Annotated in this window: 194 protein-coding genes, 1 tRNA gene and 3 pseudogenes (1 of these 198 running past the window's edge); 91 read left to right on the top strand and 107 right to left on the bottom strand. The window is 38.4% G+C overall.

Translation table 11 applies throughout. The features are described 5' to 3' along the window. The 9 genes from gpmI to lepB all read left to right on the top strand — a co-directional run. Nucleotides 1-1399, top strand: partial view of a 2,3-bisphosphoglycerate-independent phosphoglycerate mutase gene (gene gpmI / locus AC012T_RS20255; protein WP_487060520.1) — the 3' portion only. It extends 200 nt beyond the left edge of the window; the window shows 1399 of its 1599 coding nt (coding positions 201-1599); its start codon lies off the left edge, out of view; its stop codon occupies nt 1397-1399. Between the two features lie 510 nt (nt 1400-1909). Then, nucleotides 1910-2143, top strand: coding sequence for a preprotein translocase subunit SecG (secG, locus tag AC012T_RS20250; RefSeq protein WP_015216141.1), 234 nt, complete (start codon nt 1910-1912; stop codon nt 2141-2143). Nucleotides 2144-2149: 6 nt separating this feature from the next. Next, nucleotides 2150-2962, top strand: a complete 813-nt coding sequence (locus AC012T_RS20245) for a peptidase (RefSeq protein ID WP_487060519.1) — start codon at nt 2150-2152, stop codon at nt 2960-2962. A gap of 140 nt (nt 2963-3102) precedes the next feature. After that, nucleotides 3103-5298 carry an Hsp70 family protein gene (locus tag AC012T_RS20240; protein ID WP_487060518.1) on the top strand — a complete coding sequence of 732 codons (2196 nt, stop codon included), beginning with the start codon at nt 3103-3105 and terminating at the stop codon, nt 5296-5298. Continuing rightward, nucleotides 5295-5792 (top strand): LysM peptidoglycan-binding domain-containing protein, encoded by a 498-nt coding sequence (locus tag AC012T_RS20235; protein WP_487060517.1) that lies wholly within the window; start codon nt 5295-5297, stop codon nt 5790-5792. The genes AC012T_RS20240 and AC012T_RS20235 overlap by 4 nt, the downstream gene beginning before the upstream one ends. Further along, on the top strand, nt 5789-8215 hold the full coding sequence (locus AC012T_RS20230; RefSeq protein ID WP_487060516.1) for a tetratricopeptide repeat protein: 2427 nt from the start codon (nt 5789-5791) through the stop codon (nt 8213-8215). The genes AC012T_RS20235 and AC012T_RS20230 overlap by 4 nt, the downstream gene beginning before the upstream one ends. A 420-nt stretch (nt 8216-8635) precedes the next feature. After that, nucleotides 8636-9250, top strand: coding sequence for a molecular chaperone DnaJ (locus AC012T_RS20225; RefSeq protein WP_487060515.1), 615 nt, complete (start codon nt 8636-8638; stop codon nt 9248-9250). Continuing rightward, nucleotides 9243-9761, top strand: coding sequence for a nucleotide exchange factor GrpE (locus AC012T_RS20220; protein WP_487060514.1), 519 nt, complete (start codon nt 9243-9245; stop codon nt 9759-9761). Before AC012T_RS20225 ends, AC012T_RS20220 begins: the two co-directional genes overlap by 8 nt. A 157-nt stretch (nt 9762-9918) precedes the next feature. Beyond that, entirely contained in the window at nt 9919-10491 is a 573-nt protein-coding gene (lepB, locus tag AC012T_RS20215; protein ID WP_487060513.1) for a signal peptidase I, read from the top strand. A gap of 128 nt (nt 10492-10619) precedes the next feature. Here the strand turns inward: lepB and tnpA are convergent, their stop codons facing one another. Next, nucleotides 10620-11030, bottom strand: a complete 411-nt coding sequence (tnpA, locus tag AC012T_RS20210) for an IS200/IS605 family transposase (RefSeq protein ID WP_487060512.1) — start codon at nt 11028-11030, stop codon at nt 10620-10622. Between the two features lie 75 nt (nt 11031-11105). On the opposite strand from tnpA, the gene AC012T_RS20205 reads away from it, so the two are divergent. Beyond that, nucleotides 11106-12290 carry an RNA-guided endonuclease InsQ/TnpB family protein gene (locus AC012T_RS20205; protein ID WP_487060511.1) on the top strand — a complete coding sequence of 395 codons (1185 nt, stop codon included), beginning with the start codon at nt 11106-11108 and terminating at the stop codon, nt 12288-12290. A gap of 11 nt (nt 12291-12301) precedes the next feature. Here the strand turns inward: AC012T_RS20205 and AC012T_RS20200 are convergent, their stop codons facing one another. The 3 genes from AC012T_RS20200 to AC012T_RS20190 are packed head-to-tail and all read right to left on the bottom strand — an operon-like array spanning nt 12302 to nt 13453. Beyond that, nucleotides 12302-12508, bottom strand: coding sequence for a hypothetical protein (locus tag AC012T_RS20200; RefSeq protein WP_487060510.1), 207 nt, complete (start codon nt 12506-12508; stop codon nt 12302-12304). A 22-nt stretch (nt 12509-12530) separates the two neighbouring features. Beyond that, the gene (locus AC012T_RS20195; RefSeq protein ID WP_487060509.1) at nt 12531-13064 is read right to left on the bottom strand and encodes a ComEA family DNA-binding protein; all 534 of its coding nucleotides are present in this window, start codon (nt 13062-13064) and stop codon (nt 12531-12533) included. A 14-nt stretch (nt 13065-13078) separates the two neighbouring features. Further along, nucleotides 13079-13453 (bottom strand): NINE protein, encoded by a 375-nt coding sequence (locus tag AC012T_RS20190; RefSeq protein ID WP_015216149.1) that lies wholly within the window; start codon nt 13451-13453, stop codon nt 13079-13081. A 456-nt stretch (nt 13454-13909) separates the two neighbouring features. Here AC012T_RS20190 and AC012T_RS20185 point away from each other — a divergent pair, with 456 nt between their 5' ends. The 3 genes from AC012T_RS20185 (at nt 13910) to AC012T_RS20175 (ending at nt 20979) form a co-directional block, all read left to right on the top strand. Further along, complete coding sequence (locus AC012T_RS20185; RefSeq protein ID WP_487066674.1) at nt 13910-14869, top strand: J domain-containing protein; 960 nt, start codon at nt 13910-13912, stop codon at nt 14867-14869. A gap of 124 nt (nt 14870-14993) precedes the next feature. Then, the gene (locus AC012T_RS20180) at nt 14994-17564 is read left to right on the top strand and encodes a CHAT domain-containing protein (RefSeq protein WP_487060508.1); all 2571 of its coding nucleotides are present in this window, start codon (nt 14994-14996) and stop codon (nt 17562-17564) included. Nucleotides 17565-17616: 52 nt separating this feature from the next. Beyond that, nucleotides 17617-20979, top strand: coding sequence for a two-partner secretion domain-containing protein (locus AC012T_RS20175; protein ID WP_487060507.1), 3363 nt, complete (start codon nt 17617-17619; stop codon nt 20977-20979). Nucleotides 20980-20983: 4 nt separating this feature from the next. Here AC012T_RS20175 and AC012T_RS20170 read toward each other — a convergent pair whose 3' ends face one another. Continuing rightward, the gene (locus AC012T_RS20170; protein ID WP_487060506.1) at nt 20984-22756 is read right to left on the bottom strand and encodes a ShlB/FhaC/HecB family hemolysin secretion/activation protein; all 1773 of its coding nucleotides are present in this window, start codon (nt 22754-22756) and stop codon (nt 20984-20986) included. 591 nt (nt 22757-23347) lie between these two features. Here AC012T_RS20170 and AC012T_RS20165 point away from each other — a divergent pair. From AC012T_RS20165 to AC012T_RS20155, 3 genes are all read left to right on the top strand, one after another. Further along, nucleotides 23348-24820 carry a TldD/PmbA family protein gene (locus AC012T_RS20165; protein ID WP_487060505.1) on the top strand — a complete coding sequence of 491 codons (1473 nt, stop codon included), beginning with the start codon at nt 23348-23350 and terminating at the stop codon, nt 24818-24820. A gap of 34 nt (nt 24821-24854) precedes the next feature. After that, a complete protein-coding gene (locus AC012T_RS20160; RefSeq protein ID WP_487060504.1) occupies nt 24855-25211 on the top strand; it encodes a four helix bundle protein in 357 nt (118 codons plus the stop codon). Between the two features lie 84 nt (nt 25212-25295). Beyond that, nucleotides 25296-26636, top strand: a complete 1341-nt coding sequence (locus tag AC012T_RS20155) for a TldD/PmbA family protein (protein WP_487060503.1) — start codon at nt 25296-25298, stop codon at nt 26634-26636. Nucleotides 26637-26973: 337 nt separating this feature from the next. On the opposite strand, the gene AC012T_RS20150 is transcribed toward AC012T_RS20155, so the two are convergent. Continuing rightward, complete coding sequence (locus tag AC012T_RS20150) at nt 26974-28278, bottom strand: O-antigen ligase domain-containing protein (RefSeq protein ID WP_487060502.1); 1305 nt, start codon at nt 28276-28278, stop codon at nt 26974-26976. 425 nt (nt 28279-28703) lie between these two features. Here AC012T_RS20150 and AC012T_RS20145 point away from each other — a divergent pair, with 425 nt between their 5' ends. Both AC012T_RS20145 and AC012T_RS20140 read left to right on the top strand, forming a co-directional pair. Further along, entirely contained in the window at nt 28704-29735 is a 1032-nt protein-coding gene (locus tag AC012T_RS20145; protein WP_487060501.1) for a ParA family protein, read from the top strand. Continuing rightward, on the top strand, nt 29728-30348 hold the full coding sequence (locus tag AC012T_RS20140) for a HEPN domain-containing protein (RefSeq protein WP_487060500.1): 621 nt from the start codon (nt 29728-29730) through the stop codon (nt 30346-30348). Before AC012T_RS20145 ends, AC012T_RS20140 begins: the two co-directional genes overlap by 8 nt. 76 nt (nt 30349-30424) lie before the next feature. Here AC012T_RS20140 and AC012T_RS20135 read toward each other — a convergent pair whose 3' ends face one another. The 5 genes from AC012T_RS20135 to AC012T_RS20115 all read right to left on the bottom strand — a co-directional run bounded on the left by AC012T_RS20135 (nt 30425) and on the right by AC012T_RS20115 (nt 35927). Continuing rightward, nucleotides 30425-31012, bottom strand: coding sequence for a Uma2 family endonuclease (locus AC012T_RS20135; RefSeq protein ID WP_487060499.1), 588 nt, complete (start codon nt 31010-31012; stop codon nt 30425-30427). 453 nt (nt 31013-31465) lie between these two features. After that, a complete protein-coding gene (locus AC012T_RS20130; RefSeq protein ID WP_487060498.1) occupies nt 31466-32494 on the bottom strand; it encodes a hypothetical protein in 1029 nt (342 codons plus the stop codon). Nucleotides 32495-33278: 784 nt separating this feature from the next. Beyond that, nucleotides 33279-33431 carry a hypothetical protein gene (locus AC012T_RS20125; RefSeq protein ID WP_487060497.1) on the bottom strand — a complete coding sequence of 51 codons (153 nt, stop codon included), beginning with the start codon at nt 33429-33431 and terminating at the stop codon, nt 33279-33281. Nucleotides 33432-33504: 73 nt separating this feature from the next. Then, nucleotides 33505-34902: a GumC family protein gene (locus AC012T_RS20120; protein ID WP_487060496.1), complete on the bottom strand. Its 1398-nt coding sequence runs from the start codon at nt 34900-34902 to the stop codon at nt 33505-33507. Next, the gene (locus tag AC012T_RS20115; RefSeq protein ID WP_487060495.1) at nt 34899-35927 is read right to left on the bottom strand and encodes a polysaccharide biosynthesis/export family protein; all 1029 of its coding nucleotides are present in this window, start codon (nt 35925-35927) and stop codon (nt 34899-34901) included. The genes AC012T_RS20120 and AC012T_RS20115 overlap by 4 nt, the downstream gene beginning before the upstream one ends. Nucleotides 35928-36681: 754 nt before the next feature. On the opposite strand from AC012T_RS20115, the gene AC012T_RS20110 reads away from it, so the two are divergent. The 10 genes from AC012T_RS20110 (at nt 36682) to AC012T_RS20065 (ending at nt 45294) form a co-directional block, all read left to right on the top strand. Then, a complete protein-coding gene (locus tag AC012T_RS20110) occupies nt 36682-37743 on the top strand; it encodes a polysaccharide pyruvyl transferase family protein (protein WP_487060494.1) in 1062 nt (353 codons plus the stop codon). Then, on the top strand, nt 37740-38738 hold the full coding sequence (locus AC012T_RS20105; protein ID WP_487060493.1) for a glycosyltransferase family 4 protein: 999 nt from the start codon (nt 37740-37742) through the stop codon (nt 38736-38738). Before AC012T_RS20110 ends, AC012T_RS20105 begins: the two co-directional genes overlap by 4 nt. Next, on the top strand, nt 38735-40012 hold the full coding sequence (locus AC012T_RS20100) for a lipopolysaccharide biosynthesis protein (RefSeq protein ID WP_487060492.1): 1278 nt from the start codon (nt 38735-38737) through the stop codon (nt 40010-40012). Before AC012T_RS20105 ends, AC012T_RS20100 begins: the two co-directional genes overlap by 4 nt. Further along, entirely contained in the window at nt 40009-40965 is a 957-nt protein-coding gene (locus AC012T_RS20095; RefSeq protein WP_487060491.1) for a glycosyltransferase family 2 protein, read from the top strand. The genes AC012T_RS20100 and AC012T_RS20095 overlap by 4 nt, the downstream gene beginning before the upstream one ends. Nucleotides 40966-41044: 79 nt before the next feature. Then, entirely contained in the window at nt 41045-42067 is a 1023-nt protein-coding gene (locus AC012T_RS20090; RefSeq protein ID WP_487060490.1) for a glycosyltransferase family 2 protein, read from the top strand. Nucleotides 42068-42134: 67 nt separating this feature from the next. Continuing rightward, on the top strand, nt 42135-42596 hold the full coding sequence (gene pssD / locus AC012T_RS20085; RefSeq protein WP_487060489.1) for a PssD/Cps14F family polysaccharide biosynthesis glycosyltransferase: 462 nt from the start codon (nt 42135-42137) through the stop codon (nt 42594-42596). 98 nt (nt 42597-42694) lie between these two features. Next, complete coding sequence (locus AC012T_RS20080) at nt 42695-43261, top strand: glycosyltransferase (RefSeq protein ID WP_487060488.1); 567 nt, start codon at nt 42695-42697, stop codon at nt 43259-43261. 85 nt (nt 43262-43346) lie between these two features. Next, nucleotides 43347-44345, top strand: coding sequence for a sugar transferase (locus AC012T_RS20075; protein ID WP_487060487.1), 999 nt, complete (start codon nt 43347-43349; stop codon nt 44343-44345). 45 nt (nt 44346-44390) lie between these two features. After that, nucleotides 44391-44858 carry an ATP-binding protein gene (locus tag AC012T_RS20070; protein ID WP_487060486.1) on the top strand — a complete coding sequence of 156 codons (468 nt, stop codon included), beginning with the start codon at nt 44391-44393 and terminating at the stop codon, nt 44856-44858. A 112-nt stretch (nt 44859-44970) separates the two neighbouring features. Beyond that, nucleotides 44971-45294, top strand: coding sequence for an STAS domain-containing protein (locus AC012T_RS20065; protein ID WP_487060485.1), 324 nt, complete (start codon nt 44971-44973; stop codon nt 45292-45294). 263 nt (nt 45295-45557) lie between these two features. Here the strand turns inward: AC012T_RS20065 and AC012T_RS20060 are convergent, their stop codons facing one another. The 7 genes from AC012T_RS20060 to AC012T_RS20030 form a co-directional block, all read right to left on the bottom strand. Next, nucleotides 45558-46751, bottom strand: a complete 1194-nt coding sequence (locus AC012T_RS20060; protein ID WP_487060484.1) for a PP2C family protein-serine/threonine phosphatase — start codon at nt 46749-46751, stop codon at nt 45558-45560. A gap of 382 nt (nt 46752-47133) precedes the next feature. Next, the gene (locus AC012T_RS20055; protein ID WP_487060483.1) at nt 47134-50997 is read right to left on the bottom strand and encodes a response regulator; all 3864 of its coding nucleotides are present in this window, start codon (nt 50995-50997) and stop codon (nt 47134-47136) included. Between the two features lie 453 nt (nt 50998-51450). Next, nucleotides 51451-52011 (bottom strand): heme NO-binding domain-containing protein, encoded by a 561-nt coding sequence (locus AC012T_RS20050; RefSeq protein WP_487060482.1) that lies wholly within the window; start codon nt 52009-52011, stop codon nt 51451-51453. Nucleotides 52012-52115: 104 nt separating this feature from the next. Then, nucleotides 52116-53249 (bottom strand): helix-turn-helix domain-containing protein, encoded by a 1134-nt coding sequence (locus AC012T_RS20045; RefSeq protein ID WP_487060481.1) that lies wholly within the window; start codon nt 53247-53249, stop codon nt 52116-52118. Continuing rightward, entirely contained in the window at nt 53242-53571 is a 330-nt protein-coding gene (locus AC012T_RS20040) for a type II toxin-antitoxin system RelE/ParE family toxin (protein WP_487060480.1), read from the bottom strand. The genes AC012T_RS20045 and AC012T_RS20040 overlap by 8 nt, the downstream gene beginning before the upstream one ends. 435 nt (nt 53572-54006) lie before the next feature. Beyond that, a tRNA-Cys gene (locus tag AC012T_RS20035) sits at nt 54007-54077 on the bottom strand. Nucleotides 54078-54174: 97 nt separating this feature from the next. Next, a complete protein-coding gene (locus AC012T_RS20030) occupies nt 54175-54777 on the bottom strand; it encodes a CpcT/CpeT family chromophore lyase (protein WP_487066672.1) in 603 nt (200 codons plus the stop codon). Nucleotides 54778-55265: 488 nt separating this feature from the next. Between AC012T_RS20030 and AC012T_RS20025 the strand changes: the two genes are divergently transcribed. The 8 genes from AC012T_RS20025 (at nt 55266) to AC012T_RS19990 (ending at nt 61989) form a co-directional block, all read left to right on the top strand. Then, nucleotides 55266-56279 (top strand): PstS family phosphate ABC transporter substrate-binding protein, encoded by a 1014-nt coding sequence (locus tag AC012T_RS20025; RefSeq protein ID WP_487060479.1) that lies wholly within the window; start codon nt 55266-55268, stop codon nt 56277-56279. A 99-nt stretch (nt 56280-56378) separates the two neighbouring features. Continuing rightward, nucleotides 56379-57293, top strand: a complete 915-nt coding sequence (gene pstC, locus AC012T_RS20020) for a phosphate ABC transporter permease subunit PstC (RefSeq protein WP_487060478.1) — start codon at nt 56379-56381, stop codon at nt 57291-57293. Nucleotides 57294-57295: 2 nt separating this feature from the next. After that, nucleotides 57296-57484, top strand: coding sequence for a hypothetical protein (locus AC012T_RS20015; RefSeq protein WP_487060477.1), 189 nt, complete (start codon nt 57296-57298; stop codon nt 57482-57484). Between the two features lie 3 nt (nt 57485-57487). Then, nucleotides 57488-58411 carry a phosphate ABC transporter permease PstA gene (gene pstA, locus AC012T_RS20010; RefSeq protein ID WP_487060476.1) on the top strand — a complete coding sequence of 308 codons (924 nt, stop codon included), beginning with the start codon at nt 57488-57490 and terminating at the stop codon, nt 58409-58411. Next, on the top strand, nt 58405-59199 hold the full coding sequence (gene pstB / locus AC012T_RS20005; RefSeq protein WP_487060475.1) for a phosphate ABC transporter ATP-binding protein PstB: 795 nt from the start codon (nt 58405-58407) through the stop codon (nt 59197-59199). The genes pstA and pstB overlap by 7 nt, the downstream gene beginning before the upstream one ends. Nucleotides 59200-59338: 139 nt before the next feature. Beyond that, a complete protein-coding gene (locus AC012T_RS20000) occupies nt 59339-61138 on the top strand; it encodes an aspartate kinase (protein ID WP_487060474.1) in 1800 nt (599 codons plus the stop codon). After that, complete coding sequence (locus AC012T_RS19995) at nt 61135-61464, top strand: YnfA family protein (protein WP_487060473.1); 330 nt, start codon at nt 61135-61137, stop codon at nt 61462-61464. Before AC012T_RS20000 ends, AC012T_RS19995 begins: the two co-directional genes overlap by 4 nt. 57 nt (nt 61465-61521) lie before the next feature. Next, nucleotides 61522-61989: a DUF29 domain-containing protein gene (locus tag AC012T_RS19990; protein WP_487060472.1), complete on the top strand. Its 468-nt coding sequence runs from the start codon at nt 61522-61524 to the stop codon at nt 61987-61989. A gap of 282 nt (nt 61990-62271) precedes the next feature. Here the strand turns inward: AC012T_RS19990 and AC012T_RS19985 are convergent, their stop codons facing one another. The 7 genes from AC012T_RS19985 to AC012T_RS19955 form a co-directional block, all read right to left on the bottom strand. Then, nucleotides 62272-63087 carry a superoxide dismutase gene (locus AC012T_RS19985; protein ID WP_487060471.1) on the bottom strand — a complete coding sequence of 272 codons (816 nt, stop codon included), beginning with the start codon at nt 63085-63087 and terminating at the stop codon, nt 62272-62274. 62 nt (nt 63088-63149) lie between these two features. Continuing rightward, nucleotides 63150-63503, bottom strand: a complete 354-nt coding sequence (locus AC012T_RS19980; RefSeq protein ID WP_015215173.1) for a phage holin family protein — start codon at nt 63501-63503, stop codon at nt 63150-63152. Nucleotides 63504-63622: 119 nt separating this feature from the next. Continuing rightward, nucleotides 63623-64867, bottom strand: coding sequence for a WD40 repeat domain-containing protein (locus AC012T_RS19975; RefSeq protein WP_487060470.1), 1245 nt, complete (start codon nt 64865-64867; stop codon nt 63623-63625). A 203-nt stretch (nt 64868-65070) separates the two neighbouring features. Then, nucleotides 65071-65670 carry a MiaE family protein gene (locus tag AC012T_RS19970; RefSeq protein ID WP_487060469.1) on the bottom strand — a complete coding sequence of 200 codons (600 nt, stop codon included), beginning with the start codon at nt 65668-65670 and terminating at the stop codon, nt 65071-65073. A 74-nt stretch (nt 65671-65744) separates the two neighbouring features. Continuing rightward, nucleotides 65745-66461, bottom strand: a complete 717-nt coding sequence (locus tag AC012T_RS19965) for an SDR family oxidoreductase (protein ID WP_487060468.1) — start codon at nt 66459-66461, stop codon at nt 65745-65747. A 165-nt stretch (nt 66462-66626) separates the two neighbouring features. Next, the gene (locus AC012T_RS19960; RefSeq protein WP_487060467.1) at nt 66627-67022 is read right to left on the bottom strand and encodes a VOC family protein; all 396 of its coding nucleotides are present in this window, start codon (nt 67020-67022) and stop codon (nt 66627-66629) included. Between the two features lie 606 nt (nt 67023-67628). Further along, on the bottom strand, nt 67629-68399 hold the full coding sequence (locus tag AC012T_RS19955) for an SDR family oxidoreductase (protein ID WP_487066670.1): 771 nt from the start codon (nt 68397-68399) through the stop codon (nt 67629-67631). A 158-nt stretch (nt 68400-68557) separates the two neighbouring features. Between AC012T_RS19955 and msrA the strand changes: the two genes are divergently transcribed. Further along, nucleotides 68558-69223: a peptide-methionine (S)-S-oxide reductase MsrA gene (msrA, locus tag AC012T_RS19950; RefSeq protein ID WP_487060466.1), complete on the top strand. Its 666-nt coding sequence runs from the start codon at nt 68558-68560 to the stop codon at nt 69221-69223. Between the two features lie 58 nt (nt 69224-69281). On the opposite strand, the gene AC012T_RS19945 is transcribed toward msrA, so the two are convergent. The 3 genes from AC012T_RS19945 to AC012T_RS19935 all read right to left on the bottom strand — a co-directional run bounded on the left by AC012T_RS19945 (nt 69282) and on the right by AC012T_RS19935 (nt 75452). After that, the gene (locus AC012T_RS19945; protein ID WP_487060465.1) at nt 69282-70484 is read right to left on the bottom strand and encodes a serine/threonine protein kinase; all 1203 of its coding nucleotides are present in this window, start codon (nt 70482-70484) and stop codon (nt 69282-69284) included. 152 nt (nt 70485-70636) lie between these two features. After that, nucleotides 70637-73318, bottom strand: coding sequence for a hybrid sensor histidine kinase/response regulator (locus AC012T_RS19940; protein WP_487060464.1), 2682 nt, complete (start codon nt 73316-73318; stop codon nt 70637-70639). An 826-nt stretch (nt 73319-74144) separates the two neighbouring features. Further along, on the bottom strand, nt 74145-75452 hold the full coding sequence (locus tag AC012T_RS19935; protein ID WP_487060463.1) for an adenylate/guanylate cyclase domain-containing protein: 1308 nt from the start codon (nt 75450-75452) through the stop codon (nt 74145-74147). 53 nt (nt 75453-75505) lie between these two features. Here AC012T_RS19935 and AC012T_RS19930 point away from each other — a divergent pair, with 53 nt between their 5' ends. Together AC012T_RS19930 and AC012T_RS19925 are read left to right on the top strand one after the other, a co-directional pair. Continuing rightward, complete coding sequence (locus AC012T_RS19930) at nt 75506-77086, top strand: DEAD/DEAH box helicase (protein WP_487060462.1); 1581 nt, start codon at nt 75506-75508, stop codon at nt 77084-77086. Beyond that, nucleotides 77016-78230 carry a DUF790 family protein gene (locus AC012T_RS19925; RefSeq protein ID WP_487060461.1) on the top strand — a complete coding sequence of 405 codons (1215 nt, stop codon included), beginning with the start codon at nt 77016-77018 and terminating at the stop codon, nt 78228-78230. Before AC012T_RS19930 ends, AC012T_RS19925 begins: the two co-directional genes overlap by 71 nt. Nucleotides 78231-78477: 247 nt before the next feature. Here the strand turns inward: AC012T_RS19925 and AC012T_RS19920 are convergent, their stop codons facing one another. Continuing rightward, nucleotides 78478-80430 (bottom strand): DUF3137 domain-containing protein, encoded by a 1953-nt coding sequence (locus AC012T_RS19920; protein ID WP_487060460.1) that lies wholly within the window; start codon nt 80428-80430, stop codon nt 78478-78480. An 18-nt stretch (nt 80431-80448) separates the two neighbouring features. After that, nucleotides 80449-80997 (bottom strand): LemA family protein, encoded by a 549-nt coding sequence (locus tag AC012T_RS19915; RefSeq protein WP_487060459.1) that lies wholly within the window; start codon nt 80995-80997, stop codon nt 80449-80451. Between the two features lie 728 nt (nt 80998-81725). Here AC012T_RS19915 and AC012T_RS19910 point away from each other — a divergent pair. Then, nucleotides 81726-82541, top strand: coding sequence for a hypothetical protein (locus tag AC012T_RS19910; protein WP_487060458.1), 816 nt, complete (start codon nt 81726-81728; stop codon nt 82539-82541). A gap of 271 nt (nt 82542-82812) precedes the next feature. Here AC012T_RS19910 and AC012T_RS19905 read toward each other — a convergent pair whose 3' ends face one another. After that, nucleotides 82813-83838, bottom strand: coding sequence for an IS630 family transposase (locus AC012T_RS19905; RefSeq protein WP_487059111.1), 1026 nt, complete (start codon nt 83836-83838; stop codon nt 82813-82815). A gap of 103 nt (nt 83839-83941) precedes the next feature. Between AC012T_RS19905 and AC012T_RS19900 the strand changes: the two genes are divergently transcribed. After that, complete coding sequence (locus AC012T_RS19900; RefSeq protein WP_487060457.1) at nt 83942-84289, top strand: hypothetical protein; 348 nt, start codon at nt 83942-83944, stop codon at nt 84287-84289. A gap of 219 nt (nt 84290-84508) precedes the next feature. Here the strand turns inward: AC012T_RS19900 and AC012T_RS19895 are convergent, their stop codons facing one another. Further along, nucleotides 84509-87538: a leucine-rich repeat domain-containing protein gene (locus AC012T_RS19895; protein ID WP_487060456.1), complete on the bottom strand. Its 3030-nt coding sequence runs from the start codon at nt 87536-87538 to the stop codon at nt 84509-84511. 95 nt (nt 87539-87633) lie between these two features. Here AC012T_RS19895 and AC012T_RS19890 point away from each other — a divergent pair, with 95 nt between their 5' ends. Both AC012T_RS19890 and AC012T_RS19885 read left to right on the top strand, forming a co-directional pair. Beyond that, a complete protein-coding gene (locus AC012T_RS19890; protein ID WP_487060455.1) occupies nt 87634-88977 on the top strand; it encodes a histidine phosphatase family protein in 1344 nt (447 codons plus the stop codon). Nucleotides 88978-89121: 144 nt separating this feature from the next. Beyond that, nucleotides 89122-90381 carry a dihydroorotase gene (locus AC012T_RS19885; protein ID WP_487060454.1) on the top strand — a complete coding sequence of 420 codons (1260 nt, stop codon included), beginning with the start codon at nt 89122-89124 and terminating at the stop codon, nt 90379-90381. A 102-nt stretch (nt 90382-90483) separates the two neighbouring features. Here AC012T_RS19885 and AC012T_RS19880 read toward each other — a convergent pair whose 3' ends face one another. From AC012T_RS19880 to AC012T_RS19860, 5 genes are all read right to left on the bottom strand, one after another. Further along, nucleotides 90484-90744: a Txe/YoeB family addiction module toxin gene (locus AC012T_RS19880; RefSeq protein WP_487060453.1), complete on the bottom strand. Its 261-nt coding sequence runs from the start codon at nt 90742-90744 to the stop codon at nt 90484-90486. Between the two features lie 54 nt (nt 90745-90798). Next, nucleotides 90799-91071, bottom strand: a complete 273-nt coding sequence (locus AC012T_RS19875; RefSeq protein ID WP_487060452.1) for a type II toxin-antitoxin system Phd/YefM family antitoxin — start codon at nt 91069-91071, stop codon at nt 90799-90801. A 414-nt stretch (nt 91072-91485) separates the two neighbouring features. After that, a complete protein-coding gene (locus tag AC012T_RS19870) occupies nt 91486-92109 on the bottom strand; it encodes a 4Fe-4S single cluster domain-containing protein (RefSeq protein WP_487060451.1) in 624 nt (207 codons plus the stop codon). A gap of 20 nt (nt 92110-92129) precedes the next feature. Further along, nucleotides 92130-92978: a radical SAM protein gene (locus tag AC012T_RS19865; RefSeq protein WP_487060450.1), complete on the bottom strand. Its 849-nt coding sequence runs from the start codon at nt 92976-92978 to the stop codon at nt 92130-92132. Between the two features lie 63 nt (nt 92979-93041). Then, entirely contained in the window at nt 93042-95309 is a 2268-nt protein-coding gene (locus AC012T_RS19860; RefSeq protein ID WP_487060449.1) for a PD-(D/E)XK nuclease family protein, read from the bottom strand. Between the two features lie 87 nt (nt 95310-95396). On the opposite strand from AC012T_RS19860, the gene AC012T_RS19855 reads away from it, so the two are divergent. The 3 genes from AC012T_RS19855 to AC012T_RS19845 all read left to right on the top strand — a co-directional run bounded on the left by AC012T_RS19855 (nt 95397) and on the right by AC012T_RS19845 (nt 98410). Next, the gene (locus tag AC012T_RS19855; RefSeq protein WP_487060448.1) at nt 95397-96710 is read left to right on the top strand and encodes a proton extrusion protein PcxA; all 1314 of its coding nucleotides are present in this window, start codon (nt 95397-95399) and stop codon (nt 96708-96710) included. 280 nt (nt 96711-96990) lie between these two features. Continuing rightward, the gene (gene mltA, locus AC012T_RS19850; protein WP_487060447.1) at nt 96991-98256 is read left to right on the top strand and encodes a murein transglycosylase A; all 1266 of its coding nucleotides are present in this window, start codon (nt 96991-96993) and stop codon (nt 98254-98256) included. After that, nucleotides 98216-98410 (top strand): hypothetical protein, encoded by a 195-nt coding sequence (locus AC012T_RS19845; RefSeq protein WP_487060446.1) that lies wholly within the window; start codon nt 98216-98218, stop codon nt 98408-98410. The genes mltA and AC012T_RS19845 overlap by 41 nt, the downstream gene beginning before the upstream one ends. 7 nt (nt 98411-98417) lie before the next feature. Here the strand turns inward: AC012T_RS19845 and modB are convergent, their stop codons facing one another. Next, nucleotides 98418-100211: a molybdate ABC transporter permease subunit gene (modB, locus tag AC012T_RS19840; protein WP_487060445.1), complete on the bottom strand. Its 1794-nt coding sequence runs from the start codon at nt 100209-100211 to the stop codon at nt 98418-98420. Between the two features lie 219 nt (nt 100212-100430). Further along, a complete protein-coding gene (locus AC012T_RS19835; protein WP_487060444.1) occupies nt 100431-101135 on the bottom strand; it encodes a glutathione S-transferase family protein in 705 nt (234 codons plus the stop codon). Nucleotides 101136-101353: 218 nt separating this feature from the next. Between AC012T_RS19835 and AC012T_RS19830 the strand changes: the two genes are divergently transcribed. The 4 genes from AC012T_RS19830 (at nt 101354) to ggt (ending at nt 107020) form a co-directional block, all read left to right on the top strand. Further along, nucleotides 101354-101548, top strand: coding sequence for a hypothetical protein (locus AC012T_RS19830; RefSeq protein WP_487060443.1), 195 nt, complete (start codon nt 101354-101356; stop codon nt 101546-101548). A 312-nt stretch (nt 101549-101860) separates the two neighbouring features. Then, complete coding sequence (locus AC012T_RS19825; RefSeq protein ID WP_487060442.1) at nt 101861-103639, top strand: sensor histidine kinase; 1779 nt, start codon at nt 101861-101863, stop codon at nt 103637-103639. 358 nt (nt 103640-103997) lie between these two features. Further along, nucleotides 103998-105218, top strand: a complete 1221-nt coding sequence (locus AC012T_RS19820; RefSeq protein WP_487060441.1) for a sensor histidine kinase — start codon at nt 103998-104000, stop codon at nt 105216-105218. A 74-nt stretch (nt 105219-105292) separates the two neighbouring features. Beyond that, nucleotides 105293-107020 (top strand): gamma-glutamyltransferase, encoded by a 1728-nt coding sequence (ggt, locus tag AC012T_RS19815; protein ID WP_487060440.1) that lies wholly within the window; start codon nt 105293-105295, stop codon nt 107018-107020. On the opposite strand, the gene AC012T_RS19810 is transcribed toward ggt, so the two are convergent. From AC012T_RS19810 to AC012T_RS19795, 4 genes are all read right to left on the bottom strand, one after another. Next, nucleotides 107017-107274 (bottom strand): hypothetical protein, encoded by a 258-nt coding sequence (locus tag AC012T_RS19810; protein ID WP_438892934.1) that lies wholly within the window; start codon nt 107272-107274, stop codon nt 107017-107019. The two genes, ggt and AC012T_RS19810, sit on opposite strands and share 4 nt — an antisense overlap. Nucleotides 107275-107779: 505 nt before the next feature. Further along, a complete protein-coding gene (locus AC012T_RS19805) occupies nt 107780-108805 on the bottom strand; it encodes a tRNA dihydrouridine synthase (protein WP_487060439.1) in 1026 nt (341 codons plus the stop codon). Nucleotides 108806-109037: 232 nt separating this feature from the next. Then, nucleotides 109038-109358: a Txe/YoeB family addiction module toxin gene (locus AC012T_RS19800; RefSeq protein WP_487060438.1), complete on the bottom strand. Its 321-nt coding sequence runs from the start codon at nt 109356-109358 to the stop codon at nt 109038-109040. After that, nucleotides 109351-109632, bottom strand: a complete 282-nt coding sequence (locus AC012T_RS19795; RefSeq protein WP_487060437.1) for a type II toxin-antitoxin system Phd/YefM family antitoxin — start codon at nt 109630-109632, stop codon at nt 109351-109353. Before AC012T_RS19795 ends, AC012T_RS19800 begins: the two co-directional genes overlap by 8 nt. A 174-nt stretch (nt 109633-109806) precedes the next feature. On the opposite strand from AC012T_RS19795, the gene AC012T_RS19790 reads away from it, so the two are divergent. Continuing rightward, nucleotides 109807-109929 (top strand): hypothetical protein, encoded by a 123-nt coding sequence (locus tag AC012T_RS19790; protein WP_487060436.1) that lies wholly within the window; start codon nt 109807-109809, stop codon nt 109927-109929. Between the two features lie 32 nt (nt 109930-109961). Beyond that, entirely contained in the window at nt 109962-110240 is a 279-nt protein-coding gene (locus AC012T_RS19785) for a hypothetical protein (protein ID WP_487060435.1), read from the top strand. A gap of 292 nt (nt 110241-110532) precedes the next feature. Here the strand turns inward: AC012T_RS19785 and AC012T_RS19780 are convergent, their stop codons facing one another. Continuing rightward, the gene (locus AC012T_RS19780; protein WP_487060434.1) at nt 110533-111426 is read right to left on the bottom strand and encodes a DUF1963 domain-containing protein; all 894 of its coding nucleotides are present in this window, start codon (nt 111424-111426) and stop codon (nt 110533-110535) included. A 181-nt stretch (nt 111427-111607) separates the two neighbouring features. Between AC012T_RS19780 and AC012T_RS19775 the strand changes: the two genes are divergently transcribed. From AC012T_RS19775 to AC012T_RS19760, 4 genes are all read left to right on the top strand, one after another. After that, entirely contained in the window at nt 111608-111733 is a 126-nt protein-coding gene (locus tag AC012T_RS19775; protein ID WP_487060433.1) for a hypothetical protein, read from the top strand. 21 nt (nt 111734-111754) lie between these two features. Beyond that, nucleotides 111755-111949, top strand: coding sequence for a heavy-metal-associated domain-containing protein (locus AC012T_RS19770; RefSeq protein WP_015215134.1), 195 nt, complete (start codon nt 111755-111757; stop codon nt 111947-111949). A 390-nt stretch (nt 111950-112339) separates the two neighbouring features. Then, on the top strand, nt 112340-114622 hold the full coding sequence (locus AC012T_RS19765; protein WP_487060432.1) for a heavy metal translocating P-type ATPase: 2283 nt from the start codon (nt 112340-112342) through the stop codon (nt 114620-114622). Continuing rightward, nucleotides 114623-114850, top strand: a complete 228-nt coding sequence (locus tag AC012T_RS19760) for a hypothetical protein (protein ID WP_487060431.1) — start codon at nt 114623-114625, stop codon at nt 114848-114850. A 305-nt stretch (nt 114851-115155) separates the two neighbouring features. Here AC012T_RS19760 and AC012T_RS19755 read toward each other — a convergent pair whose 3' ends face one another. The 3 genes from AC012T_RS19755 to AC012T_RS19745 all read right to left on the bottom strand — a co-directional run bounded on the left by AC012T_RS19755 (nt 115156) and on the right by AC012T_RS19745 (nt 116827). Beyond that, nucleotides 115156-116055 carry a phytanoyl-CoA dioxygenase family protein gene (locus tag AC012T_RS19755; RefSeq protein WP_487060430.1) on the bottom strand — a complete coding sequence of 300 codons (900 nt, stop codon included), beginning with the start codon at nt 116053-116055 and terminating at the stop codon, nt 115156-115158. A 27-nt stretch (nt 116056-116082) separates the two neighbouring features. Continuing rightward, nucleotides 116083-116217 (bottom strand): hypothetical protein, encoded by a 135-nt coding sequence (locus tag AC012T_RS19750; protein WP_487060429.1) that lies wholly within the window; start codon nt 116215-116217, stop codon nt 116083-116085. A gap of 178 nt (nt 116218-116395) precedes the next feature. Further along, a complete protein-coding gene (locus tag AC012T_RS19745; RefSeq protein ID WP_487060428.1) occupies nt 116396-116827 on the bottom strand; it encodes a heavy metal-responsive transcriptional regulator in 432 nt (143 codons plus the stop codon). A gap of 177 nt (nt 116828-117004) precedes the next feature. On the opposite strand from AC012T_RS19745, the gene AC012T_RS19740 reads away from it, so the two are divergent. After that, complete coding sequence (locus AC012T_RS19740) at nt 117005-118129, top strand: aromatic ring-hydroxylating dioxygenase subunit alpha (protein ID WP_487060427.1); 1125 nt, start codon at nt 117005-117007, stop codon at nt 118127-118129. 848 nt (nt 118130-118977) lie between these two features. After that, nucleotides 118978-119349, top strand: coding sequence for a hypothetical protein (locus AC012T_RS19735; protein WP_487060426.1), 372 nt, complete (start codon nt 118978-118980; stop codon nt 119347-119349). Nucleotides 119350-119594: 245 nt separating this feature from the next. Here the strand turns inward: AC012T_RS19735 and AC012T_RS19730 are convergent, their stop codons facing one another. Together AC012T_RS19730 and AC012T_RS19725 are read right to left on the bottom strand one after the other, a co-directional pair. After that, nucleotides 119595-122267, bottom strand: coding sequence for a DEAD/DEAH box helicase (locus tag AC012T_RS19730; protein ID WP_487060425.1), 2673 nt, complete (start codon nt 122265-122267; stop codon nt 119595-119597). A 106-nt stretch (nt 122268-122373) separates the two neighbouring features. Next, nucleotides 122374-122994 carry a type I restriction endonuclease subunit R gene (locus AC012T_RS19725; RefSeq protein ID WP_487060424.1) on the bottom strand — a complete coding sequence of 207 codons (621 nt, stop codon included), beginning with the start codon at nt 122992-122994 and terminating at the stop codon, nt 122374-122376. A gap of 74 nt (nt 122995-123068) precedes the next feature. Between AC012T_RS19725 and AC012T_RS19720 the strand changes: the two genes are divergently transcribed. From AC012T_RS19720 to AC012T_RS19700, 5 genes and pseudogenes are all read left to right on the top strand, one after another. Continuing rightward, the gene (locus AC012T_RS19720) at nt 123069-123317 is read left to right on the top strand and encodes a DUF2281 domain-containing protein (protein ID WP_487060423.1); all 249 of its coding nucleotides are present in this window, start codon (nt 123069-123071) and stop codon (nt 123315-123317) included. Further along, nucleotides 123318-123776 (top strand): annotated as a pseudogene (locus AC012T_RS19715) (PIN domain-containing protein). Between the two features lie 226 nt (nt 123777-124002). Continuing rightward, on the top strand, nt 124003-124998 hold the full coding sequence (locus tag AC012T_RS19710; RefSeq protein ID WP_487060422.1) for a DUF2806 domain-containing protein: 996 nt from the start codon (nt 124003-124005) through the stop codon (nt 124996-124998). Between the two features lie 67 nt (nt 124999-125065). After that, a complete protein-coding gene (locus AC012T_RS19705; protein WP_487060421.1) occupies nt 125066-125188 on the top strand; it encodes a hypothetical protein in 123 nt (40 codons plus the stop codon). Nucleotides 125189-125257: 69 nt separating this feature from the next. Beyond that, complete coding sequence (locus AC012T_RS19700; RefSeq protein WP_487060420.1) at nt 125258-125566, top strand: DUF2281 domain-containing protein; 309 nt, start codon at nt 125258-125260, stop codon at nt 125564-125566. Between the two features lie 15 nt (nt 125567-125581). Here the strand turns inward: AC012T_RS19700 and AC012T_RS19695 are convergent, their stop codons facing one another. The 26 genes and pseudogenes from AC012T_RS19695 to AC012T_RS19570 form a co-directional block, all read right to left on the bottom strand. Continuing rightward, on the bottom strand, nt 125582-125713 hold the full coding sequence (locus AC012T_RS19695) for a hypothetical protein (protein ID WP_487060419.1): 132 nt from the start codon (nt 125711-125713) through the stop codon (nt 125582-125584). A gap of 62 nt (nt 125714-125775) precedes the next feature. Further along, a complete protein-coding gene (gene proC / locus AC012T_RS19690) occupies nt 125776-126588 on the bottom strand; it encodes a pyrroline-5-carboxylate reductase (protein WP_487060418.1) in 813 nt (270 codons plus the stop codon). Nucleotides 126589-126720: 132 nt separating this feature from the next. After that, nucleotides 126721-127317 carry a cell division protein SepF gene (locus AC012T_RS19685; RefSeq protein ID WP_323312180.1) on the bottom strand — a complete coding sequence of 199 codons (597 nt, stop codon included), beginning with the start codon at nt 127315-127317 and terminating at the stop codon, nt 126721-126723. Between the two features lie 354 nt (nt 127318-127671). Beyond that, nucleotides 127672-128340, bottom strand: a complete 669-nt coding sequence (locus AC012T_RS19680) for a YggS family pyridoxal phosphate-dependent enzyme (protein WP_487060417.1) — start codon at nt 128338-128340, stop codon at nt 127672-127674. After that, entirely contained in the window at nt 128337-128615 is a 279-nt protein-coding gene (gene pipX, locus AC012T_RS19675) for a transcriptional coactivator PipX (protein WP_015215117.1), read from the bottom strand. Before pipX ends, AC012T_RS19680 begins: the two co-directional genes overlap by 4 nt. 537 nt (nt 128616-129152) lie before the next feature. Further along, nucleotides 129153-131918, bottom strand: coding sequence for an isopeptide-forming domain-containing fimbrial protein (locus AC012T_RS19670; protein ID WP_487060416.1), 2766 nt, complete (start codon nt 131916-131918; stop codon nt 129153-129155). 215 nt (nt 131919-132133) lie between these two features. Continuing rightward, nucleotides 132134-135949: a TonB-dependent receptor gene (locus tag AC012T_RS19665; protein WP_487060415.1), complete on the bottom strand. Its 3816-nt coding sequence runs from the start codon at nt 135947-135949 to the stop codon at nt 132134-132136. Continuing rightward, nucleotides 135946-137484 carry a DUF11 domain-containing protein gene (locus AC012T_RS19660; RefSeq protein ID WP_487060414.1) on the bottom strand — a complete coding sequence of 513 codons (1539 nt, stop codon included), beginning with the start codon at nt 137482-137484 and terminating at the stop codon, nt 135946-135948. The genes AC012T_RS19665 and AC012T_RS19660 overlap by 4 nt, the downstream gene beginning before the upstream one ends. Nucleotides 137485-137747: 263 nt before the next feature. Then, nucleotides 137748-138311: a hypothetical protein gene (locus AC012T_RS19655; RefSeq protein WP_487060413.1), complete on the bottom strand. Its 564-nt coding sequence runs from the start codon at nt 138309-138311 to the stop codon at nt 137748-137750. Between the two features lie 445 nt (nt 138312-138756). Beyond that, nucleotides 138757-141285: a beta strand repeat-containing protein gene (locus AC012T_RS19650; RefSeq protein ID WP_487060412.1), complete on the bottom strand. Its 2529-nt coding sequence runs from the start codon at nt 141283-141285 to the stop codon at nt 138757-138759. Between the two features lie 1002 nt (nt 141286-142287). Further along, the gene (locus AC012T_RS19645) at nt 142288-143085 is read right to left on the bottom strand and encodes a class I SAM-dependent methyltransferase (RefSeq protein ID WP_487060411.1); all 798 of its coding nucleotides are present in this window, start codon (nt 143083-143085) and stop codon (nt 142288-142290) included. Nucleotides 143086-143093: 8 nt separating this feature from the next. Continuing rightward, complete coding sequence (locus AC012T_RS19640) at nt 143094-144098, bottom strand: NAD-dependent epimerase/dehydratase family protein (RefSeq protein WP_487060410.1); 1005 nt, start codon at nt 144096-144098, stop codon at nt 143094-143096. 72 nt (nt 144099-144170) lie between these two features. Next, nucleotides 144171-145382, bottom strand: coding sequence for a hypothetical protein (locus AC012T_RS19635; protein ID WP_487060409.1), 1212 nt, complete (start codon nt 145380-145382; stop codon nt 144171-144173). A 111-nt stretch (nt 145383-145493) separates the two neighbouring features. Continuing rightward, nucleotides 145494-147917 carry an SBBP repeat-containing protein gene (locus AC012T_RS19630; RefSeq protein ID WP_487060408.1) on the bottom strand — a complete coding sequence of 808 codons (2424 nt, stop codon included), beginning with the start codon at nt 147915-147917 and terminating at the stop codon, nt 145494-145496. A gap of 87 nt (nt 147918-148004) precedes the next feature. Further along, nucleotides 148005-149153 (bottom strand): beta-ketoacyl-ACP synthase III, encoded by a 1149-nt coding sequence (locus tag AC012T_RS19625; protein ID WP_487060407.1) that lies wholly within the window; start codon nt 149151-149153, stop codon nt 148005-148007. 79 nt (nt 149154-149232) lie between these two features. Then, a complete protein-coding gene (locus AC012T_RS19620) occupies nt 149233-150174 on the bottom strand; it encodes a hypothetical protein (RefSeq protein ID WP_487060406.1) in 942 nt (313 codons plus the stop codon). Between the two features lie 72 nt (nt 150175-150246). After that, a complete protein-coding gene (locus AC012T_RS19615) occupies nt 150247-150453 on the bottom strand; it encodes a hypothetical protein (RefSeq protein WP_487060405.1) in 207 nt (68 codons plus the stop codon). A 59-nt stretch (nt 150454-150512) separates the two neighbouring features. Next, the gene (locus AC012T_RS19610) at nt 150513-151349 is read right to left on the bottom strand and encodes a class I SAM-dependent methyltransferase (RefSeq protein WP_487060404.1); all 837 of its coding nucleotides are present in this window, start codon (nt 151347-151349) and stop codon (nt 150513-150515) included. A 104-nt stretch (nt 151350-151453) separates the two neighbouring features. Then, nucleotides 151454-153321, bottom strand: a pseudogene (locus AC012T_RS19605) (TubC N-terminal docking domain-related protein). A 128-nt stretch (nt 153322-153449) separates the two neighbouring features. Next, nucleotides 153450-153755 (bottom strand): phosphopantetheine-binding protein, encoded by a 306-nt coding sequence (locus AC012T_RS19600; protein ID WP_487060403.1) that lies wholly within the window; start codon nt 153753-153755, stop codon nt 153450-153452. A 36-nt stretch (nt 153756-153791) separates the two neighbouring features. Next, nucleotides 153792-154079, bottom strand: coding sequence for a 2Fe-2S iron-sulfur cluster binding domain-containing protein (locus AC012T_RS19595; protein WP_487060402.1), 288 nt, complete (start codon nt 154077-154079; stop codon nt 153792-153794). Nucleotides 154080-154097: 18 nt separating this feature from the next. Beyond that, nucleotides 154098-155396: a hypothetical protein gene (locus AC012T_RS19590; RefSeq protein WP_487060401.1), complete on the bottom strand. Its 1299-nt coding sequence runs from the start codon at nt 155394-155396 to the stop codon at nt 154098-154100. 223 nt (nt 155397-155619) lie between these two features. Continuing rightward, the gene (locus tag AC012T_RS19585) at nt 155620-156966 is read right to left on the bottom strand and encodes a phthiocerol/phthiodiolone dimycocerosyl transferase family protein (protein ID WP_487060400.1); all 1347 of its coding nucleotides are present in this window, start codon (nt 156964-156966) and stop codon (nt 155620-155622) included. Nucleotides 156967-156968: 2 nt separating this feature from the next. Beyond that, nucleotides 156969-158603 carry a PfaD family polyunsaturated fatty acid/polyketide biosynthesis protein gene (locus tag AC012T_RS19580; protein WP_487066668.1) on the bottom strand — a complete coding sequence of 545 codons (1635 nt, stop codon included), beginning with the start codon at nt 158601-158603 and terminating at the stop codon, nt 156969-156971. Nucleotides 158604-158763: 160 nt separating this feature from the next. Beyond that, a complete protein-coding gene (locus AC012T_RS19575) occupies nt 158764-161508 on the bottom strand; it encodes a PfaB family protein (protein WP_487060399.1) in 2745 nt (914 codons plus the stop codon). A gap of 115 nt (nt 161509-161623) precedes the next feature. Continuing rightward, on the bottom strand, nt 161624-168574 hold the full coding sequence (locus AC012T_RS19570) for an SDR family NAD(P)-dependent oxidoreductase (RefSeq protein WP_487060398.1): 6951 nt from the start codon (nt 168572-168574) through the stop codon (nt 161624-161626). Between the two features lie 1329 nt (nt 168575-169903). Between AC012T_RS19570 and AC012T_RS19565 the strand changes: the two genes are divergently transcribed. The 4 genes from AC012T_RS19565 to AC012T_RS19550 all read left to right on the top strand — a co-directional run bounded on the left by AC012T_RS19565 (nt 169904) and on the right by AC012T_RS19550 (nt 173824). Continuing rightward, complete coding sequence (locus AC012T_RS19565; protein ID WP_013192762.1) at nt 169904-170227, top strand: hypothetical protein; 324 nt, start codon at nt 169904-169906, stop codon at nt 170225-170227. A 358-nt stretch (nt 170228-170585) separates the two neighbouring features. Then, on the top strand, nt 170586-171785 hold the full coding sequence (locus AC012T_RS19560; protein WP_487060397.1) for an ABC exporter membrane fusion protein: 1200 nt from the start codon (nt 170586-170588) through the stop codon (nt 171783-171785). 162 nt (nt 171786-171947) lie between these two features. After that, nucleotides 171948-173120: an ABC transporter permease DevC gene (devC, locus tag AC012T_RS19555; RefSeq protein ID WP_487060396.1), complete on the top strand. Its 1173-nt coding sequence runs from the start codon at nt 171948-171950 to the stop codon at nt 173118-173120. Between the two features lie 11 nt (nt 173121-173131). Then, on the top strand, nt 173132-173824 hold the full coding sequence (locus AC012T_RS19550; RefSeq protein WP_487060395.1) for a DevA family ABC transporter ATP-binding protein: 693 nt from the start codon (nt 173132-173134) through the stop codon (nt 173822-173824). A 498-nt stretch (nt 173825-174322) separates the two neighbouring features. Here AC012T_RS19550 and AC012T_RS19545 read toward each other — a convergent pair whose 3' ends face one another. The 9 genes from AC012T_RS19545 to AC012T_RS19505 form a co-directional block, all read right to left on the bottom strand. After that, nucleotides 174323-175096: a glucosamine-6-phosphate deaminase gene (locus AC012T_RS19545; protein ID WP_487060394.1), complete on the bottom strand. Its 774-nt coding sequence runs from the start codon at nt 175094-175096 to the stop codon at nt 174323-174325. A 59-nt stretch (nt 175097-175155) separates the two neighbouring features. Further along, nucleotides 175156-175458, bottom strand: a complete 303-nt coding sequence (locus tag AC012T_RS19540) for a hypothetical protein (RefSeq protein ID WP_487060393.1) — start codon at nt 175456-175458, stop codon at nt 175156-175158. Between the two features lie 157 nt (nt 175459-175615). Beyond that, nucleotides 175616-176053 (bottom strand): riboflavin biosynthesis intermediates N-glycosidase, encoded by a 438-nt coding sequence (ybiA, locus tag AC012T_RS19535; RefSeq protein WP_487060392.1) that lies wholly within the window; start codon nt 176051-176053, stop codon nt 175616-175618. Nucleotides 176054-176187: 134 nt separating this feature from the next. Further along, a complete protein-coding gene (locus AC012T_RS19530; RefSeq protein ID WP_487060391.1) occupies nt 176188-176514 on the bottom strand; it encodes a DUF6464 family protein in 327 nt (108 codons plus the stop codon). Between the two features lie 422 nt (nt 176515-176936). Next, the gene (locus AC012T_RS19525) at nt 176937-178295 is read right to left on the bottom strand and encodes a helix-hairpin-helix domain-containing protein (RefSeq protein WP_487060390.1); all 1359 of its coding nucleotides are present in this window, start codon (nt 178293-178295) and stop codon (nt 176937-176939) included. An 80-nt stretch (nt 178296-178375) separates the two neighbouring features. After that, the gene (locus AC012T_RS19520) at nt 178376-178702 is read right to left on the bottom strand and encodes a hypothetical protein (protein WP_487060389.1); all 327 of its coding nucleotides are present in this window, start codon (nt 178700-178702) and stop codon (nt 178376-178378) included. A gap of 54 nt (nt 178703-178756) precedes the next feature. Further along, a complete protein-coding gene (locus AC012T_RS19515) occupies nt 178757-180457 on the bottom strand; it encodes a WGR domain-containing protein (RefSeq protein ID WP_487060388.1) in 1701 nt (566 codons plus the stop codon). Nucleotides 180458-180569: 112 nt separating this feature from the next. Beyond that, nucleotides 180570-181022 (bottom strand): PIN domain-containing protein, encoded by a 453-nt coding sequence (locus AC012T_RS19510; RefSeq protein ID WP_487060387.1) that lies wholly within the window; start codon nt 181020-181022, stop codon nt 180570-180572. Further along, nucleotides 181019-181303: a hypothetical protein gene (locus tag AC012T_RS19505; protein WP_487060386.1), complete on the bottom strand. Its 285-nt coding sequence runs from the start codon at nt 181301-181303 to the stop codon at nt 181019-181021. The genes AC012T_RS19510 and AC012T_RS19505 overlap by 4 nt, the downstream gene beginning before the upstream one ends. A gap of 270 nt (nt 181304-181573) precedes the next feature. Here AC012T_RS19505 and AC012T_RS19500 point away from each other — a divergent pair, with 270 nt between their 5' ends. The 3 genes from AC012T_RS19500 (at nt 181574) to gatA (ending at nt 185253) form a co-directional block, all read left to right on the top strand. After that, a complete protein-coding gene (locus tag AC012T_RS19500) occupies nt 181574-182962 on the top strand; it encodes a hypothetical protein (RefSeq protein ID WP_487060385.1) in 1389 nt (462 codons plus the stop codon). Between the two features lie 43 nt (nt 182963-183005). After that, nucleotides 183006-183590: a hypothetical protein gene (locus tag AC012T_RS19495; protein ID WP_487060384.1), complete on the top strand. Its 585-nt coding sequence runs from the start codon at nt 183006-183008 to the stop codon at nt 183588-183590. A 205-nt stretch (nt 183591-183795) separates the two neighbouring features. Then, nucleotides 183796-185253 carry an Asp-tRNA(Asn)/Glu-tRNA(Gln) amidotransferase subunit GatA gene (gene gatA / locus AC012T_RS19490; protein WP_487060383.1) on the top strand — a complete coding sequence of 486 codons (1458 nt, stop codon included), beginning with the start codon at nt 183796-183798 and terminating at the stop codon, nt 185251-185253. Between the two features lie 344 nt (nt 185254-185597). On the opposite strand, the gene AC012T_RS19485 is transcribed toward gatA, so the two are convergent. Further along, nucleotides 185598-186383 carry a helix-turn-helix domain-containing protein gene (locus tag AC012T_RS19485; protein WP_487060382.1) on the bottom strand — a complete coding sequence of 262 codons (786 nt, stop codon included), beginning with the start codon at nt 186381-186383 and terminating at the stop codon, nt 185598-185600. Between the two features lie 541 nt (nt 186384-186924). Between AC012T_RS19485 and AC012T_RS19480 the strand changes: the two genes are divergently transcribed. The 3 genes from AC012T_RS19480 to AC012T_RS19470 all read left to right on the top strand — a co-directional run bounded on the left by AC012T_RS19480 (nt 186925) and on the right by AC012T_RS19470 (nt 189320). Continuing rightward, nucleotides 186925-188004 carry a helix-turn-helix domain-containing protein gene (locus AC012T_RS19480; protein ID WP_487060381.1) on the top strand — a complete coding sequence of 360 codons (1080 nt, stop codon included), beginning with the start codon at nt 186925-186927 and terminating at the stop codon, nt 188002-188004. A 311-nt stretch (nt 188005-188315) separates the two neighbouring features. Continuing rightward, nucleotides 188316-188996, top strand: coding sequence for a uracil-DNA glycosylase (locus AC012T_RS19475; protein WP_487060380.1), 681 nt, complete (start codon nt 188316-188318; stop codon nt 188994-188996). Between the two features lie 69 nt (nt 188997-189065). After that, complete coding sequence (locus AC012T_RS19470) at nt 189066-189320, top strand: hypothetical protein (protein WP_487060379.1); 255 nt, start codon at nt 189066-189068, stop codon at nt 189318-189320. Nucleotides 189321-189552: 232 nt separating this feature from the next. Here AC012T_RS19470 and AC012T_RS19465 read toward each other — a convergent pair whose 3' ends face one another. The 4 genes from AC012T_RS19465 to tyrS form a co-directional block, all read right to left on the bottom strand. Next, nucleotides 189553-190335, bottom strand: a complete 783-nt coding sequence (locus AC012T_RS19465; RefSeq protein ID WP_487060378.1) for an MOSC domain-containing protein — start codon at nt 190333-190335, stop codon at nt 189553-189555. 24 nt (nt 190336-190359) lie between these two features. Continuing rightward, nucleotides 190360-190998 carry a hypothetical protein gene (locus tag AC012T_RS19460; RefSeq protein ID WP_487060377.1) on the bottom strand — a complete coding sequence of 213 codons (639 nt, stop codon included), beginning with the start codon at nt 190996-190998 and terminating at the stop codon, nt 190360-190362. A 123-nt stretch (nt 190999-191121) separates the two neighbouring features. Then, entirely contained in the window at nt 191122-191829 is a 708-nt protein-coding gene (gene pyrF, locus AC012T_RS19455; protein WP_487060376.1) for an orotidine-5'-phosphate decarboxylase, read from the bottom strand. A gap of 29 nt (nt 191830-191858) precedes the next feature. Beyond that, nucleotides 191859-193052, bottom strand: coding sequence for a tyrosine--tRNA ligase (gene tyrS / locus AC012T_RS19450; protein WP_487066666.1), 1194 nt, complete (start codon nt 193050-193052; stop codon nt 191859-191861). Nucleotides 193053-193225: 173 nt separating this feature from the next. Here tyrS and AC012T_RS19445 point away from each other — a divergent pair, with 173 nt between their 5' ends. Beyond that, nucleotides 193226-195148: a transglycosylase domain-containing protein gene (locus AC012T_RS19445; protein WP_487060375.1), complete on the top strand. Its 1923-nt coding sequence runs from the start codon at nt 193226-193228 to the stop codon at nt 195146-195148. Nucleotides 195149-195202: 54 nt separating this feature from the next. On the opposite strand, the gene AC012T_RS19440 is transcribed toward AC012T_RS19445, so the two are convergent. Together AC012T_RS19440 and AC012T_RS19435 are read right to left on the bottom strand one after the other, a co-directional pair. Then, on the bottom strand, nt 195203-195526 hold the full coding sequence (locus AC012T_RS19440) for a DUF1825 family protein (protein ID WP_015215072.1): 324 nt from the start codon (nt 195524-195526) through the stop codon (nt 195203-195205). Nucleotides 195527-195656: 130 nt separating this feature from the next. Next, a complete protein-coding gene (locus AC012T_RS19435; RefSeq protein ID WP_487060374.1) occupies nt 195657-198437 on the bottom strand; it encodes a two-partner secretion domain-containing protein in 2781 nt (926 codons plus the stop codon). Between the two features lie 622 nt (nt 198438-199059). Between AC012T_RS19435 and AC012T_RS19430 the strand changes: the two genes are divergently transcribed. Continuing rightward, nucleotides 199060-201789 (top strand): non-ribosomal peptide synthetase family protein, encoded by a 2730-nt coding sequence (locus AC012T_RS19430; protein ID WP_487060373.1) that lies wholly within the window; start codon nt 199060-199062, stop codon nt 201787-201789. A gap of 49 nt (nt 201790-201838) precedes the next feature. Here AC012T_RS19430 and mutS read toward each other — a convergent pair whose 3' ends face one another. Beyond that, the gene (gene mutS / locus AC012T_RS19425; protein WP_487060372.1) at nt 201839-204409 is read right to left on the bottom strand and encodes a DNA mismatch repair protein MutS; all 2571 of its coding nucleotides are present in this window, start codon (nt 204407-204409) and stop codon (nt 201839-201841) included. Here mutS and AC012T_RS19420 point away from each other — a divergent pair. Then, nucleotides 204408-204593: a hypothetical protein gene (locus AC012T_RS19420; protein WP_487060371.1), complete on the top strand. Its 186-nt coding sequence runs from the start codon at nt 204408-204410 to the stop codon at nt 204591-204593. The two genes, mutS and AC012T_RS19420, sit on opposite strands and share 2 nt — an antisense overlap. Here the strand turns inward: AC012T_RS19420 and AC012T_RS19415 are convergent. From AC012T_RS19415 to AC012T_RS19385, 7 genes are all read right to left on the bottom strand, one after another. Next, nucleotides 204571-205200 (bottom strand): DUF4276 family protein, encoded by a 630-nt coding sequence (locus AC012T_RS19415; RefSeq protein ID WP_487060370.1) that lies wholly within the window; start codon nt 205198-205200, stop codon nt 204571-204573. The two genes, AC012T_RS19420 and AC012T_RS19415, sit on opposite strands and share 23 nt — an antisense overlap. Beyond that, complete coding sequence (locus tag AC012T_RS19410; protein ID WP_487060369.1) at nt 205194-206393, bottom strand: AAA family ATPase; 1200 nt, start codon at nt 206391-206393, stop codon at nt 205194-205196. The genes AC012T_RS19415 and AC012T_RS19410 overlap by 7 nt, the downstream gene beginning before the upstream one ends. 140 nt (nt 206394-206533) lie before the next feature. Continuing rightward, nucleotides 206534-207055, bottom strand: coding sequence for a hypothetical protein (locus tag AC012T_RS19405; protein WP_487060368.1), 522 nt, complete (start codon nt 207053-207055; stop codon nt 206534-206536). Between the two features lie 8 nt (nt 207056-207063). After that, nucleotides 207064-208320, bottom strand: coding sequence for an AAA family ATPase (locus AC012T_RS19400; protein WP_487060367.1), 1257 nt, complete (start codon nt 208318-208320; stop codon nt 207064-207066). A gap of 215 nt (nt 208321-208535) precedes the next feature. Continuing rightward, nucleotides 208536-209630 carry an AI-2E family transporter gene (locus AC012T_RS19395; RefSeq protein WP_487060366.1) on the bottom strand — a complete coding sequence of 365 codons (1095 nt, stop codon included), beginning with the start codon at nt 209628-209630 and terminating at the stop codon, nt 208536-208538. Between the two features lie 81 nt (nt 209631-209711). Then, complete coding sequence (locus tag AC012T_RS19390) at nt 209712-210161, bottom strand: NUDIX hydrolase (RefSeq protein WP_487060365.1); 450 nt, start codon at nt 210159-210161, stop codon at nt 209712-209714. A gap of 104 nt (nt 210162-210265) precedes the next feature. After that, nucleotides 210266-210691: a hypothetical protein gene (locus AC012T_RS19385; RefSeq protein ID WP_487060364.1), complete on the bottom strand. Its 426-nt coding sequence runs from the start codon at nt 210689-210691 to the stop codon at nt 210266-210268. A 340-nt stretch (nt 210692-211031) separates the two neighbouring features. Here AC012T_RS19385 and folD point away from each other — a divergent pair, with 340 nt between their 5' ends. The 3 genes from folD to AC012T_RS19370 all read left to right on the top strand — a co-directional run bounded on the left by folD (nt 211032) and on the right by AC012T_RS19370 (nt 213735). Further along, entirely contained in the window at nt 211032-211910 is an 879-nt protein-coding gene (gene folD / locus AC012T_RS19380; protein WP_487060363.1) for a bifunctional methylenetetrahydrofolate dehydrogenase/methenyltetrahydrofolate cyclohydrolase FolD, read from the top strand. Between the two features lie 285 nt (nt 211911-212195). Then, on the top strand, nt 212196-213125 hold the full coding sequence (gene crtE / locus AC012T_RS19375) for a geranylgeranyl diphosphate synthase CrtE (RefSeq protein WP_487060362.1): 930 nt from the start codon (nt 212196-212198) through the stop codon (nt 213123-213125). Nucleotides 213126-213279: 154 nt separating this feature from the next. Next, nucleotides 213280-213735, top strand: a complete 456-nt coding sequence (locus tag AC012T_RS19370) for a divergent PAP2 family protein (RefSeq protein WP_487060361.1) — start codon at nt 213280-213282, stop codon at nt 213733-213735. 111 nt (nt 213736-213846) lie between these two features. On the opposite strand, the gene AC012T_RS19365 is transcribed toward AC012T_RS19370, so the two are convergent. The 5 genes from AC012T_RS19365 to AC012T_RS19345 all read right to left on the bottom strand — a co-directional run bounded on the left by AC012T_RS19365 (nt 213847) and on the right by AC012T_RS19345 (nt 218040). Then, nucleotides 213847-214530 (bottom strand): hypothetical protein, encoded by a 684-nt coding sequence (locus AC012T_RS19365; RefSeq protein WP_487060360.1) that lies wholly within the window; start codon nt 214528-214530, stop codon nt 213847-213849. Between the two features lie 474 nt (nt 214531-215004). After that, nucleotides 215005-215334, bottom strand: a complete 330-nt coding sequence (locus tag AC012T_RS19360) for an MgPME-cyclase complex family protein (RefSeq protein ID WP_487060359.1) — start codon at nt 215332-215334, stop codon at nt 215005-215007. Between the two features lie 64 nt (nt 215335-215398). Further along, the gene (locus AC012T_RS19355; protein WP_487060358.1) at nt 215399-216118 is read right to left on the bottom strand and encodes a SnoaL-like polyketide cyclase; all 720 of its coding nucleotides are present in this window, start codon (nt 216116-216118) and stop codon (nt 215399-215401) included. Nucleotides 216119-216222: 104 nt separating this feature from the next. Further along, a complete protein-coding gene (locus tag AC012T_RS19350) occupies nt 216223-216945 on the bottom strand; it encodes a pyridoxine 5'-phosphate synthase (protein ID WP_487060357.1) in 723 nt (240 codons plus the stop codon). 312 nt (nt 216946-217257) lie between these two features. Next, nucleotides 217258-218040, bottom strand: coding sequence for an ABC transporter permease (locus tag AC012T_RS19345; RefSeq protein WP_487060356.1), 783 nt, complete (start codon nt 218038-218040; stop codon nt 217258-217260). A 128-nt stretch (nt 218041-218168) separates the two neighbouring features. On the opposite strand from AC012T_RS19345, the gene AC012T_RS19340 reads away from it, so the two are divergent. The 3 genes from AC012T_RS19340 (at nt 218169) to AC012T_RS19330 (ending at nt 220120) form a co-directional block, all read left to right on the top strand. After that, a complete protein-coding gene (locus tag AC012T_RS19340; protein WP_487060355.1) occupies nt 218169-218762 on the top strand; it encodes a DedA family protein in 594 nt (197 codons plus the stop codon). Nucleotides 218763-218871: 109 nt separating this feature from the next. Continuing rightward, entirely contained in the window at nt 218872-219495 is a 624-nt protein-coding gene (locus tag AC012T_RS19335; protein ID WP_487060354.1) for an exopolysaccharide biosynthesis protein, read from the top strand. A gap of 52 nt (nt 219496-219547) precedes the next feature. Beyond that, nucleotides 219548-220120, top strand: coding sequence for a hypothetical protein (locus AC012T_RS19330; protein WP_487060353.1), 573 nt, complete (start codon nt 219548-219550; stop codon nt 220118-220120). Here AC012T_RS19330 and AC012T_RS19325 read toward each other — a convergent pair. Next, complete coding sequence (locus tag AC012T_RS19325) at nt 220098-220316, bottom strand: hypothetical protein (RefSeq protein ID WP_487060352.1); 219 nt, start codon at nt 220314-220316, stop codon at nt 220098-220100. The genes AC012T_RS19330 and AC012T_RS19325 overlap by 23 nt on opposite strands. A 31-nt stretch (nt 220317-220347) precedes the next feature. Between AC012T_RS19325 and AC012T_RS19320 the strand changes: the two genes are divergently transcribed. The 4 genes and pseudogenes from AC012T_RS19320 to AC012T_RS19305 form a co-directional block, all read left to right on the top strand. After that, nucleotides 220348-222072 (top strand): ABC transporter ATP-binding protein, encoded by a 1725-nt coding sequence (locus AC012T_RS19320; protein ID WP_487060351.1) that lies wholly within the window; start codon nt 220348-220350, stop codon nt 222070-222072. A 61-nt stretch (nt 222073-222133) separates the two neighbouring features. After that, the gene (locus AC012T_RS19315) at nt 222134-224266 is read left to right on the top strand and encodes a DEAD/DEAH box helicase (RefSeq protein ID WP_487060350.1); all 2133 of its coding nucleotides are present in this window, start codon (nt 222134-222136) and stop codon (nt 224264-224266) included. A gap of 2 nt (nt 224267-224268) precedes the next feature. Beyond that, nucleotides 224269-224928 carry a DUF2290 domain-containing protein gene (locus tag AC012T_RS19310; protein WP_487060349.1) on the top strand — a complete coding sequence of 220 codons (660 nt, stop codon included), beginning with the start codon at nt 224269-224271 and terminating at the stop codon, nt 224926-224928. A gap of 13 nt (nt 224929-224941) precedes the next feature. Further along, nucleotides 224942-225178 (top strand): annotated as a pseudogene (locus AC012T_RS19305) (ABC transporter ATP-binding protein); the annotation flags it as partial. Nucleotides 225179-225193: 15 nt separating this feature from the next. On the opposite strand, the gene AC012T_RS19300 reads toward AC012T_RS19305, so the two are convergent. Then, nucleotides 225194-226141 carry a diguanylate cyclase gene (locus tag AC012T_RS19300; protein WP_487060348.1) on the bottom strand — a complete coding sequence of 316 codons (948 nt, stop codon included), beginning with the start codon at nt 226139-226141 and terminating at the stop codon, nt 225194-225196. Nucleotides 226142-226485: 344 nt separating this feature from the next. Here AC012T_RS19300 and AC012T_RS19295 point away from each other — a divergent pair, with 344 nt between their 5' ends. Then, nucleotides 226486-227409: an ABC transporter permease gene (locus AC012T_RS19295; protein ID WP_487060347.1), complete on the top strand. Its 924-nt coding sequence runs from the start codon at nt 226486-226488 to the stop codon at nt 227407-227409. Nucleotides 227410-227530: 121 nt separating this feature from the next. Here AC012T_RS19295 and trxA read toward each other — a convergent pair whose 3' ends face one another. Continuing rightward, on the bottom strand, nt 227531-227857 hold the full coding sequence (trxA, locus tag AC012T_RS19290) for a thioredoxin (RefSeq protein WP_487060346.1): 327 nt from the start codon (nt 227855-227857) through the stop codon (nt 227531-227533). Nucleotides 227858-228151: 294 nt separating this feature from the next. Here trxA and AC012T_RS19285 point away from each other — a divergent pair, with 294 nt between their 5' ends. The 4 genes from AC012T_RS19285 (at nt 228152) to AC012T_RS19270 (ending at nt 230646) form a co-directional block, all read left to right on the top strand. Next, on the top strand, nt 228152-228757 hold the full coding sequence (locus tag AC012T_RS19285; RefSeq protein ID WP_487060345.1) for a vWA domain-containing protein: 606 nt from the start codon (nt 228152-228154) through the stop codon (nt 228755-228757). A gap of 97 nt (nt 228758-228854) precedes the next feature. Then, nucleotides 228855-229460, top strand: a complete 606-nt coding sequence (locus tag AC012T_RS19280; RefSeq protein WP_487060344.1) for a vWA domain-containing protein — start codon at nt 228855-228857, stop codon at nt 229458-229460. 160 nt (nt 229461-229620) lie between these two features. Continuing rightward, a complete protein-coding gene (locus AC012T_RS19275; protein WP_487060343.1) occupies nt 229621-230226 on the top strand; it encodes a vWA domain-containing protein in 606 nt (201 codons plus the stop codon). A gap of 27 nt (nt 230227-230253) precedes the next feature. Beyond that, the gene (locus AC012T_RS19270; RefSeq protein ID WP_487060342.1) at nt 230254-230646 is read left to right on the top strand and encodes a salt stress protein, Slr1339 family; all 393 of its coding nucleotides are present in this window, start codon (nt 230254-230256) and stop codon (nt 230644-230646) included. Nucleotides 230647-230686 lie beyond the last annotated feature (40 nt).

Here is a 230686-nt window from a genome sequence, read left to right as displayed (position 1 = left end):
TGGTCATTTGAATATTGGCGCTGGACGAGTGGTTCCCCAAGAACTGGTACGCATTTCAGATGCTGTTGAAGACGGTTCTTTAGCCGCCAATCCAGCACTTGTCAAAATTTGCCAGGAAGTTCGCTCTCGCAATGGCAAGTTGCATCTCATCGGCCTTTGTTCTGAGGGAGGGGTACATTCGCATATTACCCATCTATTTGGACTACTTGACTTAGCCAAAAAAGAGCAACTTCCACAAGTTTGTATTCACGCCATCACTGACGGGCGTGACACTGCCCCATCTGAGGGTATTAAAGCAATCCAAAAACTGCAAGATTACATAGATAGCGTCGGCATCGGTCAGATAGCCACCATCAGCGGTCGTTATCATGCAATGGATCGCGATCATCGTTGGGATCGAATCCAACGCGCCTATGATGTCATGACACAAGATGGTGCGGGAAATGGACTCACGGCGGTAGAGGTCTTAAAAGAATCCTACGCCAAAGGTGTAACTGATGAGTTTGTTGAGCCAGTCCGCATTACGCCTGGTGCAGTAGAACCAGGTGATGGGGTCATATTTTTCAATTTCCGCCCCGATCGCTCTAGACAATTAACTCAAGCCTTTGTTAGTCCCAAATTTGCAGGTTTTGAAAGACAGCAAATTACACCGTTGTCCTTTGTGACTTTTACCCAGTATGATCCTGAATTACCAGTATCAGTGGCTTTCACACCACAGAATCTGAATAATATTTTAGGGGAAGTCATCGCCAATCATGGTTTAAAACAGTTTCGCACCGCCGAAACCGAAAAATATGCTCACGTCACCTATTTCTTTAATGGGGGACTTGAAGAACCTTGTGATGGTGAAGACCGGGAACTAGTCAGCAGTCCCATGGTGGCAACTTATGACACAGAACCAGCAATGTCAGCCCAAGCCGTGACAGAAGTTGCGATCGCAGCCATTAAAAAGGGCATCTACTCCCTAGTGGTTATGAATTATGCTAACCCAGACATGGTAGGGCATACAGGACAAATAGATGCTACAATTACAGCCATTCAAACTGTAGATCGCTGTTTAGGTCGTCTCCTCGATACTATCGGCAAAGTTGGCGGTACAGCAATTATTACTGCTGACCACGGCAACGCTGAATATATGCTAGATGAAGATGGTAATCCTTGGACAGCACACACTACTAACCCAGTTCCCTTAATCTTGGTAGAAGGCGAAAAAGTCAAAATACCAGGATATGGCACAAATGTGGAACTGCGAAATGATGGCAAGTTAGCCGATATTGCCCCGACTATTCTGGATATTTTACAGCTACCCCAGCCACCAGAAATGACAGGTATATCACTGCTAAAACCCGCAGAATATGACTTAAAACCTATTCGCACTCCTGCACAAATAGGTTTGTAAAATAGTGAAAGCTTAACAGTTAACGATGATCAAGTTAACTGTTAACTTTTCTGAATTTGCAGTTTTGAGCGATGCCTTTGGCCAGTCTACACTAAACACGGTTGGGAAATGGACTTTTGCAAGATCACGAAAAACTCAGATGTGTAGGGGTAAAGCGCATTGCTTAATGGTGTCAACTTAAGATCAAATTCTGATGATATCTCGTTCACAGTCTCCGACTGGGAATGCTATCATAGAGGCTCTGCCTCTGTTTTCATAGAAGGCAGAGTCTTCTAGAATTCATTCCCATACAGAGTATGGGAACGAGAAATTCATAAATCATTTAGGATTACTTTATAAAGAATACGGACTAAATGAACCGCGTTCGCGCAGCGTCTCCGACAGGAAAAGGAAAGGACGCGAAGTGAAGGAAGAAGAAGAAGATAAGAATATTTCACTAGGAAGGAGATAATAGTCCTTAGCCGTTATAATTTATATCTTGGTCTGATTATTTTTGTTTTTGAATGACTTATGACACTTACTAACATCGTGCAAGGTATTTGGGCTTTTTCTGCTTTAGGTCTAATCATTCTCGTTTTACTGCATAGTCCTAAAGGTGATGGTATTGGCGCAATTGGTGGACAAGCGCAATTGTTCAGCAGTACCAAGAGTGCAGAAAATACATTAAATCGAATTACTTGGGCGCTAGTAGTAATTTTTATGGGTTTAACAGTAGTTTTAAGTGCTAATTGGTTGCCTAAATAGGTAGAAATGGGCAAAATTACCCAAATATTGATATACAAAACCCGAAATAAAATATTTTGGCGGAAGTTATTAGCAGTCCTGACTTTAATAATAAGCACGGGGCTGTTAGTTGTTTTTACTAACTTCCTGTCCAACGCTGTCATGAATAAATCTGCCCAAAAACCTGAATTTAGTAGAGATTTTATTTGGAAAGTTTCCAAAAATGAGGTTTTAGGCGCAAAGGAAGAATTAATACAAAAACCCCATCCGTTACCCCTGACCCTCAAAAATTGGCAAGATAAAACTAGTAATAGTGATTATTTTGACCAAATTACACCCACGAAAGTTGGTTATTTAATTTGGTCACGTTTTCCTGTGCAAGTGAAGATAGACAAACCGACAGGAATTAGTGAAAAACAGGCGCAAATATGGGTTAATAGCGTTTTAGAGGCTGTACAAGAGTGGAGTATTTATTTACCTTTGCAGGTAGTAGAACAGCCAGAAGCTGATATTACAATTGTCAGAAAAGCCCCACCGCTTCAGTTGTCCCCCCAAAAAATTCCCCGTGCGCGTTCTGCTTTGACTACCTTTGAGTTATACACAACTAATAATGTGTTATCCCACCGCTTTAGGATCTTGCTAAGTCCTAGCCAAGCAGGGGAATATGTACAAGCATCCGCACGTCATGAACTTGGACACGCTTTGGGAATTTGGGGTCATAGTCCTCTGCAAACTGATGTGCTTTATTTTTCCCAAGTCCGCAACCCACCAACTATTTCTGCTAGAGATGTAAATACCTTAAAGCGTGTTTATGAACAGCCTACTAATTTAGGTTGGTAATGGGTAATTGGTCTAATTTCATCTTTTACTCAGTACTTGGTACTTGCTACTGAGTACTCAAGACTCAGCACTGTTTTAGTGATAAAGTGACAGTTTACCTAGAACATTAAAAACAATACATAGTAGGGTGAAGATTAGTAATGGGTAAGGCAATAGGAATTGATTTGGGGACGACTAACTCTGTCGCTGCTTTTAAGTTAGCAGAAGTGGAAGTAGTAACAGCAAACGATAACACGCCTCCAGACCGGAAACTCACTCGTTCTGTGGTTGCTTATGACCAAGGTAAATTTTTGGTAGGAGATCAAGCCTACAACCAGCTACGCCATGACCCAGAAAATGTAATTATTTCTATTAAGCGGTTAATGGGTAGGGGTTTTGGTGATTTAGCAGTTCAAAAACAAAAGTCGGAATTTGGTTACAAAATTGCCAAACCAAACCAGGGAACAGACAACAGTATTGCTGTGTGGTTAGGAAGTCAAGAATTGCAACCTGAGGATATTTCGGCAGAAATTCTCAAAAAATTGGTGCAAAATACCCAAGCTTATCGCCAAGGAATTGGCAAAACTGGGGAAATCATTGATCAAGCTGTGATTACTATTCCGGCTTATTTCAACGATAAACAACGCTATGCTACCCGCACCGCAGCCCTCAAAGCCGGACTTACGCCTTTGGAACTGCTACCAGAACCGACAGCAGCGGCGATATCCTATGGTTTTTCACCTAATAGCGATGATGTGAAGACGATTTTGGTTTATGACTTTGGCGGTGGGACGTTTGACGCTTCAGTAATTACCGCAGCGGGAACTTCATTTATTGAACAGGGTAAAGCGGGTGATTTGTGGTTGGGAGGAGATGACATTGATTCACGCTTGGTTAAGTTTGTGACTCAACAAGTTGCTCAACAAGAAAAAATTGGTGATATTGACGGCTTAATTGCTACAATGCCCTATTATCAACGGGTGCAATTTAAGGCTGATTTAAAGATAGCGGTAGAACGGGCAAAGGTGGAATTAAGTAATGCGAAATCTGCTCAAATTAACCCTTCTACTCAATTACTTGATGAGTTCGGAATTGCGATTCCGGTTGAGGTGGAAATTACTCGTGAACAATTTGAGGAAATGATTGGTGATTTGGTAGAAAAAACGCTGCAAATTTGCCGCCAAGCTTTGGAATATGCTGAATATCACCTAGAAATGGTGGATGTGGTGCTGTTGGTGGGTGGTTCTTCCCAAATCCCCTTGGTACAAAGGAAACTTAAAGAGGCTTTTGGTGCTAATAAAGTGGTTTTACATCCCCGTCCCATGTACGCAGTGGCTGAGGGTGCAGCGATTGTGGCGGCTGGACAAACAGATAAAGTGACAACGGTATCCCGCGATTATGCTATTAAGTTAGCTGACGGTAAGTATATAAAAGTGATTAATCGGGGTGATATTTTACCCGTGACCACATCCCACACTTTGAAGACTGTGGCTGAAGGACAACGGTTGATTCATTTTCAATTTTTTAGTCCTGATGAAGATAATAATTATGAAAGAATTGGGGAAATATGGTTAGGTTTAGATGAAAAACATCCAGCCGGGACAGAAATTACAGTGTATTTAGAGTTGGATGAAAAAAATAGTGATTTGCGAATGACAGCAACTTTAAAAAATGATCCGACCGTGAAAGTTAGTTGTATTTTTTCCCGTGGTCGTGCTGATGAGAAAATATATAAAGAATTAGAGGAAGCGATCGCACAACTGAATCATCAAAATCTGACTGTATTCGGTGTGGAAGAAGCTTTGAAGTTAGCAGTACCTGTTGTGCAGTCGGCTAATCAAATTATTAATCCCATTACGGGAGAAGAACGCAGCGATTTACGGGAACGTGCGGGGGAAAATCTACAAAAATTCCAGGTATCTATGTCTCCAACTCGTCTAGAAGCCGAGACTCAGATGAATGATTGCGATCGCATTATCAAATTTTGTGATTTTATGATTCCTGAACCACAGCAAGAACGACTACAAAGCTTAAATCAGGAATTAAAATCTGTGATTAACACCAATAATCTCTCGGCGATGGAATATTACAGTGAAGAAGTCAGACGTGAACTTAGCAACCTGCCAGAAGCAGTACAGGTGATTCAAGCTTGTATTCTCGCTATCCAACAAGCTAAACCCGTTGCCCCCACCCAAGCAAATGCTATGTCTGACAAACTCTCTCGGCTGTTAATGGCGATGGAAAATGGTGATAACAATGAAGCCGAACATTTGTTAATTGAACTGCAACCAGATGTACAGAATTGGCTTAATCAAGACTTACCCAATAACAGCATTGTCACAGGACTCACACGATGAATACTAAAATTAATTGTCCTGTTTGTGGATATCAAGATATTGAGAGCAATATTTGTCCTAACTGTGATACAGACCTTTCCTTAATTCGCACACTCCAAGAATTACCATCGGTAGAAAAAAAATCCCTCAAAAGAAAATTTAGCGGTTGGACATTAGCAGTAGCTTTGTTAATGTTAATTATAGGTATGGGTTTGGGCGTGGGAAGTAGTTTTATAATTGTGCAATCTGGTCTATATAATGCAACTATTTCTGACCTTAATCCAACGGTCGTTAGTAGTATTAAATCAACAGTAAATAAGCCTGTCACACCACCAAATATTTACACTGTTAAACCTGGAGATAACCTGAGTTTGATTGCCTTAAAATTATGTGGTCAAGGTGGTGCTTGGGAAATGATCGTTAAAGCTAATCCCCAACTAGAAAAACGGGAAAACTACTATATAGATCCGGGAGAGGAGTTGAAAATTCCTAACTGTCAGGAGACAACTGAATGAGTATCTTTGACACTATAAAGGATGCCTGTCAGCAAGCAGAACAATTCGCTCTCAACAAGCAACTGCGAGAAGCTGTAACTACTGCGGAAACAGCCCTGAATATGTGGGCAGAAGAACCAAGTTTTTGGGAAGTGTTACTTGGTAAAATATTAATTGGTAATCTTGTAGATAGGTTGCAAAAACAATTAGTAGAGTGGCAAAATCAAGTTACAGAGGCAGATAAATTGGCTGCTAGGGCTAATTTGATTTTGAGGAATGATAAAGGTGATCCTTTCGTCACTAAAGGCATATCTGATGCGATCGCACTTTATCGACTATATAGTATAATTATTGAAGATGAGCAAGTATTATACTCAATTCAGCAATGCCAACAGGAACTGCAAAAGCGCAAGCAGTTTCAGGAATTGGTAAAACAAGCACAGTCACAGGCAGAAAATCGCTTCTTTAAAAATGCGATTGCTATTTACCAAGAAGCTGAGAAATTATACATCACTGAGTCAATCAAACAAGCCTTTGCTGAAGCTTTAAGCCAAGTTTCCCAAGAAGAAAGTTATAATTCTATTTTTCGCAAGGCAAAGCAAGCAGAGTCTAAAGGCAAATTGCAGGAAGCGATCGTACTTTTAGATTCCGCTGTAACTAATTTCCCTCGTGCTGACGGAATTGCTTTAGTCCAAAAACTAAAATCTACAGTCAAAGGTAGAGAACTATTTCGGCAAGGTTTAGCAGCAGAAAAAGCAGGTTTTTTCCCAGCGGCTAAATCTCTATATGAAAATGCTCAATCACTTTTACCAAATCCTCAAGAGTCCCAAATTCGCTTAGGTATAGTGGCAATTAAAATGCAAGATTGGGCAACGGCCCTATCTTATTTACAAGATTTATCAGGACAACAAGCTGCTTATCTGCGTGGTTTTGCACTAGCTCAACAAGCAAATTTAAAGTTAGCTTATTGGGAATGGCAAAATGTATCTGCGGTATCAATAAATGAGCAAAAAACAATTATTCAGGACGTTTTTCAGTATCAATTTTCATTATCTTTAAATAATATTGAAGAGTTAACCAAATCTAAACAATGGGAAAAAGCGAAAACAGCAAGTAGGGAATTTATTAAAAAATTTGGTGCTAACGCTTTAGTTGAAACTAATCTGAAAGAACATATCCAGCCAAGTTTAGAAGCCGCAGTTTGGCAAGATTCAGATTGGCAAAATATTGCTCCTAAAATGGAAAATAACTGGATTGTTAATCCTAATATTACCACATTACACAACTGGACAGTAGCAACTTATTACCATGCTCAAAGCAATCCTGATAAACTGATTGATTTAATTATTGCTTTATCCACTGCCATAGCTAATTTAAGCTCTGATCCCAGTCTCCAAAATATTCCTTGGTTGGGAAATAAAGCTGTTGACTTTAATTTTATATCTTTAGAATTAAAACGCCGTTTAGAAGCAGCAATTGATAATATCAAAAATACCAATATTGAAAAATATTTAAATTTACGTGATTACTTACGTTGGCAAATAGTTGCTCTCAGATTTATGGGAGAACCTGCTAATTCAGGAATGCAAATTAATGATGTATTTATCACACCTGGCTGTTATCACAAATTTAGTTCTCAATGGCAGAGTACTATAGTATATAAAATACATTCTAGTCAAAAAATTCTCCATTCTCTTTATACTCATTGGGGATTATCTGTGGCTGCTTGTTTAGAAGGAGATAGGCAAAGAGCAATTCAACTTAAACCGACAAATAACCATACTATTGAAGTTGAACAATTTGCTGACAATTTTGTTGCCTATCATGAAGGTTGTTATCATCTACAACAACAAAAATGGCGAGAAGCAATTACTCCTTGGCAGCAAGCAAAAGCAGAAATTAAAAATAATCAAGATTGGCAACAAGAAATAGATAGATTATGTAATTTACAGCGTCAAGTTATATCAGAGTTCCAAGAACATTTAGAATTTTCTCAATTTTGGTATGATATTATTGATACTCAATCGGCTAGTAGTTATTTGGCTGAGTACCAAGCAGAAGAAGTCAGACAAAGGCTTATTAATAAAGAAATTTCTTCACAACAAGCTTTGAAAAAACTTCAAAAACTTAAACATATTGATAGTAATAATCCCGTTGTCAATGACATTATAGAAAATGTTGAATTTGATCAGGAAATAGAAGAAATTAACCGCTTATTTAAAACTCGGAAGCATGAAGAAATGGTTAAAAAAGCTAGAAATTCAAAACGTGATAGAGTTCGCTTTATTGTCGCTGAATTCTTTATAGACTTATTAATTAAAGGTGTGGAAGAAGGTAGTTTAAATGACCCAGAAGTAATGCTACAATTAGGGCGTTGGGCTTATGAAATCTGTCCAGATGAGCCTGCATTTCAAGAAGTTTATCGGGGACTGAAATTTTGTTAAGGATTTTGTAAAAATTCAGGAGTTAGGAGTCAGGAGTCAGGAGTCAGGAGTCAGGAGGAAGAATTAGAAGGAGATCAGAATATTCTCAAATCTGGGTAAATAAACGGTTTTTGATGATTTCATCGCTTATTTATTGCACCTTCTCCTACTTTTTTCAGCCTGAAACTGTTGATATATCTAGGTTTTTGGTTTATATGCCTAACGGCACGCTCTTCGCGTTCAGCAAGCCCTACTTATGAAATGAAGAATAGAGAGAAGTGAGATTTTATCAAAATCATCAAAGTTGACCAAAAAAGCTTTATTCTCCTGACTTTTGTATTCTCTATCCTGAATATTTACGAGATTTTTGAGAACAACTTAGAGGTCGTATTGCAATATGCCTCTACCATACAGCTTTATTTATACCCTTCTAATTAAATTATGGAAAATAACCCCTACGATATTTTAGGCGTATCTCAAGCCGCATCGAAAGCAGAAATTACTAAAGCTGTAGCGGTAGCTATGAAGCGCAAACAATATCCGGTAGATGTGATTGCTAAGGCACAAAAAAGCTTGATGAAATCAGAAGAAAGAATTATTGCTGACTATTTGCGTCCAATATTGCCGACTATTAAGCGATTTAAGTATACTGATTTGACAGTTTTGACTAAACCTGCGCCTACTTTAGCATTATTATCAGAATTTGACGGCTTAGATGATGCGATCTTACAAGCTACCCAACAAGAAAACCTAGAGAGAGAACCTTTACAGATTCCGTTATCACAACTCTTCACAGAAGGAGTGACAGCTTGCAAAGAAGGAAGTTACCCCAAAGCGATAAAATATTTAGAAGACTACTGCCAAGGTTGTAGAAACCGCAATAGCCAAAATTATCTACAAGGTATGATGTGGCTGATTAAAGCCTATCAGATGGATGGACAATTACAAAAAGCGATCGCTCTTTGTGAGTCGCTGAGTAATCATACTCACCCCCAAGTCAATACTTGGGCTAACAAAATCTTAGCAATATTATCCAAAGATATAACCCGTGTCTGACTTAAATCCCACCTATTTTATCAGCCAAGAATTCCGTGATTTACTCATGCACCAAATTGGTGAAATCAAAAAAGAAAATGTTACTTTACAGCAATCATTACGAGAACAACAAACTCAAACAGCATCCGAAACTGAAGATTTCTTTTTAGAACTTTTAGAAGTTGCTGATGCACTAGAAGCTTTATTAACTTATTTGGAAAATAATCCCAGTCCTAGTCCAGAATTCATAGAACGCTTACCCCGTTCTGTAGCCGCAGTGAATCGGAAATTTTTGAGTGTATTAGGAAAACGTCAACTTATACCTATAGAATTACAAGCAGGTATAGAACCAGATTTTAACTTATGTCGCGTCATTGATCGGGAAGAAAGAACTGATGTTCCAGACCAAACCATTACTAAAATAGTCCGTCGTGGTTTTCGGTGGGGTGAAAAAATTTTGCGTCCCACAGAAGTAATTACCGCTAAAGTAGAACCAAATTTAGAATCCAGTGTAGATGCTAATGTAATATAGATGAACCTATAAATTAATTCGTAATTTGTAATTATTTCCTCTTCCCTCTGCTCCCTGCCCCCTTCTTCTTTGTATGAGTTCGCACAGAAGTAAAATGACTAATAATTCTACCTTGAGAGTCACAGTAGTTCCAAATTTAAACTAGCTACAAAATTCTATGCATCCCCCTGAAAATAATATTAAAGAAACTTCCACATCTTCAAAAACATGGCGTGCTTGGCAGGAAAATCTCACTTTAGTAGCGATCGCACTCACCTTAGCACTTCTGATTAGGACATTTATCGCCGAACCCCGGTTAATCCCATCAGAATCAATGTACCCCACCTTACAAACAGGCGATCGCTTAGTAGTCGAAAAAGTATCCTATCGGTTTCATCCTCCCAAAACTGGTGATATCGTCGTTTTTAAATCACCTCCCGAACTGCAACGTCGGGGATATGAAGCAAACCAAGCCTTCATTAAACGTGTCATTGGGATGCCAGGAGAAGTGATTAGTGTAGCCAAGGGAAAAGTTTACCTCAACGGTCAACCCCTACAAGAAGAATACATCGCAGAACCGCCAAATCAGCCATTTCCAGCAGTAACAGTTCCAGAAAATGAATTTTTTGTCATGGGAGACAACCGAAACGATAGTAATGACTCTCGCTACTGGGGCTTTTTACCCCAAAAAAATCTCATCGGTCGTGCAACTTTTCGCTTCTGGCCTTTAGACCGCATTGGTTTAATTTAGCTTGAACAGCAAGAAGCCCCACGTCTCACTCTTAGGAGCGTGGGATGAATTGCGAGCAAGATGACGACAGTTCTCCGACCAATGCGACAGCGAGGAAGGAGAACATGGAGAAATCGAGCAATATATTATCATTCAGGATTTTGTTGATTTTCAATATACTTTCTCAACGTTGATACAGTTACACCACCACAACTTGCAATAAAATACGAACCGTTCCAAAAAACATCTTTGTTGTAGAAAGTCTCAAGATGTTCTGCAAATTCTTGGCGTAATTTCCGGGATGACACTGACTTTAAATTATTCACAAGTTTACTCAACTCTAAGTCAGGGTGATATTGAAAAAGTAGGTGTACATGGTGATCTTCACCGTTAAACTCAACTAACTTGCAATCCCACTTAATTAATAGCTCTTCAAAGATAATATGTAAGCGTTCCAGCATTGAGTTTGTGAACGCTTTTCTTCTGTATTTTGTGGTTAAAACAAGATGAACTTTTAAGTCACTGACAGACCTGCCCTTGGAAACAAAGTCATTTTTCATAAGACTTCTGGAATATTTTGCTAAATAGGTGTATATTACAATACTAACACTGATTTAAGCAGGGAGGTTAAATAAATGCGAATCTCGTACCAGTACAGAATTAAACCAACAAAAGAGCAATCTGAAAAAATAAACAAAACGCTTGAAATGTTGCGATGTCAATATAACTACTTGCTTGCTCAAAGGTTTGACTGGTACGAGAAAAACCTATGTCCTATAGATAGATGTCCTTTAATTTGTCATTTACCTGAACTTGCAGATAAACCCAACTATTACAGCCAAAAAGCATCATTGACTCAACTCAAAATAGATAGACCTTGGTATAAAGAGATTCACTCTCAATTATTACAAGAAGTCCCTAAAAAAGTTGAAATCACTTTTGATAGATGGTTAAAAGGTGATAGCAATGGGAAGAAGTCAGGTAGACCACGATTTAAAGGGATTGGTCAATACAAAACATTTACCTATCCTCAATTCAAGCGCCATCACTTCTCAGGTGATAAAATTACGCTTTCAAAGATTGGTGATGTAAAAGTAATTGTTCATCGTCAAATACCTGACGGGTTCGATATAAAAACTGTATCTGTGACTAAAAAATCAGATGGTTATTATGTCACATTAAGTCTCGATGATCAAACAGTTCCAACAGTTAAACCTGATTTTGACGTGGATAATATTGTTGGTATTGATGTCGGGCTGATTGATTTTTTTGTTACTTCTGATAACGAAAGAATTTCAGCACCAAAGTTTTTACGCAAAGCTGAACGTAGACTAAAATCAGCACAGCGTAAAGTATCTAGAAGAAAGAAAGGTTCTAATCGTCGTAAAAAAGCGATTAAAAAACTAGGCAAGCAACATAAAAAAGTTGCAGACACCAGAAAAGATTTTCACTTTAAAACAGCTAAATCACTTCTAGATAAATATGACGTGGTAGCTCTTGAAAAATTGAATATCAAAGGACTTGCTAAATCAAGACTGGCTAAAAGTGTAAATGATGCTGGATGGGGACAGTTTATAACCATACTTTCAAACAAAGCCGAAAATGCTGGCTTGAAAGTAATAGCTGTAAGTCCTAACGGTACTAGCCAAGAATGTTCTAGCTGTGGTCATAAAGTTAAAAAGCCACTATCTCAAAGGATGCATAACTGTCCTGTTTGCCATACAAGTATTTGCAGGGACTTAAATGCAGCCATAAACATAAAGAACCGTGGGGCACACGGTCTTAAAGCTCAGGTAATGTCCTCACAGAGGAGTCACTGAGAAGCCCACACTCACCTGAAAGGGAGTGTGTGGAGTATGTCACGTATTGGTAACTGAGGTGATGGAGAAATGAGGAAAAATCTATCTTTCTCCCTCCGAACTCCGAACTCCGAACTCCGAACTCCTGACTCCTGACTCCTGACTCCTGACTCCGAACTCCTGACTCCGAACTCCGAACTCCGAACTCCTGACTCCTGACTCCTGACTCCTGACTCCAAACTCCGAACTCCTAATCCCTGCCTAAAACCGCAGATAATACATTAATTGAGCGATCGCATCCCCAGATAATTCTAGTCGTTGCTGAAAATCAACCAGATTCCGGTAAGGCCCCCCAGCGAGGCGATTTTGTACCACCGCTTGGGCTAAAGATAAATTTATAAAAGGAATTTTTGCCAGACTTTCTGCCGTTGCTATATTTGGGTTAATTAAATAAGTTGGCTGATCTATAGATTCATCGTCATAATAACTAAAATTTAGCAGTGGTTTCAGTGGCTGCACACGCTGTACTGGCACACACAAAGCCGCTGCAATATCTTCAATGCAATAGAACCTCACACCAGAACGAGAAAGTTCGACAAGCGATCGCCCTTGATGAATAGACAACCCCGGTAAACGTAGCCAATCATCAACCGTTGCTTGATTAGCATCAATACGCATTCCCAACTGTGCAGCCATCTCAATTTCTTCCCCAGATTGTAAACGATAGTAGGGATCATTCAGCAGCTTAACGCGGAGTTTTTGCAATTTCAGATTGATAGGTAACCAGTTATTCATTATAATTGCTTGCGTCAAGAAATCTGGTCTAGCATCTGGCGACGTTTTTGCTCAAATTCATACTCAGAAATTAAACCATCTTGGCGGAGAGCATCTAACTCACGGAGAGCATTAGCTATTGATTCTACTTGATTACTAACCTGTTGTGAAGCTTTAGCTGTTGACTTACCGAAATTAAAATTCCGGTTAAAAGCTTCTTCATCTTGAGCTAAATACCAAACTCCCTCAATAGCACTAGCTACCTTAGGAATTGGTGTCCAAGACAACAAAACATACAGAATTCCCCAGAATGGTTGTCCCAGGTAGAATTTATGTAATCCTGAGATTGTAAGTGTACCAGAAAAGGCTAAGATAGCGGCAATACTTCGGTTTTTATGTTTAGTTAACATTATCGTTATCAATCTCCAAATCCTATAATTTCTAAGATAAGACAGCCATATTAGCAAACCTCATTAATAAATTCAGTTTGGTCTAGTTTAGATGCAAAATATATACAGCAGAATTCAGGAGTCAGGAGTCGGAAGAGTTGTGAGTACCAAGTACCGAGTACCGAGTGCTTGACTCTCCTTTTTACTCATTACTCGTTACTCATCGGTCTGTACTAGCTTGGTGTCTGGCTTTGAATTTAGATTCCATACCTCATTGATCTGCTATCCGCTATATCTAAATCTATTGTAGGCATTAATTGTGATCTCTATCAGCTATCCCTGACGTACTAGGCACATTAAAAATACCTAACTACAGATAGAATAATTAAACGCTTTGTAGTAATTCACCCGATTAACAAAAACTCTGCATTTAGCTTTGATAATACCTTAAAGCTCTTATTTGCAAATATTAAAATGATGTCACAGAACTCCCTGCCACCAGAAGTACTTGAATTACTGATTGACCCCTATGCTGTATTGGGAGTTTCTGTGAATGCTGATGAGCGGCAAATTCTTAAGCGCTATCATGCTTTGGCAAAACAGCTACATCCTGATAACTATATAAACAGGGATGACCCAGACCACGAATTAGCCACAATAGTATTTACGAGATTGATTAACCCAGCTTATCAGCAATTAAAACAGGTAAAAACAAGGTTCAAAATACTAGGAGAGTTGCGATTAAAAGCCGTATCCTTGGATCAAAAAACAATTTTAGAACTTCAATCTGCCATCAATTTGCAAATCATGCCACTGTCTCTACAAGAGACTAATGTTGTTTATGAACAAGCAATAGCTGCTTATGCAGACAAGCAATATCAATCGCTTCAAAAAGTACATCAAGTAACTCAATATCTCCTGAAACTGAATTTAGTTTACTTATCATTGCACAAAAAAAATAGCTTCCAAGCACCACCATTGCCAACAATATCAACATCCACCGCATCCGTCTCTATTGTCCCTCGACCAAGCATTCAAAAAGTCGAAATTAAATTACCTAAAAGTAAAGAAAAAGACTCTAAACCTGTTCCGATAAATTACGCGCAACGTCATTATGAACGAGCCGTTGAATATGGACAGCAGGCAAAATGGGCATTAGCTGTACAAGAACTGCGTGACGCTATTAAACTAGAGCCAAATAATAGTGATCATTATGCTTTATTAGGTGTAATACACTTCCAACAGAACTTCCCAGGAATGGCTAAAGTTTATATACGTCAATCCTTAAAACTCAACCCAAAGCAACCACTAGCTTTAAAATACGCTGGAATACTCAAAATTCAAAATTCTGAAGAAGAGACTAGTCCTAAATCAATTGGAAAAGCTTTGAGTCTAGCTGCTTTATTAAGTCGGTTTATATCTGGTGATCATTCATAATTAGAGGTACGAAAATCAAGGTAATTACAATATTTTATTCGAGATTTTATTCGATAGCGGGGAAACCCTACCCCTACAGGCTTGGCGATGAAAAACTGTATCTCATAACATCAGGAAGTGTTGTATGATTATTAATAAGGTAATATTTAAATATTTTTGTTTAGGAATATTAGTTACTTTGCTGACTATATTGCAAGTCAATCAAAGTGTTTCCTTCCAACTGCCTGTAGTGACAGCAGCGACTACAGAAATTACTTCCCCAACTTCATTAGTAGAAGCTGGAAAGCAAAGCTATCAATCGGAACAGTTTACAGAAGCGATCGCACTTTGGCAACAAGCCACAGAAATGTTTGCCAAAAAAGGTGATACCCTCAACCAAGCAATTGTACTCAGTAACTTAGCCTTGGCATACCAACAGTTAGGCAAGTTACAACCAGCAAACGAGGCTATATCTCAGAGTATCAATTTACTCAGTAGGAGTAAGGAAAACCCACCTTTCTCTCTCCTAGCACCAGCATTAAATATCCAAGGAAACCTGCAACTATCTCAAGGAGAAGCAGAAACGGCACTTACCACCTGGGAAAAAGCCGCTGATATGTATAAAAAAGCTGGAGATCAAACAGGAGTCAACCGCAGCTTACTGAATCAAACTCAAGCTTTGCGATCGCTGGGACTATACCCCCGTGCTAGGAAGACTTTAGAGCAAGTAACCCAAAACCTGCAAGCACAACCAGACAATATGTTAAAAGCATCTAGTTTGCTCAACTTGGGTGATACTCTGCGGGTGATGGGTGATTTAGAAAAATCCCATGAGATTTTACAACAAAGTTTAGCGATAGCTCAAAAATTAAATTCCCAACCGGAAATCGCTGTCACATTACTCAGTTTAGGCAACACTGCTTTTTCTCAACAACAAAGTGAAACCGCTTTCAATTATTATCAACAGGCAATATCTACATCCACTTCATCTATCATAAAACTCCAAGCTCAACTCAATCAATTACGTCTTTACATAAACACCAAAAAATTGGTAGCAGCTAAAGCTTTAATCCCCCAAATTCAGCCTCAAATAGAAAACTTAGTTCCCAGTCGCACCAGCGTATATACACAGGTAAATTTTGCCCAAAGTTTACAAAAAATTGCTCAAAACACTGCTCAAAAACAACTTGCTGCCAAAACTCTGGCCACAGCCGTCCAACAAGCTCAAAGTATCAGCGACACAAGGGCAGAATCTTACGCTTTAGGTTACTTGGGTGGAATGTATGAACAAAATCAACAATGGTCCGAAGCTCAAAAACTCACTGAACAAGCCTTAAATCTTTCCCAAACCAGTAATGCTGCCGAAATCAGCTATCTTTGGCAATGGCAACTAGGCAGAATTTTTCAAGCCATTGGCAACTCGGAAAAAGCTATTAGTGCATACGATACAGCAGTTAAAACCCTGGCTTATATTCGTAAAGATTTAGTTGCCGGTAATAGCAATCTTCAGTTTTCTTTTCAGGAGAGTATAGAACCTATTTATCGAGAGTTAGTTGGTTTATTACTGCAACCTACAAAAACAAAAAATACCAAAGATATTAGTCAATTGAATTTGACCAAAGCCCGTGATTTGATTGAATCTTTAAAAGTAGCAGAATTAGATAATTACTTTCGGGAAGATTGTCTCACAAGTCAGATTGCCAAAGTTGACCAAATAGATCCGCAAGCTGCAATTATATATCCGATTATTTTGAGCGATCGCTTAGAGATGATCATCTCCGTCACCAATCAACCTCTACGTCACTATACTACAACTATCCCCCAAGCCGAACTAGAGAAAATTTTACTAGAAATGCGATCGTCCCTGAGACCCAACTTAGGAAATAAACAACGTCTAGCGATCGCTCAAAAAGTATACAATTTGCTCATCCGCCCCACAGAAGCAGATTTAGCCACCAGTGACATCAAAACCCTAGTATTTGTCCTCGATGGCGTGATGAAAAACCTGCCAATGGCAGCACTTCACGACGGAAAGCAATATCTAGTAGAAAAATACAGCCTAGCTCAAACACCGGGTTTACAACTACTTTCTCCCCAACCCCTACAACAACAACCCCTCAAAATACTAGTTGGTGCTATCAGCGAAGCCAGACAAGGTTTTTCCTCATTACCTGGAGTAGGTGTAGAAATTAAAGGTATCACTTCAGAAATTCCCACTCAAGTCCTATTTAATCAAACATTCACCAGCACAGATATCCAAAATCTTATCCGTGCAACACCCTTCCCCATAGTTCATCTTGCTACCCACGGTCAATTTAGTTCCAATGCACAAGATACCTTTATTCTCACCTGGGATAATCGTCTTAACGTCAAAGATTTAGGCGAACTACTGCAAACAAGAGAACAAGATACCAATAATCCCATTGAATTATTAGTTCTTAGCGCCTGTCAAACCGCCCAAGGAGATAACCGCGCCCCACTAGGAATAGCAGGTGTAGCCGTTCGTTCAGGCGCACGTAGTACTCTAGCAACACTATGGTCTGTAGATGATAAATCTGCCGCTGAATTTATGGTGGAATTTTACCGCCAATTAGCCAAATCTAAAGTCACAAAAGCTGAAGCTATCCGTCTTGCTCAATTAAAACTACTCAACCAGCCAGAATACAGAAATCCCTTCTACTGGGCCCCATTTGTGCTGTTAGGAAATTGGCTTTGAAGAAGGCAGAGAAGAATAACTTTCTATCTATTTATTACCAACCCTAACAGATATGATAAGTGGTCAACCGGACATAATATTACGTTTGAGTTTTTACCTTTGGGCATTACTCATTTCTCCTTTGATTGCTAAAAATGCGATCGCCCAAATAATTCCTGACAATACCCTCCCAATTAACTCTCAGGTACAACCGGGATGTAAAATCTGTCAAATTAACGGTGGAACAGTCAGAGGTGTAAATCTATTTCACAGTTTCCAAGAATTTTCCGTACCTACAAACGGACAAGCCTTATTTAATCACAGCTTAGAAATTCAAAATATCCTTACACGAGTTACAGGTAACAGCATCTCTAATATTGATGGATTAATTCGCACAAATGGTAGTGCTAACCTGTTTTTAATCAACCCCAACGGCATTATTTTTGGTGCAAATGCTTCTTTAAAAATTGGTGGTTCATTCACAGCTACCACAGTTAACAGTTTAAAGTTCTTCGATGGTAGTGAATTTAGCGCTACCCATCCCCAAGCACCACCATTATTAACACTCAATATTAAGCCTGGTTTGCAATATGGTGAAAGTCCCACAGGTGCAAAAATTACAAATCTGGGCAATCTCTCAGTAGGGCGAGACTTTGACCTAGTAACAGATCAACTAGATCTACAAGGAGAATTGAACGCTGCAAATAACCTGACACTCCAGGCAACCGCAAACCTGCAAATGCACAATAGCATCATCACTGCCGCTGGTGGAAACCTAAATATTGATGCTGGAGAACTAAACCTCATCAATACAACCATCAACAGCAAGACTAGTAGCAGCGGTGGAGAAATGGCTATCCACATCAGAGACTCTGCCACCTTGATAAATTCCATTCTGCGGATGCAAAGTAAGATCGGTCAAACCCCTGGTAATATCAGCATAGAAGCTAATCAGGTGACAATTAAAGATCAGTCATTAATATCTGCTGATCAGCAAGGCAGTATTACCATCAGTGCTAATAGATTATCCCTTGACAACCAAGCTCAAATTACAGCAAATACAGTATCAGAAATTAGCGGCGATATTCAGCTACTAAACTTAAAATCTTTGCAGTTAACTAATAATAGCTCTATCTCATCTTTGACAATTAATGGCGAAGCTGGAGATCTAACTATTCATGCCAGTGATTTTATTCAGCTTGATAGTGGCAGCCTGCTGGCATCTGGAGCCGTTGGTGAAGGAAATGCTGGCAATATCAGTATTACCACCAGACAATTAACCATGAATAATGGAGCAAAGGTCAACGTCAGTAGTGTAAAAAATGCAGGTCAAGTATTCTTAATAGCCGATACCGTCACTCTCGATCATCAAGCCAGCATTGATGCTAATACATTCTCCGGCATTGGTGGAGAGATCACACTGCAAGATTTAAAATCCTTACAATTGAGTAATAACAGTGCCATATCTGCTTCCACAGTTAACGGCGAAGCTGGAGATCTAACTATTAATGCCAGTGATTTTATCAAGTTTGATAGTGGTAGCCGTCTGGTATCTGAAGCTGTTGGTGCAGGGAATGCTGGGTTTATAGATATTACTACCGGACAATTCACCATGAGCAATGGAGCGGATATAAACGTTAATAGTCAAGGTAATATTGCAGGCTATTTGCGTCTTTCTGCTGATACCGTCACTCTTGATGACGCGAGAATAGAAGCCAATACAGGATCTGGTATTGGTGGTGACATCCAATTAGTAGATTTAAAATCTTTGCAATTGAGTAATAACAGTTTTATTTCAGCTTCCACAGAGGATGGTGAAGCAGGAGATATTACCATTAATGCTAGTGATTTTATTAAGCTAAATAGTGGAAGTAGTTTGGCTTCTGGCAGTCCTGGTCAGGGTAATGCAGGCTTCATAGATATTACCACTGGACAATTCACCATGACAGATGGCGCACGAGTAACTGTTAGCAGTAAAGATAATACAGGTGGTTATTTACGTTTGACGGCGAATAGTGTAAATCTTGATAACCAATCCCAAATCACTGGGGAAACAGCATCTGGTATTGGTGGTGATATCGAATTACTGGACTTAAAATCTTTACAGTTAAGTAACAACAGTTATATCTCCGCTTCCACAATTGATGGTGAGGCAGGAGATGTAACTATTCAAGCTAGTGATTTGATCAAGCTCGATAGCGGTAGCCGTTTAGCATCTCAAGCAGCAGATCAGGGTAATGCAGGATTTGTAGATATCACCACTGGGCAACTTAGCATCAATAACGGAGCAAGAGTAACCGTTAGTAGTAAAAATGGTATAGGGGGGTACTTAGAAATCTTAGCTAATACTGTGACTCTTGATCACGAATCCCAAATCATTGGAGAAACAGCATCAGGTATTGGTGGTGATATTCGATTGCTAGACTTACAATCCTTACAGTTAAGTAACAACAGTTCTATTTCAGCTTCCACAGATAGTGGTGAAGCAGGAGATGTAACTATTAATGCTAATGATTTTATTAAGCTCGATAGTGATAGCCGCATAGCATCTGAAGTCACAGGTGAAGGTGATGCAGGATATGTAGATATCACAACTGGACAATTCACTATTATAAATAAATCAATTGTTACAGTTAGTAGCCCTTCAGGACTGGCTGGGTATCTCGCCATAACAGCAAATAATCTGTTTCTTAATCAAGGATTTTTAGCAGCAGAAACAGGAGTTGGAGAAGGTGGAGATAACGCTACTATTAATTTGTTTGTACAAGATTTATTGCTGATGAAGAACAATACCCAGATTTCAGCACAAGCTTTTGGTACTGCTCAAGGTGGTAACATTTTTATTAATGCTCAAAGTGGGTTTGTTGTAGCGTTGCCTTTTGAAAATAGTGATATTACTGCTAATGCTGATCAAGGTAACGGTGGAAATATCAACATCACTACACAAGGAATTTTCGGGACAGAGTATCGTTTACAAAGTACGCCAAAAAGTGATATCACTGCCAGTTCCCAGTTTGGTCTTAACGGTGATGTTAGCATCAATGTTTTGAGTATTGACCCCTCTCAGGGATTATTATCTTTACCTACGAGTCTTGTTGATGTCTCTAATCAGATTGCTCAAGGGTGTGCTGTGGGTAGCAAATTAGCCAGTAGTGAAAATAAATTTACTGTAGTTGGTAGAGGTGGTATCCCATCTAGTCCCAATGATTTATTGACAGGGACAACAGCTTTAGTTGAGTTGGTTGATTTAGTACCTAGTCAGAAAAATCAAGAACATCTTAAACCCATTGGTGTTGATAGTAGTTCAGCAACGGAGATGATGGAAGCACAAGGATGGGTTTTTGATCTCAATGGTCAAGTTCATTTGGTTGCTAAGTCAGAAAATACTCTCCCTCACAGTCCTGTTTTATCTCCCGCTTTTTGTTCTACACCTTAATAGTTCAAAAAGGATTATATCGTAAAGAAAAATACAAGCCATTTTCTTGCCATGTTCCTGGTTGTGTATCAACTGATATTAAAGGAATTCCCCAGTCCAGACGAGCGGTAAGATTGTTCTGTGTCCATTGCCAACCTATTCCTGCCGCAGCTAAGGTATTCGGTGTGGGATTGTCTGTACCTGAATTATTCCAGCCGACACCGAAATCAATAAAGGGGATGACCTGTAACATACCATTCATTTTGGGTAAGCGCAGAATGGGGATGAGAACTTCAGCAGAAACCAAAGTTCCGTTATCTGTGAGTAAATAATCTTGACGATAGCCACGCACACTCTCTTGACCACCCAAGCCAAATTGTTCTAAAGGCAGCAATGCTCTTGAGGCTAATTGTGTATTAGCACGGAATAAAATTAAGGTATCAGGAGCTAGAAGCCTTGCCCATTGAGCTTGCCCCTGCCAAGAAAAAAAGCGTCCATCAGGGGCAGATGTATTAATTGTAGGATTTAAGAAATCAATTCCTAGATTGAATTGCGATCGCACTGCAATTACTTGATAGCTGTTGCGAGTAGTCCATTCTTGAAAAAAGCGCAACGCAGATAACCTTGTGCGTCCTTCTTCATCTGCTCCCACCGAGGGGAAAGGAATCCGATCACCGGGGATATAAGAAGCTTCACTTTCCCGTCGAGAACCTGTCAAACCAAGAGTAAATTCCTGTGTGGGAGTTTGAATTATGGGTTGACGAAATGTGAGTTCATAGGAACGGGAAGAGGACTGAATATCCAGGACATTGAAAGGATGTTCAATCACATTGCTGGCTGTATTACTAAAGCTAAAAGCTATAGTTCCATTGCGAGAATTAACAGGTAATGTATAGGTGGCATCAAGAGAATTACTACCATCTGTATTGCTGTAAGTCAGGCTCAGAGAGTCTCCCCAGCCTAGTAAATTACCCTCAGAGACATTTAATCTGCGACGAAAACTACCCACACTAGGCGATCGCCCATTATCTAAGGTAATTTGGGAATGGAACGTTTTCGCCTCATTAATCTTCACTTGCAATATATTAGTACCAGTCCGAGAACCAGCAGACAGTTCCGCAGACAAGTTCTCAATCAAAGGATTAAGTTGCAACAATCGCAGCGCCTCCAGCAACCGCTCCCTATTTACAGGTGCTTTTGTAGCTATTGCTAAACGACTACGTATATAATTGGGATTCAGTCGCCCCGTACCAACTATTTCTATGTTTTCTAATTTCCCTTCAATTACCTGAATTTTAATCACACCAGATTGGATAGTTTGTGGTGGAATATACGCACCAGAAGTTATATAACCATTCTTAATATATAAATCAGTAATTTGAGAACGAGCTTGAAACACCTCAGCCAGCGAAATCGGTCGTTTAGTAAATTCGGCAGTAACTTGAGCTAACTCCTCGGCACTAAATACCGTACTACCAATCACTTCAAACCGTTCAACAACAATAGTTGCAGGCGAATTATTAGGAAATTGTTCTGGCTGTGGGGTAATTTGCTCAGTAGGTGGAAATAGTTCTGCTGGTGGGGGTAGTGGTTGTGGTATTTCCGGTGCTTGAAATGGGGAAGGTGAAGGTGGTTGTAAATCTTGAGGGAGTGGAATTTGTTGGGATAAGAAGGTATCACCCTTTGATGTTGGTTCAGTTTCTATAGTCTGCGCTTTCAGAGGTCGGGACATTACACTATCAAGCGATACAAGTATACTTAACAGCAAGTAATACAACGCAGTTCTTAAGTAGTACATATTATAATATTTTGCTCTCCATCAGATAAAATAATACTTCTCAGAAGGGTGATTTTAAAGATTACACTGATAAATTTATTACAAAGATTATTTCTATGATGAATAGTGAGAGGATATTTGCAAAGTCATGCTGTAGTTTACTTCCCGCAGGGTAAGTATTGCAGCCTAGAGAATAATCTCCGACTAATCACTCAAACCCTAGATTTTATAGCTTACGTATCCCGTAAGGGATACAGAATAACAAATTATACCTTTTCTAACTTTTCAGACATCCTCTTAGAGCGATCGCTTCTCTTTCGTTTTATGTTTAACCTGTTTAACCATTTATCATGCCTAAAAATTGATATTTTTTTCATTTTCAGGTTTGATATTGTTTGTGCTACCTCTTCCAGATATTCATTAAGATTCAAGCCATGAGCCTCTGCTATTTTTTTGAGTGTATCTACTTTAGGAATTTCTCCTTTCTGGTGTTGAAAGAAAAGATGTGAGGAAAACCCTACTGCCTAACTGCCAACAGCCGCTTGGATGGATTTGTTAGACTGATAACACACCAGGATTTTTCAGTCACAACGCCAGCAGACGAGGCAATTCATGCTTACAAATACCCTACTTCTCTCGAACCAACTCCCCTCCCTCCAGTATTCATCCACCTCAGAACGATTTGATGAAACCTGGGAAGCACCACTGGCAACCCTTTTAGGACTAGGACGCGCCGCTGGTGCAGATTTTATCGAATTCTATTTAGAACGTCGTAACTACATCAGTTGTCTAGCAGAAGACGACACCATCACCAGCATTTCACCCAGTTTAGCCACAGGTGCAGGAGTTAGAGTATTTCGTGGCAAAGCTGACTGCTACGTCAGCACCAATAACCTCACATTTTCCGGGTTAAAAGCAGCTTTAGAAAAAGGTCTTTCTATCTTAGGATTACAACTACCTACAGCTAATGCTTTCATACCCGAAATTAACCTCGAATTACTAAGAGACTACGCCACCAAACGCGGCAAAGATGGCTGGCTACCTCTATGTAGTTCCATCCGCGAAATGGGAGAAGTTCTCCTTGATGGTACTGCCCAACTCCACAAAAAAGCTACCCACGTCCAATCACGCCGTGCTTCCTATTTCCGTGACTGGCAAGAAGTCTTAGTTGCTGCCAGTGATGGTACATTTGCCCGTGATATTCGTCTCACTCAATCAGTAGGATTTAATCTTCTCTGTGCTGACGGTGCTAACCGTGCCTCCATTGCCGAACGTGCAGGTAACACCAGTGATGCTAACTTCCTGAGAACCTGGGATTATCAACAAGCATCTGAACAAATCGCCGAATCAGCCGGTAAAATGCTTTATGCAGATTACGTAGAATCAGGAACTTACCCCATCATCATGGCCAATCACTTTGGCGGCGTAATTTTCCATGAAGCTTGCGGACACCTGTTAGAAACTACCCAAATTGAACGCAACACCACACCCTTTGCTGATAAAAAAGGCGAAAAAATTGCCCATGAAAGTTTAACAGCTTGGGATGAAGGACGCGCTGATAATGCCTTCGGTACAATTGATATGGATGACGAAGGAATGCCAGCCCAAAGAACATTATTAATTGAAAAAGGTGTTCTCAAAAACTTCTTAGCTGACAGAACCGGTTCAGTTCGTACCGGACATCCGAGAACAGGCAGTGGCCGCCGTCAAAATTACACTTTTGCTGCCGCTAGTCGGATGCGAAATACTTATATTGATACAGGCGAATACACCAACGAAGATTTATTTGCCTCTGTAGATAAAGGTATTTACTGTAAAAAAATGGGTGGTGGTAGTGTTGGTGCTACAGGTCAATTTAACTTTAGTGTTGATGAAGCTTATTTAATAGAAAATGGCAAACTTACTAAACCGCTAAAAGGAGCTACCTTGATTGGTGAAGCTAAGGAAATTATGAATAAAATTTCTATGTGTTCCCAAGATTTAGAACTTGCACCTGGTTTTTGTGGTTCTGTTAGTGGCAGCATTTACACTACAGTTGGACAACCTCATATTAAGGTTGATTCTATTACTGTTGGTGGACGATAAAGAATTTTAGATTTTGGATTTTGGATTTTGGATTGTGAATGAGCAACAGTTTAAGACCAGAACCAAACAACTTGCATTAAGAGTTATTCGTCTAGTTGAATCATTACCAACAACTAAAACTGGTGATGTTATTGGTAAACAGTTGTTACGCTCTGCAACTTCTGTAGGTGCTAATTATAGATCAGCTTGTCGCGCTAAGTCTACGGCTGACTTGATTGCCAAACTTAGTATTGTAGAAGAAGAAGCTGATGAAACTCTTTACTGGTTAGAACTACTGATTGAATCAGAGTTAATAACAGTGGAGAAACTTAAAAATTTAATGCAAGAAACTAGTGAAATTCTAGCTATGACAGTTGCTTCAATAAAAACTCTGCGGCAAAAACCAAAATGATAACATCCAAATTCCAAAATCTAATTTCTAAAACAGTTTTTTCAAATCCAAAATCTAAAATCTAAAATCCAAAATTGAGTGACCATGACAAAAATACAAGAAATTGCAACTTACGCTCAAGAAAATGCCGCTAAACTGGGCATTAAAAAGTTTGATATTTACGGTTCAACTGTAGATGATACGAGCGTTCAAGTTGACCAAGGTGAACCGAAACAAGTTAAGGCTTCTAATCGTTCTGGTGTAATTGTTAGAGTCTGGAACGAAGAGAATACAATGGGTGTGACTAGCACCACGGATGTAGATCCTCTGGGATTAGAATTGGCTTTGAAAACAGCTTATGAAGCTAGTTTTTTTGGAGTGAAGGAAAACATCCCTGATTTTAGTCCAGAAGCAACTGTTCCTATTGCTAATCCACGTCACGAAAAAGCACCCCAAGCTCCAGTTTCTGAACTGATAGAGAAATTATTAGTAGCTGAGAAAGAACTTCTATCTACTCATCCTGCTATTACAAGTGTGCCTTATAATGGTTTGGCACAAAGGGATAGTGACAGGTTTTATGTTAATAGTGATGGTGCTGTGAGGACAGAATCTCATTCTTTAGCTACAGTTTATCTTTACACCAAAACTGAGGAAGAAAATAAGAAACCACGCAGTGCAGGTGCTTATCGAGTTAAGGAAAGTTTAGCTGAGTTAGATATTGCTGGTTGTATTAAGGAAACGGCTGAGAAAACTATCAGTCATTTGAATTATGAGAAAATCAAAACTGGTAAATATCGAGTTGTTTTCTCACCTGAAGCTTTCTTGAGTTTATTGGGTGCTTTTTCTAATTTATTCAACGCTCAAAGCATTCTGGACAATCAAAGTTTATCTAAAGCTGAAGATATAGGTAAACAACTAGCTTCACCTTTACTTTCAGTTTATGATGATGCTTTACATCCAGCAAATGTTGGTGCAGAAACTTTTGATGGTGAAGGTACTCCTACCCGTCAGGTAAAGTTGATAGAAAATGGTGTTTTAACCAGCTTTCTCCACAGTGCGGGAACTGCTAAAAGGTTCAATACTACACCTACAGGTAATGCTAGTATTGGTGCAAAAGTGAGTGTAAGTCCCAATTTTTATCACGTTTTTGCAGCCGGGACAACTGAGCAAGAATTGAGTTTAGAAACTGCGGAAAATGTAATTTTAATTGATGATTTACAAGCTCTCCATGCTGGTGTTAAATCCTTGCAAGGTTCGTTTTCTTTACCTTTTGATGGTTGGTTAATTAACAAAGGTGAAAAAACCAGCATTGAGTCGGCAACTGTTGCTGGCGATTTCTTGGAAGTCTTACAGTCAATTGTTTATGTAGAGAAAGAGGTGGAGTTAACGCCAGGGGGAGTTTGTCCCAGAGTTTGGGTGAGTGAACTTTCTATTACTGGTGAGTAAAATTGTAAGAATTCAGGAGTCAGAAGTCAGGAGTCAGGAGGAAGAAGAATATTTTTCTCTTCTGTTAAGAGTTTCCTGCTATATCAAATATTCTGTATCCTGAATCCTTACATAAAATTTATACCAATTCTCTGTGAGGTTGCGCCCAATAAATTTTGTAGAGACTAGGACTAGCCCTTTCAAGGTGACTAACGAATATACCTTGTTTCATTGATTCAATCTTGAATCTTCCTATCAGATTTTGGTTTTTCTAAAGGTTGCAACTACCAATCTTCGTTCTAAATTTCACCACATTGAAAGGGCTAGTCCTATTGAATATTTTGTATCTGGAAGTCCCTTAAACTGTTGCTGTAATGTCTGTAAGTTTTGGTTTTTCTTGACAACCAATACCCATAACCAATAATCCAGGCCAATATAAATAAACTAATATCTCTAAATTTTCACCAAATGTATAGAGAAAAAGAATCATCACAATACTCAAGCCAACTTTTGCAGTTTGTCGTCTACTGTCCATTGACTTAATTAACAAATCAACAAAACTGAAAGCTAATGGACCGGCTAAAGCCATAAAACCAATAATTCCCTTCACAAATAATAAACCTGCCCAGCTATGGTGTGAACCAATGGGCATATGCTCAACAATGTGAGGGCCTTCTTCAACAACACCATGTCCCCACATTGGAGCTTCAGTTTTCCAGCGATATATAGCAATATCTTTTAAAGCCATGCGTACTCTTGTAGATCCGGCTCTTGCGCCCTTGAAACCTTCCCAAAAATTATCAAGGGCCACAATGATTGATGGGGAGAAAATGCCACTCAGGTAACTAACAAAACCCAGTCCAATTAGCATTTTTGGCCGAGCTAAACCAGAGAAAACTTTTGTAAATAAGGGGATGAGAACGATGCAAACCTGAGCCATACGGGATTTACAAACAAAACACATGATTACTGATCCGGCTAGTCCTAACCTGCGCCATTTTTTATTTTTTTCTTGCAAGGCCAGCATAAAGTTAACATTGCCAACAAAACCTAATGCTGGGCCCCAAGGAGTAAATAGCCGCCAACGTAAATCGCCTGTGCTGCCATCAATTTCATAGAGAGGCACATCAAAGAATTCATTACCTGGTCCCCCTACGGCTTTGAGTGGTGAGACATAGAGAACTTGGGGTAGGTGCAAAGAGGGTGCTAACAGTAAAAAAGGGATAATCAACAGGGTATGAAAACCCACAATACACACGGCTCGATAAATTATCTGGGGGCGGATTTTTAAACATCCTGCTAAGGGATACAGAGCCAATGCAGCCCAACCTTTAGCCCAGCCAATGGAGGATTTAATGATTAAACCTGTTGGTAAGTTGTAGTCGAGATGTCCCGCTATCAATGCCACTTCCATCATCAGCATTCCTGCTATCCAAATCCACAAAGACCAGGGGATGACGATTTTTTCGTCGTCTGGGGTGTTTTCAGTTTGCGCTAGGACTTTAATTAGTAAAAATATTAGCAGTAGCCAACCCAGGAGAGCGCCGACAACATAAAGCCCGCCGAAAAGCCAGATAAAATAGGTGTTAGCGATCGCCCACCAGACAACTTTTTCTGGCACATTCTCTGGTTTAATATCATCTTTTTTGGTCTGTTTTAACATTAATTTCCTTTGAGGGGTCAGGAGTTAGGAGAACAGAAAGAAAGACCATAGGATTCCTAAGTAATAGTATCAATTGTATGACATATTTACGCAAGGATTGACAAAGGATAAAAAATATATCCATTTGCTATTGATGCGATCGCACTTTTATCATATAGTTTTTAGTTATAAACCCCTTCCAAGTTGAAATCCATAGTTTTTTCTATGGCGAAAACTCAATTTTTCAAGATGGATGAGGTTTATATTGACTGGACTCTTCCAAGGATACAGCCAAGACCTAATTTATCAAAGAAGTTAGATATCTGAGGCAGATACAGCTTAGTTATGAATAGGAAAGAATGGTAATAATAAGAAATATAGAATGTTAAAAACAAGCAATCACTAAGTTTCCGCATTTACTAGGAACGAATTTAAAGAGGAAATATATGAGTAAGCGCATAGTAATTTTTAATCATAAAGGTGGAGTGAGCAAAACCACTTCTATATACAATATTGGATGGATGCTATCAAAAAATAACAACGTTTTAGTTGTAGACGCTGATCCACAATGCAACTTATCAAGTTTAATTCTCGGTGATGATTTCGAGAAATATTATTTGGAAGATGCTACTAAAGAGCAAAATATTAAAGATGGAGTTCAGGTTGCTTTTAGTGGAAAACCATCTCCTATTCAAGCTGTGGATTGTTTTTCACCACCAAGAGCCTCATCCCTATATCTACTTGCAGGACACGCTAATCTGTCAGAATATGATGCTGCATTGACATTTGCCCAAACCTCAAATAATGCCATAACAACTTTGCAAAATTTACCTGGTGCATTTTCTGAATTAATGAAACTTACTGAAGAAAAATATTCTATTGACTATACATTAATAGATTTAAATCCAGGACTAAGTGCAATTAATCAAAACTTATTTTTATCATCTCATGCTTTTATAGTACCGACAAATCCAGATCCATTTTCAGTTATGGCCATCAATACTTTAACAAATATTTTACCAAAATGGGTTTCATGGAAAAAAAATGCTGTGCAATTATTTGCTGACTCTGCATACCCATTATCAGAAGGAGAACCTAAATTTATTGGAAGCTTAATTCAGCGATTTAATGTTCGTAAAGGACGGGCTGCGAAACCTTATAGAGATAATATTGATGAAATTAAAAAGCAAATAAAAGATAAATTTTTTCACGCTATTCTCAAGGTAGGAATGACACTGGATTCTAAAGAGTACGAACCTGAATTCATTAATAATAGTTATTGCCTTGCTGAGATCCCAGATTTTCAAGGTTTATTACCTAAGTCACTTCAAGCAGGTGTACCTGTTTTTGAGTTATCAGATGCGGAAATGCTTGAAACTGGTCCTATTTTAGATGGGATGATAACCAGAAGAGACGATTTTTACAAACAATTCCAATCTATCAATAATAAATTAATTGAATTATTAGGTTATGTATAGAGCCTTAACGCTTTTTAAAGCGAATATACCAGACGCTAAAAATCTAACTTCACTGTATGAATATTTAGAAAGCTCTATAAGATCACCATTCCCTTTTGATGATTTATTAAAAGCTCAAATAGTTTATTCTGTAAGTGCTTTTGATAAACTCATCCATGATGTTATTCGCATAGGGATGATGGAAATTTTTACAAATCAAAGGCCACCAACGCCAAAATATTTGGCAGAATCAATATCCATATATAATGAGTTAATTTCTGCAACAGTTCCTCCACAGGAATACATATTTGAACAAGCACTATTCAAAAAATTTAAAACTGTTTCCTTTCAAGAGCCTGAAAAAGTAGCTGAAGGGTTAAGCTACATTTGGGAAGAAAAACAAAAATGGCAAAAAATCGCTATAAAAATGGGTATGGATGATAGAACCGCTAAAACTACATTAAAATTAATAATAAATAGAAGAAACTCAATTGTTCATGAAGCTGATATTGATCCTTCAACTAATCAAAAATATTCAATCAGTAAAGATGAATGTCAGAGTATAACCGACTTTCTTAGTAAATGTGGAGAAGAAATAGTGGGTTTGGTTGCTATCTCTAATAGTCAACCATAGTCAGCATTCAGTTAGTTGTCAGTAGTAAGGGGAGAAATGCAATTTACAATTTTCATTTCCGATTGGGGAATGAGGTTTAGGATAATTGGTTTGATTCAGTCTCAGGTGTGAGATTGAGGTTGCGATAGATTTGCTCAATGGGAAAGCTTAAATTAATGCTTTTGAGTTCCACTGTGTCACCTGCTTGATAGTTAATAATTAACCAATCACCTGCTTCGTTTTTGTGATACAAATCCATTTCGATGCTGGTGGAACTCACTAATAAATAATCCTGTAAAACTGGATTTTTGCGGTACAGTCTAAATTTGCCACTGCGATCATAGGTTTCAGTGCTAGGTGAAAGAACTTCAACGATGAGGCAGGGATAGGTGAAATAATTTGGGGTGTTTTTGTCACGATCATCGCAGGTGACGCTGACATCTGGGTAGGTGTAGTTATTTGTGCTAACAATTTTAACTTTCAGGTCTGAGTTACCTGTTATGCAGTTACTAGCATCTAAATGGCTATCAACCATAGTCGCAAGTCGAATTGCAATGCGGCTATGATTAACGCTGCCGCCGCTCATCGCATAAACTTGACCGTTAATCAGTTCGTGTTTTTCTAGTTGCTTTTCTTCCCAAGCAAAGTATTCTTCTGGGGTAAAGTTTTCTTTAGCTGCGATCATGGGGAAATCACTCTTTAGTTAGTTTTGGTACTATTTAACGTCAGCGTAACGCACGAATTTTGAACATTAGACAAGGATTAGCAACACCGATAGAAGAATGTAATGGGGAATTAGACTGGTGAGAGGGAATTTAGTTTACACTTTTAAATTTTCCTTGATATAAAAATTCCTATTGATCATTTTCCAATAGATGAATAAAGGCTAATACTTGGTGTTGTTTCTCTGGTGACAATACCCGCACTTTTTCTACAATAGTGTTTTCAATAGTCATTTAATTCCCTTCCTTTTCTAAAAAGTTTTTCTTTAATTCTACAATAATCCAGTTTTATTTACTATCACATCCTGTACATCCTTAAATCCTGGATATCCTGATTCTGACAAACTACTTGACAAAATCAGGTGCGTTACATTTCATTAACGCACCCTACAAGATCGGCGATCGCACTGCATTTTTTATATTGTATCGACCGATATGCCAGCACGTTTGGCAGCCGCCAACGCTAAGTCAGCTTGAGAGGGTTCTAGTTCCTCAAAAACCATGATAGATTCAAAGTCCTTTCTTTTATAATCATATCTATTCGTTTTGATTACAATAGACCATTTATTGTTTATAAGAGAAATTACTTTTTCGGCTCCCTGCTTTGCTAAGTACTTTGACATCTCTATGCCAATAGCTATTCCGAGTTCAGACAGTTTTTTGCTATCCATATAAGGATTTGTCCCTATGGTCTTATCCATAAAGTCTTTATAAAAATGTCCAGGAATGGATACTCCTTTACGCACTTTTGTAACTCCAGTCACCTCACTTCTTAAAATAGTTTGCTGTTGTGAGGATATTCCTCCATATATTATTACTCTTTCGGAGGTAAATTTGACCTTTTGAGATCCAGTTGAAAAGCCACTTAAGTATTCTTCATTGGGTGTGATCGATTGGGCAAGCTTATAAAAGAACTCGTCACGCCTTCCCTCAAAAATTTGGCTTATTACCTTAGAGTATCTATCAGGCTTCCATATTTTTTCAACAGACTCCTTTTCTACTGACGATAAGCCAGAAGATAACCTATTAAAAAAGTCTCCTATCAATATTTTTTTCTCAGCATTATAGAGCAAGTCACAAGAATATTTTTTATGATTTATTAATAGACAATCATTCTCTACTGATATTTTCGAGATTCTATCCAAGGATATCTCAGCTAACGTATCCCTAAAACGCTCTTTTTCAGTAAGTTTGAAGTAAAGACATGCATCTGTTAATAAAATCCCTGACTTACCAGATCCCCAAAAGCTAGTGCTGATCAACAATAATGGAGTCTCTTCTCCAATATTAGCATATGTATTTTTTGCATTGATTAATGATTTTGATGGGATAGCATCCAGTAAATACATATCAGACAGTGGCCATCTCGAACTATTACTTTCACTATCACAGATAGCTTTATAGTAAGATATTACAAACGAAGTGACATTATTAGGACGAAGCATAATTCCCACCTCTTAATTTGAGAAGTATTTGCAATCATTTTAAGCTGCTTCAATGAAACTATATAAGTGGGCTTCTGAAATTGACTCCTCCATTCCTCTGTTTGGAAAAGGACTGGAAACCTAACTATTAGACGGAAATTTTCTGTCTAACACACCCAGATTTTACCCTGGTTATGTTGGTGTTAACTTAGATAATAAAATATTCATAACCAATTGTACCCTACCATAACGCCTAGGTAGGGCTTGCTGAAAAAGTCTTTCCGTTAGGGCTAGAAGTCAGGAGTCAGGAGTCAGGAGTCAGGAGGAAGAATTAGAAGGAGATCAGAATATTCTCAAATCTGGGTAAATGAACGGTTTTTGATGATTTCATCGCTTATTTCTTGCACCTTCTTCTACTTTTTTAGCCTGAAACTGTTGATATATATAGGTTTTTGGTTTATTCAGCAAGCCCTAGGTAATAGCAAGAGAAATTCTGGATATCGTCAATATCAGAGTATTATACGGAATCTTTCGGGCTATCCACCCAAATAAGGGGAATAGACGGAACTTTTCGGGCTATTCATCTGAGTTGTAGGCAACCGGAGTAGTTTGAGCTTATTTCTCGCTGATATCCAGAATACAAAAGTTGGGATATTTATTTTCTGGGTGCGGCAAAGGCCACGGAAGTTCTAAAAAACAACCAATCTCGTAAATGATGAATTTTTGCCATCCAATTTTTAATTAAGTTGAATTGTGGTTGTGTTTTTTGTACTGGTCTAGCCAAACGTAAAATTAATTCTAGTAATCAAGGCGCAACCCGTTGACACGATAGAGCTAAATAAGATTGCCAACCCACTAATATTTCTGCTTGATTCTTTTTTATCCCGCTAACGAGTGCTTGGGCTACTTGTTGAGGAGTCATGGGGAATACCCAACGAAATAATTTTAGATTCCGCACCAATTTATTGAACGCTCAAATAGTTTATTCCGTGAGTGGTTTTGATAAACTCATCCATTTACCAATTACCTATTCACGAAATCCATTTAGATAGTTTGTCTATCCAGGGTTTACGAATCCACATCAAACCAAGACCAAGGGTGGAAAAGACTGAACCGATCGCTGCTCCAGCGAGGATAAAGTTCTTCTTGGGAGCAGTAGGTTCATCGGGTAAACTAGGCTCCATCGCCATTTGAATTAAAGGATAGGTTGAAAACACGTCTCCTTGTCCTAAATCTAATTTGGTGAGGGTAGATGCAAATACTGCTTCAGCGATCTGTTGATCTCGCTTCAAGTTTTCTAAGATTGATTGCTTTTGGGAGAGATTATCCAGACGCTTTTCCAGTTGTGCGATCGCTGTGTCTAATCCTTGAACTTGGGCTTTGAGTCCCTTTTGATCTGATTGATAAGACACCAAACTCTGGAATAATGTATCTCGCCCAGATCCGTTCACAGCCAAAGCTAAACGATTGAGTGTCTCAGGAGTTAGAGGCTTTCCTGATAGGTATTCACCACGCTGGAGTAAGGCTACCCAAGCGGCATCTTGCCGTTTTGTTTCTTTAATTACCTGGGGATGATTGACTCCAAACTTAGTGATTAAAACTTCTAAGGTGGTTGCCGCTTCACTATAATCCTTGAGGTTTTGTTGAAAAATTTGGTCTGCGTGGAGAAGAAAAGCTGTTGCTGCTTCTGCGGAGGAAAGTCCCAAATCCTCGGACAACTGCTGCATTCGTTTGTTATTTAGCTGCTCTTGGGCATTAGTTTCTGCTCGCAACAGGCGCAGCTGTTCAATATTGGTAGATAAATTACCTACTTGATCAGGAAAACTCAAACCAGAACGTATTTTGTATTCCGATAGTCGTTTTTGCGCTTCCTCTAATTTTTGTTGGGCTGAAAGCAAAATTGCCTGGGAAGGTTTTCCTCGCTGACTAATTTCTCCAGTTCGTAAAACATTGACGTGGCTGACTATAGCTTGATAGAGAGCCAAGGATTTATCCCGTGCTTCTTCTGGACTTTTGCCAGTCACTTCAAACAGCATGATTGTTGTGTTGTTTAAGAGTTTGATGCGGGGCTTGGGGAATTTATCAGCTGGAATTTTAGCGATCGCAGCAGCTGCTTTTAAAACCCGATCGCTGGTAAAAATATACTCAAGATTTGCTCTTGGATCATAAGTCGAACTCCCTAAAGCTGAACCGCTAGAAGAAGACGCTTGACCAATCCCTGGCAAATTGACGCTTACTCCTAAACTACCACTGCTAAGAATTAAACCCCACTCACTGGTGTAGGTAGGTTTGGTAACTTTCAAATAATGCAGCGATGACCCCCAAATCAAAGTGTTACCTATTACACTGAGGATGAGATAACGCAGCCAACGGCCTTTGAGGAAACTCCCCAGATTTACCATTTTCAAAACTAACGGTTGCTGTGTCATTTGAGCAAATCTCGCAAAATGGGGATAGGGGATAAAATGGTTTGGATAATATCCCGAAATTGCACGACTTTTGAGTCATAGCAAGTAACAATATCATTAGCCTGGAGAAAAGGGTTATTGGCATCACTGGTGGAATTTGTCAGTAGATCGTTGATATGGCGTTGTAAATACGTAGTTTTTCCAGTCAACTGCTCAGTAGTTACCAGGATGGCTTTGCGTTCGGCATTAGTACCTCTTGTTCCCCCAGCACAGTTAGCCGCTGTGACTGCATGGGAAAAGCGAGAGCCATAAGGAAATGATGTGGCATCACGTCCAATCCCAGAAACAGCATTTCCTGTAGCTGGTACGGTGAGATTAGAAAGAAATACTTTCACTCCCGCCGGGGTAATTGGGGAAGGACGCACGAGTTCATTATGCATCTGTCCTGAATCGGGAACAATAATGCGATCGCCCGCAATCAATGGCAAATCGACAAAGGGTTCACCTGTAAATAGACCAGATAGGTCAATAATTCTGGTTTCTCTGCCACGAATCAATTGAATGTTTTTGATATCAGCGGTAGGTTTAACTCCACCTGCATCACGGATCGCCGCTGCCAAGTAACGGTTTGGGGGATATTGTCCGGCTACTGGCACAGGTGGCTGTGTTTTCTCCCCTGGGGAAGCTTCATTGATAAATACCCTTCCTGGTAAAAATGTTGCCCCACTCACAAACACCTCCACCGGGCCCCACTGCACCACTTTCAAACTCACCTGGAGAAAGGAGGGTTGGAAAAAAGCGCCATCAATCAAAACTGTCGTTAGATTTTCCTGCACTTGCTCTGGTTCTAAACCCACAACAGGCAACGGCGTGAGATAGGGAATCTCTAAATTGCCTTCTAAGTTAACTTCAAAAATTCCACTAAACTCTGCTCCCTCTGGAATAGTTACCTTGATGCGATCGCCTGGAGATAGGGGCAATGCCAAACTAGGTGTTGCTAAGGTTAGGGTTGCAACTATGGTATTAAAAATTAAACGCTTAAGCATTGTCAGAGAAAATACGTAAATAAGTGTCTCGGTAATTCGTGAGAGTAAAAAGACCAAACTTAGTAGTATTTATAACTAGAGAATCTAGTTTAAGTTTTCCCTAATAACTAATATTTATTTTACTGTATTAACTGAGATGCTCTTATCCAATTTTTACCAATTTATCTAGCTATTTAGCCAACTGTAAGGCGTAAGGTTACGTAATTCCCGATTTTAATTACTGATATCAATCAGGGAAATTAGTGAGATTCAATAGCTGAATCAGTTGGTAGTCAATCATCGAAAATTATACAAATTTTATTTGACATTGAGCCAAATTAAGTATATAAAAATAATACAGGTTTTTTAAAAGTATGCATTTTTCCTCAGTAACGCTGTTTGCCATTTCAGGAAGTGCTGAACATCTACTAAGAGTCAGCCACAAAATAAATGATCCTGTTTTGTCATGCTGAGTGTAGCAAAGCGAAACGAAGCATCTCGGAGGATTCTTCACTACACTTTGTTTCGTTCAGAATGACATCGGGCATTTCTTTTTGTGGAGTTCTCTAATCAAAAAGCAAACAGCAATCACAGCAACCCATTGGCCTTTCGGGGGGAAGGTCGTCTACATGGGTTTAAAATCCCTATAGATTTTAGGTTGGGTTGACATCAAGAAACCCAAATAATCAAAGCTTTTGTTGGGTGGCATAATTGCTTAACCCAACCTATTTTTTCCGGGCATCTACCAGTCAATTAATTATGAGAATCTCCATAAATGGGACTCACTGTTGGTCTGGTAAACACTTATTCAACGCTCAATATTGGTGATGCAGCCATTTATAGTGCCTTAACTGCTCTAGCATCTGAGGCTGAAGTTGTTGCTAAATTCCAAGATTCGGTACCGGATTACATTCCCGGTTTGCAAATTGTGCCGCAGATTAAGCATTGCGATGCTTATATTAGTGTCGGTGGCGATATTTTTAATAATGCCCGCGAAGGCTTGATTACCAAATCCTTCATTGGCAACTTGCTTCAGTTAAAGCGATCGCCCAAGCATACCTTTGTGTTTGGTCAATCTATTCCCCGATCATGTCACGGTTTGAGTTTTCGAGCCTTGACCTCATGTTTGCGTCGATTGGCAGCTGTTTGCGTGCGAGATGTCGAAAGCCATCAACGTTTAACCACAGCTGGTATCCCTGCAATTTTATCTTTTGATGCAGCATTTACGCTATCGGCGAGTGAGCAAGCCAAAGACCTAGCAGCACAGCTGTTAAAAACACTGGAAATTCGCCCAGAATCAGCAGCATTGATTTCTCTGCGTACCTTTGATTCCATGTATCGCCATGACAATCAGCAGTTTCAAAGGCAACTTGTATCCTTAAGTCGGAAATTCTGCCAACAGGGATATCAACCTGTATTGCTGATTCAGTCTCAAGCTTACGGCGCTGATAATGACTTGGCCATGGCTCAGGAAATTGTCCAACAAGTACCGAAGCTGAAAATTTTTAATCCCTTTGCCTTTACCCATCAACTACCTAACTGGGAATTGGTCATGGGTGCATTGGCTATTTGTCGTTTGATTGTGGCCATCAGATATCATACATCAGTTTTAGCCTTAGCTAGTGGACGAGTTCCCTTTAACTTGTACTACTCAAACAAGGGTAGAGATTTAACCAACCGCTTACAAATACCAGGTTGCAGCCTGGAAGAGTTTGACCCAGATATTCATTTGGATGCGATCGCTATTACTTGTGCTACTAAATTTGACCATGAAGCCATTCGTCAACAGGTCAAACAGGATTTTCAACACTGCTATAGCCGAATATTACCGCCATGAAACCAAAAGTTTGTCATTTTGTAGGTGGTCAAGGCATGGGTTGGACTGGTGGCATTAAAGCCACATTAAAAAGTTTAGAAATGTCCTGGCTGTCGGAAAAATTTGAGTTTATTACTGCACCTTTATCAGCAGCATCTTCTGTCATCTCAAAACAGCACCCAGACGTGATGATAGTTCATGCTGCCTCCTCCTGGCGGGGGTTACTGCCCCTCTGGAAACTACGGCGTTCAGGCAAGTTAATCATCAACGAACATCACTACAGTGCGGGTTTTGAAGCCTTTAATGTGCCATCACTGACCCGGTTTCATAGAATGTTAAAACTGGCTTATGGAATGTGCGATCGCTTAGTGACTGTTTCCCAAGGACAGCAGAATTGGATACTCAAAAACCAATTAGCACCAACTGAAAAAGTTACGGTCATTCCCTTCTCCCGGTTGATTTATCCCTTTTTCAATATTCCCCCCAAACCGAGACTGCCATCTCAACCATTTATATTAGGTGCTTACGGGCGATTTTCCTACCAAAAAGGCTTTGATATTCTGATTGATGCAGTCCAACAAATACCCGGTTCCAGAATTCAATTAAAAATTGGTGGAGGAGGACAAGACGAAGCCAAATTAAAACAACTTGCTGCTAACTGTCCCCAAATCGAATTTGTCGGACGCATTGATGATGTCCCTGCTTTTTTAAGTCAGTGCGATGCCGTGGTTATTCCCTCCCGTTGGGAACCTTGGGGTAATGTTTGTTTAGAAGCCAGGGCTGCTGGTAAACCAATTATTGCTTCAGCAGTGGATGGTTTGAGTGAGCAAATTCAGGACTTTGGTCTACTTATTCCCCCAGAAAATTCTGTAGCACTAGCTAAAGCAATTCAGAAATTTGTCAATTTACCTGCCCTGGAATTAGAACATCAGGGAAAACAAGGACAAGCTTCAGCAATCAATTCTTGGCAAACTTACCTATCTAACTGGGAAGTATTGCTGGAGGAATTGACATGAAAGCGATCGCTCAAACCTTATCTGCTTTCAAAAAAGACCGCTTTATCCGTAATATTGGCTGGATGGGAGCTTCTGAATTAGTAATTAGAGTCTTTCGTCTGATTACCACCGTCATTCTCGCTCGTTTTCTCAGTGCAGAAGATTATGGTTTAGCTGCCATAGTCTTGATGACTTTTGAATTTATTCGCGTCTTCACCCGCAACGGTATTGCCGACAAAATCGTGCAAGCAGAAGCCAGCGAAGTAGAAGAGTTATGCCGCACGGCTTATGGGTTGAACTGGTTAATAGCCTTAGTTTTATTTGTAGGTCAATGTTTAGCATCATTAGCGATCGCACAATTCTACAATAATTCCCAACTCATTGTTCCCATCTGTCTCATTGCCATCACTTACCTAATTTATCCTCTGGCAATGGTACAAACAGCCTTAATTAGAAGAGAAAACCGCTTAAATATTCTCGCCCTCATTAGTTCCGTCCAAGTCTCTACAGATAATGTACTAACCGCAATTTTTGCCCTTTCAGGCATGGGAATGTGGGCAATTGTACTACCAAAATTTTTAGTTGCCCCCATCTGGATTATCCTCACCTTTAAATATCATCCTTGGCGGATGACCAAATCTTTCACCTTTGATAAATGGCAACAAATTACATCCTTTGCTAGTCGTATTCTGGGCATAGAATTACTCACAATTTTTCGAGAAAACGTAGATTATCTTTTGATTGGTAGATTTGTGGGTGTGGAAGCTTTAGGAATTTATTATTTTGCTTTTAATGCCGGATTAGGAATTAGTTTAAGTGTAATAAATGCTATACGAGTCTCACTATTTTCTGACCTATGTGATCTCAAATCTCAGACAGAGTTATTTACCCAACGCTATACCCAAAGTCTACGCAAAATAGCTCTAATGATTGTACCTTTAGTAGTCTTACAATCCAGTTTAGCCCCCTTTTATGTCCCTCTCATATTTGGGCAGAAATGGGTAGAAAGAGGAGCCGTATCTATATTAATTTTGATTTGCTGTTCCGCTTTATCCCGTCCCTTTGCTGATGCAGCTTCCTTAATGTTTCGTGCCTTTGGTCAACCAGAAATTGAATTGCGTTGGAATCTCTTATTTACCGCTTGTTTAGCTACTGCCATTGTCATCGGTACAAACTGGGGAATTTTAGGAGCAGCAATGGCTGTAATGGCAACTCACCTAACTTTACAACCAATATATACCTTATGGGCAACTCAGCAAAAATTACCTAAATTCTTGCAAGAGGTGAACCCATGACAAATATTAACCCCACGGTGACGGCAATTATTCCCGTCTACAATGCTGCTCAGTTTTTACCAGCAACTATCACATCTGTTCAACAACAAACTTTCTCTAATTGGGAATTATTAATCATCAATGATGGTTCTACGGATGACACGGTTGAAGTTATCAAACAATATCAAGAAAAGGATCATCGTATTCATTTAATTGATCAACTAAATCAAGGAGTTTCTACCGCTCGTAATTTGGGAGTTGAAAAAAGCAAAGGTCAAATTATTGCTTTTCTTGATGCTGATGATCAATGGCTTCCCGATAAACTTCAACAACACCTGCAACATTTTCAATCTCATCCCCGTTTAGGAGTAAGCTTTTCACAAGTCGAAATCCTCACCCCAGCAGGTGAACCAACTGGACAAGTTTCTAGTTCCCGGTTAACTAATTTAAAACCAGAACATTTACTTTCAGAAAACCCCACTACTACTACTTCTAATTGGGTAGTTCGTAAAGAAGTATTTACTCAAGTAGGAGGCTTTTCTCCTGATATGAGTTATTCCGAAGATTTGGAATGGTTACTGCGGGTAATTTGCACTGGTGTTTGGGAAATTGCGGGGATAAACCAGGTTTTAACTCGCTATCGTACCAGTTCTGCTGGGCTGTCATCAAATTTGTATCGCATGGAAACGGGTTGGAATCAACTAGTGGAAAAGGCGAAAATCTATGCTCCACAATTGGTTGAAAATCATTTTGCTTTGGCTCAAGCTCTACATTTGCGTTATCTGGATCGACGGGCTTTTCGGTTAAAGTTGCCGGCTGCGGTGGGGGTGGATTTTATGAGTCGCGCTTTGGTTTCTGATTGGCGATTGTTGTTTCATCAGCCACGACGAAGTTTATTTACTTTGGTGGCTGTGTTTGGGGGGTTGGTGATGGAAAAGATTTTTCTCACGCAGAGACGTAAAGAAAGAAATTAATTAAAAACTAAAAAACTCCTGTCTCTTCTCTTTTTCCTACTGTCACCTGTCACCTGTTCCCTGTCACCTAATTAATATCATGCCTAAAATATCTGTAATTATTCCTGTTTATAATTCTGAGAAAACAGTTGCTGAAACGCTGGAGTCTGTTCTGGCACAAACCTATGGCAATTTAGAAATTATTATTGTTGATGATGGTGCAACTGATAAAAGTATTGAAATTTGTCGGCAGTTTAAGGATAAGCGCATTAAGATTATTCATCAACAAAATCGCGGTTTGGCTGGGGCCAGAAATACAGGTATTCGTCACGCGAAAGGGGAGTTTTTGGCTTTTGTTGATAGTGATGATTTATGGTTGCCAGAAAAGTTAGAAAAGCATCTTCAACATTTGCAGCGTTCGCCGCAAGTGGGGGTGAGTTTTTCTCGGTCTTTATTTATTGATGACCAAAGTAAACCTTTGGGTATTTATCAAATGCCTAAGTTAAAAAATATTACTCCAGAATATCTGTTCTGTCGTAATCCTATTAGTAATGGATCTTCGGTGGTCATCCGCAGGGATGTTTTGACGGCTATTAAGTTTGAAGCTAATCTTCATGGGGAGGTGGAAGATTTTTATTTTGATGATCGTTTTCGTCAATCTGAAGATATTGAATGTTGGTTACGTATTGCTCTCCAAACAACTTGGAAAATAGAAGGTATTCCTGAAGCACTTACTCTTTATCGTTTAAATAGCGGTGGTTTGTCGGCTAATCTTTTCAAACAATATGAATCTTGGGAACAAATTCTGATCAAAACTCAAGCTTATAATCCTGAGTTTATTGAGCAATGGGGTGATAAAGCTAGAGCCTATCAACTACGATATTTGGCACGACGAGCCACAAGACAAAGATCTTCACGCATGGCAGTTACTTTAATAAACCAAGCTTTGGGTACTTATTGGCAGATTCTTTTGGAAGAACCTCGACGCACTTTCATCTCTTTGATTGCTGCCTATTTATTATGGTTACTGCCAAAATCAATCTATCAGTGGTTAGAGAAATTAATCATGCAAATCACTGGAGCAAATCAGCAAAAACGTATTCAAAAAGAACAAATAAGTTAGTGAATAATCCCTTTTAATCCCAATCACTCATTACCAATTACCAATTACCAATTACCCATTACCAATTATGACAGTTTTATTAGTTTGTTCTTCCGGTGGACATTTTAAAGCTCTGCAACATTTACGTCCTTTTTGGGAAAATCAAGAGCGCGTTTGGGTGACTTTTCGCACTGCAACTACAGAAGCTGATTTAACTGAAGAAAAGGTTTATTGGGCTTATAGTCCTACTAATCGTAATCTTCCTAATTTTTTCAGGAATCTGTTTCTGGCTTGGCGGCTACTTAGACAAACTCGACCAGATGTAATTATTTCTACTGGTGCTGGTGTTGCTGTCCCTTTTCTAATTTTGGGCAAATTATTGGGTAGCAAAACGGTATTTATTGAATCGGTAACTCGGATTAATAATTTAAGTTTATCGGCTAAGTTAGTTTTACCTTTTCTCAGTGTTCTATATGTGCAGTGGCCGCAATTGCAAGTCCGTTATCCTCAAGCTGAACTTGTGATTTCTCAGGAGGTTTTAAGTTGTTAAAAAAACTTTAGTAGGGGTAATTCATGAATTACCCCTACGCAAGAATCAGGTTTTGATTTCAATCTTGCGTAAGTCCTACCATATTCCCTCTTTAACTTATGATTTTAGTCACAGTTGGCACAGAACAATATCCTTTTAATCGGCTGATGCAATGGATTGAGGTGTTGTTACAGTCAGAAATGATTCAAGAAGAAGTAGTTGTTCAATATGGAAAATCAACTATTTTACCGGCTGGTGCAAAGGTGTACCAATTCCTGAAAGAAGAGAAATTTCAAGATTTGATCAAACAAGCACGAATAGTGATTGCCCATTGTGGTGAAGGAACTTTACTGCTTTTAGATTCTTTGGATAAGCCTTATATTTTGGTTTCTCGCAGTCAAGAGTTTAAAGAACACGTTGATGATCATCAGGTTGAACTCGGTTTAGCACTATCACAAATTAATGTTCCTATTGCTTGGTGTCCCGGAGATTTGGTGCGGTTTATAGATGCCCCTAGAAGGGTTTCTGTTGCCGATGTTTCTCAAGCTAGTGCGATCGCTCTTTGTAAAAGTTTACAATCTCGCTTTGGTCAAAATCTCAACAGCAATTCCCAAGCTCATGAAATACACCCCACCCGCGCTGTCGCGCACCCTCCCCTTGGTAAGGGGAGGGTTGGGGAGGGGTAATTTTGTATCTAACTAGAGTGGGAAAGGCTATATTCCCTATTTTCTCTTCTCTATTTCTTAATTAACTCTCTTCTAGGTAAAGATTATGACTTTTCAAACTAAAGCAATTACACCCTTAGTTACTACTCGTTTTCATAATACTCTTTTAGTACAGTTACCATCCCGATTAACTGTGATAGAGGCTGTAAATTTCCGGGAGTCTTTTAAACAATGGGTAGAAGATGCTTGTATTACTAAAATCATTTTAGATTTTGGGCAAACGACAATTATTGATAGTAGTGGTATTGGTTCACTCATTACTAATATCAAATCGGCAAAGGCTAAAAACATTCAATTAACTGTTTGGAGTCCTAATCCTCAGGTGAAATTGGCTTTTTCTCTGGTAGGGTTAGATAAAATTTTGAGTATTGAGCCTAATACTGAGGCAATTATCCCTACTGTAAGCCGCAAATCTCAACAGCTTCAACCTTTAACCCATCCTTCGGTGCGATCGCCTACTAAACGGTCAATTGACATTGTAGGGGCTATTCTGGGCTTGGGTGTGACTGCTGTACTGTTTGTTCCTATTGCGATCGCTATCAAATTGGATAGTCCTGGGCCTATACTATTTAGTCAGACTCGTTGTGGTTGGATGGGAAAACGGTTTCGCATTTGGAAGTTTCGCTCAATGGTGACTAATGCTGAAGCTCTCAAATCTACCATTAATAATCAAGCTTCTGGTGCTTTTTTTAAAAATGATCATGACCCCCGCATCACCCGTGTTGGTCGCTTTCTTCGCAAAACTAGTTTAGATGAATTCCCTCAATTCTGGAATATCCTTAAAGGAGATATGAGTTTAATTGGTACTCGTCCACCCACCCAAGATGAGTTAGAACAATACGAAATTCTCAATTGGCAAAGATTGGATGTTAGACCAGGATTGAGTGGTGAATGGCAAGTGAATGGTCGCTCAAAAATTCGCAACTTTGAAGATGTGGTTAAACTCGATTTACGCTACCAAGAAAATTGGAGTCTTGGTTACGATTTCAAGTTAATCTTGAAAACATTTATTGTTGTTTTCAATAAAGATTCAGGGGCTGCATAACACATTTTTAGTATTTTCAAGCAGCTTACATTTTACTAAAATTTCATGGAAACAAATTTATTGCTCCATAATTACAATCTACAAGTTGTTAGCGATATTGACGCAATGGCAATAGTTGTAGAATGGTTTAATCAATTCAACAACAAACAGATATCTTATCAAACCTGGCTAGAAGGACAGACTGCTCTACTGGAAGGTTTTACAAATGTGGTACGTCATGCCCACAAAAACCTGAGTCCTGAAACTCTTGTTGATTTGGAAGTACAAATAGCTCCTGAATATTTCCAAATTTGTATTTGGGATCAAGGTGATTTTTTCGATTTAGAAGCAGCTATAGAAAGTTTCAGTCAAGAAACTAGCCAAAGCGAATTTAATCCTTTAGATCATGAATTTCAATGGGGGTGCATTTTTTTACTGAAGCTCAGAGAAGACTATGGTTGGACAATTAGTTACACGCGTGATTTAGAAGATAAGAACTGCTTACTACTGAAAAAGCAATTAGCTATTTTATGATGCTAAATTTATGACACAATTTTTTTAGCCTTCTTAACACTGATGGTTAATTTACTCATGTTGTGTGATGGTTGTTCCAGTTTGCTGTAAATTAATATAACCAAACTTCAAGATGTCTACTTCACATACATTTATGGATTCGCAAGTAACAGTGATTCAGCCTCAAGGCATTTTTAATAGTAAGAGTGGCCAACAACTTCTGCAAGAAGTTGAGCAACTAGCATCTGATATCAAAACTATTTTGATTGATTTTCAAGATGTTACATTTATGGATAGTTCTGGTTTTAGTGCCTTGCTGGTAACTCTAAAAACTGTTCGACAAAAAAATGTTAGATTGGTAATCTGTTCTATCAACGATCAAATAAAAATGATATTTGATATGACTAACACAAATCAAGTTTTTGAAGTTTTACCTGATCAAGCATCATTTATATAAGTAGGATTTGCTGACAGCGTGGCTTAAGCCATCAAAGTTTTTTGGTTAGGGCTAGGAGTCAGGAGTCAGGAGAAAGAAGGAAGAATATTTTCCTCTTCTGTTAAGAGTTCCCTGCTATATCAAACATTCTGTATCCTGAATCCTTACTTTTTAACCTTCAAACTTTTGATATATCTAAGTTTTAGATTTATATGCCTAACAGCAAGCCCTAGTAGATTACAGGTAAATGATGTATATCATAGCCCCTCTCCTTATTTACTTAATTATTCAAGTTCAATAGAGGTAAAATTTATTTCTAATAAAGAGCAATCATCTGTAAATAATTGATTGCCTGTTTCTGTTTTAATAGCTTCTAAAATATCATCTAAATTTATTTCATTTTTTTGATTATATCTGGTCAATAAATTAATAAAACCATTCAAATTCCAGAGACTACCATCAGGCTGCTCAACTTCATATACTCCATCGCTAAAAACATAAATTTTACTAGATGCTTGAATGTCACATACAGCATTTTGGTATTCTGATTCTGCAAATGCTCCAATTGGCATACTAGGAGTAATTAACTTTTTGATATCTATACTAGAGTCAGTTGATTGAGAAAGTAATAAAGCTGGTGGATGTCCAGCAGTAGAATAAGTTAATTGATAAGAAATACGGTTAAAAACTCCATACCAAATGGTAAAATAACGGGCGTTATGCTGTTCCATTTGAAAAACTTCGTTCAAGGCATTGAGAACTGTTGATGGTTGATAAAAATTGGCTTTGGAAAGAGTTTGCGAACGTAGTAAATTATGTACAAAAATTGAAGGAAAAGCCGCAGCTAATCCATGTCCAGAAACATCCAACAAATAAATAACTAAGTTATCTTCATCTAACCAATAGTAATCAAAGCAATCACCACCCAATTGACTGGAAGGTAAAAACCTAGAATTTATTGTTACTAATCCTGGCATTGGTTTAGGAAGAATAGATTTTACATACTCAGCTGCTTCATTCAATTCTGTTTCTAAAAGCTGTTTTTGGATTTGTAAATCTTGAGCTAATCTCTGAAGTTCTTGATTAGTTTGATAGAGTCTAAGTCCTGCTCGCACTCGTGCTTTTAGTTCACTGACATCAATGGGTTTGCTTAAGAAATCATCCGCGCCATTATCTAACCCTTCAACCCTATCTGCGACGGCTGTGCGAGCGGTAAGAAGAATAAAAAATGTTGTTGATAAAGATGGTTCAGATTTAATAATGCGGCATACCTCTAAGCCATCCATTTCATCCATTTGCCAATCACAAATAATCAAGGCGGGATGATGCTGGTAAGCTTGCTCTACACCTTGTGTACCGCTAGAAGCGAGAATAACTTCATATCCCTGTCCTTGTAGTGTTTGTTTAAGAACTATTTGGATAATTCGATCATCATCAATGACTAAAATTTTGATTTTATGATCAGATATTTCAAGCATAATTGGTAATTGCCTACTCTAACAGACATGATAGACATGATACAGAAAAATTCACTAATTAGGGTCAGGAATAACACTGGCTTGGTGTCTATCTTTAAATTTGTATTTTTTACCCTACGGTGTACACACAAGTCCTATTTAAGATTAAATCGGCGGTTAGAAACCGCAACTACACAGGCAAAACCCACCTCCGTGGGTTAAAAACCAGTATTGTTTCTTAGTCCACGCAGGTGGACTTTGTTTGTGTAGCCGTGATTTATAATCGCCAGGGCTTGTTTTGGGTAATCAGATCACTTGTGTGTACACCGTAGCCTTGGTAAGGGGAGGGTTGGGGAGGGGTAATTTTGTATCTAACTAGAGTGGGAAAGGCTATAATATTGTTCTAAAAACTTTTCAAGACCGAGATAACATTCTGATATTCGCTCTCTATGCGATTAACTAAATCAGTTATTTGTGCTGGTGATTGATGGTGTGCATTATCTTCTAAAGTTTCACAAATTTTACCCAAGTTGACTGCACCAATACTAACACTGGGCGATCGCAAGGCATGAGCCGCTTTTTTGAGATTGGTGATATTTTCAGAGGTCAGAGCATCTTGAATTGCCTGAATTCTGGCTGGGGTATCTTCTAGGTAAACTTGGATTAATTCTGCAATCAAGCGATCGCCCTCACTACCAGCCATATTCCGCAAGTCTTCCAGAATAGTGTAGTCAATTGTTTGCCCCTGAGAAGTCCCTAATACCTCATCTGTAACGGGTTCTGTGCCTTGATGCTGCTGAGTACCATACTGCTTGAGAACTGCTTCTAGACCTTCTAAACTAATGGGTTTACTAATATAATCATTCATCCCGATACTCAGGCATTCTTGGCGATCTTCTAGACGAGCATGGGCAGTCATCGCGATGATCCAAGGTTGGGCATCCTGGGAAAAGTCGCCACGAATACGCAGAGTTGTTTCCCAGCCATCCATTTCTGGCATCTGGATATCCATGAACACCACATCATAAAGTTGCCTTTGCAAGGCTGCTAAGGCTTCACGTCCATCATTAGCTACATCTGCCCGATAACCCAAGCGATGCAGCATCTGGAGGGCAATTTTTTGATTGACGAACACATCTTCAACCAGTAGAATTTTCAGGGGTAAGCTTTTGGATAATTTGGTATCAATGGCGGGGAGATCGGGTTTAGACAACCGAGAATAAGAGGGAATGATAGAGTCGGTAGAGTCTTTAATGACCTTAGTAAACCAGCTACCCTGAATAATGTGTAACAGCGTATGATATAGCTGGTATTGACGTACAGGTTTATATAAAAAGGCTGTAAACTCAGCCGATACCTGTTTGACTTCTAAGGTTTGCTTGCCCTTATAACTCAACATTACCAAGGGTAAATCCCGTTGTTTGGGGATGTCTCGAATTTTAGCCGGCAAGTTAAGAGCGTTCCAGTCTGGACTATCAATATCCAAAATAGCTAGAGCGAAGGGTTTTTCTTGCTCTAGATGTTGGAGTATTGCTGTATTAGATTCCACAACTTGGACTTCTAATCCTAAACTTTGAAGTTGCAAAGATAAGCATTGTCTTAAATTGATGTTATCGACTGCTAAGAGTAATCGCTGATTGAGCAGTTCAGGATCAGTACCGATGGAATTATTAATAGCCTCAGGATCAACTGTGAAAATAACTGTGAAATAGAAAGTAGAACCTTGTTCTGGTTGACTATCTACCCACATTTTACCCCCCATAATTTCGCATAACCGTTTGCTGATGACTAATCCTAAGCCTGTGCCACCATAGCGTCGAGTCATGGAAACATCAACTTGACTGAAGGGTTTAAAGAGTCGATGTAAGCGATCGCGCGGAATGCCAATACCTGTATCTCTGACTGCAAACTGCAACTCATAGCGTCCAGATGTTGCAACCATCTCCCTGGCTGTGATTGTCACCATTACTTCACCGACTTTGGTGAATTTAATGGCATTACTCATTAAATTCCAGAGAATTTGGCGCAGACGGGTAATATCACCAATAATAAATGTAGGTACATCTGTTGCGATTAGGTACATCAATTCAATGCCTTTGGAAGCCGCTTGGGGAGCCAGCAAATCTAGGGCTTCTTCCACACAAAGACGCAAATCAAAAGGCTGTGCTTCTAACTCTAATTTGCCAGATTCAATCTTAGAAAAATCAAGAATATCATTAATAATCGTCAGCAGTGCATTGCTACTATTACGAATGGTTTCCACACAGTCGAGTTGCTCAGAAGTCAAGCTAGTATCCAAAAGCATTCCACTCATGCCGATGATGGCATTCATAGGAGTACGAATTTCATGGCTCATGGTAGCCAGGAAATTACTTTTGGCCATGTTGGCAGTCTCTGCTGTTTGCTTGGCCAGGTTTAGTTCTTCATTTTGTAGTGCTAAGAGATCGGCTTGATGGGTTTCTTGAGTTAGTAAATGTGCTTGGGTGAGGGCAATACCCATTTGATCAGCCAAGTGTTTGAGGAGATCTAATTCTAGTTCTGTCCATTGTCTAGGGCGATCGCACTGATGAGCAATTAATAATCCCCATAAATCTTCCCGCACTAAAATCGGGACAACCAGATTGGCTTTCACCTGAAACTGCTGTAAAAATTCCACATGGCAAGGTTGAAATCCTGCTTTCTCTATATCGGAAATAACACTAATCCGTCCATGACGATAAAAGTCAAAGTATCCATCCTTCAGACAAGGATCATTGATATCTTGGTTGAGAATGACTGACCATCCTGGAACTACTGCTTCTTGGACAACTTTGCCATTACCATCAGGATTAACTTGAAAGATGACGACGCGATCGCACTGCAAAATCCGTTGCACTTCCGTCACTGTTGTCTGGAGAATTTTTTCCGCTTGTAAGGACTGACGAATTTCTTCAGTAATTTGCTTGAGCAGTAGCACCCGTTCATATTGTTGATGCAGTGCAGCTTCTGAGCGTTTGCGTTCGGTAATATCTAAATGGGTTCCCACCATTCTCATCGCTCTACCTTGGGAATCGCGGCTAACTAACTTACCCCGATCTAAAATCCACTTCCATTCTCCAGATTTGGTAACAAACCGTACTTCTGCCTCATAAAAAGGTGTCTCACCCTTGAGATGTGCGATCAGTCGCTTTTGCATAACGGACAGATCCTGTGGATGGATCAACCGAATTTTCAGCTTGATATCATTTTCTAGTTCTTCTGGCGCATAACCCAGCATTGTAAACCAACGTGGACTACGATAAACTTCCCCAGTCACCAAATTCCAGTCCCAGAGTCCTTCATCTACAGCCCCTAAAGCCAGCTTTAACCGTTCTTCACTTAATCGGAGTGCATTTTCGGCTTGTTTGCGTTGGGTAATATCGTGGTATTTCCACAGATGACCATAAAATTTTTGGTCAACCACAATAGGTATATAATCCTGTTCAAAAATTCGCCCATCTTGCAATTGCAATTCTTCATTGAGAACTATTTGATTTTGGCTAATAATCTCATCCACACGCTGGATAAACTGCTCTGGTTCAGCAAAGAGTAGTTTGCTCGTCTGTGCAGCTTGCTGACAATCCATGCCTTGTAAAGCTTCTGGAGCAACGGGAATGCCAAACTGATCACAAAATTCCTGATTTGATAGGATCACGTGTCGGGTTTCGTCTTCCAATAGCACACCAGCCTGTAAGCTTTCAATCACTGTTCTCAATCTTGACGCTGTTGCTCGTAATTTAGCCCGTTGAGATGTAAGTCTGGTAGTGAGTTTTTTGGCATCTGTCAGGGCTGCATTTTTAGCCTGTAAAAGAAACAAATAATCTGCAACCGAGTCGTAGAGAGGAAAATCATCCAACTTTAAGTCCAATTTTTTTAAATCGGCAATTTCAGTAATCCAGGGAGAACCAAGAAACAGCAGATGATCAGATGCCTCTAGATATACCATCTCTCCCTTTAGTTGCATTTCCTTGTGGTGAGATTGCAACAAAAACAGCGATGGAGAACCCTGCAACCGTGTATGTTTGCTAATGTCTGCAAAGCTGGCTGGACAGTTGGGGCGATTAATGCGGAAGTGTTCTTCTAGAGAACTACCAACAATTAAAATAGGTTCTAGAATACGCTGAAGCACCCCACCCGCTTGGACAATCTTCATGCCTCGATCTATAACCAAATGAAAAGGGAACAAAGCTGCAAATTGCTCAGGGTCAAGACTAAATTGTTTTGATTCGATATCCCGATCATTTGTCATAACTACGTACACCAGGAGACAGAAAAAGTTGCTCTAGTAAACCAAGGATACAAAATTTGAAAAGAAAATTGACAAACACAGCAGAATTCAGGAGTCGGAAGAGTTGTGAGTACCAAGTACCGAGTGATTGACTCTCCTTCTTACTCATTACTCGTTACTCGTTACTCATCGCTATGTACTGGCTTTGTGTATAGGTTTCAATTTAGATTTTGTACCTCCTAACTATGCAAACTGCTGTAAATAAAATATTTAATTAATTTTAAATTAATTTTTCCCAAGAATTTACTCAGATTTATCAATTTGGGAGTAGATGCAGTTTCCTAAAAACTAGCTGATTCGCCTCATTTTTACTCATTTTCTAGTTATTACGAATAATGAGTATTTTTTTCTTGCTTCTCGTGGTCTGAAAACAACGCAAATTCGTTGATTTATCCGCAAGTGACACAAGTAGATTTAGGAGAGAGAATCGTTATATTCAACAGAAAAAATATCATGAGGCGCACCTTGCTCACGAAAACTGGTTTGGGTAACATCTACCTTTGTATTAAAGCGTTTTCCCAATCCGTGGAGTAAACCAATCACCATTGGGGCTAAACCCTGTCGAGTAGACTGATAGTGCAAATCCATAGATTTTCCACTGGTGTGTTCACAATCAAAGGATGGAGGACGGAGTTGGGGAAAACTCAAGCCGACTCGTGCGTGCAGATTGTCAAGGTTCTCCATAAACTCCCCTAAAGAGTTGCCAGCACTATCTAAAAGTTCCCCATAACCTTCTTCTGCCGTGTATGTCACCCAGTATTCTCCAAAAGCTTTCAGTATTTCTTCTGCCTCCATGCCTAAAACCTCACAAGCTGCGGCAACCAAACGATAGGTAATATCATCAGAATAAGCATCCATGCCAATAAAAAAATCAATTTCTTCAAGTTCAGCTTTTTCTTTGATGCTTTCCCAGGTATCCTCACCGTGGTATTTGCAAATCATCTCTTCAATCGCTTTGTTAACTAGACCATACATTGATTTAAAGTCCTAAGTATAAAATACAACTATTAAGTTAGCATTTATTTTCGGTACTTGACGAGAAAATTAAAAAATAAATTCCCCAAAAATTGAAGGGTGGATTAGCGATCGCGTAACCCACCCTTATCCCTCTGGGGTCTGAAGAATTTAAAACTCTCTTTCAAATCATTCATCCAAGAGAGAGGAATCAAATTATCATGCTGAAGTCGTCCGACAACAATACCAGGATGAATACCAAGACGTTCTGCAAAATCAACAACATCAGCTTTAGATTTCAGTTGAGCTAATTCTCCTTCATACTCAGAAGGTATCAAAAATTCCCGTGATGATTGATCTGCTTCCCGTTCTTGTTCAGATTCCAAACTTTCCCCACTATCCCATTCATCAAGAAAAATATTTTCCTTGTTATGTAATAGGATATGTGCTGCTTCATGGAAGAAATTGAACCAAAACCGATCATTGGTTTTACCGTAAAGTGAAAGTTGAATTAGTGCTTTATGGGGATTTAACCACCGCGCTACACCACTAACGTGCGCTCCTTTAATTGATGGTACTAAAACCAACACAACCCCAGATTCTCGGCATAATTGTTGCATCCGTGGTTCAAATTCTTCTGGTGGCAACATCGTCAAAGTGCGAATTTCCCGCACCGCTTTTTCAAACTTTGATTTACTGTATTTAGGACAATCTAATTTTTCTGCTTCTATTTCACCCAATCGCAACCATGCAGAAATAGCACCAACATCACTTTGGTCTTCGCGGGTGCGACGAAAAGAAACTTCTAGACTTCCGTAACATTTCTGCCAATCTTCCGGTGAAGCAACACCAAAAAAATGCAACAACTTTTTTACTACTTCTGGTTTATTCTTGGCAATTAAATTGCACTTGGGAATTTTACCTTGGTTCATCAATTCTCTGACTGGTAACTGATCTAACCAAGATGTCCACCCCTGTAAGCGGCTTTCTTCTTCTTTTTTAGCTAAAGCAGCGCGATATTGAGCTTCACGTCTGAGCCAAAATGCGGCTGTACTTCCTAAAACTCGTTCTAGCTTTAGGGCTGTTTCTTCATTGATAGGTGCTTTACCGTTAATTAACTGGCTAATAAATTTTGTGCTATAACCTAAACGCTCTGCTAATTCTACTTGTGTCCAATCACGCTCTTCTAATACATCAGCGATGGTATCACCAGGGGGAGAAACCCAATCTGGAGTAAAGGGACGGGTTGTCTTAGTCATGGTAATCTCCAATGAAAACAATACAAACAGCAGTAACCTTCGACCAATCAATGCTTCCATCCTCATTCAAAGGGATGGGGTTGTTATCTGGTTTAAATACAAGTCGTTTACCACCTTCCAGGTCTACTGCAAACTCACCTGCCCGATCTCCTTTTAAGGGATGGGGACGACCTGCAAATAATTCTGCGACACAATTAAGAGCATCAAGGTCAGCCAATCGGGCTGCCAATTTCTTAGCACAGTTTGCACCTAATTTTCTTTGTGCTAGTTTTGGTTGCTCGCATAGGTTTTGCAGTTTGTCGTCAGCGAAAGAAATTTCCATGCGTTAGTGGACTAATACAAGTTTACCATTTTGGTAAAGAAATTTGTTATATTCCAGAGGAGATATCATATCAATTAATGTAATCATTTACCGTTTTGGTAAAGAAATTTGTTATATCCATAAAAAAGCTGATATCAAGGCATACTTTACCATATTGGTAAATAAATTAACGTGAGTTGGACGAAAATAATTTGACCCCTCTCCAAACCTCTCCCCGCAACGGAGAGAGGCTTAAAAACATAATTTTAAGCTGCTAATGAATTATTAAAATGCCCCTTTCTGCGTCGGAGAGGGGTTGGGGTGAGGTTCAATGACTCCTACGTCGTCACGCTGCGCTATCGAATTCACGTTAAAAAATTTGGGACGAGTATTAAACCCGTCCCTTTGTTTATAAATATGAGACTTGAATTGCCTGTTTTTAGGTTGTTTTTTCAAAGGCGACACCCGGATTTGAACCGGGGGTGAAGGTTTTGCAGACCCTTGCCTTACCACTTGGCTATGTCGCCGGACTCACAACTACTAATATTATCACTATTTGCGCTCAATTGCATTATCTGGCTGAAATTTTTTTTGGGACAGGCTTCTGGCCTGTCCTGCTTTGATTCAAGAATCAGAACTTATTTTGACTTCATCGGCAAAGTTGCCCCAGCGGACAAAGTAAAATGGCCCGGCAACAGAACCCCAAACGTGTTCGTCTGTTTCGGGATTGCGTCCCCTGTCGCGGCTGATGAATTTTTCACCGTCAATTTCAAAATCACTATCCAAATAGGTTGTTTGCCCGTTGCGGACGACCATGCAACCCTTTCCTGGCTCAACTATGCCTTTGAAGTGATTACCAGCCCACTCTACGATCATGTTACAACCAGAAAGTTTTTCCAAGCGATCGCTCGTTAAAGTCTGCAAACGTGCTAAATCACGGGATGCACCGAAAAAGTCTTTTTCGTCTTTGACAGTATAGTTTTCAATATGGATTTTATCTCCTGCTGTCATCAACTTCAATACCCGTAACCGATAAGGGTCATTGAGCATATAATCATAAGCTTGTTCTACAAACAAACTTACCCCTGATAGCAGTGAGTAAGGTAGGGGACGCATACATACACGAATATGGGCAAAAAAAGCCGGATTCTCAAAAACTTGGGCTTGATTACTAAAATCAGCAGCCATCCAACGGGCTAAGGTGGCAATATCTGTAGAATGAGTCATAGCAATTTTAAATTTTGGATTTTGGATTTCGGATACAGGTTCAGAACCGCCTGATTCGGATTTGCTCATTTTAAACCTTGGCGTGTCACTGGAACAATGCAGAGTTCTCCTTCTGCACCCCTCTTACCTGTCACCTATTCCCTAATAATCAGGACTTAAGCAAAACATCATGAAAGTAGGGGTAATTCATGAATTACCCCTAGGAAAGAATCAGGTTTTTGATTACTTCGTGCGTAAGTCCTAATCATGTAGAGATGTTCCATGAAACGTCTCTACAATCTTTTTCACTCCTATGTCTAATGGACTTTGCAGAATATTCATTAAAAATTAACCTCTGTCTAACCAAAAGTTAATTGCTAGATTACCTTATCGTGTGACTTTATACATTGTACGTATGAATTTTCACTGCTTTGTCACTAAATAGAACTGTTGTTCTTTTGGAGTGATTGAGCGGAAATATTAAGTCGGATAAATTTAGGAGTGTTCCTGTGAACAGAGTTAATCTTAAGCTTAACAGCTTGAAAGCATTAGGTGTAATTTCATTAATGACCGCCACCTTGGGTGTGTCAATGTCTGCGGTTCAGTCTCAAAGTGTTAGCACCATTAAGATTGATGGTTCCAGCACCGTTTTCCCCGTTACCGAAGCAGTAGCAGAAGAATTCCAAAAATCTCAAAGAGGTAAAATTAGAGTTACCGTTGGTGTCTCTGGTACTGGTGGTGGCTTTAAAAAATTCTGTCGTGGTGAAACAGATATCTCTAATGCTTCCCGTCCCATTCTCCAAAAAGAAATTGATGAATGTAAAAAAGCTGGTATTCGCTACATTGAAATACCAGTAGCTTATGATGCTTTAACAGTAGTGGTTAATCCAGGTAACACTTGGGCTAAAAACCTCACAGTTGCTGAACTCAAGAAAATTTGGGAACCAGGCGCACAGGGCAAAATTAATAACTGGAATCAAGTACGTGCTGGGTTTCCTAATGCACCTTTGAAGTTGTTTGGTGCTGGTACTAACTCTGGTACTTTTGACTATTTCACTGAAGCCATTGTTGGTAAATCTAAATCTAGCCGTGGTGATTTTACCGCTAGTGAAGACGACAACGTACTTGTACAAGGTGTTGCCCGCGATAAGAACGCTATGGGCTACTTTGGTTTTGCCTACTACTCAGAAAACAAGGATAAACTCAAGTCAGTCGCTGTTAATGGTGTAGCACCGTCGGAAACAACCGTAAAAAATGGTACTTATAACCCCTTGTCTCGCCCTATATTTATCTATGTGAGTAACAAAGCTGCTGATAAACCAGAAGTGAAGCAATTTGTACAATTTTACTTGCGGAATGCACCTAAGTTAGTGAAAGAAGTAAAATATGTAGCTTTGCCAGGTTCAGCTTACACCACTGCTCAAGGTCATTTCAATAAAAAGAGATTTGGTAGCATATTTGGTGGTAAAGAAGCAGTTGGACTGAAGATTGACGAATTAATACGTCGTGACGCTAAAGAATAAGCTTAGTTCGGAAATTTGAACTTCCTCACAATTTACTAAAGGGAGGTGTTATGCCTCTCTTTGTTCATTTAAAGTCATTATACAACCTGCATCTCTAGCATGAACAATGCCAAACAAAATCAGTTTTCGCCAAAGCTAACGCGAGATTTACGAGAACGGGCAATTGAGTCTATCTTGTTTTTAGCTGCACTTTCCTCAGTCGCAACTACAGTAGCAATTATCGGTATCTTACTTTACGAATCCATACTATTTTTCCAGAAAGTATCTTTATGGGAATTTTTGACAGATACCCAGTGGACACCATTATTTGATGACAAACATTATGGTATTTGGCCACTGGTTTCAGGAACTTTTGTCACTACAGTAGTAGCCTTATTCGTCGCTATACCACTAGGTACAATTATTGCTATTTATCTCAGCGAATTTGCTCCCCCCATAGTCAGAGAAATCGTGAAACCAGCTTTAGAACTACTAGCGGGGATTCCTACGGTAGTTTATGGTTATTTTGCATTGTTATTCGTCACACCTTTATTGCAAAAAATTCTGCCGACTTTGCCTGGTTTTAGTATGTTGAGTGCAGGTTTAGTCATAGGTGTGATGATCATTCCTTACGTTAGTTCCCTGAGTGAAGATGCCATGCGTGCGGTTCCCACTCATCTGCGTGAGGGTTCTTATGCCACCGGGGCTACCCGCTTACAGACAGCATTAAGAGTGGTGTTACCAGCAGCTATTTCTGGAATAATAGCAGCTTACATTTTGGGTATATCTCGTGCAGCTGGTGAGACAATGGTAGTTGCGATCGCAGCCGGTGGACAACCTAACCTCACCCTCAACCCATTAGAACCAGCCGCGACAATGACAGCCTATATTGTCTCCGTCAGTCTTGGTGACTTACCTCATGGCAGCCTAGAATACGAAACTATCTTTGCAGTCGGACTCACTCTAGTGCTGATGACTTTAGTTTTCAACATCATCGGTCATTTCCTCACCAAGCGTTATCGGGAAATTTATTAGGAGTGGAGGCAGGAGGCAGGAGTTCGGAGTTCGGAGTTCAGGAGGCAGGAGTCAGGAGTCAGGAGTCAGGAGGCAGGAGTTCAGGAGTCAGGAGTCAGGAGTCAGGAGTTAGGAGTTCAGGAGAAGAAAGAATTAATTACCAATCACCCATTACCCATTACCCATTACAACTAGAAGATTTAATTTATTAAAAGATGACAACTCTGAATATTCAACAAGTCCGCAAGACTATTGCCCGTAATAAGCGGTCAGAATATATTTTCAACATCATTGGCCTTTTGTCGATGCTGGTTGGTATTGCCACACTAGTGGCGTTGTTATTTGATTTGGCTAGTGATGGTTTACCGCGTCTTTCCTGGCAATTTTTGACTTCGTTTCCTAGTCGTAAGTCGGAAGAAGCGGGGATTCTTTCTGCTTGGGTGGGAACACTATTGGTAATGTCGGTAACTGCATTTGTAGCGATTCCCGTCGGTATAGCATCGGGGATTTACTTAGAAGAATACGCCCGAAAAAACTGGATTTCTGATTTAATTGAAATTAACGTCACCAACCTAGCCGGTGTTCCCTCAATTATTTACGGACTTCTGGCTTTGGGAGTGTTTGTCTACGGATTAAATCTTGGTCAAAGTGTTGTAACTGCTGGGTTAACCTTGGCATTATTAGTTTTACCCGTGGTGATTGTTTCCACCCGTGAGGCTTTGCGGGCTATCCCCAATAGTATCCGTGAAGCTGCCTATGCAGCAGGGGCTTCCAAGTGGCAAATGATTTGGGATCATGTTCTACCTTACTCAACAGGTACAATTATCACTGGGATTATTGTGGCTATGGCGCGGGCTATTGGGGAAACTGCACCTCTAATTACCATTGGGGCGCTGACATTCATTGCCTTTTTACCAGAACCGCCATTTACAGGGCAGTTTCCTTATATTTCTTTTTCTTGGTTACTGGCCCCATTCACAGTTATGCCCATACAGATGTTCGATTGGATATCTCGTCCCCAGGCTGACTTTCAAATAAATGCAGCTACCGCTGGTGTTGTCCTCATTGTCATTACTTTGGCTATGAACTCTGTAGCTATGTATATCCGCTATCGTTTACGCAAAACAATCAAATGGTAGAAACTAAATCTTCAACTCTCAAAAGACCAATCAAAGCTGCTGTTAATTACCTCAATTTCTACTATGGTGGCAATGTTCATGCTTTGAAAGACATTAATATGTCCGTAGGTGAAAAACAAGTCACAGCGATGATTGGCCCTTCTGGATGTGGCAAAACTACTTTGTTACGTTGTTTCAATCGAATGCACGATTTATATCCAGGAAATCGCTATCAAGGGGAAATTGCTTTAGAACCAGATGGGATTAATTTGCTTGGTAAGAAAATTGACCCGATTGAGGTACGGATGCGGATTAGTATGGTCTTTCAAAGACCTAATCCTTTTCCGAAGTCGATTTATGAAAATGTGGCTTATGGTTTGCGGGTAAGAGGTGAATCGAGACGTGCAGTTATTGATGAGAAGGTAGAGAAAGCTTTACGTAGTTCAGCTTTGTGGAATGAAGTCAAGGATAGATTACATGATTTAGCTTTTAATCTTTCTGGGGGTCAACAGCAGCGTTTATGTATTGCTCGTGCTTTGGCTACTGACCCTGAGATTATTCTATTTGATGAACCAACTTCTGCGCTAGACCCTATAGCTACTGCTAGTATTGAAGACCTAATTGCTGAACTTAAACAAACAGTGACAATTTTGATTGTTACTCACAATATGCAACAAGCTAGTCGTGTATCTGACTATACGGCATTTATGTATTTGGGCGAATTGGTGGAGTTTGGTAAAACTGAGGTCATTTTTAATCACCCAGTCCATGAAAAAACTGCTGACTATGTAAATGGTCGTTTTGGTTAAAAATTACTAACTCAAAATTATAAATCCTGGTTTGTGCGATCGCTGTTTCTGTTAATTTAATCTAAATGACTGATCAGGCCTCAAGGCTTCCCGGTGGAGGTGTTGGCCAAAGTAAGCATAATTGATTAAATGTAAAGTTATGGCGCTCATAGTTCAAAAATACGGTGGTTCATCTGTTGGTTCAGTCGAACGCATTCAAGCTGTTGCCCAGCGGGTTGATAAAACTGTCAAAGCTGGCAACTCTGTTGTTGTCGTGGTTTCCGCAATGGGGAAAACTACTGACGGACTGGTGAAATTAGCTAATGGTATTTCTAAAAGTCCTAACCGTCGGGAAATGGATATGCTGCTTTCTACCGGGGAGCAAGTTACTATTGCTTTACTGAGTATGGCATTGCAGGAAATCGGACAATCCGCAATTTCCATGACTGGCGCTCAAGTAGGAATTGTTACCGAAGCTGAACATACCCGCGCCCGGATTTTACATATTGAAACCGATCGCTTGCAAAGACAAATTAAAGCAGGTAAAGTGGTTGTTGTTGCCGGGTTTCAAGGCATATCTAACACCACAGAAATGGAAATTACTACTTTGGGGCGTGGTGGTTCTGATACTTCTGCGGTGGCTTTAGCAGCCGCATTGGGTGCAGATTTTTGTGAAATTTATACAGATGTGCCAGGGATATTAACTACAGATCCCCGGATTGTTCCCGAAGCCCAGTTGCTGACAGAAATCACCTGTGATGAAATGCTGGAATTGGCCAGTTTAGGGGCTAAGGTGTTGCATCCCCGTGCTGTGGAAATTGCCCGCAATTATGGTGTGCCGTTGGTGGTACGCTCAAGTTGGACTGAACAGCCGGGAACTTGGGTGACAAACCGGAGAACTCAAGAACGGGCGTTAGTTAATTTAGAATTAGCTCGTCCTGTAGATGCTGTAGAATTTGATAGTGATCAGGCTAAGGTATCTTTGTTGCGTGTCCCCGATAAACCAGGGGTAGCTGCCCGATTATTTGGGGAAATTTCCCGTCAAAATGTTGATGTCGATTTGATTATTCAGTCGATTCATGAAGGTAATACTAATGACATTGCCTTTACTGTAAATACACCAATATTAAAACGAGCCGAAGCAGTTGCAGCCGCTATTGCCCCAGCATTAAGAAATCAACCAAACTCAGACGAAGCAGAAGTAATTGTCGAAAAAGATACTGCAAAAGTCAGTATTGCCGGGGCAGGAATGATTGGCCGTCCCGGTGTGGCTGCGAAGATGTTCGCTACATTAGCCGCAGCAGGGGTAAATATTCAAATGATTTCTACCAGTGAAGTGAAGGTAAGTTGCTTGATAGATGCGGCAGATTGCGATCGCGCTATCATTGCCCTATGTAAAGCCTTTGAAATCACTGCTTCTCCTGCCAGTCCTACATCCCCAGCTACCCATGCTACTGCCGTTCGTGGTGTCGCTTTAGATATGAATCAGGCACGTTTGGCAATTCGTCAAGTTCCCAACAAACCAGGTATGGCAGCGAAATTGTTTGGACTATTGGCAGAACATAACATCAGCGTTGATATGATTATTCAATCACAACGCTGTCGTGTGGTTGATGGTGTCACCTGTCGGGATATTGCCTTTACCGTGGCGAGAATGGATGCCGAAAACGCCCAACAAAAATTAACCCAAGTGGCAGATGAGTTAGGATGGGGTGAGGTAGTCTTGGATAATGCGATCGCAAAGGTGAGTATAGTTGGTTCGGGAATGGTAGGACAACCAGGAATAGCCGCAAAAATGTTTACAGCTTTAGCTGAAAATAAAATTAACATCCAAATGATTGCGACTTCAGAAATTAAAATCAGTTGTGTTGTGGGACAAGATGAAGGTGTGAAAGCTTTGCAAGTTATTCATGCAGCCTTTGATTTAGCTGGTAGTGAAAAATTTGTAGTTCCAGCGTGAAAATACCAAACCTTGTCTTTCTCTTAATTGCCGCACTGGGAGAAATTTCAGGATGTTTCAGTTTTTGGGCATGGTTAAGATTAGGAAAAAGCATCTTTTGGATAATTCCCGGAATTTGCGCTTTAATTATCTTTGCCATTGCCCTAACTAAAGTAGATGCTGATCATGCCGGTAGAGTATATGCTGCTTATGGGGGAATTTATATACTTTTATCTTTCTTTTGGTTGTGGTTAGTTGAAGGTATAAAACCGGATAGATGGGATTTGTTAGGAGTGACAATTTCTCTCTTGGGAACGGTGGTAATTTTGTTTGGTTCACATCGGTAAAATTATCTAAAATGATATTATTTGTTTCAAAAATATCCATATATGGAGGCTAATTTTATGATAGAAACAAATCTATCTTCCCTCAATCAAACTTCTCAACCTCTTTACGATGTAGACTATCTAAAATGGATAGAAAATACTGTAGAAAAACTGCGAAATCAAAACTATTCTACTGTCGATTGGGGTAATTTAATTGAAGAAATTGAAGACATGGGTAGGAGTGAAAAAAGAAGTTTAGAAAGTAATTTAATTGTGATTTTATTGCATTTACTAAAATGGCAATTTCAATCAGAAAAAAGAAGTGGTAGCTGGGAAAGAAGTATTATTGAACATCGTCGTCGTGTTAATAAAGCCATCAAAGAATCTCCTAGTCTGCTGTCATACTTAGAAAGTATCTTTGCAGAATCTTATCCAGAAGCAGTTAAACAAGCAAAAGCTGAAACTTGCTTACCAAAAGAAATATTTCCTCCAGAATGTCCATATAGTTTAGCAAATATAATGGATGATGATTTTCTACCTGAGTAAGTTTCAAGTTCAAGTGATGATTTTATTGGGTTCACATCAGTAACTTAATCCATGCCATCTTTCAAAATAAATCAGAAGCAATTAAATTTCTGAAAATCTTTATAGTCAGGACTTACGCAAAACAGAACGGAAGTAGGGGTAATTCATGAATTACCCCTACGTAATAATAATGTTTTCAGCCACATCTTGCGTAAGTCCTAATAGTTTAAAAGCGTTAAAACCCACATTCCGCAGGTTATTTTAGCGTTGGGCTGACAGCAAACTTCTCATATTCCCCCTGTTCTAAGCTTGTTGGCGTGAAGCTTGGGCGCGTTTGTTAATCTCCGGCCAGTTGACTACATTCCACCAGTTATTTAAATAGTCAGCACGGCGATTTTGATATCTCAGGTAATAAGCGTGTTCCCAGACATCATTACCCATAATCGGGTACGATCCTTGCATGATAGGGCTATCTTGATTTGGTGTAGTGGTAATTTGTAATTGTCCTTGAGGGTTTCGTACTAACCACACCCAACCGCTACCAAAGCGATCGCTTCCCGCTTGATTAAACTGGTTTCTAAATTCCTCAAAACTACCAAAGGTTTGATTAATCTCTTGGGCAATTTCTCCTGTTGGCTGTCCACCACCTTGAGGACTCATAATTTGCCAAAAAATTGTATGGTTGAGATGACCACCCCCATTGTTACGTACCGTTTCCCGAATATTTTCAGGAACATTATTTAAATCATGCAGTAATGCTTCTACACTTTGATTTTGCAGATTCGGTTGAGTTTTTAAAGCATTATTGAGGTTATTTACATAAGCTGCATGATGTTTGTCATGGTGCAGTTTCATTGTTTCTGCATCAATGGCTTTTTCTAATGCGTTATCAGCATAAGGTAATGGTGGTAACTCGGCAGGATTTGCACTCAGTTGACGATCAAGATAACCTATGGGGCGTGCATCAGTTACTAGTGTTGTTGTTTGTATCGGTGCTGCCATAGGAGTTGCTAAGGATAAGGACTCTGCCACCTGTTGCGGTTGACAAGCAAATAGGGTAAATACTAGTAAAATTCCTGTACAAAATCCAATGACTCGTTGTAACAATAATATTTTCATGATGTATTTTTTTCCTACAGATAATTAACTAGAGTCAACTTACTAAAATTGCTATTTTTTATTCATGTAATTGATGCTACAAGTCTTAATAAAATTGAGTTGATAATTGAGAGAGTAATTGAACCTAGTAAAGCACTCCAGAAGCCATACCTTAAACTAAAACCTGGTACTATTGCAGCTGCCAAAGCAAATATAATGGCATTCAAAATAAAAAAGAATAAGCCAATGGTGAGAATAATTAATGGTAAGGTAAAGAAGGTAAGAATGGGCAACAAAATAGCATTTAAAATTCCAAAAACTATGGCAGAAATTGCCGCTTTACCAAAATTATCTATTTCAATACCCAAAAATGGCAATCTAGAAATAATCAAAAAACTCACAGCAGTAACTAGCCAGGTAAGAATAAGTCCTGTCATAAATAATCATTCCTCTGCTTTTTTCACTATGATTAGCTATCTAGTGAAAAATTACATCTATATTAAGTACAATATTGGCGCAGGGGAAGCTCTGGGAGAAGAGCTTTTCTCACATTTTGTTACTCTCCCACCAATCCCCAAATTTTAATTGATCTGTCAATACTGTAGCTGGTAATGAATTCATAATCATTGCTCATAGCAATATAACCAATGGGTGCGGTATGCCCCTGTAATGTACATAGTTGACTGTTTAAAGCTAAATCCCAAATGACTATTTCGTTATTATCTGTGCAGTAAATTAAAATTCGACCATTAAAACTCATGAGGCAGGGTGCGGTTCCTGAAAAAGTATAAATGATGCGATCGCTCAACAATTCCCAAACGCACACCCGATTTTCTCGTATCCCGCAAGCTAAGACTTGCCCATCAGAACCAATTGCAAGTGAATGCACTGTTAAAGCAGGAAGATTTTCTAACTGCTGAACAAGATTTCCTGTCTCAAGGTTCCAGATTTGTAACATACAGTATTTTTGCTGCTGGAAACGTGCGACTAGAAATTCACCATCTGGGGTAAATAAAAGCGGGGAAACAGAATTAAGTAAATTCTGAATTTCTGAGGTGTTCCATGATGGCCATTGAGTAATTAAAGCGAAATCTTGAAATTGATAATGAAAATGACGAGTGCGAGTTTCATAATTCCAAACTTCAACTTCTCCGTTTCTACCGACTGTAGAGCCAATTGCCAGGAAGGGATTTTGCGTTGGGCAAGCAGTGAAACAGTAGTGAGGATTAGGTATTATAGTACGAATAAAATAATCGGGACAATCATCATTAATTAACTTGTGTGTCTCTGTATCTAATACCCAAACTAAGTCTTGAAAACTGATGACTGATACCTTCCCATTTTGACCTAACCTAAATTCATGAGCAGTGCCTAACTCCAAATTTCTTCTTTGCTGCCCTGTTTTTAAATCCCATACATTAACAAAAGAATACTTATAATCTAAATCCCAATAGCAAATTAGAGTGTTGTTGTCATCTGCAATTGCCAAATAATCTGGATGACGTTGTTTTAAGTTAGAGTAATTTGAATTAAAATCAAAATTTGTTAATGTATGTAAGCATTGGATTTTTCTAAATGGGAGATAGTTCCATATACCTTGCCTAGCAATATCCTCATGGCAATCAGATAACAGCAAAAAAGCTGATTGCCGCACTTCTCTAGTGTGGTCATTTAATGCCTGAATTATTAACTCAATACCTGCCTTTCCATACTCAAAGGCATCTAAAAGAGCATCTACTTTTTCTTTTGTAGAATTGCTTTGTAATCGACAGCAAATTTTTTCTAATTCTCGCTGAGTCATATAGCCTTTCCCACTCTAGTTAGATACAAAATTACCCCTCCCCAACCCTCCCCTTGGTAAGCGGAGGGTGCGCGACAGCGCGGGTGGGGTGTATTTCATGAGCTTGGAAATTGCTATAATAGGAGAAGCAGACAAGCTCTGTCTTTCAAAATTCATTTTTAATCATAAAATGTCTATAGTGAATCCAGTATAATATAATGGATTTAACTATGAATTCTCGGTTCTGGGTGTAAAGTTGCTAATATTTCGCTTTCCGCAATTGCTAATTCATCCAGTCGTTGCATAACCTTTTCTCGGTCAAAATAAGTATCTGCTAAAACCCAATACGTCCCAAAATGTCGTGCTTCTGATGCCATTAACCCACGATAAAATTTAGCCAATTCTGGTTCTGGACAGTTTGCGGCTAAAAGTCCTAAACGTTCGTGACTACGTGCTTCAATTAAACCAGTGACTAATAAATTATCTAAAAACTGCTCTGGTTCTTTTTTTCTGACTTGTGCTTTTAAACTTGCACCGTAGGGAGGTGCTGATAGAGGTGCTAGAGGGATGTGGCGACGTTCTAACCATTGGTTAACTAGCTCAAAGTGTTCTAGCTCTTCTCGTGCGATCGCAGTTAGCTCCCTCACCATTTTAGTATTAGAGGGGTAACGAAACATAAAATTTAAGGCTACACCCGCTGCTTTGCGCTCACAGTGGGAGTGATCGAGTAAAATAATATCCAAATTAGCGATCGCTTGCTCTACCCAAGCATCACTGGTAGGTTGTTTGAGAGCATTGATAGTTGGTAACGGAGAACTAAGCACAGAACGAAAAACTCCATATTTAACACTTTCGCTGAGTATCCCAGCAAATTGATTTTAATCGTTCTGCTCCTCTCTTACCAATCAATTTGTTGACGATCTCGGAAAAATCCACCCGTAGCACTGCTATCTGGGAGAGTCGCTAACCAAACAATAGTATCAACTCCTTGTTCTAGGGTACGTGGTGCTTCTGAACCTCCCATATCTGTTTTTACCCAACCAGGACAAACGGAATTAATTAAAATATTTGTATTTGCCAATTCACTAGCAAAAATCCGTGTTACTGCATTTAAAGCAGTCTTAGAAATACGATATCCTGGAGAACCACCTCCCATATCAATTAATTGTCCCATTCCCGAAGAAACATTGACAATACGACCATAGTTCTGTTTTTTCATCAAGGGAATTAATGCTTGAGTTAATTTTAAAGCACCAAATAAATTTGTGTCTAATGTTTGCTGCAAAGTTTCTATTTTAACATTGACAATAGTATTCTCGTCACCTTTTCCATCAATATATATACCCGCATTATTGATTAAAATATCGACTTTGCCAAACTGCTGTTTGAGAAATTCAGCTAATTTATCAACACTTTCTCCACTAGTCACATCTAGAGAATGAAAGTTCACATTTAAGCCTTCATTTTGTAACTGAAGTGCTGCTTTTTCTCCTTTGATTGCATCTCGACTAGTGAGAATTACCTGATATCCTTGTTTTGCTAATTGTCGAGAAGCTTCAAATCCTAAACCACGGTTTCCACCTGTAACTACTGCAATTTTATTTCTGGTATTCATTTTATTTAATCCCGTTTTCAGTTATTACATTTTTATGACTTTTTTAAGTGCCACACTAAAAATCTATTGTAGGGTGCGTCAGATGTCAAAAATCTGTTTTTTTACTAGATTTATGCAGTCTGACGCACCTTATGAATGTGCCAGTTGAGTAAGTCCTGATTTTAATTATTTTAGTGTATAATCTGCTTGATATTCAACTAACTCAATTTCATTATCATCTGGGTCATTGACATATATTCTGTGTTTGGTTTCTGCGGCTGTCATTGTATAATATTCGATACCTTCTTTTTCTAGTAAGTTTTTCATTGCTTCACCATCTTTAATCACAAAACCAACGTGATTAATCCCAATATTTTCATATATTTGATGTACCCGCTTTTGGTCAGGAGTTTCATTCAGTGCTAGATAAAATTCATTGTTGCCTAAATGTAGCCAATGACGACCATCAAATACACCTTCAGCCCTAATATACCAATCAGGAAATAGAGTTTGGTAAAACTTGCTAGATACTTCGATATTTTGGCAAGAAATGTTGATATGTTCAAAGCGTATAAAATTCATATCAATGTACCTTTGTTAGTAAACAAATTTATCTATCTCAGAGATGAAATTTGCTCATAAGGGACTTCCAGAAAATAAATGATCTCATCTTGTGGGGTAGGCATACTTCAACAAGTTCAGTACAAGTCCTAACTGCCCTTGATAATTTGCGGGCAAGATGCCCGCACCACAAGAAATACTTAGGGCTTGCTGAATAAACCAAAAACCTAGATATATCAAGAGTTTGAAGGTTAAAAAAGTGAATCAGGTGCAAGGAATAAGCGTTGAAACTGTTCATTTACCTATCACTTGAGCAGATTCAAGACTATTCTTCTCTTCTTCTAATTCTTCCTCCTGACTCCTAGCCCATGACTTACGTCACGCTGCGCGAACACAGATAACTTTTTCAGCAAACCCTACTTATATATTTTTTTCTTTGGAAGTCCCTAAAACTATTTTTTGCTGCCTACCTGAATTAATCATACTCGAAATGACTACGAGTTGACTGGATTTTCCATAAAAAATCGCAGACTTTTAAACCTGCGAATGACAGTTATAAATATTACTTTTAGTCTACTTATGTCACCAATTATTCTAACTCCTGACTCCAGAAATCTTGCCTTTTGTTTAAGTGCGTCGATTTACTAGAGTTGCACTAGCTTGGTCAACTGGCATTAATATCACTTCGTTAATATTGACACGAGTAGGTCTAGTAGCACAGAAAAATATGACATCAGCTACATCATCAGGAGTCAGGGGAGTCAGACCTGCATAAACCTTTTTAGCCCGTTCTGTATCACCATGAAATCGGACTTGACTAAATTCTGTGTCTACCATGCCAGGGTCAACAGAAGTCACCCGCACTGGAGTTCCTAACAAGTCTTGTTTTAAACCTTCAGAAATGGCTTTAACAGCGGCTTTCGTAGCACAATAAACATTACCACCGGGGTAAGTTTGATGTCCTGCTATAGAACCTAAATTGATGACATGACCACGACCACGGGCAACCATTCCTGGTACAACAAAGCAGGTAAGATAAAGCAAACCCTTAATATTAGTATCAATCATTTCTTCCCAGTCTTGAACATCACCTTCATGCAGCTTATCTAAACCGCGACTTAAACCAGCATTGTTGATTAAGATGTCAATATTTGACCAATCTGGGGGTAAATTAGAGATAACTGACTCAACTGAAGAGCGATTGCACACATCAAGTTGCAATAAATGGATTTTGTCAGCAGCCAGATTTAAAGTCTGGGCTAACTCTTGCAACCGTTCCCATCGTCGCGCTGCTAAGATGAGTTTTGCACCTGTGGAAGCAAAAACTTGAGCGCAAGCTGCACCAATTCCGCTACTAGCACCTGTAATTAAGATAATTTGATTTGTGAGAGAAAGCATTTTTAGTGATGAATATTTGTAGAGGCGTGTTTTTGCACCCATTTGTTATTTTGACACCTTAACAGACATCTCCAAAAATTAAAAATGCATCGTGCCACCAGAGTATTTACAATAATTTACAATGAATGAGAAAGCTTAATTAACAGTCATCAAAATCAATGGGAATATTTGGATTTGGTAAAAAGTCAGGTATGCCTACACCTGAGCAAGCTTTGCCAGGAAGAACAGAAACTATGCCTGTACCCGCAAAGCACCACGTTAACAGTAATCCTCTCAAGCCTCCTTTTCCTGAAGGGTTAGAAACAGCAATGTTTGGTTTAGGCTGTTTTTGGGGTGCTGAAAGGAAGTTTTGGCAACTAGAAGGAGTTTACACCACTGCGGTAGGTTATGCGGCTGGTTACACACCCAATCCTACCTATCAAGAAGTGTGCAGCGGTATGACTGGTCATAATGAAGTTGTGTTGGTTGTTTTTGACCCTCAAGTGGTTAGTTATTCTCAACTGCTGAAGGTATTTTGGGAAAGCCATAACCCTACCCAAGGGATGCGTCAAGGTAATGATTCTGGCACTCAGTACCGTTCGGGAATTTATACATATTCTCAAGCTCAAAAACAACTAGCCGAAGCATCACGGCACGCTTATCAACTAGCATTAAATGGTGCAGGTTATGGGCAGATTACCACGGAAATTTTAAATGCACCTGAGTTTTATTATGCTGAAAACTATCATCAGCAATATTTAGCTAAAAACCCAGGTGGTTATTGTGGTTTAGGTGGTACTAATGTTGCTTGTCCTGTGGGTATTGCTGAAGCTCCAGTAAGCTAGATATAGCAACGGTTATGGGCTAGAAGGGGCGTATGGCCATACGCCCTGAAATTGGGAGTCACATCCCTAACATTGATTTGAGAAGTGCGATCGCACCACCCCAAAATAGAATACTCATAGGTACACCAATCATCATCCCAGCGATCGCCCAACCTCGTTGATGTTCTTTAAATTGTTTAATGCTACGCCAACGTCTACTCTTCCAAGCCCAAGCATTACCATTAGCTCCGAGTGCGATCGCCATTACCCACCCAAGGTAGGGTATAAAAGTAACTAATCCATACAACCAAACATAATTAGGCCAAATCCAAAACCAAGGCATCAGAAATGCGCCCCAATTCCAACCCAGAATTTCCTCTGGAACTGCCTCTGAGCTATTAAATACACCACATCCTGAATTATTGATAAATTCTTCTTTTTCTAAAACTTGATTGTTTTTTGCTACTTTAACAATTTGACCTGATTTGAGAGCATCCAGTGCTTGACGAGCGTCAGGAAAACGTTGTTCTGGTGATGGTTCTGTCAGCTTCTGTAACCAACTGGCAAAACTAGGACTAATATTAACTCGATCAGCAAATTGCAAACGTAAATCTTTTTGAGGTAAATCGGCGGGTGCAAGACCTGTTAACAAATGAATTAAAGTTGCTCCCAAAGCATACAAATCTGATGCAGGAATTGCTCGACCCCCGAATTGTTCTATAGGTGCATAACCATAAGTACCCACCACAGTAAAAGTTACACCTTCTTTCGCAGCTTTATCTTGAACTGCACCAAAATCAACTAAATAAATCTGATTATCTTCACCCCAAATTAAATTACTCGGTTTAATATCCCGATGTAAAACCCCTGGATTTAACTCATGTAAATAAATAAGAATTTTCAGAATTTGATTGGCAATTTTCAAGGTTTGTTTTTCACTAAACCTGTTACCATCTGCAAGTTTTTCTTTGAGTGATTTTCCAGGAATATATTCTTGGACTAAGCCAAACCAGAGATTGCGATCATCAATACAAAAATAATCAATATACTGAGGAATGCGGTCATGATTTAGCTGTTTGAGAATCTGTGCTTCCCGTTCAAATAATTTCAGGTCATCCCACTGAACACCACCGCCAAAAGCCAAGAGTTTGACTACCACTAACGAATCTTTTCCATCCGCAGCTTGTAAATCCTTAGCTAACCAAGTTTGACGAATTCCATTATTACCAAGTTGACGTTCAATTTGATAGCGGTCTTGTAGTATGTGGTCTACTTGCAGCATCTAGCACCTGCTGGCCATTTACATTCAGTTTATTTTCTTACTATTTCAGGATAATCAATTAAATCAGAAAATGGTAAAGGAAACCTGAGTTAGGAGTTAGGAGAAACTCCGAACTCCTGCCTCCTGCCTCCTGCCTCCGAACTCCTGAATTATCAAGTTCTCCCAGCCAAATTAGCAACTACAGCTGCTAACTCCGTAGGATTTACTGGTTTAGGAATATGTAACTGGAATCCAGCTAATAAAGCTTGAGTCCGGTCTTCTGCTCTAGCATAAGCTGTCAGCGCGACTGCGGGAATTTTTCCGCCTTCATCACTAGGAAGAGTTCTAATTTTACGAATTAGTGTATAGCCATCTTCATGGGGCATACCAATATCACTAACTAATATATCTGGGTGAAATTTTGGTAAGGCTGTGATTGCTTCAGGTGCAGAACTAACAGCCATGACTTGAGCGCCATATTGTCCTAAAATTGTGGTCAGCAAATGCCGAGCGTCTGCTTCATCATCAACAATCAGTACTCGCAAACCTTCCAGAATGGATAATTGGTGATTCACATAATTATTATTCTTTATCGGTGAAAACTGTTCTGGTGTATTGGATATGTCCACGGCTTTCATGGGTAGATTGACGATGAAAGCTGCCCCCTGTTCAATTCCTGGACTTGTTGCCGAAACTGTACCGCCGTGTAATTCTACCAAATGACGGACGATCGCTAATCCTAATCCTAAACCACCATGCGATCGCGTAGTTGAGCTATCAGCTTGGCAAAAACGCTCAAATACATGAGGCAAAAAGTCGGCAGAAATGCCACCACCAGTATCAGTAACTTGAATTTGCACACGGGAATTAATCCGCTCTATTTGTACCTTAACTCTCCCCCTATTGGGTGTGAACTTGACAGCATTGCAGAGCAAATTCCATACTATTTGTTGCAAGCGGTTGGCATCACCCATCACAACCCCCACTGCTGGATCAAATTCAGACTCAATCTCAATTTCTTTAGCATCTGCGGCCGGACGCACAGTATCAATAGCCGTTTCCACCACTGGGACAAGTTCCACCGGACGCAGGTTTAATTGTAGTTTGCCGCGAATAATTCTTGATACATCCAAAACATCTTCAATTAATTGTGCTAAAGCATGGCTATTGCGGTCAATTGTTTCCAATCCCCTCACAGTAGTGTTCTCATCAAACTTGCGGCTTCTGAGTAGCTGTATCCACCCCAAAATGGCATTGAGAGGAGTACGGAGTTCGTGGGAGAGTGTGGCTAAAAACTCATCTTTAATGCGGTTAGCGGTTTCAGCTTCAGCCCTAGCGGCTTTTTCTCGCTCTAGTAATTGTTCCCGTTCTTGTTCTGCTTGCTTGCGTTCGGTAATATCAATCATGAACCCATGCAATTGTTTTGGACTATCTTCACCCCGCACCACATTCACAATGTCATACAACCAGACAACTCTGCCATCTGCGGCTAACATTCTATATTCAAATTCATAATTGTCCAGTGATTGTGAGCATTGGTAGCAATAGTTAATTGCCCATTTTTGGTCTTCTCGGTGGATATGTTCTGCCCAAAAATTGTCGCTGTACCAATCATGCAAGGGATAACCAAGAATATCTTCAGTTTGTGGACCAACATAAGTAAAATTCCCCGTCGCAGCATCTGCTTCCCAAGGAATTATTCGGACTTTTTCTGTCAGTTTCCTAAATTTTTCTTCACTTTGTTTGAGGGCAGCTTGTGCTTGTTTTTGCTCTGTAATATCTCTAATTAGAGCCACAAATCCTTCAACTTTACCTTGCTGATTAAATTGAGGAATATAAGTAATACTGGCATCATGTTGTGTACGATCTTGATGAAATAGTTGGGTCTCATAACTTACTTTTTCTCCTGATAAAACTGTTTTTAAATAGGGATAAATTTCTTGATAAATTGATTCACCTAAAAATTCTCGCAGGTGCTGCCCATAAATTTCTGATGTGGGTACACCGAACCATTCTTCATATGCTTTATTATTAAAACGATAGCGCTGTTGAGCATCAACATAAGAAATATTCACTGGCAAAGTATTTGTAATCAAGCGTAATTCTTCTTCTTTTTGACGTAGGTTATCCTCAACCTGTTTGCGTTTACTTAAATCTACAACAAATCCAATTACTTGTTCTGAATTTTTTTCTAATAAAGCTAAACCCATGAGAATACTAATACGATTACCATCTTTACGGATATATTCTTTCTCAAAAGGCTGATAAAATCCTTTATTTTTTAGTTCTATTATTATATTTTTGCTTTGTTCTAGATATTCTGGAGGTGTTATTTCTCTCCAATTTATCTTTCCTGATAATAGATCTTCTTTGGTATAACCAATTATATTTAAAAAAGCATCATTTGCTTCCAAAATGCTGCCATTTATTTCAGATATAATCACCCCAATGATATTAGCATCTTTCAATCGGCTAAACTTTAATTCACTAGCTGCAAGTTGCTGAACACTCCTATTTAAATTCTGTTTAGCAGTACGTAATTCTGAATTTAACCAGCTAATAAATATTGTAGATACCAAAAATAAAACTAACTTAATAGCACTGTCTTGATTACCAACATAAAATGAAAATTTGGGATCTATAAAAAAGTAGGCGACAGCTATAATAGACAAAATAGTAGCTAATATACCTGGCTTGATACCACCATACCAAGTACTCATTGCTACGGCAACATAAAATAGCATAAAAATAGCAGATTGTAATACTGTATGTAACACTGCTGTTAGTAGCAAAGCAATACTAACAGATATAATAGCTACAATATACTCGAATATTAAAGAAACTCTTCCTTTCAATCTGGCATCTCCTTTGCGGTTAACGAGCTATTTGAAGTTATCCTTAAATCAGTTAAACACAAAGTTATAACTCCATACTTATTATGCAACAGAGGAATACACAGCGTACATTTGCTGGTTAGGAATCTATCTAAAGTAGTAAAATTAAATGCAAAAAACTTTACATAGTAATATAAGTTGCTGGTTGATAATATAGGAGTATAGCTGAAAACTTGTATGTAAAGTATCAAGTCGTATTCATACCTCCTTCCCTTGATAAATGGGAAAAATAAATCAAATTCATCCCTTTTAAGAGGATGTTTGAACAGTTATAAATCTCTATGTAAAAAAACCTACCCCCTACGGTGTACACACAAGTGATCTGATTACCCAAAACAAGTCCTGGCGATTATAAATCACGGCTACACAAACAAAGTCCACCTGCGTGGACTAAGAAACAATACTGGTTTTTAACCCACGGAGGTGGGTTTTGCCTGTGTAGTTGCGGTTTCTAACCGCCGATTTAATCTTAAATAGGACTTGTGTGTACACCGTAGCTTAGCAAGGGGAGGGTTAGGGTGGGGTAAAAAATATTTGATACATCAACCATAACTTTTCAAACACCCTCTAAAGGACAATTTAGGGGTATTTACAAATATTTGGGGATGCACACAAGAAAGATATCAGATATCCTGATAACACCATGCTAAGATTTCAGCAGAAAGGATGAATTTTTATCCTATCACCCTATTTATCCATTACGGTTATAACCACAAACTTAGGTTAGTTATAGGCATCATAATTTCAACTATAGTATTTCTTTATTGACTTGATAAGAAAAAGCTGATTAATTTTTAATTGTTTTTGTACCTAAGAGTAAATAAGTATTCATTTCCCCTTTACCTTTAACTTTAATTAAGCCACGTTTTTCCAGGTAATACTTTTCTTTTAACAAATCATAACTAGCTTCACAAACTTGGATACTACCTGCAATACCATGAGATTCCATTCTACTAGCAGTATTGACTGTATCTCCCCACAGGTCATAGGCAAATTTCTTTAACCCAATTACCCCTGCGACTACTGGGCCGGTACTAATACCAATGCGGATACGAAACGATTGGTTTTGTTCTTGGCTAAACTGAGCTAAAGCCAGTTGCATATCTAATGCCATATCAGCTATAGCTATGGCATGATCACTACGATGATTGGGTAAACCCGCAACAGCCATATAGGCATCACCAATGGTTTTGATTTTCTCTACTCCATGACGTTCTGCTAATTCGTCAAATATGCAGAATATTTCGTTTAAAAATTCGACTAGTTGGGGTGGTGAGGTCTGGCTAGAAAGTTCTGTAAATCCCACAATATCAGCGAATAAAACTGTAACTTCTAAAAAGCTATCAGCAATTGTAGTAGTATGTTCCTGTTTGAGTTGTTCAGCAATCACTGCTGGTAAAATATTTAAAATGAGTTTTTCTGATTTTTGCTGGGCTATTTCTAATTCTTGTCTAGCTCTAAACTCCTGTTTTTTTAATTTTTCATATAAATAAACAGAAAACACACAAATTATTCCTGTCCAAAATAAATAAATTCCATTTTCCACATAGAAATATAATGGGTTCCTAAATTGTGGACGATAGATCAGATATAATCCTAAATAAAAGACAATTGTACCGATTTGCGATATCAGATGACTTCGCCATAATACAGGAATAAGTGTTGCTTGAGTGATAAACATCAAACTCCAAATATTAGTAAAAGGCTCTACAAAATTAAAAAGAACTGCCGTATAAATTTGGACAACGCAAGTTACAGACCAAGATAGACTTAAAAAAAATATATGTGGGTAACGACGACCAAGAGGAGTTTTGCATAACAACCAACAAACTAAAATGAAAAATTCAATTAAGAAACCAATTTTAAAGGCGTAGATTTTTTCCTGTGGTTGCTGATTTACCCAAATAAAAAAAGCAGTCAGTGTTAACCCTGCAATCAGCATTATTTTAGTTTGCAGTTGTAGGCGTTTAAGCAGAAACTGCCGTCGCTGTTCTCTGTAGGATGTGACAAAGCTTTCATCTATCTGCCAGTCGGATATTTCTGGGGTAAATAACGCATCTATTTGAGTTATGCCAAAATCTCTTTTGGGAATCATGCACTTTTTAAGTTATTAGTAGTTAAATGTGAACAAGCTGGGAGAAAACCTAAATGGGTCGCAACCCCACCTTAACTTTTGATCGTGGCACGTTAATTTTACACCCTCCACCACGCAGCAAAGCTTGGATAGATTATGCGACATGGGATGATAGAATCGAAAAATTTCGGATTCCGGCAATTAGATATCGGTCTTTAGTTGAGGCAATGCAAGAGTCCGAGACGGACTTTATTGATGAGGCTAAGGGATTTTATCCTTTAGATTTGGTTGCCAGTTTAGAAATGACTCCCTATCCCCACCAAACTGAGGCTTTAGCAGCCTGGAAATTGGCAGGAAGGCAGGGGGTTGTGGTGCTACCCACGGCTGCGGGTAAGACTTATTTGGCACAAATGGCGATGCAAGCGACACCACGGACAACGTTGATTGTTGTCCCAACTTTGGATTTGATGCATCAATGGTATGCACACCTAACAGCGGCGTTTCCTGATGCGGAGTTGGGGTTGCTGGGTGGTGGTTCACGGGATAGGACACCGATTTTGGTGGCTACTTATGATAGTGCGGCTATTCATGCGGAAAGTTTGGGTAATAAATATGCTTTAATTATCTTTGATGAATGCCATCATTTACCGACAGATTTTAATCGGGTAATTGCTGAATATGCGATCGCACCTTATCGACTAGGATTATCTGCTACACCAGAACGCACAGATGGCAAACACGCTGATTTAAACATTCTCATTGGCAGAGAAGTTTATCGCAAACGGGCTGAAGACTTAGCAGGTAAGGCTTTAGCAGAACATCAAATTGTGCAAATTAAGGTGAAGTTATCTCAACTTGAGCGAGAAAGGTATAACAATTTAATTCAAACTCGCAATGATTTTTTGAAACAATCACGGATTTCTCTAGGCAGTCTGCAAGGTTGGCAGATGTTTGTGCAAATGAGTGCGCGATCGCAAATCGGACGCAGGGCAATGTTAGCACATCGGCAAGCAAAAGAAATCGCTCTGGGGACTGATGGTAAAATCAGAATCCTTGTAGATTTGTTAGCAGAACATTACCCAGCACGAATTTTGATTTTCACAGCCGATAATGCCACGGTTTACCGCATTTCTCAAGATTTGTTAATTCCAGCTATTACTCATCAAACTCCTGTAAAGGAAAGGCATCAAATTTTAACTAAGTTTAAGGAAGGTGAATATAATACTTTGGTCGCTTCTCATGTCTTAAATGAGGGGGTTGATGTTCCTGCGGCTTCCATAGCAATTATTTTGTCGGGTACTGGTTCAGCAAGGGAATATATTCAGCGTTTGGGGAGGGTTTTACGTAAGGGTAATATTGAAAATAAACAGGCGATTTTATATGAAGTCGTGGCTGAGGATACTAGTGAGGAAGGAACTTCGGCTAGAAGAAGAGGGGAGAATAAAAGCAGGGGAGCAGAGGAGCAGGGGAGCAGGGAAGAAAATCATCATCAAGGGAATTTAAAGGTTGTTTATGGGGGTGGGAAGGAAAGAGATTTGAAGGCTGCTGAACAGTTAGAAATTAATTATTCAACCCAGAAGAAAGATGTTACCAACGGAGTTACTGATTCATCGTCAAAACGGGGAGGAAATTATCCCGAAGAGACTGAAACTTGATGATAAACATTTGCAGTTAACTACTGATTTAATTAATTTTTTTCAGGAAGCTGTGGGGAAAACTCAAGGTGTTCTTGAAGGTCAATTATCAGATTTTGAAGGTGATACTACAGATTATAGAATGAAGCGGGGTTTGGCTTATATTCTCAAGAGTAGTTTTTGTACTTTTGAAGTTGTTAGTCCTCTAGAACCACCAATGTTAAGAGAACGGGTATTTGCTTTAGCTGCAAAATCTGTTCCTAGTCGGGAAGCAACAGAAGTAACCTTAACCCAGGTTGCTGATGAGTTAAGTCAGGAATTACAGCAGGAAGTTCTCCCAATTCAAGTCCGTCATGGACTGTATGCTGATTTATCTGAAAATAAAATTTTAACTGCTTTTGATGCCCCAAAACCAGAAAATGTATTACATAGATATAATTTGTCTCAAGTGCAAGGTGTCTTTTATAAAGCCAGTCAATTGATATTAAATGCTCACCGCAATGTTCCAGGAGAATATAAGCTGTTATTTCGTTATTTGAAGTTGTTTCAATTAATGGCTTATATTGAAGGTGATGCTGACCACGGTTTTACAATTAGCATTGATGGCCCGACCAGTTTATTTACTCCAAGTACTCGTTATGGTTTATCAATAGCCAAAATGATTCCCGCTTTACTTCATGTCACCAAATGGAGTTTAGCAGCAACTTTACAAACACGAGATTTTTATACAAATGAATGGAAAACAGGCAGATTTACCCTTAATTCAGAATGTGGTTTAGTCTCTCACTATCCACCAGGTAAACCTTATGATAGTATGTTAGAACAATCATTTGCTGATAAATGGAATGCCCTAAAAAGTGGCTGGGTACTAGAAAGAGAAGTTGATTTAATACCCATTCCTGGCAGTGTGATGATTCCCGATTTTCGCTTAGTACATCCTGATGGACGCAGTTTTTTATTAGAAATTGTTGGTTATTGGCGACCAGAATATTTACAAAAAAAGTTTTCTCAAGTCAGACGTGCAAATTGCGATAACTTAATTTTAGCAATTTCCGAAAGATTGAATTTAGAAAAAGCCGGTGTAAAATTAAATGATGTCCCTGCAAGAATAGTTTGGTTTAAAGAAAAGTTATTACCAAAAGCAGTTTTAGCTGTAATGGAATAATTTTGATAATTCTGGTAATTGCTATACTCAAAACGGCTAAAACCTGGACTTTTTGATAATACAAAGAACAGTTCAAAGCCTCTCCCCGTTGCGGGGAGAGGTTTGGAGAGGGGTTCCATATTTGGTTAAACTATTAGCTTGTTTAGAGCAGGGTATCCCCGACTGATAGCGCAGCGTTAGCGAGGAACGAGCGTCTTGATTCTGACTCCTGGCTACTGACTCCTGAATCCTTCTTCAATGGTTTTTATTAATTTTGCTGCCAGATGCGTCTATTGAGGTTTAAGTCTTCAACAATTCTCAACATTAATTGGATATTTTCAAAATATTCACGCATGGGTGCAAAGTTTAACATTGTTGTGAATAGCCGAGGCTCAAAGATATCTCCTGCATACTCGATGCCAATATATATCATGTTGTCTATAAAAGAAACATAAATATTTCTATGGGCTTTTTGTCGAAATTTAACTAACTTTTCCATTAAGGTGGTAGACAAGACGTATCTAGCTTCAACTTGGTCATTAGCATAGACAGTAAAATACTGATTAAAGTTAGGATCTTCTAGCTTCACTAATTGTCTAGTAGTTTTGGGTAAAGCGTTGATATTGATGTTGACAAGATTGGGTACAACTATTGTTTTAGATTTTAGAGTTTTAGGAAAATCAGCTTGAAAAAATAAACCTTTAAAAATTAATTTTCTAGTTACTTCGTTATTTAATACTTCTTCTTTAAAACTTTGATAATCTATTTTTTTTCCTCCGATCATTTTGCTGAATACATAAGGAGTGCCTTTCAAAGTTTGAAATATTAAAATAATTATATAGAAAGGCAACATAAGACCAAATATCATTCTCCTGATAAATTTAGGGATGTTAGATAATGCAAGTACTTTTATGTGATATGCAAAATCAAAATATCTTGCCCAAGTGTGTTGGATTTCAAATTGGGCAGAAATTTCCGAAAAATAAATTGGTATTTCTCCAACTTTCCCAAAAATACAATCATTTTGAGTAATTTTATTAGCTTTTAATAGAGTTTGAAACATTTGGCTATGGGCAAAACCAGACATTACATATCTATCATCCTCTGCTGAAGGTTGCTCATAATAACTAAGGGACTGATTATAATTAATAAAATCAAAAATCTTTTGAATAATCTTAGATTTAAAACCACTAGCATATGTTTCTGTGCATGATGTATAAAAGGCAATCCAACCCCATAAACATCCCAAAAATATGACAAGAAACAAAAATATTAATTCTAGAGGAATTATTTTATATATAATTATCAGTTGCATGATAATATCTAGCAGCAAAAACTTAATATCAGCCAAAAATATTACTGCTACAATGACACCAACAACCACTATAGATATTAATACTTGTTTTCTGACTGATTCTAAATCTTGTAAGTCGGTTAATAAGCTCTGTTGACAAAAACTTTTGAATTCTTCTAAGGTTTTCATTTTCATCTCAACAACAGACCCTTGGCTAGATGTTGAGCTAGGTTGAGATTGTACTGAGTTAGTTGCTTCTTGTGGTGTGGATGATTGAGGAATTTCGCTTTCTGATACTAAAGTAGTCAGAAATTTTGTTGCCCAAAGATTGGTTGATGCTTGCTGACTTGTGGTAAGCTGTTTGCACAGTGCGATCGCTTCCTCTAGTTGTTCATTCCCTTTGTAAGCTTTTACTAACCACATCTGTGCCTGATTATAGTATTTTACTTGATCATCAGCACATTGACAAAATTCTTCTAAAGCTTGAACTGCTTCAGCATAATGCTGAAATTTTAATGCTTTATTCCCATTGTTTAATAATTCCTCTGCTTTCTCTGGTGTTAAAGTTGGTTTTGCAGTTGTTGCTAAGGGTGTTGATTCAACAGTGAGAGAATTAGTTTCTGTTGAGGTTTTGCTAGAAGATTCAACAGGTAAAGATTCTAAAAACTTCTTTGCCCAAGCTATTATTTGGGGATTTTGAATTGTCAGGAGTCTTTGAGCTATAGTACGGGCTGCTTCTGAATTTTTTGTATGATGAAAAGCTTGGACTAAACCTACCTGTGCTTGTAGATATTCCTTAGCATTTGTCTTTCCATTGACTTCGTAGATTTGGCAGAAATGTTGTAGTGAATTTATTGCTTCTGGGTAAAGTCCTTGCTTTAAAGAATTTAAACCAGTTTGTAGGATTTCTAACTCATTCGTAGACATAGAATTTAGTGCAACAATCTATTGATTAAATAGGTTTCTAACATTTACATTTTGTCTTTCTTGGGATGTAGCCTGAAACTGCACTTTTGGCTGATAGTTCATTCCAGAAGCTAAAATGTTAGAAGGAAACATTTCCACTCCATTATTGTATTCTGTGACAGCCGAGTTATAAAAACGTCTAGCGGCAGAAATTTGTTCTTCGACCTCAGTGATTGAGTATTGGAGTTGAAGAAAATTCTCGTTACTTTTCAACTCTGGGTAAGCTTCTACAGTTACTAAAATGTTACCCAAAGCTTTAGAAATTTGGTCTTCTAATTGAATTCTAGTACTTTGATTAACTCGCTCAGAAATTACTTGATTTCTCAGTCTGGCAATCTCTGTTAATGTTGTCTGCTCAAATTCCTTATAATTTTGTGCTACTGCTACCAGGTTGGGAATTAAATCCCATCTTTTTTGCAGTAGTACATCTATAGTTGAAAAAGCATTATCGACTTGATTTTTCTTATAAACTAAGCCGTTGTATAGCTTAGTAAATAGTACACCTAGTACTAGCGAAATGCTAATCATGATGATGAAAACTTTCATAGATTTCAGTGATGATGATTACCCTTGTATTGGAATAACTGTAAGAATATACGGATTCTTCAGTATCTAGTTAATACCAAGTATGAGTTTATTTACCCTATAACCTTTATTTATAAAGGGGTTCATTATTTTTTACGCCAACTTACCTAATAAATTGACCTAAAATTCTTATATAGCGTTTCCTCATCACATGAGGTGTGTCATATCCCCCTTATCGCTTGCGGGAAGGAGGTTGGAGGCGAGGTTGTTGTACCTCATTCAAACAACAACTGCTATATAATAGGGTTTTTATACCTTAGCATAGTCAGTGCGGAAGAACCAAGAAAATAAGCTAATGAGATTAAAGTATTAAGTTTTAATATAGGACTTACGCACAACACAACAAAAGTAGCGGTAATTCATGAATTACCACTACGGAAGAATCAGGGTTTCGGTCACATCTTGCGTAAGTCCTATAATAATCAAGTGCTTAATACCAATTTTAAAAAACTGCTTAAGTTGACAGAATAACAAAGTAGTGAATCTCTAAATATTAGATTAGCTACTTTTCAGGTATCGAACTTTAATATAAATTATGTGCGAAAATAAACAGACTACCTAAAAACGAGGATGAATAATGACAAATACTGAAAAATAAAAGTTAGCTTAATTGCTTTTGAAGAATGATTTGGTAATCGGTAATTATCTTGTTTTTGACTCCTATTCTTAACATGAATTCAACTATTAGCCGTCCCATTTGGTCAACTGACTTAGAACTAGAAATATTTGATAAAATCATTAATCAACAAGCACCCCATATACCAAAAAAGCGTTTACATGAAACCAAACCCCCACAAACAGCAGAGGAAATTGAAAAATTCTACCGTTTTCGGGTAGCAGGTGCGGCGCATGATTTGTTTATTGTTCAAGTTTGCGCTCAGATAATTGGTCAAATTCCTGACCCAGAACTTCAGTTATTTTTAAGCCGCCAAATTGGTGATGATGGCGCACACGCTCATAATACCCGTCAACGGGCGCAAGTTATATCTGGACGTGATCCCATTCAAGATATACAACGACAAGTTCAAAAACATTGGGACTATATGGGAGATTTACCAATTCGTAATTGGCAAGGTTTTTTGGCTTTTGAATTACATTATGAAATGCACATTGTGGCATCTTTATTAGTCAATAGCCGCACCAGTAAAATTAGTGATCCAGAATCAGCTAAATTTTCAGCAACCAAAATTCAACCAGAAGAAGCTTTTCACCGTTTAGGGGTAGTAAATTGGTGGCAACGCAAGTATGACCAAGCCTCACCAGCAGAGAAAGCAGATTTAGTTGCACAAGTGTTAGAAGTTGACGAAGAAGGGCAAAAAAGACGAAATCCCTACTTAAAAGAGCATTGGCAACTGACTCATGAAGCTATTGGTACAGATATTGATGATTTACCAAAAATTTATGATGCTTGGCGGCAAGAAGTTCTCGCTTACTTCTTAAATGTTCGTGTATCTCAACTTCCTCAACTCGTGAGTGTTAATGATTGATAACAGGTTAGAACTCAATTAGGAATAGGTGGGCAATGCCCACCATACAATATTTTTTATTTATGAATTATTTTAATTTTTTCTTAAGAATTTAATCAAAGATTATTAGATTTATTTATACTTTTCGGGGTTTTTATAAAGGAAAATTTCATTATTTAAATAACTTAACTAAAGACGAGCATGATTATTAAATAATGTATTCGCAAATACAAATCTATCTAAAGTCAGATTTATAATTGTCGGATGTAAGAATATAGCAATCCTAAATCATTCATGAGAAAACACCATACTCATAAAGTTTTGGAAAGTCAAAAATTTGACAATGAATGGATAACTCAAATAACGCCTTGACTACAGTAAAAGAATGACAGAAAAAATAAAACTCTCTAATTAATCGTTTTGCTTGTAGCCAAATATCTTCTACAGGATTCTGTTGTGGTGCATTCGGGGCAAATCTCAAGCAGGTAATCCACCATTGTTCTTTTTCAAGTTCACGATTTAATGAATCTAGATAATCTTGAATTTCTTGTGAACGATGATAACTTGCACCATCCCAAATTATTAAAAGTTTGGCTCCAGGTCGCTGTTTTTGAAGATATTCTAAAAAATTAATTGTGTTTTTAGAGTCACCTTTTTCAGCTTTATACGTGAGAAATTCTTTGGTTTTATAATCCAATGCACCGAAATATGTTTGTTTATCACGAGCATTTACTACTGGTATTGTTACTCGTTCACTAGTTTTCCCCCAAACATACCCTATTATATCCCCCCAAAGTAAATGACATTCATCTACCATGAACACAACTAGGTCTCCTGTCTCTATTTGAGGCCGTCGCGTCTCCAACAACTCACAAATCTCTTTTTTTTTTGAATCTACTAATTCTTGGTTATATTTTGGATTATTTGCTTGAGTTTTCTTCCAACTAATACTGGCAGCATCAAATAAATCGTAGTAACTTTGTTTTGAGGAGAATGTTACTCCATATTCTGAGGCAATATAGTACTCTAATTCATTTAAAGTCCATCTGTCTTTGGTTTGCAACCATTCCATTACCTCGGCACGTTGAAGCTCATCTAGAAAACCTTTACTTCCTTTATGCCCTAGTTTTAACCCTTCCAGCCCCAGTTTAAAAAATGCTTTTTTATAGGTACTAATGAAGCCAGATGAGACACCTAATATTGGCATTATCTCTTCATGCTTGTATCCACATAACAGCATTTTTACTGCTGTAGCTCGCTTGATTTCACGTGGCTCTTTATTATTTTTGATAAAATCTTCTAATAATTGTATCCACATCACCACACCTGCACCTTGGTTTCAAACGTTACTTTTAAGCTCTCTCCGTATTTTCTCATGAATGATTCCGGATTGCTATATGTTTATTAAAAACAGCAAATCAATGAAAGCTAAGTTTCCTGCTACCTTAACAATTATAGCTGCTTTTTTGAGCTTAAATAGCGCCGTGTATGCACAATCAACTGCACAGCCTCAACCTGGAAGTTTTACTTTAAAGGGTGATTCTTTAGCTAATATTAATGACCGCAGTTCAGCTAATGATTTTGGTAAGTTTTTTGAGAAAATGTCCAATAATCAAAATTCAGAAAACACCATTTCTGAACAATTGCCTTTGAGTGAGTCAATAACAATTCCTTCTACTCCTATATTTTTACAACCCGCATATCAAAATCTGAATGAAAATGACGGCTTACAGTTACAGTTAGATTTGAGTGATGGTAATAGTAATTGATACTCGCCGACATTAGAAATCTGGGAAAATGAATGTAGAGATGTTGCATACAATGTCTCTATAAGGGTTTTAAAGGACGCATATTTAAGTACCACCAGATGTCTAATACATTCCACAGCAACCCGCACATTCAGGATTAATGCTTGATTAGTTCTGTGCATAATTTGCTTCCTATTTCCATCACAATTAAGTGGAATTTGGTGAATATTGAGATAGATTCTATTTCATTATCGCTGCAACTTCTTCGCAAATTTTCACCCAAGCTTCGTCACATTCTGCCGTACTTAGACTTTTCATGGGTCTATTTGGAGGGTGAGCAGCTTGGTATTTTTCGATTTCGGTTACTTTGTATGCGCTTGCTCTAATTGGAATCCAGAAAATTGTTAATCCCTCTTGTTCGGCTGCATCGAGTAAGGGGGGTAGCTCATGTTTGTCGATGAAATCAGAAGCTATAAAGTCAGGGCTAATTAACAGGATAGCAACCTTAGCTGTGGCTAATGCTTTCTCAATTTCGGCTTTCCATTTTGCGCCAGGTTTGATTTTTGTGTCATCCCAAACGATCAAACCTTCTGCACGAATATAGGGTTTTAGTTGTTTTTGCAATTCTGTTAACCATTCTTGATCTTGATGACTGTAGCTAACAAATATTTGGTTTCTGATACTTTCTGACATAATAGGTTTCTCAATGGGGGTTACTTCAATAAATTCGTTCTCTCTATTTTTGTCTATTTGTTGTCTTTGCCGAGTTCTTATATCTTCATATCCATCAAGTAGTTGACGGATATTAATGTTTGTTGAAAGTTTACCAATAGGATATTCAAGAACGCCCATTTTCTCAAGTCCCAGAAGTTCTTGATAGTCAAGGGGTGGGTGGTTAGGATAGCCAGGGATGGGAACCCATTCGGTGATTTCGGGCTTGGCAAAGGTGTTGTGGATTTTTTGGAATTCATTGCGGAGAATGCCAAGAAATGTACGCCTTGTTTCTTTACGTCCGCTAATGGTGATAAAGATTTTTTTGTCTTCAGGGTCGGCTTTGATACGAGCGATGTTGTATATTTCGTTGTTTTCTTGATATTGCAACATTACACCACTGCGCCAATAGATTTGGTTATAGATTTTGTCGTGGGTGTTGACGATGAAGCGGGAAATGATGCTTTCGGGGAGAACTTTGTAATGGTATTGAAATTCCAGGGTTTCGCCTTCTAGTTCTGTTTTGTCTGGTTGGTCTTTAGGCAGAAGTCCTGCAATCAGGAATTTTGGTGGGTGACATTCTAGTGCAAAGCCAAGCTCGAATTCCTTCATTAGTTCGATTAGATAGCCATGACGCTGGGTGGGGTATCGCTCTGGATTGAGGATGCGGGTGAGATCGGTGGGGGTGAAAATGCCTTTGGCTTTAGTTTTGAGGTTTTCATCGCTCAACAGGGCGTAAATGCCTTCTGTCACCCAGTTGGGTTTGAGGACATTAGTATCTTTGAGAATGGGATGATCTCGAAAGTTGAGAACTAAGCCAAGTCGATGGAGGAGATCAATAAGTTGATCTTGGTTTTGTTCTTCAGGAATATTGTTTTTGTAGCAGATGCCAATATAGTTACTGTAGCTGATGAAGTCTTGGGGCATGGATTCGAGTTGTTGTTTAACCTCAAACCATGAAAGGGGTAAAAGGTCGTAGACTTCTTTGAGGTTGGCGATTTGCTGCAAAATAGCGGTGCGAAGTTCATCAATGCCGATATTGTCTTGGCAGGAGGTTTCGATAATGGCTTGGATGTTAGGATATTTTTCGCGTAATGCCTTGCGGTTGATATCGAGGGGTTGTTCGTCTTTTTTGTTGCCAACGATAATGACGGGGGACTGTCCGCCGAAGCTTTCGATTAGTTTCAGCCAATATTCGATGCGGTTTTCTTCTTCGCTGGTGCGACAATTACAGACTAGGAGATAGAGGCTGCGCTTGGTCAGAAAAAACTGATGGGTAGCGTGATAAATTTCCTGGCCACCAAAGTCCCAAACATTCAGGCGGATGTCTTTGCTATTGACCTGCACGTTCCAAGTTTCTACATTGAGTCCGTCAGTTTGGGGTTGATTGTTGTTATATTTATCGCGGATTAGTCGCTCGATGAGGGATGTTTTGCCGACGCTGCCTTGTCCGATGAGTAAGAGTTTGGCTTCGTTGAGTGGACGCACTTCACCGCTACGGAGTAATCGCAAGTAATTGAAAATGTCTTCAACTGAACCAACATCATCAGAAGATCCTAAAATCTCTGGTGAAATAGGAAGCGGATTTCCCCGTAAATCTAGTTTTTCCAATTTCGGCAACCTTTCTATCGCCTCTGGTATCTCAGTGATTTGGTTGTAACTGAGGTGAAGCTGGGTGAGATTGGTTAATTTGGCGATCGCCTCTGGTATCTCGGTGATTTTGTTGGATCTCAGATCAAGCTGGGTGAGATTGGTTAATTTGGCGATCGCCTCTGGTATCTCGGTGATTTTGTTGGATCTCAGATCAAGCTGGGTGAGATTGGTTAATTTGGTGATCGCTTCTGGTATCTCGGTTATTTGGTGGTTACTGAGAAAAAGTGCAGTCAGATTGGTTAATTTGGTGATCGCTTCTGGTATCTCGGTTATTTGGTTGTATCTGAGATCAAGCTGGGTAAGATTGGTTAATTTGACGATCGCCTCTGGTATCTCAGTTATTTGGTTGTTATGGAGGAAAAGCAGGGTGAGATTGGTTAATTTGGCGATCGCCTCTGGTATCTCGGTTATTTTGTTGCTACTGAGGCCAATCCCGGTGAGATTGGTTAATTTGGTAATAGCCCCTGGTATCTCGGTTATTTGGTTGCAAAAGAGGAGAATCCAGGTGAGATTGGTTAATTTGGCGATCGCCTCTGGTATCTCGGTTATTTGGTTGTTACTGAGGTCAAGCAGGGTGAGATTGGTTAATTTGGCGATCGCCTCTGGTATCTCGGTTATTTGGTTGTAACTGAGATTAAGCTGGGTGAGATGGGTTAATTTGGTGATCGCCTCTGGTATCTCGGTTATTTGGTTGTTATTGATGTAAAGCCCGGTGAGATTGGTTAATTTAGCGATCGCTTCTGGTATCTCCGTGATTTGGTTGTTACTGAGGGAAAGCTGGGTGAGATTGGTTAATTGTGCGATCGCCTCTGGTATCTCGGTCAAATTTTTACCCGACAAGTCTAACTCTTCCCACCCTTCAGCCGCAGCGCGATCTATCAGTACCAATAACTCATCCTGTGTCATGATTCCAATCACCCATTACCAATTACCAATCACCAATAGTAATCTATCAGCCGTTTTGCAGTAAAATTAGGCCTTTGGAGAGAAGAGGTTTTTTAATGACTCGTGTCATCATTGTGCGTCATGGGCAAAGTACATATAACATTGAGAGACGTATTCAAGGACGCACTGATGCGTCAACGTTAACGGATCAAGGTCGGAGCGATGCGGGTAAAGTCGGTGAAGCCCTGAGTAATATAGCATTTAAGGCGATTTATAGCAGTCCCCTCAACCGAGCAAAATTGACAGCGGAAATTATTCACAGTGAGTTGGTGGAAAAGTCTGCTGTAATTCAGATTTCTGAAAAACTGGTAGAAGTGGATTTACCTTTGTGGGCAGGAATACTGAGTAGTGATGTTAAAGATAAGTTTGCTGATGACTATAGCATCTGGAAAAAACGCCCCCACGAATTGCGGATGATTGTCAATGATGCACAGGGGACACGAGAACTATTTCCGGTTCTGGCTTTATATGAACAAGCAAGGCAGTTTTGGCAAGAAATTTTATCTCGTCATCAAGGGGAAACTATTCTCATTGTTGGACATAATGGTATTAACCGCGCTCTGATTAGTACGGCTTTGGGTATTCCTCCCAGTGGTTATCATGGTTTACAACAGTCTAATTGCGCGATTAGCGTTTTGAATTTTGCGGGTGGTTTGGGTGAACCGGTGCAATTAGAATCAATGAATCAGACGCAACATTTGGGTGAGGCTTTACCCACTTTACGACCGAATCACAAAGGATTTAGATTGTTATTAGTACGTCACGGGGAAACAGAATGGAATCGTCAAGGCAAGTTTCAAGGTCAAATTGATGTTCCTCTCAATGATAATGGTAGAAACCAGGCGGGAAAGGCTGGGGAATTTCTCAAAGATATAGCAATTGATTTTGCTTTTAGCAGTACAATGGCACGTCCAAAGGAGACAGCAGAAATTATTCTCAACCAGCATCCTGATATCAAGTTGGAATTGCTGGATGGGTTGAGGGAAATTAGTCACGGAACTTGGGAAGGTAAGTTTGAGGCAGAAATAGAACAGGAGTTTCCTGGTGAGTTGGAACGCTGGCGCAATGTACCTGCTGAAGTGCAAATGCCGGCAGGAGAAAATTTACAACAAGTACGGGAACGTAGTGTAGTGGCTTGGCAGTCAATATTACAAGCTGCTGAGGTAAATCAATTCCAAATCGGTTTAGTGGTGGCTCATGATGCGACTAATAAAACCTTGCTATGTCATATCCTGGGTTTATCATCAGAAAATTTCTGGAATTTCCGTCAGGGAAATGGCGCAGTTAGTGTGATTGATTATCCTTCAGGTGCAAATGGTTTACCAGTGTTGCAAGCAATGAATATCACTAGTCATTTAAGTGGCGGGGTGTTAGATAAAACGGCAGCAGGGGCATTATAGGATAAGGTGCAGGGTGCGGGAAGAAAAAAATAAATATATGTTTGGTTTGCTCTCTGTTATGGCTTTTAAAGCCGTTATTATTTATGACAGGGGTAAAAAAAATCTGAAGCACTTTCAGCACTGATAGGTAATAGCTAATAGCGCATGGCAACTGAACTTCTGCAACAAGTAAGGGTAATCGATCCGGTTTCGGAAATTGACCAAGTAAGTGATGTTTTGATTGTTGATGGTGATATTCAAGCCATATCACTACAAGTTTCTGATGTTAGTTCTGATACTTCTATTAGAGATTGTCGTGGCTTAGTTCTTGGGACTGGATTGGTGGATTTATATAGCCATTCTGGTGAACCAGGGTTTGAAGAACGGGAGACTCTAGTTTCGTTTTTGGCTGCTGCTGCGGCTGGTGGTTTTACTAGGGTGGCTGTTTTACCAGATACATCTCCGGTTATTGATAATCCTGCTCTAGTTGCACAGTTACAGCAAAAGAGAGTTGGGGTGAAAGGCTCGCCTCATCTTCAGGTTTGGGGGGCGATGACTCTCGATTTAGCTGGTAAGCAGTTGGCAGAATTTGCTGATTTGGCTACTGCTGGGGTTGTGGGTTTTACGGATGCTAAACCTTGGGAAAATTTGGGAATGGTGCAGCGGATGTTGGAATATCTGCAACCTTTTGGTAAACCTGTGGCGTTTTGTCCATGCGATCGCTCTTTATCATTAAATGGCATGATGCGAGAAGGTGCAGAGGCTTTGCGTGTGGGTTTACCTCCTGTTCCAGCCAGTGCCGAAACTAGTGCGATCGCATCTTTGTTGGAGTTAGTCGCCGCTATTGGCACACCTGTACATATTATGCGGGTTTCTACAGCCCGGAGTGTGGAATTAATCGCCACTGCTAAATTTCAAGGTTTACCAGTTACAGCCAGCACGACTTGGATGCACTTGTTACTTGATACAAGTGATGTTAAGAGTTATCACACATCCTTGCATTTAGAGCCACCTTTGGGTAATCCCAGCGATGTAACTGCCTTGCGTCAAGGTTTGCGTGGGGGAGTCATAGATGCGATCGCTATTGATCATGCACCATACACCTATGAAGAAAAAGTCCAAGCGTTTGCAGAATCACCACCAGGTGCAATCGGTTTAGAATTAGCATTACCTCTACTGTGGCAAAATCTAGTCGCAACAGAGGAATTTACACCTTTGGAATTATGGCGAGTTTTGAGTAATCAACCAGCAGCTTGTTTGCAGCAAAAAATGAGACCGATTAAACCCGGTGAAAAAGCCGAATTAACCTTATTTGATCCTCTACAACCCTGGAAAATCAACAGAACAAATCTGCATACACTCTCTAATAACACACCTTGGTTTGGACAAGAAATCCAAGGGCGCGTTTTGCAAACTTGGAGTTAATTTAATCTCAGTGACAAAATAGTAGGTTGGGTGAAGCGAAGCACAACCCAACATAAAAATATAATTGAATATATCTCATCTGCTTACAACTACCACATTTCATCAATCATAATGATATTTACAAGAAAGAATAATCAATAAATCTTCTTCAACTTTGTAAACTAATCTATGTTCATCAGTAATTCGTCTTGACCAGTAACCTTGCAATTCATATTTTAGCGGTTCTGGTTTACCGATTCCAGAAAATGGATCTCTTTGGATATCTTTAATTAGTTCCAGGATTTTTTTAAAGACCTTTTTATCTTCCTTTCCCCATGCACCCAGTTGTTCAAAAGCTGCTGGTTCAAATGCTACTTTTTTCATATTTAGGACTTACGCACGAAGTAATCAGAAACCTGATTCTTTCGTAGGGGTAATTCATGAATTACCCCTACTTGATGTTTTGCGTAAGTCCTGATATTCATCTAAATCAACATAAATTAAGTTCCCTTGAGATACATTTTCTATAGCTTTGAGGAGATGTTTTTTGTTAGCTTCTGATTTAAGAAGATAGGTAGTTTCATCTTCTTCTGTGGGTGGTTCAACTAAGATAATAACTTCTACAATTGTTCCTACTGGTAGTTCAGTGGTAGATAGTTCGATTTTGCCATCCTTACCAACAATAGCTTTTTGTTTAATTCCACTGAGCATATTTTTTAATTAGGTAGGTGGGTATGAATATTTGTCTTTGAGATCAGGCAGAAGGCAGGAAGAAAGAGGGGTAGAATTTGTTAATATTTATCGCCATAGCTGATTCAGGTTAGTCCAAACTCAAGTTGATAACCGGTGACGATGCGATCGCCATCTTTGAGAGCATGTTTGAAAAGTTTAGGGACGTATAATTTGTCATTCTGTTGGCGTTCACGTAGTGTGCCGTAGGCATAGCGTGGCGTTAGCCATGTGGAGTCTTACGCAACGAAGAATCTGGAGTTTAGCCCACATACTGAGATGCTTCGTTCCTCAGCATGACATGGAAGGAGACTTTTCAAACAACCTCTGAGAATATGTACTTCTATACTGAGTACCGAGTGTTGAATCACCAATTACCAATCACCAATCACCAATCTAAGTTAGTTCTAACCAACCTTGATAACCGGTGACGATGCGATCGCCATCTTTGAGAATATGTACTTCTATTTGGTCACTAGCCCAGCTAATTTGGTCTTTTAATACTGGGTTAAACACATGAACCCGTTGGTTTTTAGAAGAAACGGGGGACATAGGAGAATTAACTGCTTGAGACTGGACAAAAGGCCCGTCAATTAAGATATCTAATTGTGATAATAATTCTTGTGAACCAGGAGGTGCAGATTCTGATTGAAGTTGCTTGAGAGTAAACCCAGTAAAAGACATCACATTTAATCCAGCGGCTTTTAGCTGACGTGCTAAATTAGCTAATGCAGATGCTTGCCAAAATGGTTCACCACCAGAGAAAGTTACACCTGTGTTATGGGGATTTTTAAGAATATCTGCGGCGAGAGTATCAATAGCTACTAGTTGGTTAATTTCAAATGTCCACGAGTCAGGATTAAAGCAACCATCACACTCACGAGGACAACCTTGCACCCAGACGACAGCACGACAACCAGGGCCGTTAACTTCTGATTTATCAACATAACCCATAATATTGAGATAGCCAGCGGGAATTTCCTGGAGTGCTAATAATGGTTCTGTTGACTTTGTTTCCATCTCTTTAACTCCTTAAATAATTATTGTCTCTGCTTCCTGCTTTGTTCAGGCTGTCTCCTGGAAGAGCAACGTACAGGGATTTGAGTAACATTTTGAATTGTCTCAGCCATCGAATAGAGTTCTTTTGGGCTGATACAGTTAAAATTTTCACAGGTATAAGCGCGAGATTCGACAATCTCATTACTTTTAGATTCTAACTGATGAACCAGGACACGGGAACGGGTAGGAATATTAAGTTGAATTTCATCAGGTTGGAGACGCTTCATCAAGTTGATGTAATTTGCTAGAGTTTCGGCTGTCCAAGGAGACAAAATCATGGTTTGTATTGCCATGTATCCCCGATATTCCCGTCTAAATTTTTCCATTCCCTGGAAGAGATCTGGTAAATTAATTGTATCTAATGGTTGATTAAGCTGCCGTAGTTGATTTGACGAAACAGCATCTAGTTTAACGGAGACAATATCGGCTAGTGTTAAAGCGTCACGGACTGATTTATCACCTAGTAGTGTGCCATTGGTTAATACCACTAATGGTTTGTTGATGATGTATGTCGTAGCTTGTAAAATTTCCTCTAAATTCAATGCGAGGGTAGGTTCACCACTACCACTGATGGTAACTACATCTATTGGGGTTTCGTTTTGTATAAATGCTTGCAAATCAGAGATGACTTGGGTGGTGGGTACAAAAATTTGCCGTTGAGTTGTTTGGTGCTTGATATTACCCAACTGACAATAGGCGCAGTTAAAAGAGCAAGTAGGGTTGATACCAATAGGATCGACTCCAAGCGATCGCCCAAATCGCAAAGAATCTACCAGTCCATAAACTGAGGAATACTCTATTTTTTCTGCGTATGATGGGGATAGACTCATAATTACCTCGTTTAGCCTAGTCTGCGATCTAGATAAATGGAAATCCCTTAACTGGATTTTCACTTACAATGTAGAACTAGTTTGTGAAAAACTTGTGGAGACAGGTAGGGTTATATCGGATATAATCTCGCAAGAATATACCAAAGGTAACAGTGGACCTAGTTGTTCTTGTCCATTCACAGCTAAGTCACTGTGACATAAGTACAGTTTTTCAGATACACGAGCGAGTAAATCAGCTAAGATTCTTTTTAATCTTTGTTCTTCTGCTAATTGCTCGTCTGCTGCTGTCCAAGGTTCTCCTAACCTATCTTGTAGGAATAAGGTTGCACCAAACAAAGTGGCCGCACCACCTTTAGCCCACAGGGGTGAACCTGCATCTAGCCAAAAATGCCAACGGTGAAATCTGCGACTAGCACGATATTGGAAGATTGTCGCTAAAGTCACGGCTTTTCTGGTGCTACCAAGGGAATGAATCGGGTAGGGGTTAGCGGTAATTGTTCCCCGTCGCAGTAGTTGAATAAATTCTGCAATGCTGGTACAGAGGCTTTGTTGATTATGCAGTGAGAGTAAGCTGGAATCGGTTTGTCTTAATCTTGTATCAACTTCCCAATAGTGTTGAGCAGTTTCTAGTAATTCCCGTAATGCGGCTAGTTGCTCATAGGAGAGATTTTGATCTTTACACAAAAAGTCTTGAATTGCTTTGTATAGCAGTAAAATTGGTGTGGGTAGAAAATTAGGATTTTGCTGCGATAGCGTTCGCGTAGCGTCTTGTAGAGAAGCGCGACCTAGGAATCGCTTTTGTTCTTCTATCCACTGTAATATTTCCCCATAAGCTCTACTGCCTTCATAGCCGATTCTATCCCAGCGTTCAAAGGCTGTCACTGGTAGCAAATGCGGGTGATCTGGATGAGGTACAAAACAGGAATCTGCGATTAACCCTGCGCGGACTGGATCAATTCTGGGTTGATGAGATGCTTTTGTTTCCCCGTCATGGGTGCGACTCTGACTTAAAATTACCAACATCTCTGCGACGGCATCCCGGTCTACTAAGCGCCCTAAGCCAGGATAAACTAGAGTTAGTAAGGTGAGTAATGCTCTAACAAAAGGTGAACTAACTAAAGGACGTTGGTCATTGAGAGATTCTACAGGAATATTGTGTTTAGTTAAGATTTCTGTGAGAGTATAACGTGCGATCGCATCTAAACCCGGTGCAATAATCGCTATTTCTTCCGGTTTTACCTTTCCCGTCTCAATTCCATCAATGATCACTTCTGCTGTTTGACGCAATAGTTGAGCGCGGGAAGGGGTTTGAATCGGTTGCACAGACGCTGGTAAACGGAAAATAGCCATTGGTTCTGTGACTATTTTCACCATCGGTTGAGCCAGTTGAGTCGCTAAACTATCTAAAGCTGGGCTTTTTAATGTTTCTATCTGACAACGCTGTGCTAACTTTGCTAAATATTGGGGATCTGCACCCAGTCCCCAGCGGATTGCACCATCAGGATTATAGCTAAAAGCCCCTACTGCACCGTTATCTAAGAGAAACTCAAACAAATTATGAGCGATCGCTGGATAATCATCCACATCATCTGCTAATATCGCCTGATACCTATTGACTAAACGCTGTTGATAATCAATATTTTTTAACAAATGTTGGTTATATAATTCCGTAATCAAAGCATAAGTTAGCATTCCCCTCTCTAAACACCAATTCCGCCAATCTAGCAGCAAAGATGCCAAAAAATCAGGTTCTAAATTATTAACACTTTCCTGAAAACCGCTTTGCAAAATCTCCGCAATATCTTCGCAAGGTGTACCACTATAAGCAGCTAATTGCCATATATCTAATATACGCCTGACTAAGCGATATTCATTTACTCCTGCACTTCTCAATGTCTCTACATCTAACTGAGAACGCCAAAGTTTTGTTGCTAACTCCTGTTCAGTTTCTGGACGTAATTTCACAGGAAATTGTGCTTTAATTTGCAAAGATTCAATTAATAACGGCCAAAATAAAATAACTTCGTCCTGAAGGAACCCCAAAGTGGTTTTAGCACGAATTGGGTATTTTCCTGAAGTTAAGGATACAATTTTATCACTTAATAAACGGCGATTCTCATCATTAGAGCCTAAAACTAAAACCCCAGGTTCTATTGGTAGGATATTTGATGTTTGTATTGTGCTTTTAGCTTTTTTCTTATTTTGATTTTTCGTATAAAATAATTCTGGATATTGATGCTCAATTTGTATCCAGTGACAAAATTGCTCGGCTATGCGAGTAGTCTTACCGCTGCGACTAGTACCAACAATCCAAACAGAATCAGGAACCACAAATACACTCCTTATAGATTTGTTAGTATACCTCGTGCGTTAACTTAAGGTTAATAATCACCAAATTATGTTAGATAATCATCTACGATGAGAAACTCTGTCTTTGGTCAAAAAATATACGGGTTTTTGCTGGCTGCTTACAGATGGTACTTACTGACACCAGAACGATCTTTGGAGGAAGCTTACCAAACAGCATTAAAAATCAAGGAAATCGAAGATCAGCATTTCCAAGGTAATAAAATATCTGCTGATTCCGCTATGTACAGTAGTAGTGTCATGAATTATTTTGAGGCAGATTTAAAGAAATTATTAAAAAATGCCCGAATGCGACTGACAGAGTTTAAAGCTAGTCGTTGGTTTTCAAACGAATCTAAACAACAAGCAGCCATTAAAACAGGTATAGAATATCCCTCTCCAGCTTTAGTTTTAGAAAAACTAGAATTTATTGATCAAGTCATTGCTAAATACACAAATGATCAATCAGAAAAAACGCCAGCAAATTTAAATACTCTATCTACAATTGTAGCAGATAATGTAGCTATTTCCCAACCAAACAAACCAAAAATATCAGTTCCCAACAGCGAAATTAAACCAAAACGAAAAGCTGATACGACAGGAGTTTTACCTCGTTCAATTTTAAGCACTATCACTCGTTTACAAGCGGAATTAGATCCGAATTCTGAAAAAGATATAGTGCAGAACTTCCGGCAAACACAAAAAACAACAATTATATCAATTCGATTTATTTTACTATTAATTATAATACCACTGCTCACTCATCAAATAGCTAAGGCTTTAGTAGTAGGCCCTTTAGTAGAGCATTTTAGAAGTTCCCAAACAGAGCAAATCTTCCTGAATACAGAAATGGAAGAAGAAGCACTTATAGAACTACAAAGATTTGAGGAAAGAATCAAGTTTGAAAATATGATTAGTAATGCACCACCTATATCATCGGCAGATATAGAAATCAAGATGCAAGAGAAAGCGCAGGAAGTAGCTGAACAATTTAGGGGTGAAAGTGCTAATGCTATTAAAAATGTTTTTGCAGATATTTGTTCGGTAATCGCTTTCATTTGGCTGTTAATTGTCAGCAAATCTTCTATCTCAGTTCTCAAAGATTTCTTTGATCATGTAGTATATGGATTGAGTGATAGCGCCAAAGCATTTATTATTATCTTATTTACAGATGTATTTGTCGGTTTCCACTCTCCGCACGGTTGGGAAGTAATTTTAGAAGGTATATCACGGCACTGGGGATTACCAGCAAATCGTGATTTTATCTTTTTATTCATTGCCACATTCCCCGTAATTTTAGATACGATTTTCAAATATTGGATTTTCCGGTACTTGAATCGCATCTCTCCTTCCGCTGTTGCTACATATCATAATATGAATGAATGATGGGAAGAATTCAGGAGTTAGGAGTTAGGAGTTAGGAGTTAGGAGTTAGGAGTTAGGAGTTAGGAGTTAGGAGTTAGGAGTTAGGAGTCAGGAGTCAGAATAATCCTCTCGTTCCCATACTCTGTATGGGAATGAATTCTAGAAGGCTCTGCTTCCATTAAAGTAGAGGCAGAGCCTCTATGGTAGCATTCCCAGTCAGAGACTGGGAACGAGATAGACTGGGAACGAGATAAATTTGTAATTGTAGACAGCAAATGTTAATTTTTCGGAAATTCCTTAAATGCAAAAGATATTGAAAACAACTCTCAGCTTACCTGTGTTTTTAACTATTTTTTTGTTAGAAATGCCAGCTATCAAAAATAAAGATGTAGTTTCTCCAGAATGTCAAATAACTAAGTGGGATTTACCGGTTGCTTTGAAATCTGAAAACACAAAAAATTTACCTGTACTTGTGCAAAGGTTTCCAGTTAGTTGTTGTGAAAATGATGCTTCTTGTTTAGATGAAAGAATTTATGGTGGTGAAGATGATAAAATAGCAGATAAAAAGGCATTGTTAGCATCTATTGACCAAAGTTTGAAATATTTTAAATCTGGTCGTGCTACAAATGCTTATCAAAAATATAAAATTCCAGGAATTACGCAAGATAGAGTTTATAAAAGCTTGCAAAGATTCCGGCAAATCCTGATCTCAACTAATTCTGCCAAAGAATTACACACAGCAATTGAAAAAGAATTTGTATTTTATCAATCAGTGGGTAAAGATAATCAGGGTTCGGTTTTATTTACTGCTTATTATGAACCTTTGTATTTAGCTAGTCGCACTCCTACAACAGAATTTAAATATCCTGCTTATCGTTATCCTGCTGATTTACAATCGTGGGCTAAACCTCACCCTACCCGATTAGAATTGGAAGGTGCAGATGGGTTACAAGGTGCAAAAGGTAAATTAAAAGGTTTAGAATTATTTTGGTTTAGAGATAGATTGGAACCATACATAATTCAAATTCAAGGTTCAGCACGTCTTAAACTAACTGACGGCACACAAACAACAATCGGTTATGCAGGTAATACAGCTTATAATTATAAGAGTTTGGGACGGTTATTAGTAGATGATGGCAAATTACCTTTAGAAGGTTTAACTATGCCAATTATCCTTGACTATTTTCAAAAGCATCCCCAAGATTTAGATATTTATATTCCACGCGATCGCAGTTTTGTGTTTTTTCGAGAAACGAACGGTAGACCAGCACAGGGTTCTATTAGTGTACCACTCACCCCAGAACGTTCCATAGCTACCGATAAATCTTTAATGCCTCCTGGTGCTTTAGCTTTAATTCGCGCACCTTTCCCCTTTGTCAATCCTCAAGGTGAATTAGAACATCGTACAGTTAGCCGTTATGTATTAGATCAAGATACAGGTGGTGCGATTAAAGGTGCTGGTAGAGTGGATTACTTCTTAGGAACTGGTAAAATAGCAGGCGATCGCGCTGGGCTGACAGTTAGCGATGGACAGTTGTTTTATTTGTTACTTAAAGCTAATAAGTAGGAGTTCGGAGTTCGGAGTTCGGAGTCAGGAGTCAGGAGTCAGGAGTTCGGAGTTCGGAGTTCGGAGTTCGGAGTTCGGAGTTCGGAGTCAGGAGTCAGAATATAAAGACAACCTGCATAGCACTCAATACTCGGTACTCGGTACTCAGTACTAGGTACTCTTTACTCTTCCATCAACATTAACCGCACGGGATCTAAATGTACATACCAAGGAAAAGGTTTGTCTTTAATTGTCACCCACTTTTCCTTATAAACTTCAGCTTGCAAGTGATAATCATGGGGATTATCAGCAACAGAATGTAACTTTAAAAATAACGTCATGCGGTGAGGTGTTTCGCTGGTTCTGACTAACCAACAGGGAAAAGTATTTGATTGATTGGGATTATTTGTAAAACTAATTTGATGGGCGCGGATACCAATGTGAGATAATTGATTTGGAATTGATTCCTCAACTTTCAGATTACAACCCCAATCAGTTGCTTCTACCTGTTGGGATGATGAAACAACAGCGCGAGAAAAGTTTTTACAACCGGTGAGTTTGGCAACATTCACAGTTGCAGGATGCTGGAAAATCTCGTATTTAGAACCATGATGTGCTTCTTTTCCTTGTTCTAATACTAACAAATTAGGACAAAGCCGATAAGCTTCTTCCATGTTATGAGTGACAAATAAAGTTACACCGGGATAATCAGCTAGAGTTTCTGTCATTTGTTGTTCTAACTGACTCCGCAGATGTGTATCCAGGGCAGAAAATGGCTCATCTAAAAGTAATGCTTCTGGTTGACTGGCTAAAGCCCTAGCTAAGGCTACCCGTTGCTGTTGCCCTCCTGAAAGCTGGTGCGGATAGCGATCGCCCAAACCTTGTAATTGCATGGCTAATAATTGCTGTTCTACTTCCAACCGCATATTCCCCTTGGGTAAGCCAAAAGCGATATTTTGTGCCACAGTCATGTGTGGAAAGAGGGCATAATTCTGGAATAAAAAACCAATATGGCGATCGCGTATCGGCACGTTAATTCCTTTTTCAGAGTCAAACAACACCTTACCATTCAAGACTATCTGCCCTTTTGTGGGTGTTTCTATCCCCGCAAGACAACGCAGAATCATACTTTTTCCTGCACCAGAACTTCCCAGCAATCCCAAGGGTTGATTATCAGTGCTAAAAGCTACTTGCAGATGAAAACTAGCGAGTCGCTTTTCAATATCCAGAAACAAACCAGATGTAGAGGATTTGGTGGGTACAGAAAAAGAGCTATTTTCTGTTTTTTCTTGCCCCTTTTTACCATTGCGTCTGTGTCGCTGCTTGAGTTCTAGCCAGAAGTTGGTCAGAATAATTCCTGACAGAGAAATTACCATAATAGCGATCGCCCAAAACCAAGCTTCATTCATATCCCCAGCTTCCACAGCAAAATATATCGCCATTGGTATATTCTGCGTTTGTCCAGGAATATTCCCTGCTAACATCAACGTTGCACCAAACTCACCCAAAGCACGGGCAAAAGCTAAAGTTGCACCTGCTAAAATGCCAGGAAAAGCCAAAGGTAAACTAACCCGCCAAAATATTGTTAATTCCTTAGCACCTAAAGTTCTCCCTACCCGCAACAAATTTCCATCAATTTGTTCAAAAGCACCTGAAGCAGTTTTATACATGAGTGGAAATGAAACCACCGTTGCCGCTACAGCCGCACCATACCAAGTGAACACAATTGTCAAATCAAACGGTTCCAACAATTTACCAACCGGGCCATTTTTACCAAAAAATAGCAGCAACAAAAACCCCACAACCGTCGGTGGTAAAATCAACGGTGCAACAAAAATACCCTCAATTATAGATTTGCCTTTACCCCTATATCCCAACATCCAATAAGCAGCACCAATGCCCAAAAAGAAAGTGATAAAGGTCGCTAAAAATGAAGTTTTCAGCGATATCCAGAGGGGTGATAAATCCTGTGGCATAGTTCATGTATTTCCAACTTAGTTGGTATCGTAACATAAACTAGACCCAAATCCCTGACTTCTTCACAAAGTCAAGGATCTATAATGTCTATGTTGCTCCACTTATACTAAAAACGGGTTAAAAGTGTCATTCTGATAGCGAAGCTTGGCGTTAACCATAAGTCCAGATTTTACTCGTTTGCAGTATCACTAAATTAGTTAACCAGAAGAAATCACAAATTACCGCTTTCCTAAAGTATTTTTAAATGCGGGTCTTGCTGATATTCTATCAAGATATGCAACAACATTAGGATATTGACTATAATCGAGGGATAAAAGTAACTTTGCATAATGCAAGTACGAAGCAACTGCTATATCTCCAACGCTCAGTTTTTCACCTAACAAAAATGATTTTTGTTGCAAAATTTTATTAATTGGCGTTAGTAAAATATGCATTTCTTTTTCGCGTTTATCCGCTGAAAATAAAGCTGGTGCAAGGGTAGCATTAGCAAAAATTACCCACTGTTCAATTTTGGCACGCTCTGCTAATGAATTAGGCAATTGTTGATATTTGGCTGCTAAATATAATAGAATTGCCCCAGATTCCCATAGTTTCAAATCACCATCCACTATTGCCGGCACTTTACCCATAGGATTAATAGCCAAAAACTCAGGTTGACGCTGTTCATTAGCCCCAATATTTAAAGAAATATAGTCATAAGAAACCCCTAATTCTTCAAGATACCATTGGATAATAGGAGTTCGTGTTTTAGATCCACCATAGAGTTGTAACTTATTGGGTTTTGTAGGTTTTTGACTAGATTCAGAAAGTTGTGTAAAATCACTTTGTAGCAGTGGTAAAGCTAGAAGCGGTTGTATTGGCAGAAAAATGAAAATAACTGCACTAGTAGGCAGCAAAAATTTTCTCGACAAAATTGGACGCATTTTTAATATCTCTTGACAATTGTTTACTTTATTTACGAGTAATTAATGACTCTAAATTTCCAACTTACACTATATAATATATAGCAATCCTCAATCATTTCTGAAAATTTTGAAAATTTTTAAGCAATAGCGGTTTAGGAATACTCACCTTAAACTATCTTTCAAAATCAAATACGTGTCGTATATAATTAAATGAATTTAAAACTATTTATCTCACAATGAAATACAAAACTTATCTCAAAATCTACATTCAAATTTTAGTTATAGGGTTGTCATTAGCTGCTGATCATGTTATAGCTCAAACATTACCTCTAGCATCTAATTTAATTGGTTTTGATACTCCTGAAGGTGAAACATTACTAAACCCTCAATTAAAAATTGAGATATATCAAAAACCATCATATCCTCTCTAAACCCTTTAACAAGCAAGTTTTTAACACAATATTAAACATCTGTTGAAATTTAGATATGCTTCTTCCAGAACCCTTGTAGAACTGAAAATCCCTACAAAATATCTTCTTCGTAACTAGAATACTTTACACAAGTTTTTCACATTCTGTCTCTATATTTTGAATATACTTCTCAAGAAAGTGCAAAATTTGGCCATTTCAAAATTCCCTCCTGAAATTTCCCTCCCATAAGTCTTTCAACTACTTGAGAAAGGATATATAAAAGTAGACACCCTTGGTTTATAAATCAGAAAATTTCTCTAGGAGATATCTATCATGCATGACTTAAAACAATTTACTTTAAGAGATATGTCAGAATGCGGTTTAGCTCTGCGTCATTTAGGCAGCGAAGCTAACAGCATAGAAGAGGCAAGCAATTCTATTATTCAATATCTATATGATAATTTAATTGATAAACATTCTGGTGAAAGATCCTGTGCGCTTATCCGGTTTTTCAAAACTCAATCCTACGGAGAACTCACACCAGAATTACAAGAATATACACATGGAATGTTAGATGACCATTTACCAGAAGATAACCTCAAATGTTTAATATTATTGGCAACTATTGGGCAACTACCAGAATGGAACTCACGACATCAATCTGAAAAACATAAAGTAATTCCCCTATTAAGTGAAGAGATGATCGCTCGCATACCTATGATTTTTCAACTTATCCAGCAACTAGGACTAAATCTTGGCACTGTAATACGACCAGATCCGAATTTATTAACTGATTTAGAACAGCGAATGTATAACGTCTTTTATATTCCTGATGCTTTGGATAGTCCTTATATTCCTTCACAAACATCATTTGTAATTCCATATAATATCAAATCTGTAGTTGGCTTTGGAGGATTATTACCTTCAGGCAACATATTTGCAATTCTCATGTTTTTGAAAGTTGAAGTTCCCCGGATAAGTGTCGATTTGTTGCGTCCGTTAGCACTAAACGTCAAAATGGCAATACTACCTTTTGAGAATGACAGAATTTTCATGAGTCATGAGCAATCTCGTGTTAGTGATAAAACGGTCACGACAACAGATAATAAAACCTTTGAATATCTCAATTCACAAATAGCGACACTAACTCAGTTATTAGATGTATCAGAACAATCTACGATTAGTCAATCAGATCGTCTTGAACAAATAAACACCTACCTTCAGGAAACTTTGCAACAACTTCAATCAACTCAAATTCAAATAGTCCATAACGAAAAAATGTCTAGCTTAGGACAACTCGTTGCTGGTATTGCCCATGAAATTAATAACCCTGTTAATTTTCTTCATGGTAATCTTCAATATGCTATGGACTATACCAATTTAATAGTACAAATTATTCAAAAATATCAAGATTATTATCCAGAGCCTCCCCAGGAAATTCAAAAATTAATTCAAGACAATGAATTAGACTTTCTGACTAAAGACCTAGCTAAACTTTTAAATTCCATGATGATAGGAACAAAACGAATTGCTGAGATAGTTAAATCGCTGCGAAATTTCTCTCGTTTGGATGAAGCAGAAATGAAAGAAGTTTATATTCATGAAGGTATTGATAGTACTTTAATGCTTTTAGAACATCGCCTACGAGCTAGAGATGATAAATATCCCAAAATTCAAGTTATTAAAGAATATAATCAATTACCTTTAATAGAGTGCTGTCCTGGTCAAATTAATCAAGTTTTTATGAATATCCTGACTAATGCCATTGATGCCTTACAAGATGGTAGTAAATCATGGTTCATAAATAATAATCAACTAAAACAACCCAATCATCTATTACCGACTATTCACATTCGCACTGAGGTGATTGATCAAGAATGGGTAGCAATCAGTATTGCTGATAATGGTTGTGGGATGAATAAAAAAGTGTGTACAAGATTATTTGAACCTTTTTTTACTACTAAGTCGGTGGGTAAAGGTACAGGCTTAGGTCTATCAATCAGTTATCAGATTATAGTCGAAAAACATAGTGGACAACTTAGTTGTATTTCTGATCCAGGAGAAGGAACAGAATTTATAATTAAGATTCCTATAAAGGCTAAAAATCATTGAGTTCGATGTCAATAAAAAGTATCAAAGTGATTAATGACAACTTATACAGCAGAATTTAGGAGTTAGGAGTAAAACTGTCTTTGTGTATAGGTTTCAACTTAGATTTTGTACCTCCTAACTAAGCAAACTGCTGGACATTCAAAAAGTGTTACTGATTGAGTAATCAGCAAGTTATTAAATATTTTTTAATTGCTCATTAACAGTTTCAATTAAAAAGCATTTTTCGAGAATTAATTTTTCCTCAGTAGACTAACTTAACTATTAATTATTGAGAATATAGTCTCTGTGCATAAAAGTCTCTAACTCTTTCTTGAACTGATTTTTAATTAATTTTATTAAATCTAATTTGGTTAATGCTATGTTAAGTTCTTCAATTTTTCTATTTTTTATTGTCACCCTAGTTACTCTAGGGGCTTGGATAATGGGATTATCAATTTTCAAAACTAAAAAAATTCTCAAATTATTTAAAACAGAACCAGAACAACTAAGTTGGCAAATCATGTTTTTATTAATGATTTTTTTTCTGGGTGGTTATTTGTTATGCATTTATTTAACAATTGCAAGGCTGATTGAATGGATACCATTGCTCACTGGTCTAGTTTTCTTTTTCGGATCATTATTCGTTTTTTTTAGCGTTACTATTTATTATTATACATTGCAACGACTGTTTTTAATCCAGGAAAAATACCGCACAGCAAAAGAAAATGCTGAGTCAGCTTTATTTAAATTACAAGAAAATCAGCAAACTCAAATGCAATTGATTCAACGCGAAACTATGTTAGGGTTGGGAAAAATGGTTGCAGGGGTTGCCCATGAAATTAATAATCCCATGAGTTTTATTCATGGCAATTTAGAATGTCTTCGTCAGTATACTCATGATTTACTCAATCTTCTAGCAACTTATGCTTCTGTATATCCAAATCCAGATCTCAAAATTGTCAATGCTCTTGCTAACTGTGACCTAACGTTTATAGAGAGCGACTTGCCAAAGCTCTTGCAATCAATGCACGTTGGCACACTTCGTATTAGGGAGATTGTACAATCGCTTGCTAATTTCTCACGTTTGAACGAAGCTGACTATAAAAAAGTTGATATCCACCAAGGTATTGATAGTACACTCGTCATTTTGCAGCATCGACTTAACTGTTATGGGAGTAATAGTAAACCTATTTCAGTGATTAAAGAGTACGGGAAAATTCCTCGGATTTTTTGTAATCCTCGCTTTTTAAATCAGGTATTCCTCAATTTAATTAATAATGCCATTGATGCCTTGATTAAAAAAGCAGCTACTTGCGGTCAAACTCCAGATGAAACACCAACTATTTGGATTAAAACATTTCACTCTCAGGACAATGAAATCGCTATCTCAATTGCTGATAATGGTTGTGGCATGAGTGAAGAGATTTGCCAGAGTATTTTTCAACCTTTTTTTACTACTAAGCCTGTTGGTGAAGGAACTGGTTTAGGTTTGTCTATTAGCCATCAAATTATCGTTGAGCAACATGGTGGTTCTATCAAATGTACTTCTAAGCCAAACCAGGGAACTAAAATTGATATTAGATTTACTATAAATAATTGATATAAAAGGAATTGCAGACGAATTCATATAATTCTGAATTTTTAATAAATCTTTTCAAATTACTTACCGAAAAAATGCCCATTATCGCCAAAACCCAACGCCTAATTTTCTCCTTAATCTCGCTGAGTGCTATCCTCACCTGCCAAGCAGCATCTGCTACTATCACCGTACCCCTACGCAGTAAAAAAGGAATGGTAGTTTCTGCCAACCCTCTAGCCAGTGAAGCGGGACTTTTAATGTTAAAAAAAGGTGGAAATGCGATTGATGCAGCAGTAGCTACAACTTTTGCTATTTCTGTAGTTGAACCTTTTTCTGCGGGGATTGGTGGGGGTGGATTTTTACTTTTGCATTCTGAAAAAACAGGGGAAATTAAAGCTTTAGATTTTCGGGAACGCGCACCTATCAAAGCTACAAGAAATATGTATTTAGATGCAAATGGTAAAGTGCGTCCTGGTGCGAGTACAGATGGTTATTTAGCGGTAGCAACACCGGGAACTGTGGCGGGTATGTATGAAGTGCATCGTCGTTATGGTAAGTTACCTTGGCTAGAAGTTGTTAAACCTGCGATCGCACTCGCTCAAAATGGTTTTATCATTAGCGATAGGCTTTCTTGGCGTTCTCTGTCAGCTTTTGCTGAACGCAAACAGGCAATACTGAAAAACCCAGCCGCGCAAAACATCTTCACTCGCAACGGTAAATATTACCAACCAGGGGAAAAATTAATCCAGAGTGACTTAGCCAAAACATTAGCAGCCATTTCCCAAAATCCCCAAAATTTCTACACCGGGAAAATTGCCCAAACTATCGCTGCTGATATGGCGCAAAATGGCGGTTTAGTCACCCTTGCAGATTTAAAAGCCTATAAAGCAATTTGGCGAAATCCTGTATGTGGGAACTTCCGCCAAGCTAAAATTTGTTCTATGCCACCACCATCATCCGGTGGTGTGCATCTATTGCAAATGTTGAACATTATCGGTGACACAGACTTAAAATCTTTAGGATGGCATCATGCCGACGCTATACACTTAATGGTAGAGGCAATGAAGATTGCTTATAGCGATCGCTCAAAATATTTAGGAGATCCTGATTTTGTCAAAGTTCCTGTCCAGCAACTAATCAGTCCCGCATACGCCCAAAAGCGCCGCCAAGAAATTAACATGGACACGGCAACACCATCAACAGAAGTCAACCCAGGACTCAAAACATCAAAATCCAAAGAATCAACAGAAACCAGTCATCTTAACGTTGTTGACGCAGACAGAAACGCCGTTAGTTTAACCTTCACCATTAACTTAGGCTTTGGTGCTGGGATTGTCACACCAGGAACAGGAATAGTTTTGAACAACGAAATGGATGATTTTGCAGCCGCACCAGGAGTACCAAACGCCTTTGGTTTAGTGGGTAACGAAGCTAATAGCATTGCACCCCGCAAAACTCCCCTTTCTAGCATGACACCCACCATAGTTACCGAAAACAATCGCTTGCGTTTAGCAGTGGGAACTCCTGGAGGTAGCACCATCATTACCCAAGTATTGCAAATTATCTTGAATGTGTTGGCATACAAAATGGATGTGGGTGCAGCAGTTTCTGTGCCACGCATACATCACCAGTGGCTACCGGATGAGTTACGCGTCGAGTCTTGGGGTTTGGATGCTTTAACCCGGCAAGACTTACGCCGTCGCGGACACAAGATTAGAGAAACTGCACCTTGGGGAAATGCCAATGCGATCGCAGTTACAGAAGATGGTACTCTAGAAGGAGCAGCTGATCCCCGTGGTGATGGCTACCCCAGAGGCTATTAATTTTCAACTGTTGACTCTGTATAGGTGCTGCTGAACTCGTTAGCCCGTGCGCTATGAACTAAAGTCCAACCCGCTTTTAACAGTTTTTGATAAGTTGCCCAACCTTTAGAACCACCGGGTATTTGATAATCTGGTACTGAAAATTGAGGAAAAGCTGTGTAAGGCCGCCAAGGTTGTCCAAGTGAAGTCTGCAAATGCAATATTTTTTCTCCATCACTACCAGACTTAGATAACCAGCACATTTGTCGATGCATGGTAAACTCCTTTGCGTTTAACTTGTTTCGCATAATGACAGGTTTTTGGTCATACCTGCCTCAATCGTGTGAGGTAACTTAATTTTTTCAAAGATGAGATTATATAGCCTTTCCCACTCTAGTTAGATACAAAATTACCCCTCCCCAACCCTCCTCTTACCAAGGGGAGGGTGCGCGACAGCGCGGGTGGGGTGTGTATTTTATGAGCTTGGGAATTGCTATAAGACTATGTAGTTTTACTACTTACTATTGGTTGCAGAAAAATTACTGTTGAAGATAGGCTCCTATATGCGGTAATCCGCAAGATATGAAGATTAACATTGAACAAAAAGGGTTGTCCTAAATGTTTTCTTCTAGTGCAATATTTTTTAATATTAACTACGGTTTATACGATTGTATGTAGCATTAACTACGATTTCTGTAAATAGTGATAAATTCAGGTATTTATTTATCTAATCAATCTAAAAACAACGGCAAATGAATGGACTCTGAAGATACTTCAAAATCAGCGAATGGACGGGAAAAAGGGTTCTAGGGCTAAAGTTTTTGTTCCTTCAGTCAGGAGAATGCGATCGCACAGATCAAACAGTTCTACCTCAGTCTGTACCCGTCGCATTAGCCGCAGGAAATGACCTTCAGCGTCAACACTCAAGGCAATGTAGTTGAGGAACATTTTCAGATAACCTACCCGCGCCCGTTCTGGTATAGTTGACACTATGGGAGTTTGCCATAAACGATCAATATACTTGCGTACCTCTACTAAAGAAACAGGCGTGATCTCTTCTCCTTGCAAAGCCTGGCGAATTTGATTAAAAAGCCAAGGATTTCCGATCGCCCAGCGTCCCACCATCACACCCGCAGCACCCGTTAGAGAAAGCACTTCTAGAGCAGTTTTTGCCGAGTTGATATTGCCATTAGCCAGCACGGGACAATCAACCCGTCTCACCGCTTCCGCAATCAAATCATATTTAACTTCCCCGTGGTACATATCTTTCACCGTGCGACCATGCAAACTCAGCAAATCAATGTTGTGGCGATTGATGATATCTAAAATTTCATAAAAGTTATCTGTATTCTCAAAACCCACGCGCATCTTTACAGTTAAAGGTTTATCATTCACCGCAGCACGTAGTTCTCCCAAAATCTGATCTACTTTTTCCGGTTCTCGCAGCAATCCACCCCCAACATTTTTGCGATAGATTCTCGGTGCTGGACAGCCCATATTCAAGTCTACTCCCGCGATATTATAGCCGCAGAGTTCCTTTGCTGTTCTCACCAAATCAGGAATGCTTTCGCCAATCATTTGAGCAAAAACGGGGCGACCAGTATCGTTTTCGGTGATTGCTGCCAAAATGTTACGATTGAGCCGTGAGGTATCATTGACGCGGAAATACTCGGTAAAGAAGTAGTCAGGACTGCCGTAATGGGCAATGACCTTCATAAACCAGAGGTTTGTCACATCCTGCATGGGCGCAAGAGCGGTGAATGGTAGATCTAGCTGAAGCGATGGGGGGAGCGATACCTGGGACATAGAAAAGTTGATAAAAAAATCAGTAATTCATAGGATTCAGGACTTACGCAAAACAGAATGGAAGTAGGGGTAATTCATGAATTACCCCTACGCAAAAAAGTCCAATCTTGTGTAAGTCCTAGAATTTAAGGACAATTCACGGAGTAATTAACCGCAGAGGCACAGAGTACACAGAGAAATTAGAGTTTGAGAGATATTTTGCGTAGGTGTTGAAGAATTTTGTCTTTTGATTTTAATCTAATTCATAATGATAACGAGCCTGTAAAAAATAAACTTTATTCTCTGTGACTTTATAAACTAAACGATGTTCTAAATCTATTCGTCGTGACCAAGTATCAGGAGCAATATATTTAAGAGGTTTAGGTTTACCTAAGCCTGTAAACGGTTGACCATCAAGAATATCTGCTACTAAATCTAGTATTTTATCCCCTTTTTTATCATGATTATACCACCAAGCTAAATCTACTTTAAAATCAGGACTGAAAACAGGAAAATAACCAGATAATTCTTTTTCTTCATTATGAGCATCTGGCTTTTTTTTCTTACTACTCAATTCCTAACTCCTCTTTTAATTCAGCCACTGTTTGAGGAGTTTCTACTGTTGTTTCAGCCCATTCTAAAGCCCTAAATAAACGTTTAGCATTTTCAGGTGATCTTAATAAATAAACACACTCTAATAAACTCGAAAGTTCATCTTCGGCAATTAATGCCACATTTTTATCATTACGACGTTTAATTACTATAATTTCCCGTTGTTCACACACCTGATCTAAGATAGTTGCTAAATTCAACCTTGCTTGAGAGTAAGTGGTTTCTTTGTTTAACATTCTCTTTTTTCAGAAGCTGTACAACTATATTCTACAATAACGAGTTTCGCATACCAAGAATTTTTTTAGCTGCTCAATTAGCTCTTTCATTTCTACTGGAAGATTTAGATAATGCTCAAAAGTATTAAAAAACTCGACAAAAAGTAAAGCTCCATAAAATCTACCAAAATCTGCATGATATCTATTATTATTGGCATTGAACCGGGTATCCTGGCTGTACCCCGGATGTATGCTTATTTCATCCCTAGTGTAAAATTATTATATCTTGCACTGATGAAACTTTCTAAGCTTGGTTAGCATAGCAAAAATTGCCTCAAGTTCTAATCTTTATGCTAAAACTTATACTTCAAGTCCGAACACATGATAATCTGCTAGATTTACTTGCTGCGTCAGAATCTGGGGATTGGGTTGTTGCGAAGGATCAAACTCAAAAAATCACCCATGTTCAAGTTGTAAACTGGGCAGGTACACAAATGATTGAAGGTGTATTTGACCGCAATAATAGTTATCGAACAGAAGACGGCAGACTTGTTATAAAGTTTTTAGATGGTCATATTATAAATTGCAGCATTCAGTTTAAGGGTCAAAACCCTGTTTCCTATCCGTAGTTACACGCTCAAGGAAGGTGCTAGAGCTGAAGTAGGGGTAATTCATGAATTACCCCTACGCAAGAATCAGGTTTTGAGATCAATCTTGCGTAAGTCCTAATAGAGATATAGGAATAATATTTGATTTTTGGCGTTGGTGAATGAAAGTATGAATTTGTCTCACGCAGAGGAGCCAGTGTGTTGCGCGGGTTTCCCGCGTTGTAGCAACTGGCGTAGCGCAAAGAGTAAGAATTTGAGAAATGGAATTTTTGATTTTCATACCTCAAATATGGCTATCAGCAACGCCCAATTTTTAAGTGAACATGATCCGACATTCAACTTTACTAAAGTCCCGATTTCTTAAATCAGCATCTTCAATAAAAAAGTAAAAGTATTCGCCATTACACGATGTTTGCCCAAGTTCTAGCAACAATCGACCCTTTACGCCTTCCGTGGCTGCTCCAACGTCAAAACAAGACGTATCTGCAAATCCTCCCAGTTTGTCGCCAGAGCAATCTTCGCTGCACTCTAGACTAAATTTTTTATATAGGTCTGCTAGTGCTTCCGGCGGCTGAATCTCTTCATAGCGAGGATGCCAAAACAATTCCTGTGCAACTGAAAACTCTAAGGCGTAAATTTCTGAATAGTCGCGGAGAGTATCTTCATTTTCGATAAAGCTAAAGTCGGTGACTAATTCATTGTCAACTTCCAAAACTTCGGGAAAATAGAGGACGCGACATACTTCTGGGCTGAGTTCAGACATTGCCGCATCATAACCCAGGTAAAATTGCAAAATTCCCTGCTGGGGAAAATCAAAGCCAGCAATTTGGGGTACATCTGCACAGTTGACTTGCATCAGCAACGGCATAATGTCTCCGGTAATGCGATCGCGTGGATGTTCATAGTCTTTCGGCAGATAGGGATTTCCACCAATTTTGCTTTGCCAAAGTTTTAGTGGATCTCCGGTGGAATCCTCCTCTAGCTGGCCAACCTCTTGGCTACTAATTTTGATATAAGGCCACAACTGTGACTCTATAAACGGCCGCAGTTCCTCAAATTCAGGGGGTAAATCGCGCAAAATTTGGGGAATATGGACTATATTTTCTGCATTCATCATTGTTTTTTGCGATCGCTCTAAATTTATAGACTCATCTGCATAAACTTTTTTTGGCTCTTTTCTGTCGCGCTTAGTTCCATCACTATTCATAGACAGAACCAAAAAGGTAAAGTTTTGTGTTTTTTACAAAAAATATCTAAAAAACTCTAGACTCTCTAGCCAACTAGAGGATTTAGGATGAATATACAAAGAACTCTGAGCCGAAAATTTAGTAACAGGAAAACACAAATTACTGATTTTTGGCAGAAATGCCGTAAACATTTCTGAGCAGATGATAACCGAGAAAGCTTCTGAAAATGCTACTCAGCCACAAATTCGTAACTTATCTCAAGCTATCATCAAAACGCCAATTGACCAAATTGAAAAATTACAGCAATTGTCTTCAGCTAAATCTTAATTTTTTCACTCATTTAAACCTATGACAATCAAACTTACAGTTCCGGGAATGGCTTGTTCAACTTGTGCAACCAATATTACCAACGCAGTTAAAGCTATAGATGCAAATGCTACTGTTGATGCTGATCCAAAAACCAAGCTTGTAAATGTAGACACCCAAGCATCAGAAACAGCAATTAAAGAAGCTTTAGTTACAGCTGGTTATCCTCCAGCTTAAACAGAATAGCAGGAGTTCGGAGTTCGGAGTTCGGAGTTCAGGATTAAGAATGTAGAAGGAATTATATGCGATTGACGGATGTAGAAGTGGGTTGAATACCCTCATTAATTCCGACGTAAGGATTCAGGATACAGAATGTTTGATATAGCAGGGAAGAGGGAACCAGGAACAGAAGAGAAAAATATTCTTATCTTTCTTGCTTTCTAACTCCTGACTCCTGACTCTTGACTCCTGAATTCTTACATAGGGAAGAGGAAACCAGGAACAGAAGAAAAAAAATATTCTTATCATTCTTTCTTTCTAACTCCTGACTCCTGACTCCTGACTCCTGAATTCTTACATTCCGACTCCTGACTCCTGAATTCTTAAGAATTATTTAAAGGTTGTAATATGGATAATCTCACACTTAAACTGCGGGGCATGAGTTGTGCCTCTTGTGCTAACAACGTTGAACAAGCAATACTTTCTGTTTCTGGTGTAATTGATTGCAATGTGAACTTTGGAGCCGAACAAGCAACTATTAATTACGATTCTAACCGTACTAATTTAGCAGAAGTTAAAGCTGCTATTGAAGCTGCGGGTTATTCGTCTTTTTCTCTAGAAGAACAACAAGATGAAAATGATGATACCCAAAAAGCAATTCAGTTAGCAGAACAACGAGAATTGAAACTTAAACTATGGATAGGAGGTATCGTTAGTATTTTTCTATTTGTGGGTTCTTTACCCATGATGACTGGATTAAAAATGCCTTTTATTCCCGGTTTTATTCATCATCCTTGGTTGCAATTAGTTTTAACTACACCTGTAGAATTTTGGTGTGGTGGGTCTTTTTTCCGTAATGGTTGGAAGTCTCTAAAACACCACACAGCAACGATGGATACATTAATTGCTTTGGGAACAGGTGCAGCTTATTTATATTCTTTATTTGTGACGCTTTTTCCTGGCTTTTTTATCGCCCAAGGTTTGCAACCTCATGTTTATTATGAAGTAGCAGCAATGGTGATAAGTTTAATTCTTTTGGGACGATTTTTGGAACATCGCGCTAGGGGACAAACTTCGGAAGCTATCCGCAAATTGATGGGACTACAAGCTAGAACTGCTAAAGTTATCCGAGATGGGATAGAAATGGATGTTCCTATTGGTGAGGTGAGAATTAATGATGAGATTTTAGTACGTCCTGGGGAAAAGATTCCTGTAGATGGGGAAATTATTGATGGTGTTTCAACAGTAGATGAGGCGATGGTGACAGGTGAAAGTGTCGCTGTGAAAAAACAACCAGGTGATGAGGTAATTGGAGCAACGATTAATAAAACTGGTAGTTTTAAGTTTAGAGCTACTAGGGTGGGTAAGGATACTTTTTTAGCGCAAATTGTCAAGTTGGTGCAAGAAGCACAAGGTTCAAAAGCACCAATTCAGCGGTTAGCAGACCAGGTAACGGGGTGGTTTGTGCCGGCTGTAATTGCGATCGCTATTTTTACTTTTGTCATCTGGTTTAATTTTATGGGTAACTTTACCCTATCTATCATCACAATGGTAGGTGTGTTAATTATCGCTTGTCCTTGTGCTTTGGGTTTAGCTACCCCTACTTCTGTCATGGTAGGAACTGGGAAAGGTGCAGAAAATGGCATCTTAATTAAAGGTGCTGATAGTTTAGAATTAGCACACAAAATTAAAACTATTGTTCTTGATAAAACAGGAACCTTAACTCAAGGGAAACCTACCGTTACAGATTTTATCACTGTTAAAGGTACAGCTAATCATCATGAATTGGAATTATTACAGTTAGCTGCAACTGTAGAAAGAAATTCTGAACATCCCCTAGCTGAAGCAGTAGTACAATATGCCAAATCCCAAGAAGTGAATTTAGCAAATGTTCAGGATTTTGTTGCCATAGCTGGTTGTGGAGTCCAGGGAATTGTTAATGATCATCTGGTGCAAATAGGGACAGAACGCTGGTTAACAGAATTGGGGATTAATGCAGCTTCTTTACAACAGTATCAAGTAGGTTGGGAATCTGGGGCTAAAACGGTAATTTTAATAGCTGTAGATGGGGAATTACAAGGAATAATGGGTATTGCTGATGCCCTCAAACCTTCCTCAAATGCTGCTGTGCAAGCATTACAGAAATTAGGCTTAGAAGTGGTAATGTTAACTGGAGACAATCGCTTAACTGCCGAAGCGATCGCACGTCAAGTTGGAATTACCCAAGTTTTTGCCCAAGTCCGTCCAGACCAAAAAGTGGTAATTGTCAAATCATTGCAAAACCGGGGACTGGGGAATAAAAGCCCAAACCCCAAGTCTAAAATCGTGGCTATGGTAGGGGATGGAATTAATGATGCACCAGCTTTAGCCCAAGCAGATGTAGGAATTGCCATTGGGACAGGTACAGATGTTGCGATCGCTGCTAGTGATATTACTTTAATTTCTGGAGACCTACAAGGCATTGTCACCGCAATTCAACTTAGTCGTGCCACCATCAACAATATCAAGCAAAATCTCTTCTTTGCTTTTATTTACAATATCATTGGTATTCCTGTTGCAGCTGGTATTCTCTACCCTATTTTTGGTTGGTTACTTAATCCCATTATCGCTGGTGCAGCGATGGCTCTTTCTTCCGTTTCTGTAGTCACCAATGCTTTAAGATTGCGTAACTTTCAACCAGGAATTAAGTAAATGTTGAACAAAAAAACGCTTTGGATCAGTCTTATTTGTTTAGTATTATTGACATCAAGTCCAGCATCAGCAGAAATGGCAAATTCTCACTCAGAGCAAATTAATCAATTTCATCAAATTGAACAACCTTTAAGCGTGAAAGTTGCTGTTACAGTCGCAGGTTTAGCTTTAATTAGCATAGAGTTATGGTGGTTTATCTTCAGCAAATCAAAATCACCATCAAATTAAAGTAATTATTGATAAAAGTTTGACTGCCCTCCATTATATTCCTATAGCCTTAGGAAACACCAGAAAATAAATTATTCAATCTTGTGGGATGGGCATCCTGCCAGTTCTTGATAATTTGCGGGCTTTTCGTCCTGCACCACAATAATTTTTTGTACATTGTCAGGACTTACGCAAAACAGAACGGAAGTAGGGGTAATTCATGAATTACCCCTACGCAAGAATCAGGTTTTGAGTTTAATCTTGCGTAAGTCCTAATTGTTTTATTTGGAAGTCCCTTATTTAGGGAAAATTGATCCTAACTAAAATCAAGAATATCTAATTTGTAGCAACAGCCGATTAGATGTTCTGGGGGGTTTAACTTTGTGAATACAGGAAGGATCTTGAACAAAACCAAATCCACTTTTGCCTGTAATCACTAACTCACTTTCTTTACCATAATAACCATACACCTCTTCATCAGATTGGCGATTAGGAGCCAATAACATCCTTAATGGCTTCTGCTTTTGGGAATTCTTAATCATGATATGTGGACCAGAATCTGCATCTACATCTGTAATGTAGAAATAGATAGTCATAAAGTTACAACCGGCAACATCATAATGAAAATTTGTGGGTGGATAAATTTTTTTAATCTCTGCCTCTGGTAACTCTGAAGCAAAACTCCAAGTTAGATGTTGCGTAATCAGCTTTGGCCAATATTTGAGATATTGCCTGACTATATTTAACAGTACAGGATCATGAACAATTTGCTTAATGGCATCACAATTCATCACATTACTTACCAACCCCCGCATCACATACCGTCCATTTTTTAAGCAACCATTTTTTACATCACATTCTAAAAACTCATCATCATGTTTTGGTTCAGTACAAAGTGTATTTATAGCAAATTTATAAATTTCTTCAACCATATAACGAGGTAGTTGCAATCCCAAAAAAATAGCCTGCTTCTCCATATCTGCCACAATTTCATTAACTGGAATATTCTGGAATATGGAATTTTCTAGTATTTCTAACCGTTTTTTGTACCCATTAGGGTAAAAATTTTGTATTTGGTTTTGAAAAATACTATACACCTTACGAAAACTATAGAATCTTCCTAGACGTTGCCAATAACTTATTCCTACTCTTTTATGAAAGTCTTTTGGTAAATTAGTATTGCTTACTGCACGGTTTTGTGATAATCTATTGAATAGTTTTGTCATATTCATCAAATGCCAAACTAATATTGATTAATCTTTTTCTATGGGACTGCCAAATAAAAAAATCCCTAATTCGTAGGGTGGGTTACGCTGCGCTAACCCACCATTATCCCTAAATTTATGGTGGGTTGAGGATTTTCTGATACCACGGGTTGATTTTTCCACAATTAGCAAGAGATTGCTATCTATCCCAGGGTAGTTGCCAACAGTTGGAAATGATATATTTTCGCATTCACTACCCACATAACTAAATCAAGCGCATCTTCATGAAAAAACGAGATGACGCTCAAAGTCTTGATTGAATGTACCTTAATACGACCTAAATCTGAGACTTTTTCAAAATTTAAATTGGATTTTTGTAATTATTTTGAATAATAGGACAAATAGTTTCCTGGGGTTGGCTTTCCATACTTTGCCAACCTGACAGTAACCCAGTTATTTCTGAACGCAAAGTTAACAATTGTTCAATTTGATTATCAATTTGTAATAGCTTTTCTTGCAACTTATCTTGAATTTCAACACAAGGGGGTTGTCCGTGGTCATAGATTTGTAGAATATCTCGAATTTCTTCCAAACTTAAACCCAAATGTTGCGCTCTTTTAATAAAAGCTAACCGAGTTAGTACATCTGCCGAAAACTGACGAAAGCCCCCTTCAGTACGCCCGGATGGTTTAATTAACCCCACGCTTTCGTAATAGCGAATTGTCCGAATTGAAATACCACTTAATTCTGTTACCTGACCAATTAAAAATTGTTTTTTATCCTGGGTTAACATAACAGATTCCCAAATTCTTGCTGTTATTATTATTACATAAATAAAAAAATATGCCTGGAAATTAAACTTTGAAAAATTATTTGCTTAAACGATTCTCCTAGTACTGAAAATAACTGTTTTGATCAGCTTGACATGATATCTCTAAATTAACCGCTTCACCGCAAGTGAAACCCTAAAATGAATGTCAACGCTGAGAACGTGAGCTACCCCCGGAAACTTAAAACTTTCAATAACCCAGAGCGTTTTATTGAAGGATGGTATTGGGTAATACCTTCTCGAAAGTTACGGGTTGGTGAAGTAAAACCTGTAACAATTTTGGGGAGAGAACTAGTTATTTATCGTGGTCAAGATAGACGAGCAGTTATATTTGATGCCTACTGTCCACACATGGGCGCTCATCTAGCTGAAGGTAAAGTTGAAGGTAATGAACTACGATGTTTTTTCCACCATTGGCAATATGACTCAGAAGGCTTCTGTGTTCATATTCCCTGTTTAGATGAGCCGCTTCCTGTTAAAGCAAAAGCTTGGCCTACCGCTGAAAAATATGGAATAGTTTGGGTGTGGACTGGAGAAACACCACAACAACCTTTACCATTTATTCCAGAGTTAGAAATTGATGATTGTGAAAGCACTTTTGGGGCGCATTTTATAACTAAATGTCACCCCAATGTGGTCATGATAAATGCTATTGATGCTCAACACTTCAATACAGTCCACAAGATGCTATCAGAATTTAATTTTGAGAAACAGGAACTGAATGAAAATGCTATTACCTTCAGTAACACTACACAAAATAGTCCAGATTCTTTTTTGATTAAACTGATCCGTCCCTTCTATAAAAATCCTGTTACTTACAGTCTATGTTATTGGTACGGTTCTACTGGGATGGTAACAGTGGGGCCCGAATTCCTTCATTTCTACATTATGTTTACTTTGCGTCTGATTGAAGGTGGAAAAGCTGAAGGACAGGCAATTTTTATTACTAAAAAAAGGCCGAGTATTTTTGGAAGGTTGTACAATAAATTCTTGCTGTGGCTGACGAAAATTTTAGCTCAGTACTTCATTGAGAATGACAGTAAAATTTTCGACACAATTCAGTTTAATTTAAAAACCCCTATCCAGGCTGATCAATCAATCACGCAATTTATCAACCACCTGGAAAGACAGAAACCTCTGAAGTGGGGAACGTGGAATTTAGAGCGATACCCTCGCTCAGATGAGTTATCACGTGATGGTGAGACACGAGATATAGACAAACGGGAAACCCGCGACAAATGGCATGATGAGCTAGTCAATGATTGAAAGATCAACTTTTTGGCAATAAAAATGAAGTGGCTTGGCCACTTCATCAATTCCCAGGTAGAACCTTTGGAATGAGTATAACGACTGTCAAAATTTAAAATCGTATAAATTAACACTAAATCTCTGGTTATGTGATACAAATTAGAAAAATTCTATAAATTAGGTACAAATAATATTTTATTTGATATGCTTAAGTGCATAATGTTTTAAAATAATTCGTAATTCATCAGCGGGAAGCTACGCGTAGACTTCGGCATCATCTCAGTCGAACGTCTAAACTCCGAACGAGAAAATAATCTGTGTAATTAATTCTGTCTGGGTACTTAACTGACAAATGATCAGAATATCCACACGATTTACACATTCCTGCTTCATTATGAAAATAATGAAGGCAATACGACTTCATAACTCGTATTTCTCACAAGTCCGGCAATCGCACTTTCCATAATCCTTAACTGAAATTTGTCTCGGTCATTTTTGATAGGTTATTTTGTAATTCAGCGTGAAAAAATGGAACTTAGATTTTATCCCTAGAGACTTTAGTTAAACATATCCAGAAAAAATTAAATTAATGATGAGGTTTTAAGTACTTGTACAAAATTAATTTCGCATTTTTAAGTCTGTATTGTTGATTAGATAAATCACAAATACAAATAAGATGTGAAGGTAATTTTTATTTACTACCCATGATTTTTACCAAAACTTAACCTTAAATATACTTAATGCTAAATTTTATGAGATAAAATTGTCCATGTTTAATAAACAGAGAAGGCTATAAAAGTGGCAAAATTAAAAAAATTATCCGCAGTACAATCAAAGTGCAAACGAAAAATTAGGAGTTATAAATCATGTGTATAGAACCAAATATCACTGACTTAATCACTCTTAAGCAAGAAATTCAAGGACTGAATTATTGGCTAACTGAAGATTTTTTTCCATATAATAAAGATTTGGAAGTTAGTCTTGGTGAAACTACTTTTATTTTAAACTATGTAGATTACAAAAATAAATTTGCAATTGCTAAAATCATCATTAAAGCTGCGAAGAAGGTAGAAATTACACCCCAAGAGTATTTACAACAATTGAATAATTATGGAAATATTCTCTCTAAACCTTTCTGTTTTTGGAAACAAGATCAATCAGGCAAATGGCAATATAAACTCACCAATAAGTTAACGGAATTTGAAACTTTCATACCTTTTTCTTTAGCGTATAGATAAATTCATATATTCCTTTGTCCAAATTATGCAATTTATTTTGCAACTTATTATACTGCAAACGGGTGAAATCTGGACTTATGTCATACTGAGCGTAACACAGAATCAAAATTGAAACCTAGACACCAAGCCAGTACAGAGCGATGAGTAATGAGTAAGAAGGAGAGTCAAGCACTCGGTACAGGCTAAACGCCACGCTAACGGTACTTGGTACTCACAACTCTTCCGACTCCTGAATTCTGCTGTAATTATTCCGTTCCCTCATTGACAGGGAATCTATCAATTAGCTGCATAGCTCTTTGAGCGTTGCGCCGTAAAGAGTCTTGTACATAGGGAACATGAGGAATTTGGGATAATAAATCCAATGTGCGGCGTAACAGCCTTACTACATCACCTTCATCTAAAGTGGTGTTGGCACATAGTTCTACCCATTCTTTTCCTAATGCCCACTGTTCGACAATGGCGATTAATTCAAACTCTAACCAAATAGGTAGGGCAACATTGTAGCGTCGTTGTATTTGGAATAATTGGCGACGAATTCCGCGCAATTTGGCTAAAGCATCTGCGACTTCATTACTGAGTTCAAAGCGGACTTTACTATCTGGACGTGGGGTTTCTGTCACTAAAGCTGCTGCTGCGGCAGCTAAATGATGGGGATCTAAATTATCTAGTTCGCCACTAGCGATGACTAAACCTAACCATAATTCATTTTCTCCCCGAATAGCGGCTGCCATTTGTCCCAATTGTGTGGGTACTAAGTTCTCTAACCCGCCAAACTGCTGCAAAATGTGGATTAAATTCAGAAATTCTTCCCAATGTCTTTGGGACTGTTGTTCTACTTGCCCTTGTACCTCTTCTAATTCTGCTTCTAATTCCACACAACGCGCTCTGCGTTTAAAGATAGTGGCAACATTCCCTGATTGATGTAGGGGGTGATTTTCTAATTGTGCTTGAACGGCGTTTACGCGGCTGAGTTGTTCGGCTACTTCTGGAGGCATATACATAAATTCGCCGGGATCGGGTATGCTTTGTGCGATCGCTAATGTTTCTTCGCTACCACTAACACACTGTCCCCGTTTTATAGCCAATTCTGACGGTGGTAAGATATCCGGCGACACCTCAACCTTTGGTAATTCAGCATATAAATCAACTACGTCGGCAGTTGTGGCCACATACCAGCGGTTATCTTTCCCTAAACAGACGAAATAAGAAGTTTGACCAGGACTGGTTGCTTTGCCCACTAATATCGCTGTTATAGGTAAAGTCGCTGTCATGTTTTTGTCATTAAGACTCAACATTGTCCCAGATATGGCAAAATCCAACATCATCGACAGTTGTTCTTGTCTGTCTGCCTGTGCTTGTTCTTGCAGGGTTTTGAATATATGGCGTTCTACTTTCAGGCGTTGCCGTAATTTTTCATATAGCGCCAATTCATTTTCATCAATATCAGCTAATTCTGCCTGGAGTTTAGCTAATTCTGCCTCTATTTCCCCAATTTCGTCGTATTCAGGTCTTAAATGCAAGGTCGCCATGTACTGTCCAAAACTGCGTTCTATCAGTTCTCTGGCTCGCTCTAAGGTGTGGGTTTGCAGTAGATTCAGCACCATCCCATAGCTAGGCGTAAACTGACTGACGAGGGGATCTGCTGGAGATGTTGCCAAATAGGCTGCTTCTTTTGCCCCTTCAAAGGGTGTTTGTACTGTCACCACATAACCTTGTAAATCCATGCCCCGGCGACCAGCCCGGCCTGACATTTGCAGAAATTCGGAAGCTTTCAACAGGCGGTGTCCGTTATCAGTACGCTTAGAAAGGGTGGAAATAACTGTTGTGCGGGCGGGCATATTAATTCCCGCTGCGAGGGTTTCGGTGGCAAAGACGACTTTAATTAATCCCTGTTGAAATAGTTCTTCGACTAACCCTTTCCATGCTGGTAAAATTCCGGCATGGTGGGCAGCAACACCCCGGTATAGGGGGGCAATTTGTCCAGAACGTCCAGCGTCAGGGTTGCGGTTGAGAAAATCGTCAATTTGCCGTCGTAATATTTGGGATTCGTCATTATTTACTAGCCATAAATCACCTACTTCAGCTACGGCTTTATCACATCCCCGACGGCTGAAGATGAAATAAATAGCTGGCAGCATATCCCGCTGCTCTAGTTGACTGAGGGTATATATGATACTTGGAGCTTCTGGTCTACCACCTCTACCCTTTTCTGGTTTGCCTTTTTTACCACGTTTAATGAGGCGGGGGTTAATTTTTGTATTGCTGTCATTGAGTAGGGGAAACAGCCCTTTGGGATTGCAATAGTGAAATTCTAAGGGAACTGGGCGAAAATCGGAGTAAATGAGGTCTGTGGGGCCATGAACACGATTTAGCCAGTCGGTAAGTTGGTCACTGTTGGCAACTGTGGCAGAAAGGGCGACTAGTTGCACTTCGCGGGGACAGTAAATTATGGATTCTTCCCAAACTGTACCTCGTTGGCGATCGTTCATGTAGTGGCACTCATCTAGCACCACTGCCTCAACGTCTACTAAGGAAATACCGATTTGCCCAATGGGTGTGCCATAGAGCATATTGCGAAAAATTTCGGTGGTCATGACCAAAATAGGTGCATCCCTGTTGATGGAAGCATCACCTGTTAAGAGTCCGACCTGTTCAAACCCGAATTTTTCCCGAAAGTCACGTAATTTTTGATTCGATAACGCTTTGAGGGGGGTGGTGTAAAACACACGTTTCCCCCGCGCCAGGGCGCGATAAATGGCGTATTCCCCAATTAATGTTTTACCTGAACCCGTGGGCGCACAGACGACTACGGAGCGTCCAGCATTCAAGGAGGCGATCGCATCTAGCTGGAATTGATCCAGTTCAAAGGGAAATATTGACCCTAAGTCAATTTCTGAAGATGGGACAGGATAGTTCACTCAATCATCATTAGCAACCAGACTATCTACTATCATAACCTGATTCGTGATTTGCTACGTTGACAGCTAAAGCTGAGTTGTGGAGTAATTACTTAGTCTTTTTTAATTATTTTAGTGTTTCTGCAATTTTGAGTAGAACTCGACACGCACTTTCTAATTCGCTTTGGGTAGTTAGAGGTGCAAATACTCTTGACATGGCATATTTTTGATTTTCTAGCTTGACAAACACAATATCGTCACCATTGGTGAGCATTCCAAAAGTCGGCAAATCGCTATTTGGACTAGCCATCAAGTAAGCGAGAGTTTGGGGCAATGCTGACCAAACTGATAACATGGTTTTTTTGGACTCTAAAACAATTATCCAAAAGCGATCGCGCAATACCAGCACATCTATTCGACCCTGTAGAGTTTCTTCGCTATCCGCTACTGTTATCTGCACTGATTCTTCAGCTTTGATGCGAAAAGGTGGATCATATAAACCTGCAACGGTCAGCAATGGAGAAACAAGTAATAGCATTACCGTACTTTCCAATAAATGTCCACCAGAACGGTGATAAATATAACGCTGACCTAAAATTTCTAGGTTGGTGCGGTCATTAGGGTTAATCTCAGGTAATTGATCATGCCATTCTGTAAAAAAATCCTGAGATTCACTGCGACTCAAGCCAAATCTTTTTTCTGCTTCTGCGATGGTAGTGATAGTTTCAGTAACGGCTAGTGTTTGCATAGTGGATTTTTGTCTCAGTAGTTGCATCTACGATAAAATAATTTCACCGACCTAATTTTATCTAAAACTCTATTATGACTATTGCCGAACAGATTTATGCACTTGTCAAAACTCTTCCCCAAGATCAAGCTGATGAGATTTTGACTTTTGCTGAATTTATCCGTGCGAAACATTTAAATGCTAACCAAACTGTCAACAATATTGACCAGTTACCTTGGTCAGAATTTGTTTATTCACTTGCTGGAACTTGGAAAGATGACTTTCCCGCTTTAGAAGATATTCGCGCTGAATCTGGACAAGACATCTTGCGGGAGAGCCTCTAGATGTACGTTTTGGATACCAACACCCTAATTTATTATTTCAAAGGTCAAGGACAAGTTGCTCAAAACCTTGCCAATGTCTCTGCCGAGGAAATTAGTATTCCTACGATTGTTCTCTTTGAATTACAAGTTGGCATTGCTAAGTCCACTTCACCCGCAAAACGCACTCAACAACTTCAGCAACTTCTAAGCCGAGTTAACGTGATTCCGTAGCAACTTCTAAGCCGAGTTAACGTGATTCCGTAGCAACTTCTAAGCCGAGTTAACGTGATTCCGTTTGATAGAGATGCTGCTCTTGCTGCTGCTACAATTCGTGCTGAGTTGGAGCAGCAAGGAACTCCAATCGGTCAAATAGATGTTTTGATTGCCGGAACAGCCATAGCACTTCAATCAACTTTGGTTACTCACAATGTCAAGGAGTTTTCCAGGGTTTCGGGACTCAAAATCGTTGACTGGTATTAACTAGTAATCAATAAGCTTAACTGCTAGTCCTTGCATGGTGGATTGTTCCCCGGTAGCTATATTTATATCATCACTACTGCAACTTTACCCACTTAGGTGGATGGTTCGGGTATGGGTTGTCCGTCTTCTTTCAATACTTCTAGATACAGTGCGATCGCTTAAGTTCTAATGGTCAAATTATGTGTTAGCATCCAGTATTAAATTATCTATTCAGTCCTCGTTATAAATGGAAATCAAAGATCTAGCTGGTATCAGTGAACCACTGAAAAGACTGATTGAAGTAATAGCTGAAGGAGTAGGTGCAGTTTCACGTCCGTACCTTATTAAGAAAAATGCTGATGCTAAGGCATACGAAATACAAGTTATTTCCCAAGCTATGGCTGAGAGTCGCAAATTGCTTATTGGTACAGATTATGAAGATGGCAAACTTAAGATTTTATCCTCTGCTGAAACACCTAGCCAGATCCTCTCACTTCCTGAACGAGTGGTAACTCGTAGTCAGTATCAGGAGTTACGTAAACAGCAGAATATAGAATCTGTTTGTGCAAATGCTGCTGAAGAACTATTAGGTGAAAGCAAGATTCCAGAGAATAAGCCAGAACCAGAATGGATTAACCACTTCTTTGACATAGCAGAAAAAATATCGACGGAAGATCTTCAATACTGGTGGGGTAAAATTCTGGCTGGTGAGATTACGAAACCTGGCTCATTTTCATTACGTACTCTTGAGGCACTAAAAAATATTTCACGTCAAGAGGCAGAAAACTTTGTCAAATTAGGGCAGTATGCTCTAGGGACTAAGAGGATGAATTTTTTTCTTGATCCGCAAGAATATATCTTCAAAAAAGATAACACACTTAATTTTTCTGAAATTCTCTCTCTCAGAGAAGCTGGTCTTGTAAATGATAGCGATAATCTGAGTTTTTCCTTTGAAGCCTCTACCGCAGGTACAACTTCTCAACTATTCTACGGTTCATTAGTTCTGTTGCTAGAAAGAGAGAAAGATACGCCTCAAATTATGAATAAGGTCGGGTCTTTGACAAAAGCAGGCGCAGAGCTTTTGAAGCTTATCTCGATTCAACCTGACATGGAGTATGTAAAGTTTGTTGCCCAAAAATTCAATCGAGAAGGCATGAAAATTGCTTATGCATCTATCCTAAGAGAAGACGAAGGAATAATTCACATAGGAGACAAAACATATCTTTCTACTAACCCAGTTTAATGATGTCAAATGTTTTAGGCATACAGCATAAAAATTCGGTTGCAAAGGAATAGAGGTTTTAGAATCTGTGACAGAGTTACAGAAACTCGTTGCTGATTTTGTTGCTTATTTAGCAAATACTGAAAACGAAGTTGCAACCCAAGAAATTTTAGCAATTCCTGGATTACTAGAGCGAGTTAAGCAAAATTAAACAACTCCTAAAACTGACTACACAAACTGGAGAAACATTAGACAGCAATTTCAGTCAGAATAGAATAGTGTGTTTGAAGTAAGCAGCATTCCTTTAAATAAAGACATGGATACTTTAACCAAAAACCGAGAGCAAATTATTGAGTCAATTAAGACATTGCCAGAAGATTCTCTCACTGAACTCATCAATTTTGTTGATTACCTGCGCTATAAAGCAACTGAAAAACAATCCCAAAAAACCGGTAGAAATTTTTTGCTTTCAGTTGCAGCTTTGGGAAGTTCAGTAGAAAAGGATGTTTCAGAGCGAGATGAAGAAATTCTGGCCAATGAAGTTGATCCTATTCGCGGTTGGAGTTTACATCAAGATGAGCAAGTATGACTTTCATCCTTGATACTAGCTTTCTGTTTGAACTTGCAGACCAAAGTGATCGTAATCATAATCGTGTTCTTGCTGTGGTACAAACCATAAATGAGCCTCTGTTACTTCCCAGTGTTGTCCTTCCTGAAGTCTGTTATTTGATTGCATCAAGATTAGAACATCCAGCAATCTTCTAATTAGTTTGACGCAATAAAACCCAACATTTTTAGCTATTTACCCAGTTCCTGAGAACGAACTGTCGCAGCTTTGACAGCTTCAATTAGAGCGGAACGAAATCCAGCTTTTTCTAATTGACTAACTCCGGCTATTGTCGTCCCACCAGGACTGGTAACTCTGTCTTTGAGTTCTGCTGGGTGTAGTTTAGTTTCTTCTAAAAGTTTGGCTGTTCCTAATACCGTATGTAAAGCTAATTGTTTAGCCACTGCTCTGGGCAAACCCGCTGCAACTCCCCCATCTGATAACGCTTCTATCATCAATGCGACATAAGCCGGGCCACTACCAGATAAGCCTGTTACCGCATCCATGAGGGTTTCTGGAATTTCTACGACTTCCCCCACAGCTGAAAAAATCTGTTGTGCTGTTTGCTGGTGAATGGGGTAAGTGTAAGCACCTAGACAAATTGCCGTTATTCCTGCGCCCACTGTAGCGGGAGTATTGGGCATAGCACGAATAACTGGCATTTGGGGAAAGGCGGCTTCTAGCTGCTTTAAAGGCACACCTGCCAAGATAGAAATGATGAGGGGATGATGTTCTATAGGTAATATATCTGCTAATTCTTGAGCGATCGCACTAAATATCTGGGGCTTGATTGCCAACATTACAGCTTCTTGCGCCTCAGCCAACACCAAGCAATTATCCGTTGTCACAGCTACATCATATTGCTGCTGTAAAAAACTCTGCCGAGAAACTTGGGGTTCACTAACTAGGATTTCTGAACCTTGATAAATCCCCAAAGCAATAAGGCGGGATAACAAAGCTTCTCCCATCACCCCGCCACCAATTAAGCCAAATTTAATAGTCATTCGTTAATAGTCATTGGTCATTAGTCATTGGTCATTAGTCATCCAGATCACGACAAATAACATAAATGCCGGAAAGGCAACTTGCCTAATGGTATAACAAAGGGCAAAAGACTAATGACTAATTTAACTTCTTTATTGTGCCATCCGGTTAACTTCATTTCCCCAAGCTGGAGTGGTGCTTGCAGGACGAGAGGGACGGGCAACTGGTTGTGGTACTTCATGTAAAAAACCACCTTGAGTGCTGACTTGCACACAACTGGGCGTAAACAAAAATATACTTTCTCCAATCCGCTCTTGATGTCCATCTAGAGCATAAGTACCACCGGCAACAAAATCAACCGCCCGTTGAGCCTGATCCGGGTCCATGATTGTCAAATTTAAGACAACCGATTTACGCTCACGTAATGCTTGAATTGCCTGGGGCATTTCTTCAAAAGTACGTGGTTCAAGTACTAAAACTTCAGAAATTCCATTAATTGCGCCTGGCATACCAATTACGTTACTCATAGGCTTTGACCCTGCTGCGGCTACTTCATCCCCCATTGTAGGCACAGGTTCGCGCCAACGTCGATTAGGGGTAGCAGTAGTTTCTTGTGGTTCTGGTTGGGGATTTTCTTGTTGATAGAGATTTTGGTAGCCATCGGTATCTGGCTCTTCTTCGTAGTACTCGTATTCTACTTGCTCATTCAACCCCACAAAATCCCTGAGTTTGGAAAATATATTGTTCATTGTGTACGCTCCCAGTGGAAATTACCTTAATTGATCTGGCTGTAAATTTTGGTAGCCAGTATAGTGGCTGCTGCCTTCAGCAATTCTATTGCTGGTTGTAGCCTCTAGTACAGGGTTTTATGAAGAAAACACTGTTCTAAAAAGGACTATACCTTATCTGGACATTTAATGAGTTCAAATTATATCCTAAGGTAGAAGCAACTGAAAGTTATTTCAATCTCATTCTGTCTTACTAATTACATTTGTCAATACCCTGGTCATTAGACACGTATTCAAACGGAAGTTACTGATTTTGTTTAGATATGATTTGGCTATTGTTTTGGATACCCAACTCAAACCTAGACGTAAACAATGTCAGCCTCGTTTCCCAAACAATACGGTTCCTAATCTTACCATCGTTGCACCTGTTTGCACGGCTAATTCGTAATCCCCTGACATACCCATTGATAGATGCTTCATGGTTATATTTGACCAGTTCTGAGATGCAATTTCTTGGGCTAGTTGATGAGTACGGTCAAAAACTTTCAAAATTGCCTCATGATCCAAGCCACGAGGCGGAATTGTCATCAAACCTTGAATTTTTAAGTTCTGGCATTGGTTAAGTGCTTCCAAGTCAGGTAATAATTCTGGTATCATCCAACCAGACTTACTAGGATCGGGGAGAATTTTGACTTGTAGGCAAACCAATGGACTCATCCCTAACTGTTGTGCCAGAGTCTCTAAACGCTGGGCTATTTGTAGATTATCGACGGAATGAATCCAGTCAAATAATTCCAAAGCTTTTTTAGCTTTATTGCTTTGTAAATTGCCAATAAAGTGCCAAGTAATATCCGGCAAATCTTGTAACTCGGTTTGTTTACTGGCAGCTTCTTGGACACGACTTTCACCAAAATCACGAATTCCGGCGGCATAGGCATCTCGCATCAGTTCGGTTGGGACTAACTTACTTACAGCAATTAACCGCACTGAAGGAGGAAGTGAGGCGCGAATTTTAGCAATACGTTCACGAACAGAACTATTCATTGGAAGGTGCGTTGGAAAACACTTTGAAGCTGATCGTACTCCTGGGACTTGCCATTGCGACGCAAAGTACGTAAACGATTTTCCAGCATCATTCTTGCTTCAGTCCGGCCAAGAGACTGAAATTTAATACCTTTAACGTCATTTGTTACCAAAAAAAATAAGCGTTGGGCATAAAGTGTAGTGAATAGATCTTGGTTTTCATCAACCATACAGATCTTATATAGCAAACCCCACGTTGGATGATTTATGTAAGTTTCTGAGTTATCTGGATTCATTTAATAGTCAAGGTTGGAGTATATATTCTTTTTTCGCAGCCAAACACAAGCATTCCGACGATAATAAATATTCTTTCGCCAAGAATTTTGCTGACAATACGAAACTAACGACATTTTGCCAGGTTATGGCTTTCATGAAGACCTTGATCTAGTTTCTCATTGGCAGGTGAAGCAGTACCGAGGCAAAAACACAATCAAGAATATGTTTCTCCGTCCTGGATCATGCACGATTCATAGATTGTGCCGGATTAGGAGCAGAGTGATTCCTTTGTTTGTTTACAGTTTACCAGGAGGAAAGCGATCGCTAAAGTTCCTCAAAGTTAAAACCAGCTTTCGGGCTTCTCATTGCATAAGCTTCTCTCCATCGTGCCATAATTCTTGCTTTATGGCGCAAATAGTAGTGAATTTCACAGCTTGATAGAACTGCTTTTTAACGCTTCTGTATGCAACACAGAAAAATAACGCAATGCTATTATTTATCCTAGTTTGGTTTTGTCCAGATGTGTTGCTTACTTAGGGCTTTACAGCAAGCCCTAGTTATCGCACTTCAGCTTGAAAGCGGACAAAACCATAGGCTCCCACAGAGTTAGTGTTGACACCAGGCAAAGTGCCTAAGTTAACGACAATAGCCCCTTCTATATTCGCTCCTGTACCACAAACTGAAGGTAGTGTTTCTCCAGGAGCATAGAATCTAGCATTATCACCATCGTTAACATTTGTATAAGATAGAGGGGTGTTATTTTTTTGTACTAAGATGCCCCGATCTGCACCAGGTAATCCATTTGTAGCCTGATTGACATTATTGTATTTGCTGGTTAAAAAAGTTTGATTTAAAGGAATGCGATCGCACAAACTCACATTAACTGCATCCTGTGGCCCCATTGATAAAAAGTAGATTGTATATTCAACTTCATCCCCAGGTTTTACCATACCTCCATTGACTTCTCCCACTAGAGATGTACTCAGAGGTACTGGCCATTGATCCGTATCTGGCTGTAAATCAGGGTCAATCACAGTAATGACATTATCATCATAGGGGCTGGCAGTATCAATATAAGCACCAAGATTATTGCCATCGTTCATAGTTGAACCATTAACCCCAGTAATCCGTTTAACTAATAGCAGCGTGCCTTGGGGAGTAGTTGTAACTGTAAACAAGGTAGGGTCATCGTCTGCACTACTAGCAGGATTGTTTCCTACATTTATACCATTGTCAGTAACTTGTAAAAAATAATTATTTACAGCAGGTGGATTAGTAGTAGCGGTAGCAGAATCCGCATCTGTCAACACAGTACCAACTGCGGCTAAGGGATTATCCGGTGTATTGAAATCAGCACTTGCCTGGTTAGTAATAGGATTACCACCATTAGAACTATTAATTGTGGCAGTAATTGTAATAGTGATTGTATCATTTACACGTAAAGTGCCAGAATTAGTAACATTACCAGAGCCATTGTAACCAGGATTGATTGTAATATTATTCCCTGGAGTAACAGCAGTCATCACTGCACTGACAAAATTTAATTGTGGGGGTAATGCATCTTTAATAACAAAATTAATGGCATTGCTGTTACCAGGACTGAGATTGGAATAAGTAATAGTATATTCAATGGTATCGCCCACAGTCACTGTGCCACTATTATCCGTATCCCCTAGAAACCGCACTGATTTAGTACCTTTAACATTAGCTTGCTCGTTTGCAGTAATGACCAAAGGAGTAAATACACCCTGACTCGAAAAATATGTCCAAGTATCTATCCCTTTAAAATCACCATAGCCACCACTAAATTCATGCTCTCCAGCTGCGCTATTAATTCCTAAAGCAGCATTACGAGGATTAGTAGCTACTTGTCCTCCTGTGGGATCTAAGCTAACAGATACTCCATTGGCAGTAGTATAGTTATTGTCATTGTAGTAAACAGTAGTTGGGCCAATCGACTGTCCATTCACATCTAGGAAATTACTAAATGGACCAGGAGGATTTTGCATCGTGATTTTAAACCCCGATGGATTGTTCTCAGCATCTAACATAGGAAAGTGATATTCCCCTGCCCTCGCTGTGATTCTGGCATTATATGCTGCATTTCCTGGGAGGGGTGATAGGTTGACTCCACTAGCATTTTTTCCATCCCATAACACTACATTAGAACCTACAGATGACGGGTTTTGCAAAACGCGATCAAGACTGGGATCAAAAATGCCGTCGTTGTTAGTATCAATAATAATTTGATAACTTCCTGGCGTACTAGAATTGAAACTAAAATTACCTCCTACCCCAACTGGTGCTTGGTTGCCACTGCCTCCATTTCCTCCAGTAAATAGAAAAGAAGTTGGTTCTACGGGTAAAACTGCTGTTATGGGAATCCCCAGTCCTATCAGTGCTGAAGGGTCTGGTTGATTAAAAAAAACCAAGTGAGTAATATCTGTGAGTGTATCTGGCAGACTTGGGTCTTGAACTGCCACATTACCAGGGAAGATCAGAGCATTAGTAGTAGCACCACCAGCAGAATGGTAAAGAGTTAAGTTCTTAGTTTTGTCAATATATCCCCGACTATTGGCAAAAAAGATAAACCCAAAGGGATCGACTCCATTCATATCAGTTTCATATCTATACCCATCTTTAGTTTGAATATAAAGATTGGAATAGAGTCCTATGTTATTTGAACCCATATTCATCGCAATATAGTTGGTAAAAACCCTCCCTTTTTGGGCAGTACCACCTGTATTTCTAACTGTAATATCCCAAGCCGCGACTCCTCCTTGTTGATTATTATTTATGGGAAATGGATTCGTGACTGTGACAACAGTAGGATTACTACCTCCGGGACTGAAAACCGGAGAACGAAATTCAACTTCGTAAATACCAGTTTCTGTAGCCACAAAGCTACAAGGAGTGTAACCACCAGCATTGGGTAAAGGCCCTGCTGTTTCTTTGGCAATGGTGTCAATTAAACCAAAACCAGTAGATAGAACATCACAAGAACCATTTTGACCATTAAAGGGACTTCTATAGACAATATCTTGAGTACCATTAGCACTTGTAGGCACACTAGAGCCAAGATTAACGGTTTCCCCTGCTTGTACGTAAACCTTAAGAGTTGTTTTCCGAGGAATACCCGCAGTGAACTGATCTGTCCATTCTAGATAAGGTCTGTATCCAATACCACCAGAGACTAACTCTTTGCTGCCTTCAGCCCAGCTAGGTTGTATCCCTTGTCCCCAAATACATAAAATAAAGGCCAGACTACTAATTAATTTCTCTGAGTAGCTACTTAGTAATGACAGTTTCATATTAGTTTTCATAAGAATACCTGGTAAGTGGGAAACTCAGCGCCTTTAACCATGAGAGGATGTTTGAAAAGTTTAGGGACGTATAATTTGTCATTCTGAGTGGAGTCTTACGCAACGAAGAATCTGGAGTTTAGCCGACATACTGAGATGCTACGTTCCTCAGCATGACATGGAAGGAGACCTTTCAAACAACCTCTAACCCTGAGAGGATGTTTGAAAAGTCTAATTTATATTTTTAACTTTTCTCCTGCTGGAGAAGGTGTAGGTTTTTGCAGACCAAAACCATCAAACAATTCGTTGAGTTTGACAGTCAGACCTAAATAAAGACCACCGGCAGAACGAGTACCAGAAAAATCAGGATCATCAACTTTGCCAAAAACATAGCCAGCAGAAAGGCGCAAATTAGAAGTTAAATAATAGCCAGCTTCAACTACAAAACCTGTTTCTGAATAATTAGATTGACCTATCCAACGAGTTTCTCCCACCAGATCCATACTATATCCTAAGCGATAAGTAGCCCGAAATTGAGCTAAATTCACTGTACTTGTACCAGCCAAATCATTAGCTAAATAAGAAGTGCTATTTCTTAGTGCATATTTCCCATAAAATTCCCATTGCCAGTTAGGAGCATAAATAGTTTCCATGGCAAAGGTATGATCTTGAGAACCCGTCCCACTGCCCAACAAAATTGTATCAGGAATTGTTGCCGGATTTTGGCGATATTCATACCGTAATAAAGCGTTAAATTTATCATTTTTAGGATCACGGTAAGCCAGACCCATTTTTAAATTAATGGTGTCACCTAATCCTGATAGTTTTTGGTTAGCAGCATTAGCTTGTTGATAGCGTACTAAAGCCGTAAGAGAAGGAGAAATTTTTCCTGTAGCACCCGCAGAAATGACTGTATTACTACCACTAGAAGAAGTGCGATGTTCATAACGAGCGCTGGCTTGAAACTGGGGATTATTGCTATATTCCAGCCCGACACTATAGCTATCACCACCATTAAAACCAATAGCAGAAGCAGCTTGACCAGAAGCGAATGGTTGGGCAAATTTTTGACCTGTGCCAGTATTACCAAAAAAACTACCAAAGACGTGTTCGTAAGCTAGATTTAACCGCAAACCAGGAGCAACAGTCCAGCGATTATTTAAACCAATTGCTCCTTGGGTAGTGATTTCATTCGCCCCACCTAAAATGGTATAACGACCTGTTAAAGTAGTATCTGAACCAAGTTTATGTTCGCCATTTACACTTAAACTAGTGATAGATTTACCATTATCTTGACCGCTACTATAAAACTGTTGAGCTAAACTGACATTGACTCCGGGAATAGCTCGCCAATTTAGTCCTAAAATAGTCCGGTCAGGGTAAACATTATCAGTACTAGCAGAAAGGGTAAGTTCATTTTGTGCCTGGAAAGTGAGACTATTCGTAATGGGAAGAGACAAACGCGATCGCAACTGATCAGAATTACTTGTCAAACCACTACTGTTATCAATGTGATCTTTTCGATTCCGATGAATCCAATCTACATCAAAAGTAGCTTTACCTAAACGTTGTTGTATACCTGCTGTAATGGTTGTTAACGAGTTATCAACTTTGCTTCCTGGGATAGCCTGAGAACGGGGTGAAAATAATTCTTCAAAAGTGTCTAAAGGTAAGGGTGCAATACCAAAATTATCTTCATGATCATATTGAACCCGCAAGTTAGTGGTATTGGTCAGCTTACCTGTTAGTTGCGCTCCATAACGAGTTTGCCCAGGAACAAAACTAACTGTGGCATTATTAGCAAAACCTGTATCAGCAAAACGGTAATAAGCGCGACCTTGAAGACCATTAAAAATCTTACCTTCAGCTTCCAAGCGATAAGCCTGACTGCTGACACTACCCATCAAATCAGAACTATTACTAGAATGGGCATATTCGCCAATTATTTTACCACTATTACCTAAAGAAATTTGGGTATCTGCGCCATAGAGTTCAAAGTTATACAGACCTTGATTCTCTTTTAAATACGTTGCTGCTATCCAAGTTTCTTGGTTTAGAGTGCGATCCAAATTATATTGAAACCGACCTGCATAAATACTACTATTAGAGTCTTGTGAATCATATTGATAAGTAGTAATAATCCGCCGTACTAATACCTGCCCAAATTCATCAATATCGGTACGGAGGATAGGTTCACGGAATAATAAAGTCCCGCGATCATAATCAATTTCATAATCTGCGCCCCGGTTCAACTGTTGACGTTTAATAACAGTACCTGGACGATTTAATTCTTCTAATTCAATGAAGACATTTTCACTACCAGGAAGTAATATTCGCCGAGAAAGAAAATAATAACCACTAGTACCATCAGGGGCTAGAGTATCTCGTTGAAAACTTTCGACATTATTACCATAAAAACCTGTAATTTGTAGATTTCCCCAATTATAGTTAGCTTTAAAACCGTGAAGTTGACGGGTCGTGGCAGTATATTGTTGAGAGGGGCGAGAAAATTCTTCTGTGTTGTAATCACCCCACATAAAATAATCTGGACTCACACCAGGAACCCCGGTGGAACGCTCTAAACGGGCATAGACACTATCAATAGAAGGTGCGGTAACATCAAGTTTGGAACTATCACCATAAACAGGATAGTTTTGTTCATTGGCTTGATAAGTTTTAAATAAACGATTTTCGCAGTTACAATCTTCATTTAAAGGGCGGGAACTGTTATATGCTCCAGTAAATAACCATTCCCCAATATTTCCGGTGGCAAATATTTCTGAATGAAAATTTAATTGCGTATTATTATTTTTATCCGGGGGTACAAAATCACGCAATTTACCATAATAATCAGTTCCTCTAGCACCTAAACGAATATCTATAACTCCCGTCACTAAACTGGGACGTAAAGCTGTAGCAAATTCTAATTGAGTAAAGGTTTCTAAATTATTAATTGCAGCGCGAAGCCGCACGGTTTGGGCTTTCAAGTTGGAACGTAATTGGGCAGTAAATTCTCCTGTTTTTGCTTCTACTTGAAACCCTGGTTGGTCGGGTTTAAAATCTGCACTAATAAATTCTCCAGCGCTGGTTTCTAGAGTCACTACACCATCTTGGTTGGAGCGATGACCATTTTCATCAATGAGTTGACCCTTGATGGTTGCAGTAGAACGTCCATCTGCTGGAATATTCGCTTCTAGAGTTTCTATGGTTAATTGCTTGAGTGTTCCTCGTACTGATATCTCTACGGTGTCTGGAGGTGTTGTTGCTCCTACTATTTGTGCCGACAGGGTATTTTTTCCTGGCTGGAGAGAGACACCATACCATGTCTGCGTGATCAAATTGGTCTCTGCATCAGTTTCTGTCCGTCCTACTAAAGAAGGGTCTACTAGTGTATCATTGACCCGCAATTCCACTTGACTACCTACAGGAAACTGCAATATTACTGTAGTAGCTGGAACATCAAAAATCCTATTTTCTGTTGGTGTGAGAATTTTGACGGCTGTTGATATTGGGGCTACTTGTTCAGGTATTGGGGTTGGAGTTGTTGGTGGAGTTTCTGAGTTGGTAGTAGTGTTTGATTCTATTTCTACAACTTCATTTTGTGGGATTTGGGTTGTAGTAGTTGGTGGATTTTCTGAGTTGGTAGTAGTGTTTAATTCTATTTTTACAACCTCATTTTGTGGGATTTGGGTTGTAGTAGTTGGTGGATTTTCTGAGTTGGCTGTGGTGTTTGATTCTATTTTTACAACCTCATTTTGTGGGATTTGGGTTAAAGTTGTTAGGGAAAATTCTGAGTTTGCGGTAATAGGAGATTTAATTTTTGCCACAACATCTTTTGGTAACTGATATTCAGTAACTTTGGGTGGTTGGGCAATTTCTTGATCAGTTATTTGTTGATTAATATTTGTAGAATTATCTAAAGGTTTATGGGGCTGAGGATTGTCTTTAGGGGTTTCTCCTTTGACTGCATGAGGATAAAATAGATAGCTACAAGCACCAGCTATTACCCCTATAGCTTTCAGGTTCTTGATATGGTGCAGTGGTGGTTTCATTTCTTTACTTGCTCCTGAAAGATGGGGGTGACAGCAAAATTCATTCTCACCAAACCACCTGGTTCTAAACGCACTAAACGAGATTGGCTATTACGTTCACGGAATTTGTGATTGGGAGCGAGGGCATAACCAGGAATACTACTCAGATCAAGAACTCCAGTATGACTTCCCGGTAAAACATTGGCTACGGAAAATAAACCATTAGGATCTGTGGTGATCCGATTGCCATCTTGCAGAAAAATTACTGCATTAGCTATTCCTGGTTCATCATTTTGTTGTTCACCATCAAAGTTTTTATCTAGGAATACTCGACCAATTAAAGTACCGCAATCACTGACTATTCCGGGTCTAATTTTTAGTTGGTGAGTTGCGGGCCCATCTTTGACACTGAAGCCGTTATCAATTCTTTGTGCATTGACAATGGCACTATTTCGACCTGTACCTCTTTGAGCATCATTTGTTAGTTGAACAGCGTAAGCAATGTTGAGAACTTTTGAGCTTAAAAGAGTAATATTTGTGCGGAATGTGATGGTATTACCGTTAATTTCGCTGGTAATACTAACTGGGTTTCCTTCTAATTCTCCCCGAACTGATTTGGGTAAGAATTGAAAGCCTAAAGGTAAATTATCGGTGACTATGATATTATTCAAATCCGCATCTGATTGATTTTTGAGCGATACGCGATAGATAGCTGTGTCTCCGGGTTCAGCGGTTGCGCGATCACCTGTTTTGATGATCTGTACTTGACTGGGTTGACACAGGTTTGTTGTGAGTTCAAAGGCTAATAAGTTTAGTCCTTGAAGTTCGGCATTATTAACTAAAACAGTTGTGGCTTCTACTGCTGTTCCACCCGTTAAGTTGATGGGTTGTCCATCCAAGGAAGTTGCAATATAACGAATAACTTTATTAGCTGTTCCCGCGATATCAATGCTATCTAAAATAACAATTTTAATTCGGCGTTGTTTGTAGATAGAATTAACTGGAGCATTAACCACGAAAATATATGTTTTACCTGGTTGGGTTTGACCTTTGTTGGGATCAAGAAGAAAATTATACACACCTGCGGGGTTATTGGTAATAAAATAGGGATTACTATTTTCAATATTTGGCGCTTTTCCTCCAGGAATATTATTATTAGGAGTATCTGGTAGTTCTGTCCGTGTTAAGGAAACTAAATTTCCTAACTCAGATCCTGTGGGATCATTAGAGTTAGCTTCATACACACCAACCGTGAAACCTGTATAGTCTGGTAAGAGTGTCCCAGCACAACCTAAAATCCGCCCTAGAGGGTCAACTAATGAACTAAAATTGAAGTCTAGTTTACTAGAAGTTCCTTTAAATTCACCTTCATCATTCGCGGGGTCTATATAGGTATATTCAGCCTGATTTGTAATAATTGTTGTACTTTGGGCTATTACTCTATTTAGGGTGGTTATGGGAGTTTGCAAAATCAAACCTAAAATAATTGCTGTTATCAGTCTTGGCAATAGTTTCTTAATAAAATATTTTTTTCTAGATTTACGTTTATTAATCATGTCCAATTTTTTCCACAATGTTATTAGTTATTAAATAACTAAAAATTCTTTATTAAATCCAGCGCAAATAATTTTTGCTATTCCTTAAAACAGATTTTTTAACCTAGTTAGTAATGGGTAATTTAAAAAAAGTGTTTACCCATTAAAAATCTTTGATAACGGTTATCGGTTGAGTGAAGTACAAGAAACCCACCCCCAACCCCCTCATCGCTTGCGATGAGGGGGCTATGATGTACCTCATGTGATGAGGAAACGCTATATAATTAGCGGACTTGGGTTTGATAAGTGGCTTTAAATGTGGTTTTAGCTGCAATTGTTGGTACTTGTAAGCGGATATTAGTATAAGCACTTGCTGGTGCTGGTTTAGTTTCTATGGTTCCGTTAGGAAGGGTAACTTTAATAGTGGGATTTTTGACAAAAGTGCGTCCACCATCAATGCTGTAGGTGATAGTGGTATTGCTGCTAGTATTAAGGCTTTTCAAGACATAGGACATTTGTTTGGGTATGGGTTGATTTAAAGTGAGGTTTTTGAGTTGGCGATCGCTCTTATTTTCTCCCTTTAATGTATATAACAATACATCCCCTGGTTTGACCACGGCTTGATTTTTTAAAGCTTGCCATTTTTTGATTTTATTACCTTGTTGATCCTGCGTCTCTACTTGCTTTTCTGCTACCAACTGCAACTGTAGTTGTGATTGATTCTTGCTATTTTGAGCAGTTGCACTTTCTAACTGAAAGAGAGAAGTGACACCAGGTATTTGACTCATTAATGGTGCTGCCATCATCAAGGAAATTGCACCAATACCGGCAATATAAACTTGTTTCATTGTTATTACCTGCTTTGATTAATTTATTGATTGTGTTTTTCTATTTTGAGAGAACTTTGGAGAATTTGTGGCTGATGTATTCACAAATTTTAATCTTCTTAAATCCTCCTTTTTAAGGAAGACTTTGAGAAGATTATTTTACCCTTAAAAAAGGATTTTCTTGATACAACCTTAGACTTTTTCAATATTCACTGGAACGTTGCTGATAGTATCAGCAACGCTGGATATAGGTTTCACCAAGTCTGGCTAATTACTTATGATCTTAGGACTTACGCAAGATTGAACTCAAAAGCTGATTCTTGCGTAGGGGTAATTCATGAATTACCTCTACTTCCATTCTGTTTTGCGTAAGTCCTGAATCTGTTTGGTTTAGTTGGTAGTTGCTTTTTGCAATTACTCATTACCAAACCAGACTGATATGATCAGTATTCAGACAGATACAAAATTAATTCATCTTCCGTTGGAAAATGAATGTTCTTTGGACACCTGGTGCAACTATTCCTGTGATTTGATTGGTATATTTGGTAACATCAGTATTTACTGTAGTACCTGTTTGATCATTACTACTGGTGGTAGCTGGATTACCACTAAAGAAGTTGATAGTAGAAGCACCTGAATCTTGGGCTGAACCAACAATATTGCTAGTATCACTTTGACCATTAATGTCATTGTCTAAAGCCCAGTTGTTCGTGCCTGTAGTACCATCTTCAGTAATTACAATTTTGTCAGCATTCAAAATCACATTACCAGTACCAGCTTGGGGATCTGAAATATTTGTGTACCGAATTAGGTACTCAATAATATTGCCTGGGGCTGGAACTCTTTGTACATCAGTAACATTGGAATTAGGATCAATACCATTGACAGCAGGTGTAGATTCAAAATCATCTTGACCTGTACCAACTGCTGGGCCAGTTCCTTGTAAAATTCGTGAGAGTTTCACTAGTTTCAAGTAACCAGTGTATACCCGGTCAATGGTGATATTTGTTGTCGTAGTACCTGCTACATCAATTGTGGCAGTGATGGGGACTGGGAAGCCAAATTCTGTATCACCTGTGTACTGGGCGATAGTATCAGTTGATAATGGAGTATTGGCTGGTAAATTAACTTCTACACCATAATTAATAATCCCATTAGGAGCAACATTTGGGATTGTAATTGGTGTACCAGTAGTGGTGAAAGTTCCTGTTCCTTGATTGTAGGTATAGATAACAGATTGGGCATTGTAGGTAAGAGTTACCTGTGTTCCATTAGGCAAGTCTAATGGATTTGCTGGTGCGGTTGGCTCTAGTGTGATATCACCTGCGCTGGTTCCATTGTTCTGAAGAGTATTAGTGAAACCAACTGACTGCGGATCAAGTGTAGAACCCGGTGCCGTACCAGCAGGAACAAGGGCTGATTTATTGGTGAAGTCGTCATTATTATCAGTTGGACCAATGGCATTTGGTACACCTTGTGGCCCATTGAGAACTGATGCTGCTCCAACTACTACTACATCGAAGACGTTGGCTTCACCACCTTCACCAGTACCAGTATTATTGTTGGCTGTATCTGTTCCCGTTGCTGCTAGTTCTGCACTAGTTACTAAGCCATCAGTAACATTATTGGTTATATCATCGGGAAGACCATCAGCATTGGTATCTGTACCAACTGGTGGTGTAGAACCATCGAAGTTACTAGGATTTTGGTCACCGGATTCATCGTAAACGGGGAGATTATTACCTGGGGTTTGACCAAATAATTGGGCGATGTTGATAACTTTTAATGGTGAAGTCGCAGCTGGCATTGCTAACTGAATCGAAAAACCATTGACTGTTGTACCAGGAGCAATGGAAGTTATGGTAGCGGTTTTGTTGATAAAACCGACACGGGTGATGCTTGCCAATGTATCACCACCTTGTAAGGGGAAGCGTTTCCATTGTGCTGCATTGGCGTTAAACGTCGCTGGATCAGATGTGGTATAAACTGCGTCCCAACCAGTAGGCGCAGTGGGGGGTTCTGCTAGTTGTGTACCTGCGGGAATGGCATCAGAAACGAGGATATAAGAACCATTAGCAGTGTCAACATTGATGGTTGTACCGACTAAAGGTGCTGGGGTGATGCCACTGCCAGTGACATCATTGCTTTCTACGCGCAAACCTAAATCATAGGTTAGTGTGTCGTCTGTAATATTATTTGCAGTTGCATTGTTGTCGTATTCACTACGCACTTTGAGAATGGTAGCTAATGCGTAAGTTTTTGCTGTGACACCAACTTGAATATCCTGAACGGCGCTGGCTTCCCGTGTGCCGTTGATGGGTGGACCATCTGCTTCACCAGCAACAATATCATCGTTATCTACTGTGTATACGTCACCACCATCTGGGATGCGAAGTTGGTTTTGAGCATTACCAGGGGTTTTACCCAGGGTAACTCCAATAGTGTCACCTGTTTGAGCGCCTGCTTGTACAGTGATTGGTACACGAACCAAGACAGTGCCGTTAGGAGCAACCGAGGGTGTGATTGCTTCAGTATTAGTAATTTCTATCCAAGTTGTGCCGCCGTCAGTGCTGTATTGGAGGTTATTAGCTGTAGTAGCACCGGGTAAGGTTCCTGATACTGTACCCGGACCTGTGGTGGTGGCTAAGTTAGGAATGCGGAATGTGGTTGGGTCGTTACCAACGTTGGTGACGGTGTAGGTGTAGATTAATAGGTCTCCAACTCCTACAGTTCCACCGTTGTCATCTACTATTCCTGCTGCTGAAACGGTAATACCTGCGACTTCTGCAACGGTGATGGTAACGGTGTTGGAAGTGGTATTTAAGGTTGTTCCTGGGCTATTGGGGTCTTCGTAAGTAGCGGTGGCGGTGTTGCTAATAGTTTCACCTGCGGTAGTTCCTTCTGCCATTGCAGGTGCTAGTAGTTGGAAATAACCATTGGCTAATAATGCGATCGCAACTAAAGAACGGTAAAACTTGGATTTTTGATACTTCACTGTTTCTTTCGGGATGTATTGAATATTTATTGTTGTTTCTGTTGGCTACTGGCTGGAAGCGCGTTTGATTCAATGACTCCAGGTCATTCAATGTCAACAAGTTCCGAAGTAATCAGACATTAAGTTACTAATCGCATAACTGAATCAGTTACTCGAATAAACCCGCTAATACTGAGATAGCTTCTTTAATGCACATACTAAAAAGATATCAATAGCCTCTAGATAATATTTGTACCCATATAGTCATGGAAAAATATCATTAATTAAGCTATTCACATCTCAAGTATCTAAATATAAATACTTGGAGGTTGTGCTGTTGTCAAAGCTGCTTTTTTCACCTAAGAACCTAAGAAAATTAGGTGGTTTTGCTACTGCTGTATGACATCATAACAATAATAAAACAGTGATGTATAAATATAAAATATTTTTTACGTGAAAATTTTAAACCTACCTTAGCTTGACAAAATCATAGATAACAAGCTTGGTATAGTAAAACACTACATTCATGGTGTCACTTAACTATTGTACCTTTGCGGAGAGGGCATAAACAACATAAAATTTGCTTGATCATAAAGACATAGATGTAGTCTGGATAAAGGTTCTAGTAATTTATTTTAAACTTTATAATCATCGTTATATAACCTATAAATAACCGAGAGAGATGCAAAATTTGTACTAAAAAATACACTTGTTTTTTGGTAAAATTTTTAAACTAACAAGTTTTCAGATATTATTTTTACTTATATTGAGATGTGATTTAATGTTGTCTACGCACAAGTACTAACAATAGTAAATATACGGTCATATTCAATCTGACTTCTTGTATTTGACACCGTAATATACTCATGTTACAGACGTAGGATTATTTGTAGTTAAATAGCAATTGCTACACGCGCCGTAGCGATCGCTAAAAGCTTAAAAAATACCTATATTTTTTGTAAAAATACAAAAGATATCCGCTTAAAAAATGCAAGTTCGAGTAAACTGTGCTTCCTGCCTGAATTAATCGAGGTGTGTTGGAGTTTGACGCTTTTCAACAACCGGATTTTTGACTGCTTGGGCTGCAACCATGAATTCAGGCACATTAATAACGCCCCGAAAGCAAAAATCGTGTAGGAGTTGCCATCCTCTAATAGTCAAAAATTGTTCACGCATATTTGGCCTAGCGGCTGGATAGAGTTGTCTCCAAAGGAGAAGATCCTTACGAGTCAGACACCAATCATCACAACGGTACTTTTCTACCAAAAAACCTGCTTTTTCAAGTAGTGCAAATACATCCTTCTGACTAAATGCATGGAGGTGATAGGGATCTATATGCCGAGTTTCACCGAGAGGGACTGACAGTAACAACTTGCCTTCTGGAACCAGGAGATAGCGGAGACGATCCAGAAATTTGTCAGGATAGAGGACGTGTTCTATAGTTTCAAAAGATACAATAACGTCAAAATGCTCCTTCCACTCGAAAGCAAGAGCATCAGCACAGACAAATTCTACATTATTCTCTTGATAGTGTTTTCTGGCATATTGTACCGTCTCTGGACAGATATCTACACCTACCACAGCGATCGCACCAGCAAGACGAAGCATCTGACTACCATATCCTGTACCGCAAGCAATATCCAGAACTCGTTTCCCTTTCACATAGCGTGCTGCGGTTTCATAACGCCGGAGATGGATCTCAAAAAGCTTTTGACTGGCCGGATCATTTGGTATCTGTTTAGGAATGAGACGTTCCCAGGTAAAAGGAAGACTTTCTGAATCTGTAATCGGCTGAATAGGAACATCGTGTTTATAGTTCATCGTTCTACCTACTTATCTAAAACATTCAAGTCCACTGTTTGTAGCCATTCCTGAGTGCGTCGCATTCCCTCTTCTAAATCAATTTTTGGTTTATAGTTTAATAATTTTTCTGCTTTAGCAACCGAATAAGCATAGGGACGAGTGATAAAATCTAAAGTCTCCGGGACAATATCAGCTTTCTTGCCCAAAAGCTTCTGTCCCTGATAGCGCAACTGAATTAGTAACTTGAGTTCATTTTTAGGCAGAGAAGAAGGTGCCGACAACCCAGCAATATCAGCTAAACGCGTAAAATATTCTTGCCAAGAAGTCTCTTGTCCGTCAGTAATATTAAAAACTTCTCCATAGGCTTCTTTTTCCATAGCCAGAAAGATGGCATCTATGAGATTGTCTACATAGAGATGATTCATCACTCCCTGTCCATTGTTTGCCAACAGAAATATTTTTTGGCGCATCATTACAAGTGGTCGGATTACCCAAGGGTAGCTCCCAGGCCCGTAAACATCTCCCGGTCTGAGAATAATAATATTAAAATCAGGTGGGGCATTGAGTTTTAAAAGTTCTTTTTCGCTTTCTATTTTTGTCTGACAATAGGGATGATTTTCAGCAAAAATTGGCCCGGATTCAGTGACGTAATTAGGATAGTTATAACCATAGACTAGAACACTGGAGAGATGAACAAAGGTTTTGACACCTGCATTCTTAGCCGCTTTAGCCATGTTAACCGTTCCACCAACATTGACCTGGTGAAAATCCTTGAGTGATCCATGTTCTTTGACAATAGCAGCCGTATGTAGAACTATATCCACATTTTGGCAAGCCTTTTGGACAGCAGCAGGATTGGTGACACTACCAACAATTACCTCAGCACCTAGTTGTTGAGCTTTTTGAGCCTGAAGTTGAGAATGTTGCAGCCCACGGACTTTCATTCCTTTAGAAAGAGCGATCGCAGCTGCGTGCAAACCGATAAAGCCACTGATTCCAGAAATAAGCAGCGTTTTTTCAGAAAGGTTCATAGAACTTGTGAAAATTGAATGAGAGCAATGCGATTTTGTGGGTGGCGTGCGATCGCTAATTAGTACAATTAATCAGGTAGCAGACCTAGAGAACTGCTCAAAACCCTGAATGTTATTTTGGATAGCCTGACTAATCGATCCACCTGAAGCCATAACGCGCATTTCGCGGTTAACCGACCACAGATAGTCAATATCTTCAAAAAACCGCCGCAATTCTGACAAGAGACGTTGATGCGACTTAAGTACAGCATGAAAACCTTCATGTTCATGACAGAAGCATTTCTCTATCCAAGACAGAGCTTCTTGAGTAGACATATCAAATAAAGGAGTTTTTAGTATTTTGTAGATCAAAGGCATAATTAATAGTTTATCTGGATAAAAACTCCCAACTGCAACTCCAGACAACGTATTGAGAACAGTTAATTGCATCATATAAATTGATAAATTAGCCATGAATTTTTCATAGGCTGTTGGTTTAGGAAAGTCCTTATACAAATCGTGAGCAATTAGTTGGGAAGTAGTAGTATGGAAAGATTCATCTAAGAAATGGTAATGAGAAACAGCTAGAGGAACAGGAACAAACTCACCTTTTTTCTCTAACTTCTTGAAATACTGAGAACGACTATATTCCGTAAGTTTGAGAATCATATTAGCAACAAAGCGTAAGGTATAATACTGGGATGCTAAGAAAGGTGTACTACCCCAATTAAAACTAAATAACTGTCGCATAATTCCAGGTGATAAACGCCCAATCATACCTCCTTGCATTAGCTGAGATTCTTTTCCTGAGAAAGGATTGCCAATGATAACATCACCTAGTAGACCTATCTCTGTCTTATTCGCAATAGTGCGAAAAGCTTGAATATGGTAGCGTTCTTGAGAAGTTTCAATATCTAATTCATGACAAAGAGTTTCGTAGCCACCTAGACTATAAAAAACGCTACTTGTGATTTGATTATAAAGTGCCGTATTGGTTTCACTTGCAGCAGTTAGGTTGTAACCTCCAACCCAAAAAAGATGATTAAGAGCAATCTTTTGGGTCGAAGAAGCCGCTTCATAAAGTGGAGTACCGTATAAAAGTGAAAGTTCAGGTTCACTCCAATAATAATCTCTGTCGTTACTATAGTTAAATTTATTCTTTAGCTCGGTAATTTTCTCCGTGTAATCTGATTCACTATTATTTTTATAATTGATTTCATTTAATTTTAAATGTTTTTTAACTTTGTTCTCAGGTACAGCAGAAGATGATTCATTTATCTCAAATTGTTGGATAATCTCTGTCATAAATACTCCAAAAAAATTATCAAGAAGAAATATTTACAGACGGTCATCAAGAATCATGGCTTGAGAGAATTACTGAATTGCGATCGCTTGTGCTTTAATTTTCACTGATATCTAATGTTTGGTAGATAGCATGACATCAAAATCAGACACTATTGATTTTGCCGACGCTAATAAAGCTGAACTCCCCCCTAAACCAGCATTGAGGATATTCTCCTGAAAACTTTTACCTAAAAGGCAAGCACTACCACCAAAACCAGATGTTTCATTTTGAGTCTCAGGCTTTGAACTTATACTCAAGTCTTGCAACTTTCCTGATTCTAAACTTTTACCTAAAACAGCATTGATAATTTTAGCCTTAAAACTGCTGCTCGATATTTCATTTTTAATTTCATGTTTTAGAGTTTCACTAAAGTTTTTTATCTTTCCTAAATCAAAACCTTTTTCTATAAAATCATTAAAGATGTGATTCTTAAGGTCGTGGCTCGATATTTCATTTTTAATTTCATGTTTTAGAGTTTCACTAAAGTTTTTTATCTTTCCTAAATCAGAACTTTTTTCTAGAAAATCATTAAAAATGTGATTCTTAAAGTCGTGGCTTGATATTTCATTTTTAATTTCGTGCTGTGGAGTTTTACTAAAAGCTTTTAGCGTTCCAGAAGCCAAACTTTGCCCTAGATCACCTTTGAGGATATGATCCTGAGAATCGGTGTCGAAGATATTATTACTGTCACCATCACTAGAGATTTTATTGTGAATCTCATGCTTTGAGGTCTCACTAAAGTCTTTTAACTTTCCTGAATTAAAGTCGAGCTTGGCTACCCAACTATCAACAGATCCAGCATTGATACCCCCTAAAGATCCCTCAGTAGTTCCTGCCACGAATACGTTACCAGAATTGTCAAGGGTAATACTGTTGGCGACATCAGACTTAGAAGTTCCAAACTGTTGAATCCATAACTGTTTACCGTTACTGTTGAACTTAGCTGCCCAAGCATCATGAGAACCGACATTCTTGCCTCCCAAATTGTTGTCAGTATATCCAACTAAAAAGATGTTGCCATTTAAATCAATCTTCATATCCAAGGCAGCATCATTACCATTAGTACCGAACTGTCGAGTCCATAAAGAATTGCCACTGCTGTCATACTTGGTAATCCAAGCATCCTCAGACCCAGCATTCTTTCCCCCCAAATTACCTAGAGTCCATCCTGTTATATAGACATTACCCTGACTATCTGTATCAATTCCCTTAGGAAATTCATAATCTTTCGTGCCGAACTGTCGAATCCATTCCGACTGACCATTTTTGTCATTCTTGGCAACCCAAACATCATATAAACCAGAATTTTTTCCTCCCAAATCACCCATTGTCCAACCTGTAGAGTAGATGCTGCCATCATTGCTGACAGCAAGACTGTAAGCTTCATCAAAGGCGGAACTGCCAAACTTTTGAAACCATTGCTGGTTGCCATTACTGTCATACTTGGTTATCCAGACATCATCGGTCAAGACATCAGGTTGAAAAAATAGCCCTTTCTGTTGTTGCTCAATGGAGAATCCTGTGAGGTAGACATTGCCATTCTGATCGACTTTCATGTCAAAGGAGGCATCAATAAGCTCATTCCCAAACTGTTTAATCCATTTTTGATTGCCGCTGTTGTCATACTTGGCTACCCAAACATCATAATTTCCTTCTCCTGGATTAATTCCCCCTAAATTTCCTTTTGTTATTCCCCCCAAGTAGAAGTTCCCTTTGGCATCTGTAGCGACGCTGGTGGCCAAGTCAGATTTGTCAGTGCCAAACTGTTTAATCCACTTTTGATTGCCATTGCTGTCATACTTGGCTACCAAAACATCATTAGATCCAGCATTAGCTGCTGTTAAAGAACCACCTGTAACTCCTGTCACAAATAGATTGCCATTAGGATCTGTGGCTGAACTGACCAGGGAATCAAAACTGCTAGATCCTATTTGCTGAATCTTCTCTAGTACAGGCCCTGGTGGTGGAGTGTAGCCTTCATACTGAAAATAGTTTTCCTCAAGATGCAAATGATAATTCCCAGGCAAAAAGGCAATAAGGTCAGGTACAGTTCCTTGTTTCCAAAATATCGCCGTCCCCAGAGGAGATTTTACTAGTTGGTAATCTTCTGAGTAGCCGTGGAGTTGAATAGTATCTTGCTTGGGGTTGAAGTCTAAAATTGAAGCGAATTGTTTGAACCCAAAGTTGAGTCCTTGAGCATCATTATAGTATGGTTGTTTCCAATCACCAAGAACGAATCTATCGCTCCAATTAAACTGACTACCTTTCTGTAGCGCCATTAAGTCCCCATCACCTAGCATAATATCAATTTGCAATTGATCGGGATTATGATCACCAGGTTTCAAACCAATTAAGGTATCATTGCCAGAACGACTCCACATTAATTCACTGTCTTCACTTTTCAAAAGCAAGTCGCTACCAGGTGTGCTTACATTTAAAATTCTTAAAAAAGTGGCATTAATTTCACTTTCCAACTCGGTCAGTATATTTGTCATGTGTTCTCAGCAGAGTCAAGATTCCTAAGTTTTAAGTAACGAGTAATGAGTCCTGAGTGAAGAGGTGAGTTAGCAGTAAACAAGAAATTAAACGGCTGTCATGTGGATATAGGCGTATGAAAATCTAGCACTTTCGGGAACTAAGCAAAAGATTTTATCGCCGCGTTCAATTTTTCCTGAGTACATCAATTCCTCTAGCATCACAAAGATAGAAGCCGAACCTGTGTTCCCTTTTGTGGTTAGATTAGTAAACCATTTATCATAAGTAATATGCACTCCAATTTCTGCCATTTTTGCATAAAGTTCTTCTTTAAAATACTCTGATGAGTAGTGAGGCAGAAACCAATTAATTTCTTCCGCTTTGAGGCTGTATTTATCCCTAACCTTTGCTAAACCTTTTTGACCATAGTTAATGATATTTTCTCCTAGAAGTTTGGCATCTTGCTTGAGAGCAAAATAACTCTGTTTCCATACTTCTTCTGGCTGTTCGACATCCCTCCAGCCTTGTACAGAACCATCTGCTCTTTTTACACATCCCATATACATACAAGTTTCTAGAGAATTTGCAAAAGAGATATAATCAATCCAGTCAATCCGCAAAGAAATACTATCTTGACTTGGTGTATCTGTGATCAAAACGGCTGTGGCTGCATCAGAAAGCATCCACCTTAAAAAATCCTTTTCAAAACCTATAACTGGTTTGTTTTCTAACTCCTGAATTTTTGACTCTATTTCTGATTGAAAGTATGCTGCTCTTAATGCATTAGATACAACTTCGGAACCAGTTGTAACAGCATTTTTAGTGAAACCAGATAGCACATTCATATATCCATACTTTAATGCAGTTACTCCTGAGCAGCAGACACCACTTGTAGATACTACTTCACAGGGAGGAGATTTAAGTTCTCCATGCACCATCAGAGCATGATTAGGAATAAGTTGATCTGGCCCCGATGTGCCACAGACTAAACACTCAATTTCTTCAAGGGGCAAATTAGAATTTTTTGCAAGAATACGTACTGCCTCGGCAGTTAATTGTGCATTAGTGTGAGTTGGTTTGCCAGTTTTTGGATTTATAGCATAGTGTCGAGATTTTATACCGTTGTTTTTAAGGATGCGATTTTTAGAGCGAGAGGGTTTGTTATTGATCAATCCCAAAATATTTTCAATTTCTTCGTTACTTACGGGGTCATTAGGTAGAAAAGCTCCTAAACCTGTAATGTATGCTGTAGGCATAATTTTCTCCAAATCAGTTGATTCAATATCAAATTATCAAAGGTAAATTTTGGTAAGTAATAAATCTCGTTATTCACTTCTAAATCACAGCCGAAGATGGGGATTTTAGAAGTTGAACATAAGACTCTATTTGTTTGTTGATCAGCGGAGCAAATAAAAATTGAATGATGGTGGAAACTAGAAGGACTATGGGAATAGCGAAGATAAGTTGCATGGCAAAGAGGTAGATGATGGGCCGTCTGCTCCAACTTCCTTGTTTGCCAAATAAACGAGCGATTTTAGCCCAAGGACGATAAGCTATCCGACCGATTAGTTCGGGAATGATATAACGTGGATTGACCTCAACGGCATCTAGACCTTTGAGTAAGGGTTGTTGAGAGTCGCTGTAGGCATCGCTATAGCCATCGCTCAATGCTGGGAGGTTGTTGGCTATTTGCTGGCCGAATCGTGATAAGTCATCAATTGTGCGATCGCCTACTCCTCCTGGCGGTAATACTCCCCAAAGCCCATTTGTTTTCCCGGTCAACAGTAATCTGGGGGTACTAATAAATGTGGCTAAAGGTTTACCCTGGTGAGTAACAACCACATTATCAATATGAATACCTCTCACATCTGCAATCATTTTCTTCATGGTTTCTGAGGCTGAGTGCCACATATTTCGAGACACCACTAAAGTAATAACTTTCGTATTCTGCAAAACTTGAGCATATTTAGATTTAAAAAATCCCTGAATTGGTAAAGATGGCGACAAAAACCAAACTTGATAAGCAACAATCACTAAATCAAATTTATCATCTTCACTAAATTTGGGTGGATATATTTCCGGTGTTTCGTTATTAATACATTCTGGAAAAACATCAAAAAATTTATATAAATTCCAAGGGTAAGAATAATCAACCTTTGGTTTAATACACTCCCGATGAATTTCAAATTCTGGGGTATTGAGACATTTAGTAAAAGAGTTGACTGCCCGCTCTACATCTCCCGAATGTGAATAATAAAGTATCAGTAAACGTTTCATAACTGTTAATATTAGTAACTAAAAAACAAATCAAATTGCCATTATTACTACGCAGTTTCTTCCATTTTTTTCTTATTCATCTAGAGATTGTTGTTTAACAAATCTCTGATAATCAGCTAAATTAATCTGCATTGAGTTTATTTCCTGTAGCGATTCTTGGTGTACCTGTAAATAAGCATTGTGAGTTTTAGTCATCAAGGAAATATTTTCACTGTGCTTTTGGTAGAGAATATTACTTAAATTGGATTGTTGATTTTGAAGTTGGGTAAGTTTTTCCATTAATTAAATCCCCCTTAAAAATATTGATTGTACCGATTGCATAAGTCCTATCATTTAGATTATTTTTTCAAAACATAGCAAAGATATTCTTGATCTCCTCTCCTAAATGCCTCATACATTGGAGTTCCTTGGCAGCCAGCAAACCAGTTTGCTATTATGTGTAAATATTTAGGAAGATCCTGGTTAATTATTGCCAACTTGCGTTCATTTTCCAAATCCATAGCTTTAAGAACATTGGCAGTAATCTTTTCTAATTTTAAAATCTTAAAACCAGAGTCTTTTAACAGTTGTGTAGTCTTATCAATTTCGTTTTTTGGTCTAAAATCAGCAAATAAAAAGTAACCATTTGCACGAATAACTCTAAAAGCTTCAGCAAAAAAGCGTTTACTTGAACCGTAACAATGTGATGATTCAACATTAACAAGAACATCAAAAGCATAGTCATTAAATGGTAAAGATTCGGCATCTCCTAATTGAAAAGTTAGTTGAGGAATAGAATGTTTATTTTGACAAAATGCAATATTACTTTCTGAGAAATCAACCCCCGTCATTGTTTTTGGATGTAAATAACGCATCATGTATGAAGATCCTCCACCACGACCACATCCAACTTCAAGAACATCTAAGCCGGCTAAGGAGATAGCATTCGCCACATGATGATAGAGTTGAATACAATAACGTTCCTCTTCTTCATATCCACTCAATTCTAACTGTGTAGCATTCGCTTCCAAATCAGCATAACCATAGTTGATAAAAGTAATTTTGATCTTGCTAAATTTAGATGCAAAAAGGTTATACCACACCTTCCAAAACAATCTCCTTAAAGGATAGTAATTGGGGCGAGCTATGAAATTATTTAAAATATTTTCTGGTGTGGAAATGAAATTATTGAACATTAGCTTAACTCCAATTAATGAGGGTGAAAATTATCAGCCAACAACTAAATGTTTGCAAAAGTATAGAGTGTTAAAAAATAAAGAAAGATGAAACAATGAATTTATCAATCACCTAGATTTGCTTTGAGAGAAGCAAAATGTTTGCCACCTAGTTCTATTTTTTCTGCTAAACAACCATTTTTTAGCCTATCAACTAGATACTCCATATCGCGAGCAATGAAATTTGTACCATGATCTGGTTCTATTAAACTAATTAAGTTGATATTTTTTGTTGCTTGATTAGCTAAATTAGAAAGACCTAAAAAATTCAACACTCCTGATTCATATGTTCCACAGGGTACAGAAGGATGATTAACTCCCACACAGTATTCATCCTTTTGAAACCAATCAAATGCAGGATAGCCATGAAAATGAACGATTGGCGCACCATTTTGAATTAATTCTGGTGTATACAAAGCGGCAGCCATACTAATTGCCAACATGACATAGATGTCATAAGAAGGTTTAATATCTGATTTTTGGGATTGATTACCTAAAGGTAATTGCAGTTGTAAATTATCTTTTAACCCGATACGAATAATATCTTGCTCAATGTTTAAGTCTGTTTTATTTGAACCTGACCGAGAGCTACCAGCCAGATATCAGGAATTTGCTTAAATACATATTCTCCAGCAATAATGATTTTAATATAACGTCTACCTGCTTGATTTTTACGAATTTCATTACTACTAAATCCAGGTACTGGCAATAAATTTTCCCATTCATTAGTATTAATTTCTGGTTTTCCCACATAACAGGGAGGTTCGGCATAAGCTACAAAACCATAGGAAACTCCTGTCCTGCCATTGACAATAACATTGACAATATCTCTGTGGGACTTTCTCTTAATAACTTCAGCCAGTTTAAATCCTGCTGGAAATAGGCCTGTTGACGCTAATTCTTGACCCAATTTAACTAACTTATGAGCATAATTAGATGTAGAAGGATTATATTCTCCTATTTGAAATCTACTCATTAATAATGGAGCAATGGGGACAAAAACTTTAGGAATCAGTGATTTAGAAACGAAATTATTTATTTCATGTTTAGCAAAAATAGAATCAGAAAGATTCATATTGAGAATAGAAATCTTCTCATTAGATACGCCAATTACAATTTCAGAAAAAGTTTGGATGAGTGTATTAATCCCAATGCTAATTTTTTCTTGATACTGGGTTGACGGATTGATAAATTTACGATCTATTTCGCCCAGAATGATTACTTGAGTATTTGTTGGGTCTTCAACATATTTAGCTGCATGATCTTCAGCCCAAGTACTTAATTTAGCAATTTGAATAACGGACATTTTTTGCTGATTTACTAGCCAAGGATAAGATAAAACGTAAAAACTCTCAGCGATAAATATTCCTAATTTTCTCAGCCAAGAATTAGGTCTTGTTACATCTATTACGGCGTTAATATCAGCTTTTACTCCTCTAATTTTTAAAGATTTATTCCAGTTTAATAGAGGAATTTTAATTTTATATAAAAAATCTGTTGTTGCCTCCTGCCAAGGAATAACAGCAACGCCAAATTCTTTTAATTTAATTGCTAATTCCTGACGGAATTTAATAATAGTGTGATGATGATAACCATGAGGTAAAGGTCTAAATGTGACGCTGAGATTTTGAGCCATTAATTTTGGATCAATTATTGGTGGCTGATATTCCATAGGCGATTCACCGGAAAACCCACCAATTAATCTGCCGATTGTTTGCAGGCTAATTCCCTGAATTAGAGGTTCAGATGACGATTTAGTGGTGATATTCATTTCTTGTAATAATGCTAAAATATCTCCTTTATGTGTGGCTATTTCGGCTTGTATTTCTGGTGTAATTACTTCCTTAGGAGAACGAATATTTAGTTTGTTATTTTCCACCCAAAATTGTACACCTTGTTGAGTAAGTTTAGCTAAAAGTTCGGATGCATTCATGACTAAATCTCCCAGATTTTAACAAGCTATAAAGCCTAAAGAAAAAGAAGACACTCCGCTGAATCATGTTGTCTCTATTCTGGCGAAGTGTCAGTCTTAGAGGAGGAAAAACTTAAAAACTTTATTGCTTACATTTGTAAGATTTCTGATTGGGAATTTTCCAATTCTTCAGCTAATCTCTGAGAAAGTTCCTCAATTGTAGGATAATTCCAAAGATGTATAAGAGGCAATTTCAACCCCAGATATTTCTCTGCTTTACTAGCAAGCAGCATGGCTTGTGCTGAATCTAATCCATAGCTATCTAAAGGTTCACGGATATCTATTTCCTCTGGATTAACTCCCATCATATAGGCAACATTAGAAACAAACCATGCTTCAATATCCGCTACTGAATAAGGCTTTTTGGGTTGAGAGTTGGTTATATTTTGACTCATTGTTATTTTGATAATGGGGTACGTGAATTTTAGTGATTAACTAGCTGCTCGAATGCAGATATCATCTTTAACTACACATTGGCAAGCTACGCGAATTAGTGGATTTTCTGGAGCTAAAATATCCAGTAAAATTTTCTCTTTTTCCATCATAGGAGAGAGATTTTCTATACCACTCACCACTTCAATTAGGCAAGTTCCACAGACACCACTACGACAACCAAACAGAATTGAGTTGGGATACTGATCACATATTTGAGTTAAGCATTGGTTGGCGACAGCTTTAATGGTTTTTTGGTCATCTTCAAAGTGAATAGAAACTATCATTCCTATCTCCACTATTTTTTATGCCACTTCTATAAATCTTTCAAATTTTTTGGTTTCTAGACTGTCTTGATAACGTTGATAGTGATTACCCAGCTTATTTTTATTTAAATCGAGTTCTAGTTTTTGAATGAGACGATGAATTTGCTGAGACTTGTAATGCCAAGTTTTTTGTTCTACGGTTCCAATAATTTTTCGCCAATGTTGGCTAATATTTTGCCAGGAATTAATGAGTTCATTGAGATTTACTTGCTTATCAGATAATTCAGGATGATGTAGAGTCATGCGTAGTGCATTTAGTCCAATTCTGACATCAGTAAATACGAATCCTTGTTGACTTTTATCTAACTTTTCTAAATAAGTTGAAAAAGCAGCGTGAATGTAGTCTTCTAGAACTTTCTGTAAACAATACCGGATAAAAAATTGAGCTTCAGGAGGAGCTTTTTTATAAAGTTCCATTCCTAAATCAAAGGATGTTGTATAGTGACGTGCTTCATCTGTTAAGTGTGCTTGATTCATTTCCATAGCCAAAGGCTCGTATTCAAAGCTTTCGGGACTATCAAATAAATAAGCTTCAGCTTGTTTTAATTCCACATTAGCAACATATCTATATAAAAGCCATAAACTTCCCAGTCCATTTTCTTGAACTTTATCAGCAGGTAGCATTCTGACAGCATCTCCAACTATGAACTGTAAAGTTCGATATATTGAATTACTATCTTGATTTTGTAATTTCTCTACTATTTTTTTTAAGTGGTTTTTACCTTTTAATAGTAGAGATAAAGTTTCAGAACGATCACTATCAAAGCTAAAACAAGTATTTAAACTTTGCCAATCTGATTGAGGAGTGGCTCTAAAATTGCCAAAAAAGAAGCCAGGTTCATCAAATAAATCAGGACATCCTGTTTCGCGGCAAACCATGCTATGTAAGGTTCTAAAAGACCATATATGATCTAACTCTTCACTAGTTTCTTGATGAAGAATCATATACTCATCTGAATAGGGAACAAAAATTTTTTCAGCGACACTCACATTTGATATTAGCGCTTGGGATTCACTATTGGCAACAAATTTATAGAAATTAGCTAAAAATGCAGCGGATAAAATTGAGTTCTGACGAGCATTGAAGGAAAGTAAATATTCACATCCTGGTGTTGGTAAGGTAATAATTTCTGGATGAGAATATAGTTTTTCTCCTTTAATTCCCTGCTTATTCATAGCTATAGCGAGGAATTTTAATTCTAAAGGCTGAGTATGTGCCTGCTCAAAAAGCTTATTTTGAATCAGAGTAATTCGGTCACTGATTTTGACAGTATTCATCTGTATATCCTTATTTATTACTGGAGTTTATGTATATCTAACCCCTGAACACGTACTAAAAATATTTCATGAGAAATGCTAGTCAAACTTGAAACTACGTTATTAGACATCTGTGAAAATTAAATATGTGTGATATGAAATCCTTGTAGAGACGTTACATGGAACATCTCTACATTCATTCCCGGAGATGTCTATTGTATGGAATTGCTTTTTAGTTTTAAATTCACAAGAAATTATCTACTAGAAAAAAAGTACTGCCATTATTTGAATTACCAATATCATAAATACATGATATGACATTTTCTATTAAATAATCTATTAATTGTCTGCTAATTGAAGGCTGGGAAAATACAAAATTTAACAGCATTTTTTCTTGAAAACTAGCGGCATGAATCACAAACATACCTCCATATAAAGCATGAGAGCCAGCAAAGCTAATTTCTTCTAGTTCTAATTCACCATAAATGTTGGGAATATTTACTTTGCCAATATTAGAAACTGAAACTGTAGCGGCTACTTGTTTGGGAAAGAAAAAACAAAAGTTGATGAGTTGCTTGGCAATTAATGGCATACTGAAAATATCACCACGCTTGATACTAGTTTCTAAATTAGATTTTACTTTCCGCGCTAATTCCCAGAAAGATGTGTGCGCTTTTATAGTGTAAAATTGCATCATAGATGTAGCTAGAATGCCTAAATCTACTTCACTAATTGGAGGTTGTAAAAGCCTACGTAAATCAATATATGATAAGCAATTTACGTTCACACTTGTTTGATTAGGTTTGATGATTTTTCTGGCTACTGTGAACATAAGTATGGCACATAAGGCACTATATACTGTGACATTTTCCCGCCGACATTTATCAATAAATTTTCTGGTTAAATCTGGCTCAATTTGTTTGTGAATAATTTGCGAAGTCCGTTTAGGAATAGATGCATATTTTTCAAATCCTAAGGTTTTTGGTTGGTATAAAAGTTTTTGAATGCCAAGTTTTAACGACATTAAATTACTGTATATACATCCTCTATAATCTTGTGTATATTTTGTAATTATGTTTTCAATGGGTGGTAATGCTTCCAATTCAATAATTGGTTGTATTGTGTCGCCAGAGGCGAGTCTTTGATAATAATTTAAGATTTGTGAGTGAAGTTGAATGCTTGATAATCCATCTGCGATTGCATGGTGCAATGTTGTAATAAGATAACTAATTTTTTGCTCCCCCAGGATAGGAGCTAATACAACTCGCATGAGGCATTTGCTACTATCAATTACCTGGTTCATCTCTTCATTAACAATTTCTTGCCATTGTGCCTCATCTAAAGGATTAATAACTTGCAAAGCAATTTTTTCTGTACCCGCAGTTTTAAAGTAGAGACAATTATCAAAATCTATAATTCGGGAATTGAGACGAGGATGACGATATTGGAGAATGTCTAGAGATTGTCTAAGAAACGCTTCTTGAAGATTACCTTTGATACGACTAATAGTAACTAAATTCCACGTTTTAGCTTGTTTATTCAAGATTTCCATCATTTCTTCCAGACTTCCCAATTTTCTGCTGTCTGGCATATTTATAACCCTTCTGGATGATATTGACTGTATTCATCTGGAATTTGTAGTCCTTGAATTTTTAAATTTTGAATGCGATATAAAAATGTTGCTCCTTTCATAATATGATCCGCAAGTTCTACGACTTTGCGATTTTTTGGTTCAGATAGATAGGAGCCTCTGACCCAATCATTAAAGCTACCCATTGCTGGACCGCACCAAATTTGATAATCAATTTCTCGGCCTTTTTCACCAGTGTTAGACCAACGAGAAGATAGTCCTAAATACCAGCGGAAAATCAGTGCCATTTTTAGTTTAGGATTATTTGCTGCTTTGGTTAATTTATCAGGGTTACGTTGGGATAAATAAGTAACGGTTTCTTGCCAAACTTCTTGTACAGTTTTTTTCAAAATCTGCTTTTCTAATTTTTCTGTTTCTGCTGGAGGAATTTCTTCAATTGAATTATAGTTTTTGTAAAATTCTAAAAGTTTTTGAGCGCGGAGAGGAAAGAGAGTTCCCCGTTTGAGAACTTGCAGTTTTACTCCCATTTCAAACATATCAGCGGCGGGAGCCATCATGACATCAGTCATTTCTGCTTGAGCTAGTAATGATTTGGTATATTGAGAAGTTTCTGCTTCAATACAGGATTGATTAATGGAGCCTGTGACTACATAAGCAGCACCCATCATAAATGCAGCTAAGGCTGATTGCGGTGTGGAAATTCCACCGGCTACGCCGATTCTGACGGGGGTTTCATAGTTATATTTATTTTGAATTTCATCTCGCAATTCTAAGATGGAAGGTAATAAACAAATGAGAGGACGATTGTCTGTGTGACCACCAGAATCGGCTTCTACTGTGATATCATCAGCCATAGGAATTTTAGAGGCAAGATTGGCTTGTAATTCGCTAATCAGACCTTGTTGAACTAATTGTTTGAGAATTTTTGTAGGAGCAGGTTGAAGAAATTTGCTTGCTACTTCTCGCCGGGAAACTTTGGCGATGACTTTATTTTTGATTTCAATTTGATTAGCTGAATTTAAACTGAGTCCAGCAACTCGATAGTAAACAATGTTGTCGGTTAAATCTAAAAATGCAGAGGCTTCAATGATTCTGATTTGGTATTTGAGATATAAATCAATGCTACGTCGTTCAATTGCTGGTTCGCTAGGACTATGGAGTAAGTTAAAAGCGAAAGGTTTTTGATCTAAGGCTGGCTGAATGCGATTAATTGCTGCTTCAACACGGGAAGGAGATAAGCCTCCTGCACCAAATGAACTGAGGATATTTTGTTTTCCTAGAGAAATTACCATTTCTTCAGAAGCAATTCCTTGTGCCATTGCACCTGTAGCATAGGCATATTTTACACCGTAAAAATCCAGAAAAGTTGGATCACCTAATTGTTGAATTGTTAAGGGAGGAACAGCCATGAGCATTTCTAGTTGGGCTGTTTTACCATTATTGGCATGAGATAAATTACCTTCGTTAGTAATGCCAATTTTTCCTTCACATCTAACTATATAACAAGGTTTATTTAAATTCTTCAGTTTAATTTTAATTTCTTCGGCATTAAATGCAACAGTATTTAAATGACCTTGCCAAATTTGAGAATTATTGATGAATAAGTGAGATAATCGGAGATGATTATATTGATTCAGGTTTTTTTCTGTATTAAACACGTTAATAAACCTCTGATTTCAGGAAGTTCTAGAGACAATTTTAGATTGACCCCATGTATAAATCCGGGGAGCTTTTCACACCAAGTAATTATTGATCAAGACGTTAAAAGTTTAGTTTTGTGAGATTAATTTATTTTGGTTATTGCTCAATTATTTTTTTGTAAAATTCAATTTGCTGTTGAATTAAGGAGTTTATTTGCTGTAGTGATTCCTGGCGTGATTTGATTAAGAAGGTATGAGTTTTAGTCATGAGTGCATTATTGTTACTCAATTTCTTGTAGTGCCAATTAGATGGTTGTGAAGAAATAGAATTGAAGGGTTTTTCTGGTTTTTTAACGGTAGAATTTTCTAGGTTAACTAAAGGTTTATTTGGTTCTGAAGAGAGAGAATACAAGGGTGATAAATCTAATTCAACACGATGACTAAGAAGTTTAGCTAATGCTCTGATAATTGAGGTATGATCATCTAAACCTCTGCGATTAATAGATACGGCTATATGTTCTCTTTCTTGGAGATTTGAGCTAATCCATCTTGAACAACTGCTACCAACACCTACTTCAATAAATATTCTGATATTGTCGTTGTAAACCCGGTTAATTAAACGAGGAAAATCAAGTTGCTGACATAGACATTTAGCAATGTTGTGTCCTATAGTATGGCTATTGAGTTTGATCGGTTCATATTCTGCGGCAGAATAAAAAATAGATTCTGATACGTTGCCAAGAGGTAAAGTGTTAATTTTTGCTAGTTCGTTGTACTCAGAGTGCATTGGCTCACAATGAATTACATGATTGATGGAAGTTGGAAAAGCATCACAATTTAGTTGTTGAATTATTCTTTGACAAGCTTTTGTTTCACCAGCAATAACAATTTCTTCTGGTGCATTAATTAAAGGTATGTAGACGCGAGGTTCGTTTTTTATTGCTTCCTGAACACGGGATAATGGACATATCAGGATGTAGTTGCTCCAAAAATCTGGGTTTTGATCTTCTACGGGTATTTTCCAATGTTGGCGAACTGCATTTTTGGGGCCGGATAATTGAGTTTTAAAGAGAGGTGATGAATTCAAATAATCACTTGTTTCTTTAAAACTTGTCCAAATACCTTGGGCTAACATCATGCTGGTTTCACCAAGGCTATAACCAAATGCACATTGTGATTGGATTTGGAAATAATTTCTGAGTATTGCGGTCATGAGTCCAGCAAAGCCAACTTCAGATTCCAGCATTGCTACTGGGTCATTTATTAATTGCTGTTCTAAGACTTCTATTTCTCTTTTTGATAATTTTTTTAAGCTGCGGGGATAGAGAATTTTTTCAATGTTGGCGGTGCGATTATAAACGCTATTGATGATGGGATCATCATAAATTTTGGGAAACAGACGTAAGAGATTTCGCCCTACTCCGATGTAAGAAGTGAAGGAACCGGGGTAAACGAAAGCGACTTTACCTTTTTTGCCCTGTGGTTTGGCGGTAAAATAGCTCCCAAGGGGGGTTTGCCAGTCTTTTCCGGTGTCAAAGGCAAGATTAACACCGGGGATGGCGCGGTCTAATTCTCGTGTGAGTTCTTCTTGATTTCGTGCCAGAATTGCGATCGCATAATGTGCATAATTTGATTGTTGATGTTTTTGGTATTCTCTAAAGGTTTGGCTGGCCAGTTGAGAGAGAACAGGGGCATCTTGGAGGGAATGCTTAAGTGCGGTAATTTGGTTTAATAGGGAGGTGCGATTTTCTGCTGCGATCGCATATAAATAATAAGGTATCTGCTCTAAATACCTGCTCTTGCGTTCTATCTGGCTGACTTCCTCTGATAAAATCAAGTGTGCATAACTGCCATTTGCCTCCATACTATTAACAGCAGCTATTCTTCTGGATGCACCTGGTTCTACAAACCAAGGTTTAGATTCTGTAGCCACATAAAAGGGACTTCCACTCCACATATCCGGTTGTTTAGGACATGACCAGTTGGGAACTGCGGGAATGTAGCGGTGATATAAACACAGTGCTGTTTTAATTAAACTGATAATTCCCGATGCACTGTGAGTATGACCAATATTAGCTTTGATGCTACCCACAGCACAACTTAAGTTTGATTCTTCAGTTGTATAAGCTGTAACTAAACCTTGAATTTCCGTTTCATCTTGTTGGGGATTTCCACCAGCATAAACTTCCAAATAACCAATATCTTGAGCTTGAATATCTGCAATCTGAAAAGCAGTCTGACAAGCTTCTGTAACTGCTTGCGGTTGATGTGGGGAATTCTGCACCACACTCAAAGCATCAATTACTGCATATATGCAATTATTCTTTTCTTTGGCTGTTTCATGAAGTTGCAATATTACAGCGGCTGCACCTTCTCCTACTAAAGTAGCATCGGCATTTTGATCATAACTGAGAGTCTGCAAACCTGTAATCTGATTTTTCTCTTGAGCAAAATCCATTGCTGCAACTAAAACAGCATCTACTTGTTTATTGATTAATAGTTTCTGTGCAAGATTCAAAGCTGAAAAACCTGAGTTCTCTTCAGCAAATGCAGGACTAGTTGCATCCCACAGCCGAGAAATATAACTTGCTAGTTTATTTTGGTAGTGACTTTGAGATTCAGTCACCATCACAACTGCAATTTTTGTCTCTGGATCTAATTGAGCATTGTTGAGAGCATTATTAGCTACCTGCAACATTAATTGTTGCTGAGAGGAAAGTTGATTAATTTCTGATAATGGAATTGTTAATGATGGTGTATCGCCATAAGTCAGGGGTGTAAAATGTTGTTTACCTTGGTAAATACTGCTTTCAAAGGCATCTAATCCAGGGCAATTACTAACAAAGCAATCCATGCCTATAATCGCAATTTTAGGAATTCTATTTTTCGGAAATTCTTTCATAGTCATTCTCCAGTTTTTAAACGTTATACAACTTCAGATGTAGCGGTCACAGAGAGTTAAATGAAATAGTTGAGTAATATTTTATTTATTTCCCTGTGTCTGAAGTGGGCAATATTTATCCTATTTGCTTGGGTAAAATAGTTCCTTTTGCACCAATCATCCGGTTATAAATTTGTCCTTCTTTGTTATGGGTAATGATGTTAGCTACTACATTTGATTCTGTCTTGGATTGGATTTCACAAGTAACATAAAATGTTTCACCAAAAGGTACTTGTACAAATTGTTCAAAGTTTTGAATTTCTGATGGTAAACAACCTACTTGATGAAAATGCTGTGTCCAAATCCAGAGTGCATGAATCTGTACATCTGCAATATATGGATTGAATGTTTGGACTGGAAATTGTCCCTGTTGTTGTGCTGTGGGTTGTGCTAAATTACATTCGATGCTGAGTTTACCGGGACTGGCGTTTAATACAGATTTTACGCCTTGAAAGATAGTTCCATGAAATAAGCTAGATGCACCATTTTGATAAAGTAATTGATTAGTAGGGATGAATTGCTCATCCTGGTTTAAGTTTAGCAATTCATAGTTAGGGGTAATGGGAATTTCGCGCTTTAAAATCAGATTAGTGCTGAAGTGATGCCTGATTTTACCTTTTGGATTGATACTGCTAATTTTAGCAGAAACTTCTATCTCTTTACTTTCTATTTTAGCAACTTCTTGCAGTTCTAGAATATATTCATCGACGAAATTTTCATCAAAAACAATTCCCTTTAAAACTTTGAAATTGGGGCAACTAAAAGCCTTGAAACCTGGATAGATTTGTTCGCAGGTATTAGCCATCCATAGTAGTCCACAAGTGGCAGGAAGAACTGGACGACCGACAATTACATGATCCTGTAAAAATGGGTTAGCTGCTAAGGTCAATCGGCGATGAATGCGATAGTTTTTTAATTCGCTGGGTACAGAAGATGGGATATAAACTAGGGGGCTACCAATTACCAATTGCACTGTTTCTGGACTTGCATTTGTTAGTTCATCAACTAACATCTGTGTGCCGATTTCTACAGGTATGGTTTCAATTCCCCGTTCTGTAAAGGCTTGCTTTAATTCTGGTGATACCATGCCGCTATCCCAAGGGCCCCAGTTAATAGCGGCTACATGGCAGTCAGGATGGTTGCGTTTAACGAGATGGGCAGATTTATTGAGGATCTCGTTAGCGATCGCATAATCCGATTGTCCCACGTTACCATAAAAACCAACCACTGAGGAAAACAAAACTAAATATTGCAGTTGTTTTGGTGGGACACAACGGAGTAAGTTTTCTAAACCTTTAACTTTGGAAGAGTAAACTGTTTCAAAATCATGAATTGATTTTTTTTCAATGCGCTTATCAGCTAAATTTCCAGCACCATGAATAATTCCAGTTATCTCCCCTAGGCATTCAATTACAGGTGCAATTTTCTGTTCTAACAAAGCGCCGTCAGTAACATCTACACTCAAATATACTGCTTCCCCTCCTGCTGCCTCAATTGCTTTCAATGTATTGTGAATTTCTCGTTGTGAGGAAATTGCCCGATATTTTTTTTGCACCATTATTGGTGTTGGCTTTTCTCCTCTGGCTTGAAAATCCTCCATAATTCGCTGTTTTAATTGGGCTTCATTCTCATAGCCCTCTGCCCAAACTGGTTCTGCTTCTGTACTCGAACGACCTAAAAGAATGAATTTACATTGATATTGCTGCGCTAATTTAATGACACATTGGGCAGTTATACCTTTTGCCCCACCGCTAACTAGAAATACTTGATCATTGGTAATTGGTAATGAAGAATTGCTAATGGGTAATGAAGCGGGTTCTGCAATTAAGGTGACTCTACCTTTGTTGCTATATCCTACTTCTGTAACTAAAAGATTAGGATCTTGAAGTTCAGCAAGAATATATTTTACAGCAGTGTCTGCATCTAAATCAGGGCTTAAATCGAGAGAACGACAAAATACAGCTTCCCATTCTTGATTTAAACTCTTAGTTAGTCCAAATATACCCGCACCAATCACACCAAAATTAATTGTGTGTCCAAGTCCAAACTCACCATCTAAACGGGCAACATTAATAAAACAACTGCGTCCTTTTGTTGCTGCATTATTTAGTGATTCTTTGAGATATTTAGCAGTCAGAAATACATGACGTAGGACAATATGTTCTATTTCTAAATAACGCACACTATGACTTGCTTGATCATGAGTTGCAGGATGTAAGTGAATGAATGTACCAACAGTACCATAATCACGAGATAGATCTTCTAACTGTTGTTTTAAGCCTTCTTCACTCCAATCATCTAAAACTACATGATTAATTCCTTCGACTAAAGTTGACTGTATAGAAGGGAAACTTAAAACTACAGTTTTCCAACCTTTTTCCATCAAGGCAGTTGCTAATTTTCCTGTAGTGGAAGAACCATTATCAGTAATTAAAGCAATATGATTTTCAGGAATATTAAACTCTAAAACATCAGGTTGGGGAAGTTGCTTTAATTTCACAGGACTGCGAAGAATTTTATGGTTCAATTCCATTGCTTTCACATCCTGCTTTTTTTCAGTTAGTAACTTAGTTATACCCTTAGCCTGATCTTGCATATATTCGGCAATTTGACCCAAGGTACGCAATTGACCCAACTCTTCTGGATTCGGTCTGGGTAAGTCGGGGTAAAGTTCTAACAACCCCCCTAAAATTTCTACTCGTTTGATAGAATCAATTCCTAAATCCGCCTCAATATCCATTGACAGTTCTAACATCTCTGTTGGATAACCTGTTTTATCACTAACAATGGTGAGCAGAATATTACTCAAATCTGTGGGGATGATGGCTTCTTTGTCTATATCAGTTGCAGCAATTTCTGCTAATTTATCTTCACTTGTAGAGAGAGGTTGTATGGGATTTGGAGAAACTTCTAATTCAGAAAAAGTAGTTTGAGATTCTGGGATTTGTGGCTGATTTTCTTCAATATCATGAGGAACTTTTACTAACGCTTGTGCTGGAACAATAGTAGCTTCAGAAACCTCTACTTTTTGATTAAGTAAATCTGGAATTAGAGTTTTTATATACTCTGCAATTTGCCCCAAGGTACGCAATTGACCTAATTCTTCTGGATTCGGTCTGGGTAAGTCGGGGTAAAGTTCTAACAACCCTCCTAAAATTTCTACTCGTTTGATAGAATCAATTCCTAAATCCGCCTCAATATCCATTGACAGGTCTAACATCTCTGTTGGATAACCTGTTTTATCACTAACAATGGTGAGAAGAGTTTGTCCGAGTGTGGAAATATCAATATCAATTGGATTTGTCGGTACTACTGTGATAGTATTTAACCTTTCCTGTAAACCTTCTTGCAAGTTAGGTGAATTATTCACCCCATTCTTGTTAATCAAATTTTTTTCATTTTCCGATCTTTCTCGCACTTCTTCAGGGAGATATCGAGAAGGGTTTTGGGGTTGAGGTCTATCATTAGGAACTAGCAAAAAATTATAATGTTGTTGCAGCAGTTGGAAGTAATTATGAGTGTATTCCTGCTGATAGTTGAGATATTGTTTATGAATGTGGATAGTATCAGTTTGATGATCATGCAGACGCATGATGCTACGTTCAGAACTAGAAATTGCTAGTTGTTGTGTTTGTGCTTGATATTCAGTAACTTGATTATTTGCTAATAAGGAATGCTGCTGTTGCATTAACTGGTAAAAGGTTTTTGTATACTCTGTTTGATTTTGCAAAGATTGTTCATGAACCTGTGTGATATCACGTTGATGACGAGTAAACTCTGCTAATGACTGTTCTAAGCCATCAATAACTTTTTCGTAATTTGCAATGGGGATTTCTACTTGATCTAATTTGCTATTATTGCCATTATTTGTGGATTTACCATTACCGTTAATTAATTCAGTATGGACAGGAAGAAGAGATTCTATCTCTACAGCTTGGTAATGTTCATTACTTACTTCTGCCTCGGAAAATACTGTACTAGTTCGATGTCCATTCATTAATTCTGCGTGGGGAGATACTGTACTAATTTGATATCCATCTTCCAGGGCTTGTGCAAATGCTTTTTTTGCTTTGTCAGTGATATTGGTACTGTTTAACCGCACGTTTAAAACCTTCTTTTGATCAATTTGAGGAATTTTTGTTTCAAGTTGGTAGGGGTCGAGGTTTTGTAGAGGTAAACCAGCAACCCGTAATTGTATTATTGCTTCTCGTAAAACTAAGTCACTATTCTTAGTATGATTCCCATTTAAAGCTACGGCTATATGTGGCTGATCATTCAGAATATCTTTGACTAAGTTGGTCAGAACATTTTTGGGGCCAAACTCAATAAAGCAATAGCCACCATCTGCATATATATTTTCAATTTCCTGTTGAAATAGAACTTGATTTAGCAGATGTTCTTTGAGATTTTTTTTAATGCTTGAGGAGTCACTAGGGTAAAGTTTACCTGTAACATTGGTATAAATTGGAATTTTGGCATCGTTGAAAGTTACTTGTTCAATTGCTTGGGAAAAAGGTTTCTGTGCATGGGCTACTAATGGTGTATGAAAAGCTGCGGAAACTCCTAATGAAAATGTCAAAAATCCCTTTTCTTTTAAAACATTCTGCACTTGGGCAAGTTCTACTTTTTTTCCAGCTAATACCACCTGATTTGGAGAGTTCCAATTAGCAATAGCAACTTGGGGAAAATCTTTAATTAATTCCTGCACCTGATTAACATCACCTTTAACTGCTAACATTCCCCCTGCATCAAATTCTGAGGATGTAGCCATTGCTTTTCCTCTAGCTTTCACCAGGAAGAAATAATCTTCTTCACTCAACACTCCCCCAGCCCACAAAGCTGTCAATTCTCCAAAACTATGACCGGCGACAAAATCAGCTTTAAACCCAGCTTGTTTTAGTATGTTGTATAAAGCTGCGCTGAAAGCACCAATTGCAGGTTGTGCATATTCGGTTTTTTGTAGTATTTCTAGCTGATGTTTCTTTTGTTCTGCATCGAAAACTGGGTGAGGAAAAACTACTTCAGATAGAGGGTTTAGCCCATCTTTACATAACAATTTATCCATGTGAGCATAGTTTTGACGCAAGTTAGGAAAGTTAATTGCTACTTCCCTGCCCATGTCTAAATATTGGGAACCTTGTCCAGAAAATAAAGCAACTATCTTTCCTTTAGTTTCTATGCCCATTTGGCGATAGTAAATTCCTTTTGGGTGTTCCCATGATTTGGCTTTGGGCTGTTTTTTTAACTGGTCAATACTAAGTTGTAAAAATTCTTCTGCTTGTGTACAAGTATCCGCTAAAAATCCAATTCTGGCATAGTTGATGGGAATTTCTACAGATTCAGATTCTGTAATTATTTGTTGATAATGAAGTTGTTTTTGATCTGATTTTAGTTGTTGCTGAATTTCTTGGCAACGAGATAATAATTCTGGAGTTGTGGGTGCGGATAATAGAATTGATTTGGGTGTACTGTGTAAACGATAAGATTGATCATGTTCGTTTTCATATTCTTCTAAAACAACGTGATAATTTGTGCCTCCAAAACCAAATGCACTTACTCCAGCCCGTCTAGGTTGGTTACTAATCCAAGGGCGAGTTTCTGTATTTAAATAAAATGGGGAATTCTCAATATTTAGTTTTGGGTGTGGTGTAGTAACGTTAATTGTGGGTGGTAGTACTTTGTGATGTAATGCTAAAGCTGTTTTAATGAGACTTGCTGCACCGGCTGCGGCTTTGGTATGTCCAATTTGTGATTTAACAGTTCCTAAAGCTATATGTTGGGTTTTGGAATTGTTTTCACCAAAAAACTGTTTGATAGATGTAAATTCTGTAGGATCTCCTACCATTGTTCCCGTGCCATGTGCTTCAATTAAACTCACACTAGCGGGGGAAATTCCTGCTTCTTGGTAAGCACGTTGCAAGGCTTTGATTTGTCCTTCGGAACGTGGTGCATAGATACTTTTATACTTACCATCGCTGGAAGAACCAATTCCTTTAATGACTGCATAGATGCGATCACTATCTCGGACTGCATCTTCTAACCGTTTCAGTACTAACATTCCCACACCTTCACCCAACATCATGCCATCAGATTCAGCATCGAAGGGCTTGACTTTCTCTCCGGGGGAAATAGCTGGGGTTTTACTAAAACACATATAGGCGAAAATCGAGTTATCGGTATCAACTCCGCCAGTCAGCATCATGTCGGCGCGATGTTCTACTAATTCGCTAATTGCCATTCTCAACGCACCTAAGGAACTGGCGCAAGCTGCATCAACTACGCAGTTCATCCCTCCCAAGTCGAGGCGGTTGGCGATACGCCCAGAAATGACGTTAGCTAACATTCCAGGGAAGGCGTTTTCTTCCCATTGCACATATGCACTTTTGATTTTTTGAATGATTTTTTCGGTGTCTTTGTCTGATAAACCACTGCTTTTCAGGACTTTTTCCCAAACTGGGTATTGCAACCTTGCACCTAAGGGTACTGCTAATTGGCGACCAATGGCTACTCCTAATACTACCCCAGTGCGATCGTAGATATCACGGTTAATCTGGCTAGATTCACTATATCCAGCATCTTTCATCGCCGCTTTTGCAACTACCAAACCGAGTAACTGGGAAATATCTGTCACCTCTAGGATATTGGGAGGTAAGCCAAATTCCATCGGATTAAAATCAATGTCTGGAAGAAATCCTCCTCGTTTGGAGTAAGTTTTATCAACTGCATGAGGATTAGAATCATAGTAATCTTCTATACTCCAACGCGATACAGGAACATCCGTAATACAATCAATTTTCTGAATAATTGTTTCCCAATATTCCTGTAAGTTTTTTGATTGGGGAAATATAGAAGCCATCCCAATAATTGCCACATTAGTTTGCTGCAATTGCGTATTAATTTTACTAAGTAAATTTGTGTTTTCTGACATATTTATTTTCCTCTTGATCAGCTTGAGCAAAGCCTGTTCACAATTGCTGATTTCATCTCGCAATTGTGACAATACAGCTTCAATTTTGGAAGCAGCCATGACTATATATTCACTATTTTGCTCGTGAAATTTAGAGGTACTAAGAAAGTTTTAGTTTGCATCTAGATCATTAAAGTTAAATAACTAGAGACAACTAACTTCTCTTTGCTAAAAATTATTGATTGCTAGTCTAAATTTGGTAAAATGCATGACTTGGCGGCGCAATCTGGAATAGTTTTATCCAGAATACTTCATCTTCTTCCCTGTATTTCCATTAAATTGCCGCTTGGTTTTATCTTAAACTGGTGACAAATCTTTTGCAACTCATATGCAACTTAAATGCAACTCAATAAATTTATACCGACCGCAAAGTTGCTAGAGCATTCTCAATGTGAGACTTTATTATCCAATTATTTTCTATTATTAACTCATGCAAATAAGACTGTTCATAAAATTGCATATAACTTGCATGATTTTCATAAAGACTTATCTATATCTTTATATATTTTACCCATCAGTTTTTTTTGTTTATTTAGCAATAAATCTGTAAATGAACACAAAAAAATATTTTTTCACCCCTGATTTAAATTATATCAAAATTTGCTATACAATAAAATTTTAGACATTACGAAAAAGCTCTAACTATAGAGAGGTGTTGTAATTAATAAAAATATAAGTTGGTACTACTATTTATGCTTTTATTTGTAATTTATACATCAATAGATAGTCTCAATTGTTACACAAGCAATAACAGGATATGTTAAGCGATTATCTCCACTATCTAAAGATATATTAGCTTAAGTACTGTAATCAGCAATCAAGTCTGCTGTAAATTTTAAATCAATCAAATTTATTTTTAAGCATCTATCTTAAAGTAGATTTTTATAACTAGCACCAAAATTTTTGATCAGATATTCCATTGCTATAAAAATTATTTTTTATAATTTAACCATCTTTTGCATTGTAAATTTTGCAACTTACAACTATGTCTTAAGTAGTAATATATTGGTATTTTCAGTAATAAATCTGCTTGTTTTTAGTTAATGAATAACATCGAACAAAAATTCTATTGATAAGTTTAAAACCTGCCACAATCAATCAATTATTTAACTTAGACATATTTGTTGCATAGGGCTTGAAATTGATAATAAATCAGTTTATTGTGTGTGATTGAATGATGTAAATGTAAAAGTAAATCCATGCTGTTCGTTTAGCATAGTGAGTAGATACAGAGTTAGTTAGAGTAAATCTAAAAATACACCTTATTAATTCATCGCTCTATCCACTTACAAACGTACAGTCTTGCAGTGCAAATGTAGGCAATATAAACTTATTGTGTCTGGCATTCTGCAAAATTGGAATTACACAAAAATATAAGGGCTTGCTGGCATGAGACTATCTGAACTAGATCCACTCATCCCGCTCAATGAGTTGAGAGAAGAACTTCTCAAGTTACCAAAAGGCTACTCTTTTTACGAAGATGAATTGGTAGATTTTTTATCAAGACGAAGATGGCCTGAGAGCGATCGCCGGATTGATAGAACAACTTTCTGGCGGTGGCGTAACGACAACGGAATTGAGCATCAAAAAGTATTTAGTCGCTTGGATATCCTGAAACTCTGTCAAATTTGTGATCATTATCGGGTGGACGGAACTCGTAACGAATACTTAGCAATTATGAAAAAGAAAAAAGAAGTGATGCTCAACAAATAACTATGCAACTTTACTGATGCAGAAAATACTCAATAGCTCTACTCACAGCAGATATAGCTAACACCAAGTTGGGATTTTGAATTTTGGGTAGATTAACAGTTTTCAGCAAGAAGCTGTGATCAGAATCTAAAACAATACTAACTATCCAAATTTGGGATCAGGAATAGATGGATATTTTCACAATATATCCATCTTCCTAGCTTTATCTTTGCCAAACATTGAAAAATAGATCGAACCGACGTTATCAGGGAATGCTATCAAGTGTACTGCTTTATCTCTACAAAAGAGATAGAAGCTTCTGTCAACCCCTGTGGGGGAATAAAGCAACGTGCTAATTGCTAATTTAAAAGGCATAATTATGGTACACAAGGAAAAGCAGTCATTGACAAACCCTGTAGGTTGGTTGTCGATAACTTTGGCAATTACTACAGCTGTAGCTACTGGTGTAGTAGCTCTCTACAGTCTTTCACGTTTTCAGTTAAGATCTAAATCAAATGCTCCAGTTCCTATCAGCAGTCCAACTCCAACCGTGACTGCTGTTGCTGCTTTAGGACGTTTAGAACCTCAAGGAGAAATTATTCGTTTGTCTGCTCCTGATTCACTAGGTGGGGGTGTAAGACTAACCAAACTTTTGGTCAACAAAGGTGATAAAGTACGTCAAGGACAAGTGATAGCCATTCTTGACAGTTACGATTCTAATTTTGCAGCCTTAGAAAAAGCCAAGAGGCAAGTACAAGTGGCTCAAGCGAGTCTTAAGCAAGTACAAGCAGGAGCAAAACAAGGTGATATTTATGCTCAAGAAGCAACAATTGCACGTCTAGAAGCTGAGTTACGTGGAGAAAGTTTTGCCCAAAAAGCAACGATTGCCCGCTTAGAAGCAGAATTAAATAATGCGGAAACAGAGCATCAGCGATATCAGAAATTATACCAAGATGGTGCTATTTCTGCTTCTGATGCAGACACAAAACGCCTGAGAATGGATACTGTTCAACAGCAACTCAATGAAGCAAAGGCTTCCTTAAATAGAACTGTAGAAACGCTTCAAAAACAGTTAACTGAAGCCAAAGCTAGATTGAATAGTATTGCCGAAATTCGTCCTACTGATGTGCAAGCAGCGCAAGCTGATGTTGAAAGTGCAAAAGCATCAGTTAAACAAGCGCAAGCACAACTAGAATTAAGTTCTGTTCGTTCACCTATAGATGGTCAAGTGTTAAAAATTAATGCTTGGCCAGGAGAAATAATTGCTAGTAACGGTATAGCTGAAATAGGTCGCACTCAACAGATGTATGTAGTAGCAGAAGTTTACGAAACCGATATTAAAAAAGTGCGTTTAGGACAATCAGCATTAATCACTGCTGATGCTTTTACAGGAAAAATACAGGGAACAGTTACAGATATCGGTTTGCAAGTTGGTAAACAAAATATTTTCACTAACAATCCTGGTGCAAATACAGATAACAAAATAGTTGATGTCAAAATTCGCATTGATAAATTAACAGATAATCAACGAGTTGCAGCTTTGACTAATTTGCAAGTACAAGTAATCATCAAAATATAGGAATTCTGACTACTGACTCCTTCTTTAATAACTCGAAAATAATGCAATAGACATAGTTGTGAATTTGTTATAACCCTTGTAGAGAAGTTACATGGAATGTCTCTATATCCTTTTCCACTCCTATGTCTAATAAGTGTAATCTCACTTTCAGAGGTTTTCAACATGATTCTCAATATACCTCTAGCTTGGCTACAACTAGCTAAACAAAAAGTTCGCTTTTTTGTGGCTTTAGCAGGAATTGCTTTTGTTGCCGTTTTGATGTTTATGCAAATAGGCTTTCAAGATGCGCTCTATGCGAGCGCTACACAGGTACACAAACATCTGCAAGGAGACTTGTTTTTAATTAGCGCACAATATCAATCTTTGACTTCTAATCAAAGCTTTTCGCGCAATCGTTTATACCAGGCATTGGGTTTGGCTGATGTTGAATCAGCCGATTCTTTATATGTGCAGTTCGCCAAATTAAAAAATCCGATTAATGGGCGCAAATATCCTATATATATACTTGGATTTGACCCGGTAAAATCAATTTTGAAATTGCCAGAGTTACAGGAAGGTTTTAAATTACTAGAAATACCTAATCAAGTATTTTTTGACCGTGCTTCTCGCCCAGAGTTTGGGCCAATTGCTGAATCTTTTCAGCAAAATAAATCTCCAAGTATGGAAATATTTAGTTATCTGGGTACAGTTGGTTACAAAGTTAATGTCATCGGTTTATTTAGTCTTGGGCCTTCCTTTGGAGTTGATGGTAATTTAGTTGTTAGTTCTTCAACTTTCATGCGAATATTTCGAGAACGTGGAGCGGAAAACATAGATATGGGGTTGCTTCATCTCAGACCTGATGCTGATCCAAAAAAAGTTATAGCGAATTTATCAGCTAGGTTACCTAAAGATGTCGTGGTGATGACTCGGCAAGAATTTATAGAATTTGAAAAAAGTTATTGGACTTTGAGAACACCTATTGGTTTTGTGTTTAATTTGATGGTAATTATGGGTTTTGTGGTTGGTGTAATTGTTGTCTATCAAATTCTTTATAGCAATATATCTACCCATTTTGTTGAATTTGCTACTTTAAAAGCAATGGGTTTTAAAAACAAGTATCTTCTACGAGTTGTTTTTCAACAAGCTTTAATTTTAGCTTTTTTGGGGTATATTCCTGGTTTTGCTATATCACTGGGACTTTATGATTTAGCAAAAAATGCGACAAAGTTACCAATTATTATGGATATTGACAAAGCATTACTAGTATTAATCTCGGCAATTTTAATGTGTTTGATTTCTGGATTTTTCTCTACAAATAAATTACGCAAGTTAGATCCAGCAGAAATTTTCTAACTATATTTACTATGATGCCATCAAACTTGATTCTGGAAATTACAAACCTAAATCAATACTTTGGGACAACAAAGATACGTGACCAAATATTATTTGACATTAATTTGACAATTAATTCTGGAGAAATTGTCATTATGACTGGTCCTTCTGGTTCAGGAAAAACTACTTTATTAACTTTGATTGGTGGTTTACGTTCTGTTCAGGAGGGAAGTCTCAAATTTATTGGACAGGAATTATGTGGAGCTAGTAATGATCAATTAGTGGAAGTACGCCGAAAAATTGGCTATATTTTCCAATCTCATAATTTGTTGGATTTTTTAACAGCTAGACAAAATGTACAAATGTCACTGGAATTACAAAAAGATGTTTCTGAATGGGAAGCACGTATGCAATCAGAAGCAATACTAAAGACTGTGAAATTAGATCATCGGATTAATTATTATCCTTCTGATCTTTCAGGAGGGCAAAAACAACGGGTTGCTATTGCTCGTGCTTTAGTTAGTCATCCCAAAATGGTGTTAGCTGATGAACCAACCGCAGCTTTAGATAGTAAATCAGGTAGAGATGTTGTGAATCTGATGCAGCAATTAGCAAAGGAGCAAAATTGCTCTATTATAATTGTGACTCATGATAACCGAATTTTAGATATTGCTGACCGGATAATTCATATGGAAGATGGTCGCTTAATCAAACAGGTTTCGTAGTTATTTAAGGGTAAATATGGTTGCTAAAGTTAAATTATTTCTTCAGGAGGAAATTATAGCCTTTCCCACTCTAGTTAGATACAAAATTACCCCTCCCCAACCCTCCCCTTGGTAAGGGGAGGGTGCGCGACAGCGCGGGTGGGGTGTATTTCACGAGCTTGGGAATTGCTATATACCTGCTGAAAGTATGAGGTGATTATTTCTCTATATAAGTAAGATATAAAGACTGTCCAGTTAGATTTAATCTAACATTGGTTAAGGTTATGCTGAATTATGGTACAAGATTTGATTGTTTGCCTACAAGAAGCAACTTTATATTTTATACTTAAAAAGTCTTGGGTTCCTAAATATCGTGATGAATGTTTGGTAAATTTTCCTTGCGGCTGTCTCAATCCTGGGAAAGAAATCAAATGTGAAGATTGCCCATATTTGGAGGCTTGTTTGTCTACTTGGAAACTCGAACATGATCATGTGAAGCCAAGGACAAAATGTAGCAATTCAAGGGAGTAATTGAGCGGAATTTATATCTAAAAATAAGGTTGCTTGGGGTTGTTTACGCAAAATTGAAGCTGGACAAGTTGTGGTAATGGGTTTTTGTAATATTTCTTTGACTATTTTGGCTTTGCGGATGTTTGGTGCTAGGCAGATAATTTTTTTGGCTGCACAAATCATGGGGATAGTAAGGGTAAAAGCGTATTGAGGAACGGTTTCTATGTGAGAAAAAGATCCTGTATTTACTTGCTGTTGACGGTTCACTGGATCTAGTTTTACTAGTTTGACTGTAGCGGGGTCTTGAAAATCTGCTACTGCTGGGTCGTTAAAAGCTATGTGACCATTTTCACCTACACCAAGGAGGCAGAGGTCAATGGGTTGAGCTTGTAGTAGCTTGGTATAGCGATCGCACTCGGCTACAGGTTCTAATGTGTCCCCTTCTATATAGTAAAATCGTTGTGGTGCTACCCGCTGTTCTACACGCTCCCGTAAATAACGCCGAAAACTAGCAGGATGGTCAGCAGTGATTCCCAAATATTCATCCAGATGGAATAAGGCTATCCGTGACCAATCTAAACCACCTAAAGCGATTAAAGCATCCAGAAATTGAAGTTGGGAGTTTCCTGTTGCTAATAACAAAGCAACTTGATCTTGTTGCTGAAGCAGATTATATAAATACTCTTGTGCGATTTTGGCAGCATCTTCTGCCATTTCCGCTTCAGTGTTGTAAATCTGCACTAAGAGATCATCGACACGAAAAGATTTTGTAGCGGCTGACATTGGCTTTGAAAATCACTATTTATTACGGTTTTCGGTTTTGTTTGTTACCCCTCCTCTCATCATTTATTTATGGGTGTTTTGCTTTCCCACTCGTGTTCAAATTCTGCTGCGGAAATTTCAAATTCTGTGATATTTCCATCATCTAACCTTTTATCGCATAACATTCCGTAATTATCAGCAAAATGCTTACTATCATAAAATAAAACATTGCCATTTTCATAAACTTCTATTTGTCTACGGGCATACAAATCCCCACCCAGTTCCATAAAATAGGTGCTAGTACCCCAAGCGTCATATTCACCACCTAGAGATACTTCCCAAAACCATTTGTAATATTTCTTGACTGTTTGTAATGTAGACATAGTATTTTTACTCCTAATATTGCATACTGCAATTACTACTTTAAATTTTATGACTTACTCAATTACCTCTAAATAATATCTATTTTCCACATTAGCTGCGGTGGTAGATATTAATAGCATTATACTGTAAAGTTAGCAATGTTTCTAGCCTGGGTATTTAGTTAAGTTGTATTGTTTCCCGTACTTCCATTAAAATGATGCCCAGCATATTTTTTCCACTGCCATCAGATCCACAGCCCCAATAATAGTCTATGGGCGAATTTTCAACTAGTTCTTCATTGCCTGTAGATAGGAGAATATCTCTAATATCTGCATGGGTAGAAAACTTACATAGCAAGGCTTTCCGCATGATATCATCTTTTACTTGTTCCCAATCGGAACGCAAGGGACGAGTTCTTTCTCTACCCATTTTTGCAGCGTCTTTTGGAGTTTTAACGAGACGAATTTGTTCTAAATGAGGTGTACCAATAAACTTCTGTGCTTGAAAGTAATGTTCGCTGGTAAACCAATATAAATCATCTAATATAAAACCATGAGATGAGAAATTAGAAAAACAACCATATTGATCACGAGTGTTATAAAAATATATTGTCATTAAACCCTTACCTTAAATATCAATTTACGAATTAAGTAGTCGTGCAAAATAAATTTTATATTTGGGAGAGGGAACAGATAAGGAATACAGATTTGTTCCAAAAATGTTAAATTAATTTTGCCCAGGTACTTATTTTAACTTTGTTTTTCACTATTAACTAATTTTCTCGGTTCATAGTGACGACAGTCCTGACAAGGTCCGCTAGGATTAACAGCACAACGGATGTAACCTGAACGAGCGTTAAATTGACAACTAATATCACCTACCAAATAGCCTACACCTTCTAGATAATAGCGATCTATCTCAACGGGTCTGATATATTGCCTAATCTGTATCCTGGAAGAGTTGATAGCAGCTTGTCTGATGCGTGCGCGTGTCCGCTGCTGGGTTTTGCGAATCACCCACAAAGACAAAAGGGACGGTAAGAATCCAACGGTGATCAGCAAAAGTGTTCTTAACACCTTTTCTTTACCTCGTTTGTGCGCTAATTGATACTTTTCCCAGTTTAACTAAATTCTGAGAGTTTAAGTTTGGGTTACAAAAATTAATTACTTAAAGCCCTGATGGGTATATCTATATAGAGCATGTTTGAAAAGTTTAGGGACGTATAATTTGTCATTCTGTTCGCGTTCACGTAGTGTGCCGTAGGCATAGCGTGGCGTTAGCCATGTGGAGTCTTACGCAACGAAGAATCTGGAGTTTAGCCCACATACTGAGATGCTACGTTCCTCAGCATGACATGGAAGGAGACTTTTCAAACAACCTCTTAGGACTTACGCAAAATGTGCTTGAAAATCTTATTCTTTCGTAGAGGTAATTCATGAATTACCCCTACTTTGGTTCTGTTTTGCGTAAGTCCTGTCTATGCTTACAAAGTAGCCCATTACGAATTATCCGTTAATTGTTTTACCTGAGCAGGAAATCTAGCGTTTTTTAACGATTGCACAGTTGAGAAAGAATCTTGTACCCAAAATTGTTTACCAAAACGCACAATTTGACGAGAGTTACCGGATTGAATAATGCCAATTACAGGAACTTTTGCTTTATCTTTATCTCCTGATTGTTCTTTTAAAATTGATCTGAGGCGGTGCTGGACTTCAATCGTACCAGCTTCTTGGGGATTTAATTCCACCATTACCATCTTGACTTCTTCAACTGGTTCTGCATCTTCAACGATAAATTGATTTTGATCATCTCGTTTGTCTACTTTACCCCAAATGATTAATCTGGCATCAACTTGTAGCAGTGAAGCAACTCGTTCATAATTTTTAGGAAAGACGATTGCTTCTGATGATGCTGTTAGGTCTTCTATTTGTAAAATTGCCATTGGATCACCTTTTTTTGTCACTACTTTTTTGACATTATTGAGCATGACAACAGCACAAAGCATGGTGTTATCTTTTTGTTCTCCTAACTGAGATAGGTTAATTGGTGCTAGAAGTGATGATGATTGTTTGATATCTTTGAGTGGGTGAGCCGATACATAAAAACCTAATAGTTCTTTTTCCATCCGCAGTTTTTCTTGGGGAGGAAAATCTGAAGTTGGTTCAGCTTTGGGAGCAGATTCAAAGGCGTTATTTGATTTTGGTTGATTATTATTGCTGGCAAAACCGCCACCCATTAAATCAAACAGGTTTCCCTGTCCACTGGCTCGATCTTTAGCACGAGATTGCGCCCAATCGTATACTAATTCTAAGTCGCGGCTTAATTGCTGACGGTTGGATTGAATTTTGTCAAAGGCTCCACATTGGATTAGTGATTCGAGGGTGCGACGGTTAACTGTACGTAAGTCGATGCGATCGCAAAAATCGCCCAAGGATTTAAACTCCCCTCCCTCGGCTCTGGCTTCGAGAATACCTGCGATCGCATTTTGTCCCACATTCCGCACTGCGGAAAACCCAAATAAAATCTTCTCTTCCGCCGGCGTAAAGTCCAAACCAGAGCGATTAATATCCGGTGGATCTATGGCAATACCCATACTCATACAGTTATTCAAATATTTCTGCACTTTGTCGGTATCTCCACTGTTAGCTGTTAATAGTGCAGCCATATATTCCAAAGGATAATTTGCTTTTAAATATGCAGTTTGATAAGTTACATAAGCATAGGCAGTAGAGTGGGATTTGTTGAAGCAATTAGAGGCGATAAAACCGTTTTTGATGGCAAAATTATGATTCTCTTCAACGCCAATATCATAAACATTGGCTTGACCTACGTGTTGACGGGAAATTATTTTAACCATATTACTTAAATTTGCATAATTTGTTTATTTACTGATTTTAGGCTAACAATTATGATTTACAGCAGCTTTCATCAATCAGCCTAATTGACCAAATAAATCGAAACCAACCAAGCACTGAATCCTGAGCCAATCCAGCCAAATAAAACCATCACAATCAACATCATGATACCCCTACCAACTCCCGCTCCGATTGATCCTGCTTCAGGTGGACCAGTTTTCAGATCATCCAGCCAGATTAAATACCCATAGAAAGAAGCCCCAGCGATCGCCATTAGTATAAACCCAACTATTCCACCTACCGGAATCACAAGCAGATTCCAAGTCAACCCCAAGTGATTATAAGCAAACCATAGTATGAACAGAGTCGGACTAGCCAACACCATCAAAGGCAACAAAAATTGAATCATGATCAAATTGGGTGTTCCCACTAGTGAGATAGAATTTGGGGAAGATGCATACTTTTACCATTCTCTATCTTCTTCAGTAATTTCTAGCTCAGATATTTTGACAGATAAAATTTGCAAACTACCTTGAGGGGAGACTAATCGGAGACCATCAATTTCAGCAGGTGGGATGCGATGCTGATAATGACAGAGAAAAGTACCATTCAAATAAACGGCTAATTCAGTTTCTTGCAGTGCGATCGCTAAAGTAAACTTTTGACCAAAGCCCATCTCCGCTGGTAAAGGCAGTCTCTCCTCTAGTCCCCAATACCCTACATGAGTATTTTGTACGATTTGACCTTCATTGGGGCGCGGATTGAAGTGATAGGCAAAGTTTTGTCCTGCCATGAGATTAAAAGAAAAGGAGAAACTATGGGAAATGGCAATAATTTCCACATGAGAACCAGGTCGAAGTTGTAAATTCTGCCACCAAGCCTCTTTGTTTCCTTGCAGGGTTAAAGGCATCATCTGGCTGATCGCGTGAGTTATTTCTTGAGAAGAAACGCTGCTTGGCATCGCTTCATGACGGTAATCGACCCCAGCAAACCAGCCTCCCGTGTCCCCTCCAGCCCATCCTTCCACGTCAAAAGTTTGACGGCATAAAGCTTTAAATTCTGGAACAGCACTAATATCTTGATTTTCGTATCCTGCTGGATGGAAAATTCCGCCTATATATCTGCCTTTGAGCCGAATCTGCCCCACCACATAGATCCCTCCACCCACCGAATACACAGCCTTGGCTGGATTTCGTGAGTAAAACGCCACATAGCCGCCATCTGCGCCAGTGTACTGATTCACAGTAGGTAAAATTCGCTCCTCAAATCCCCGCGCCCCAACAGGAGAAATGCCAACCATACCCATGTCATTAGTAAAAACGCGAAAATCTTCTGGTAGCCAGTAGGGAATTGAATCTGGTTTGGAAGTTTTTTTTGCTATTTGGCTGCTGGAAGATGATTTAGAAGGCCGTGATGGATGTTGTCCCGGCTGAGGTAATATGACATAGCCTTTTTTCAACTTCTCATTGATTTTTTTCTCAGCCACAGCTTGGAGTTTTCGGGGAGTTTTGTAGGTGGTGCTGTCGGTTTGTCCAGAAGTACCTATGCGCCCATAGCGAATTTTGAGATTAAATCCTTCAACGGTGACTTCATAGAACTTGTGAGATTTGTCATCGGAGAGTTCCAGGTAAACAGGTTTACCGATGGAATGAGGAGAATAGTAAGGATCATTACTGACAATGGTGGAGTAATAGTATTCCTCAGCTTCCTCTTGGGTCTGAAACTCGTGCAGTTCTTCAGATAAAAAATTCTCACCAAAATCGTTACAAATCAGCCTTACTTGCAGACCTTCTAGGGTAATATTTCCATAATTGGGCATTTTGCCTGTATCGATCTCAAACCGGGCATATACATCAGGTTGGGGTAGAGGATAGCAAGGAAAATAGCGATCGCCTGATTTATCAACTTCAACTAATAAACTTCCACTCATGAACAAACTTCCATCCTCCAGTACACGCAATTCTTCAGTGTAGGAAGGAGTTATCCAAGTCAGGAAAACAGATCGATTATCAGGTGAGATGGTGTAGTGACCCGAACGACTATGGTTTATGATCTGACAAGATCCGTCGGTTTCAAATGAATAGGGGTATTTATCGCCTAGTAGCCAAATTGAGCCGATCAGTTTTTCACGAAGACTTGATTGAGATGAGGAACCGGGAGGCATAAATAATTGGGCATTTTTTATACTCCAAATATAGCTCAACTCAATTAACAGCCAATCGTTAACAATAATCTGAATTTTTTGTTGTTTTTGGGGTTCTGAGACGGATTTTATTTCAACTTAAAGAAATGCTCTGCCACAAGTCGGCTGCAACAAATCGTGACAAATGACCAATATTAGTTGTGGCAATCACAACATCTGGAACTTCTAGAGTCATTGCTTGAGCCACCAAAATCATATCGCCATCAATTGTTTTGTCACCTGCTGTTGGTTGCCCTTGTTGACGGGCTTTTGCCCAAAGTTCTGCGGCTTTTCGCATTGCAGTTGTTGTAATTGGCAGATACTCAAGGAGCTTGACTAAATCATCTAAACGTGCCATTCCCTTGATTTTATTGGCTCGTAATAACTCACGTCGAACCTCATAATCTGCAATTTCTGGAATAATCACACGACTTCCTGAATTAATGTGAGTTTGAAGCCATCTAGCACATTCAACACTCTCAGGAGATAGCTTGGGATTAGTAACTAAACCAAGGGGACCTGTATCCAAAATAATGACTCGGTTCACCAGGTAATCCCCTTCATTTCAACGGGAAACAATTTGCGTTCAGACAACCGATCATTATCTAAGACATGAATTAAATACTCACCTGTTTCTTGCTGTTCTGACTCATCTTCATCATCTATCCAAGATTGGATAAGATTAACTGCTTCGGCTTGCTTTTGTTTTAATAAAATAGAATTTGTTAAAAGCTGCAATGCCATTGCTTCTACAGAAAGTCCATGCTGATTGGCTTCTTGTAAAAGATATTGCTCTAATTCTGGTGATAGATCAAGGGTTAGTGTCATAGGTATTTTGAGGATACAGCTTTGTACCGTTATAGTCGATTTTATTCTATTTTATGTCAAGGTTAGATTGAGCGATACCTTCGGTGAGCTTTGCTAACGCTTTCCCTCCACAGATTGCTTTTTTTACTCAAGTGAAAAGAGGAGCCTTCTTTTCTTTGTGTCTTCGTATTTCATTCAATCATTATTCTTTTGATGGAAAGAGATCAGGCAAGTTGCATAACAATTATGTTTGTGATAGTATAAGTGTATTAATCAAGATTCAATAAAACTATGGGATCTCAAACTTTTGATTTCTTGGCTGACAGCTTTTTATTCCGTGATGATTTGATTAATGATAATTTCAGAACCGTTTCTGAACATGAAATATTAAAGGAACTAAACGAATATAGAGAATTTTGTTTGTCCAAACAATCAGAAATTGAAGAAGAAGTTATAAAAAATCCATCTAATTTAAATATGCTATCAGGTGTAGAAATGCCTGATCTAAGTTTATTGAAACAAAGTGCTTTTTATGTGAATCAATACCTCATAAACGATCCTATTTTCTCTCTTGGCTATAAACAAAATGAATTCAGTAATGCCTTCAAGACTTCTCTGGGAATAATAGAAGAACCCCTGGACATGATTCAACTTTCACAAGTAGTAAGTTATGTCAAAAACTTAACTCCAATGGTGACTGCTGACTACGTGAAAATATTACCTATTAATAGTTTTTTAGAGCCACCAGAGCAGTTACCTCTACTTTATTCAGAGAATTTATTTTCTGATATTTTACCTCACTCTCTACTCGATTTTTTTCATAAAAATACTACTATACAATCACTGGAGCGTTTACCTGACTATCCACAAGCTATTCGCTTAAATAAGTTGCAACTATGCAGAGAAATTATGATTAGTTTTAATAATCATACAGATGGTGGTTATGGATATATTCTGCATGAAAGCAAATTTGAGTTACTTGATGAAGAAACAGGTACATTTGAAGCTGAAATGATGCTACCAGATGAACTACCCGATATAGATTCCTTTATGAATTGGGTAACGCAGTCTTTCCATTTATCCTGCAAGCAACTTTATGATGAAGTTCTTTGGAAAAATATAATTGCCAGTAAATATAGAGCCTCTTATTTAGCTGAATCACAATTTGTATTTGATTTACTTAATCAGTTCTTACCTACACAAAATAGTATTCCAACAAATACAGCTAATATTTTTCTGAACATGGAACTACCTTTTTTAGAAAATGTTGATATTGCCAGAATAATGGAAATCAGAATGAATTATGGTGAAGAATTTCAAAATTTTCGGGTGCATCTCGAAAAACAATTTAAAGATTTAAGATTAGTGAAAGATCCACAAGAACTAAAAATTAAAGCTGAAAATGCTCTTCATGATTTAACAGCAGTTCAGATTCATGCAATTAATCAAAAAATGAGCCAAAGAAAAAATACAAATTTATTTGCTAATGGAGTTATTCTTGTTGGTAGTTTAGTAGGTGCTATTACATCTGGTGGATTTAATATAACAGGATTATCTAACACTATTGCCACAGCAACAAGAGGAATCAAGCCTTTTATAGATGAAGAAAATCAGATTAAACAAAATCCTGCATTTTTTCTTTGGAAAGTTTTAGAGAAAACTTCAAACAAGACGATTTAGACTGATTTTCATTTTAATTATTAATATATTAGCTTTATTATCCTTGCCTGGAGCAGCTAATACAGCTAAAACAACAGTTAAATTTCAGACACTTGCTCAAAAAACTTCATCAACCATAAATCCTATATCTGTTAAAATCTCTATTCGTAATCACAAAAATAATCCCATCTATAATGCACAAGTAATTTTGGTTAGTAAAAATAACACATATTTAGAAGGTGCTACAAATAAAAATGGTATAGCTGAATTAAGGATAAAAGCCAAACAAAGTTATACCCTTTTAGTTGCTCATCCAAATTTCCCAGGTATAATAGTTAAAAATTTTTCCCCAAAAAATGATTCCAAACAAATTCTCAAACCTATAGGAAAGATTGGGTCAATTATTTTCCCTAATCAAACTGGTTATATTAAAAGTTTAAAAGGTCGTTTAAATCCCATTCTAGACAATTTATATAGAACTTATCTGTATGCTGATAATATAGCAATAAATGGAGGTAAACAGCAACCTGTAGATTTCCAAATTGGTAGACCAATACATCTTGAAGATCCTGAAGGATCAACCATGCAAATTACTTTCAGATTTGCACAAGGTAATACTTTCCTTATTCAATTTGTCAAGCTATCTTAAGTTTTAGATTTAGAAGATAACCATAATCATTGAATAAAAAGATATTAAGGGTTTTCAGCCTGTTTCTTTATAATTTACCATCACCCAACCCTCAAACCCCTCTCTGCGTCTCTGCGTGAAATAATTCCACCAACCAACAAAACACCATCCCCAGTCCTGTAAATGCTAAAATCAATGACTTGAATGATAAAGAGAAAAATTATTTATGGCATCCATCCGCGAGTTGCACAAACAGCTAGTAAAAAAAGAACGTTCTGCCGTTGAAATTACCCAAGAAGCCCTAGATCGCATTCAAGCCTTAGAACCAAAATTGCACAGTTTCCTGATTGTAACGGCACAACAAGCTCTAGAACAGGCTCGTGCCGTGGATGCAAAAATCGCTGCTGGGGAAGAAATTGGCATCTTAGCAGGGATTCCCATTGGTATCAAAGACAATATGTGTACCAAGGGTATTCGCACCACTTGCGGCTCTAAAATTTTAGAAAATTTTGTCCCACCTTATGAATCAACGGTAACGCAAAAACTGGCAACTGCTGGGGCGGTAATGGTTGGGAAAACCAATTTAGACGAATTTGCAATGGGGAGTTCTACAGAGAACTCTGCTTATCAAGTTACAGCGAATCCCTGGGATATTTCACGGGTTCCCGGTGGTTCTTCTGGTGGTTCGGCTGCGGCTGTTGCGGCTGAGGAATGCGTTGTATCGCTGGGTTCGGATACGGGGGGTTCGATTCGTCAACCTGCTTCTTTTTGCGGTGTGGTGGGGATGAAACCGACTTATGGGTTAGTTTCTCGTTATGGGTTGGTGGCTTATGCTTCGTCTTTGGATCAAATTGGCCCCTTTGGTCGGAGTGTGGAAGATGCAGCTATATTGTTGAGTGCGATCGCAGGATATGATGCCCAAGATGCAACCAGCTTAAATGTAGAAATTCCCGATTATGCAGCCAGCTTAACCCCAGATTTAAAAAGCAAAAAACTCAAAGTTGGTGTAATTAAGGAAACTTTTGGGGAAGGTTTAGATTCTGAAGTAGAAGCAGCAGTTAAAAAAGCGATCGCACAACTGGAAAGTTTAGGCGCAGAAATTCACTACATTTCCTGTCCCCGCTTCCGTTATGGCGTACCCAGTTACTACATAATCGCTCCCTCCGAAGCATCAGCCAATCTAGCTCGTTACGACGGCGTTAAATACGGCTTGCGTTCTCCAGATGCAGACAACTTGCTTTCCATGTACACTCGTACACGCTCCACCGGATTTGGGACAGAAGTCAAACGCCGAATTATGATTGGTACTTATGCTCTTAGCGCCGGTTATTACGACGCATATTATCTGCAAGCGCAAAAAGTCCGCACCTTAATTAAAGAAGACTTTGAAACAGCTTTTCAACAAGTAGATATTTTAGTCTCTCCCACTGCACCCACCACAGCATTTCAAGCCGGCGAAAAAATCACCGATCCCTTGAGTATGTATTTAAATGATTTAATGACTATTCCCGTCAATCTTGCAGGTTTACCAGGTATCAGTGTACCTTGTGGTTTTGACAGCAAAGGTCTACCAATTGGATTACAGTTAATTGGCAAAGTGCTGCGAGAAGATCAACTTTTACAAGTAGCTTATGCTTATGAGCAATCAACTAATTGGCATCTTCAAACAGCGAAAATAGCTTAATAATTCGTAATTTATAATTCGTAATTCGTAATTAATTCATAAAGGTGAATCAGGTGCAAGGAATAAGCGTTGAAACTACCAAAAACCTATCACTTGAACAGATTCAAGACTATTCTTCTCTGCTTCTAATTCTTCCTCCTGACTCCTAGCCCTAAGAGAACTCCACAAAAAAGATGATCCAATCTTGTGGGATGGGCATCTTGCCCATCCTTGTATTATTAGCGGGCAAGATGCCCGCACCACAAGAAATTTTGGGATATTTTTTTAATTGGAGAACTCTAACCAAAAGACTTTTATGGTTTAAGCCACGCTATCAGCAAGTCCTAATTACGAATTACGAATTATTAATTAGTATATGTAACTTCCTTAACTTGACCCTCATTCCCCAATGGTTTAGGTTGTTCTTCATTAACAGATACCAAAACTGCACCCGCATTACCAGAGCGTATAGTCAAAGATTTTTTAGCTGTCCAAGTTTTGCTTTCCCCCTTACTTAAAGTTCCCTCAAATGCAGTTTTGCCATCAGCTTTTACTTGCAGCCACGATAGTCCTTTAAGTTCCAAAGTAATAGCCATTTTTGTAGAAGGCTGAGACTGACTAGTTAAAGGTGTTGTTGCCAAGGGAGTAGACTTAATAATTGGAGATGGTGCAGGTGTGGAAATATTTTGATTTGGAGATGGTAGAGTTTCTTTTTGAACACCAAGTATGGGATCTTGCGTTTTAGCTAATGATGTGCCTGTAAGTTTAGGTTTGAGTAAATAAAATAGTCCAACAGAAGCAGCTATTAATAAAAAAATATAAGGAACAAAAAGTGGTATATATAAACTTGATTTTGCAGTCGAATGATTAAATTCTAGAGGTACAACATCAATAGGAAAACTATTTGCGATCACAGTTCCATCTAGTCCTAATTTATCTGCATAGCGACGGATAAATCCTTGCACAAAAATAGGCTCAGGTAGCTCCTCAAATCTCCATTCTTCTAAAGCTTGTAAAAAAAATAGTCGAATATGGGTTTGAGCAGCGATTTCTTCTAACCGGATAGATTTTTCTTGTCTGATATGTCGTAAATTGGCAGTTATCTCTTTTAGCCGTTCTTGTTGTGCCTCATTTAAAACAGTCACTGTCATCACCTCTGAAGTACATACGTAAACTTTTTGTATATAAATTAAGTGTATATTTTAAACTCATTAACAATCATTTCGATACTTGAAGTAAATTTTTAACCGAAAATAAACTGTTGTGCATTTAATTTGTATAAGGCTGGCGGGCAAGATGCCCACCCCACAAGATTTAACAATTTTAGGATTATCAAATTTAAGTGCTTAACAGCTTATCAAACCCACACAGTTAAAAACTATAACTGTATTTATCCTTACTCTCAAATTAAAAATATAGAAATACAGAATATATATTGTAACTAAAAAAATCACCTATTACCTCTATTGCAAGGATTATTTATCTGCCGCTACAAGTAGAAATAGTTACATTGTTCTTTTCATATTATTGGTCTATTTGTGTTTGTTAAGAAAATATTACTAGTAATAATTATGAGTCTTTGCTAAAAATAATCGAAAATGATACTCATGACTCCGGATGTCGCAATTAATTACAGAAGAAATTACTCAGGTCAAACCACTGTTTCCCATAGCACCCGGAGGGACTTAGATCATGACTATGGCATCTGCGTATTTTTTCACCATTCCTGGTAGTTCTACCGTTCAAATTAGTAAAGATGAATTGCGATCGCTACTCAGAGAGATAGAATCTGAACTACACCGTAGTAAAGTATATCGCCTTGCTGTCGCTAATGTACAGAAATTGCTTGGTTCATCCGATGAACAAGCTACAACTTTATTCAAGGCTGTTGGTAGAGAAGCAATTAGTTTAGCATTCCAGCAGTTCGCCAGAAAACAGGAGATGGTTGCAAATACCCATCCCAAAATAGATGACATTGAGTTATCAAATGTAGATTTAGAGCCATCTAGTAATTCACCGCAAAATTTAAAAATTATTACACCCAGTCCACAACCAGGTTTGGTTGAGAATACTTCCAGTATTTTGTCATCTACAACTAAATCTCAACCTGATGAAGTAACAAATAAGACCATAGAAGACAAAACCAAAACACCAAACAGATGGTTCCGGCGACATCAAAAACTTTCCAAAAGTGAACTAGCAGCACAACTAGCAGCAGAACAGCGGTTAGAAACCCTGCGTCAAATCGGGCAACAACTCAAGCAAGCACGCGAGTTTCAAGGTCTGACTCTGCAAAAACTTAATATTTACACTCATATATCAGTTCATCAGATGCAAGCAGTCGAGAATGCTGATTTGGAGTCATTGCCAGAAGATGTTTTGATTCGTGGTTTTATCCGCGTTATGGGGAATGCCTTAGGGTTAAATGGCACAATGTTAGCTAATACTTTACCTATACCCAATCAGACAAAATCAGTTTTGCCCTCTTGGTATCATTCCCAAAATTACTCTGGAAAATTAAATGTAGAAATCCGTCCCATACATTTATATGTAGGCTACACAGCCCTTGTCGCTGGAGCATTGGGAGGATTATCCTTGGTTTCTCAGCAAACAAACAACGACACTGTACAAAATTCTCAAGTGATTGTTCCCACATCTTCATCACTATGTCAATCGACTCAAAAAACTGAAGCGAATTTTAAACCAGGTCTTAAATCTAGTACTACTAGTGTTTGTGTTGGCTCAGATATTTCCCCACCAGAAGCATTGTAATTGAGGAGTTAGGAGTTCGGAGTTAGGAGTTCGGAGTTAGAAAGAAGAAGTCAGGAGTTCGGAGTTCGGAGTTCGGAGTTCGGAGTTAGAAATCCGGGTCAGGAGTCAGGAGTTCGGAGTTAGAAGTTAGAAAAAAGGAAGGATGACGAATATTTTCTCCTCTGTTAAGAGTTAAAACCGCCTTGCTATATCAAACATTTTGTATTCTGAATCCTTAGCAACAATTACTTGATACAATGGAATTCAAACAAATTGCTTTATTCAACAAACGTCTACTTTAAAGAAATTTCCTAGCGAAAACCTCCATTTTCATGAGCAGCGACACCCAACTGAGTCTCTTTAATGAATCAAGCTTTAACCAAAAAGATTTGATTCCCACAGACGCGAAAATTCCGATTCCGTCGGGTACATATTCCCATATGGCCGATTTAGCGCAGCACTGCAACAATTGCCGTCGTTGTGGGTTGGGTGAAAATCGCACTCATGCTGTAGTAGGACGTGGTAATCTCCAAGCCAAAATTATGATTATTGGGGAAGCACCAGGACAAAGCGAAGACGAAACCGGTTTACCCTTTGTGGGTAAGTCTGGGCAGTTATTAGAGAAAATTTTGGCATCTGTAGAATTAAGTACAGAGAAAGATGTATATATTTGTAATATCAACAAATGCCGTCCTCCAGAAAATCGAGTTCCTACACCTGATGAAATGGCAGCTTGTAAACCTTATTTATTAGAACAAATTCGTTTAGTTGACCCGAAGATTATTTTATTAACTGGTGCAACTGCGGTCAAAGGCATTACAGGCAGTAAGCAGGGAATTACGAAAATTCGCGGGCAATGGTTGGAATGGGAAGGGCGGTTATGTATGCCGATTTTTCATCCTTCTTATCTGTTGCGTAACCCTTCTAAAGAAAAAGGTTCGCCTAAATGGTTGATGTGGCAGGATATCCAAGCTGTCAGGGCTAAGTATGATGAAATTCGGAATAACATCTGATGGAACTGAAGGCTATAGTGAGACTTTTTTGCTGGTTAATCTGGGAAACATCACCAAAACAGGAAAACTATGTCAGTTCTCATTGGTTTAACGGCTGTACTCTTATTAGTAGGTTTTCCTATCCTAATGTTGACAATAGCAGCTAATTCAACCAGTAACAATTCATCTACTAGAAAAAATTCTGACTCTAACGACTACTCTAGCAGCAGCGATACTTGGTTTGTTGGAGATGCTGGGAGTTATGACAGTGGTAGCAGCAATGACTCAAGCAGTTGCGACAGTGGGGTATCTGACGGTGGAGGTGATGGTGGTTGTGGTGATTAAAGTTTTTATAGCGAAAATAACTATCCACTAAAAAAGTTTAAAATCCTGAACAAGTAAGCTTTATTACTTCCTACCTCCTTGCATTAGTTTAGGACTTACACAACCGATGTTCTAGTAGGTGCGTCAGACTGAATAATTTGGTAACAGTCAACAGATTTTCGACATCTGACGCACCCTACAATCTTACACTTAGTATCATAAGCAGTTTTAGTCCTATAGTTATCTAACTTTGTTATGAAGAGATTTCGATATTATTACCAATTTCTATGGTTTTTCCAACTTCTGATTTAGCTACTTTTGTATTGACACTCAATCTATAAAAATGATTAAATCTTGATACTGCTACCCAAGTGGGCATAGTTTCTTGACGTTTCTGCACAAATATTTTTTGAAAGTTGGGGTAAGCTTCACCTAAAAAAGAATCTCTTGTAGGAACTATGCAACGTTGACAGGGGTTAATTCCTAAAAACTGCACGTCTCCTATTACAAAAGATACTGTTTCTCCATTGGCAGTATACAGCCTATCTTCCCAAAATGCGGGGACACCATCAATTTCAATATTGGCACGCATCCGACGACGCATTTCGTCTACACTCATACCAGGAAACCAAGATGCTGTTTCTGTTAATGTTGCGGTGCTAATTACTGTTGCACCAGGTGAGTCTGTATCATCAGGAAAACCCATGTTGGTGTTTTGGGTTAATTTGACAGCAAATCCGAAAAAATCACTTAAGGTTTCTTCTAGTTCTGGCTGTTCTCTATCAAGATGAAAAATTTGTGGTGAGTTGCTACCTGGGAGTTTGATGTGAATAATTCTCTCTTTTAGAGAAAATTCTGAGCGCAATAAATGGATTTTTGCATGACGTTTACCATTGACAAATTTACCCTGTGCATCAACAATAGCTAATTCGCGGTCATTTTTAAGTGCGCCACTGGGTAAAATCGTCGCTTTTTTTACTTCGATTCCATCCAATGATTTAATTGGATATAGTAAAATTTTAGCTAGATACGGCATTTAAATTAAAAAATATATTTCTAACTATCGCCTTCGCACACTTCCGGCTTGACAATCGCGTAACCAAAGTTTAACACCTTGAGCGATCGCACTATCACTACTCTCCCTTGGTGGTGCAATAGGTGGTTTAACTGGATATTCACCAGTGCGAGTAAACATCATCACTACATTCCAACCATTTTTAGTTTTTGTCAAAAACAACCAGTGAAATTGTTGTAATTCTACGGCTTTTTGATTTAAATACTGTCTTTCAAAGGTAGTAAAGAAAACTTGCTCTACTCCTTCTGATTCATATTTATTTGCGGTATCAATCCCAGTATTCAAAGGTAAAGCTTGAAACTCAGGTTTACCCGCTACCAATACATAAGGGAAAATATCAACACTGCGACTGAGACGACGAGCGCGTTGCGTGGCACGATTGGCGTAACTCGGTAAATCTAACAGTAGCTGAGTAGTTAAAGTTTCTAAATTTTGCTCTGAACAAGAATTACCTATTTCTGGGTTGACAGTTTTGGGAGTGAGAGTTTTGGAAAGTGCAGGAGAATGAAGTGCTGAATAAACTAATAGCCAGCAACTACAGGCTACTAACCACCAACTATAGGTAACAGGTGATAGATGACAGGTGACAGGTTTAAAAATCTGTTTGTGTCTAAGTTTTATCATTAGTTGATTTCCTAATCACCTTAGTAGTTGCCATATACAGCAGATTGCAGATAAATGAGATATGGACTAATCTGACTCCTTCTTCCTTCTTCTTTACTCCTGGCTTCTGACTCCTGACTCCTTCTACAGTTCTTCAGTAATCTTCTGCCAAGCTAACACAGGATCAACCGCTGCTGTAATTGGACGACCAATGACTAGATAATCGGCACCGGCTTTGATAGCTTGAGAGGGTGTGAGCGATCGCTTTTGGTCTCCTTTTTCAGCCCAGGTTGGCCGGACACCAGGGCAAACCAGCAAAAAGTCATTTCCACAACTTTCCCGTAATTGTCCCACTTCTTGGGGTGAACACACAGCCCCATCTAAACCCGATTCTTGAGCTAAAAGCGCCATTTGTAAAGCAAATTCTGGCAATTCTATGGGTATTTTTAATTCAAACGCCAATTGTCTGCTTGAAATGCTGGTTAATAAAGTAATTGCAATTAATTTGGGCGGTTTTGTACCCGCTTTTTCTGCTCCTACTTGCACCGCTTCTGTAGCAGCTTTCAGGGCATCCATACCATTAGTAGAGTGAATTGTCAATAAATCCACCCCATAACCAGCCGCAGCACGACAAGCACCCGCAACAGTGTTGGGGATATCATGAAACTTCAAATCTAGGAAAATGCGTTTTTGGCGAGATTTGAGAATTTCGAGAATTGTGGGGCCCGTGCTGGTAAACAGTTCTAAACCGACTTTCCAGAAAGTGACTTGAGGAAGTTTATCCACAAGAGCGATCGCACTTTCTAAATCTGGTACATCTAAAGGAACAATAATCCGACTATCGGCGTTCATCTGCGTTTATCTGCGTTTCATTAACTTAATCATGGTACAAGACGAACAAAATTCTTTTTACCCACTTGCAAAACCTTATCGTATAAATCCGCAGATGTGGCAAAAGTAGCATCCACATCAGTCACCTTATCACCATCTAACCGCACACCACCCTCTTGAATTTTGCGCCTACCTTCCGCGTTACTCTTACACAAACCACTAGAACCGAGAATAACAGATAATTTAGCCGGAAATTGAGGTACAGCAGTCAGAGAGAACTCAGGAACAGCACCTTCCTTACCACCGCTTTTTGCAGCTTCCTTCGCTTCATTAGCGGCTTGTTCCCCGTGATACTGTCTGACAATTTCCCAAGCGAGAAATTCTTGGCGATCGCGTGGATTTTCTGGCAAACTATCTAAAGGTAAATCTGTCAGCAACTCAAAATATTGTGACAGTAAATTATCTGGCACACCTTGGAGCTTCTGATACTTTTGAGAAGGGTGTTCTCCCAAGCCCACATAATTACCCAAAGACTTAGACATCTTTTGTACACCATCTGTCCCAATCAAAATTGGCAACAGTAGCCCAAATTGAGGTTTTAGATTAAAATGGCGTTGCAAATCTCTACCTACTGCAATGTTAAACTTTTGATCAGTACCGCCTAACTCCACATCAGCCTCAACTGCCACAGAATCAAAACCCTGCATTAATGGATACAGGAACTCATGGAGGAAAATAGGATTCTCTTTCTTATAACGTTCCGCAAAACCCTCCTTAGCTAACATCTGTCCCACAGTCATAGTAGAAAGTAACTCCAAAGTTTTCCCCAAATCAAGACGGGAAAGCCACTCTGAGTTATAACGCACCTCCAACCTGCCTGGTGTGTCAAAATCTAAAATAGGGCGAACTTGGTCAAGATAAGTTTGAGCATTTTGCGCCACATCTGCCTCTGTCAGTTGACGACGCACATCAGATTTACCAGTAGGATCACCAATACGAGCCGTAAAATCGCCAATAATCAGAACAGCCGTATGACCAGCATCTTGAAAAGCTCGCAGTTTTCTCACAGGTATGCTATGACCAAGATGAATATCTGCACCAGTAGGATCAATACCTAGCTTGACTCTTAAAGGACGACTTGCATTAGCTAATCGGGTTTCTAGACTTTCAGCTTCACTATCATCATGAGGTTGAGGAAAAATATCTGCCACACCACGATGTAACCAAGAGAAATTTTGCGTCATAATATGAAATTCGCTATTAACTACACTTTGTACTTTAGAAATTAGGTTAGTTATGTTCACTGGCAAATTATCTGTATTTTGCTCTGCCAGACTACTATAATTGCAAAAAATTAACCTACTTTTTTCATTCCATCAATTACATTTATATTTACTAGTGAGGAAGTGAGAACGCCGTGTCGTCTAGGACTTTTGAAGACAAACAGCCACAAGAGCAGGCTTCATCTGGATTTGAGTTTTTTAAAGGAGTAGGTCAAGTAACCGGCGCTACTCTGCTATCTATCACGCTGTTAACAAGCTCTATTGTAGCCGGGGGACTGGTTGGACTAGCCACTAGTTTCCGCAATTTGCCAGACGTGAGACAATTACGTAACTTTTCTCCTTCAGAAACTACATACATATATGACATTAAAGGTAAACTTTTAACAAGATTTCATGGTGAAGCTAATCGGGAAGTCGTACCCCTAGATAGAATTTCCCCAAATCTGAAACGGGCAGTATTAGCCAGTGAAGATAGTCACTTTTACACTCACCACGGTATTAACCCCACTGGTGTTGGCCGGGCTATAGTCGTCAACTTAATAGCAGGTGGTGTCAAAGAAGGTGGTTCTACCATCACCATGCAGTTAGTCAAAAACCTGTTTTTGTCTCAAAAACGTGCTTTTACTCGCAAATTAGCAGAAGCTGTACTAGCAATTCGGTTAGAACAAATTCTCAACAAAGACCAAATTTTAGAAATGTACCTCAATCAAGTTTATTGGGGTCATAACAATTACGGCGTACAAACAGCAGCACGGAGTTACTTTAACAAATCAGCAGAATTTTTAACTTTGGGTGAATCAGCAATGATGGCTGGTTTAATCCAAGCCCCGGAAGAATTCAGCCCCTTCGCTAGTATGAAGCTGGCAAAACTGAAGCAAAAAGAAGTGCTGGGGCGGATGTTGGAATTGACTTGGATTACCCAGAAAGAATATGATGATGCTCTCAAGCAAGAAATTAAACTCGGTAGAATCAGGTCATTTCAAGGTAGTGCTTCACCTTACATAACCAATGCCGTAGCCCAAGAATTGGCGAAAAAGTTTGGGCGTGAAGCATTGCTAAAAGGCGGAATGCGGGTACAGACTACTGTCGATGCTAAATTTCAAGAAATGGCAGAAGAAACAGTCGCTAAGTGGCATACAACCCTACTGGGTCGAGGTTTATACAAAAATCAAATGGCCCTTGTGGCAATTGACCCCCGCACTCATTTTGTTAAAGCCCTAGTGGGTGGTGTAGATTCTAAAGCCAGTGAGTTCAACCGCGCCACCCAAGCTCAACGCCAGCCTGGTTCAGCGTTTAAACCCTTTGTTTATTATGCTGCCTTTGCTACTGGTAAATATACTCCAGATAGTACAGTTGTAGATTCTCCAGTTAGTTACCGAGATGGTAATGGTTGGTACTTTCCGAGAAACTATGATGGCGGCTTTAGCGGTGCAATGTCAATTCGGACTGCTTTAGCTCAGTCTCGTAATATCCCTGTGATTAAGCTCGGTAAAACCGTAGGGATGAATAGAGTGATTGAAATTTGCCGCACCTTGGGCATTATGAGTCCGATGGAACCTGTTACTTCTTTACCTTTGGGTGCAATTGGTGTGACACCTCTAGAAATGGCTAGTGCCTATGCTACCTTTGCTAATTATGGCTGGCAGTCACCACCAACAGTGATTGTACGGGTAACAGATAGCAGTGGAAATGTGTTGCTTGACAACACGCCTAAACCGCAGCGAGTCCTTGACCCTTGGGCATCAGCAGCGATTATTGATGTCATGCAATCTGTTGTTACAAGTGGTACAGGTAAAGGCGCTGCTATAGACAGGCCAGTAGCAGGTAAAACGGGGACAACTTCTTCAGAAAAAGATATTTGGTTTGTGGGTACAGTACCACAACTCACAACTGCTGTCTGGATCGGGAGAGACGATAACCGCCAATTGTCTAGCGGTGCTACAGGCGGTGGTATGGTTGCTCCTATCTGGCGTGATTTTATGATCAAAGCTCTTAAGGATGTACCTGTAGAGAAATTCAAGTCACCTTCTCAGTTTTCTCGTCCTAAATCAAATTAGGAAGCAGAGGCAGGGGGCAGAAGAACGATAAATACTCTGTCCCCAGTCTCCCCCTCAAGGCGTTTTTTCCAGTTCGGCTTTCATCCTGTTGAGGGTGACGTTCATTTGCTCAAACATTTGTTGCGGGGTAACGCCAAACTGACCTAGCTGAGTTTTTAGTTGCTCTATGGTCATTTGAGCCATGAAGTCTTCTGATAGCTCAAAACGCTTCATAAAGATGCGATATCGATCCATCATTGCTTCCATTTGCTCAATAAACAGCTTTTTGCCCTCGCGGTCAAATTTGCCGTAGTCGTTGCCAAGCTTAATCAGCGATTGATAATCTTCAAAAAGCTGCTTGGCTTCATGTTGAACTATCTCAGAATCAAAGAATCCCATTTTACTTCTATTTAACTGAGTAATAGCACTCAGTAATTTCAAATTTTGTCTCTAGTCTTATTTTAGCTTGAACTGACAGAAGCCCCACGTCTGACAAAAAGTGGTCAAATCCTGAGGGTTAATTATACAGTTAAGGTGCAAAACAAGAAGTCTTCGGTAGAATAAGACCGTGGGGTAGAACATTTGCTGATTGAGCAACTAAGTTAACTTGACCTTTGGCATCGAAAACCCATCCTTGCGCTTCTACAATCTCTGTCGGTATAGTGTCACTAACACCTACAGGTTGAATATCTGGGCTATTTTGTTGATCAGGCACTAGTTCTATCAAATCTACTAATGCTCTTGTCCCTGTAAATAAATCATCAGGGCTAGATGGTAATCCACCACGGCCAATGATAGTAAATTTATTTTCTCGACTGGCAAATTTGCTACCAGCTGCACATTCCTGGGAAACCTGATTATCGGTATCAATCACACTAGTAGAGAGATCTATTAAACCTTGACTGGGATTGGTAGATAACTGATTGATTTGCACTGTACCACTAAACTCTGGACTTGCCCCAGTGGCAGTAATATCACTTTCTGGAGTTAGTTGATCTCGAAACTGTGTCCCAAAGACACCCTGAGTCGTAATTATCACTCGACCACCACGAAAATCAGTCGAATTGGCACTAATGTCACTGTTTTCTGCTGCTGCTAAAACATCAGTCACAATAGTGATATTGCCACCAATCACATTGTTACCAGTCGCATTAGTAGTGATTTTGCTACCATTACGCATAATCAAATTTTGAAAACGTAAATCAATACTAGCTTGCTCTTGACTAGTAGCAGTACTATTACTGAGACTATTGCCACTAATGGTACTAAATTTATCCATCAAAATCGAGTTAGCTTTCAAGCTCAAATTGCCTGCATTTCCTGAGCCTAAAGCCTCTACAGTAATTGTAGCCCGATCGAGGATTTGCAAATTACTTGTATTAACTTTTATATCTCCTGCTGCCCCTGTTGCACTTAAACCAGAACTGGCAAAAAAACCACTGGATGATCCATTAATATCAGTACCCACTAGTTGGATATCAACAGCATTGACTGTTAAGGTTCCAGCTTTACCTGCATTAACAGTGGAAACGCTGATTTCTGCTCCTTCCTGAAGTTGCAGTTTATTAACATTAAGAAGTAAGTTTCCTCCATTCCCGACACCAACAGCACCAGCGCTAATTTTGCCATCCTGCATTTGCAAAGTATTAGCATTAATATTTAAATTGCCTCCATTTCCTGTAGCACCAATTTCCGATGCAGTACCTAAAGCATTCACAAAGCTTTCAGATCCTTTACCAATCAAGTGAATATCAGAGGCATTAATTGTTAAATTACCACCATTCCCAGAGCCAAAAGTGGAAGCCGATATAGCAGTATTTTTTCTTAAAATTAATTGCTTAGTGCTAATTTCTATATTTCCAGAATCAGCAATGCCCACGGTAGAAGAGTTAATATTTGTATTAACATTTATATCACCAAATACTTGGTAAAAAGTTTCACTTGGGGTTAGTTGAATTGATTCAGAAGCATTAATATTAATATTACCTGCTTTCCCTGTAGCCAAAGAACTACTGGCAATAGATCCTCGATTTTGAAGCAGCAAATTTTTTGTCTTAATATTGATGTTACCAGCATCTCCACTACTTTGGAGTCGATTTCCTGTTGCTAATAAAGATTCAATTACTTCTACTGACTCAGAGGCGTTAATGTTGAGATTACCAGCATTACCCTGATTAATGACAGAAACTAGTAAAATAGCTCCATCCTTAAGTATCAATTTATTTGTATTAATTTCTAAATTTCCGGTACTGCCAGAACCATTACTAAGGATAAAAAAACCATCCCGTGCCTCAGAAACATCAGCGCTGGGATCGAGAATATTTGCTGCTTTTTTCTCAAATTCATCAGTACCAATTATTTCTATAGTATTAGTGGCGTTAATGGTTATATTACCTCCTGGTAATGACCCCAAAGTGAAAGATACGATGCGTGATCCTTCACTCATTTGCAAATTACCAGTTTGTATTTGCATCTCTCCCCCACCGATGCCACTGGTATCAACATTAGCTTCAGCAGTTAGTTGAATATTGCCAAATTTTTGTATGCCATCATAAGCCAGGGAAAATCCTTGGTTGGTGGAGGTAAGGCTAACTAAACCTTCTCCAGCAACACTACCTAGTTCTAATCTCCCTCCATTCGTTTTTAGTGTTGCACCATCTAAGCTGATATCACCACCTACTAAAGCTAAGGTTTGATTTGGTTGTATCTGCAATCCAGTAGCTTTACTATTTACCTGAATTAAACTAGGATGCGCTGTAAATTGCAATCCTACAGGCATACTGATAGTCAATAATGGTGTGCTTTGAGAAACTTGACTACTAAACTGCGTACCATCTACAAATTTGATGCTGTTGGCTGTACTCGCTATCAAAGAACCACCAATGTTTAAGTTGGCATTTTCTCCAAATACAATCCCGTTAGGATTGATGAAAAACAGGTTTGCATGACCATGAGTACGAATCAGTCCATCAATATGGGAGATGGTGTTACCTGTTACTCTGGTGAGGATGTTTTGAATTGCCGAACCATTATTAAATAAGGCTTCACCACCTGTAGGTACAGAAAATTCTTGGAAACTATGAAATAGATTAACTCCCTTAACGGTACCACCGTTAATTTCACAGACTGTGCAATTTTGTTGTACCTGAGAGTTAGTTGGGAGGGTTTTGTCAGGAATTATTTGGGCTATGGCTTGGTTGCTGTGGGAGGAGGAAATGAGCAATGCTAACAGGTACAAGCTTAAGGATAAAATAGCAGATTTTTTTGCACCTTGGCTTTGTCTGGGGGGGTCGATTTCCTGTTTGCTCATTTTGGGTTATTTATTTGTCTATATTTTGGTTTATATAGTCATTAATTATACAGTAAGTGTGGTTTGCAATCCGTCCATACAAGAAAATTTTTAGCAATACAAACTATAAAACTGAATCCTATTGGTCTAAACATAAACAAAACACCGATTACAATTTGCTGGTTGAGAATAAATGAGTATATTTTTAACGTAGCCAGAAAAAGAATGCTTGATAGGAGAGATAAGCACTTTTATCTCAATATTCCGCAGGTTGGGGACTATCATGTTGATCAAATAAGTAGTAGTCAAAAAAGTGTTTAATTTATAGCATCTTTTTAGTAAATAGGGATACAATTCTGGAATTTAAAGTGTAAATAAAGATTTTATGAAAGATAATGAGTATCTCTGGCAATTTTTAGTTATTGGCAGTACCATTTATTTTGAGTAATCAATATAAAAATATTTCCGTAATACCAAAAGCGAAATATCTATTGAGATTCAATCTTTTATAAGATTACGAAAAACCCTTACCTATAAAATCAAATAATTAACTTATTGTGAGTATAATCTAATGCTTTATTGATTAAGCATTTCCAGGATTTTACGATGTTTTTCTGGCATAAACCTATTTTTTAGAGTACAAATGACTAATATTTACCGAACAATTCCCAAGAAGTTTTTCAATCAAAAGTTTGTTTGCAACAAATTAATTACTCCTCCTGAAGGCTTTATTAGATTTGAATTAGAAAATATTGAACAGTCTATCTCTACTCGTTTTGAACAACAAGTTAAGAAATATCCTCACTCTATTGCTGTCAAAACTAGTACTGAAACTCTAACTTATGAACAACTAAATAAAAATGCGAACCGATTAGCAAATAATATTCTTTCCCAAAAAGTAGAAAACCTAGAAGTTATTGCTTTATTACTCGAAAAAGGTGCAGATTTTATTACTAGTATCTTTGGGGGATTGAAAACAGGAAAAATCATTGTACCTTTAGACTCTACATTTCCCATTGATAGACTAGCTTATATTTTAGAAGATTCTCAAGCTGTTCTGATTATTACCAATAATCAAAATTTAGCTTTAGCTCATGAATTAGCTAATAATAATTGTCCTATATTAAATATTGATGAAAATATTAACGATGTTGCCGATGAAAATCCAAATATTTATGTATTACCTGAAACACCAGCTTACATAATTTACACTAGTGGGTCAACTGGTAAACCAAAAGGAGTAGTGCAGAGTCATATTAATTCATTACATTACTGCATGACTGATACTAATACTTTACTGATTAGCCCAGAAGATAGAGTAGTTTTTCTCTATTCATGTAGTGCGTTAGGAGGATTATTATGTATTTTCTATACGTTGCTAAATGGTGCGTCTCTTTATTCTTATGATGTGAAAAAACAGGGCTTAAATAATTTAGTTAATTGGCTAATTGAAGAAGAAATTACTATTTACCATTCCTTTACTACCCTGTTTCGGCATTTTGTGGAAGTTCTTACAAGTGGAAAACAGTTTCCTCATATTCGCTTGGTGAAATTAGGTGGTGAAGCTACCTTAATTAAAGATGTGGAGAACTACAAACAATATTTTGCTGAGGACTGTATTTTGTATGCGAGTTTAGGAGCAACTGAAACTGGAACTTTTAGGAATTTTATTGTTAACAAAAATACGGAAATTATGGGTGGTAGTGTTCCCATTGGTTATGGTATTGAAGGGATGGAAGTTGTATTGTTAGACGATAATGGGGCAGAAATAGAAAGTGGTAGCATTGGCGAAATTGCTGTTAAAAGTAAATATTTAGCTCTTGGTTATTGGCAAAAACCAGAAATGACGAAAGCTGTATTTTTGTCTGATATTCAAAATGAAAGTGAAAGGATATATCGCACTGGAGATTTAGGGCGTATTGAGGCTGATGGTTGTTTAGTCCACATGGGAAGAATAGACTTTCAGGTAAAAATTAGAGGCTTCAGAATTGAAGTTACAGAAATTGAAATGGAACTTCTGAATAGTGACACTCTCAAAGAAGCTGTAGTTATAGCCCGTGAAGATATTCCTGGAGAAAAACGTTTAGTAGCTTATGTTGTTTCCAAACAAAAACCTGTACCTATTAAGGAATTAAGGCAATATTTACAAGATAAACTACCAGATTACATGATGCCTAGTGTATTTGTATTTTTGGATGCTTTGCCATTAACACCTAATGGTAAAACAGATCGCCGATCTTTACCAGAGCCTGAGTTAGTAAAACCAGAAATAACTGCAACTTTTGCGCCTCCTTGTGATGATCTAGAATATCAACTAACGCAAATTTGGGAAGAATTTTTAGGTGTTAAACCTATTGGAACAGAAGATAACTTTTTTGAATTGGGGGGAAATTCGCTCTTGGCTGTGCGGTTATTTGCGGCTATAGAGGATAAATTTGGTAAAACACTGCCATTAGCATCTTTGTTTCCTATTGGTACAGTGAGTGCGATCGCTCAAATTATCCGTCAAGAACCAATTTTAGTAAATACCTTATCAGCAAAATCACACCAATCGTCTCTGGTAGCAATTCAACCCCAAGGTTCTAAACCACCTTTGTTTGTTGTTCACTCTCTGGGTGGAGAAGTGCTATGTTATCGTAATTTAGCAATACATTTAGGGTTAGAACAACCTGTTTATGGACTTCAACCCCAAGGAATAGATGGAAAACAGCCTCCTTTCGTTCGGGTGGAAGACATGGCCGCGCACTATATTCAAGAAATACGGACTATTCAACCACAAGGGCCTTATTTTTTAGGAGGGTATTCTTTTGGTGGTTTAGTTGCTTATGAAATGGCGCAACAACTGCAAAAGCAAGGTGAAAAAGTAAGTCTTGTAGCTATGTTTGATACCTGTCGTCCAGGGTATTTCCAAAGATTATCAGTGTTGAAAAGAATTCCTTTACATTTAAAGAATATCATCCAAGGTGGTCATGATTACGTCTTAAAAAAAGTTCTAGGTTGGAGCCGACACACTAAATACTGTATTAAAAAGGCATACAAATATTATTTAAATGTTGCTTCTCATGTTTTAAAGATATCCTCAAAGTCACCAAAAACTGATAAGTATTTACAAATCATGGATGCTAATACCCAAGCTTTGGAGAAATATACTTTTCCTACTTATGCAGGTAGAGTAGCTTTGTTTAGAACTAAGGATGAAAATCGAACCGATAAAATAGGTATAAAATACGATCCTCAATTTGGTTGGGGTGAGATAGTTACAGGTGAATTAGATATTTATCATATTCCTGGTTCTCATCTTTCTCTACTAAATGAACCTTATGTTAGAGTAGTTGCCAAACAATTGAAAGAGTGTTTAGAAAAAACTATTTAATAATTTGTAGGGCGTATTGTAACTCCCCTACACGAAGTAATCGAAATAATTAAAGTCCTTCACGCAAACCCATTGCAATTTTACTATGTTTTTCTATTTGTCCCATTACCTGTTTTGCCCTCTTTATTACCACTGCTGGTAAACCTGCTAATCTTCCGGCTTCAATTCCATAGGATTTATCAGCACCACCTGGTTGAACTTGGTGCAAAAAGATAATTTGATCTGGTAATTCTTTAACTGTAACTTGATAATTAGCTACGTTAGGAACAATACTAGCTAGTTCATTTAACTCATGATAATGGGTGGCAAAAATTGTCCGCGATTGAATTTCTACTGCTAAATATTCTGCTACAGCCCAAGCTATTGATAAACCGTCAAAAGTTGCAGTTCCGCGACCAATTTCATCTAGCAAAACCAAAGATTTAGCAGTTGCATGATTGAGGATATTGGCAGTTTCATTCATTTCTACCATAAAGGTAGATTGACCAGTTGCTAAATCATCAACAGCGCCGACACGGGTAAAAATGCGATCGCACACTCCCAGTCTAGCAGACCGCGCTGGCACAAAACTTCCGACCTGCGCCATCAACTGAATCAACCCCACCTGTCTTAAATAACAACTCTTCCCACTAGCATTTGGCCCCGTCAAAATCACCAAATCAGGCTTCTCCTCCTCCGCGTCTCTGCGGTTCGTTTCTCCTCCTAACCCAGTCGAATTAGGAACAAAAAACCCAGCAGGTAAAGACTGTTCCACTACTGGGTGACGACCATCAACGACTTCAATCTCCCGCCCCGCAAGCATTTCAGGACGACAGTAACCTTGATGTACAGCCAATTCAGCCAAACCACACAACACATCTACAGCCGCTACCGCACGGGAAATATTGCGAATTATTTCCGCATGACTGCCCACTTCTTCCCGCAAAGCTGCAAAAATCTCATATTCCAACTGATTTAAATCATCCCTAGCTGTGAGAATTCGCGCTTCTCGTTCTTTCAAATCTGGGGTGATGTAACGTTCCTCATTTGTTAACGTTTGCTTACGAATATAATTATCCGGAACTTGGTCAGATTTAGAACGCGAAATACTAATGTAATAACCAAAAGTTTTATTAAATCCTACCTTCAAATTCGGAATTCCCGTTCTCACCCTTTCATCAACTTCTAAATTTGCAATCCATTGTTGATCTGCTTCTACTGTTGCTTTTCTTTCATCCAACTGTGGATTTATCCCTGGACGAATTAAACCACCTTCTTTGAGATGAATAGGTGGTGATTCTACGATATGAAGTTGTAATTTTTTTGCTAATTCTTCCAGTACAGCGGGTACTTTTTGCAAGGCTTTGAGAAATGGGGATTGGGCTTCTGATGCTAGGTATGATAATTCTGGTAAACGGGAGAGGGAATCAGCTAAAGCGATTAAATCCCGTGCATTTGCTCTTCCTGAACCTGCACGACCTGTTAACCGTTCTAAATCGTAGATTTGCCGTAATAACTGCCGTAAATCTTGACGGAGAGGGGTGTTTGTAACCAATTCTTGAATAGTATCTTGGCGTGATTTAATACCTTTGATATCAAGTAGCGGTTGTAACAACCATCTTCTTAAAGCTCGTCCACCCATTGCGGTGCTAGTTCTGTTTAAAGCCCATAATAAAGAACCGTGAAATGTGCCATCACGAACGGTTTGGGTAATTTCTAGGTTGCGTCGGGTTTGGTGGTCAACGATGAGATAATCAGTCAGGGTATAGGTGTGTAATAGTTGCAGAAAAACGGTATTTTCTTTTTGGGTATCTTCGATATATTCCAATAGTCCACCAGCAGCGCGAACGGCGAGGGGGAGATGTTCACATCCTAAACCTTCAAGCGATCGCACTTTGAATTTCTGCAATAATCTACTTCTAGCTTCGGCTTGGGAAAAGGGAAGTTGCGATCGCAAACTATAACAAAATGTGGGTGGTAAACATTGGGGAAGAGATGGCGAAGTTTCCCCTGGACGCAGTAAAGTACCTAAATCGGGGGCGTTGGTGGGAAATAGCACCTCGGAAGGTTGCAAGCGCATTAATTCTTGAGTAAGGTTTTCTAAATCGCTACCTTGACAGGTGAGAAATTCCCCTGTGGATATATCTGCGTAAGCTAAACCCCAATGATTAACCGTAATTACCACAGCCGCTAGGTAATTATTGCGACTTGCTTTGAGCATTCCTTCTTCTAACAAAGTCCCTGGTGTGAGGATGCGGGTAACTTCGCGTTTTACCAAACCAATAGCATCAGCAGAGTCTTCCACCTGGTCGCAAATCACCACAGCGTAACCTTTTTCTACCAGCAGGGTTGTGTAGCGTTCCCAAGCGTGGTGAGGTACACCGGTCATAGCGATGCGACCAAGTTCACCACCATGTTTACTGGTTAAAACTAATTCTAGTTCTCTGGAGACTGTGACTGCATCTTGGAAAAAAGTTTCAAAAAAATCACCGACGCGATATAGCAGTAATGCATGAGGATATTTATCCTTCATTTCTACATAGTGCTGATACATCTTACTCAGCTTGCTGCGGTCTTCTACCAGATTTGTATCGCTAAGAGGTGTATTAGGTTGATTGGGTTCTGGTGTCGGAGTCGTCATGGTAGATGCTGAGAGTTTAGGCACAGATTATGGCACAATACCCGATGATAGCGTGATGTGGGGGATGGGAGTGCGATCGCTTAAAGTTTATTTATTTTTTGGTGTTGTGGATTTAGGAAGTCTCACGCAAAGGCGCAGAGGCGCAAAGAGGAAGAGAGAGATTATGATTTTAATATGCCCATGATTGCTGTTAGTGTAGTAAAAATGCGATCGCAATAAGGAGAAGCTTGACGAACTTTAGATACATCTAGCAATTCTAAAAGTTTGTAAGCGTGTTTAATTTTGTGATATTCTCCCTTGGTGGTATTAGCAGTAGCAGTTGTAAGAGTAGGTTCTAAATTCTCTTTAGCAATAGTTTCCACATTAGCATTTTTGGGAATAGCGTTTTCTTTAAATCCCTGTCCATAAAATTTTTTCAGAGTTTCAATATCAGCGATAAACCAAGCTTCCATTGTTTGAACCATCAAATGGCAGTTATTATCATCAACTTCTGCTGGTTTATCCCAATTATCTCTATATTTCAAATGTTCCCAAGGGGAATTTTGTTTCACAGGTGCTTCTGCATCAACCAACAACACATTAAAAGCTTCTGGATAATCTTGTAAAGCATTTTGAAAATCACGGAAAGCATTATTACGAGAACCACAAATAATAATATTCCACCGAATTTTCTGACTGCGAGATATATCAATCAAAGGTTTAAAAAATTTACTAAATCCCTGTCTAATAAAATCTTTTTGATCTTTTTTATCACCACCACCTTCTATATAAATCCGAATCTCCTTTACCATCTATTTCCTCCAATTTCCCCCATGCGCCAAAGTTCACCAAGAGTATAGTTTTCTAACCATTTTTTAAGTCTTTCTGGATCAAGCCGACGGAGGTGAGTTCCTGCATCATCTCGTTCACAAACTATTACAGATTCAGGATATTCACTCAAAGCAGAAACTAAAGTATCAGAGTGAGTAGTTATAATTAATTGTGTTCTCTGAGATGCTTCTATTAACATTTCAGCAATTGTTGGTAAAATATCTGGATGTAAACCTATTTCTGGTTCTTCAATACAAATTAGTGGTGGTGGAGTTGGGTCAAGAAGTAAAGCCATTAAACATAAATAGCGCAGTGTTCCATCTGATAAACGAGTTGCAGGAATTGGTTTGATCAGACCTTCTTCCCGAATAAATATCTGTACCGTGCCACCATATATTATTACATCTAATTCTTCCGCTGGCTCATAGAAATTTTTGAGCTTTTCAATAATTTTTCTACTACCTATCCGGTATTTTAAATCATTTAAAAATAGACCTAAATTACTTGCATCTTCTAATAAAGGATGTTGAGGTAAATCAGTTTTTTGAGCATTTCTTGGTTCTGAATATCGTCCCATTTGCCAGTGACGATATAAACCTATTTTAGCAAATTCTGTACTCAGATAAGAAAGTTCTGGATACAAATCAGGATCTTTTCTTTGAGATAAAACTGATTGATCTGGAATCAAATCTTCTCTGCGGAGACTACGTTGACCTGATTTTATATTTTCATCTATCTTATTGATATTTAAAACTGGGCGACCACGTTGATAACGATAGTAAAAATATACATCTTCTTGACCCTCATATCTTTGTGCATTTTCTACAGCTTCATCTACTAATTCTAGTCTTTGGGCAATTGCAGTAAAATTAAGCTTATAATTTAAATTTTGGGATCTTTGAGGGTAATTTAAAGTAACATCTATGTTAGCTATTGGATTTTCTTGCTCACCTTTCCACAAAAATTCATTTACACCTCCACCTTGACGGAAAGGCGCAGGTAAATCTGTTGGTGTTGCGCGTAAAATTCCCAGAGATTCAATAAAGTTAGATTTACCAGAAGCATTGGAACCAATTAAAACATTTAGCGGTTGTAGTTCAATTTCTTCTCCCTCACTTCCATAAGAAAGAAGGTTTGTTAATTTAATTTTGTGAATAAATCTTTTACCTTCCATTTACTTCTCCTAATATTAAAATATCAATATAAAATACTATTTATTAATTTTATCATTAGACATCTCCGAGAATTAAATGTGCGTGCTTTGAAACCCTTGTAGAGACGTTCCATGGAACGTCTCTACTTTTTTGGAAATGTCTATTTTCCACGGCTACTACGGCGTGTAGGAGGAGTGGGTTGTGGTGGTTCTTGAGATTTTAAACCATTATCATCAGTCAGAAATTCTACATGAAAACCTTTTTCGTGATAATGCCATCCTAAGACTACAATACTAGCATCACCCATTGAAGTCTTTTCTACAGCTTGGTTAGGAAATTTATCTGCTAATTTTTTTAATCCTTCCGCTTCCCAAAGTATGATTTGTTCACGAAAAGCAGCCCAAGGACTTTTTTCATCAGCAGCATAAATCATTATTTCTGCAAATCTTTCAGATGTTATTCGTTTATTGCCTGAATTTGTGGTTTTAGCTTGTGCAATATGATTACCTGTTTCTATAACTGTAGCTAAAGGAAGTACCAAAGTTGTTCCTTTCTCAATTTCTAATTTAATTTTATCATTAACACTTTTAAAATCCCATTTATTATTACCAGCAGTTTCTTTACCTGGAACTTCTAACCAGACGCATAGTAAAGATGTATCTATTAATAAAACTTTTCTCATATTTTTAGTTACTCCCCATGAGAAAGGCTACGTTCAATTGCGCCTTTAGTTGTCATTTGTCCCAAAGAATATGACGCAAACAATTTTGGGAAGTTATCAATATCTTCTAAAAGAGTAAGTTTACTTTCTCCGGTTTCTGAATCTCGATGTGCAACAACGACAAATGGAACTATTTCCGAACCAAACGCATCAAGTAAAGCTGGGTTATGAGTAGTGAGTAAAATATCAATATTGCGTTTACTGCCAATTTCTTTTAATATTTTCACGAGTAATGCTGCACGAGAAGGATGTAAACCATTATCTATTTCTTCTATGACAATTTGACTACCTTCAGGACGAGTGAGTAATGCTGTGAGAATTGCTAAAAATCGTAATGTTCCATCTGACATACTTCTAGCATCAATTTCTGTAATTTCTCCTGGTTTCCATTCTTCTTGACAGTACAGCATAGCATCAGTTTTAAATCTTCCAACTTTTTCAGCCCATATTTTTTTAATATCACCTTCTGGTAATTCTTTAAAATACTTTGATAGAGTTAATTCTATTTCTATTTTTTGTTTTTTTGGTAATGCTGCTAATACGCCAGCAATGTTTGAACCATCATTTTCAAGATATTCAGACAAATGTGAATAATCACGCATTTTAGAAGGAAGCGGATTTATGATAAAAATATTTTTTAGAGAATAAAAAAAATCTGCAAGTGATTCTTCTGAATCATTACCACTATAAATATAACCTTCAAGCCTCTTGAAATTTGCAAGTTGTGTTTGAGTAATAAAAAAATTATCGCTAAAAATACCATTATGTTGATCCAACATATTTTCCATAATATAATCACTTTTATTTAAATACTTAGTTCTTAAAACCTGTATAGGTTTTCTATTTTCTAGCCCGTAATCATTTTGTAATTCTTGTTGTTGCATTAATTCTTGGACAACTTTAAGAGATGGTTTTGTTTGTACGGTAATAGTATAAATAAAATCAATATTAAGATTATTACCTCCAGCAATAATCTTTAATGTAAATTCTTTATTTGGTTTAAGTGCAGCCCCTTCTAGACCACCTCGAATTGAAGGAAGAGTGGAATCACCAACCAAAGCTGGTCTAATATCCTCTCGTATAAATGTTCTTTGCAAAAATTCCAAAGCTTCAACCACATTAGACTTACCACTTGCGTTAGTCCCAATCAGAACCGTCAAAGGATCAAGTGGAAGTTCAGCATAACGGAAACTTTTCCAATTTTCGAGAATGAGTTTTTTAAGCATAATCAACTCCCAAAATATTACTTATCTTTATTGTAAGGATTCAGGATACAGAATGTTTGATATAGCAGGGAACAGGCAACTGAAGACAAAAATATTCTTCTTCCTTCTTCCTTCTTCCTTCTTCCTTCTTCCTCCTGACTCCTGACTCCTGACTCCTGAATTCTGACTCTTTATCGTAACCAAAATCCACCCCACCCAAAATTAATAAACAACCCTCAGCGAACCTCTGCGTTAACCTCAGCGCCCCTCTGCGTTTCAATTACCTCTTCAACCTTCCTCAATTCACCAGCCCGCCAACTATCAGCAATATCCTTAATAAAACTAGCGAGAGGAATAGCCACCAACAAACCCAAAACGCCGCCCAATTTCGCACCTAACAATAAAGAAATTACCACCCAAACAGGATTTAAGCCAGTCAAATTACCCAAAATACGTGGTGCGATAAAATTAGAATTTATTTGGTCAATAGTAACAGCTACACCTAAAACTTCTACACCTAACCAAAAGTTGTTCAACGCCACTAATAGACTAACTATTGCAATACCTATACCTGTACCAAAAGGAAAGAGAGAAAACAGACCAATTGCAATTCCAAAAAGTAATGCTAGGGGAACTCGTAACGCCACAAAAGCTAGAGTCACTACCACTCCTAATACAGCACCTAATGTTGCTTGACCGATAAAATAATTTTGAAAATCTTCTCGTAATAAATCTCTAACTCTTGTGCCTATATTTCGCGGAAACCACTGGTAAATTCCATTCCATAAAGGTTCACCATTTAAAATCAAATAAACGGTTATGACTAATGTTAGTAGTATGTTAACTAAAGCCCCAATTGTGTCGAAAGCAAAACCTAAAATCTTACCTGTAAATGACTGAAATTGATTAGAGATTCTTTCTAAAAGTTGAGTTGCTAAACCACTTAAATTCAAAGGCAGTTGTTGCGTTGCTGCCCAATTTAAAAATGCTTGTAATTGATCATTGCCAGATTCAATCCAATAGGGGAAAATATTAACTAGTTCATTAAGTTGTTGGAAAATTAGTGGTACTAAAATAACGCCAACAGCCCCTAAAATTATTATAGCTAATAGCAATACTCCCACAATTGCTAAATTACGGGGAACTCCGCGTTTCTGAAAGAATTTAATTGGATAGTTTAAAACAAAAGCTAATAAAATTGCGGCAGAGACAACACTTACTAAAGGTTGAAAATACTGCACAACCTGAATTAATAACCAACCATTAAGAATGACTACGGGAAAGGCTAAACCTATATTTACCCATTGCGGTATTCTGTTTGCTATTTGCATGAAGCTAATTCCACTATATTCATAAGTTTTGCATTGTCAAATATCTACTTATAATTTTGCAATTACTAAGATAGAAAATTTTCATTTTTGATCAATAAAGTCCATCATAATTTTTTGATGGATATTGCTTAAAGGTCTGACTTCATTTGCTATAGCTGAATAACAATCACCTCGACGGATATCTTCTGGGGTTAATAATCCCATGTCCCAACCTTCATTTAAAACTAATTGATCTAATTCCACTAATAATGGTGCTTGAAAAACATGACGAATAACTCTCTCGTCAGGATAAATTCCAAATTTGCTAAAAGATGGTAACTCGTAACCAATTTCTTCAATTACTTCGCGCACGAGTGCTATTTCTGCTGTTTCACCAGGTTCTAAATGTCCTCCAAAGAATCCCCAGCAACCAGCAGCGGCGATAGTGGGGATATTGTCGCGTAGTTGCATGAGATATTTGTCGTTTTGGTAGAGAATTACGATAGCTACGCTCGCCGCAGGCATCGCTACTTGTGGTATTTGATTATTCATAAATTTCTAAATGGGGTAAAGTTATTTGTGTTTTATCTATGTGGAATTACGTATTTTTATGGTTTTGGTAGAGAATATTTATCCCTACCTGTTCATTTTCACTGTTATTCTTCTTCTAAATAAATCTCACCGTACTCTTGACCAGCTAAAGGAATACTTTTGTATTTTACTTTACCCTTCAACACTACATCTTGTCCCACTTGGAAATTTTTTTGATTAGTCACAACCCATATTTTGCCTGTTGAGTCAGCTATTTGATATATTTGCTGCTTAACTAAAGGAGCGTGTTTTTCTACTTTGCCTTGGATGTAAACTGTAGTAGTGCGGTTGTTTTGTGCTGGTTTAATTGCTTGAATCGGTGTAACGTTAGCGCCAATTCTCAGATTATTTAAGTTCAATTGACCAGGCTTTCCGTTACTACAACTACAAAGTCCTAGTACCAGAAAAACGGTTAATCCTTGGTAAAAAGATTTCATAGAAGTAAGTTTTGCTTGTTGCCAAAAAGCAAGCGATTGAGAGAATTTTTGCATGAATTCTGACCTTGTTACCAGTTTTCTCAAGTTTCCATTCATACCAAGTTGTGCTGATTACAGGAAATGGACAGAACTACTGTTTTTAATTTATCCTTTTCTTCCAGGACTTACGCAAATTGCACATTGGTAAGGTGCTTCAGACTGCATAAATCTAGTAAATAAACAGATTTTTGATATCTGACGCACTCTACAATAGATTTTTGCTGTGACACTCGGTTTTAGTCCTATCTTCTTTATCCTTCAGTTAACGCAGCTAATCTGAGAAAATAGTCATTAGTCATTAGTTATTGGTCATTTGAGATAATCTCCCCCAGTCCCCAATCCCCAAGTAAATTTTATGGAAACACAAACTGCCAAAATGCTTGATGGTAAGGCATTAGCTGCTAAAATTCATCAAGAATTGGCTGCTACGATCGCACAATTACAACCCAAAATTGGCCGACCTCCTGGTTTAGCAGTGTTGATGGTAGGGGACAATCCCGCATCAGCAGCTTATGTAAGTAATAAAGAAAAAGCCTGTACTAAAGTGGGTATTGCCTCTTTTGGTAAGCATTTTCCTGCCGCAACTACCTTAACAGAGCTAGAGGAAGTAATTAGAGAACTTAACCAAGATGAACGGGTAGATGGGATTTTGGTACAGTTGCCTTTACCTAATCATTTAGACTCAATTGCACTATTACATCAAATTGCACCCGATAAAGACGCAGATGGACTACACCCGGTGAACTTAGGACGACTGGTGCGGGGTGAGTCGGGTTTACGCAGTTGCACCCCCGCTGGTGTGATGCGACTGCTAGAAGAATATAAAATTCCTTTGGTGGGAAAACAAGCAGTAGTAGTAGGACGTAGTATTTTAGTGGGTAAGCCTATGGCCTTGATGCTATTAGAGGCTAATGCCACTGTCACCATAGCCCATTCGCGATCGCACGACTTAAAATCAATCACCCAAAATGCTGATATTCTCATTGCCGCAGCAGGTCTTCCCGGACTAATCACAGCTGAGATGGTGAAACCGGGTGCTGTTGTGGTAGATGTGGGAATAAATCGCGTCACTGATAGCAGTGGAAAAAGTCGTTTGGTCGGTGACATCGACTTTCAATCAACGGCTAAGGTTGCAGAATATATTACCCCAGTTCCCGGTGGTATCGGGCCAATGACAGTCGCTATGCTATTGCAAAATACAGTTTCTAGCTATTTACGCGCAACGGGTAATTAAAGTACCGAGTAACGAGTACCGAGTAACGAGTATGGAGTACCGAGTATGGAGTATGGAGTAATTAACGCTTTCCTGAACATTTTGACAGTTAAGCAGTAATAGTTCCTAACTGACTGTAACGATTTAAGATTTTTTTGCTCAAAACCCCTAGTTGGAATGGGGAAATCAAGCTAAAATCCAAAATCTAAAATCCAAAATAAAATCGCTATTGAGTGTTTCTGACCCAGCACACCGTAAAATCTTCATATATATCACAAGCAACCGAAAATTTTAGGACTTCTAGGAATGGTAGCAACGGATAACTTTCAGAAAAAATCAGAGGAAGCTAGGTTTAACCTCGCGTCCTATCTCAAAGAACGACAAAAGCTTTGCGATAATGCTTTAGATCAAGCTATTCCTGTCGTTTACCCAGAAAAGATTTATGAAGCCATGCGCTACTCCCTATTAGCAGGAGGTAAGCGTGTGCGTCCCATTCTTTGTCTTGCTACATCAGAAATGATTGGTGGCACAATAGAAATGGCTATGCCTACGGCTTGTGCAGTGGAAATGATCCACACCATGTCGTTGATTCATGATGATTTACCTGCAATGGATAATGACGATTACCGTCGCGGTAAGTTGACCAATCATAAGGTATACGGCGAAGATATTGCGATTTTGGCAGGGGATGGCTTATTAGCTTTAGCTTTTGAGTTTGTCGCCACCCAAACACCCCACAACGTGCCGAGAGAGCGAGCTTTACAAGTAATTGCTCGTTTGGGTAAGGCATTGGGTGCGGCTGGTTTAGTTGGTGGTCAAGTGGTAGATTTAGATTCAGAAGGTAAGTCAGATATTTCCCTGGAAACACTGAATTTTATTCATAACCACAAAACAGCCGCTTTATTAGAAGCTTGTGTTGTTTGCGGCGGAGTTATTGCTGGTGCATCTGCTGAAGATGTAGAAAAATTAACTCGTTATTCGCAAAATATTGGTCTGGCATTCCAAATCATTGATGATATTCTGGATATCACCTCTACCCAAGAACAACTAGGCAAAACCGCAGGTAAAGACCTAAAAGCCGAGAAAGTCACCTATCCCAGCCTGTGGGGAATTGACGAATCACGCGCCAAAGCCCAACAATTAGTTGAGTCAGCTTGTGCAGAATTAGCATCATTTGGAGACAAAGCCATACCTCTTCAAGCGATCGCTCATTATATAGTTAGTCGCAATCACTAACATCAAAACCTAAAAAGCAGAAGGCTTTAAATATATCCATCTATTTAACAATTTCTGCTGTGCTAGGCGGATTTGGCATTTTGGCTTACATAAAAAACTGTTCCTCAACACACAACCACTGCCCATATTTAACTAATTACCTAACCAAAACACCATGCAGGACATAGGCGACATTTTAAACAACAGAGTGCTGCTGGTTGCTCTTGTAGCTTGTTTTGTTGCTCAAGGATTAAAACTCATCTTTGAAGTCATCAAACATCGCAAAATAGATGTGCGTGTCTTAGTAACCACCGGAGGTATGCCCAGCGCCCATTCAGCTTTAGTAACAGCTTTAGCAGCTGGTGTCGGCCAAACTCTAGGTTGGGCATCTCCTGATTTCGCTGTAGCTGTGGTTTTTGCCATCATTGTCATGTACGACGCAGCTGGAGTGCGTCAAGCTGCCGGTAAACAAGCTCGCATACTCAATCAAATGATTGACGAATTATTTCATGAAAAACCAGACTTTAACCAAGGCCGTCTCAAGGAGTTACTTGGACATACACCAGTTCAAGTAATAGCTGGTGCTGTTTTGGGTATAGCTATTTATTGGTTATCTAGAGCGGCTTATTAGTTATTTAGTCAGACAATTTTGGATTTTAGATTTTGGATTGACCTCACATATAAATCTGGGGACTTGTACCATCAAGTAATCATTAGTCATTGATAAACTGTTAACTAAAAATTACTTGGAACTTACTACTGAACGCAGTAACATCACTTTTTTCCCATCTGCTAAGAGGGCAAAAAAACCACCCTCATTTAATTTTTCTAAGGTTTTGTATGCTTCTGTTTGATTGGTAGTATAAACAGCCAATAAATAAGGGCGTTGTCCATAAGAAACAAGACCCACATTACCCCCTACTGCTCTTTGCAAACTACTGGCCATTTCTGGACGATTGAAATAATCTACCAGTACAGCATAACCATCTCCTAATATTTTAGGATTATAGCTGACTCTTTGATTTGCTAACGGTGGGGAAGTAACTATTGCAGGTGCTGCAATCCTTGCAGGTGTTACTGTTGGTGCTGTGGGTCGAGTCGTGATAATAGCAGATAATCCCACAATATTGTTCACATATTTTGCCCAACGATTAGCATCATCAATCTTGTTGAACCCACCAATCCGCGTTACTGTTTCATTCAGATATTTACACGTAACAGGTTTCAAATCAGATGGTAAAGCACTGCGTAACTGTTGTTGACTACTAGTTGTAGGACTAACAACTAATAAAAGATACTCACCTGTATTAGGTGGTTGACAAATGGGAATAGTTGGTTGGGCTAAAACAGAATTAATACCACCAATAAAGGGAGCGATCGCTAATAATAAAGTACTTGGTAAAAAATCAAATTTGATCACAAACATTGGATACCTAATATTGTTTATTGTACAAGATGTATAAAACGTAAGAGGATGTTTTAAAACTCTAAGAAGCTATAGTTTTGTCATTCTGAGCGGAATGAAATGGAGCGAAGAATCTAGGGTTTCAGGCACATATCGAGATGCTTCACTCCGCTGCGCTGCATTCAGCATGACATTAAAAGACCCTTTTAAAACATCCTCTAAGGAGTCAGGAGACGCTACGCAGACCTGCGGTTCAGAATGTTTATGAAATGAAGAATAGAGAGAAGTGAGATTTTATCAACATCATCAAAGTTGACTAAAACAGCCTTTATTCTCCTGACTTGCAGTATTCTCTATCCTGAATACTTACTATAAAACTACTTTCTGTTTCCTTTAGATTTGCAGAGGAAGAGCAAAAAAACATCAATAAAGATAAATAAATCTTTATCATAACTCTCCTCTACCTCAGCAACTGATGAGAAAATTTATGGAAATTTATGACGCAGTTGTTAAAGATGCTAAAGGATCAGCAATTGTTTTAGAAGGAGCCGTAAATTCCCCGGTAATTACATACTCTAATCGCAATTTTAGCCAAGTAATAAATTGAGAATTAGTAGAAATAATTGCTACTGGAGGTTGAGGACACTTCGCTTTTATCTGTTTCATTTCCGGTGCTTCCAGAAAAGCCGGTTGCTTAACTAACCAAAAATCAATTTCTTTTTCTTGTTCGTGGTAGTTGCGAGTGCGTTCCTTCAAAACTTCGTGTATTGGTTCTTCTTCGAGTAGAAAGTGTTGACTAGCCAAAACGTAATAGTATGTTTGCATTTTCATCCTTTGGTTACTATTTAATAATTTATAGGGTACAGGAGGATTTCTGTACCCAAATCAGTTAACTTTTTTTGAATCCCTTAAACCAAGAACTAAAGGGACAACCACCACCCTTGTTTTCACTATTTGCTAGTTTGCCACCTGCTGTCAGTTTTTCTAAAAACAGGTTGTTGTCAAAATAGTGTTCCAAGGATATAACTTTTAAATCATCGGTGACACGAGCCACACTCATACCGATAATTTCCACTGTCTCCCCAGTTGGTGCAAAATCTTTGTAAGCACCCTGAAAATGTCCCCAGTGTCGCCACTTGAATGTAACATTAGGTGGGGCTGAATAAACTTCCAGCACTTCCCAAGGAAAACCTTGAGGAAATGTACTGTGAAAGATTTTAGCCGATGATTCAAAACTTTCTTCAGAAGCTTTGTAATGTTCGGAATCAGCCATAAATAGGTTATAAGTACCTTGGGCAGATAAATCGGCTGCTGTGTACTCTTGACCCCCATTAGTACTGGCTCGAAACTGATCATTAGCAATAGATAACCATTGCTGGGGGTTACTTTTGAAAGATACCTCCATTTCCAAGGTTCTCACTAAGTTCTGCACGATCGCTTCTAGTGTACCCTCTAAGTGATTACAGGTACTCTCTTTAGCTAGATTTTCTTTAGAACGGCTATAGTCTGGTGGTGTCTGATAGCGCCATTCAGCATGGGTACTGTATGCAATCACTGTATCCCGATCCTGTACCCAAAGCGGCAGGTTGTTAGACTGTGTGGAAGTCATAGAGGTCTGATTTTACAAATGTGACTTTACCTTGTTTCGGATTACGCAGCTAACACCCCTCGGAGGCAAAAGGCAGAGGGCAGGGGAGAAATATCAATTACCCATTACCCATTACCCAGTATGGCTTGTTTCATTTCTCGGACGGCTCTTTCTATTCCTACTAAGGCTGCCCGACTGATGATAGTATGACCAATGTTGAGTTCTTCCATACCTGGAAGCGCCGCTACGGGGTAGACATTCCAATATGTGAGTCCATGTCCGGCATTTACCCTCAAACCAGCTTTAATCGCTTGCTCGCAACCTTGCGCTAATAAAGCTAGTTCATGTTGGCGATTTGTTTCATCTTTAGCTTCAGCATATTGTCCTGTGTGGAGTTCAATAAACTTAGCTTGCACCTTAACTGAAGCTTCTATTTGTGCTGTTTCGGCATCAATAAACAAACTTACAGGAATGCCAGAACTTTGCAGTTTATCAACTATCTCACCTATTCTAGCAATTTGCCCGACAATATTCAAACCGCCTTCTGTGGTGACTTCTTCCCGTTTTTCGGGTACTAATGTTACATAATCGGGTTTGATGTCGAGAGCAATTCCTAACATTTCATCAGTTGCAGCCATTTCTAAATTGAGATGCGATCGCACTGTTTGTCTTAAAATTCTGACATCTCTATCTTGAATATGTCTTCTATCTTCCCGTAAATGTACGGTAATTCCATCTGCACCTGCTAATTCTGCCAACACCGCAGCCGCTACAGGGTCGGGTTCTACAGTCCGTCTAGCTTGGCGAATGGTTGCGATATGGTCAATATTTACACCGAGTGTAGGCACGCCTGTTTTCTCCCGATTTCACTATCTTCAGATGTTGATTTTACAGGAAATATCAACTGGGAGTGAATGAAGTTAGATTGTTATTTTTGGTCATATTATAAAGAAAGACAATTATCAAATATCAAAAATTGACCAATGATGCCTTAGCAGAAGTCGTATTTGCACAAGTGGAGAAAGCAAAAGCACAAGCAGCTAAATTGGCTGCTAGATTAAGAGAACTGGGTGAAAATCCAGATATGTTGTGATGTAGCTTTAATGTAGGTTGGGTTGACGCAAAGAAACCCAACATTTAACCTAATTCGTAATTTCTCACTAACTCGAAGCACTCGTATAAAAACGTAATGCAAACCGCCAAAACCAAGTAGAAATTGCAAATAACGTCACTGCTAATATTACTGCACCAAATAACCAAATTAATTGACTTTCACCTAACATTGCTTGAGCGGGAACTGTGGTTAAAAATGCCACTGGAACTACAAAGGTGAAGAAAACGCGATAAGCAGTTGGATAAGCTATAACTGGATATCTGCCAGCTTCTAATAAACCTCGTAATACTTCAGTCACATTGTATATTTTGACAAACCAAATTGTGGTAGATCCCAACATAAACCACAGACTATAAAGAATCACTAAACTGCAAAATAAAGGTAATATGCTGAGTAAATATTTGTCGATTCCTAAACCTAGATTTTTACCTGCATAGCCAATAATGATACAGCCAAAGATTAAATCTGGTAATCCCCACGGTGATAAAGTGTGAAGGGAAAGCCAAAACTGACTGCGGATAGGTTTTAATAATACAAAGTCTAATGTACCTTCCTGGACATGACGAACAATGCGGTTTAAGTTGGGAGCTAGGAGAGTGGCAGAAAAGCCTTGTAATAAGGTGAAAATTCCTAAAACTATTAAAGCTGCATCCCATGACCAGCCAGTAAAGGTGTAGCCTTGGCGGTAAAATAAGAATAGCCCAAACAAGCTACCTGCTAGATTGCCTATGCTGGTAAGGGCGGCTAAGATAAAATTAATGCGATATTCCATCTCTGCGGCAATAGCAGTAGTCCAAAATAACCGTAGTACTTTCAAATATCTTTGCATCTTGTTCGTATAAACTAATAGCTAGTAGATTCTAAAATAACTTTATATAATTTTAATATTATTTTTTATTTTCTGAAAATTTTGAACGTTAAGATGTTGGATGCAACTTTTTGAGTAGGTTATATTTTATGCATTTTAATTTACCAGAATTAGTTAAATCACTTGGTTACTTTGGGGTATGGGGAATTATTTTTGCTGAATCTGGCTTACTGATTGGTTTTTTTCTCCCTGGTGATAGTTTACTATTTACGGCAGGATTTGTCGCTTCTCAGCAGTTGCTGAATATTTGGGTGCTAATTTTTGGTGCGTTTGTTTGTGCCGTGTTCGGGGATAATGTGGGTTATTTTACTGGGCATAAATTTGGCAGAAAATTATTTGATAAAGAAGATTCTTGGTTATTTCATAAAAAACACATTACTAAAACTCAAGATTTTTATGAAAAGCATGGCAGAAAAACGATTGTTTTAGCAAGATTTATGCCAATTGTACGAACATTTGCCCCAATTGTAGCTGGTGTTGGTGCTATGCATTATCGCACGTTTATGTCTTACAATTTAATCGGTGGCTTTGCTTGGACATTTGGAATTACTCTGTTAGGTTTCTTTTTAGGTAAATCACTACCAGCAGAACAATTAGATAAATATCTATTACCAATAATAGGTTTAATTATTATTGTTTCTTTATTACCATCAATTATTCATGTAGTGAAAGAAAATAAATAGAGCCAATAAATAATGATGAAATCGGTTAATTAAAGTTTATGCTTTAAGGTAAGATTCTTTTTGATGTATAACCTGAACTGAATTGAATTGTAATAATTTCTGACAATATATGGCTAAACTTTCTAACGAATTACAACGCTATTTTTTTGAAGAAGAAAGACCTGAAAAAGTGACTTTGGCAGATATTTTGTTACTAGCTAAAGAAAGAATTTTTGGTTTCTTGCTGGTGATTTTATCTCTACCTTCAGCTTTACCAGTTCCTGCACCTGGTTATTCAACTCCTTTTGGGGTGCTGATTTTTCTGTTAGCTATACAGTTAATTGCAGGTGCAGAAACCCCTTGGCTACCGCAAAAGATGTTTAATCATCCTCTGCAACTATCTACTGTTCAGGGTTTTCTCAAAGCGGGACTGCCTTGGTTGCGTAGGATTGAAGCGATCGCACGTCCACGTCTATCCTATGTTTGTACCACCTTACCAGGTAGAATAACCATTGGTAGTGCGATCGCTCTTATGGCTATTTCAATGATGATTCCCATCCCTGGAACCAATACTCTACCAGCAATGGGCATTTTTGTAACGGCCTTTGGTTTATCAGAAGATGACGGTGCTATCAGTTTAGGCGGTTTAGTTCTATGTGTGATGGGAGCAATTTTAACTACCTCAATTCTGTTTGCTTTGATGTGGGGTGGTTCTAGTTTGTTAGATGTGATCAAAACTTGGTTAGGACGGTAAAATCATACTCCAGGAGAATGAACCCATCACCGCAGCAGTTGATAATTTTCTCATGACTTCCAACATTAATCTTGATTTATTCCTGGAAAATCTCTTTTTTTTCCTAGTAGCTACATCTTTTTTTGTCATTGTAGATGCTGCGTGGAAACACGCAAAACCTTACACTCTGCCAGAACCTTTGCCAGGATGGTTTAAAATCTGGTTTGGGACAATACAACTGGGGGGAATAGTCTTACCACTCATAGTCATGCTGTTGTGGGGTGTTCTCTGGGGATATACTTTAGTTTTAACCGTGCTGGGTTGGTATTTTGTGATGTTAGGGTTGCAAATACTTTCAGAAATCCTCACACTCAGACGTTTTCAAACCGTAGTTTGGGTAATTGTTCCTTACATATATTTGCCTTATCGGATTTGGCAATTGTCTGAGGGTTTAAATCTTTTGGGTTTGGAAACAGATTTACTGTGGGTACGAAACTTATTAGTTTTTGAGATTGTACTCTGGACTTTAAACTATGCCTTGGATGTAACACAGTTACCAAGGTTGTTGCGGTGGGAAGTGAGAGAGGGACAAGGATTAGAACAAGAAAAGAATACACCGTTGATTAACCTGACTCCTGACTCCTGACTCCTGACTCCTGACTCCGAACTCCGAACTCCTGACTCCTGACTCCTGACTCCGAATCCCGAACCCCGAACTCCTGACTCCTGACTCCTGACTCCTGACTCCTGACTCCGAACTCCTGACTCCTGACTCCTGACTCCGAATCCCGAACCCCGAACCCCGAACTCCGAACTCCGAACTCCTGATATGGTAACTTCAAACAAGGAAAATATTTTTTTGGAAGTTACGACTTGAAAACACGTTCTAATTATTGGTTACTGCTACCCTATATCCGCACCCAATGGGAAACCGTCGCTAAGGGATTTGTGGGTATTCTAGGATATGTATTGGCTACGTTAACGCTGATTAATATAGTGGGTAAATTGGCAGTTCCCTTTGGACAGGGTAATGTAGTAGCGATCGCTCAATTAACAGGAGTCTGTGCTTTAGTATTTCTTGTGCGTGGCTTTTTTCAGTCTATGCAAGATTTATACATGGCACGCGCAGCTTTAAGGATTGCTTTTAATCTCCGTCAACAAGTTTACACACACTTACAAAAGCTCAATCTCAGCTATTTTGAAACTGCAAAAGCTGGTGATTTATCTTACCGTCTCACTGAAGATGTTGACAGGGTTGGGGAGGTCATCAATAAGCTTTTTCATGATTTTGCACCTTGCGTTTTGCAGTTGTTAGCAATTCCCATTTACATGATTTACTTGAATTGGCAACTCACTTTGGCTACAGTGATAGTTGCTCCAATTATGGGAATTTTAATTGGTTGGTTTGGGGAACGTTTACGGAAATATTCGCTCAGAAGTCAAAATCGAGTTTCTGATTTATCTGCTATTCTCACAGAAGTATTCAGTGGTATTCGGTTAATTCAAGCTTTTGCAGCAGAAAACTATGAAATTGCAAGATTTAGCCATGAAGCAGAACGCAGTTTAAAAGCTAAATATTCAACAGAAAAATTAAAAGCAATTCAAATTCCCATTGTGGGATTTTTAGAAGCTTTGAGTGCTTTATCTTTGCTGATGGTGGGAACGTGGCAAATTTCTCAAAATAATTTAACGGTAGGAGCTTTTTTCAGTTATTTAGCAGCAGCAGCTTTGTTAATTGATCCTATCGGACATACTACTAATAACTATAACGAATTTAAACAAGGTGAGGCTTCAGTTGACCGAGTTTTTGAATTGTTAGCAATTCAACCGACGGTACTAGAAAAGCCAAATGCAATTAAGCTGCCAGCAGTAAATGGCAAAGTTGAATATCGTGATGTGACTTTTGCTTATAAAGCTGGTGAACCTGTATTAAATAATATTAGTTTATTGGTAAAGCCTGGTCAAGCGATCGCACTGGTGGGTGCTTCTGGTGCTGGTAAAACTACTTTTGTCAATCTTTTACCCCGTTTCTATGATCCTGAAGTGGGGACAATTTTTATAGATGGTGTAAATATTCGTGATGTGACTTTAAATAGTCTCAGGAAACAAATTGGCATAGTTCCCCAAGAAACTATCATGTTTTCGGGAACAATTGCCCAAAATATCGCTTTTGGACAAAAAGTTTATGACCTTAGCACAGTGGAAGACGCAGCAAAAATTGCTAATGCTCATCAATTTATTCAGCAACTACCAGAGGGTTATAATACATGGGTAGGTGAGCGTGGTGTGAATTTATCTGGTGGACAAAGACAGAGAATTGCGATCGCTCGTGCTGTACTGTTAAATCCGCAGATTTTGATATTGGATGAAGCGACATCTGCGTTAGACTCAGAATCAGAAGCCTTAGTACAGGAGGCTTTAGAAAGATTAATGAAAAACCGCACAGTGCTAATTATAGCTCACAGATTATCGACTGTTCGCAAGTGTGATCGCATTTTGGTTTTAGAAAAAGGACAAATAGTAGAATCAGGAAATCATGAAGAATTGTTAGCTTTAGAAGGGAGATATGCCCGGTATTATGCTCAACAGTTTAGTTAGAATTGAATCAGGTTAGAAAATCACCTGCAAATCTGAAATTGCACAGAACGATTACTACAAATTGAAAAATAATAGAGGTAAAAATATGGTTAATGTAATCAGAGGTGATGTAAATAACAAGCCAGTTTCGTCTAGAAGACTAGCTAATTACTTTGAACGTAGACGCGATATTACTGGCAGCTTATATCTGGGATATCCAATAATAGGAACTTCTCAAGGTGGTTATCCAATTGATGCACTTTTAGTATCTAAAGAACATGGCGTAGTTATTTTTAACATTATCGAAGGAACTGATACTGACATAAATATAATACAAGATGCACAGGATGAAAGTTTCAACAAACTTGAATCTAAACTTAAAGGAAACACAAATCTTAATAAAGGAAGGAAACTAATGGTGGCTATAAATGTAGTCACATTTGCACCTACATTGATTAATAAACCAAATAATCTTTCAGAAGATTATATCGTAGTAACTAAAGAGGCTGAATTAGAAGATTACTTAAATTCCCAAAATTGGGAAAATAGTCAATATTTTGAGCATCTTAACTCAGTTATACAAGCTATAACGACTATTAGAAAAAGAAACCAGCGTAATTATGTTAAACGAGAAGATTCAAGAGGTGCAAAACTAAAAAGGCTTGAAGATTCTATTGCTAATTTAGATCATGATCAAAGTGCTGCTGTGATTGAAACTGTTGAAGGTGTCCAGCGGATTAGAGGTCTTGCTGGTTCAGGCAAAACTATAGTCTTGGCTCTTAAAGTTGCATATTTACACGCCAAACATCCTGATTGGAATATTGCTGTTACCTTTAATACTCGTTCATTGAAAAATCAATTTAAGCACTTTATCAACACTTTTTCTATTGAGCAGACAGGTGAAGAACCAGATTGGGAAAAAGTTAAAATCATTCATGCTTGGGGAAATCCTTCAATGGAAGGAATTTATTATGAAGTGTGTAAAAAGCATAATATTGAATTTAGAGACCTAGATGCAGCTAAAAAAATGGCTAATTTCTATGGTCAAGAATTTGATAAAGTTTGTGAAGAAGCACTTGATAAAATTAGCAGCTTTGAGCAGTATTTTGATGCAATATTAATTGATGAAGCGCAAGATTTTTCTAAACACTTTCTGCAACTTTGTTATAAAATTTTAAAGCAACCTAAAAGATTAGTTTATGCTTACGATGAATTACAAAGTCTTAGTAATAAAACAATGGAGTCACCAGCAGAAATTTTTGGAAATGATATTTATGGAAATCCCTATGTTAGGCTTCAAAATAAATCAGGAGAACCCAAACAGGATATTATTTTAGAGAAATGCTATAGAAATTCCCGTCCACTGCTAACTTCTGCTCACGCATTAGGTTTTGGAATATATAGAAAGGGGGGATTAATCCAAATGTTTGATAATGCAGGATTGTGGACAGATATTGGCTATGAAATAGAAGAGGGAAATTTAGAAGAGGGAAAACCTGTAAAGCTTGCTAGAAATGAAAATACTAGTCCAAAATTTCTAGAATCTCACTCAGAGATTGACGACTTAATTATGTTTAAGTCATTTAATAATAATATTGAACAAATGGAATGGTTAGTAAAGGAAGTAGAGAAAAATATTAGGGAAGATGAATTAAGGTATGATGATATTATGATTATTCATTGCAATCCCGTTAAAACTCGTGATGCAGTTGGAACTCCTAGAGCTTTATTGCAAAACAGAGGAATTAACTCTAAACTGACTGGAGTAGCAAGTTCACTAGATGATTTTTTTGGTGATAAAGAAGTCACTTTTACGGGCATCTATAGAGCAAAGGGAAATGAAGCTGCAATGGTATATGTGATAGATGCACATGAATGTTTCTCAGGTTCAGAACTAGCCAAAAAGAGAAATATTTTATTTACAGCTATTACAAGAAGCAAAGCTTGGATTAAAGTATTAGGTTACGGTGAAAATATGAGAGGTTTAGTAGAAGAATTTGAAGAAGTTAAAAGAAGAAACTTTGTTCTTGAGTTTACATATCCTACAGAAGATGACCGAAGAAAAATGAATGTTATCAATAGAGATATAGATCCTAAAGAGCGTGAACGTAAAAATAACCAAGAGAGAAATGGAAAAGAGTTAATGCAAAAGTTAAAGCAAGCCTTAAAAAAAGGTACAATAAACAAAGAAGATTTACAAGACCTTATCTCGTAAAAATGACCAGTTATCAAAAAATTCTCCAAGAGATTCAGGCTATCACTACAAAATTAATACAAAATAGTTTGTGTGATCAACAAAATGATGCTTCATGTAAATCGGTTGGTAAAGATAGTTATGAGATTGCATATTCCGGTATGCAGGATCTTTCAATAGCATTAAAAAATATTGATTACAAAAATATATATCAGGAATTAGACAAAGGTAAAAACTATAATTTTAAAATGCTTGATGGTGCATTAATACAACTTTTGTACACTTATAAAAATTCCGAATTGGTTTCACATAGACTTGCATTTTTACCATCACCATTTTTAGAAGATTTTCAAAATAGTCCTGAAATTTATGAAACAGAAGAAATATATGCAGATATAATAGCAAAAAATATATTACCAGTACCAATGAGATTCGATTATGATCCAGATAACCATCAGGAGTTAGATCACCCGAAATGCCATTTAACGTTAGGGCAATTTGAAAACTGTCGAATACCTGTTTGTTCCCCAATTTCACCGAATACTTTTATATCCTTTATTCTTCGTAGTTTTTACAATACCGCTTTTAGAAAGTTTACAAAAGATTTTTCTTTTTCCAGAAACCTTTTCAATGAAACGATAACTCCTAAAGAGAAAAAAGTATTACATATAGCTATTTATTGATCAATACTGATTGTTAGACTCAGAATCAGAAGCCTTAGTACAGGAGGCTTTAGAAAGATTAATGAAAAACCGCACAGTGCTAATTATAGCTCACAGATTATCGACTGTTCGCAAGTGCGATAGCGAAGCGCTCCGTAGGAATCGCATTTTGGTTTTAGAAAAAGGACAAATAGTAGAATCAGGAAATCATGAAGAATTGTTAGCTTTAGAAGGGAGATATGCCCGTTATTATGCTCAACAGTTTAGTTAAATTAGTTGACTGCTATCAGTGATAAGCTATAGTACGGTTGCGTCCTTGATTTTTAGCTCGATACAGCGCTTTGTCGGCTCTTTGAATGACAGTATCAATGGTTTGATCTCCTAAATTATAGTTGGCTACACCAATACTAACCGTAATTGATACTTGTTCTTCTAGCACAGAAATACGTTGATTGCTAATATTTTCTCGAATACGTTCAGCTACTATCACAGCTTCATCAATATCAGTCTCTGGTAGTAATACAACAAATTCTTCACCTCCAAATCTACCAAAGCAATCTACTTGCCGCAAATAATTAAGAACCATTTTTGTCATGAAGATAATTACTTCATCTCCTATACTATGTCCAAATGAATCGTTAACTTTTTTGAAATTATCAATGTCTATTAACAGTACAGATAGATAAGTATTGTATCGCTGAATCCGGCTAATTTCCTGTTCTGCTTTTGTTAAAACATAACGACGGTTCCAAACTCCAGTTAATGGATCTGTATTGGCTAATTTTTCCAATTTTTTGACTAATTCTTCTTGTGCTTGTAATAATTCTTTTAATTTTTGTTGTGAATATTTTAATTCTAAATGCATTCGCACACGAGCCAGAAGTTCAGAAGCGTGAAATGGTTTGGTCACATAATCAACTGCACCCTTTTCAAAGGCTTGAAGTAAATGATCTTGATTTTGACTAGCCGAGATAAAAATAATCGGAATTTCTTCTAGTTCTGGATCAGATTGGATTTTTTCACATACCTCTAAACCATCCATATCTGGCATGATTAAATCTAATAAAATTAAATCTGGACGTACAGATTGAACATATTTTAAAGCTTGATAACCATTGGATGCAAAGGTATAGTTGTAGCCTACATTATCTAATGCTTTGGCAATAAGTTGTAAATTTAACTCAACATCATCAACAACTAATATTAAAAAATTTTCAGGTTTAAATAATTGCATAGATTTATAATTGGGTAAAAGAATAGAGGTTGTTAATGTTTTTTGAGGTGTGTAATTACTTTTTAGTCCAAAGATTTAATTTAAAAAATATCCGTGTAGCGATTGTACAAGGATAACAATTTGTATAAATCTTCCTAAATTACCAATATACCCATTTTATGATACACTTCTTAGGGCTGTTATGTAATCAGGGTATAAATATATCCAATATTTAAATTTTCTTGATGAAAAAGATTTGGCAAATTAAAAATTTTTGATCCGATTAAACAACTCAAAATTATTGATTCAGAATATTTGTGAACCATGATAATTTATCAAAAAAAGCAGAGGTTAAAAAATAGAGAATGGATAAATTTAACTTCTTTTCCGATTATCTAATTGCGAGTTTTCGTCTAACTGTACCCTTAGCTTATGCTGCTTTAGGAGGATTATATTCTGAACGGTCAGGAGTTTTAAATATTGCTTTAGAAGGAATGTTACTCAGCGGTGCTTTTACTAGCGCAGTAATTACTTTTTATACAAGTAGTCCTGCGTTGGGATTACTAGCTGCCTTATTTGTTGGTGGGTCGGTGGGGTTACTTCACGGTTTTTTATGTGTGACTTTGCGTGTTGATCAGTTAGTTTCTGGTTTAGCCATTAATCTTGTTGTATCGGGGATAACATCATTTTTAGCGCGGTTAGTATTTCCAGGCAATAGTATCCAAAGATTACCAGAAATTACAACTATGATCGTTCCTGGTTTAGCTAATATTCCTCTTATTGGCAAACTTTTATTTCAGCAAGATATTTTAGTTTATTTACTATTTTTATTAATTGCTTTAACAACATATGTATTGTTTCATACAAACTTTGGTTTAACCCTTAGGGCTGTGGGAGAATATCCTCAAGCAGCAGATACATCTGGGATATCAGTACAAAAGGTGCGTTACTGTGCTGTAATTATTAGTGGCTGTCTTGCCAGTTTAGGAGGAGTTTATCTTTCTTTAGTAGCGGTGAGATTTTTTGCTGAAGGGATGAGTGCTGGCAAAGGATTTATTGCCATTGCGGCTTTAATATTTGGTAGATGGCATCCTTTAGGTAGCGCTTTAGCTTGCTTGCTATTTGGTGCAACCGAAGCTTTGCAGTTACGCATACAAGCTTTGGGTGTAAATATTCCTTATCAATTTTTATTAATGTTACCTTATGCGATCGCTCTTTTGGCATTAGCAGGATTAGCAGGTAAATCTACACCACCAAAAGCATTAGGTACTGCTTATCAAAAGCGCTAATTACAGCCATTGTTTGGTCTTACCCTCAGAGTTGACAGAGATTCCTATAGATTATGTAACCTGAAACAAAACATGACTGAGATATCTAGCAATATTTAGCCTGATTACTACTCAGGGATAACTAAGAGGGAATATACTGTGATAAAGTCTTAGCTAAAGTAGTTTTTGGTACTGCACCAACAACGGTATCGACTTGCCGACCCCCCTTAAAGACCATTAAAGTGGGAATGCTACGAATACCATAATGACTGGCAACTGTGGGGTTTTGATCTGTGTTCAGTTTCACCACTTTTACCTGTCCTTCATATTCAGCAGCAACTTCATCAACAACGGTTGCCAACATTCGACAAGGGCCACACCAAGGGGCCCAAAAATCAACTAAAACTGGAGTCTCACTCTCCAACACTTCTTGCTTGAATGTGGCTTCTGTGACATTAGTAACAGTCATAGTTGTTCTCCTGATTTGATTCAGTCGTTCGATCAGATCGAATAAACTTGAAAGCTGGATATTTCCTCATGCTTAAGGGAGGTGATCCCGATGCATTAATTGGAAAGCAGATTGTGGGCTAGGATTAGCAATAATCAACAACATAGAATATTCAGTTATCTAGCGATTTTACCGCATAAACCCATTTTATCGAGGTTTTAATTACTTAAATCATTATTACAATGCGTCTTTACACAGATACGGTGTTATTACCTAAAGGTTAAAATAAGAGCAGAAAAATCATGAGAGGGATTTATGATGAGCGATCGCGACTATACATTAATTATTGATAAAAGTGGTAGTATGTCCACCCCTGACCAAGCAGGTGGTAGAAGCAGATGGGAAATAGCCCAAGAATCTACCCTCGCTTTGGCTAGAAAAGCCGAACAATACGACCCTGATGGACTCACAGTTTACGTTTTTTCCGGAAGATTTAAACGTTACGAAAACGTTACCTCCAGCAAAGTAGCACAAATATTTCAGGAAAATGACCCTGCTGGTACAACCAACTTAGCTGCTGTGCTAATGAATGCACTCGATAATTACTTTCAGCGTAAAACTGCTGGACAAGCTAAACCAAATGGGGAAACAATTTTAGTCATTACCGATGGTGAACCAGATGATCGCAAAGCAGTATTTGAAGTCATCATTAACGCAACTCGAAAAATGGAACGGGACGAAGAATTAGGAATTTCCATTATTCAAGTAGGGGTAGATCCTCAAGCTACGAAATTTCTCAAAGCTTTAGATGATCAATTGCAAAGTGTTGGTGCTAAATTTGATATTTGTGACACCGTAACTTTAGACGATTTAGAAGATATGAGCCTTGCAGATGTCTTGATGAATGCCATCACAGACTAATTCATAGTCATTTTTTCTGGCGATAACCTCTAAACTTATTTTGGATAAATCGCCGCCAAAATATCAAATATAACTACTGAAAACGGGAGAATTATAAATGTTAGAAAATCGGGATTACACACTAATTATCGACCATAGTGCTAGTATGGCAAAACCATCTGAAAAAGGTGATCAAAGCAGATGGTTAGCTTTACAAAAATCTACATTCGCCTTGGCTTGTAAATGTGAACAATTTGATCCCGATGGTATAACAGTTTATCTATTTTCCCGAAAATTTGAACGTTTTGATAATGTGACTTCAGCTAAAGTATCACAGATTTTTGAAGAAAATATTCCTGCTGATACGACAAATTTAGTAGGTGTACTTCAAGATGCTATTAATAACTACTTTACCCGCAAAGCTGCTGGTTTAAGTAAGCCCAATGGAGAAATAATTTTAATCATCACTGATGGCAAACAAGATGATAAACAAGCAGTTTGTGAAGTCATAATCAATGCTACACACCAAATGGAACACGAAAAGGAGTTAGGAATTTCCATTATTCAAGTAGGCTCAGATCCTCAAGCCACAAAGTTTCTTAAAGCTTTAGATGATAAGTTGCAAACCGTTGGTGCTAAATTTGATATTTGCGATACCATTACTTTAGAACAATTAGAAGAAATGAGTTTAACAGATGTCTTGATGAATGCGATAAATGACTAAATATCAATTTTATGTGAGGCTTCACAGAATGATGACATCAATTTAATTATCCATTTTTATCTGCGATCAATTATTCTTGATATCTTATTTCTATGCAACTCATATTAATTTGGTATGAATTGATTTTATATATTTTCCATCACAACCGGAGGATTGAGAAATGCTAGACAATCGTGATTACACTTTAATTATTGACAAAAGCGGTAGCATGGCTACTCCAGATCAAAAGGGTGGGAGAACTAGATGGGTAGCAGCCCAAGAATCTACTTTAGCTTTAGCCAGTAAATGTGATCAACTTGATCCAGATGGCATCACTATTTACCTATTTTCTGGTAGATTTAAACGTTATGAAAATGTCACAGCTAGTAAAGTTGTGCAAATATTCCAAGAAAATGATCCTTCAGGTACTACTGATTTAGCAGGTGTATTGAAACACGCCACTGATGATTATTTTCAACGCAAATCTACCAATCGAACTAAACCTAATGGAGAAACAATTTTAGTTGTTACTGATGGTGAACCAGATGATCGTAAAGCGGTGATGAAGGTAATTATAGAAGCTTCTCGCAAGCTAGATCGAGATGAGGAATTAGCTATTTCTTTTATTCAGGTTGGTGGAGATCCCAACGCTACCCGTTTTCTCAAAATCTTAGATGATGAATTGCAAAGCGCAGGGGCAAAATTTGATATTTGTGACACAATTACAATGGAAGATATGGAAGATATGAGTTTATCTGAAGTACTACTAAATGCAATTAATGACTAGTTATAGATATAATTAGGACTAAAAGCAATGGATTCCATTGATAAGTTATTAGCTGAACTTCAGGCTGAATATTTAGAAGCAAAACCACAACCGCAGCAAAAAATAACTCCACCTAAACCCTTGATTTCTTCTTCAGCAAAGTCAAATTCTTTAATAGATAACTTGTTATCAGAAGTCAAAACTGACTTTTTGGAAAAAGATGCTGAGGAAGAATTGAAACGAAAGCAAGAATTAGAACAAGAAAAAATTCGTCAAGCACAATTAAAAGCTAAACAATTAGAAACTCTGAAAAAGCGAGCAAAAGAGTGGTTATCTAAATTAGACCCATTTTCACCCGAAGGGCTTTGGTTTGAAAGGTTTGCTGAAGCATACCCTTCAAAATTAGAAGCTGCAATTGAGTATCTACAAACCAATGAATAAAATTATTATTTGGTCATGGGTAATGGGTAATTATTGCTGT

Source organism: Anabaena sp. EIM26 (assembly GCF_057568715.1).
This window is presented reverse-complemented; position numbering and strand designations above follow the sequence as displayed.

Bases quoted from the DNA above. Each gene is read 5' to 3' on its own strand.
- secG (WP_015216141.1), top strand. From the start codon at position 1,910: ATGACACTTACTAACATCGTGCAAGGTATTTGGGCTTTTTCTGCTTTA.
- AC012T_RS20245 (WP_487060519.1), top strand. From the start codon at position 2,150: ATGGGCAAAATTACCCAAATATTGATATACAAAACCCGAAATAAAATA.
- AC012T_RS20240 (WP_487060518.1), top strand. From the start codon at position 3,103: ATGGGTAAGGCAATAGGAATTGATTTGGGGACGACTAACTCTGTCGCT.
- AC012T_RS20235 (WP_487060517.1), top strand. From the start codon at position 5,295: ATGAATACTAAAATTAATTGTCCTGTTTGTGGATATCAAGATATTGAG.
- AC012T_RS20230 (WP_487060516.1), top strand. From the start codon at position 5,789: ATGAGTATCTTTGACACTATAAAGGATGCCTGTCAGCAAGCAGAACAA.
- AC012T_RS20225 (WP_487060515.1), top strand. From the start codon at position 8,636: ATGGAAAATAACCCCTACGATATTTTAGGCGTATCTCAAGCCGCATCG.
- lepB (WP_487060513.1), top strand. From the start codon at position 9,919: ATGCATCCCCCTGAAAATAATATTAAAGAAACTTCCACATCTTCAAAA.
- tnpA (WP_487060512.1), bottom strand. From the start codon at position 11,030: ATGAAAAATGACTTTGTTTCCAAGGGCAGGTCTGTCAGTGACTTAAAA.
- AC012T_RS20205 (WP_487060511.1), top strand. From the start codon at position 11,106: ATGCGAATCTCGTACCAGTACAGAATTAAACCAACAAAAGAGCAATCT.
- AC012T_RS20195 (WP_487060509.1), bottom strand. From the start codon at position 13,064: ATGAATAACTGGTTACCTATCAATCTGAAATTGCAAAAACTCCGCGTT.
- AC012T_RS20190 (WP_015216149.1), bottom strand. From the start codon at position 13,453: ATGTTAACTAAACATAAAAACCGAAGTATTGCCGCTATCTTAGCCTTT.
- AC012T_RS20185 (WP_487066674.1), top strand. From the start codon at position 13,910: ATGTCACAGAACTCCCTGCCACCAGAAGTACTTGAATTACTGATTGAC.
- AC012T_RS20180 (WP_487060508.1), top strand. From the start codon at position 14,994: ATGATTATTAATAAGGTAATATTTAAATATTTTTGTTTAGGAATATTA.
- AC012T_RS20175 (WP_487060507.1), top strand. From the start codon at position 17,617: ATGATAAGTGGTCAACCGGACATAATATTACGTTTGAGTTTTTACCTT.
- AC012T_RS20170 (WP_487060506.1), bottom strand. From the start codon at position 22,756: ATGTACTACTTAAGAACTGCGTTGTATTACTTGCTGTTAAGTATACTT.
- AC012T_RS20165 (WP_487060505.1), top strand. From the start codon at position 23,348: ATGCTTACAAATACCCTACTTCTCTCGAACCAACTCCCCTCCCTCCAG.
- AC012T_RS20155 (WP_487060503.1), top strand. From the start codon at position 25,296: ATGACAAAAATACAAGAAATTGCAACTTACGCTCAAGAAAATGCCGCT.
- AC012T_RS20150 (WP_487060502.1), bottom strand. From the start codon at position 28,278: ATGTTAAAACAGACCAAAAAAGATGATATTAAACCAGAGAATGTGCCA.
- AC012T_RS20145 (WP_487060501.1), top strand. From the start codon at position 28,704: ATGAGTAAGCGCATAGTAATTTTTAATCATAAAGGTGGAGTGAGCAAA.
- AC012T_RS20140 (WP_487060500.1), top strand. From the start codon at position 29,728: ATGTATAGAGCCTTAACGCTTTTTAAAGCGAATATACCAGACGCTAAA.
- AC012T_RS20135 (WP_487060499.1), bottom strand. From the start codon at position 31,012: ATGATCGCAGCTAAAGAAAACTTTACCCCAGAAGAATACTTTGCTTGG.
- AC012T_RS20130 (WP_487060498.1), bottom strand. From the start codon at position 32,494: ATGCTTCGTCCTAATAATGTCACTTCGTTTGTAATATCTTACTATAAA.
- AC012T_RS20120 (WP_487060496.1), bottom strand. From the start codon at position 34,902: ATGACACAGCAACCGTTAGTTTTGAAAATGGTAAATCTGGGGAGTTTC.
- AC012T_RS20115 (WP_487060495.1), bottom strand. From the start codon at position 35,927: ATGCTTAAGCGTTTAATTTTTAATACCATAGTTGCAACCCTAACCTTA.
- AC012T_RS20110 (WP_487060494.1), top strand. From the start codon at position 36,682: ATGGGACTCACTGTTGGTCTGGTAAACACTTATTCAACGCTCAATATT.
- AC012T_RS20105 (WP_487060493.1), top strand. From the start codon at position 37,740: ATGAAACCAAAAGTTTGTCATTTTGTAGGTGGTCAAGGCATGGGTTGG.
- AC012T_RS20100 (WP_487060492.1), top strand. From the start codon at position 38,735: ATGAAAGCGATCGCTCAAACCTTATCTGCTTTCAAAAAAGACCGCTTT.
- AC012T_RS20095 (WP_487060491.1), top strand. From the start codon at position 40,009: ATGACAAATATTAACCCCACGGTGACGGCAATTATTCCCGTCTACAAT.
- AC012T_RS20090 (WP_487060490.1), top strand. From the start codon at position 41,045: ATGCCTAAAATATCTGTAATTATTCCTGTTTATAATTCTGAGAAAACA.
- pssD (WP_487060489.1), top strand. From the start codon at position 42,135: ATGACAGTTTTATTAGTTTGTTCTTCCGGTGGACATTTTAAAGCTCTG.
- AC012T_RS20080 (WP_487060488.1), top strand. From the start codon at position 42,695: ATGATTTTAGTCACAGTTGGCACAGAACAATATCCTTTTAATCGGCTG.
- AC012T_RS20075 (WP_487060487.1), top strand. From the start codon at position 43,347: ATGACTTTTCAAACTAAAGCAATTACACCCTTAGTTACTACTCGTTTT.
- AC012T_RS20070 (WP_487060486.1), top strand. From the start codon at position 44,391: ATGGAAACAAATTTATTGCTCCATAATTACAATCTACAAGTTGTTAGC.
- AC012T_RS20065 (WP_487060485.1), top strand. From the start codon at position 44,971: ATGTCTACTTCACATACATTTATGGATTCGCAAGTAACAGTGATTCAG.
- AC012T_RS20060 (WP_487060484.1), bottom strand. From the start codon at position 46,751: ATGCTTGAAATATCTGATCATAAAATCAAAATTTTAGTCATTGATGAT.
- AC012T_RS20055 (WP_487060483.1), bottom strand. From the start codon at position 50,997: ATGACAAATGATCGGGATATCGAATCAAAACAATTTAGTCTTGACCCT.
- AC012T_RS20050 (WP_487060482.1), bottom strand. From the start codon at position 52,011: ATGTATGGTCTAGTTAACAAAGCGATTGAAGAGATGATTTGCAAATAC.
- AC012T_RS20045 (WP_487060481.1), bottom strand. From the start codon at position 53,249: ATGACTAAGACAACCCGTCCCTTTACTCCAGATTGGGTTTCTCCCCCT.
- AC012T_RS20040 (WP_487060480.1), bottom strand. From the start codon at position 53,571: ATGGAAATTTCTTTCGCTGACGACAAACTGCAAAACCTATGCGAGCAA.
- AC012T_RS20030 (WP_487066672.1), bottom strand. From the start codon at position 54,777: ATGACTCATTCTACAGATATTGCCACCTTAGCCCGTTGGATGGCTGCT.
- pstC (WP_487060478.1), top strand. From the start codon at position 56,379: ATGAACAATGCCAAACAAAATCAGTTTTCGCCAAAGCTAACGCGAGAT.
- pstA (WP_487060476.1), top strand. From the start codon at position 57,488: ATGACAACTCTGAATATTCAACAAGTCCGCAAGACTATTGCCCGTAAT.
- pstB (WP_487060475.1), top strand. From the start codon at position 58,405: ATGGTAGAAACTAAATCTTCAACTCTCAAAAGACCAATCAAAGCTGCT.
- AC012T_RS20000 (WP_487060474.1), top strand. From the start codon at position 59,339: ATGGCGCTCATAGTTCAAAAATACGGTGGTTCATCTGTTGGTTCAGTC.
- AC012T_RS19990 (WP_487060472.1), top strand. From the start codon at position 61,522: ATGATAGAAACAAATCTATCTTCCCTCAATCAAACTTCTCAACCTCTT.
- AC012T_RS19985 (WP_487060471.1), bottom strand. From the start codon at position 63,087: ATGAAAATATTATTGTTACAACGAGTCATTGGATTTTGTACAGGAATT.
- AC012T_RS19980 (WP_015215173.1), bottom strand. From the start codon at position 63,503: ATGACAGGACTTATTCTTACCTGGCTAGTTACTGCTGTGAGTTTTTTG.
- AC012T_RS19975 (WP_487060470.1), bottom strand. From the start codon at position 64,867: ATGACTCAGCGAGAATTAGAAAAAATTTGCTGTCGATTACAAAGCAAT.
- AC012T_RS19965 (WP_487060468.1), bottom strand. From the start codon at position 66,461: ATGAATACCAGAAATAAAATTGCAGTAGTTACAGGTGGAAACCGTGGT.
- AC012T_RS19960 (WP_487060467.1), bottom strand. From the start codon at position 67,022: ATGAATTTTATACGCTTTGAACATATCAACATTTCTTGCCAAAATATC.
- AC012T_RS19955 (WP_487066670.1), bottom strand. From the start codon at position 68,399: ATGCTTTCTCTCACAAATCAAATTATCTTAATTACAGGTGCTAGTAGC.
- msrA (WP_487060466.1), top strand. From the start codon at position 68,558: ATGGGAATATTTGGATTTGGTAAAAAGTCAGGTATGCCTACACCTGAG.
- AC012T_RS19945 (WP_487060465.1), bottom strand. From the start codon at position 70,484: ATGCTGCAAGTAGACCACATACTACAAGACCGCTATCAAATTGAACGT.
- AC012T_RS19935 (WP_487060463.1), bottom strand. From the start codon at position 75,452: ATGATTCCCAAAAGAGATTTTGGCATAACTCAAATAGATGCGTTATTT.
- AC012T_RS19930 (WP_487060462.1), top strand. From the start codon at position 75,506: ATGGGTCGCAACCCCACCTTAACTTTTGATCGTGGCACGTTAATTTTA.
- AC012T_RS19925 (WP_487060461.1), top strand. From the start codon at position 77,016: ATGTTACCAACGGAGTTACTGATTCATCGTCAAAACGGGGAGGAAATT.
- AC012T_RS19920 (WP_487060460.1), bottom strand. From the start codon at position 80,430: ATGTCTACGAATGAGTTAGAAATCCTACAAACTGGTTTAAATTCTTTA.
- AC012T_RS19915 (WP_487060459.1), bottom strand. From the start codon at position 80,997: ATGATTAGCATTTCGCTAGTACTAGGTGTACTATTTACTAAGCTATAC.
- AC012T_RS19910 (WP_487060458.1), top strand. From the start codon at position 81,726: ATGAATTCAACTATTAGCCGTCCCATTTGGTCAACTGACTTAGAACTA.
- AC012T_RS19905 (WP_487059111.1), bottom strand. From the start codon at position 83,838: ATGTGGATACAATTATTAGAAGATTTTATCAAAAATAATAAAGAGCCA.
- AC012T_RS19900 (WP_487060457.1), top strand. From the start codon at position 83,942: ATGAAAGCTAAGTTTCCTGCTACCTTAACAATTATAGCTGCTTTTTTG.
- AC012T_RS19895 (WP_487060456.1), bottom strand. From the start codon at position 87,538: ATGACACAGGATGAGTTATTGGTACTGATAGATCGCGCTGCGGCTGAA.
- AC012T_RS19890 (WP_487060455.1), top strand. From the start codon at position 87,634: ATGACTCGTGTCATCATTGTGCGTCATGGGCAAAGTACATATAACATT.
- AC012T_RS19885 (WP_487060454.1), top strand. From the start codon at position 89,122: ATGGCAACTGAACTTCTGCAACAAGTAAGGGTAATCGATCCGGTTTCG.
- AC012T_RS19880 (WP_487060453.1), bottom strand. From the start codon at position 90,744: ATGAAAAAAGTAGCATTTGAACCAGCAGCTTTTGAACAACTGGGTGCA.
- AC012T_RS19875 (WP_487060452.1), bottom strand. From the start codon at position 91,071: ATGCTCAGTGGAATTAAACAAAAAGCTATTGTTGGTAAGGATGGCAAA.
- AC012T_RS19870 (WP_487060451.1), bottom strand. From the start codon at position 92,109: ATGGAAACAAAGTCAACAGAACCATTATTAGCACTCCAGGAAATTCCC.
- AC012T_RS19865 (WP_487060450.1), bottom strand. From the start codon at position 92,978: ATGAGTCTATCCCCATCATACGCAGAAAAAATAGAGTATTCCTCAGTT.
- AC012T_RS19855 (WP_487060448.1), top strand. From the start codon at position 95,397: ATGAGAAACTCTGTCTTTGGTCAAAAAATATACGGGTTTTTGCTGGCT.
- mltA (WP_487060447.1), top strand. From the start codon at position 96,991: ATGCAAAAGATATTGAAAACAACTCTCAGCTTACCTGTGTTTTTAACT.
- AC012T_RS19845 (WP_487060446.1), top strand. From the start codon at position 98,216: ATGGACAGTTGTTTTATTTGTTACTTAAAGCTAATAAGTAGGAGTTCG.
- modB (WP_487060445.1), bottom strand. From the start codon at position 100,211: ATGCCACAGGATTTATCACCCCTCTGGATATCGCTGAAAACTTCATTT.
- AC012T_RS19835 (WP_487060444.1), bottom strand. From the start codon at position 101,135: ATGCGTCCAATTTTGTCGAGAAAATTTTTGCTGCCTACTAGTGCAGTT.
- AC012T_RS19830 (WP_487060443.1), top strand. From the start codon at position 101,354: ATGAAATACAAAACTTATCTCAAAATCTACATTCAAATTTTAGTTATA.
- AC012T_RS19825 (WP_487060442.1), top strand. From the start codon at position 101,861: ATGCATGACTTAAAACAATTTACTTTAAGAGATATGTCAGAATGCGGT.
- AC012T_RS19820 (WP_487060441.1), top strand. From the start codon at position 103,998: ATGTTAAGTTCTTCAATTTTTCTATTTTTTATTGTCACCCTAGTTACT.
- ggt (WP_487060440.1), top strand. From the start codon at position 105,293: ATGCCCATTATCGCCAAAACCCAACGCCTAATTTTCTCCTTAATCTCG.
- AC012T_RS19810 (WP_438892934.1), bottom strand. From the start codon at position 107,274: ATGCATCGACAAATGTGCTGGTTATCTAAGTCTGGTAGTGATGGAGAA.
- AC012T_RS19805 (WP_487060439.1), bottom strand. From the start codon at position 108,805: ATGTCCCAGGTATCGCTCCCCCCATCGCTTCAGCTAGATCTACCATTC.
- AC012T_RS19795 (WP_487060437.1), bottom strand. From the start codon at position 109,632: ATGTTAAACAAAGAAACCACTTACTCTCAAGCAAGGTTGAATTTAGCA.
- AC012T_RS19790 (WP_487060436.1), top strand. From the start codon at position 109,807: ATGATATCTATTATTATTGGCATTGAACCGGGTATCCTGGCTGTACCC.
- AC012T_RS19785 (WP_487060435.1), top strand. From the start codon at position 109,962: ATGCTAAAACTTATACTTCAAGTCCGAACACATGATAATCTGCTAGAT.
- AC012T_RS19780 (WP_487060434.1), bottom strand. From the start codon at position 111,426: ATGAATAGTGATGGAACTAAGCGCGACAGAAAAGAGCCAAAAAAAGTT.
- AC012T_RS19775 (WP_487060433.1), top strand. From the start codon at position 111,608: ATGATAACCGAGAAAGCTTCTGAAAATGCTACTCAGCCACAAATTCGT.
- AC012T_RS19770 (WP_015215134.1), top strand. From the start codon at position 111,755: ATGACAATCAAACTTACAGTTCCGGGAATGGCTTGTTCAACTTGTGCA.
- AC012T_RS19765 (WP_487060432.1), top strand. From the start codon at position 112,340: ATGGATAATCTCACACTTAAACTGCGGGGCATGAGTTGTGCCTCTTGT.
- AC012T_RS19760 (WP_487060431.1), top strand. From the start codon at position 114,623: ATGTTGAACAAAAAAACGCTTTGGATCAGTCTTATTTGTTTAGTATTA.
- AC012T_RS19755 (WP_487060430.1), bottom strand. From the start codon at position 116,055: ATGACAAAACTATTCAATAGATTATCACAAAACCGTGCAGTAAGCAAT.
- AC012T_RS19745 (WP_487060428.1), bottom strand. From the start codon at position 116,827: ATGTTAACCCAGGATAAAAAACAATTTTTAATTGGTCAGGTAACAGAA.
- AC012T_RS19740 (WP_487060427.1), top strand. From the start codon at position 117,005: ATGAATGTCAACGCTGAGAACGTGAGCTACCCCCGGAAACTTAAAACT.
- AC012T_RS19735 (WP_487060426.1), top strand. From the start codon at position 118,978: ATGTGTATAGAACCAAATATCACTGACTTAATCACTCTTAAGCAAGAA.
- AC012T_RS19725 (WP_487060424.1), bottom strand. From the start codon at position 122,994: ATGCAAACACTAGCCGTTACTGAAACTATCACTACCATCGCAGAAGCA.
- AC012T_RS19720 (WP_487060423.1), top strand. From the start codon at position 123,069: ATGACTATTGCCGAACAGATTTATGCACTTGTCAAAACTCTTCCCCAA.
- AC012T_RS19710 (WP_487060422.1), top strand. From the start codon at position 124,003: ATGGAAATCAAAGATCTAGCTGGTATCAGTGAACCACTGAAAAGACTG.
- AC012T_RS19695 (WP_487060419.1), bottom strand. From the start codon at position 125,713: ATGCAATCAAATAACAGACTTCAGGAAGGACAACACTGGGAAGTAACA.
- proC (WP_487060418.1), bottom strand. From the start codon at position 126,588: ATGACTATTAAATTTGGCTTAATTGGTGGCGGGGTGATGGGAGAAGCT.
- AC012T_RS19685 (WP_323312180.1), bottom strand. From the start codon at position 127,317: ATGAACAATATATTTTCCAAACTCAGGGATTTTGTGGGGTTGAATGAG.
- AC012T_RS19680 (WP_487060417.1), bottom strand. From the start codon at position 128,340: ATGAATAGTTCTGTTCGTGAACGTATTGCTAAAATTCGCGCCTCACTT.
- pipX (WP_015215117.1), bottom strand. From the start codon at position 128,615: ATGAATCCAGATAACTCAGAAACTTACATAAATCATCCAACGTGGGGT.
- AC012T_RS19670 (WP_487060416.1), bottom strand. From the start codon at position 131,918: ATGAAAACTAATATGAAACTGTCATTACTAAGTAGCTACTCAGAGAAA.
- AC012T_RS19665 (WP_487060415.1), bottom strand. From the start codon at position 135,949: ATGAAACCACCACTGCACCATATCAAGAACCTGAAAGCTATAGGGGTA.
- AC012T_RS19660 (WP_487060414.1), bottom strand. From the start codon at position 137,484: ATGATTAATAAACGTAAATCTAGAAAAAAATATTTTATTAAGAAACTA.
- AC012T_RS19655 (WP_487060413.1), bottom strand. From the start codon at position 138,311: ATGAAACAAGTTTATATTGCCGGTATTGGTGCAATTTCCTTGATGATG.
- AC012T_RS19645 (WP_487060411.1), bottom strand. From the start codon at position 143,085: ATGAACTATAAACACGATGTTCCTATTCAGCCGATTACAGATTCAGAA.
- AC012T_RS19640 (WP_487060410.1), bottom strand. From the start codon at position 144,098: ATGAACCTTTCTGAAAAAACGCTGCTTATTTCTGGAATCAGTGGCTTT.
- AC012T_RS19635 (WP_487060409.1), bottom strand. From the start codon at position 145,382: ATGACAGAGATTATCCAACAATTTGAGATAAATGAATCATCTTCTGCT.
- AC012T_RS19630 (WP_487060408.1), bottom strand. From the start codon at position 147,917: ATGACAAATATACTGACCGAGTTGGAAAGTGAAATTAATGCCACTTTT.
- AC012T_RS19625 (WP_487060407.1), bottom strand. From the start codon at position 149,153: ATGCCTACAGCATACATTACAGGTTTAGGAGCTTTTCTACCTAATGAC.
- AC012T_RS19620 (WP_487060406.1), bottom strand. From the start codon at position 150,174: ATGAAACGTTTACTGATACTTTATTATTCACATTCGGGAGATGTAGAG.
- AC012T_RS19615 (WP_487060405.1), bottom strand. From the start codon at position 150,453: ATGGAAAAACTTACCCAACTTCAAAATCAACAATCCAATTTAAGTAAT.
- AC012T_RS19610 (WP_487060404.1), bottom strand. From the start codon at position 151,349: ATGTTCAATAATTTCATTTCCACACCAGAAAATATTTTAAATAATTTC.
- AC012T_RS19600 (WP_487060403.1), bottom strand. From the start codon at position 153,755: ATGAGTCAAAATATAACCAACTCTCAACCCAAAAAGCCTTATTCAGTA.
- AC012T_RS19595 (WP_487060402.1), bottom strand. From the start codon at position 154,079: ATGATAGTTTCTATTCACTTTGAAGATGACCAAAAAACCATTAAAGCT.
- AC012T_RS19590 (WP_487060401.1), bottom strand. From the start codon at position 155,396: ATGAATACTGTCAAAATCAGTGACCGAATTACTCTGATTCAAAATAAG.
- AC012T_RS19585 (WP_487060400.1), bottom strand. From the start codon at position 156,966: ATGCCAGACAGCAGAAAATTGGGAAGTCTGGAAGAAATGATGGAAATC.
- AC012T_RS19575 (WP_487060399.1), bottom strand. From the start codon at position 161,508: ATGAAAGAATTTCCGAAAAATAGAATTCCTAAAATTGCGATTATAGGC.
- AC012T_RS19570 (WP_487060398.1), bottom strand. From the start codon at position 168,574: ATGGCTGCTTCCAAAATTGAAGCTGTATTGTCACAATTGCGAGATGAA.
- AC012T_RS19565 (WP_013192762.1), top strand. From the start codon at position 169,904: ATGAGACTATCTGAACTAGATCCACTCATCCCGCTCAATGAGTTGAGA.
- AC012T_RS19560 (WP_487060397.1), top strand. From the start codon at position 170,586: ATGGTACACAAGGAAAAGCAGTCATTGACAAACCCTGTAGGTTGGTTG.
- devC (WP_487060396.1), top strand. From the start codon at position 171,948: ATGATTCTCAATATACCTCTAGCTTGGCTACAACTAGCTAAACAAAAA.
- AC012T_RS19550 (WP_487060395.1), top strand. From the start codon at position 173,132: ATGATGCCATCAAACTTGATTCTGGAAATTACAAACCTAAATCAATAC.
- AC012T_RS19545 (WP_487060394.1), bottom strand. From the start codon at position 175,096: ATGTCAGCCGCTACAAAATCTTTTCGTGTCGATGATCTCTTAGTGCAG.
- AC012T_RS19540 (WP_487060393.1), bottom strand. From the start codon at position 175,458: ATGTCTACATTACAAACAGTCAAGAAATATTACAAATGGTTTTGGGAA.
- ybiA (WP_487060392.1), bottom strand. From the start codon at position 176,053: ATGACAATATATTTTTATAACACTCGTGATCAATATGGTTGTTTTTCT.
- AC012T_RS19525 (WP_487060390.1), bottom strand. From the start codon at position 178,295: ATGGTTAAAATAATTTCCCGTCAACACGTAGGTCAAGCCAATGTTTAT.
- AC012T_RS19520 (WP_487060389.1), bottom strand. From the start codon at position 178,702: ATGATTCAATTTTTGTTGCCTTTGATGGTGTTGGCTAGTCCGACTCTG.
- AC012T_RS19515 (WP_487060388.1), bottom strand. From the start codon at position 180,457: ATGCCTCCCGGTTCCTCATCTCAATCAAGTCTTCGTGAAAAACTGATC.
- AC012T_RS19505 (WP_487060386.1), bottom strand. From the start codon at position 181,303: ATGACACTAACCCTTGATCTATCACCAGAATTAGAGCAATATCTTTTA.
- AC012T_RS19500 (WP_487060385.1), top strand. From the start codon at position 181,574: ATGGGATCTCAAACTTTTGATTTCTTGGCTGACAGCTTTTTATTCCGT.
- gatA (WP_487060383.1), top strand. From the start codon at position 183,796: ATGGCATCCATCCGCGAGTTGCACAAACAGCTAGTAAAAAAAGAACGT.
- AC012T_RS19485 (WP_487060382.1), bottom strand. From the start codon at position 186,383: ATGACAGTGACTGTTTTAAATGAGGCACAACAAGAACGGCTAAAAGAG.
- AC012T_RS19480 (WP_487060381.1), top strand. From the start codon at position 186,925: ATGACTATGGCATCTGCGTATTTTTTCACCATTCCTGGTAGTTCTACC.
- AC012T_RS19475 (WP_487060380.1), top strand. From the start codon at position 188,316: ATGAGCAGCGACACCCAACTGAGTCTCTTTAATGAATCAAGCTTTAAC.
- AC012T_RS19470 (WP_487060379.1), top strand. From the start codon at position 189,066: ATGTCAGTTCTCATTGGTTTAACGGCTGTACTCTTATTAGTAGGTTTT.
- AC012T_RS19465 (WP_487060378.1), bottom strand. From the start codon at position 190,335: ATGCCGTATCTAGCTAAAATTTTACTATATCCAATTAAATCATTGGAT.
- AC012T_RS19460 (WP_487060377.1), bottom strand. From the start codon at position 190,998: ATGATAAAACTTAGACACAAACAGATTTTTAAACCTGTCACCTGTCAT.
- pyrF (WP_487060376.1), bottom strand. From the start codon at position 191,829: ATGAACGCCGATAGTCGGATTATTGTTCCTTTAGATGTACCAGATTTA.
- tyrS (WP_487066666.1), bottom strand. From the start codon at position 193,052: ATGACGCAAAATTTCTCTTGGTTACATCGTGGTGTGGCAGATATTTTT.
- AC012T_RS19440 (WP_015215072.1), bottom strand. From the start codon at position 195,526: ATGGGATTCTTTGATTCTGAGATAGTTCAACATGAAGCCAAGCAGCTT.
- AC012T_RS19435 (WP_487060374.1), bottom strand. From the start codon at position 198,437: ATGAGCAAACAGGAAATCGACCCCCCCAGACAAAGCCAAGGTGCAAAA.
- AC012T_RS19430 (WP_487060373.1), top strand. From the start codon at position 199,060: ATGACTAATATTTACCGAACAATTCCCAAGAAGTTTTTCAATCAAAAG.
- AC012T_RS19420 (WP_487060371.1), top strand. From the start codon at position 204,408: ATGGTAGATGCTGAGAGTTTAGGCACAGATTATGGCACAATACCCGAT.
- mutS (WP_487060372.1), bottom strand. From the start codon at position 204,409: ATGACGACTCCGACACCAGAACCCAATCAACCTAATACACCTCTTAGC.
- AC012T_RS19415 (WP_487060370.1), bottom strand. From the start codon at position 205,200: ATGGTAAAGGAGATTCGGATTTATATAGAAGGTGGTGGTGATAAAAAA.
- AC012T_RS19410 (WP_487060369.1), bottom strand. From the start codon at position 206,393: ATGGAAGGTAAAAGATTTATTCACAAAATTAAATTAACAAACCTTCTT.
- AC012T_RS19405 (WP_487060368.1), bottom strand. From the start codon at position 207,055: ATGAGAAAAGTTTTATTAATAGATACATCTTTACTATGCGTCTGGTTA.
- AC012T_RS19400 (WP_487060367.1), bottom strand. From the start codon at position 208,320: ATGCTTAAAAAACTCATTCTCGAAAATTGGAAAAGTTTCCGTTATGCT.
- AC012T_RS19395 (WP_487060366.1), bottom strand. From the start codon at position 209,630: ATGCAAATAGCAAACAGAATACCGCAATGGGTAAATATAGGTTTAGCC.
- AC012T_RS19390 (WP_487060365.1), bottom strand. From the start codon at position 210,161: ATGAATAATCAAATACCACAAGTAGCGATGCCTGCGGCGAGCGTAGCT.
- AC012T_RS19385 (WP_487060364.1), bottom strand. From the start codon at position 210,691: ATGCAAAAATTCTCTCAATCGCTTGCTTTTTGGCAACAAGCAAAACTT.
- folD (WP_487060363.1), top strand. From the start codon at position 211,032: ATGGAAACACAAACTGCCAAAATGCTTGATGGTAAGGCATTAGCTGCT.
- crtE (WP_487060362.1), top strand. From the start codon at position 212,196: ATGGTAGCAACGGATAACTTTCAGAAAAAATCAGAGGAAGCTAGGTTT.
- AC012T_RS19370 (WP_487060361.1), top strand. From the start codon at position 213,280: ATGCAGGACATAGGCGACATTTTAAACAACAGAGTGCTGCTGGTTGCT.
- AC012T_RS19365 (WP_487060360.1), bottom strand. From the start codon at position 214,530: ATGTTTGTGATCAAATTTGATTTTTTACCAAGTACTTTATTATTAGCG.
- AC012T_RS19360 (WP_487060359.1), bottom strand. From the start codon at position 215,334: ATGCAAACATACTATTACGTTTTGGCTAGTCAACACTTTCTACTCGAA.
- AC012T_RS19355 (WP_487060358.1), bottom strand. From the start codon at position 216,118: ATGACTTCCACACAGTCTAACAACCTGCCGCTTTGGGTACAGGATCGG.
- AC012T_RS19345 (WP_487060356.1), bottom strand. From the start codon at position 218,040: ATGCAAAGATATTTGAAAGTACTACGGTTATTTTGGACTACTGCTATT.
- AC012T_RS19340 (WP_487060355.1), top strand. From the start codon at position 218,169: ATGCATTTTAATTTACCAGAATTAGTTAAATCACTTGGTTACTTTGGG.
- AC012T_RS19335 (WP_487060354.1), top strand. From the start codon at position 218,872: ATGGCTAAACTTTCTAACGAATTACAACGCTATTTTTTTGAAGAAGAA.
- AC012T_RS19330 (WP_487060353.1), top strand. From the start codon at position 219,548: ATGACTTCCAACATTAATCTTGATTTATTCCTGGAAAATCTCTTTTTT.
- AC012T_RS19310 (WP_487060349.1), top strand. From the start codon at position 224,269: ATGACCAGTTATCAAAAAATTCTCCAAGAGATTCAGGCTATCACTACA.
- AC012T_RS19300 (WP_487060348.1), bottom strand. From the start codon at position 226,141: ATGCAATTATTTAAACCTGAAAATTTTTTAATATTAGTTGTTGATGAT.
- AC012T_RS19295 (WP_487060347.1), top strand. From the start codon at position 226,486: ATGGATAAATTTAACTTCTTTTCCGATTATCTAATTGCGAGTTTTCGT.
- trxA (WP_487060346.1), bottom strand. From the start codon at position 227,857: ATGACTGTTACTAATGTCACAGAAGCCACATTCAAGCAAGAAGTGTTG.
- AC012T_RS19285 (WP_487060345.1), top strand. From the start codon at position 228,152: ATGATGAGCGATCGCGACTATACATTAATTATTGATAAAAGTGGTAGT.
- AC012T_RS19280 (WP_487060344.1), top strand. From the start codon at position 228,855: ATGTTAGAAAATCGGGATTACACACTAATTATCGACCATAGTGCTAGT.
- AC012T_RS19275 (WP_487060343.1), top strand. From the start codon at position 229,621: ATGCTAGACAATCGTGATTACACTTTAATTATTGACAAAAGCGGTAGC.
- AC012T_RS19270 (WP_487060342.1), top strand. From the start codon at position 230,254: ATGGATTCCATTGATAAGTTATTAGCTGAACTTCAGGCTGAATATTTA.